The following is a 169,958-nucleotide window of genomic DNA, read 5'->3' as shown; positions in this document are numbered from 1 at the left end:
ACGACCGCGAAACGGCACATTGCGTATGAACCGCCAAAAACTGTCTTTGAGGCGCAATGCCCGGCTTTGACAGTGAGGACAGGCTGGCTGACCAGTGTACTCAACTTCGATCACCGCAGGCTGAACAGACACGATCTTTTTGATTGTAACATCCGGCAATCCAATTAGAATCCGCTCCACAAGCTCAACTCCTTTTTTTAGTCGGAATCGAGTTCGCTTGTAGGGTCTGGCGAGTCGTTTTGCCAGACCCTTTTTTTAGGAATTCTTCGCGATTGCCCCTTTATTTGATGGAGAGCCTTAATTTTTAGGTAGTAATCGCGCAGGGTTGGAATGTGTGGTTTTGCCACGGCTTCCGGCTAAGTGTGTTTATCCTTTCGGATTTGCTTGGAAAGTGGGATGTGTAAGGTTTTTGAAGGTTGAGGCTCAGATTTAGTATAGTCCATCGCCTTCTAGGCTTTATCAATCTTGTGGTCTAGCTCTTTTCAATAGCATTCATGGAATCTACCTTTTCCTAAAAACATAAACACCGAACCTTCTTTAGGGTCGTCGTTCAGCCGAGGAATTTCAATAATCGTATATTGCAATACGCTCTTTGGTAGCCCTGTTTAGTGTGGGCTTGAGAGGACGTTGATACGGAGGTGTCAAGATTCTTCCTGAAGATGCTTCGCATAATCTTCTTTTATCGTTTTGATCGCACGAAATGCTTCGATTTCGGAGCCGGTTTTCATGGTTTCATAAATAACGTTGGTGTACCAATCTCTGCAAAATAAATCGGGATGAGCCATTCCTTCCTCTTCGCCATATTGTTTGATCAACTCAACAGTGTTGTCAGAAGGAATCCCGATGACATCGAGAGCTAGCTCTTCCAAGTTGTCACTTATGCTGAAATAGGAGCAGTCAAATCCAAGTTCCCCGATAGCTTCGATTTGTTGATCGTGTGAGAATCCTATTTGGAGTAACTTTACGGCAATTTCGTCCTTATTCATTTTATCCTCGTTAGTTAAGAGTTAGGGCTGGTTGAATGATTTTTCCATGTTGGAATTTAGAGTAGCTAAGGACTCGACAACTCTGTCAAAGACATAATCTAAAGCTAACCCATATCCGTCGCTTAGGTTTGCGTGGTCGAATCCAATTCTTTCAAGCGCATCGATACATTGCTTTACGCTTTCGTGTGCATCAGCATTTCGAAGATCATTGGTAATAAAGATCGGAGCAACGATTCGGCTACGTTGCTTCCAATCAATGGCTGGTGCGCAGCCCTCGAAAGCCTCAACTGATTCAAGATTTTCAGCTAGGTATTCAAGTAAATTGGATAGGACTTCGATCAATTTGAAACCTCTCAGTTTCGAAAGATGATCTTGGTCACACCCTGCAATGACCAGTATTCGTCTAAGTGGCCCGCTTTTAATCCTGCCTAGAACCTCACTAAGGGTTTTACACCTTGAGAGGAAATCTTGTTCTGGCATATCTAAAGGGGCGACTTGTGCGAGCTTGGATAGGATTGGATATTTGGCCCAGTGACTGTACTCTATTTCAGCAGGGGAGAATCCTGTGTATTCTTCTGGCGTATGCTGGTGAGCGCCAATTCTTCCGGCTAGCGCATGTAGATTATTTCCAAATCCGACTATCTCATCTACAAAACGGAATACTTTCGATACGATGTGTTCCTGCTCAAAATCGAATTGCTTGGCTTCTTCTTCAGTGATGGCGTAGGAAAAAGCATGAAATATCTCAGCGTCAGGCTTAGGTTTGTATAGTTCACGGACTGGTGTTCTGATTAGGTTCCGACCTACCCTTGTACACTCTGTAAAGTCCCATTGTCCTTTGTAGCCGGGGCTGCATCCGAACTTGTCATAATACTTGTAGGGCATAGAGGAGTAGACACTGTTTTTCTCGTATTTTTCAAGAAATGAGTCTCGCAGATATATTGATTGGCTAGGGAATTTTTCGGTTCTGGCTTTTGTCATGGGAGCATCGTCTCCAGGCCAGATTAGTTCGTGAACATCCCTGTCTTCACATCTATCTGGAGTGATAGCGATTACAGCGGCCTGAGCCTGAAATAGTATCCCATGCTGTGTTGTAACTAGCCTGAGATCATACCAGCCAGCTTCGGGAGCATCTGAAAAGAAGCCATCGTCTAGAAGTGGCTCATATGCTTCTGGCTTTTGAACATATCCCTCGTAATAAAAGGCTCTTACGCCTACATGTCCTTTTTGCCATAGGTATTGCCGAAGGTAGTCATTTTTCATTTTCCAGTGAATGTCTCTGCTTGGTTGGTAGTAAAATTCGCTGGAAATCTCTCCTTTGGCTACGCCTATGACAGGAACTGAAAGATCGTCGTACACAATGCGTTGGTCATCTCCTCCCACGCATCGCGGAGTCAGCCCCATTGTCATCCAAACATCTTCAGAAAGGTTGAAATTGTAGAACGAACAATCGCCCCATGACGCAACGATATGATCCAGGCGAGGGCGGTGGTACCCTTCGGACAAACCGCCTTTGTTGGAACATGTTGGAATTGAAAATGATGCAACACCCTCAGAAGGAATGTTGTCGAAAGTGTCCAGGGAAACTGAGTCGGTTTCTGGTACTGTTACCATAGACATATGGTAGTATTCACGGTTCGGACCATTGGTGTCTTTGTTAAAACGCGCTGCGACCTCAACCATTTCGTTTGGATTTTCGATGGAGATAGGTTCAAGAAGTTTTTTGAACAAGTCAGGTAGTACTTCTTTGTTAACAGGCAGGGAGTCTAGATAGTTGCTCACAGTATTAACCTTTGTGATATTGGTTCGCTGTCAACATACTCCTCTGGTTATGAAAAGCCAAGGTTCGAAAAAGAAAGTGTTGGAACTTCCGTCCCAGCCCTGGCTTGATGAGGTTTTGAGGTCAGCTAAATAGCTTTCTTGTGCGGACCGAAGTCCTCAGCCAGTACACCGTTGCCTTTATATTGGAAAAAGTTGCGCCGAATTATGTCGCTTAGTATGTTCACGTCGTTTACCTCTGAAGCGATTAAAGGTATCTCTTCATTTTCCCAGAAAAAAAATGGTTGGTCGGCTGGCATGGAAGCATGGGGCGGAGTGATGGGGCAAAGCTGTTCGATATGAGAGCGGATAAATGTCGTTGAGGTTTCTCGCAATATTTATTTTGTGTTTATCATGCTCAGGTGTTCTGAGCTTGATATACTATTCGCTAAGGGTTTACAAAACGGACGGTGGAAGATCCTTTATTCTTTTCATGGTCAGTGTCTTTCTGTACTCCCTTGGGTACATGCTTGAGCTTTCCGGATATTCTGCGGAAACAATATTCTTTGCTCTGAAGATTGAATACCTCGGCATTCCATTCATCCCCGTATTTTGGTTTCTGTTTGCGTACGAATATAACAGATACAAAATAAAAAGCAGAGTGCTATATGCGGCACTATTCGTCCTGCCGGTCATAACAGTGGTCTTGTTGTATACAAACAGCTACCATCATTTGTATTACAGTGAGTTCGGCGTTGATGACAGTGGTCCATTTCCCGTGGCCTCCTTTGGGAAGGGAGTATGGTATTATGTGCAGTTTGCCTATGCGCAGCTACTGAGTTTTGCCGGGGTCGTGTTGTTTTATGCCATGACGCGAAAAGCCGGGGGATACCGCAAGAAACAGGCGAATGCGATTTTTCTTGCGTCGCTTCTTCCCTGGTGTGGTAATTTTTTGGAGCAATTGGGCATTACCCTTCCGGGCATCGACATGGAGCCTTTTTACCTCACATTGCCCATTCCCGTTTTTTCGATCGCCATGACAAGGCTGCTGATGTTCAATATTGCCCCCATCGCCCGCGCCAAAGTGTTCGAGACCATGCGTACGCCGGTTTTGGTTTTGGATAAGGATTTCAATATCGCGGATTACAATCAGTTTGCGAGCCGCGTGCTGCCTGAATTGCGGCAGGAGGCGATCGGCCTGAACGCGTATGAAGTGTTTGGGGAACATGAAGCATTTATGGACAAGATCCAAACAATGGGTGAGGAGCCTGTTGATGTCGAATTTTTTCATGACGGAGAAGCTCTTTATTTCAGCGTGTCTACCACCAAGATTGTCTCATCGAGCGGCAGAGGTCTTGGGTTTGCCGTCCTGCTCTATGACATAACCGAAAACAGGCGTCTGCTGAAAAAACTGCACAAAATGGCTTCGATGGATGCCCTGACCCAGGTGTATGGCAGGCGTTTTTTTGTGGAGACCTGCATGGTCGAGGTCAACCGGGTTTCCCGGTATGGCGGCCGGTTGGCGTTCCTTTTGATCGATATCGATCACTTCAAGCGGGTCAATGACACGTACGGCCATCTTGCTGGCGATCTTGTATTGCAAAACGTCACCAAGACATTCAGGAACGTCCTCCGCGCCAGTGACGTTGTCGGGCGATATGGCGGCGAGGAATTCGCGATTTTGCTTCCGGAAACAGACGTTGAGGGCGCGAGGAATCTGGCAGAGCGATTGCGGAGCGAGGTCGAAAACACCGTCTCAGTCTATGAAGGAAACAGGATCGGCGTGACCGTGAGTGTGGGGATCGCTTATTTCACCATTGATGCATGCCAGGCGGAAACAAACGGCAAGGCTTTGCTCGACAAACTGCTGCAGGAAGCCGACAAGGCCTTGTACCGGGCAAAGGAGAAGGGCAGGAATCAGGTGCAATCATCCATGCTCTGAGGGGCATGCGGCGGGGGCGTTCGTACGCGTTGCGCCGGAAGCAAAGGGCGAGCTTTTTTGTGCGCCAGCGAACAATTTGGGATGCCTGCCGTTTATGCTGCCTTTTTTGGGTTTTTTATCGTCTTCTATCCTCTCTTCCAGACAATTTTCCGAAGTTGCCGGATGAACAACGCAGCCTGACACTGTTCTGTATGGGGATATCAGTCCTTCCCACCCATTGTATCGGCTAGAAGAAAGTGGCCCAAAGCCAGGACAAGGGCATGACCAGGAGCAGGGCAGGAATCATGCTGGCCACTGGGAATTGTTGAATGCCGCAAATGCGAAAGCCCGTGGCGAGCATGATGATGCCGCCGCAGGCCGAGAAATCCGCCAGCATCTCCGGGGTGGTCAGCGGAAGGATCATGGATGCGCCGAGGTACAGCAGCGCCTGAATGGCGAATTGTGGGAGCACCAATATGCCGACGGAGAGTCCCATGGTTGAGGCAAAGATGGGCGCGGTGAACAGATCGAGGATGGCTTTCACGATGAGCAGTGTGGGATCTCCTGTCATCCCTTCGCTCATGGAGCCGTAAATGCCTGTTCCACTCATGCAGAAGAGCACCAGCAGAGCCACGAATTTGTCTAAAAATTCCTCCTGGCTGAGTTCGTCGGTGGGGGGGGATATCCTGGCCAATAGATGCCGCGTCTTTCCCGCGAGATGCTGGATTGCCGCTTCCAGCCGGATGAGTTCCCCGAACAACGCCCCCACAACCAGCGCCAAAACCACCGGGGCAAGGAGTTGGACCTTGACGATCATGGCAACGCCCAGCCCCATGGAGGCGCATCCAAAGACCATGGGCATTTGCTGCCGGATGTTGGTGTTGAGTTTCGGGCCGATGAAAGCCCCGGCAACACTTCCGACAAAAAGTGCGGCTCCGTTGACATAAGGACCGATCATAGCTGTTCCTGTGCGGAGGACAGGAGGTCCGCCGCTTTTTTTTATGGTTGTATGGGAGGCTGGTGCCGGAAACGCAGTGGTTGGTCAAAGCCATTGGAAGGCTTTTGGCGGGGAACGTCAGTGTTCCGACGTGAAACCGAATTCAACCGCTGCTTTTGTAAAAAAGACGCGGACATGGTTTGTTTCCAACCGGTCCATCAGCTTGTCGCATTCCTCTGGCGTCAGAGCCAGGCCCACCTGCACGGGCGGATCTTCCAGATCGAAATAGTTGTCGGAGTGAAAACGTCCGTCATGTCCGAATCCTTGTTTGCCGGAAAAAAGCGTTGCTCCGCGAATGCCGAGTTTTTTCGCTTCTTCGATGATCCATCGGGCCAAGGGAACATCCTGATGCGTTCGGTTCTGCTGAGTGAAAAACGTGACGAAATATCCTTTCATTGAGCACCTGTGAAGCGTTGTTTTCCAGCTTCCAGCCTGGGCTGCCGTTGGTCAGGCAAGCTGAACCGCACGGGCCGGCCGGTCGGGGTCAAGGCAGTGAGCCTCGGTAGGGCAAAAGAAAAGCATAGGGGAGAGGACGGGGAGCAACAATGATCGCAGTCACTGAAGCCAGGGATCGGAGTCAGATGATGAAAAAAGGGCTGGTGGAGGCGCTGTCCATACTGGACTTGTCGATGATCCGGATGGTGCCGCGGGTTTTGCGCACGAGTCCGCACTCCTGCAGCCGGGAAACGATGCGCGCTGCGGTTTCGCGGGACGTACCCACCAGCTCCGCCACATCCGCGTTGGTCAGGGGCAGGTCCGGTCCGATTCGAGAGGAGAGCATGCTCAACGCATTGAGAATACGTTCCTCGGCACTGCCGTCAATCATGCCGAGGATGCGGGTGTAGGCGCCGTCGAGCAGATCCCCCATGGTGTTGATGATACCGATGGCCACGTCGGGATTGGCCTGTACCCAGTCCCGGAAGGTACGGCAGGGGATGGAGAGCAGTTCGGCCCGTTCCAGCACACGCGCGGAAAAGAAGCGGGTGCGCTCCTTGAAGCAGGCAACAGCGTTCAGTGGGGTTCCCCGTTCCGCCAGAAGAAAGGTGAAGGCCTTGCCTGACGGAGATTCCCGGGACAGCACCACGCGTCCGCTTTCCACAAGATAGTAGAGGTTGGCCGTGTCGCCGGTTCGAAACACGTATTGGCCCTTATCAAAGGATCGGGAACGTGCGTTCCGGGCCAACTCCTCCAGGGCGGAGGGCGTTGCTCGGTTCAGGTTGATGTCTTTACGGAGGGTGTCAATGCGCTGTTGGATGCTCTTGTCGTGCATGGGCCTGTTTACCACAATAACGCGATTCGTGGGGAGTCAGAAATAGTATTGTGTTACGGAATGTTATGCGCATTGCCCCGCAACGGATTCCGGGTGGCGACGTTTGGGGGTGCACTGGTTTTTTGACCTTATGCCAAAAAAAAGGGGTCCAAGTGCGTATCACCTGGACCCGGAAATAAGGGGCGGATTAGGATTCATCCACAGAGTCCTGTTCCTCCGCTGACTTGTCGCTCTCTTCATTGGCAAGCTTTTTGGCAAGTTTGTTTTTCCTTTTTTCTTCTTTCTTTTTCTTTTTCGCCAATTCCTTCTGGCGTTTTACATAGCTGTAGTTCGGCTTTGCCATAGACTTCCCTTTTTAAATGGCTACGAAAGGTAGCGTTTTACGGTGTTGTATTTAAGGAGAGTTCGCACCTCGTGTAGTGCACAGGGTCGATGGACGAAAACGACGGGGACGCCGAATCGGGCGTTGGGGGATGTTTTGTGGTTTCCCTGCCGGGGGCGTTGATCAAAAAACGTCGTTCCGTGAATTTGAAAACGCCGCCCCCCAAGAGGGACGGCGTTGTATCCGTTCTCGTGGAGGCAAAGCCTACCAGCGCGGACGCTCCGTACGGGGCTTGGCTTCGTTGACCTTGATGTTGCGGCCGCCAAGATCCTGACCATTCAGAGCGTTGATGGCTTCCTGCGCCTCGGAGTCGTTGCTCATTTCCACGAAGCCGAAGCCACGGGGGCGGCCGGTCTCGCGATCTTCAATCAGCTTGACAGAGGTCACTTCGCCAAAGGCTTCAAAAGCGTTGCGAACTTCCTGTTCCGTAGAGCTCCAGGCCAGATTGCCGACGTATAGGTTTTTAGACATGATTTCTCCTAAGTTGTTGTGCCGTGCCGTTATTGTTGCGGCGTTGGCGTTGTTGGAAAATGCGATAGGTATATCGAAAACTGTGCATGGCCACCCGGGCTGCCGGGCAATGACCGTGCTTGCTATGCGCTTTGCGGCCCGGGTCTGGAAGAACGTTTCCGGTTCTGGCCGGGACGCTTGGCCACCTTGTCCCGTGTGGGCATTTCCGTGGTCTTTGGTGACACCGTGCGCGATTTCGGGGTGAACGTTTGTTGTTCAACGGAAATCTTTATGGCTCGCTGGATGGCCCGGAGTTGGGCCGCGTCGTCCTGGGTCACCAGGCTGACGGCCGTTCCCGACCGTCCGGCCCGTCCGGTTCGGCCCGTGCGGTGCGTGTATGCTTCCACGGTATCCGGCATGTCATAATTGATCACGTGCGTGATGCGGTCGCAATCAATACCGCGGGCAGCGATGTCCGTGGCCACCATGATCGGGAACTTGCCTGAGCAAAAGCCCTTGAGGGCTTTTTCGCGCTGTCCCTGGCTCATGTTGCCTTGCAGGAACGTGGCCCGGTAGCCGCGTTTGTCCAGCTGGAGCGACAATTTTTTTGCTTTTCGTTTGGTCCTGGTGAAGATGATCATGTTGTTGTGCTTGGTCTGCTTGATCAGATCTTCCAGAAGCCGAGTCTTGCCGCTGCTGTGCGTCCTGTAGAACGTATGCTCGATGCTGGCCACCGGAGAGGTTGCGTCGATTTTCACGCTTTTGGGTTCCACAAGCAATTGCCGGGCGAACACCTGCATGGCCTTGGGCATGGTAGCGGAAAAAAGCAGGTTTTGGCGTTTGGCCGGGAGCTTGGCAAGGATTCGCTTGATGTCGGGCAGGAATCCGATGTCGAGCATGCGGTCAGCCTCGTCAAGCACCAGGGTTTCGACGCCCCGCAGGGAGACCGCTTTTTGTGCAAGGAGGGCAATGAGACGGCCCGGGCAGGCGATGACGATATTGGCAGAGCGCAAGGCTCTGATCTGTGAACCCATGCTCACGCCGCCAATCACAACAGCCGTACGAATTCCGGTGTTGCGGGAAAGCTCATTGAAATTCTGATTGATCTGCAAAGCCAACTCCCTGGTGGGAGCCAGCACAAGGGCTTTGGGCGTATTCCCGGCAGGGCCGCCGTCCAGAAGACGCTGCAAAATGGGCAGGGCAAAGGCGGCTGTTTTACCAGTGCCGGTCTGCGCCTGTCCCATGACGTCATGGCCTTGAAGGATGAGCGGGATCGTTTGATTTTGGATCGGGGTCGGCGTTTCGTAGCCGCAGGCTTTGACACAGGCGTCGATACGCTTGTCAAAGGAAAAACTCGTAAAGGTCATAAGAGCCTTGGGTGAGAAGAAATGATGACGACTGCGCGCGACAGCGGTCGAACCTGAGATGCTCAGGCAGAAATTGGTTGGCTCTGGTACGGAGAGTAGTTCTTGGAACCGAAGTGGAACGTGCGTTCCCCGGTAGGAAGTAAGAAATAGTCGTGCGTCCAGTCACGCTGAGTTCCTCCTTATGGATCATTCCATGAGCAAAGTAAAGCTTTTTATCGCAGGACGCCGCGATTGTTTCTCGAAGCCCAGATACGGAGGATATGGTCTGTCGCGGTACGTCCGTGCGCAAGGCAAAGCCAAACGGTGCGACCAGGCTCGGGGTGATCATGCCGGGCCTGGTCGTGGTTCCGTCAGATTTTCCCACAGTCGTGCTATGCGGGCTTGCGTGCCGCTGTCATCAGCCCGAGACCCTTTGCCGAGACAGGTTCGAAACGAACATCCGTGAATCCTGCGGAGGCAAGGTGTTCCGAGAGTTCTTCCTGCTCAATGAAGTGGGAGGGGTACCCCGCCAGGCGGGTGATCAGTTCCAGGGAAGCTTTGGCCATTTCCCCGCCGTTGGTTTGATGCCGTGAAAAATGGTGGGACACGAACCAGCCGCCCGGTTTGAGTCCGTCCGCGATTTTGCCAAGCGTGGAACCCAGGTCTCCCTTGAAGCCGTAAAGGATATGGGACATCAAAATGAGGTCGAATTGTCCGGCGGGCAAAGCTTGCTTACGGAAGTCCAGTCCCTGTGTTGCAATGCGGTCGCCAAAGCCGAACCGTTCGCAACGCAGCCGTGACTGCTCGGCCACATGGGGCAGATCGAAAATCGTTCCCCGCATGTCCGGGTTTTGTTCCAACACGCCCATGGTGTAGTGTCCATGGTTGCCGCCGACGTCGGCCATAGTTCGAAAATCGTGGAACCCCGGCAGCCCGGCAACGAGCTGCACCACACGGGGCAGGGCCACGCCGCAGGCATCCTGGGCCGTTCCCTCCATGACCTTTTCCAGCGCCCAGCCGTTGTCCGCTTCGGTACGGTCCACTTCGCCGCCTGCCACGAGTTCGGCAATGGCGTTTTCAACGCTGGATGCAAAGCGCATGGTCAGAGCCATGCAATCGCCTTGATAGAGGGGGGCCGTGGTCACGAGAAATTCGGACGCGACCGGGGTGTTGGTGTATTCCCCGTTGTTTCGGGTGAGCAGGTCCGCCGCCACCAAAATGTCCAGCAGCGGTTCCAGCCTTGTGGTCACCCATCCTCCTTCCTCGGCAAGGGCTGCCGCTGTCAGGGCGCGTCCATCCAGACGGTCGAAAATGTGCAGTTCCACGGCACCTATAATGGCCTTGGATGACAATGAGTTATTCATCAGCATGGAATGAATAGGTTCAAAGTCGGTTTGCGGTGTGGTGACCAGCATGGTCTCTCCTTTTCGTTGGTGGGAAAATAGTGTCGGGTTGTTGCAACAGGATTGTGAAGGTAAGGGCCATCAAGTGTTGCTGCGTCCAAAAAGCAGCGGATGATGGCGTTGGCGAATCCGTGGCACGAATTGATAGATAATGAAATTCATTTTCAATCTAAAGTCAAGACAAGTGAACGTAAAAAACACCGGTTCAATGTTGGATCCTGCGGGGCGGCACGGGTCGCCTTGCGCGGGGTGAACGCCGCTTGTTCGGCTGCTCAGCGCATCCAGCCGCGCATTCGGTCCAGCAGGCGTTGTCCCGCGTTGCCATCATGGTCGGAAAAGGCGAGTCTGGCGATTTCATGCCGCTTTTCCTGGTGCGTGTCCCGGGCGGCGGCCAGGTCTTGCAGGGCTTCCAACAGGGCTTGTTGGTCGCGGGCCTTGGGACCGGGCGTAATCCAGTCGTAGTCGAATTGCAGTTCGCGGTTGGCTCCGGTGTAGTCGTCCCAGTCGTAGGGAAAGAAGATCTGTGGCTTGTCCAGCAGCAGGTGATCCGTGAAGATGGAGGAATAGTCGGTAATCAGCCCGTGGAACAGGGGCATGAGCGGATAGATGTCCAGATGGTTGGGGCAGTGCAGGATGTTTTGGAAGCGCAGCCCCTGGTAATGGTTGCTGAAGCTGTGCATCTTGAGGACCAGGGTCGTATTGATGCTGCCGAGCTGGGCATCCAGGGCGGGCAGATCCAAGGCAGCCTGGGTGATGAAGTCCCCGCCGCCGTCGCGAAAGGTGGGGACGAACAGGGCCACGGTACGCTCCTTGGCCAGACGGCGCACCTGGCCGTACAGTTCCGGGCTGGAGCAGATCATATCCTGGCGGGTGGGACGGCGGAAAAATACGTCGTTGCGTGGATACCCGGTTTCAATGATCTCCCGGCTTTCAAAGCAGGTGGAAAAGAGATGTTCGGTGTAGAACGGGGAGGTGGAGACCAGGGCATCATAGCCGGAATACATACGGCGCAGGTAGTCGCGTCGCTCCGTGGTAAGGTCCAGACCGGACTCAGCCTCAAGGAATCCGATTTTTTTAAAGCCCACGCCATGCCAGAGCTGGACGATGCGCGCGTTGTGCAGCAGGGGCGCGAGCGGGGAATCCTTGAAATGGAAGTCGTCGGCAAGAAATGTGCCTGCCGAGGCGATACGCTGCACGGAATCGCCCTGGGGAAACAGTTCGCAGGGCAGACCCGCAGACCGAAGTTCGCGGTAGGTTCCCGGATCCAGGGTCACAAAGAACGTGTCCAGATCCGGGGCATTGGTCAGCAGGTGCAGAAAGGCGTACTTGGCATTGCCGCCGAAGCTGCCTTGCCCCCGGCCCATGACGGCTACGCGGCGGGGCTGCGCAGGGGTGAGCCGGGCCACGCGGTGCAGCAGGGCAAGGGTTTTGGCATCCAGTTCCATGTGGCCTACTTCTATGGTTTCGTTCTGTTCAACCGGTCCGGTTTCAAAAAAGGGACGCGATTCTAAAGGGAGGCGGACGAACGCCGCACGTCCACGACGGTTCCGGAAAAGTTTGCAAACAGGGTTTTGATGGTGGCCTCGGCCACGGCCCGGGCCGTGAGCAGCGATTCCGGCGGTTCCGGCCCGAAATTTTCCACGCGCATGGGCGTGGCCGTGCGTTCGGGATTGATGGCGTTGATGCGCACGCCCTGGGGTGCGGCTTCTTCGGCCACACCCTGCACCAGATTCACGATGGCGGCCTTGGATGAGGAATAGATCGTGTAGAGGCTGCGGCCCCGGGTAAAGGAGCTGGACGTGAACAGGCAGATGCCCCCCCGGGTGGCTTGCAGCAGCGGAAGGGCGGCGCGTACCACGTTGATGGAACCGAGATAGTTCACCGCGATTTCCCGTTCAATGTCCGCGGGATCACGATCGGCCAGTCGGCCGGAGCGAAGGATTCCCGCCGTGTTCACCACTGCGTCGATGCGTCCTTCGGTCTGCATGACGTGTTGCAGGGCCAGGCGCACGTCCTCGGGGTTGGAAACGTCGCACCCGGAGGAGGCGGCAAAGCCGTGCATCCGGCCGCCGTAGTGTTCCCCCAGTTCCATGACGGCCTGGCCAATGCCCTTGGTGGCGCCGAACACGGTCACGACCTTATCCTGAATGCGTCGCAGCGGAGGACCGTCCTCCAGGGCCGAGGAGTTGACCTGGAAAATTTTGTCCGCCAGGAACAAATCTTCCGGATAGGTGATTTTGATGTTTTTTTCCTCACCACGGACCACGAACACGTCCCCGAGATTATACTTCAGGATAAGCTTGCAGTCGTCCGTCACGCTGCAATCCGGATCCGCGTGGGAGAGTTCGTGCGCCTTTTTGAGCACAGCGGCGCGGAACCCCTGGGGGGTCTGGCCGCGGCGCAGGGCGGAGCGGTCCGGAATGTCGCGGATGAAATTTTCGTCGTCCACGGAAATAATCGTATCCACGGCAGGCACGGCCACATCCACGGCCTCGTGATGCTGGAGCGCCTCAATGGTCTCCGTGATGATCCGCCGGGTCACGAAGGGACGCACCGCGTCGTGCATGAGGATGTTGGCATGGTCGAGCGCGTCAGCGGGAATGGCGCCCACTCCGGCCCAGGAGCTGTCCTTGCGGGTGGCGCCGCCGCCCAGGATGCGGGTGACCTTGGGCACGGGATTTTTGAGCAGCAGTTCCTCAAGGTAGAGTCGGTCCTTGGGCGATACCACGATGAAGATTTCATGGATCAGGGGATGGTCCTGAAACGCGGCCAGGGTGTGTTCGATGACGGTACGGCCCGCAAGCTTGAGGAATTGTTTGGGCGTGGAAAAGCCCATACGTTCGCCGCTGCCTGCGGCCAGGATGACGGCATAGTTGGTGGTGCCGTTGGAATTGATCATGGACGGCCTCCGAAATTCCGGCCCGGGAGCCGGAAATACGCGGTTGATGACTCGTTCCCTTGTGTGGTGCGACGGGGTGCGGCGCGGTAGCGCGTCACAAGCCCGGCACACGTCAGCCCGGGGACGTCAAAAACATGCCGTGTACCGCCGCAGGAACCTGGCAGGGGATCTGCCCATCATCACCGATCCGGCCGGAAAACGCAGGGTTGCCGTGCATGGACCGGGGCGTGCTTCCGAGCGGCCACGGGCTGGTGCGAGGATGCATGCAAGACAAGGGCCGAAAAGCAGCTATTCCGCCACCTGCGCCAGAAAACCGGGCCATTGCTGGAGGAGTTTGGCCAATGCCTTGCCACGGTGGGAGCGGGCGTTCTTTTCATCAGGCGCCATTTCCGCAGCGGTGCGGCCCAATTCCGGATCAAAGAAGATGGGGTCATATCCAAACCCGCTTTGGCCCGAATAGCCATGCGCGATGCGTCCTTCCCAGCTTTCCTGGGCGTGGATCGCGGTGCCGTCCGGTGTGCAGGCGTACATGCAGCAGACGAATCGGGCGGTGCGCTGCTCGTCAGGCAGGTTGTCCAGCGCGTCGAGGAGTTTGGCGTTGTTGGCATCGGCGTCGCCGTGCTCTCCGGCGTAGCGGGCCGAGTGGACGCCGGGTGCGCCGTCCAGGGCGTCCACGGCCAGCCCGGAGTCGTCGGCCACGGCGATCAGGCCGGTGGCCTTGGCCACGGCCTCTGCCTTGATGCGGGCGTTTTCCAAAAAGGTGGCGCCGGTTTCCGGGATGTCGCCGATTTCCGGGAATTGGTCCAACCCTTTGACCTCCATGCCGAGATTGTGGAGCAGGGCGGAAAATTCACGGATTTTACCTTGATTGCGGGTGGCCAGAACAACAGCGCGCACGGATTGCCTCCTAGCGGGATTGGTGGGGTGGATGTGGGGCCGAGGACAGAGCCATGCCCAGCGACCCGCTGGAACCGGCCGCGGGGGAACAACAGCAGGCGCAGGGACGCAGGGCAAGGAATGCAGAGGATTATTACCCCTCGTCGGACGGCTTGGCAACCGCCAGGAGCGGAGGCAGCAGCAGGGTGATCTGGGTGCCGTCGCCTTCCCGGCTGGTCAGGGTCACGTCTCCGCCAATGTCGTCCATGATCTTACGAATCATGGCCAGCCCCAGACCCGCGCCCTTGCCTTTGGTGCTGAAGAACGGGCTGAACACGCGGTCGCGGATGTTGGCGGGGATGCCGTGGCCCGTGTCGGCCACGCGCAGAGCCACAAATCCCTTTCTGAGCCGGGCCGAGATGCGCAGTTCGCCGCCGTCGGGCATGGCTTCCAGGGAGTTTTTGATCAGGTTGATCAGGCATTGCTTGATGAGTTCCGGGTCCGCGCGGACCTGGGGCAGGCCGGGCCGGCCCTCCAGGCTGGTCTGTATTTTTTGCGACCGGGCGGCCAGGTCCATGACGTCCATGGTCTCGCGGGCCACGGCCAGCACGTTGCATTCGGTTTCACGCTGCTCCGTGGGCCGGGTGAAGTTGAGGATGCTTTTCAGGATGGTGTCCAGGCGTTTTGATTCATCCAAAATAATGCCGAGCTTGTTTTGCGTGGCTTCGTCCAGATTGTCCCCCCGCAGCAGGGAGTTGGCGAATCCGGAAATGGCGAACAGGGGATTGCGGATTTCATGGGCGATGTAGGTGGAAAGCTCGCCGATGGAGGCCAGCTTTTCGGATTGCTGGAGTCGGTTTTCCATTTCCGTTCGCTGGGTGATGTCCCGCCGGATGAACACAACGCGGCTGAGTACCCCATCTTCAAGGATGGGCGAAGTGTATACCCGAAAGTAGTGCATACGACCGAAAGGATCCACGCTGGTGCAGAGCGCTTCCTGAGGTTGGGCCGTGCGCAGGGTGCGTTCCAGGGGTTCCTCGGCGGGGCAGCTGGTCGCGTCCCGATGGGTTTCCATGCCCTGGAAGATATCCTTGACCCGGCGTCCCATGATTTCCCGCCGTGGTAGGCCGAGGTCGTGCAGCACGGATTGATTGACGCCGATGATCAAGCCGTCCGTATCCAGAAAAAGGATGTCTTCCGGCAACTGGTCAATGACCGTGGACAGCAGGGACTGGGTGGCGTTCAGGTCCATGCGGCAGGCCTTCCACAACTCTTCGGGCGGGAAAAGATGCAGAAAGAACCCGGCTGCGGCCCGCTCCACCAGAATGACCCGGCTGGGCAGGTCTCCACGCAGTGCCGCGACATTGCGGGGCAAGCCGCTGGTTTCCAGTACGAGGTTGATTTCCGGGTGCTGGGAAAGCATTTCCTGGTAATCACCGTAGGCGGGAATTCCGGGAAGCGCTTCCTGGGTATGGGTGGATTCGTTGAATAGGGCCGTGGCCCGGACATTGGTCCGTTCCAGGATGCCCTGGCAGGTGCCGTGGCCCAGGGAGTCGCGAAACACGGCCAGAGAGCGCCGGTCTCCCACAATGCCCACTTGATATTCCAAGGATTGATGGTTGGTCTGCTGTTCGCTCATTTGTGCCCCTTGAACGAAGAAAAGTATCGTCAGTATACCGCATCACGCCGGAAGCGCAAGGGCCGGGCCGTGATTTGCGGGCTTTTCAGCCGCCGGGCTTTGGAGTACATGCGGGCCATGAACAGCAATACCCTGAGAGTGCATGCCGTGAGCCTCGGCTGCCCCAAAAACCGTGTGGACACCGAGCGACTGCTCGGCAGTCTCGGTCCCGAGGTGGTCCCGGCGGGTCATCCGGAAAACGCCGATCTGGTGCTTATCAACACCTGCGGCTTCATTCGTCCGGCCGTGGAGGAGTCCGTGGACGCCATCCTGGCGGTACAGGAAACCATCGCGGGCATGGAGCCGCGTCCGGTGCTGGCTGTGGCCGGATGTCTGGTCAGCCGCTACGGGCAGGAGCTTATGCATGAGATGCCCGATGTGGACATCTGGCTGACCACGCGGGAGATGGACCGCTGGCCGGAACTGGTGCGCGGGAGTCTGGCCCGAGACGCTGATCCCGACTTGCCGCGTCGCCTCTCCACTGGCCCGGCCTACGCGTATTTGAAGATCGGGGAGGGCTGCTCCCACCGTTGTGCGTTCTGTACCATTCCGGACATTCGCGGCCCGCAGACGAGTTTCGGCGTGGAAAGCCTGGCGGCCGAAGCCGAGGATCTGATCCTCCAGGGCGTGCCGGAGCTGGTGCTCGTGGCCCAGGACGTGGCCTCCTACGGCTCGGATTTGCCGGTGGATTGGGATCTGCGCACCCTGCTGGAGCGGCTTTTGCCCATTCAAGGGCTGGAATGGTTGCGGCTCATGTATCTGTATCCCGCTGGTCTCACCGACGATCTGCTTTCTTTCCTGGCCGATGCGGGCCGTCCGTTTCTGCCCTATTTTGATATCCCCATGCAACATGCCCATCCCGATGTGCTCAAGACCATGGGCCGCCCCTTTGCGCGTGATCCTCGCCGGGTCATCGACCGGGTGCGGCAGCATTTCGATGATCCGGCCCTGCGCACCAGCATGATCGTGGGCTACCCGGGGGAAACGGATGCTCATTTTGATGCGCTTTGTGATTTTGTGCGCGAGACCCGGTTCACGCATCTGGGAGTGTTCGCGTATCAAGCCGAGGAAGGCACGCCCGCCGCGGAAATGGACGACCAGGTTCCCGAGGGGGTGAAGGAAGCCCGCCGCGAAGAGCTGATGCGCATCCAGGCCGCCATCAGTGAGGACAATATGGAACGCTGGGTGGGCGAGGACATCGACGTGCTGGTGGAGGCGCCGCACGAGGACTGGCCGGGGCTGTATACGGGGCGGGCCTGGTTTCAGGCACCCGAGGTGGACGGCGTGGTGTACGTGAGTTCCGATCCGGGCAACCCGTTTTTCCCGGGCCGCATCGTGCGGGCCGAGGTGCAAGAGGCCAAGACCTACGATCTGGTGGCCCTGGCCTGATTGCGACCGTCGGGGGAAAGTTGGACCGCTTCGCTCATGACAACCGTATCCGAAACATGATAGCGTTTGCTGAACCGGGAAAGGGCATGCAACGGATGACGCTAATCAGGGTGGTGTTCAATGTCCAAAAGAGTGAACAGTGTTGCTGTGGTGGTCTGCTGCCTCGCGTTATTGGGGAGTGTGGTTTTTTCGGTTGCCCGGGATAATTCCGGCTACGGCGGATCGGGTCCGGCGAAGGTGAATGAATCCTGGCGCGTGGCGTCGCTGAACTGGGAGCCGTATTCCGGCGCGGAAATGGCCACCCAAGGGAATGCGGTGCAGCGGTTGCGCTGCCTGCTCAAGGCGGTCGATGTTCAGTTGCTGGTTGAATTTTATCCTTGGGCCAGGGCACAGGAGTTTGCCAAAGAGCCTGAATTTGTGGGGTATTTTCCGGCATGGCCCGAAGAGGTTCAGCCCGGCTTTCTGGCCTCTGAGCCGCTGGCATGGTCGGATGTTTCCGTCATGACGTATGCCGGGTCAAACGTGGAGTGGACCGACCTGGAAACGTTGTTCAAAGAGCAATACGTCGGGTTGATTCGCACCTATGCGTATCCCGAGCCTGTGGCGCGGCTGGCAAAGCAGTATGCCGAGAACGTAACCCTGCTGCCCAGCGAGACTTCCCTGCTGAAAAAACTCTCACGCGGGCATATTTCCGCAGCCATTACGGACAGCGCGGTAATGCAATATCTGGCCGAACGCATGGCTCTGGGGAATATTAAGTTTTTGAAGGAACTGAAGCGCAAGCCCCTGGTCATGGCCTTTCGGGACACGCCGGAAAATCGTAAACGATTGGCGTTGCTCAATATGCTGATTACCGACAACGCATCTGTTTCGCCCTGAGCAGCGGAGAGTGCTCCGCGCAAAAAAAACAGCCGCGACCGAAAGCCGTGGCTGTTTTTGGGTTTTGTTTCGTTAATCGCGGGTGCGGTGGCGGAAGACCAATAATCCAAGAAGCCCGGAACTGAGCAGGAGCAGCGTTCCCTGGATGGGCGTGGCCGATATGCCGCTGGCGCTGGAGCCGTCGGCCAGGCTCTGCACGTGCAGCCCGACCCGGATCTCACCGTTGTTCATGGCGTTCAGCAGGGTTTGAAAGTCCAGCCCGGCCAGATTCCAGGTCACGGAAAGAAATTCCGCCTCTCCGATGCCGTTGTTCGGCACACCGCCGCGATGCTGCGGTCCCAACCCGAAGTCCGCCACAAAGGGATCGTCCAGTCCTGCGCCGCCGGGCATGTTCCACGGTGTGGCGGAGTACCAGTCCCCCTGGCTGTCCGTATAGGTCACGCCGGGCAGGCTGTCGTCCACGTTTGAAGGATCGCCGAACAGTCCGGCCATGGCTCCCCAATCGAAATAAATGGCGGTAATGGCGCCGTCTCCGGTGTTGCGCAGGGTAAAGGTGGCGGCATCGTCGTTACCGTCCACGTCCATGAAAATGCTGCCGGTGGGGAAAAGCCCCTCTACGGCTTCGAATCCCATGGTGGCGGCCCGGGCCGGACCCGCCGCAAGAAGAAGCAGTCCCAGCAGCAAGGCCGTTGTGGTAAGGCGCATGGTCCGGGATGCCCGGACGGCGGTGATGGTATTGCGCATGGTCGAACCCCCTGGTTATGGGAAAACCCCTTGAGCATACGGTAGGGGTTTCCAATGCGGAAACAAATCGGGCAAAAGTATGATTTGGGCGGTTTTTTCCGCCCGAGGCGGGAATGCAGGGGGTGTGCCGTAATGGGCAGACAAGCCTCCGGCAACCTGGGGAAAAGGCAAATGTTAAGCAAGGAAAAAACGCAGGCTCGTCAGGATCGCTGGGGTGCCGACCACAAAAGAAATGCTGGATAAAAAAGGCGATGCCGCGCACCAGTATTGAAGTTGCCGGCGGCACGAAGGGGGCGTTTGGGGGTGGCCTGTCTAGTTACTGCCCAATTCTTCCAGGCGGGTTTCGGCTTCCTCCCAACGGGCAAAGGCGGATTCCAGTTCTGCTTCCAGGGCCGCGAGCCGGTCCTGGGCTTCGGTGATGTCCTGGGCCGGGCGTTTGTAGAATTCCGGCGAGGACATGGCTTCATGAACCTGGGCGATATCCGATTCCAACGTTTCGATGCGAGCGGGCAGGTCGGCCAGTTCCTGGGTGAGCTGTTCCTGTTCGCGTTGCTCTTTGTAGCTGAGCTTGCGCGGTTTGGCGGGGGAGGCTGGGGGTTGGTCCGCTGCCGCGGGTTTGGAGCGTGGTTTTTGGGTCGGCACTTCGACCACCGGTTCCGGCCGTTGCCGGAGCCAGTCGTCGTATCCGCCCACATATTCGGCCACGCATCCGTCCCCTTCCAGAGCCAGGGTGCTGGTGACCACGTTGTTCAGAAATGCGCGGTCATGGCTCACGATGAGCACGGTTCCCTGGTATTCCATGAGCCGGTCTTCCAGCAGTTCCAGGGTTTCCGCGTCCAGGTCGTTGGTGGGTTCGTCCATGATCAGCAGGTTTGAGGGCCGGGTGAACAGGCGCGCCAGCAACAGGCGGTTGCGCTCGCCGCCCGAGAGCAGGCGTACCGGACACACGGCCCGGTCCGGCTCGAACAAAAAGCTTTTCAAGTAGCCCATGACGTGGCGGCGGTTGCCGTCCACCGTGACATAGTCGTTTCCTTCGGCCACGCTGTCGCGGACCGAGCGTTCCGGATCAAGTTCTTCGCGGTGCTGGTCGAAATAGGCGATTTCCAGGTTCGTACCCAGGCGCACCGTACCCGAATCCGGCTTGGCGCGGCCCAGGAGCACCTGGAGCAGGGTGGTTTTGCCCGCACCATTGGGACCGATCAGCCCCACGCGGTCGCCACGCATGATCGTGGTGTTCAGGTTGCGGAACACGGGCGTGCCGTCCCAGGCAAAGGAAACGTCCGTGGCTTCGACCACCATCTTCCCGGACCGGCCTGCCTCCTGCACGTTCAGGTCGGCCTTGCCCAGGCGTTCACGCCGTTGGTCCCTGTCCCGGCGCATCTGTTCCAGGGCGCGGACACGGCCCATGTTGCGGGTGCGGCGGGCTTTGAGTCCTCGTCGTATCCAGGCTTCCTCGGCGGCCAGTTTTTTGTCGAATTCGGCCCACTGCTTTTCCTCGTTTTCCAGCAGTGCGTCCCGGCGTTCCAGAAAGGTGTCGTAATCACAGCTCCAGTCCGCCAGATGCCCCCGGTCCAGCTCAATGATGCGCGTGGCCACCCGGCGCAGGAACATGCGGTCGTGGGTGATGAACACCAGGGTTTTGACCTGGCGGAGCAGAAATTCTTCCAGCCAGGCGATGGACGCGATGTCCAGGTGGTTGGTGGGTTCGTCCAGCAGCAGCACGTCCGGATTTCCTGCCAGGGCGCGGGCCAGCAGCGCCCGGCGCTTCAATCCGCCAGAGAGCGTTTCAAAGCGCGGGGCCGGGTCCAGGCTGAGGTGCGAGAGCACCGTGTCCACCGTGGAGAGCGCCTCCCAGGAGCCTAATTCCTCCAGCCGGGATTCCAGCCGGGCCAGTTCCGTCAGAGCCTGTTTCTGGTCCGCCTCGGAACCCTGCCCCTGAGCAATGTGGGTGCTGATTTCCTGGTGCCGGGCCAGGAGTGTGCCTGACTCTCCCAGCCCTGCTGTGACCACTTCATATATGGTGCCGGTCAATTCTTCGGGAACCTTTTGTGAAAGCCGGGCCACACGAACGCCCTGGGAGAGCACGACCTGTCCGCTGTCCGGGGTCAGGTCGCCGGACAGCAGCCGGAGCAGGGTGGACTTGCCCTGGCCGTTGCGTCCCACGATGCAGACCCGTTGCCCCTCTTCCACCTGGAAGGACACGTCGTCCAACAGCAGAGGACCGCCAAAGGAGATGCTGAGATTGCGCGCACTGAGCAGGGCCATGAGATTGCCTCACAGAAAGGTGGGAGGGTCAATAAAAAATAACAGCGTTTGGCGTCCCTGGTCCCGAACCAAAGGCCGTCCAGGTAAAGGATGGCCCCCGGTCCGGGGACTCAGGATGTCTTTGCCGGGGATTCCGGCATGATCAAGTTATTTTGCTGGCTCAATGACTTCGAGTCCGCCCATGTAGGGGCGAAGCACCTCGGGAACCACGATGGAGCCGTCTTTTTGCTGGTAGTTTTCCAGCACGGCCACCAGGGTGCGGCCCACGGCCAGTCCCGAGCCGTTCAGGGTATGCACGTAGCCCTTTTTTTTGGACCCCGCAGGCTGGAAGCGGATATCGGCGCGCCGGGCCTGGAAATCCTCGGTGTTGGAACAGGAGGATATTTCCCGGTAGTTGTTCTGGGCAGGCAGCCACACTTCCAGATCATAGGTCTTGGTGGCGGAAAACCCGATGTCCCCGGTGCAAAGGCTGATCACGCGGTAGGGCAGTTCCAGCCGCTGGAGCAGTTTTTCCGCCTGGGCGGTCATCTGCTCAAGCACGTCATAGGAGTTGTCCGGGTGCGCGAAATAGACCATCTCCACCTTTTGGAATTGGTGTTGCCGGATCAGTCCTTTGGTGTCTTTGCCGTAGGAACCCGCCTCGGAACGGAAGCAGGGGGTGAACGCGCAATAGCCGCGGGGCAGATCCGTCTCGGCCAACACCTCCCCGGCGTGCAGGTTGGTCAGCGGAACTTCGGCCGTAGGGATGAGGTAGAAATCCTTGAAGTCCAGGCGGAAAAGATCTTCCTCAAATTTGGGCAGCTGGCCCGTACCCTGCATGGTGGCGCGGTTGACCATGAACGGGGGCGTCACCTCGATCATGTCATGCTCGTTGATGTGCGTGTCCAGCATCCACATGGCCAGGGCGCGTTCCATGCGTGCCACGGAGCCGTAGCTCACGGCAAAGCGCGACCCCGCGAGCTTGGCGGCGCGTTCAAAGTCCACCAGGCCCAGATCCGTCCCCAGGTCCGCATGGTCCTTGATCGGGAAATCAAAGTCACGGGGCGTTCCCCAGCGGCGTACTTCGGGGTTGTCGTCCTCGGATTCGCCGTCCGGCGTGCTTTCGTGCAGCAGGTTCGGGCAGGAGAGCAGCCAGTCGCGTTCCCGCTCTTCCACTTCTTCCAGGGATGCGTCCAGTTCCTTGATGTGCGCGCCCACCGAGGACATGCTCGCGATGAGATCGGAGGCATCCTCCTTGGCGCGTTTTTTTTGAGCGATCTTTGCGGACGTGGCGTTGCGTTCGGCCTTGAGGGTTTCCACCTCACGGGTCAGAGCACGGCGCCGTTCATCCAGTTCGGCAAAGTCGGCCACATCCAGGGCGGCGCGGCGGCGCGTCAGAGCTTCGCGCACGGTGTCCAGATTGCCGCGTACAAATTTCAGATCCAGCATATCCTCTCCTCAAATAATCTCGTGTTCCCGGAGCACCTACCGGATTTCCCCGCCGCTGGCAAAGGGAAGCAAAGCCCCGGGACCGGGAGTCAAGGGTCAATGCCCGCGTCGCGATTGGCGCGGCGGGCCTGTAAGAGCACAAAGCCGCCAACGGTGAGGCCCAGGCCGGGCAAACTGCCCCACCAGAGTACGGCCAGCATGAAAAGCGTCGCCAGGAACAGCAGCGCGGCCTCGATCCGTTTGCTGCGTGTCCAGGGTTTATTCACCCAGACGACCTCCGCACGGATCCACCGCCGTATCCGTTTGGGAAAGCGCCCGGAAACCGGGAACCGCGGCAGACGGAAATCCAGCATCCCCACCAGAAACAGGGCGAGTCCGGCTCCGGCTTCGGTTCCCCGGTGCAGCCACACCGCAAGGGCCACCAGCAGCACCCCCAGGAGTTGTACAAGCCAGTTCCAGGGGTTTTGGTGCCGTCGCCAGAGCGTGGAGGCCAAAAAAGAACGCTTTTGCATGATCATTATTTTTAGGCTTGGCGTTCCGCAATTGCAACCATGAGGCCGGGTTGATATGGTGGGGTGAAGGCGAGGTAAAAAATGAATGCAAACTTAATGGAAGTGACCGCCGACGTCGGCGAGATGCTGCGCCAGCGGCACTGGAAAATGGCCACGGCTGAATCCTGCACCGGCGGACTGGTGGCCGCGCAATGTACGGAACTCCCGGGAAGCTCGGACTGGTATGCCGGGTCCGTGGTGGCCTATGGGAATAATGTCAAGATCGCCCTGCTCGGCATTTCCGGGGATCTGCTTTCCCGCGTGGGAGCCGTGAGCGAGGAAGTGGTTTCCATCATGGCCCCGGCCGTGTTGCGGACCATCGGGGCGCATGTGGCCGTGGCGGTTTCAGGCATTGCCGGACCCGACGGCGGCACCGAGGACAAACCCGTGGGAACCGTCTGGATGGCCTGGGCTGATTTTCAGGAAAATCAACGCACCGAACTGTTTCATTTCGAGGGCGACCGACAGGCCGTGCGCGAGCAAGCTACCTTCGCGGCCCTGGAGGGGTTGCGCGCCTTTTTGCGCTGAACCTTCCTCACGTTTGCTGTCCCCCCGAAACCGGAGGGCGCATGTCGAATTCCGAATCAACCATGCGCGTTTTTGCGGGAATCCCTTTGGATTCCCGCAATGCCGCAAAGGCCGTGGAACTGGTAGGACAACTGCGCGCCGCATCCGGCCCGCTGCACGGAGCGCGGCTCTCCTGCCCCAGCTCCCAACGTCTGCACCTGACCTTGAAATTTTGCGGCGACGTACCCGAACAGCGTATACCGGACATGCTTGCGGCGTTGCAAAATCTGGTCTGGGATCCTTTTGAATTGCAATTCGGCGGGGCGGGCGTGTTTCCGCAACCATCCAGACCGCGTGTGTTCTGGGCCGGGGTTCGGCGTGGCGCCGAAGAGCTGACGCGGCTGGCGCAACAGGTGAATAACGCTCTGGTCCCGCTTGGCCTGCAATCCGATCAACGACCCTATCATCCCCACCTGACCCTCTGCCGTGTGCGCGATTCCCGCCAGGCACGCTGGGATCAGGCCATTGAAATGGCCGAAGCCTGGCAATGGCCGTGCATGGCCGTGTCGCGCCTTGTGCTCTGGCAATCCATATTGCAGTCGAGTGGACCGGAATACCGCTCTCTTGGCGAGAGCCTGTCCGCTGGAAAATAGGGGGATGTTTCCGGCGGCCCAAGGGTCCGCAATATTTTGGAATCCCTTTTTTTGGTCTTGCGCTGCCGGACGGGCGCGAAATCGGATGGAATGCTGAAAAAAAACCGCTGTTCCTTGGGAGCAGCGGTCAATTGGAGTCCATCGAGGGCGGGGGGCGCCCCGGGCGGGTGGTGAATCAGCCCAGGTAGTCCCCCCGGTTGAACTTGAACTGCTCGGTACGAGCCAGCACTTCCAGTTCATTGACGATGTTTCGCAGCCCGGGTTCCTGATCGGCCACGGACTTGAGTCCGTCCACCTGGCCCTGCATGTTCTGCAACGCGGAGTGAGCCTCGCGCAAGCCGCTTCCATCGGGGGCGACATTACGGAGCTTTTCCGTGTAGTTGTCCATGCCGTCCAGGGCGGCTTCCACTTTGGCGGCCGCTTGGCCCGCGTCCGTGGATTGGACCTGTTGCACGGCCTGGAGGCCGAGCAGGGGATTGACGCCCGCAAGCGGTGTGGCCGGGGTTGCACCGGGTGTCTTGGCGACTTCGGCGGACTTGGCCACCTCCTGCCCGAGCAGGTCGTCAAACGACGTGGAGGGCTGCTTGGTCTTGTCCGTCTGCTGCTGTTGTTGCGACTGACGGACACCCTCGATCTGGTCAGGATGGATCTTCATGTTCGTACTCCTCATCCTGTGGTTTCCTTGACGGATGCAAGAGGTTTGCCAATGTGTTTATTATGCGTAATACACTCATATCGTAGCTTTTTTGTTCTGCGCCAGAGGAAAAAACTGCCGAAGCGATCGTCTTGGGTGTTGCCGGGACCGAACGTTTCTTCCGGTGCGGCCCGAACAGGATACGATATGGCGGCATTTGGCGCAAATGCGTCCTGTCCGGGTGGGTTGCATTTGAAATTTAACTGAAAAGTCATGGCAGTTCGGTTTCAGTCATGATATATCTAAAACCAAGAATTGAAATTCGACGCAACCATTCATACTGAGAAGGAGCAAAATATGCCTGAGATCAAGAAGATTCTTTGCGCCGTGGACTTTTCCGAGCACAGCTCCAAGGTCGCCGCCTACACCAGCACCATGGCCAGGGCGTTCGATGCCCAGGTGCTCTGCGTTTACGTGGCCCCGAGCCTGAGTCAATACGTGGGCTTCAAGGTTCCGGCCAGCTCCATCGACGAATTCGTCGGGGAGATCGTCACGGGCGCGGAAAGCACCATGGAGGAGTTCCTCGGAAATGAGTTCCAGGGGCTGAACGCCAGCGGCAAGGTGCTTACCGGCTACGCCGCCGAAGAAGTGCTGGAACTGGCCAAGCAGGAAGAGGTGGACATGATCGTCATGGGCACCCATGGCCGGAAGGGGATCGACCGTGTGTTGTTCGGTTCCGTGGCCGAAAAGGTCGTCAAGTCGGCCCGTTGTCCGGTGGTGACGGTCCGCCCGGACTAAAAGGCGCACGTCGTTTCGCGGCGTTGGGCAGACGGCCGCCACAATGGTTCAAGGTTCCGGTTACTGGGTGGCTGGCAGGCTCTTTACGCTGCAACGGAAAGATTATAACAGACACGGCCCGGTTGGGCCGTGTCTTTTTTTTGGAGTCGGCGCCGGTCCCTTTTTCAACGGGTACCCCAAGGAAGGAACGATGAAAGAGCGTGTACGCAAGCAGATTCTGGATTTCAAGCCCTACACCCCGGGATTGACCCTGGAGGATATTCGCGAGGAATACGGAGTGGAGCGGGTCATCAAACTGGCCAGCAATGAAAACCCCCTCGGTGTTTCCCCCGTGGTGCAAAAGGTTCTGGGCCAAAAGGCCGCCGAGGTCTTCCGCTACCCGCAGAACCATTCGCCCCGTCTGGCCGCGGCCCTGGCCGAGCGCCTCGGCGTGGAGCCGGACATGGTGGTGGTGGGCAACGGGTCCGACGAGATTATCGACATGCTTTACCGCGTGGTGGCGGAACCGGGCCGGGACAATGTGGTCTGCTATGAGCACAGCTTCAGCATGTACCGCATGTGTGCGAAACTCTGCGGCGTGGAATACCGCGAAATTCCCCGGGAGCACGGATTGGGGTTGCCCATGGAGCATCTGGCCCGGGCCGCGGACGAGCACACGGCCCTGGTGTTTCTTACCAGCCCGGATAACCCCACGGGGCTGGCGGCCACGGCCGATGAAATCGCGAAATTGTCCCGTGCCTTGCCGGAAGGAGCGCTGCTTGTGGTGGACGGAGCGTACGCGGAGTTCGCCGAACCCCAGGATATCTATGAAGCGGCGCCGCGACTGGCCGAGCTGGACAACCTGGTGCTGCTGCGCACGTTTTCCAAGGCCTATGGTCTGGCCGGAATGCGGTTGGGCTATGGGATCATGCCCGCGTGGCTGGCTTCGTATCTGCGCCGGGCGCGCATTCCCTTTACCGTGAACCTGCCTGCCGAGGCCGCCGGTTTGGCCGCTTTGGAGGACGAGGTCTTTCTTTCCGAAACATTGCGGGTGGTCTGCGAAGGGCGCGACTATCTCGGCCGGGAGCTGGCAGCGCTGGGCTGCGAGGTTACCCCGTCCCAGGCCAATTTTCTGATGTTCCGGCCGCCCAGCGACGCGACAGTGTTTTTTGAGGGCATGCTGCGTCGTGGGATAATTGTTCGTCACCTCAAGAGTTTCGGCCTGCCCGACCACATCCGGGTGAACATGGGAACGGAATCGGAAAACCGGGCCTTTGTGTCCGCCTGTCGGGAGCTGCTTTGATGGATCATGTCGTGGTGACGTTGGATGGTCCGGCCGGGGTGGGCAAATCCACCATGGCCAAGGGCTTGTCCGAGGCCTTGGGGATTCCCTATCTGGACACGGGCGCCATGTTTCGGGGCGTGGCCTGGCGTCTGGGCCGCAATGCCTGGGAATGGGATGCGGACCGGCTCGCCCGCGCCCTGGAGGAAATCCGGTTTGATCTTCATGGCTCGGGCGCGGATTCCGGCCTGAGTTTGAATGGAGAGCCGTTGGGGGCGGAAATCCGCACCGAGGAAGTGGGTATGTGGGCTTCGCACGTGGCCAAGCTCCCGGTGATCCGTGATTTTTTGAAGGCGGCCCAGCGTGCTGTGGGTGAGCGTTCTTCCTTGGTGGCCGAGGGACGCGACATGGGCAGCGTGGTTTTTCCCAATGCCCTGATGAAGTTTTTTTTGGATGCGGATCCCGAGGAACGGGCGCGTCGCCGGTATGAGCAACTGCGCGCCATGGGCCGGGAGGCGGATTTGGAGGCGCTGACCAAAAGCATTCGCGCCCGGGACGAGCAGGACCGCAACCGGGCCGTGGCTCCGCTCCGTGCGGCATCGGACGCTGTGGTGGTGGATACCACGCGGCTCTCCGAAGAAGTGGTGGCGGCCACGTTGCTGGAAACCGTGCGACAGCGGATGGCTGGAAAATAATGTTCCAGGGGCATTGTCTGCTCCCCGAATACTTTTCCCATTTTGGGGAAACAAAGCGCCTCGGCTTGCCGGGGCGTTTTTGCGTTCCTGGTGCCTTGGTCCTCCGCCGGAGTCAGGGACGTTGCAACATCAGGGTGATGCCCCGGGCGTTGTTGCCGTTCATGGTGGTGAAGGTGGCTTCCTTGCGGATCAGCGGGTGCCAGCCGGTAAAAAGCTGGTCCAGCCAGGCCGGGTCGTGGTGGCGCATGACGCCGCCGCCGGAAATGGCGAACACGCCGTAGGTGCCGAATTCTTCGGCGAACCGGGCGTAGCGTTCCTGGTTGCGTTGGTCCGGGGCCAACAGAAAGTCGTTCACCAGCAGGAATCCGCCGGGGCGCAGCACGCGTGTCAATTCGTCCAGTAGGGAGCGCTGGTCCCGGTCATGGCGTATGCAGGTCAGCACGGCCAGAAGCAGGACCGCGTCCATGCTCTGGTCCGGCAGAGGCACCCGGCCCGGACCGCAGGCAGCCAGTTGCAAGTGGGGATGCTCCCTGCGGCCGCGTTGGAGCATGGCTAGGGCGAAATCCAGGCCCAGGGTCCGGGTGAAGCCGAATTGTTCCAGAAGCGTAAGCGTTCTGCCGTATCCGCAGCCGTAGTCCAGGATGCGGGCCTGCGGAGTCAGGCGCTCCTGAAGCAGTTCCAGGGGCAGAGGGGTGGTGAAGTTTTTTTCCGGAGCCACCCGGTTCCAGTATTCCCGGTCCTGGTTCGGGTTCGGGCCGAGGGGGGCGAGATGCGGCAGAACTGTGTCTGACTGGTCCTGAGAGTGGGATGGCATGGCAGATCCTTTGATTCGGTTCCCGTGGGCATCTGTCCGGAGTTCAAAACGGACGCGCCCTGTTTTTGCGGTCTTCTGGTGGTGATCTGGTTCAGGGGGTCACGTTCATTTTTACATAATACAGCCCGTTGCCGCGCTGCACCCGCATGAGCAGGGTGTGTTGCAGCCGGTAGTAGAGAAACGCGGTGGCCAGGTCGGCGGCTTCCCGCACGCGCACATTGCCCACGCGGAGGAGGATGTCTCCCTGCTGCAGACCGAGGCGGGCCGCTGGCGTGTCGGGCAACACGCGTTCAATGCGCGTGCCGCCGTTGTGTCCGGAGGGACGCGGCGCGATGTGCATGCCCCAGCGATGTTCGGTCAGGCGCAGGGTTTGTTCCAGATTCAGCGCCTGAGGCCGGAGTCCCACGGAAATTTCGCGCCCCTGCCGATGGAGGAGCACGCGCAGGGAGTCGTTTCGCGTATGGTTGCGGAGCAGGTCCACATAGTTGCGGCGGTCCGTGACCGGATTGCGGTTGATGCGCAGGATCACGTCTCCGGGCCGGATATCCGCCTGAGCCGCGGGTGTGCCGTTGATCACGTCCGTGACCAGCAGTCCTTCCAGACTTTTCAGCCCCAGAGCCGAGGCCGTGGCCGGATCCAGGTCCGAGCCGAAAACGCCCAGCCAGATGGGGGCCACATAGCCTGAAACCAACAGTTCATCCACGACGCGTCTGGCTTTGTCGATGGGGATGGAAAAGCCGATGCCCTGGCCCTCGGCCAGGATGGCGGTATTGATGCCGATGAGTTGGCCCAGGCTGTTCAGCAACGGGCCGCCGGAATTGCCGGGGTTGATGGCCGTGTCTGTCTGGATGAAGTCCGTGAACGTGCCGTCCCGGCTGGTCAGGGAGCGGTTCAGGGCCGATACAACGCCTGTGGTCACGGTGTGGGCGTAGCCAAAGGGGTTGCCGATGGCGATGACAGGTTCGCCGATGAGCAGGTCCGAGGAGGTTCCCATCTCGATTTCCGGCAGGTTTCTGGCGTCTTGCAGCTTGAGCACGGCCAGATCGAAATCCGGGTCCGACCCCACCAGTTCCGCCTGAAATTCCCGGCCGTCCAGCAGGCGCACCAGCACTTCGGCAGCGTTGTCAATGACGTGGGCATTGGTGAGCACCAGTGCTTTTTGGCCGTCGATGATCACGCCCGACCCCATGCTTCCGCCCCGTTTTGCCGAGCGGGGCCGGATTCCGGGCCGGGTGTTGCCACGTTGTTGTCGCAGGGCCGTGATGTTCACCACGGCAGGGGCCGCGGCTTCCACGGCGCGTACCACCCGGGTCCGGCGGGGATTCTCTGATTCCGGGGCAGCCAGGGCGGTTGTTGCCAGGGTCAGGACCGCGAGCAGGCAGGGCAGCAGGACATGGCACAAGACCGGGATGCGTTGCGGTTGGAAAACCGGAACCGGGCCGGAGGGGGGGACGGACTGGTTGGGCATGGCGTCTCCGATGTTCGGCCGGGAATCAGCTGCGCCGGGCCATATCCTTGAGCCGGGCGATGCGTTCCTCCACGGGCGGGTGGGTGCTGAACAACCCGGCCAGACTGCGTCCGGACAGCGGGTTGACGATGAACATGTTTTCTGTGGCCGGACTGCCCTGGAGGGGGCGTTGCTCCGCGCCTTGTTGGAGTTTTGCCAGGGCCGAGGCCAGGGACAGGGGACTGCCGCAGAGTTTGGCCCCGGTCTCATCGGCCAGATACTCGCGCGAGCGGGAAATAGCCATTTGAATCAACGTGGCGGCCACGGGCGCGAGGATGGAAAGCAGGATGGCAGCCAGGGGATTGGCGCCTTCGTCATCGTCTCCACCGCCGAAAAAAGCGGCAAATCGCATCATGCTTGCCACGAACATGATGGCCGTGGCCAGCACCGCGGAAACGGACTGGATCAGAATGTCGCGATTGGCCACATGACCCATTTCATGGGCAAGCACGCCGCGCAGTTCATCCTGGGTCAGCAGGCGTAGAATGCCACTGGTCACGGCCACAACCGCGTTTTCGGGATTGCGCCCCGTGGCAAAGGCATTGGGCGAGTCCTGCGGGATCAGGGCAACGCGGGGTTTGGGGATACCGGCATTGCGAGCCAGGTCTTCCACGATGGCGTGCAACTGGGGCGCCTCATGCGGTTCCAGAATTTGGGCGCGATACATGCGCAGCACCACTTTGTCCGAATACCAGTAGCTGAAGAAGTTCATGCCCAGGGCCAGAATCATGGCAAAGATCAATCCGGCCCGGCCGCCCATGGCCGCACCGAGAAAGAGAATGATGGCGGACAGGGCCGCCAGGAGAATTAGGGTTTTTATTTGGCTGCTCATGCTATCCTTCTATGCGATCGCGGTGGACGCGTTTTCCGGGTTGTGTCCGCGTGGGGACATTGGAGGAAAGTCCGACGTAGAGCCGCGAAAGGGCACGCGCTGGTGCGTTGTGCCGCCTATAAGGGGGTGCGGTCTTGGCACCGGGGCTTTCCGACATTCGGTAAGAGGATAGTGCCTCCGGTCCGTGAGTCAAGAGCGCGCCACAGGGCCAAAGCGGGTTATTCCGGAAGGATGCGTCGGTTTGTCTTGGGTTTGCGGCGTAAGGTCACACGCAGGAGTCCGTTTTTCAGCACGGCGCTTACGCTGTGGGGGTCCGCGTCCGAGGGGAGCATAAAGCTGCGTTGGAAGGGACCGTATTCCAGTTCCAAAGCGTGGTAGGTGACGTTTTCAGCGGAAATGGGCCGCTCCCCGGAGATATGCAGGGCGCCGTCACCCACATCAACCTGGATTTGTTCCAGGTCCACGCCGGGAACCTCCAGGAGGAAGGTCAGTTCCTCTCCGTCCTCAAATACGTCCGCCGCCGGAGTTCCCACAAACGTACCGTGATGTCGCGCCATGCGGCGAAGGCCCATGAGCCGTTGCGCGACCCGGTCGTCCTCATCACCCAGAGGCATCCACGGTTTCCAGCCGTTCTCGTCCATGATTTCGACCTGTGCGTATGTGCGGGCGTCTTGCATTTGGAACGCCCTTGTTTTTCCCACTGGCCCGGGGTAAGAATTACTGTTTAGAACAATGCATACATTGTTTTCGCAAGCCTGAAAAGGAGTGGTTCATGCATACCCGCAGTTTTCGATTCGAACCATTGTCCCCCGAGGACACGGAAATACGGACGCTTGGCCTGGCGAGCGTGGAATCCCCGCTTCAGCTGGAGCGGTACATTGATGAGGATGATTCCATTTTCGTGGAGGTCTACCGGGATGCGCGGTACTGCGCCAGGGATGGGGAGGGCGCGGCCCAGCCCGTGGTCTTTGAGCATGCCGGGCCAAGGGAAAAATTGTTTTTCGATCCCTCCAAGACCAAATGCGCGGTGGTTACCTGCGGGGGGCTGTGTCCGGGGTTGAACAACGTGATCCGCTCCATCGTGCTGGAAGCGCATCATTTTTACGGGGTGCCAGCGGTTTTCGGCGTGCGCTACGGTCTGGCCGGATTCATTCCGGAACACGGCTATAATTTTGAGGAATTGACGCCCCGCAGCGTGGGAGACATCCACGAGTTCGGCGGCACCATGCTCGGTTCCTCGCGTGGGCCGCAATCTCCGGAGGAGATCGTGGACGCGCTGGAACGGATGAACATCGGGATTCTGTTCATGATCGGCGGGGACGGCACCATGCGGGCCGCATCCAAGGTGCAGCAGGAAATCGCGGACCGGGACGCGCGCATTGCCGTGGTGGGCGTACCCAAGACCATTGACAACGACATCAGTTTCGTGGCCAAGACGTTCGGCTTTGACACGGCCGTGCAAAAGGCCACCGAAGCGATCCGCTGTGCGCATACCGAGGCACTGGGCGGACCCAATGGCATCGGCGTGGTCAAGCTCATGGGTCGCAATGCCGGATTCATTGCCGCGGAAGCGTGCCTGGCCCTGCGGGACGTCAATTTTGTGCTCGTGCCGGAGGAACCGTTTGACCTGCATGGGTCCGGCGGCCTGTTGGATGCGCTGGAAAAGCGTCTGGCCGACCGGGGGCACGCGGTCATTGTGGTGGCCGAGGGCGCGGGCCAGGATATGTTCAAGGACATTCACGGCACCGATGCCTCGGGCAACGTGCGCCTGGGCGACATCGGTTCCATGCTCTGCGCGGAGATCAAAAAGTATTTTCAGGAGCGGGAAACGGAGATCACGCTCAAATACATTGATCCCAGCTACATCATCCGTTCGGTTCCGGCCAACAGCGCGGACGGGATCTATTGCGGCTTCCTGGGGGCGCATTCGGTACACGCGGCCATGAGCGGGCGCACCGGCATGGTGGTCAGCAAGTGGAACGGCCGGTTCGTCCATATTCCCTTCTCCCTGATCACCCGGGGCAAGAAGAGCATCAATACCCGGTCCAATTACTGGCGGGCCGTGCTCGAGGCTACAGGGCAGCCGTTGAGCCTGCGTTGTTCTGAATAATCCTACGAAATTTGGAATCATTTTCGCCCGGAGTGTTGTTGCGCACTCCGGGCGAGGTACGTTTTGATCTTTTTTTGCCCTCTTGTAGTGGGATTTCATGCGCTGTGACATGTCCTGGCTGATGATTCTACGAAAAAGGCTTTTCCCTTGCTTATGCTTGTGAATTCAAGCTACATTCTTACTACTCTGGTCCGTCCGGCGGACAGCGGAGCATGGGAAGCGCCGAAATCCGGGGATCAAAGGTCCGTTTGACCCACAGCGGGCCATAAAAATAGGAATGGTAATTCTTATTGATTTTATTTTGGTCTTTGGTATCGTGCCGAAACCATGAATTTTGAAAGGAAATATATGTAAAGGGGGTTTTGGGTATGGACGTTGTCATGCTGTCCAGGCTGCAATTTGCCGCGGCCACCATGTTCCACTTCATCTTCGTGCCGCTCACGTTGGGACTTTCGGTGCTCATCGCGGTGATGGAGACCATGTATGTGCGTTCCGGCAACGAGGTGTACCAGCGCATGGCCAAGTTTTGGGGAAAACTCTTCCTCATCAACTTTGCTCTCGGCGTGGTCACGGGCATCACGCTGGAATTCCAATTCGGCACCAACTGGTCCCGGTACTCCACGTTCGTGGGGGACATTTTTGGTTCGCTGCTGGCCATTGAAGCCACTGCGGCCTTTTTTTTGGAGTCCACCTTTGTGGCGGTCTGGGCCTTCGGTTGGAAGCGTCTTTCGGCCAAGGCGCACTGCGTGGCCGCTTGGCTCATCGCCTTTGCGGGCAATCTTTCCGCAGTGTGGATTCTCATCGCCAACGGGTTCATGCAGGATCCCACCGGGTATGAAATCGTCCAGACCGCAGCCGGACCGCGTGCCGAGCTGGTGGATTTCTGGGCCGTCATTTTCAATCCCTTTGCCTGGCACGAGTTCGTCCACACCGTGACCGGCTCGCTGGCCCTGGGGGCGTTTTTTGTCGTGGGCATCAGCGCCTGGCATCTGCTGCGGAAGAATCAAATGGACTTTTTCCGCCGCTCCTTCCGGGTGGCCGTGCCGTTCGCGCTGGTGGCCTCCCTCGTGGTGGCCGGCCAGGGCCACTTCCACGGCAACCATGTGGCCGAGGTGCAGCCCGCCAAGCTTGCGGCCATGGAGGCCCACTTCGAGACCCAGGCCAATGCGCCCATGTATTTGCTCCAGATTCCCGGGGAAAAAGAAAATAAGCTGGAGGCGCTGCCCATTCCCTCCATGCTCTCCATTCTGGCCTTCAACCATCCCGACGCCGTGGTCAAGGGGCTGAACGACTTTCCCGAGGAGGACCGTCCGCCGGTCGTGCTGACCTTCCTGAGCTTCCGCGTCATGGTGGGCATCGGCACGCTCATGATTCTGGTGGGTGGCTGGGCCTGGCTCAAGCGCAACAACATCGACGATCAGCGTCTGCTTTTGCGCGTGCTGCCCTTCATGATCCCGCTGCCCTACATCGCGTTGCAGGCCGGGTGGATTGTTGCGGAGGTGGGCCGCCAGCCCTGGATCGTGTACGGATTGATGCGCACGTCGGACGCGGCCTCCCCTGTGCAGCCCGGTCAGGTGACCGGCTCTCTGGTGGCCATGGTTCTGATTTACGCCCTGCTGGGCGCGGCGGGTATCTTCCTTATGGTCCGCGCCGCAAGAAAGGGACCGCACAAGGCCTAGCCGTCCAATAAAGGAGAATCGGAATGCTTGAAAGCACTCATCTGTATCTTGCCGGTATCTGGTTTATTTTGTGGGGCGTCCTCTGGGCGGTCTACTTTGCCCTGGACGGCTTTGACTTTGGCGTGGGAACGCTCCTGCCGTTTTTGGCCAAATCCGAAGAGGAAAAACGGATCATGCTCAACTCGGTGGGTCCGTTTTGGGATGGCAACGAAGTCTGGCTCATCGCGGCCGGCGGCGTGACCTTTGCGGCTTTTCCCTTTGCCTATGCCGTGATGTTCAGCTGGCTGTATACGCCGTTGCTGCTCCTGCTGTTTGCCTTGATTTTGCGCGGGGTTTCCTTTGAGTTCCGCAGCAAGATCGAAAGTCCGGCCTGGAAAAAGGTCTGGGACACCTGCCAGTTCCTGGGCAGTGTGTTGCCCTCCATCCTGCTGGGCGTGGCCTTTGCCAACATCTTCCAGGGGCTGCCCTTCAACGCGGACTACGTGAACCCGGGCGGCACCCTGGAGCTGCTCAATCCTTACGGTCTGGCCGGGGGCGTGCTCTTTTTGGTCATTTTCGTGACCCACGGAGCCATCTGGCTGGCCGTGCGCACCGAGGGTGCGTTGCAGCAGCGGGCCGTGAACGTGGCCACCAAACTGTGGCCCGTGTTGCTGGTGCTGGTGTTGGTATTCCTGGCCTGGAGCTGGGTCGGCACCAAGCTGTTCAGCAACTATCAGCAGTACCCTGTGTTGTTCCTGCTGTTGGCCCTGCCCGTGGGCGGATTGCTGCTTATGCGTGTGTTCATGGCTGCTGGCAAGTGGTGGAAGGCCTGGTTTTCTTCCCTGGCGTTCATCATCGGCACCACCATGTTCGCGGTGGTGGGGTTGTTCCCGGCCATTATGCCTGCCAGTCCGAACCCCCAGTACAGCGTGACCATTCACAACGCGTCTTCGTCCGAGTTGACGCTGTCGATCATGCTCGGCGTGGCCCTGGTGTTTGTACCCCTCGTCATCGCGTATCAGGCGTGGGCGTATAAGACCTTTGCCTCCGCTCCCGTGGGCGAGGATGACATCGAGTATTAGAAGCCTTTGAGGGGGCAATGCGGTTGCGGCTTGAGCCGGGCCGCGCTCCCGCTTGAATGTCTTGAACGAATCAAAAGGAACGCCGGGGACTCCAAGTGGAGTTCCCGGCGCTTTTCGTGCCGAAGAGGGACCGGGATGCCGGTCGAGGATCAGGATTGCTCCAGAGGATGCTTCCGCCGGATGTAGTAGCGGTAGTACCCGGCGAGATTGCTGCACAGGAACAGGGATTCCAGCAGCACGGCACCGGGGGAACCGGCCAGCACGTTGTGAACGATCCAGACAACGGTTCCGGCCATCATGACCAGACGCAGCTTTTTGTCCGTGTTGCAAAACACGGCGGTGGTGTGCAGCAGGGAACCGGCGCAGCTCATCAGGCTGAGCATGCCTTCATAGGTCAGGGCCGTGGCCGCCAGGGTCAGGACCAAAAAGACTTCCATGGTGCGTTTGGAGTTGCGAAACAGCCCCACCAAATAGCGAATGGCGGACAGCATCATGAGCAGCCCGGCCGTGGAATGACCCAGCATGAAAAAGTGAATGGCCGTGAGCGTCACCGAGACGAACAGACAGATCAGGATGCGGTTGCGCCGTTTAAACTGAAAGGAAATCGCATCGGAAATGATCGCGAGGCAGACAAGGATTTGCGAGAGTGTATAGAGGGACATGAGGCATTCTCTGACAACAGTTGCAGGGGTTGGATGATCCGTCGTTCAAGGCGGTTCGGGCCGAATGTGGCGCGGCGTCGATCCCGGGCAGGGGGGGCGGACCAAGTGGTGTGTGTAAGGCCCAGGGTGCCGTTGCAAAAGGTCACTCTTGGGGAAGATGCGGGAAATGGCAAGCAAATCCCGTGGAAATATGGCGTTGTTCCACTGCTTGGAACGTGGGGACGGCTAAAACGCTGTTTTCTCGGAAACAGCGACCGGGAATGGTGGATGGATTGGTGAAGAAAAGCCGTGGGTCTGGGGTTGCCCCGTGCGTGGGATGCGGCGGTCAGACGTATTGTGCGGCCGCATGAGCCGAGGACCAGGCCCATTGCAGGTTGTAGCCGCCCAGGTCGCCGGTGACGTCGAGCAGTTCACCGATGAGGAACAGGCCGGGGAGTTCTCGGCATTCCATGGTCTTCGAGGAGACAGCGCGGGTATCCACGCCGCCTGCGGTCACTTCGGCCCGGGCCAGTCCCTCGGTGCGTGCGGGAACGCGCTCCATGCGTTGCAGCCGCTGGACCACGTCGCGTATCCCGGCGTTGGAGAGCTGGCAAAGCGGTGCGCTCGATAGCTCGGCAGGCAGCAGCGTGGCGGCCACCCGAGCCGGGATCAAGCTGGCAAGGTGTTTTTTGAGCTTGGTCCGTGCGGTGCGGTGCTCGCGAAGGTGCGCTTCCAGATCCAGGCCGGGCAGAAGATTCAAGGACACGGCGTGTCCTTTGGTCCAATGCAGGGAAAGCCGCAGCACGGCCGGGCCACTGATGCCCTTATGAGTGAAGAGCATGTCGTCGCGGATGCAAAGACCGTTGGTTTCCAGCTCCACAGGCAGGCTCACTCCGGCCAGTTCGCGGCACATGGTCTGATCTTTCGGCGGCAGGACCAGCGGCACCAGGGCCGGGCGCGGGGGAATCACGCGCAGACCAAAGCCCGAGGCAAGGGTCAGTCCCAGGTCCGTGGCTCCGGCGTCGGGCCAGGAAGGACCGCCAAGGGCCAGCACCAGGGAATCGCAGGTCATGTCTCCTTTGTCCGTGCGGACCAGATAGTGGTTTGCCTGGCGTTCGGCATGGCGAATGCGCGTCCGAGGGTGGATCTGCACCCCGGCCTGAATGCAGGCTTGTTCCAGCCTCCGGGCCAGGGCGGGCGCTCCCAGGTCGCAAAACAGCTGTCCAGGGTTTTTTTCCTCGTATCCTAACCCCAATTCCGCCAGCAGGCCCACGGCGTCCCAGGGGGTGAAGCGGGCCAGGGCAGAGGTGGCAAAGGCGGGGTTTTCCGAGGCATAGTCCCGGGCGGTCGCTTCCAGGTGCGTAAAATTGCACCGTCCGCCACCTGAAATACGGAGTTTGCGCGCGGTGACCGGGCCATGATCCAGCACGGTCACACTCCGGCCCCGGCGTGCCGCGAATAGAGCGCAACACAGCCCGGAAGCGCCGGCCCCGAGGATGAGTACGTGATGATGGAGCATGCACGGGCTGTACCCGAACCCGCGCCGCCCTGTCCAGGCCGGGACGCTGCTATTTCCTTTGGGGCGGGAATCTGGTAGCGGAAAAGAAACGTCCGTGCCCGAATGCGCGGGAGGAGTAAGGAGGAAGCTATGGATTATTTTTGGTTTCTCACGGGAGTGGTTTTGACCATCGCGGTCATCGCCTTTATTAAGTGTTCCTCGCTGGAAGACTAGCGAACCGTTGCGGCATGGCTCCACGCTCCAACGGAGTCCTGGCCGCGGCCGGGTCGGTGGCGGTGCAAATTGCCCTGAACCGGCGGAACAGTTTGTAAACGGCCCCTCGGGGCCGTTCCCGTTTGCATGGGCAGCAAGGCCGCGGCAGAGCGTTGCCAGGCATGCCCGTGGGGTCGAATACACGAGGAGGACAAGTGCGCATTCTTTCCTGGAACGTGAATGGATTTCGAGCCGTCCTGGGCAAGGGCTTTCCCGAGTGGTTGGCCGGATGCGGGGCCGACGTGGTCATGCTGCAGGAGACCAAGGCGCATCCCGATCAGATTCCGGCGGAACACCGCGACCCCGAAGGCTGGATCAGTCATTGGAACTGGTCGCGGGTCAAAAAGGGATACTCCGGAACCGCCGTGTTCACTCGTCGCCCGCCGCTGGCTGTGGATACGGGCCTGCCGGACGAGCGGTTCCAGGGTGAGGGCCGGGTGCAGCGCCTGGAGTTTGAGGATTTTCACCTGCTGAATATTTATTTCCCCAATGGGCAGATGCGTCAGGAACGGCTGGATTTCAAAATGGCCTTTTATGACGAATTTTTGCGCTATGCTGAGGAGCTGCGTCGCACCAAGCCCGTGGTGGTGGGCGGCGACTTCAACACCGCGCACACGGAAATTGATTTGAAGAATCCTAAGTCCAATGCGGAACGCTCCGGATTCCTGCCCATGGAACGGGCCTGGATTGATTCGTTCATTGACGCGGGATACGTGGACACCTTCCGGCTTTTTACTCCGGAGCCGCACAACTATACCTGGTGGTCCTACCGCTTTAACGCGCGAAAGAACAACGCGGGATGGCGCATCGATTATTTCTTCGTGTCCGAGGAATTGCGGAACAAGGTGACCGAAGCCTGGATCGAGTCGGACGTGTATGGATCCGACCATTGTCCCATCGGGGTGGATATCCGGCCCTGACCAGGCGCAACCTGCCTGCCTGCGATAAAGGCGGCCGTGCCGTTTCCGCGGTCTGCCCGTGGCGCACGTTTTTCTGCGCAATCATGCTGTTTTGAGGCTGTTTCCATTTGGAAACGGCCTTTTTTTGTGCGAGCTGCCTGTGTCTATGTGCTCAAACGCGTCTTGTTTCGGTTCTGCCCTATTTTTTGGGCCGCTTTACCGTCTGTTGAGAACGATTCAAAGCGGCAGACTGGATAATAGTTAGTGAACAACGTTTAAAACCATCTTAGATTTATGTTTTGCTGACGAATCTTCAGCCTTCGGGGAGCCAAGGTTGCAATTTTATGGCGATTGGCTTATTGCAGTTCACTCAAATTCTAATAGTTTCTTTTTCTTACCTTTTATTGAGAGGTTTTCATGCGTGGTTTGTTGTCGCGATTGTTCCCACTGCTCTCGTTGACGCTGTTGTTGGTTGCGTCGCCCGTTTGGGCCGGTGACGCTTCCCTTGGTCCCGCCAATGCGGATTATTTCGGCTTTTGGACGCTGATTCCTCCGTTGGTGGCTATTTCTCTGGCTTTTATCACCAAAAATGTGATCCTGTCGTTGTTCATTGGCGTCTTTTCCGGCACATTCATGCTGGAGGCCAAGGGCTGGGCCATTTACGACGGGTTGGTACAGGGGTTCTTGCGTCTGACCGGAGAAATCCTGTCCTCCCTGGCCGACCCCTGGAATGCCGGAATCGTGCTGCAATGTCTGGCCATCGGCGGGCTGATCGCCCTGATTTCCCGCATGGGCGGCGCCAAAGCCATTGCCGAGGCGCTGGCGCGCAAGGCGAAAAGCCCGCGCAGCTCCCAGTTCGTAACCTGGCTGCTCGGCCTGTTCATCTTTTTTGACGACTATGCCAACTCCCTGACCGTGGGACCGATCATGCGCCCTGTCACGGACCGGATGCGCATTTCCCGCGAAAAACTGGCGTTCCTGATCGACGCTACCGCAGCTCCCATTGCGGGCATCGCCCTGATTTCCACCTGGGTGGCCTACGAAATCGGCCTGATTCGCGACGGCTACCAGATCATCGGCATCGACGCCAACGCCTACGGCGTGTTTGTGGAAACCATTCCCTATCGGTTCTACAACATCTTGATCCTGGCGTTTGTGGTGGCGACGTTCATCTTCCTGCGGGAGTTCGGTCCCATGTATAAGGCCGAGCGCCGCGCCCGCACCACGGGCGAACTGCTTGAAAAAAATGCCAAGCCCATGGTTGCGGATGAGGCCACCAAGCTGGAGCCGGAACCGCACGTCCAACTGAGCATCTGGAATGCCATTATTCCCATCGGCACGCTCATTGTGGCGGCATTCCTGGGCTTTTATTTCAATGGGTACAACGCGGTCATGGGGGGCGGCGATCCGGCCCTGGTGACGCTCCTGAGTGATTCCCCCATGAGCTTTACAGCCATCCGCGAGGCGTTCGGCGCTTCCGACGCCTCGGTGGTGCTTTTCCAGGCCGCGTTGATCGCCGGGTTGGTGGCCATCTTCATGGGCGTGAGCAAACGGATATTCACCCTGGAAAAGGCGCTGAATATCTGGGTACACGGCATCAAATCCCTGAACATCACGGCCGTGATTCTGCTGCTGGCCTGGTCCCTGTCCGGCGTGATCAAGGAATTGGGTACGGCCTCCTATCTGGTGGCGGTGCTTTCCGAGGCCATTCCCGGCTGGCTGCTGCCCAGCATCATTTTTGTGATGGGATCGCTCATCTCCTTTGCCACGGGAACGTCCTACGGCACCATGGGCATCATCATGCCGCTGGCCATCCCCCTGGCCTTTGCCGTGGAGCCGAGTCACAGCTATGTGGTGCTCAACGTGGGCGCGGTGCTCACGGGCGCCATCTTCGGCGACCATTGTTCGCCCATATCGGACACCACGATCCTGTCGTCCATGGGATCGGCTTGCGACCACATCGACCATACCAAGACCCAGCTCTTCTACGCCTTGAGCGTGGCAGTGGTTTCCATTGTTTTCGGGTACATTCCCGCGGGCATGGGCTACTCGCCGCTCATTGTTCTGCCCGTGGGGCTGGCGGCTATTTTTGCGTTGGTTCGTTTTGTGGGCCGCAAGGTCTGATTCCTCCTGTACCTTTGAACCGTTTGCAGCGTCCCCTGACGGAATGTCCGTTGGGGGACGTTTTTTTTACGGATAAAAAAATAAGTTATGTGTGATGGGAAAGACAATGCTACGGGATGTAAGGTGTTTTCGGAGCGGATGAAACAAAACCCCGTAAGCCGGTAAAGAAAATGGTGGTTATACCATCAGATTTACTGACACGACCCGCCGGCTCTGCTACAAAAGAGACAATCGGAAATGGTCTATGAAATCCGCGCAAAGCGGGTGTGAGGGCATCCAGGATCACGAGGGGCAGAGATGAAAAAATTTAGATTGTTGTTTCAGATCATGCTGTCGGTATGCAGCATGGTCGCTGTGGTGTTTCTCATCTACGCGGCGGTTACCGTGACGGAAACCCGCACGCTGGCTGTGAAAAATGCACAAAAAATCGCCGTGGAAACCGGGGCGCGGTTCGGCAACGAAGTGAAGCTGAACATTGAAAAAGCGTTGGTAGCGTCCGAGACCCTTGCGGGGGTGTTGGAGGCCATGGCCGCCAATCCGGATACCGTTGACCGCGACGTGATCGACGAAATGCAGCTGCAGCTTTTGCGCGGGGAGGACATGTTCTACGGGGTGCAGGTCGTATTCGAGCCAAACGCCCTGGACGGCAAGGACGCGCTCTACAGCAACTATAATGAATGGCATGATGAGAGCGGGATCTATTCGCCGTATTTCTACAAAACCGGCGGTGAGTTCAAGGGCGTGAACCTGACCCGCGAACGCGTTATGACCCGGGAATGGTACTTGGTGCCGAGAAACGACAACCGTCCGGTGCTCACGGAGCCGTATTATACGGAAGTGGCCGGCGGGGTGACCATGTCCACGGTGACGGTGCCTATTTTTCGGGACAGCAAATTCATCGGGGCCACAGGGTTCGATTTTGTGCTCAGCACCTTCCAGGAAATGGTCCAGGACGTGAAACCCTTTGATGAAGGATTCGCCTTCCTGGTTTCGCACAAAGGCTACATCGTGGCCCATCCGAACAAGGAATTCGTGGGCCAGAACATTATGGATGTAGCCCAGGGCGACTATAAGCAATGGCTGACCAGCGTGCTCGGCAAAGACGAGCGAAGCATGCGGGAAGTCGTTTCTCCCAGCACTGGGCTGGAATCATATTATCTCTATGAACCCATTCACATTTCCGGAGTCCCCACCCCCTGGTACATGGGCATCGTCATCCCCATGCACAAGATTACGGAAGAGGCGGACGGGATTCTTTGGCTGAACGTCTATTTGGGTGTTGGCTCGTTGCTCCTGCTCATCGGTATCATCTATCTGGTGGCCCGCAGCATTGCCAAACCCATCGTCCAGATCACCGAGGTAACGGAACGCATCGCCCAAGGCGACCCGGATTTGAGCCGGGAGCAGGCCGCGGCCCTGGACCGCATGAGCCATTGGGGCGACGAAACCGGTGTGGTCTCTCGCGCGTTTATTTCGCTTCGCAACTACATCGTCGGCAAGATCGACGAAGCCAAACGAATCGGGGACGGAGATTTGACCCTGGATGTGGTTCAGGCGTCCGAGCGGGATGCCCTGGGCAAGGCATTGCAGGGCATGGCCGATAACCTCAAGAATCTGGTGGCCAACATCCGCACCAGTTCGGAGCAGGTGGCCAGCGGATCGGACGAGATTTCCAAGTCCAGCCAGGCACTCTCCCAGGGAGCCACGGAACAGGCTTCCTCACTGGAAGAGATCACCAGCTCGGTGACGGAAATCAGCTCCCAATCACGCAACAATGCGGACAACGCCAGAGAAGCCAGCCGCATCGCGGCCGGTGCGCGTGATTCGGCCCAGCAGGGCGCGGACGAAATGACCGCCATGCAGGAGGCCATGCGGGAAATCAATGAATCCAGCCAGGCCATCAGCAAAATCATCAAGGTCATCGACGAAATCGCATTCCAGACCAACTTGTTGGCACTCAACGCGGCAGTTGAGGCGGCCCGGGCCGGTCAGCACGGCAAGGGGTTTGCGGTGGTGGCCGAAGAGGTCCGCAACCTTGCGGGCCGGAGCGCCAAGGCCGCACGCGAGACCGCTGAATTGATCCAGGGATCCGGCTCCAAGGTGGAGCGCGGTTCCGAGATTGCGGAGCGCACCGCGTCCTCATTGGGGGAAATTGTGGAATCCGTGAGCAAAGCCGCGGACCTTGTGTCCGAGATCGCCAGCGCCTCCACGGAGCAGGCGGAAGGAATCTCCCAGATCAACCAGGGCTTGAGTCAGATTGATCAGGTCACCCAGCAGAACACGGCCACGGCCGAGGAAACCGCTTCTTCGTCCGAAGAGCTTTCCGCACAGGCCGCCACGTTGCGTAAGCTTCTGACCCAGTTCCGCGTGGACGAGGGGACCAGAACCTATACCGCCACCTCGCAACCGCCGCAGCCTTTGCCGTCGGGCGGGTATGGCGAATATGACGACGAGTCCCCGGATCAGGCCGACATGGGCAGCGGCTGGCCCGAGGAGTAATCCCGAGAGGGCAGCACAGGGAGGATAAGCCTGCGTGCCATGTTGCGTGGGCGTTCCCCAAAAAATCGGGCCGGAATCATGTTGATTCCGGCCCGAGCTTGTTTACGAACCGCAGACTTGGAAAAACAGTGGTCGATCAGCGCAAGGGAACGGGCGGGGTGCGCAGCTGGCCCACGATCCAGTCCAGAAAATTCTTCAAGTCTGCTCCCTCCAGATTGTACTGGGAGCTTTTGCACAGGAAATTGACGTTGTTGGCAAAGGCCTTGCCGATATCCAAGGGGTTTTCCTCCTCGGTGCGGCCGTAGCGGTAGCCCTGATGCCCGATGCCGATGAGCACGAAATTGACCTGGGCGCGGGAAACAGGCAGCCCCTTGGCCCGGCAGCGGTCGCGCACGTTTTTGGAGGTGCGCGTCAGGCTGAAGCCGTTTTCCGAAACTTCCTCGGCAATGGTTTCAAACAGTCCTTTGTAGTGTTCCGGCAGCAGGTAGGGTGCGTCCGTGAGCTCGTGAACCTTGCGGGCCACGCGTGCCAGTTCCGGCGCTCGGTCATGGAAGATGTCGTGGCCGGTTTCCTTGTTGAAGTCGTGCCGCAGGGGGTCGTACACGTAGCCGGGAAAGGTCCAGTAGACTTCCAGCCCGTTCATATCCAGCTGGGCCAACAGCGTGGAAAATTTTTCATGTCCGTACCAGTCGTTGGACTGGCCGAATTTTTCGGCCAAACCGCTTTGCACTTCCTGGGCCAGAGGCGCGAACGGAACCGGGTAGCGGAATTCCGCCACCATATCCCGGATGATGCGGCGCGCCTCGGCATAGATAAGGCGCTGTTGTTCCTGGTTGGCGGAGGGAGCGTCCGGCTCGCCGAATCCCAGCCCCTGGGAGGCGAAGGCTTCCCGGTCCACGAGGTGCGTGCTGGCGGAAATGTAGGCCAGGGAGGTAAAGCCCGTGGAAAGCACGGTGGTCATGCGATCGTATTGGCGCAATTTGATGAGCACGGGGGTGAAGTCCGCATCGCCGGAAAGAATCATGAACTCGTCGTAATGGATGGGGCTGTTCAGGGCTTCAAGGATGTCCATGACCATGTGGATGTCGGTGCTGGTCTTCCCCTGCTGGGTCAGGGGCGGGCAGTCCACCACCTCAAAGGCGGCCTTGACCAGAAAGGGGCGGTATTCATGAAACGCCTGGGGATTCATGTAGGCCTTGCGCACGATGATGCGGCGGGGCGCCACCTGGCTGCCGTCAGCGCAGGGGATGCAGCCCAGCCCTTGGCCGGCGGTGCTGTGCCGGGTCATCCAGCGGACCCACTGGGTCGGGTAGCGGGCAAAGGTCTGGGCCCATTCCGGATCCACCTCCTGAAGGGAGGAGAAAATGTTGTCGAAGTCCACGAACATGGCGGTGCGCAATTGGTCGGGCGGAAAAGCTGACATGCGAAGTTTCCTTGCAGGGGTTGTTCCGATGGTCAGAACAAATACGTTTTTTTATCAGTTTTGACAATGCGAAACGAAAACAGTGGGGATTGGGGAGGAAACGAAAAACGCCGCCCCGTTTCCCGTTCGGGAATATTCCGTCGGGGCGTGGGCGGCGGTATGATCAAAAAACGCGGACAGGCTCCGGTCAGCTGACGATTCGCTGCATGAATTTCAGCAACGTGATTCCGGTGCGGAAAAATCCACATCCGAATGTCTCAACGCTCACGCCGTTCCTCGCGGCGTGGCTGCCGGCCGGTGTTCCACGGGGCGACACATTTAGAATCCGTAATCAAACGTCTCCACCACACCGGCGGTGCGGGCGCGGGAGGCATCCATGGTGGCGCGCAGGTCGGCCTTATACTGCTCCAGATCCAGTTCGCGTCCAGCCACGCCGCAATCCATGGCTGCCTTGGCCACGGCCGGAGCCACAGTGGTGAGCACACGCGGATCCAGCGCCTTGGGGATGATGTAGTCGATGCCGTATTCCAGTTTGTCCACACCGTAGGCCGCGGCAATGTCCGGGGGGCAAGGCTCTTTGGCGAGGCCGGCCAGGGCTTGGGCCGCCGCTATTTTCATGTCTTCGTTGATCACCGAGGCGCGGCAGTCCAGAGCGCCGCGGAAGATGAAGGGGAAGCCAAGCACGTTGTTGACCTGGTTGGGGTAGTCGGAGCGTCCCGTGGCCATGATGCAGTCGGGCCGGGCCGTTTTGGCCACGTCGTAGGGGATTTCCGGGTCCGGGTTGGCGCAGGCGAAGATGATGGGGGAGTCGGCCATGGATTTGACCATCTCCGGGGTGAGCATGTCCTTGACCGAAAGGCCCAGGAAGCAGTCGGCCCCTTTGATCACCTCGGTCATGGGACCGTGGTCCGCGTCTTGGGCAAAGTGCTGCTTGTGCTCGTTCAGATCGGTGCGGCCCTTGTGCAGCAGGCCTTTGGAATCGAACATGAACACGTTTTCGCGGCGTACGCCCATGGCTTCGTAGAAGCGCGTGCAGGCAATGGCGCCAGCGCCCGCGCCCGAAACCACCACCTTGATCTCCTCAATTTTCTTGCCGGAGATGTCCAGGGCATTGACCAGACCCGCTCCCGAAATGATGGCGGTGCCGTGCTGGTCGTCATGGAAGACCGGAATGTTCATTTCCTGAATGAGTCGTCGTTCAATTTCAAAGCATTCCGGAGCTTTGATGTCTTCCAGGTTGATGCCGCCAAAGGTTGGCTCCAGCAGTTTGCAGAAGTTGACCACCTCGTCAACGGACTGGGTGTCGATGTTCAGGTCATAGACATCGATGTCCGAAAAGATTTTAAAAAGAACGCCCTTGCCTTCCATAACCGGTTTTCCGGCCTTGGGACCGATGTTGCCCAGGCCGAGAACGGCAGTTCCGTTGGAAACCACGGCCACCAGATTGCCCCGGTTGGTGTAGGTGTAGACCTGTTCCTCGTCCGCGTGGATGGCGCGACAGGCCTCGGCAACGCCCGGGGAGTAGGCCATGGAAAGGTGCTTTTGCGTGGTGCAGGGCTTGATGGACATGACTTCGAGCTTACCCTTCCGTTTCGCGGAATGGTATTCCAGTGCTTCTTCTTTGGTGAACAGCGCCATGTGTCGCGGCCTCCATACGTGTGTTGATTGTGATTGATCCGGGAATGACCTTGCGTAGATCGCACAGCGCGGTACGTCAACCCCATGGCCGTGTTGTGGGGGGCGGAATTACCGCCCCCCATTGCCGTGAATGTCGGATTACCAGACAGTTGCGAACCGTCGTTGTTTCGCCTGAAACCGTTATGCGGTGGCCAGGCGCGCATCCCGGATGTTTTTGGACTTTTGCAGCAGGTACACGCCAAAGCACACGCCGATGCCCGCAAGGTCCGTGAGCCGGTTGGGATGGTAGCACATGAATGTTCCGGCCGCGAAAAGGATCCACTCGTACCACGTGGTGCGCCGGATCATATAGCCCATGGTCAACGAGGAAAAGGCGATGGTGCCGATGATGGCGCTGCCAAAGGCCAGCAGGATTTCCGATGTGGTTCCGTGGAGCAGGATCGCCGGTTCATAGGCGAACAGGAACGGCACCACATAGAGGAGCTTGGCGAATTTGAAGGCGGTCCAGCCTGTTTTCCAGGGATCGGCTCCGGCCACGGCCGCCCCTGCGTACGCGGCCACGCACACTGGTGGCGTGATGTTCGAGTCCTGACTGAACCAATAGACGATCATGTGTGCCGCTATCAGGCCGTAGGCGATTTGTCCGGGTTCTGCCACGGGGTAGACCCCGGCCAGCAGGAACAGCTCGTTCAGCGCGGGTACGGCCAGCACTGCCACGATCAGGTAGGAGGCGGTCACAGGAACGCCCATACCCAGCACCAGGGAGGCAATGCCGATGAGCAGGATGGCGATGGGCAGCTGGAGCATGTCGGGCACGCTGGTGGCCATGGCGATAATGATGTCCGAGAATTTCAGACCGATGCCGGTTTTGGCGATGGTGCCGACGATGATGCCGATGACGCCCACGGTGGCACCGATGACCAGGGTGTTGCGCGCTCCCAGGATCATGGCCTCCCAAATTTGTTTGGGACCCATGCGGTATTCCTTGTCCAGCCAGGAAATCACGATGCAGGACATGGTGGCCCAGAACGCGGAGGCACCCGGGGAATAGCCCTTGAGCATCATGACCACGATGATCACCAGGGGCAGGGATTTGTACCAGTGTTTTTTGAAGATGGACCATGCACCAGGGAATTCTTCGTCCATGAGGCCGCGAATATTATGCTTTTTTGCCTCAAAATGGATCATTGTCAGCACGGAAAGGAAGTAGAGCGCGGCCGGGAAAATGGCCATCTTCATGATCTGGACGTACGGAGTGTTGGTCAACTCGGCCATAAGGAATCCGCCCGCACCCATGATGGGCGGCATGAACATGCCGCCGATGGAGGCGGAAGGCTCAATGGCTCCGGCCACATGGGGACGAAAGCCCGCCCGCTTCATGAGCGGGATGGTGAAGGCACCCGTGGACACGGTGTTGGCAATGGCCGAACCGGACACAGAGCCGAAGAATGCCGAGGCCATGACCGCAACCTTGGCCGGTCCGCCCGTGGTGCGCCCTGCCAGAGCCAAAGGCCAGTCAATGAAGAATTTGCCCACTCCGGATTTTTGCAGGAACGCGCCAAAGAAGATGAACAGGATCACGTAGGTCACCAGCACGTTGGCCATTATGCCGAAGACACCGTCCAGGGAGATGAACAGGGTGATGCCGATGTCGTGGATGCTCAGTCCTCGATGGCCCAGCGCGCCGGGAAAGTACGGGCCGAAATAGCCATAAATGAGGAAGAGCACGCCCGCGATGGTCATGGACCAGCCCAGCACACGGCGACACACCTCAAGGGAGATGAGCAGCCCCACCAGACTTACGGCCAGATCCAGTTCGGTTTCCGCGCCCATGCGGTAGTTCAGGTCGGGAAATTCGATGATCCAATAGCCCACGCAGGCCGTGGCCACGAGAGCCAGGAGGATATCCACCACGGTGGGGCGCTCGCGTTTGGAGCGGGCCATCATGGGATAGCAGAGAAAGACCATGATATACGTGATGAGCACGTATACGCCGCGGTAGTAGTTTGTGGCGGTGGATTGCACCCCCGCGTTGAAATAGTAGAAAACCACCATGGCCACCCCGAGCAGGCTGATGAACAACCCCCACGGGCCGCTGAGTTTGCGGGCGGCCTTGGAATCCTTTTCCATGATTTTTTTGAGCTGGGCTTTTTTCTCGGCGCTCAGCTCTTGTTCGTTCTTGACGGTGTCGGACATCTATCACTCCAGGATGGGGAAGCGGGTACGCGGAAGTCTGGCCCGTTCCATGTGAACGTCCGTTTCAGGCGGTTCGGGAACAGGGGAGGATCGCCAGGCGCCGTGCCGGGCGTCGTTGTCCAGTCCGAAACACCGGAGGACGCGGCGTACCGCGCCCCCGGCGTTGGTGATGCGTTTACTTGAATTCCGAAGGAACCGTGAGGCCGTGCTCTTCCCAGAACTTGACCGCACCGGAATGCAGCGGAACGGATACGCCGTCGATGCCGGTCTCGATGCTCATGTTCTTGGCGGCCTTGTGCGCGGTGACCATGTCTTTGAGTCCCTGCTCGGCAAATACCGCGGCCATGGCGTCGTACACCACGTGGTCGGCGATGCCGGTGTTGGTGCACCAGAGCGCGGAATCCTGGAAGGTGGTCACGGGCTGATCCTGTCCTTCGTAGACGCCGGCCGGAATTTCCACCGGGGTATAGAAGGGGAAGGCGTTATAGAAGCCGGACTTTTTGGCGTCGATGTCCAGGTTCAAGAGCTTCACCGGGGTGCGGGTGGCCGCCTCGATGATGGAGGAGTTGGGGTAGCCCACGAGTACCCAGAAGGCGTCGATCTTGTTGTCGGAGAAGTCGGCAGCGGCCTGGGAGTAGCCCAGGTTGCGCGCTTCCATCTTTTCCCACAGGCCGAGGTGCTTGAAGAACCGTTCGGCCGAGAGCGCGGCGCCGGAACCGGGGTTGCCGATGGCCACGATTTTTCCTTCCAGGTCGTAGGCGGAATCAATGCCTGCATCGGCGCGGACCACGAGCTGGGCCGGAGCGCCGTAGAGGAAGGAGATGACGCGGAGGTTTTCATACTTGGTCTCGTCGTTCACGAGCTGGCCCATGCGTCCCAGATACGCGTCGCCGGAGTAGACGATGCCGAAGTCCACGGAGGCCTTGTCCAGGGTGCGCAGGTTTTCCGCGGAGCCGCCCGAGCCTTTGGGGGAAACATCCAGATGGTCATAGGCGTGGGAAATGATGCTGGACATCTTGTTGGCAAAGAAGTTGAAGGTGCCGCCGGTGGGTCCGCCGCCAAAGGCGAGGTACTGTTTTTCCTTGGCCGGTTCAGCTTGTTGGGCCGTGTCGCCGGATTCCGGGGTGGCCTGCTTTTCCTCACCGCCGCAGCCGGTCAGGGCAAGCAGGGCCAGGGTGAGCGTCAGGGCGATAGTCAAGTGCAGAAGCCGTTTCATTGGGGAACCTCCTTCCAGTCTCCGGGGTATTTGATAACGCCCCCGGACAAGACGTTTTGCACCAGGCTGGGGCCGCGCCGCCCGCTCCCGCGCGGACGGGGCCGGGTTCCGGGGTATAGGGGAACCCGCCAGCCTATCCGGAACAAATAGCAAAGGCGAGAAGGATGGGGAACGAGAAGCTTACTGATTCTTCTGTAAGAAAAATACTTACAGCCTGGAAAAACAGTCCGCTCGTCTGGCTGTAGACGGGCGGACAGGGAGTTGCGCGCTCATCACCCCTATTCCAGGCAAGAGCAGGGAGGGGGAGACTTGCCCTGGCTAGAGCGGCTTTTGCATCACGAACACGGTCTGGGTGTCGCTGATGCCGGTCTGCCCGGTGATCATGGGCGAGCCGGGCAGGAGCACCCCCAGGCAGCCGCAGGCCCGACAGATGCGCTGAAACGCCTTGGACGACAGAAACGTGCAGTGGGAGAGGCAGCGCAGATACCACCAGTCGTGAAGAGGCTCCTTGACCCGGTCCACCCAGCCCGTGGTGCCGATGACCAACCCGCCGGGCCGCACCGTGGCCGCGATGCGCTGCATCATTTCCACGGGGTTGGGGAAGTGTTCAAACACCTCGGTGAGTGTCACCAGATCCATGGACTGCTCGGCCACGGAATCAAAGGGGCGGAAGCGGCGCAGCATTTCCGGCAACAGGGCGTGGTTGAAATGTTCGGCACCGTACCGCTTGGCGGTTTTTTGAAATTGTACGGAAAGGTCCGTGGCATAGGCGTTGAGTTTGTTGTCCAGCATCATGTTGAAGCTTAGCCCCGCGCCGCAGCCGAATACGAGAATCTTGGAACGCAGCGGCAGCTTGAACATCTGCATGAGGTTGGCGGTCATCAGGGTCTCGCGTACCCCCCGGTTCACAATTTCCTTGGTTTTGTTGTTAATGCCCGGCAGCTTGGTCTGTGCCTCTTCTTCCGGGGTGAGGTTGTCGAACCCGGTGTGGAACAGCAAATCGCATTTGGGGCAGCGGTAATAGGGCCGCTTGTAGTCGGCGGGTTTGAAGGACGCCTCCAAAAGCAACTGGCGTTTGCCGGTGCGGTGGAAACTGCGCTGCGCCATGGCGCCGCAGACCTTGCAGGGTACGGTTGAGGCGGAAGCAGTCCCCGGGCGGGCGGTCCGGGGGGCGGTGTTCGATTCTTGGGCGGCGGATGCAAAGGGCATGCGACGACTCCTTTCAATAGGGTTTGCTGGGACCGGCAGGGATAAAGCAAGACCTGTACCGAAAACAGAAAAGTTCTGTTTTAAGCATGAAAGTGGGGGAATCGTAGCGTTTCAAGAGCACGCTGGCCTGCAAGGATCACAAAATGGCGGATTTTTGACGCAGGAAAAAGGTGTTGCGGTCAGACCTCCACCAGACCGTGTTGGATGGCAAAGCGGGAGAGTTCCGCGTTGTTGCGCAGCTCCAGTTTTTTGAGCAGGCGAAAGCGGTAGGTATCCACGGTTTTCACGCTCAGGTTGTACGCCTGGGCGATTTCGCGGTTGGTTTTACCCAGGGCCAGGGCGCGTAGCACCTGGATTTCCCGTTGGGAGAGCGATTCCAGCCGGGAGCGGTGATCCCCGCCACGGGCCATGCGCAAGGCCAGCAGTTCCGCCACTTCCGGTCCGAGGTAGCGTCCGCCGGACATGACCTTGCGGATGGCGCCCACCAGTTCCTCGGGCGCGGAGCGTTTGGTCAGATAGCCCTTGGCCCCGGCAGACAGGGAGCGGACCACGTATTGCTCCTCCTCATGCATGGTCAGCACCAGGATGGGCATTCCCGGCAATTCCTCCTGAAGCTTGGCAATGACCTCCAGGCCATCCAGTCCGGGCATGGAGATGTCCACCACGGCCACGTCGGGCCGGACTTCCAGGGCGTTGGACAGGGCTTCGGAGCCGTCGCTGGCCTCGCAGACCACGCACATATCTCCGGAATCGTCGATGATGCGGCGCAGGCCGCCGCGCACAATGGAATGATCGTCCGCCAGCAGAACGCGGATCATGGATGCAGCCTCCCGATGATGCCCCCATCCAGGGGCTGGGTGTCGTTGGTGGGATCCAGGGGAATACGCAGTCGGATTTCCGTTCCCCGGCCCGGAGCAGAGCGGATTTCCAGCAGGCCTCCGGCCAGCCCGGCCCGCTCCTGCATTCCGGCCAGACCCAGGGTATCGCGGCTCATTGCCTCGGCCAGGTCGAATCCTTGGCCGTCGTCATGCACGCTCAGCCGCAGATGGGTTTCCTCTTGGACGAGGCGTACCACGGTTTCCGTGGCCTGGGAGTGACGCGCCGCATTGGTCAGCGCCTCTTGGGTCACGCGGTAGAGCGCCGTGGCAAGATGTTCCGGCGGATCCGTCACCTCGCCCGCTTCCAGGCGGCAATGGATGCCGGTGCGCCGTTCAAAGTCCGCGGCAAACCATTCCAGAGCGTCCAGCAGTCCCAGGTCGTCGAGCACGGCGGGCCGCAACCGGGTGGCGATGTGCCGCACATCGGAAATGGTGGAATCCACGAGTTCACACATGCCCTGGGAGCGTTCGGCCAATTCGGGATCCAGGCTCCTGGCCCGGTCGCGCAGCCAGACCGCGTCCATGCGCAGCACCGTGAGCACCTGCCCCAACTCGTCGTGCAGCCGCCGGGCAATGGCGGCGCGTTCCCGTTCCTGGCCGGTGAGCACCGAGCCGGAGACCCGGCGCAATTTATCCTGTGCCGCCTTTAATTCGGTGATGTCGATGCCGATGCCGCAGATGCGGGTCAGCTCTTTTTGGGCGTCGAAGATCGGAAACTTGACGGAAAGGTAGGCACGTTCTCCGGCGCTCAGGCGGAAACGTTCTTCCACCCGCACGGGCTGGAGGGTGCTTCTGGCCCGGCATTCCCCTTGTTCCAAGGCCTGGGCAATTTCATTGCCGTGGACTTCCCAGGCGGTGCGGCCCACGATGTCCTCGCCGCGCAGCCCGAATACGGCCTCATAGTGGGGATTGACCAGCACGAACCGGCCGTGGGCATCCTTGATGGAAACCATGGCCGGGGTATTGCGCAGGATGGAGGTGATTTCCCGGGTGCGCTCCTCCACCTGGCGTTCCAGTTCTTCCGAGTAGCGGGCCAGCTGTTCCTTGGCGCGCATGAGCTCCTCTTCTGCGCGCTTACGGGCCGTGATGTCCACGGAAACCGCCACGGAGCGGATCACGTTGCCCTGGCGGTCCCGCTCGGCCGTGGCCGAGAGCAGCACATCCAGTTCGCGTCCGTCCTTGGTGGCGAACTGGTACGGCACGTCGCGGATTTCTCCGGTGCGGAAAAAATGGGGCAGCGCCTGATCCTCGGCGAATCCGCGGGATTTGTTGGTGTGCAGATCCAGGATGCGCATGCCCACGGCTTCCTGACGGGAATAGCCCATGATCTCCACCCAGGCGTCGGAAACCGAGATGATCCGGCCCTGTCCGTCGATGGAGTGCAGCATGGCCGGGGTGGTGTGATACAGGGAGCGGTAGCGCTCCTTGCTGGTCCAAAGTTCGGCCTCCGCGTTTTTGCGTCGTTCGATTTCCCTGGTGGCCAGCATGTAGAGGGCGAAGACGATCAGGCCCACGAGGATGCAGATGACCAGAACCACCGCGCCCGAGGCTCGGAACGAGGCCGTGGGCACTCCCGTGGGAATGGCGTCGAGGTCGCGCAGATAATAGATGCGCCAACCACGGAAGCGGGGCAGTTCCATGCTGGAGGCCAGAAGTTCGCGTCCTTCGTTGTCGCGGGCCAGGCTGTTTTCTTGGTCCAGGGCCAGGCCGGACCAGGACCAGGGACCATTCCCGAACTGCTGGGACGTGCGTACGTCCTGTATTTCTTCGTCGTTGAGCTTGTGCAGGGTGCGCAACCGCCATTGGGGGCGATTGGAACCAAAGATGATGCCCTGGGGCGAGACCAGCAGAACCGTGCCGGGATAGGCTTGGAGAAATTCCTCCTCCATGGCGCGGATGGGTGCCTTGATCACGGCCACGCCCAGAATTTTGCCCGCGCCCGCCGCATACACCGGGTGGCTGTAGTAGGCGCCGCGTACTCCGGAGGCCGCGCCCAGGGCCATGTGCGTGGCGGAGAAGCCGTTCATGGCCTTGATGAAATAGGGGCGATAGTTGAAATTGCGGCCCACAAAGGAGTCAGCCTCATAGCGGTTGCTGGAGGCCACGGTGCGTCCTTCCGCGTCCATGAGGTAGCAGACGTCCGCGGTGAGTACGTTTTTGAAGGTATCCAGCAGGGCGTTGGCCCGGGCCAGGGCCGAGGCTGAGTCGTTCTCCAGGGCGCGCCGTAGTTCCGGCAGGCCGGAGAGCGCCTGGACGGGTTGCAGGTTTGCGGAAAGGTAGGAGGAGAGCTGGTCCGTGATCATGCGGGCGCGGGAGTGCGCCTCAATGCGGGCCTCCTGAAGCGTGGCCTCCTTGAGGGACGCATAATAGAGGTAGCCGCCGAGAAAGGTGGATGTCAGCACCAGGATGCTGAGGGCGAAAAGAATGACGCGCAGCTTCATGAGGGATCTCCGGAATCGGCGCAGGATAGCGCAAAACCCTGGTGGGGGAAACCTGTCTTGTGGGGGTTTTCCCGGTGGGGGGCGGGCATGCGTCAGCGAACCACGGGAAGCTCCGCCCAGGAGGTGGTGAAGCGTTGGGAGAGGGCTTCCCGGCGCATGTGCCAGGGCTTGGGACCAAGACCGCTTCCCGCGAAGCGCAGGGTGTTCCGGCCGAAGCGCTGATTCACATCGTCCATGGCGTGCATGAGCTGTCGGCGGTGCGCGGTTTCTTCCGTGTCGTCCATATCCTGAAAGGTGAGCTGCCGTTGTCCGGGCCGCACCAGATCCAGGAGCAGTACACCCACTTTTTGATATTTATAGCCCGACCGGAAGATGGAGCGCAGGATGCGCAGGGCTGCTTCCTGGATGTCCGGGGTGAAGTCCGTGGGCGTGGACAGGGGCAGGCAGCCGCTGTTGGCGTATTGGGGGTCGTGCATGTGGCGGTTCGTGGCCAGAAAAACCTGTACCGCACCGGCTTCCAGGCCGCGTTGCCGCAGCTTTTCCCCGGCCCGTTGCACATAGGCGCAGAGCGCTTCCTCCAGGTGGGCCTGTTTGGTGATGCGGGTGCCGAAGGAGCGGGAGCAGGTCAGGCTTTTGGCGTCCGGAGGATTTTCTTCCATGTCGATGGCCGGAATGCCGCGTAGTTCCAGCATGGTATGCAGGCCGCGTACTGTAAGTGTTCGCCGGACCCAGTCCCGTGGTTGCCGGGTCAGGTCCAGGGCCGTGTGCAGGCCCAGGGCGCGAAGTTTACGGGCGTTGCGTCCGCCGATGCCCCAGACGTCTTCCAGATCCAGGCGCGCCAGCTCGTGGCGGATGTCGCGGGAGTCGTCCAGGAGCCGGATGCCGCTTTGGGTGTGCTTTTTGGCCAGTCGGTTGGCTACCTTGGCCAGGGTTTTGGTGCGTGCCAGGCCCACGCAAACGGGAATGCCGGTCCATTGGCCCACCGTGGCGCGGATTTTTCGGGCCAGGCAAAGCAGTTCGCGGGTGTCGGCATGGCGGAGCACCAGGAAGCTTTCGTCGATGGAGTAGTTTTCCATTTCCGGAGAAAATTGTTCCAGCACCCGCTGGACCCGGGCGGACATGTCCCCGTACAGCGCATAATTGGAGGAAAAGACCCGTACGCCATGGGTCTTGAAGAACGCAGCGCGTCGGAACGCGGGTTCGCCCATACCGATGCCCAGGGCTTTGGCCTCGTTGGAACGGGCGATGACGCAGCCGTCATTGTTGGAAAGCACCACCACGGGCCGCCCTTCCAGCGCCGGATTGAACACACGTTCGCAGGACACGTAGAAGTTGTTGCAGTCCACCATGGCGATGCAGGGCGCGGTCATCGGAATCTCCGCACCATGCCCGTAACCACACCCCAGATGTGCAGGTCGCGTCCTTCCTGTATTTCAATGGGTTGGTATTGGGGATTTTCCGGGGCCAGAACATACGTCTCACCCTGTTGCAGCAGCCGTTTGACCGTAAGCTCGCCGTCCAGAACAGCCACCACGATCAGGCCGGGTCGCGGTTCCCGGGAGCGGTCCACCACGAGCACGTCCCCGTCGTGAATGCCCGCGTCGAGCATGGAGTCGCCGCTCACCCGGACCATGAACGTGGCTGCGGGATTGTTCACAAGGTATTCGTTGAGGTCCAGGGCCGTTTCCACATAGTCTTCGGCTGGGGAGGGAAAACCAGCGGAAATGGATTCCAGGAACAGTGGAGTCCGCGTGCAGGGAGCGCTTTCATTCACGGCGCGGGCGAATACGTCCACCCGGCCGGACGCGGTGTTGTGAACGTTGGAAAGGTCGGTGGGTTGCATTGCGGTTGATTCCTTGGACGTGGTTGCTGCCAAAGCAAATTAGCATACCCGGAACCGGCCCACAATGGGGCGGCCGACCGCGGGCGGTGCGGACTTTACAAGTCGGGCGTGCTGGGACAAATTGCCGGAGGTTCGGGGCAGGCACCCGGTACGGCGGGCGAAAAGGACGACGGCTTGAGGATATCCTGCCGGAAGCGGGCGTTTTTTATTTTTTATAGCGGGCAAGCCTGCCCGTATGCATTGCATTTCATCCGGGAGCGGCACGCAGACCGCACCCGAATTGCGCGGAGGGCGCATATGTTGGATTCGGTACGCGTGGTACTGTTTGAGCCGAAATTTCCGGAAAACGTGGGGTCCGTTGCCCGGGCCTGTTTGAACATGGGGGTCTCGGATCTGGTGTTGGTCAATCCGCACCGCTTCGACCTGGACAAGGCCTTGCCCCTGGCCACGGCGCATGCCGCGGACATTCTCAACTCGGCCAAGGTGGTCGCAACCCTGCGCGACGCGCTGGACGGGTGCGAGGCCGCCTACGGAGCCACGGCGCGTACCGGAGGCTGGCGCAAGGGGATTATGTCACCTCCGACCCTGGCTTCGGCCGTGGAGGAGCGCCTGCGTCGCAACGCCCGGGTCGCCTTGGTCTTTGGTCCCGAGGATCGGGGGCTGACCAATGCGGAAACCAGTCTTTGCACCGCCCTGACCACCATTCCCACCAATTTTCAAGGGACGTCGTTGAACCTGGCCCAGGCCGTGGTGGTGCTCTTGTATGAATGTTTCAAGACCGCCCAGGAGCAGCCTTTTGAACCCGCGCACCAGCCCCGGGAGCGCGGCTGCACCGTGGCCGAGCGCGAACGGCTCTACCAGGAACTGCAACAGGCGCTGCTGGACGTGGATTTTCTCCGGGAGCAGGACGCGGATTACAAGATGATGTCCATGCGCCGTATGCTGGGGCGGTTGGACCTCAAGCGGGATGAATTCAACATGCTCATGGGCGTGTGCCGCCAGATGCGCTGGGCTGCGCGTCGGGCGGGCCTGACCGGGGAGTGAACCGCCCGGAGCCGGGGCGCGTGGTGACGGACCGGCTCCGGTGCCGCGTTTCGCGGATGGTTAGAAAAAGTTTCCGCCCTGCGGCGAAACCGTGAAGCGTACCAGCCGGGCATTGTCGGTCTCGTCCGTCTCCCGGATCATGTCGTCGAAGTCCACGATCACGGCCAGGGTGTGCGGCCCGGTGGCAATGTCCCGGGGCAGCAGCACCGTACCCTGACTGCCGTGGATGGCCCCGGCTCCAATGGATTGGATCATCTGCCGGTCCGGGCATTGGTCCGGAACGGCGCGGCCCGTGTCGTCCACAATGCAAAAGGCGATGAACAGCGGTCCCACTTCCTGGCCGCCGGTGTTGCGCACGGAAAAGGGAACCAGCATGGCCTGATCCGGGGCAACGGTTCCCTGCTCAACAGAGGCGTCCACCACCAGCAGGTTGACGGGTGTTTCCGGGGAAACGGGCGCAGCGTCCGTACCCGAGTTTGTCGGCGCGGAGGCATCCGGAATCGGGGAGCCGTCGGAGGCAGGTACTGTGGGTGAGGACGGCAGGCTCGTGGTTCCGGTGGACGGGGTTGCTGCCAGGCCAGGTGCGGCGTCGCCCACGGTGAAGGGAGCCGTGGTGGTCCCCGGTGTGGCAGCGAAGCGGGCATTGGCCCGCAGGGGAGCGGCTCCGGCCTTTTGGGGGATGGCCACAAATTGGCCCGGTCCCAGGGGCGTATTCGCCGGCAGGCGGAGCGCCACCTTGGAGTGCAGGGGCTGCCCCGGTTCCAGGCAGAGCACCAGCGTGTCCGTGAGGGGCGGGCCGGTCAGGGTGGAGGAGCCGGCGGGCGTGAAATAAAATCGTACATAAATATTTTTGGCTGTGCTGCTGGTCTGGTTTTCCAGAGTATAGTTCAACAGCAGCCTTCCGCCCGGGGCTTGGGCCGTTCGGGAGGGGGACAGGTTGGTGACCGTCAGCCCGGCCTGGGCCTGGGGAGCGGTCCCGCCCAGCAGCGCCAGACCCAGGACGCAGAGCGCGACAATGCGATGCCACATGGTGGATGCTCCTGTGATGGAATGTTTTTTTATGCATAGCACGATGGCCGTACCGCGTATAGTGGCCCGGACAAGAGTTGATTTTATCTTGTTCTCATGGCTATAGAAAAGGATCATGCGCAAGCTGGTATACGTCGTTATAACGTTGCTCGGGAGCGTGCTGTTTCCCTTGGCGGCAATGGCCGAAGACCCTCCGTCGGAACGTGTCGGAGAGCTGGTGTTCGGCATGTCCGCCGCTTTTAGCGGGGCGTCGCGCGGACTGGGCATCGAATATTACCGCGGCGCGAGCGCATGGTTCAACCACGTCAACGCCGGGGGCGGGGTGAACGGACACACCCTGCGCATTTTGCCTCTGGACGACGGGTACGACCCCATCCCCACCATCCGCAACACCATCCGCCTGGTGCGTGACGAAAAGGTCTTTGCCCTGTTTTCCTACGTGGGAACGCCCACCACCACGCGCATTTTGCCATTGCTCAAGCATTTTGAACAGGAACGCATGTTTTTGCTGTTCCCGTTTTCCGGGGCGCAGCCCCTGCGGGATCCGCCCTACGGAGATCGTGTCTTCAACCTTCGGGCGTCCTATTTTCAGGAGACGCGGGGGCTGGTACAGCACTTCACCTCCCTGGGCCGTCGCCGCATCGGTGTCTTTTATCAGGCCGACGCCTATGGACGGAACGGGTGGGACGGAGTGCGCCGCGCCCTGGCTGAAGAGGGGCTGGAGATCGTGTCCGAAGCCGCCTATCAGCGCGGAGCATTGTTTTCCCGGGAGTATGACCGGGAGGTGGAGGTGCTGGCCGCGGGGCGACCCGACGCGATCGTCACCGTGGGTTCCTACGCCGCCACTGCCGGGTTTATCCGCGATGCGCGGGAACAGGGGCTGGACATCCCCATTGCCACGATTTCCTTTTCCGATTCCGACAACATGCTTCGGCTTCTGCGGGCCGTGGGCCGGAGCCGGGGCAAGGTGTATACCAATGACCTGGTCTGCGCCCAGGTGGTGCCCAGCTATGAGGACGTGACGCTTCCCGTGGTGCGTCTGTACCGGGAGGTCATGGACCAGCATGCGGAAATGCCGCCCGACAATGTCCTCCGGGAGCCGTATTCCCCGCACCGGTATTCTTTTGTCAGCCTGGAGGGGTTTCTCAACGCCGTGCTGTTGACCAACATGGTGGAACATCTCGGGCCGCAGCCGTCTCGCGAGCGTATCCCCGATGCCCTCTACGCCCTCAATGGGGTTGACCTGGGATTGGGGTGTCCGTTGCGCTACAGCGTGCAGAAAAATCAGGGATTGGATGCGGTGTATTATGTGACGGTGCGGGAAGGTCGGTTCGTGCCTCTTGAGGATTGGTCCGGGTGGGCAAAATGAAGCGTCCCGGCCTGTTTGCCAAAACCCTCGGTTTCATGGTGGTCATTTTCGGCGTCATTGCCACGGCCACGTCGGTGCTCTCGGGCTGGCAGATTCATACCCAGCTCACCTCGGAGTATGAATCCAAGGCTCTCGCCCTGGCCTACAGCATGGCCCGATCCGATCTGGACACCATTCTGGAGCGGGATGCGGCCGCGGTCCAGTCCCGCATTGACCAGTACCTACGCATCGAAGGCGTGGCCTATGTACTGGTGGCGGATGACCAGGGAGAGGTCATTGCCCATACCTTCACCCCGGGCGTCCCCGAACCGGTGGCCGACATCGTGGACCTGGAAACACGCCACGCCTTTGAGGGCGGGGAGTACGACCTGCGCATGATGCGCTCCGGGGGAACCCAGTATCTGCATGTGGCCATGCCTATTCTCACCGGTCTGGTGGGATATGTGCACATCGGCATGGATATGGGGCTGATCAACGGCTACATCCGCTCCGCCATCGTAAAACAGCAGGTCATCACGCTGGTGTTGTTTTTGGCCAGCGTGGGCGCGGCATGGGCGTTTGTGAACCGCATTTCCCGGCCGCTGCATTCCCTGCGGGATTACGCCCGGCGTGTGGCCCGCCACGATTTCAGCGCGTCCATCCGGATCGACTCCCGCGATGAGGTGGGCGACCTGGCCAAGGCCATGAACGCCATGTCCTCGGAGATACGGGATCTTGTGGGAACGCTGGAAGCCCGTGTGGTCCAGGCCACCAGCGAGTTGCAGCAGGCCAAGGATGAGCTGGAGGAAAAGGTGGTCGAGCGGACTCGGGAACTGTCCCGGGCCAACATCCAGCTCAAGATCGAAGTGGCCGAACGCAAGGTGGTGGGCGAAGCCCTGCGCAAGACCGAACAAAAATACCGCTCCATTTTTGAAAACGCGGTGGAGGGCATCTATCAGGTGGGGCGTGACGGACATTTCATCAGTGCCAATCCCTCCCTGGCCCGGATTTACGGTTTTACGGCTCCGGCGGACTTTATGGCCACGGCCAACACCGCGCCGGACAGCCTGTTTTTTCAGGAGAGTCGGCGGGATGAATTTTATCGCACCCTGGAGACTGAGGGGGAATTGCAGAATTTTGAATCCCGGGTGCGCCGGGCCGACGGAAGGGTGATCTGGATATCGGAAAACGCTCGCCGCATTTCCGACGCGAATGGCCGCACCCTGTATTACGAAGGTTCGGTGGAGGACATTACCCTGCGTAAGGAGGCCGAGGACCAGCTCATGCACCAGGCCTTCCATGATCCCTTGACAAATCTTCCCAACAGGTTGCTTTTTCAGGATCATCTGCAAATGGCTTTGGAGCGGTCCCGCCGCCGGGACAATTATTTCTTTGCCGTGCTCTACCTGGATCTGGACCGTTTCAAGATCATCAACGATTCCCTGGGACACGACATCGGCGACAGCCTGCTCCGCTCCGTGGCGCGGGTGCTGGTCAATTGCGCCCGGGGAATGGATACGGTGGCCCGGTTCGGCGGGGACGAGTTCGCCATTTTGCTGGAAGAGATTGCAGCACCCCGGGACGCCATCAAAATCGCCCGCCGCATCCTGGACGAAATTTCCCAGGCCTTTGTGCTGGACGGCAACGAGGTCTTTACCACGGCCAGCATCGGCATCGTGTTGCATACCGGCACGTATGACCGGCCCGAAGCCCTGCTCCGGGACGCGGACACTGCCATGTATCGTGCCAAGGAACTGGGCAAATCCCGCTTCAAGGTCTTTAACCATCGTATGCATGAGCAGGCGCTGCATCTCATGGAGCTGGAGACCGACCTGCGCAAGGCCGTGGAGCATCGCGAGTTTGAGGCGCTTTTTCAACCCGTGGTCTGCCTGGACGATCTGCGCATCGTTGGATTCGAGGCGCTGGTTCGCTGGCTGCATCCCCAACACGGCGTGATCTCCCCGGATCACTTCATTTCCCTGGCCGAAGACACCGGCCTGATCTATGCCATCGACCAGCACATGCTGGAGACGGTCTGCGCGCAGACGGCCCGCTGGCGGGACCGGTTTGCGGATCGTTTTTTCGACGCCCAATCGCCCATGACCATGGCGTTAAATTTTTCCGGCAAACATCTCAAACAGCCTGCCCTGCTCGGTCGAGTGGAAGAAGCCCTGCATCGCCACAATCTGGACCCCCATGTGGTGAACCTGGAAATCACCGAGCATACGCTCATGGACAATCCCAAGCTGGCCGGGGAGATGCTGGCCAAGCTCAAGGATGTGGGCGTGGGGCTGTGCATTGATGATTTCGGCACGGGATATTCTTCCCTTTCCTATCTGCAACGTTTTCCCATCGACGTGGTCAAGATTGACCGCAGCTTTGTTACGGGCATGGAAAATGACCAGGACAGCCGGGCCATCGTGCAGACCGTTGTTTCCCTGGGCCAGGCCTTGGGGCTTCGCGTCATTGCCGAGGGAGTGGAAAGCGAACATCAGCTTGACATTTTGCGTCAGGCGGGGTGTCGTTACGCTCAGGGTTTTTTGTTCTCCCGCCCGGCCTCGGCCGAGCAGGCCGAACAGATGCTGGAGTCCGGCGGCACGCTGGAACATGTGCTGCGTTCCACTGTTGAGCATGAATGACGGAGAAATCGCATGACCGACCAAGATACATACCCCAACGACGATTTGTGCGGGGTCTTTTCCATACACAAGTCCATGAAGATCGGAACCGGCTCCACGCAAAAGCGCGTGCAGCAACGGTTCAACTACCTTGTGCGCGAACTGGACGAGGAAAACGTGGAGATTCAGCCCCTGGGGGAGGAGTATTCCCCGGTGGGCAATACGGAGACCATCACCCGCGAGGACTTGCTCCGCGACTATATGCCCGAGCCGGGCATCTGGCACGAGCATGTCATGCCCCGAATCCGCGCCGTGCAAAAGCACGTTGCCCGGGGCGACAAATTCCGCAAGCGAGGCGAGACCTTTACCGCAGAGTACGAATACAACAAGGCGCTCGGTCTGGATGAGCGCAACGTGCGGGCCAACTTCGGCATTGGGTTGGTGTATCTGCAACGCGGGGATGAGGAAAAGGCCCACGAGGTCTTTCAGCGTGTGGTGGATATCGATGCCGCGTTCGAGGACGAACACAAACATTTGTTCAATGAATTTGGAATCAATCTGCGTAAGGGCGGGCTGTTCGACGATGCGGTTCATTATTACAAGCGCGCCCTGGAAATGGCGGCGGATGATGAAAATCTGCACTATAATCTGGCCCGCGCCTACTATGAAAAGGGAGACCACCCCCATGCGGTGCGGCATCTGAACGCGGCCCTGGCCATGAATGAGCAGCATGCCGAGGCGTTGGCCTTTTTGCGCAGCCTGGAAAAACGCGGGCTGGTTTGAGCGTGGGCGGTTCCCTGGAGCTGCCGTTCGCGTTCGATCCTACGGACCATGCCCCGGCCCGGGGTGTGCTGGTGGCCGGAACCCGTTCCGGGTGCGGCAAGACGTCTGTGAGTCTTGGCCTTATGGCGGCTTTGGCCCGTCGAGGCCTGGATGTGCGTCCCTTTAAGGCGGGACCGGATTTTATCGATCCCCTGCACCATGCCGGCGCCTCGGGCCGGCCTTCCCACAATCTGGACGGCTGGATGCTGGACCGGGACGCTGTGCGCGGGATCGTTGCCCGCAACATGGCTCCCGGATCTGTGGCGGTTGTGGAAGGGGTTATGGGGCTGTTCGACGGCGCGTCCGGCAGCGGTCCCACGGGGTCGTCCGAGGAGTTGGCCCGCTGGCTCGGTCTGCCTGTGCTGCTGGTGGCGGACGCCGCATCCATGGCTCGCTCTGCCGCTGCAATGGTCAAAGGCTATTTGGAATTCCAGCCAAATTTACGATTCGCCGGAGTGGTGCTCAACAGGGTGGGCAGTCCGGCCCATGCGGAGCTGTTGCAGGAGGCTTTGGAGGCGTCACTGCCGGAATCCGCCAATCCCGCCCCGTTGCTGGGGTGTCTGCCGCGAGCTTCGGGTCTGGATTTGCCTTCGCGTCATTTGGGACTGGTGACGCCCGAGGACAGCCGCTGCAATGCCGTGTATGCGGCCCTGGCGGACTGGGTGGAGGCGGCGTTGGACCTGGATGCGCTTTTGGCTTCCCTGCCGGCACTGGGTATGGCGCTGGGCAGCGGCGAGCCACGTCCCCGTACTGCGCCGGGACAACGTTTTCGGCTGGGTGTGGCCCGGGACCGGGCCTTTTGTTTTTGCTACCCGGAAAATCTGCGTCTGCTGGAAGCGGTCGGTGCGGAAATCGTTTTTTTCAGCCCGTTGGAAGAGTCCGGCCTGCCGCCTGCTCTGGACGGGTTGTATCTGCCGGGCGGCTACCCGGAACTGCATGTTTCCCGACTTTCGGCAAATCGCTCTATGTGCCAGGCCGTGCGCGGCTTTTGCGCCTCGGGGCGTCCCGTGTACGCCGAATGCGGCGGTTTTCTGTATCTGCTTTCCTCGCTGACGGATGCCCGGGGCAAGGATCATGTCCTGTGCGGGGTGTATTCTGGCCGGGCGGCCATGCGTGAGCGGTTCCGCGCCCTGGGCTACCGCCAGGTAACCCTGTCCAGGTCCGGACTGTTCGGCCCGCAGGGACTCACAGCACGTGGGCACGAGTTTCATTATTCCGAACTTTGTTTTGACCCGGGGGGCAACAATGTGTACTCGGTGGCCGACCGCAAGGGGCGGAGCGTATCCACGGGCGGCTGGCTTGCCGGACCGCGGGACAATGTGCTCGGCTCGTATGTGCATCTTCATTTTGCTTCCTGCCCTTCATTTGCCGAGGCTTTGGCACGGGCCTGCATGGGGAACCGCGTCTGATTGCTTCCCCTGTTGCCCGGTTTTTGTTGCTGGGGTATGCTGGAGCGTGGAGTGCGTCCGCAGGAGGATAGGGGATATGGAATATACGTTGGAAAGCCGTTTGGACGGGGATATTTTGCGTCTGGTTATCACCGGCAGGGTGACGACCAAAGAGGCTGCCCGGGAATTGGTGGAGCGCATCATTCGCGCCATTGCCGAGGCCGGTGTGGTCCGTGTGTTGTTCGACGTGCGGGGCGTGACGGAACGGCTTGATCTGGGGGATACGTTTTTTCATGTCCGCGAAGCGCCACGCCTGGCCTCACCATTGCGGAAGGCCGTATTGGAAGCGCCGGAGCATGCCGGGTATGCACGGTTTTTCCAAACCACGGCCGGAAACGCGGGACTTGATGTGAAAACGTTTTTTGCTGAGGATGCCGCCCTGGACTGGCTGCGGGGGGATGCGGATTTGACCGAAGCCGCGAACTGACGCGGCGTTTGGGTCGTGTGCTCCCTGGCGCAGGGGAACGGTTTGGTAACAACCATGCGTAAAAACCGCCCTGCGGACGTTTGATGTGCGCGGGGCGGTTTTTGTTGCTGGTCGTGGCAGGACGAGCCGTGGCAGCGGATCAGAATCCCTGTTCCAGCGGCGGGCTGACCAGGGCGTTTTCCGGTTGCGGGACCGGAGCGCTGTGCGCGGGGCGAAGTTGCACATGCCGACCGTCCATGCGCAGACGGTCCTGGGCCAGCCATTGCACGGCCTGAGGATAGATGCGGTGCTCCAGCTTCAGGATGCGTGCGGCCAGGGCATCAGTCTCTTCGCCGGGCACGGCGGGTACCGCGGCCTGAATGATCACCGGGCCGTGATCCATTTTTTCATCCACAAAATGCACAGTGCACCCGGCGATGCGCACGCCGTATTCCGCGGCGTCCCGCTGGCCATGCGCTCCAGGAAAGCTGGGCAGCAATGCCGGATGGATGTTCAGCACATTTCCGGGAAAGGCGTTCAGAAATTCCGAAGTGAGGATCCGCATGAATCCGGCCAGCACCACGCTCTGCGCCCCGGATTCCTGGATGGCGCGCACCATGGCGCGGTCAAAGGCTTCTCTGGACGGATAATCGGTATGATCCAGGGCCAGGGCCGGGATGCCGTGGTTGCGTGCGCGGGTGAGACCGTGCGCGTCGGGCTTGTTGGAAATAACGATTTTGATTTCCGCGTCCAGGGTTCCAGACTCCATGCGGTCGATAAGGGACTGGAGATTGGAACCGCCGCCGGAAACCAGGACGGCAATGGGAAGGGCCATGGTCGCTCCTTGGCAGGCGTTTGGAGAACGGTGACCTGTTCGCTGCCTCGAAAAGCTCCTCTTTATGTGCGGAACTGCACATATCACTTGAGCTTTTTTTGTTTCGGCGCTGCGTCCGTTCTTTGAACTGCCTGCGATATGACGTTTTCAACGACCCGTCGGGGGCGTTGCGGCCCTCTCTTACCCCGGGGCCGCCTGGTCCGCAAGTCTGGTCGTGAGCGGTCGTTCCTGGCGATAGCGTGTGGCTGTTCGGGCGGGCCGTCTGCTTGGGCTGTACGGGAAAGGCAATGCTGGCGCAGAGCTTTTCCTCTTTGGGGACGACGCCTCGGACCGGCGAAAAAGCGGGCAGAAGCGCGGAATTCCGGCAGTGGGGAGCGGCACGGCACAGCCGCCGGGCGATTCGTTAGGCCTTGGTTCCCAGAAACATGCGCGTGTTCGGTCCGGCCGGAACGCAGCCCAGGTCCGTGAAGCCCGCTTGTTCAAACCATCTGCGCACTTCGCTCTCGGTGTAGGCATCGCCCTGGCGCGTGTTCACGAGCATATTCAGAGCGAACAAGGCACCGAAGGCCGGGGAGGTCCGGGTGTCGTCCATGAGAAAATCCACCAGCGCGAGTCGTCCGCCCGGTTCCAGGGCGTTGTGGGCGCGTCGCACCAGAGCAGCGTTGTCCTCGGGTCCGAACATATGCACGATGGCGGAGAGAAAGACGAAGTCGTATTCCTGGCCCCAGTCGCTGGTGCGCATGTCGCCGTCCCGGGTTTTGACGCGTTGTTCCAGCCCGGCTTCGGCCACATACCGTCGCGTCAGGGGCGTCACCTGGGGCAGATCGAGCACGGTGGCCCGTAGTCCGGGCCAGGCCCGGCACATGGCCATGGAATAGACGCCGGATCCGCCGCCCACATCCAAAACATGGCGGGTTTGTGCCAGCGGCAGGCGGACCGCCAATTCCCGAGCATTGTTGCGGGCGCGGGAGTGCATGGCCGCGATGAAGTGTTCGCGCCGTTCTTCGGTGTCGAAGTCCGGTTCCAGCACGGTTCCCCCTTCCTGCACGGCCCGCGTCAGGGTGCCCCAGTTGTCGTAGAGGTTGGAGAGATGCCCCAGGCTGAGTTGTTCCGGACTCTCCTCGGAAAGGAGCCGAAATGCGGATTCCGTGGCGCGGTAGGTGGTTTCCCGTTTGATGACCAGTCCCATGGCGGTGAGCGCACCGAGCAGTCGGTCCAAGCCGCGAACGTCCGTCCGGGTCCGGGCGGCCAGATCATCCGCGCTGCGGGCCTTGCGCCCCATGTGGGTGAAGAGGCGCAGGTCATAGGCCGTCAGCAGCACGCGGCTTTTTTGGAAGGCCGAAGCCAATTCGCGGATGTCCTCGGAATTCATTTGCATGGCTGCCTCCGGGCGGCTGGGAAATGAAGATGGATATCTGTTCCTGCTTTATATGGCGTTGTTTTTATGATTCGTCAAGGGAAACCGGAGGGATACGAAGGAGATACCGTTGTAGGCAGTATACGGATACTGTTCGCCACCTATCGGTAAGAGGTGTCTATAAAGCAGCAAACGATTCTTGAACGTAGTACAGGCTGGCAGTAGGAAGCGGTATGACATGGAGTATGGCCATGGGAAACAGGGAAGGAACCTGCGGATACGTTCCGTAAGGGCAGGCCATAGCGGAACAGGGCTTGCGAACGGTTCCGTCTGGACCGGGATTCGGACCTGCGCTACCTTGGATGCATGTTGACCATGAAATGTGCGGCCTGCCGCAAGAAATTGTTTCGGTATCGCAAGATCGGCCAGGGAGAGGTGCACCGTTGCCACAAGGACCGTATCGTGCGCATGGTCCACGCCCGGGAACGCCCGGACGGACTGTATTGCGCGTGCGGTTGCCGGGTGGGCATGGACCGGGGCAGCTACTACACCATGGTCAAGAAGGCCGTGACCTACTCGGGCGAGAAGATCAACAAATGAGCCACAGCTCGTGGGTCGGCGTGCAGCATCAGTCCGCGCCGGAGGTGTCGGGCGGATAGTAGGTCAGCTTCAGGTCCGGTCCTGAAGGTTCGCACCGCCCTAGCCGCAGGTCCATGGCCTGGGCCATGGTTTCGCAGTGGCGACCGGCTCCCAGGGGAGCGGCCTGGGCATCGCCAAGGAATCGGGGCGCGAGGTACAGTACAAATTCATCCGCCGCCCCCTGTTCCAGCATATTGGTGGCCAGTTGGCCCCCGCCCTCGCAGAGCAGGTAGTGGCCGTTCAGTTCCTGGCGCAGTCGACGCAATCCTTCCTGAATTTGCAGGGTTGGACCCTGTTGGGGCAAAGCCCAGACGCGGACGCCGATATCCTCCAGGGCGCGGGCGGTTTCGGATGCCGCAGCCTGCTCCGTGGTCCAGAAAATGGTCTGCCGCGGTCGCTTGCGGATCAGTTGGAGTTCACAGTCTGCGCCGGGGAGCCGTGAGGTCAGGACAACCGCATATGGTTGTTCATCGTTGATCAATTGTTGATCATATAGAGAAGGCGCAGTTGAACCAGTGGGTTGGTCCATATCTGCCAGCCGACAGGTCAGGCTTGGGTCGTCGCCCAAGAATGTGGAACCGCCCACTAATACGGCCTGGGCCAGGCCGCGAAGCCGATGCACGTCGGAAAAGCTTTCCGGGCTGGAAATCGGCTCGGGGCGGCCGGAGCGTGCGGCAATGCGCCCATCCAGGGTAGCGGCCATTTTGAGAATGCAGTAGGCGCGGTCTGTGCTTTGCCAGAGCCGGAAATCCCGGATCAGGTCCAGGCATTGCTGCTCCAGCACGCGGGTCCGGATGCGGACGCCAGCCTGTTCCAGCCGTTCGGCTCCGCCCTGGGCCACGGGATTGGGGTCCAGCGCGCCCACCACCACCTCCGGAATACCGGCTTCCAGCACGGCTTCGGTGCAGGGCGGGGTTTTGCCGTGGTGGTTGCACGGTTCCAGGGTCACGTACAGGGTGCAGCGGCTCGGGTCCACGCCCTGTTCCCGCGCATGGGCCAGGCAGCGCCGTTCCGCATGGGGACCGCCGAACCGTTCGTGCCAGCCATGGGCCACTTCCTGGCCGTCACGCACCAGCACCGCGCCCACGCAGGGATTCGGCGCCGTAGGCCCGCGCCCGCGTCGCGCCAGTTCCACGGCCCGCGCCATCCAGTATTCGTGTCGGGCGGGCGCTTCAGTCATGGCCGGGGTAGGGGAGTTGACCGTGTTCAATGCCGGATTCCTCGAGAAATTGTTCCGTGAGTTGATCCGGGTAGGAATCCGCGTACCAAATGGCCCGCACCTGGCAATTGATGAGCAGTTTGGCGCAGATCAGGCAGGGCTGGGTGGTGCAATAAATTTCCGCGCCTTGCAGGGACACGCCGTGCACCGCGCATTGGGTGATCACGTTCTGTTCCGCGTGCAGGGCGCGGCACAGTTCATGGCGTTCCCCGGACGGAACCTTGAGCTGGTCGCGCAGGCAGCCCACCTCTTCGCAATGGCGCATGTTGGTGGGGGCGCCGTTGTAGCCCGTGGCCAGGATGCGTTTGTCGCGCACGGCCACGGCTCCCACCTTGCGGCGCAGGCAGGTGGAGCGCTCGGCCACCACATGGGCGATTTTCATGAAATAGTCGGGCCAGGGCATTCGGGACATGGGGACTCCTTGGACGATAATCTTGTTGTTCAGTAGTCATTCCCGCCCCGGAAGGCAAGCGCGGCCCATGACGGCAGAAAAAGGCGAAACGCCCGGAAAACCGTGGGTTCTCCGGGCGTACTTCGGTGCGGCGTTGGGCCGGTCTACCAGGCGAAGAGCGGGAATTCGCGGGCGAATTCCTCCACTTCGCTTTTCAGTTCGGCAAGCACCTTGTCGTCCTTCCAGTTTTCCAGGGCCGCGGTAATGGCCTCGGCCACCACCACCATGTCTTCCTCGATCATGCCGCGGGTGGTCAGGGCGGGGGTGCCCAAACGAATGCCCGAGGTCACGAACGGGGACTGGGTGTCGAACGGAATGGTGTTCTTATTGGCCGTGATGTTGGCCTTTTCCAGAGCCAGCTGCGCGTCTTTGCCCGTGATGCCCTTATCCGTGAGGTCGAGCATGAGCAGATGGTTGTCCGTGCCGCCGGAAACAATGCGGAATCCGGTTTCAACCAGGGCGCTGGACAGGGTCTTGGCGTTCTTTACGGTCTGGGCCTGATACTCCTGGAATCCGGGCTGCAATGCCTCGCCAAAGGCCACGGCCTTGGACGCGATCACGTGCATGAGCGGTCCGCCCTGAATGCCGGGGAAGATGTTGGAGTTCAGCTTTTTCTGATTCTCCTCGGAGGAGAGGATCAGACCGCCGCGCGGCCCGCGCAGGGTCTTGTGCGTGGTGGAGGTGGTGAAATGGGCGTGCTCAATGCAGGAGGGATGCTCGCCCGCGGCAATGAGTCCCGCGATGTGGGCCATGTCCACCATGAACAACGCGCCCACTTCGTCCGCAATGGCGCGGAAGCGTTTGAAGTCGATGACCCGCGAGTAGGCCGAGGCGCCAGCCACGATGAGCTTGGGCCGATTTTCCTTGGCCAGGCGTTCCACCTCGTCGTAGTCGATGGTCTCGGTTTCGCGGTTCACACCGTAAAACACCACGTTGAAGAGCTTGCCGGAAAAGTTCACCGGGCTGCCGTGGGTCAGGTGGCCGCCGTGGGACAGGTCCATGCCCAGGATGGTGTCGCCCGGTTCCAGGCAGGAGAAATAGACGCCCATGTTGGCCTGGGAGCCGGAGTGGGGCTGCACGTTGGCGTACCCCGCGCCGAACAGCGCCTTGACGCGTTCCCGGGCGAGGTCTTCGGCCTGGTCAACGAACTCGCAGCCACCGTAGTAGCGCTTGCCGGGGTATCCCTCGGCGTATTTGTGGGTCATCACGCTGCTCATGGCCTGGCGCACGGCCACGGAGGTAAAGTTTTCCGAAGCGATCAGTTCCAGGTTGCCCACCTGCCGGTCCACCTCGCGGGTAATGGCGGCTGCCACTTCCGGGTCTTGAATCAGGATTTCTTCCATGGAAATACCCCTTGGATGAAAGGTTCACGCCCGGGAGCGGACTCCCGGGCTGTGTGACGCTCGAATTCGATTTTCAGACCGCTTTGGGATCAGTCCGCAAAGCGCTTGAACAAAATGCAGCCGTTGGTGCCGCCGAACCCGAAAGAGTTGGAAAGCACGTATTCGACTTGTTTTTCCCGGGGACCGGACGCGCAGTAGTCCAGGTCGCAATCCGGGTCGGGATTGGTCAGGTTTTGTGTGGCCGGGATAACGCCCTTGGCCAGGGTCATGGCGCTGAACACGCCTTCCACGCCGCCCGCGCCGCCCAGCAGGTGGCCGGTCTGGGATTTGTTGGCCGTGATGTTCAGCTTGTAGGCATGGTCGCCGAACACGGTCTTGAGCGCGCGGGTCTCGCAGAGGTCGTTGAGCTTGGTGGAGGTGCCGTGGGCGTTGATGCAGTCCACGTCTTCCAGGTTGACGCGGCCCTCACGCAGGGCCGCACGCATGGCCAGGGCCATGCCCGAACCGTCCTCGGGCGGGGCGGTCATGTGGTAGGCGTCGCCCGACGCGCCGAATCCGGTCACTTCGCACAAAATATTCGCGCCGCGCTCCCTGGCGTGATCCAGGGATTCCAGCAGCAAAATGCCGCACCCCTCACCGATGATGAAGCCGTCGCGCTCCGCATCGAACGGACGGGAGGCCAGCTCCGGTTCGTCGTTGCGGGTGGAGAGCGCCTTCATGGCGGTGAAGCCGCTTACGCCCAGGGGGGTGACGGTGGATTCCACGCCGCCGCAGATGGCCGCGTCAATGCGACCGAGCATGATGTCGGTAAAGGCGGTTCCAATGGCGTGGGTACCCGAGGCACAGGCCGTGGTGGTGCAGATGTTCGGACCGCGTGCTCCGGCCTCGATGGAAACCTGCCCTGCGGCCATGTTCGCGATCATGGTGGGGATGAAGAAGGGGGAGATGCGTCCCGGTCCCCGCTCGATCAATTTTTGGTGGTAGACTTCGATGGCGTTCAGTCCGCCCAGGCCCACGCCGATGGTCACGCCGACGCGTTCGGCCTTGTCCTCGGGGATCTCCAGGCCGGTTTCCGCCATGAGCATGCTGGTGCAGCTCACAGCATAGCGCGTGAAGGACTCCATGCGCTTGGCCTGCTTGTGCGGGATGTAGGGGCTGTGGTCGAAGTCTTTGACATGCCCGGCGATGCGGGAATCGAACCCAGTGGCGTCAAAGGACGTGATGGGTCCGATGCCGGATTTGCCGGCGACGAGGTTGTCCCAGCTGGTTGCCAGGTCATTGCCCAGGGGGGTGATGGCCGCAAGGCCGGTGACGACTACCCTGTTCATATTCTCCCTCTCGGCCCGGCCGGTTCTCGCCGGGAAAAGCGGAGCGTCCTACACCCGATCGGAGTATAGAACGCTCCTGAATTGCTAACGATCGGACGAATCCGGTCACTACTTGTTTTTTTCAATGTAATTGACGGCGTCTTTGACCTTGGCGATCTTTTGCGCGTCTTCGTCATCGATTTCGATGTCGAATTCTTCTTCCATGGCCATGATCAGTTCGGTCAGGTCCAGAGAATCAGCGCCCAGGTCTTCGACAAAAGCCGCTTCTTCGGTGACTTCGTCGGCGGACACGCCAAGCTGGTCAACGATGATGTCCTTAACTTTGTTTGCGACGTCGGACATATTTTCCTCCATGTTGATGTTGCCTCGATTACATATACATGCCGCCATTGACGGCCAGCACCTGTCCCGTAATGTAACCGGCTCCGTTGCCGGCCAGGAAGCTGACCGCTGCCGCGATGTCCCCCGGGGAACCGAGGCGGCTGAGCGGAATCATGGTTTTCATGCTCTCCACGGTTTTTTCCGGGAGATCTTTGGTCATGTCGGTTTCGATGAATCCCGGAGCCACGGCATTGACGCGCACGCCGCGTCCTGCCAGTTCGCGTGCCGCAGCTTTGGTCAGGCCGATGAGTCCGGCTTTGGCGGCCACGTAGTTGGCCTGGCCCGCGTTACCCATTTGGCCCACGACCGAAGAAATGTTGATGATGGATCCGCCGCGCTGCCGGGCCATGATCTTGGCGGCCTCCTGCAGGCAGGAGAAGGCACCGGTGAGGTTGATGTCCAGGACGCTGTCCCAGTCTTCGGGCTTCATGCGGATGAGCAGCCCGTCACGAGTGATACCCGCGTTGTTCACCAGGGCGGCAAGGTGGACTTTGCCTTTGATCTCGTCCTTGAAGAAAGAGGCCACGGCCTCGCGATCCGAAGAGTCGAGCTGCACGGCTCGAGCGGTTCCGCCGGCATCCGCAATGGTCTGCACCACGGTCTCGGCGGCTTCGGGTTTGCTTACGTAGGTCAACCAGACCTCGAATCCGTCGGCGGCGAGACGTTCGGCGCAGGCGCGACCGATGCCGCGTGAGCCGCCGGTGACCAGGGCGACGTTGGGAAGTTCGCTCATATGCTCCATCCTCGTTGCATACCCCATGGGACAGGGGGTCAATTATACCAATCCCGACCGGACTGCAAATGGAATCCTTGTGACGTTGCAGCGACCGGGGCGTGCCGTTACGTATCGAGCAGGGCGGCACCCCAGGTGAAGCCGCCGCCAAAGGCCGTGAGCAGGGCGCGCCGCCCCGGAGCAAGCGTGCCGTCGTGTACGGCCTCGGCCAGGGCAATGGGTACGCTGGCAGCGGATGTATTGCCGTATTTGTCCACGTTTACAAAAACCCGTTCATTGGGAATGGCCAGCTTTTTGCCCACGGCTTCAATGATACGGAGATTGGCTTGGTGCGGCAGCAGAACGTCCACATCATCGGATGTGAGTTCATGCTTTTTCAGCAGATTGCGGCTGATGTTCGTCATGGAGCGCACCGCATGCTTGAAGACCTCGCGGCCCTGCATCTGCACAAAATATTCTTCGCCCACGGGGTCGCCGAGTTTATAAATGGTGCCGGAACCGCCGCCTTTGACGGTCAGCAGATCGCCCAGGGCGCCGTCCGAGGCCAGGGCCACATCGCGCACCACGGCCCGGCGGGGACCGCCGTCGTCCAGCATGACCACGGCCGCGCCGCATCCGTCGCCAAAGAGCACGCAGGTGCCGCGGTCTTCCCAGTTCACGCGGCTGGTGACCACGTCGCCCGAGCAGATCAGGATCTTGGCTTCGGGGTGCAGGGCCAGCAGGCCGCGCGCTGTTTCCAAAGCGTAGAGAAAACCGGTGCAGGCCGCGGAAATATCCTGGGCCATGCGGCCGCGTAGTCCCAGACGATCCTGCAGGGTGCAGGCGGCCGAGGGGATCATGTTCTCGGCGGAAAAGGTGGCGACTAAAATGTGGGTAATCGCTTCTGGAGACACCTCTGCATCGGCGAGAGCCTTGAGCGAGGCGCCGTGGGTCAGGTCGCTGAGGGATTCGCCCTCGGAAACCACGTGCCGGGTTTTGATGCCGCTTCGGGTGGTGATCCACTCGTCGGACGTATCCACGATGCGTTCCAGATCCTGGTTGGTGAGAATCCGCTCCGGGACGTGAAACCCGAGGCCCTTGATGACAACTGGCTGTTTCATGGGGTGTTCTCGGTCGGGGGTGTTGGCCCCGGTAGGAGGTTCAGGAGGATTCGCTCTTTTTGTTTTTTCGGCCGGAGCGACCGTATCGGGACAGGTCGCCGTGTGCCTCGAGCAGTTCGATGATGTGGTCGTTGGCCTTGTTGCGCACATAGCGCGCACCCATCATAATGGCGCTGGTGATGGCCTTGACGTTGGATGCGCCGTGGCAGACGATGGTGGAACCTTTCACGCCGAGCAGGGGCGCGCCGCCGTATTCCGCATAGTCCAGGGTCCGAGCAAAGCGGGTCAGGGTGGGCAGCAAAAAAAGTGTTCCCAGCTTGGAAATGAAATCCCGCTTTAATTCGCCTTTGAGGATTTTTCCAAAGCTTTTGGCCACGCCCTCGGAAACCTTGAGCGCCACGTTGCCCACGAACCCGTCGCAGACAATGACGTTGACCTCGCCCGTAAAGATGTCGCGTCCTTCAACATTACCGATGAAGTTCAGATGCGACCCCTTGAGCAGGTCAAAGGCTTCCTTGGTCACGGTGTTGCCCTTGCCTTCCTCCTCGCCAATGGAGAGCAGGCCCACCCGCGGGCGGGGAATGCGCAGTACGTGCGTGGCCAGAACATCCGCCATCAGGCCGTACTGGGCCAGGTGAAAGGGCTTGGAATCCACGTTGGCGCCCACATCGATGAGCACGATGGGGTCTTTTTCCGTGGGCATGATGCCGGCCAGGGCCGGACGCTCCACCCCGCGGATGCGGCCGATGGTGAACATGGCGGCGGCCACGGTGGCGCCGGAGTTCCCTGCGGAGACCAGCCCATCGGCCCGGCCCTGCTTCACTAGGCGGCAACAGACCATGATGGAGGAATCCTTCTTCTTGCGCAAAGCGTCGGAAGGTTTTTCTTCCATCCCCACCACTTCCGGGGCGTGGACGATGTCGATGCTCAGATTCCGGTCCCTGTCCGGGGCGCGGGTCTTGTCAAGCTCGGCGCGTATGGCGTCCTCGTCGCCCACGAGGATGATGTCGACCCCCCGTTCCGCGGCGGTAACCGCCGCGGGAACGTTGATGCGGGGACCAAAGTCGCCCCCCATGGCGTCGACGACGATGCGGGGGGGGTTAGGCATCGTCCTGGTTCAGAACCTGACGGCCCCGGTAGCTGCCGCAGGAGGGGCAGACGCGGTGAGGCAGGCTGGGTTCGCCGCATTCGCAGTAGATCACGTTGGGGGTGTCCACCTTATGATGGGCGCGGCGCATGCCTTTGCGGGAATGGGACGTTTTCTTTTTAGGTAAGGCCATGATTGTCTCCTTGTTCTCGAGCGGCCCGTTTGGGCAAAGCTCGCTACTTTAGCTTAAGATCGCGGAAGACCGCAAGTCTTGGATCACCCTCGTCCCCGGCGCAGTCGCACTGGCCGTTGTTGAGGTTTTGCCCGCACTTGGAGCAGATTCCGCGACATTCGTCACGGCACAGGGGCTTCATGGGCAGGGCCAGAACAAATTCTTCCCAGACCATGGCTCCCAGGTCCAGCTCCAGGGCATCGTCCACAAGACGCAGCCGCGAATCCTCCGCGGGTTCGTCGTCGTTGGGGAGCGCCTCGAACAGCTCAAACTCGGCCTGGACCGGAAAGTCGAACGGTTCGGCGCAACGGTCGCAGATGAGGCGGACGTTTCCGCGCAGACGGCCACGCACCAGGGCGCCTCCGGACTGGGGCTGCACCGTGGCATCGACCAGGGGACTGTCCGCCAACTCGATGGCAACACCGTGTCCGGACAGGCGATCCTGCCAAAATTCGTCATCCGCAAATGAAAATTCCCGGCCGTCCGCCGGGAGGTCACTTACCGTAATCAACCAGTTCTTCATACACTCCTCGTAGGCCGCATACCTATATGGGATATTTTTCCCATGTCAAGGAAAAAGCGCTTGCCTTTTGCTGATGGAGAAGATAAGTAATGCGTCCTTCGTGTCCGGCAAGAGTTCGCCGTGTTCAGGACACGAACATCACGCGACAATTTTTTTTCGTGAAGGACGCGAGGAGGTCATCATGTCCAAAGTTTGCGATATATGCGGAAAGGGTCCGGCCACCGGCAACAACGTCAGCCACGCGCACAACAAGAGCCGTCGGCGCTTCATGCCCAACCTGCAGACCGTGCGCACTCAGCTGGCCAACGGCCAGGTCAAGACCATCAAAGCCTGCACCCGCTGCATCCGTTCCGGACGCGTGGTCAAGCCCATGGTCCGCAAGGCGGAAAACGCCTAGTCTGAACCAACTTCGGCAAAAAAAAGAATCCCCCAAGATTCTTTCAGCATTGAACCCCGTCTTGTGGCGGGGTTTTTTTTGTTGGCCGCGGCATGGCTCCCCCCCGTCGAGGAAGTTTCCCCGGTGCTGGATTCCTTGTCGTTTTCGCCTAAAATGTGATACTTCTGCCACACGATTTTTTCCCGGGAAAAGCTGGAGCCATTGTCATCCTTCGCCCATGTGGGCCAAAGCATACTGAGTTTGCTGTCGGGGAGTGGACGTGAATCTGCAATCGTTTCTTGGATTGGCGCAAAACGTGTCGCTTCTGCTGGCGGCGGCCTTGCTGTTCGATGTGAGCGTGGTCCGATGGAAGGAGCGCCGCCCCCTGTATGCGCAATGCCTGGTGGGGGCGCTGCTGGGCAGTCTCGGACTGGCCGTGATGCTCACCCCGTGGCCTTTCAGCCCGGGCATCGTCTTTGACACCCGTTCGGTGCTCATCTCCATTTCCGGCTTGTTTTTCGGTACGCTTCCCACGGTGATCACCGTGGCAACCACGGCCATGTTTCGCTACTACCAGGGCGGCGTGGGCGCGTGGACCGGTATTTCCGTGATCGTGGCCTCCGGCGCGATCGGCTTGCTCTGGCGGCACTGCCGCAAGCGCCCGCTGAGCGAATTGACCTGGCGTGATTTGTTGCTGCTGGGGTTGGCCGTGCATCTCACCATGCTGGCGCTGATGCTCACCCTGCCTGGAGATACGGGCTGGCGCGTTCTGGAAAACATCGCCCTGCCCGTGCTGACGATCTATCCTTTGGGCTGCATGTTGCTCGGAATGCTCCTGGTGAACCGCCTTGGCCGGTTGCGGACTGAGGAAGCCCTGCGACGAAGCGAAGAACGTTTTTCCCTGGCCATGGAAGCTTCCCGCGACGGTTTGTGGGATTGGAACACGGTGACCGATGAGGTGTATTACAGCCCGGGATATGCCTCCATGCTTGGGTATCTGCCCTCGGAAACGGACATGGGGATTGATTTTTGGCTCAGCCGCCTACACCCTGAGGACCGTGAGGCCGTGCAGCGGATGAACAGCGCCTGCCTGGAGAACCGGCGCGACGCCGCGGAGCAGGAATTTCGCATGCAGGCCCGCAACGGCCGATGGGTTTGGATTTCCTCGCGGGGACGCGTGGTGGAGCGCGATGAAACCGGCCGCGGATTACGTATGGTCGGGACGCACATGGACATCACGGCCCGCAAACTGGCGGAGCAGGAGGCCGTGCAAGCCAAGGAGCAGGCCGAGGCCGCGAACAAGGCCAAGTCGCAGTTTCTGGCCAACATGAGCCATGAGTTGCGAACGCCGCTTAACGGCGTGGTGGGTATGCTGCAATTGTTGCGGGACTCCTCCCTGAGCCAGGAACAGGACGAGTACGCGTTCATGGCGTTGGGCGCGGTGCAGCGGCTGCATCGCCTGCTTTCCGATATTTTGGACATCTCCCGCGTGGAGGCAGGGAAACTGCCTCTGGTGGAGGAGGTCTTTCAGATTCGTCCGGCCTTGCGTCAGGTGGTGGGGTTGTATCAACCCATGGCCGCCCAGGCGGGGCTGCATCTCAAATTGCACGTGGATCCCGGGGTGCCCGAGGCCATGGTGGGGGACGTGTTGCGCTTGCAGCAGGTGATCGGCAACTTGCTGGGCAACGCGTTCAAGTTTACCGCCACCGGCGGCATTTCCGTGAATGTGTCTCCACTTCCCTGTGGCAAACCGGGATGCCGTCGTCTGTTGTTTGTGGTGGAGGACTCGGGTACGGGCATTGCCGAGGAGACGCTCAGTGCGTTGTTCACTCCCTTTGTGCAGGGCGGAGACGGGTATCAGCGCGAACATCAGGGAGCGGGGCTGGGACTCTCCATCTGCCGCCGACTGGTGCATCTCATGGGTGGAGAAATCAGCCTGGAGAGTGAACTCGGCAGCGGCACCACCTTTTGTTTCTGCGTAGCCTTGTCCGAGGCCGGGGAGCGTGTGGACGCGCCCCGGGATTCCATCCCGGCGACTCCGAAGTCGCAGGAAACCATGCCTGTTCCGGATGAAGCCCCTGCGTCGCTTACCCATTCTGAGTCCGGCGAGGAAGGTGATGTGTCGAAAGCGTTGCGGATTTTGGTGGTGGAGGACGATCGGGTCAGCGGCATTGCCCTGACGCGGCAGTTGGAAAAGCTCGGCCACGGCGTGACCCTGGCCCGGGACGGTTCCCAGGCGTTGGATGCGCTACGCGAGCAGCGGCCCGACCTGGTGCTCATGGACGTGCAGATGCCGGTCATGGATGGTCTGGAAGCCACGGGCCATCTGCGGAACGATCCGGAGTTCGCGGCCGTGTCGGATGTCCCTGTGGTGGCGCTCACGGCGTATGCCATGGAATCGGATCAGGAACGTTTTCTCGCCGGGGGCATGGATCACTGCCTGACCAAGCCGGTGAACATGGAAAAACTGCGGGGCGTGCTGGATTGGGTTCGGAAGCGCTGAGCCGGTGCCGCTCGTGACGTTTACAGTTGTTTTGCACGCAGCAACGCCCGGAACCGAGCTGGTCCCGGGCGTTGTGCTGTAGCGCCCCACGCGAAAGGGACGGCTCCAGGTGCCTGGACCGGCCTAGAGGCCGAAATCCTGCACCCTGTTGAGTCGGGCAAGGGTCTGGTCGCGTCCCAGGACCACCATGGTTTCAAAAAGCCCGGGGCTGGCGGTGCGGCCCGTGATGGAAACGCGGATGGGCTGGGCAATGGCCTTGAACTTAAGCCCGCGTGACTCCACAAAGGTTTTGGTCATTTCTTCCAATGCCTCTTCGCTGAAATTTTCATGCTCGCGCAATGCGTCCGTGTACTCGGCAAGCAGCGAGAGGCTTTCGGCGGTGAGGAATTTTTTTACGGCCTTTTCTTCATATTGCACATAGGCGGCATCCACCAGGAAGAAGCGGGCGGCCTCGGCCATGTCCACCAGGGTTTTGGCCCGAGGCTGGAGCAGGGGGACGGCCTTGCGGAGCATGGCGCGGTCCAGGGCTTGGGCCTGGTCGTCACCCACTTCGGCGCGAATCACGTCCATGACCAGATCCGTGAGCCGGTCCGGGTCGGCCTCCATGATGTACTGGGCGTTGAGCCATTCCAGCTTTTTGGTGTCAAATACCGAGGGAGAGCTGCCCAGGTTGTCCAGGCTGAACAGGGCGTGCAGTTCTTCCCGGTGGAACACTTCCTGGTCGCCGTGACTCCAGCCAAGGCGGGCCAGATAGTTGACCACGGCCTCGGGCAGATAGCCCATGGCTTCATATTCCATGACCGACAAGGCGCCGTGCCGCTTGGAAAGCTTTTTCTTGTCCGGTCCCAGGATCATGGGCACATGGCCGAATTCCGGCACATCCCAGTCCATGGCGCGGTAGATGAGAATCTGGCGCGGCGTGTTGTTGACGTGGTCGTCCCCGCGCAGCACGTGGGTCACGCCCATGTCGTGGTCGTCCACCACCACGGCCAGGTTGTAGGTGGGGGTTCCGTCGGAGCGGCGCAGAATCATGTCGTCCATTTCCTCGCAGGAAACGGCAATCGGTCCCTTGACCTGGTCGTTGTAGGCCACAGAGCCTTGCAGGGGCGTTTTTAGGCGGACCACGCGTCCCTCGCCCGCTTCCAGACCGCGTTCGCGGCAGGTTCCGTCGTATTTGGGCTTCTTTCCCTCGGCGCGAGCACGTTCGCGCATGGCGTCCACCTGCTCCTTGCTACAGTCGCAATAGTAGGCGTTGCCCGAGGCCAGAAGCTGGTCAATGATTTCGTTGTGCCGATCCTGGCGGGCGTGCTGGTATACGATTTCCCCATCCGAGGGCAGATCCAGCCATTGCATGGCGTCCAGAATGGCTTGGGTGGCTTCCGGAGTGGAGCGTTCACGGTCCGTGTCCTCAATGCGCAGCAGGAAGCGTCCGCCCTGGCTTTTGGCCAGCAGATAGGAAAACAGGGCGGTGCGGGCGCCGCCGATGTGCAAAAAGCCCGTAGGACTGGGCGCGAACCGGGTAACGACTTCAGACATGGTGCCTCTCCTTTGGCGGGGATGCTGGCAGGCTGTTGACAAACGAAGTGTTGCTGCCTTGTTTCAGAGTGTTTCGCCCTGGCGTGTCGTCCTTGCCAGCGCACGAGAAACATTTAGGGATTGTTGGCAGCACGATGTATTGAACAGCCTGGGTTTGTGATTGTTTCACTGGTCGGTTGTGGTGCGGGAAAATACAGCCATGCGCGGCAAGCGGCTGTCCCCTTGGGAGAAAGCCGCTGGTTGCCGGGGGCGGCGTGATCCGGGAAGATCGAAACGGCAGGGGCCGAAACGAATCCGCGGACCGTTTAGACTGATTCCACGCCTTTGATCTCAGGGATTTCCTTGAGGATGACCCGTTCAATGCCGTGCTTAAGGGTCATCTGGGACATGGGGCAACCATGGCAGGCTCCCTGGAGCCGCACCTTGACGATGCCGTCGTCCGTGACCTCCACCAGTTCCACATTGCCGCCGTCGTTTTGCAGCACGGGGCGGATTTTTTCCAGGGCGGATTCCACTTTTTCCTTGATGGACATGTTCATGCCTCCATGATGTGGGAAGAGATGGGCAGGAACTAATGCCCTTTTCGCGCCTTGTCAAACATGGCCGGGCAGGGTATCCGCCCACGCGGGGAACGCTTCCCCCGGAGGATGGCATGAATGAAAACGAATGGGAACGGCTGCGGCGTCTGTTGCATCGGCCTTTGTCCCTGCGTGGTCGCGTGGCGGGAAACAGGCTCTGGCTCGCACCCATGGCCGGATTGGGGCATGTGGCGCTGCGTTCCGTGATTGATGATTTGGGCGGCTGCGGCTTGCTGTTTAGCGAAATGTGTACGGCCCGGGGGCTGGATACGGAGAACCGCCGATCCTCGCCCACCTTCCGCTGGCGTGACGCCGAAGCCCAGCGTCTGGTGGTGCAGATTTCCGGCGGCGATCCCGGGGAAATGGCTGCTGCTGCCGGGCGCATCGCTCGGGAAGGGTTGTGCGGCGTTGACGTGAACATGGGATGCTCGGCCACAGCCCTGACCAAACGCGGGGCCGGAGCCGCACTTTTGCGCGAGCCGGAACGGGCTTTTGCCGTGGTGCGGGCCGTGCGCCAAGCCGTGGACCGCGTGAATCCGGATCTGCCCGTGCTGGTGAAATTCCGAACAGGCTGGCAGCCCGACCCGGAACCGGCCTGTGAAATGGCCCGCGTACTGGTGGAGGCTGGTGCCGACGCCCTGGTGTTTCATCCCCGGGTGGCGCCGGACCGCCGCACGCGTCCTGCCGTGTGGGAGCACATCGGGCTGGTGGCCGGAGCCGTTGACGTTCCCGTCCTGGGCAACGGCGACGTGCAGACCCCGGGGGACTGCCTGCGCATGTTGGAGGAAACAGGCTGCGCAGGGGTGAGCGTGGGCCGTATGGCCGTGGCCCGGCCCTGGCTGTTCGCGTCCTGGACCCTTGGAAGGGAATTCGGACCGTCCGTCTATCGCGAAACAGCCCTGGCGGTTTTGAATGCATTGGAACGGTATTTTGATCCGCAACGGGCCGTAAAACGCTATCGGAAATTTGCCGTATATCTGGCGGCTAATTTTCGTTACGGCCATGCCTTGGTCTCCCAACTGACCCGGGGTGCGAGTCTGAATGACTTTCGGAACAGTGTTCACACGTTGTTATGTGATGATCTTCCCCTTTCCCACCGCCCGAGCACGCATCTCTTCACCCGATGAAAGATGTGGATAGAGAGCATCTATCATCCTCTTCTTTTCTAGAATGTTGGGAGCAATGAAACAAGGCGTTATCTTGTTTACTATACGCTTATAAAGCAGCAAATATACTACAGTTAAAGGGAAAAGTGGCATCGATACCTGGAATGGTATTGAAATTTTCAGCCAGGAGGGTATTTATTGCGCAACTCTGTGTTGACGTTTTGTTGTGTGTACACCTTTAGAATGCGGCGGCAAAAGAAATGCTTAACGCTCCGCAATACAGTAATCCATCTGTTTTGCAGGCAATGCACTCATCCCCAGTGCCATTTGCCATCAATGACTCCCGGGGATTCTTCCGATACGTGAACAAATCGCTGGCCTCGCTGCTGGGGCTGACCCCGTTGAAGATGATGGGACGACCGGACGAGGATTTTCTGGCCATGCCGGATGTGTGTTCGTTGCAGGACGCGGTGCGTTTCTGCATTGATCAGGGGCAGGTGCGGCACTGCAAGGTCGTGCTCCCCACCACAAAGGGACGGCGCGGGTATACATTGACCCTGTTTCCTCTGGCTCCCGGCATTTGCGACGACATGGAGCCGTGCGGCGGCTCGGCCGGATCGCAGGAAGGGGATCCTCCTTGCCAGGGGGATGCCGTGGCTTTGTTGGCATATCCCATTGAAGAAGCGCTGCAGAACAAGGAAACCGTGAACACGGTGGGTCGCGGGGCCGCGCCATCCCCCGCAGCTCGTCTGGCGACGCTGGCAAAAAAGCGCACCCGGGTGCGGACCACGCATCTGGCCGAGAGTCTGCGTCGCAGTCGCCAGGCCGAACGCGCCATGCTCGACGCCACGTCCGATCTGGTACTGTTGTATGATGTGGACGGCGTTATTTTACAGGTGAATCAGGCCTATTCCGAGCGTATCGGCATTCCGCGCTGGAATCTGGTGGGGCGCAAACTTGTGGAGGTGCTGCCTCCCGAACGCATCCGCACGCGATACGCTGATACCAGAAAAGTTTTGGAAACCGGGGTGCCGAAGCGCGGCATTGCCGTGTATGAAAGGCAATGGGAGGAATACGTTCTGTATCCGTTGATGGATAAGGAAGGTATTCCGGACCGCTTCGTGTTGTTCATCCGCGATGTGACCGATACGAAACGACGGGAACTGGAGTTGCGGAAGCTGCGCGCCGCCATTGAGCATGCGGGCGTGGTCATGGTGGTTGTGGATGAAAAGGGGAGCGTGGAATACGTTAATTCCCAGTACACGAAGCTCACTGGATTGCAGCGGGAAGACGTGCAGGGGCGAAAATATACGATGCTGCGTCCGTGGCGGCTGGGACCGACCAAGCGTATGGCTCTGCGGCGTGCGGTACAGTCGGGCCAGGATTGGCATGATGAAGTGCAGTATCGTCGGCGGTCCGGTCCGGATGTCTGGCTGGATTGCTCTGTGACGCCGGTGGTGCGCACGCCCAATGGCGACCGATTGTTCGTGCTGGTCGGCAAGGACATCACCGAGCGAAAAAAGCTGGAGGAAATTCGCGAGGGCGCGGAACGCGTGGTGCGGCACAACCTCAAAAGTCCGCTGAACACCATCCTCAATGCCATGTATCTTCTGGAAAACTGCGGGGAGTTGAATCCGGAGCAGCAGGAGTTTTTGACCCTGGGCAACGAGGCGTGTCGTCGGGTTTTGCGCCAGTTGCGTATGTCCATGACCTTGTTTCGCATGGAAGCGGGAACCTACGACTTTGCGGGCGAACCCGTGGACGTGGTGGAAATGCTGGATTCAGCACTCCAGGCCGCGATGGTCCGGGCCGAGCGTATTGGTGTGGAATTGGCTCTGGTGGTCAATGGGAATGCGCAAGAGCGTTCGCCGTTGTGGCTTCGTGCCGAGCCAGAATGTCTGGCCTGCCTTGTGGACAACTTGCTCTATAATGCCCTGGAAGCCTCGCGGCCCGGCCAGCGTGTGGAAGTGGCCGTGGACAAGGTGGAAAGCAGCCAGGGGGAGGAACTTTCCCTGCGTTTTTCCAACCCCACGGTGGTGCCGGAGGCGATCCGCTCCTCGTTTTTCGAGAAATATGCCACCTACGGCAAGCGCAACGGCACGGGCCTGGGTACCTATTCCGCACGGCTGATTACCGTCTGCATGCATGGTCGCATCTACATGAACAGTTGCCCGGCCACGGGAACCTGTGTGGAGGTGCGGTTCCCGCTTCTGGCACGGTCTCACTAGTCCGGATTGCATCGGCCGTATGCGGCGCAACGCGATTCCCGCCCCGGGTGGCGTAAGGATTCGGAGCGGGAGAACGCGCTGTTGATGCTTGGTCGGGCGCGTTTCAGCGCCGGGTCAACCCATATTTTTTCAGCTTGTACTGCAGGGTGCGGCGAGAGATGCCCAGGGCGTCGGCCGTGCGTTCCCTGTGTCCGCCGTGCTGTTCCAGGGCGCGGATAATGGCCTGGCGTTCCGCGTCCTCCAGGGCCGTGGAAGCGTCCACAGGGGGCGTGGTTTGCTCGGTTCCCGTCTCTGCTTCCGCGTTGTTGCCGCAAACCTGAGGCGGCAACAGGTCCGTGCCGAGTTCATCCGAGCGGGAGAGGATCAGGGCGCGTTCCAGTACATTTTCCAATTCCCGCACATTGCCGGGCCAGTTGTAGCCGGAGAGCGCATCCAAAAATGCCGGGGACACCGTGCGAACCGGTTTATTGTTCTTTTTTCCCAGTTTACGCAACAGGTGGGAGACCAGCAAAGGCAGGTCGGCCACGCGTTCGCGCAGGGGCGGAATCCGAATTTCCAACACCGCCAAGCGGTAATATAAATCCTCGCGAAAGCGACCTTCCCGGATTTCTTCCTGAAGATCGCGATTGGTGGCCGCAATGATGCGGACATCCACGTTGACCACCTCCACCCCGCCCAGGGGTTCGATGGTTTTTTCCTGCAGGGCGCGGAGCAGCTTGGCCTGGAGCGCGGCTGGCATCTCCCCGATTTCATCAAGGAACAAGGTGCCGTGGTTGGCCAGCTGGAATCGTCCGGGCTTATCGCGCACGGCGCCCGTGAACGCGCCTTTGACGTAGCCGAAGAGTTCCGATTCCAGCAGGTCCGCGGGCAGGGCCGCGCAGTTGACCTTGATCAGAGGGCGGCCGTTGCGCATGGAAGCGCTGTGCAGCCCCTCGGCCACCAACTCCTTGCCGGTGCCGGATTCTCCCAGCACCAGAACCGAAGCCTCGCTTGGCCCGGCCTGCTCGATCAACTCGCGCACATGGTGCATGCCCGGCGTGGCTCCCACCAGGGAGCGGTCCCCGCCGTCTTGTTCGGCCTGTTTGCGCAGCCGGGCGTTTTCGGAAATGAGCCTGCTGTACTCCCAGCATTTTTCCAAAACAGCCTTAAGCTCTTCGTTGTCGGCCGGCTTGGTAAGGTAGTCGTAGGCGCCTTTTTTCATGGCTTCCACGGCTGAACCGACACTGCCGTAGGCTGTAAGCAGAACCACGGGCAGTCCCGGGATGCGGGCATGAATTTCGCGCAGCAGGGTCAGTCCGTCCATGCCGGGCATGCGCATGTCCACCAGGGCAGTGTGCGGCGTTTCCCGGGAGAGCACGTCCAGGGCGGCGTCGCCGGATTCGGCCTCCAGTACGCGCCAGCCGGCGTCTTCCAATACGGCGCGGACCATTTTGCGGTGGCCCGGTTCGTCGTCCACGACCAGTACGATTTTTCTATTGTTGCTCATGGTCTTGATCCGTAGGTGTCGGTCCATGCGGGAAGAAGAGCCGTACCGCGGCTCCCCCTTCGGGGCTGTCCTCAATGACGGCCCGGCCCCGATGGGCGCGCATGATATTGTTCACGATGGCCAGGCCCAGGCCCGTGCCTTTGCGTTTGCTGGTGAAAAAAGGTTCCATGGCCTGTTCGCGGTCCTGCTCCGGGATGCCGGGACCGTTGTCCTCCACGCTGACCCAGACCCCGTCCGGTTCGGAACGTGAAATGATCCGCACTTCGCCGTTTTCTTCGGGCATGGCGTCCAACGCGTTGGTCACGAGGTTCAGCAGCACTTGTTTGAGGGCGTCCGGATCGGCCAGGACAGTGCGGGCCTCCAGGTCCAGCCCGGGGCGAACGCGTTTGTGTTCAAGATCAAAGCGCATGAGCCGTTCCAGACTGGCCGCCATTTCCGCCAGGTCCATCTTCACGGGGTCGAGCCGCCGTGGCCGGGCCAGAAACAGCAGGTCCGTGACTACGCGATTAAGGCGGTCCGCCTCCTGAACCATGGTTCCGGCGTAATCGTCATAGGGCTTGTTGCCCTTGAACTTGTCCGCGAAGAATTGGGCAAAGCCCCGCAGCGAGCTGAGGGGGTTGCGCACCTCATGGGCCACGCCCGCGGCCAGGGAGCCGATGGCGGCCAGACGCCGGGCCTCGGCCAGGTCGTCTTCCAGGCTCTTAAGCTTGGTGCGGTCGCGGATAAGGATGAGCCGTTCTTCGTACACGTCCTCATCGTCCTCATCCGGCGGTTGTGGATCCTGAAACGGAACGCAGAGCATTTCCAGGCGTCGGCCCTGGTATTCGTATTGTTTCCATTCCGTGCCGCCGCGTAAATCCGCAAAGGGGAACTCCGCCCAATTGCGGCCCGCAAGCACGCCATAGGGCGGTGGCGGTGGCTCCGCGTCTGCGTTTTTTGTCGGGGTCACGGGGGCGAGCAGGGCGCGGGCCGAGCCGTTGGCGGCCATGATCTCGCCATCCGGTCCCAGGGTGACGAGACCGTCGGGCATGTTGTCGAGCAGTTTGGATTGGAAACGCTCCATGCGGCCCACCCGGGAGGCTTGGTCCCGCCGCCGCAAATAGGCGAATGCCAGTGACCAGAGCACCACGGCGGCCAGAAAAACATAGCCGGTCTGCAACAGGGCGGCGCGGCGATACAGATGAAATTGGGCCAGGTTTTTTTCCGCGTTGAGTCCGGCAACGAAATACAGCGGCACTTCCGGTCCGGGGGCATCGTCGGCCGGGCCGAGTCCGCCGAGGTGGTCGCGGTTTCTGCCGTGGCGCATGCCATGGCCGCCCTGATGCCCGGGACCGCGATTCGCGCCTTGCCCCGGGGGGGTAAGCCCGCAGACGCTGGCCACACCGGGGCGGGCCTGCAATCCGATGACCAAGGCCTGCTTCTGGCCGAACAGGGTCATGCCGTGCCAGTGGCCCAGTTGGTCCAGCGCGTCGAATGCGCCACGGGGAAGCAGGTTTTCCATCTCCTCGTCGCCGTGGGACGACGCCAGCAGCAATTGGCCGCCCGGAGCGTACAGCGCCACAAAGAGCACTTCGCCCGAGGCCGTGATCTCCTGAAACAACTCCTGGGCCAGGGAGGGGAACAGCTGGGAAAGGGCCGGGTTGTTGCGCAGGGAACGCATGATGCGCACGAGGTTGGCTTCCACCCCGCGCACGATGACGCGGCCGGAGAGCACCATGTGCTCCTCCACCACGGCGCGTTGATGCTTGATGGATTGCCAGGTGAGAAAAAGGCTGCCCAGCCCAAGCACGATCAGGGCCAGCACTGCCGCGATGATGGGACCGCGTTCGTTTTGTTTGGTCTTGATTTCCATAAATCCGCCGCGCTTTGGTCAGGGACGCTTGCCGGTGCGCAGGATGGTGTAGAGTGTGACGGGGTCCATGCCGTATCTTTCCGCCAGCGCCTTGAGTGTGGCGTTCGGATCGGGTTCCAGACCCGCAGCCTGAAGCCGTTGCAGCGCACGGTCAAGGGGAAGTCCGTAATTGGCGCAAAAGGCGTGCAGGGGCATTTTACCGGAACCTTCGGGCGCTCGGGGCGGAAGCAGGGTAAAGGGATCCGCGTTCAACCCCGAGCGCATGGCCTCGTGAATGTGCCGGGGACTGGTATTGTTGGCGCGGGCCAGCTCCAGCAATGTGGTCTCCGGGGTGGCGTTCATGCCTTGCTCACGCAGGGACTGCACGATCTGTTCGCTGTCCAGTTGTAAAAAATCTGCAAATTCTCGAACCGTGGAAAGTTCGGCGTGGGCATAGGGCGGATTGCCGTATTCCGCCACATGACTCGTTTTGAGGTCTTCGCTGAAATCGAGGATCTGCTGCACGCCGGGGAAGCCCAGCAGCGCGCCGAGCGTGAAATAAAGCGTGACCATCAAGGCCGCGACCATGGGCGGCGTCAGAACCACCAACTGCCGGGCACGGTTTTTCATGGCCAGGAGCACGGCCTTCCAGTTCAGCCAGATGTGCAGCAGGCTGGCGAAGAGGAACAGTGCGCCCAGGGAAATATGTAAAGCGTCCCACTGCGCCTTGCCCAGGCCCAGCAAGCGCCAGTCCGCCCAGTAGGCGACCCGGCCGTGCGGTTCGTAATAGAGCACCACGCTGGTGGCCAGCAAGAGGCAAAAGGAGAGGAGTACGGTCAGGGAAACGCTTTTTCGGAACATTCGTGCCTCGTGGGAGCGGATGGTTGTTCCATTGATCTTCAGCGCAAAGTCCCGCCATGTCAACCAGGGCGGGTGGATCGGGGTTGGTTCGGCGCGTACGGGAAAAGGGCGGTCGGAGCTTTCCCCATTCCGACCGCCCTTTGCCACGCTTCGTCAGGCGTTCACCTATTGATTGCAGGGACCGTAGCCTTGGCCGGATCCAGAGCCGGAACCGTAGCCTTGGCCGGAACCGGGACCGCTTCCATTCTGCTGCCGTCCGCCACCATTGGGACCAAAGCCCCGGCAGGGGACGAACTGCGCCTGGATACCGGCCTGGTCCAACTCCTCAAAGAAGTTTTCGTGTTCGGCCTGCTTCTTTTCACGCAGCTCCGAAATGTCCTGGACCAGCTCGTGGATGTCTGCCTTGGTGGCCTGTCCACTGTTGGTGAGGGCTTCCAGCTCCATGTGCTTGGACCAGAGCTGGTTGCTCAGGTCGCGCATGGTGTCGCGGTGCTTGTCGAAGATCGCGTCAAAGGCCTCCTGCTGTTCAGGAGCGACCTGGAAGGCGCCGCCGTGTCCGTAGCCGCCACCAAATCCCATGTGACCGTAGCCCATGGAGCCGTGGTATCCATGACGGGCAAAGGCTGTGGCCGCCAGGGCCAGCACTGCCACGAGGCTCAGAGAGATGATAAGAGTCCGCTTGTTCATGATTCCTCCAAATACGTTGAAAAGGGGTCCGGGCCGATCCCGGGGGGTGAAGAGTAGAAAAGTAACGGTTGTAAAGGAACTAGCAGTCGCCGTGCCAAACACTGTTTATCATGAAAAATCAGTGTATTAAATTCGAAAGTGTAAAAATATGTGCATTAAAATGCACAAAAGTTTGCACAAACTGTTCGTGTTATGTGCAAAATGATCCCTTGACGAAGCGTACAAACAGCCTCATCTTTGGGATATAGAAAATAATGATGCGAGGTGCCTATGCCGATTTATGAATACCGATGCAAAAAATGCGGCAAAGAATTTGAAGAGCTGGTTCTTTCCGGCGATGAAACACCCAAATGCCCGGAATGCGGCAAGGAAGATACCGAACGTCTGCTCTCGGGGTTTGCCGTGTCCGGCGGCGGAAGCGGTGACGCTGGTTCCCTGTCTGCGCCGTTGTCCGGGTGCGGGGGGGCTGGAGGATTCACCTGAGGCTGATGCGTTGATCCTGGTTCAGGATCCTGTCAGGCTTCATCGTGGAGCAAAACGTATCCCTTGACGCTGTTGTGGCGTGAAGGGATATGTTTTTGGTTCAGCGAAGGGGGGGCAGGCGCGGCGCTTTTGTTCGTCAGAGGGAAAAACGTCCGGTCAGGACTGTTCGCGTAAAAAACAATCCATACCGCAGCGTCGGCATTGATCGCAGCCCGATTCCACGCACTTGGGCGAGGGTTGGAACCGTTTGGCCCGTTCCCATTCCTGCCAGAGGTGTTCCTTGGTCACGCCTACGTCAATGACGTCCCAAGGCAGAGCTTCGTCCCGGGAGCGTTCTCGGTCCAGTTCGTGGGCCGGATCACCCTGCCAACGTTTGAGCGCTTTTTTCCAGCCGCCGTGCCGGGCGGCCAGTTCCACGAAATCAAAGATGGACTCTCCGCCCCGGGCCAGCAGGCCTTGGAGCCGGGCTTGAAACGGCTTATCCGCTTCCAGGCGGAATCCCTTGTACGGCTTGAGCATTTCCCGGATCATGTGCTGTCTGCGGTCCAGTTCCTCTGCCGACGCCATGGCCATCCACTGGAACGGCGTGTGTGGTTTGGGAACCAGGCAACTGGTACCCAGGGTAACACGCATGAATTCTTTCTGGCGTTTCAGATTTTCGTCCCGTGTGCGGGCGATTTCACCCAAAAAACCGCCCAATTCTTCGTAATCGGCGTCGGTCTCGCCCGGCCAGCCCACAATGCAGTAGGTCTTGAGGTGGTTGACGCCGTGGCGTGCACACAGGGCCACCGCGCGGAGAAAATCTTCTTCCTTCAATTTTTTGCTGGCCTGGTCGCGCAGGCGTCGGCTCGGACCTTCCAACGCCAGGGTCACGGTGCGCACACCGCTCTGTCGTAGAATGGTGAGCAGTTCCTCGGTAACGCCGTCGGCCCGGACCGAGGAAAGGGAGAATTTGGTGCCGCGCTGACGCAGCCAGTTCAGAAAGGGAAGCAGGTGCGGCAGGTCCGTGAGCGCGGTTCCTACCAAGCCGACCTTGGGCGGTTCGGCCTGTTCCACGACTGCCTGCAATTCCTCCAGGGACGCCTGGCGGGGAGGCCGGTACACGTAGCCAGCCGCGCAAAACCGGCAGGCATAGGGACACCCCCGGTTGGCCTCCAACAGCAGCGTGTCGCGAAAGACCGCGTCCGGCGAGATGAAACAGGACCAGGCCGGGTCATTGAGGGATGCGCCCGGAGCAATGACGCGGCGAACCGGTACGGCGGAGCGTCCGGGGGCGTAGATACCGGGCATGGCGGCCACAGCGTCGAGCATGGCGTTTTTGTCGCCGCCCTGGAGCCAGACCTCACGAAATTTGGAAAAAACATCGGCAAGACCGGCCTCGGCCTCGCCGACAAAGAAACAGTCCGTCATGGGGGCGAGCGGAGCGGGATTCATGAAGGCCAGCGGCCCGCCCACCATGATCAGAGGGTAATCCGGGCGTTCCTCCCGACGGGAAGGAACGCCCGAGGCCTCAAGAGTTCGCAGGAGGTGAAGGAGATCCTCCTCGAAATTCACGCTCAAGGCCAGCACAGGGAATCTGGAGAGCGGGGTTCCGCTTTCCATCGTCGTGGGTTCCCCGTCGCGCCCAAGGGTGAAGCAGCGTTCCGGGGCCATGCCCGGATTTTCCGCCAATTGGCGGTATACCGCCTGCCACCCCAAGGTGGAAAGGGCCACACGGCGTTCCATGGGGATGATCAGGGCCGTGGGCAGTCGGCCTCCGGTCTCCCGGGGAGATGGCTCCCGGTCGCCGTGGTAGATGCGGCTCTTGCGCATAGGGAAACCCGTATTCCATCCGCCTCCTAGCTGTTGTTCTTGCGTATGAAGGCGGGGATATCCAGATCGTCTTTGTCGAAAACAAAGTGCTGGTCCCCAGGCCCGGCGTTGGCGACGCGGCGCTTGGGCTTTTCGGGTTCCTCTTCGGCACTGTCGCTAAAGCGCAGGTACGCCGGCACAGTAGTGTCCTGGTTCATCACCGAGCGGTGCACACGGCGTTTGCCCGTGCCGGTGGCCGCATCGGAGCTGCGTTCCCGCCGATTGAAACGGCTCAAGGGGTTCTGCCCCTTGGACGACGTGGCGTCGGACTGGGCGGCCACGTGTTCGATGCCCGTGGCAATGACCGTGATGCGCATCTCTTCTCCGGCGTCCGGATCGAACACCGTACCGAAGAAGATCTGGGCGTCCTCGTCCGCTTCGCTGGAGATGATGTTCGCGGCTTCGGCGGCCTCTTCGATGAGCATGTCAGGGGAGCAGGTGATGTTCATGAGCACGCCCTTGGCGCCCTCGATGGAGACGTCTTCCAGCAGCGGAGAGGTGATGGCCATGCGTGCGGCTTCCTTGGCGCGGCCTTCGCCCTCGGCAATGCCCGTACCCATGAGGGCCAGGCCCGAGTTGGACATCACGGCCTTTACGTCCGCAAAGTCCAGGTTGATCAGGCCGTGGACCGTGATCAGGTCGGCAATGCCCTTGGTGGCGTAGTAGAGCACTTCGTCCGCCTTTTTGAGCATCTCCGTGAACGAGGCCTTTTTCGCGGCCAGTTGCAGGAGCCGGTCGTTGGGAATGGTGATGATGGAGTCCACCACTTCGGAGAGGGTGTTGATGCCCTCCTCGGCCGCACCGAGGCGACGCTTGCCTTCAAAGAAGAAGGGCTTGGTCACCACACCCACGGTAAGTGCGCCCAGATCCCGGGCCACCTCGGCCACGACAGGGGCCGCGCCGGTTCCGGTTCCGCCGCCCATGCCCGCGGTGATGAAGACCATGTCCGCGCCTTCCAGCGCCTGACGGATTTCTTCAATGTTTTCCACGGCGGCATTGCGACCGACTTCCGGGTTGGCTCCTGCGCCAAGCCCTTTGGTCAGCTTTTGGCCGATGTGGATTTTGGTTTCGGCCAGGCTTTTTTCAATGTCCTGGGCGTCCGTGTTGCAGACGATGAATTCCACGCCCTTGAGAGCGGACTGGATCATGTTGTTTACGGCATTTCCGCCGCCGCCTCCGCAACCGATGACTTTGATCTTGGCACTCGTGTCGTGCTCGATTTCAAAATATTCCATGTTCTCCTCCAGTTCTTCCCTGTGCGTACGTTACGCGATATCCGTGAACCACTTGCGCATCCTGCCCAGAATGCGGTTGAAGGTTCCCTCATCCCGGATGCCGAAGGAACGACGGTCCTGCCCGGCCATCTCCTTTTCGCACCCAAACTTCAGCAGCCCCACCGCTGTGGCGTATTTGGGACTGTCCACTACATCAATGAGTCCCCCGATGCCCGAGGGATATCCAATGCGGACCGGCAGATCAAAAATCTGGTCCGCGAGATCCTGCATGCCGTCGATCATGGACGTGCCGCCCGTGAGCACCACGCCCGCGGCGATCATTTGTTTAAAGCCGGATTTTTCCAGCTCCTGGTCCACCAGGGCCAGAATTTCCTCCACACGAGGCTCGCAGATTTCCGCCAGCACCCGTTTGGACATGGTCCGGCTCTCCCGGCCGCCCACGCTCGGCACCTCGATCAGCTCGTCGGTTTCGATCATGTCGGCCAGGGCGCAGCCATGCAGCATCTTGATTTCCTCGGCGGCCTGCATAGGGGTGCGCAGGCCAAAGGCGATGTCATTGGTGAGGTTGTTGCCCCCCAGCGCCAGCACCGAGGTATGCTTGATGGAGTCGTTGGAGAAAATCGCCAGATCCGTGGTGCCGCCGCCGATGTCCACAATGGCCACGCCGATTTCCTGCTCCTCGGCCGAGAGCACGGCCTTGGACGAGGCCAGGGATTCGAGCACGATGTCGGCCACATCCAGTCCGGCCCGATGGCAGGAGCGGATGATGTTCTGGGCCGAGGTCACCGCGCCGGTGACGATATGCACCTTGGTTTCCAGGCGAACGCCCGCCATGCCCAGAGGGTCGGCGATGCCGCGTTGGTCGTCCACGATGAATTCCTGCGGCAACGTGTGGATCACTTCGCGGTCCAGGGGGATGGCCACGGCCTTGGCCGCTTCAATGACGCGTTCCACGTCCTTTTGAATGACCTCGCCGCCCTTGACCGCAATGACCCCGTGGGAATTGAACCCCTTGATATGGCTTCCGGCGATCCCCGCGTATACGGAGCGGATTTCGCAGCCGGCCATGAGTTCGGCCTCTTCCAAGGCCTTTTTGATGCATTGCACGGTCTGTTCGATGTTCACCACCACGCCGCGACGCAACCCCGTGGACGGGGCTTTGCCGATGCCGATGATATCCACGCCGTTGTCCCCTGGTTCGCCGACCACCGCGCAAATCTTGGTGGTCCCGATATCCAGACCGACAACAAGGTCGCTTTTGGCCATTGACGGTCTCCTCCTGCTTCTCCGGGTCTTTGGCCCGGTTTCCATTCTGTGTCAGTGCGTCCTGTCGACCCACACCTTGCCGCCTGAGGCGGTGATGCGGCGGACGCGGTTCATTTCGCCACGGCGGCGCATATCCTGCGCCACAAGGCGGACATGGCGAAGTTCTGACCGCCAATCCTCCAATGCGAAGGTCAGGGTCAAGTTCGCGTTATCCAGAAACATTTGCGCCTGTCCCGCGCCGGAGAGCCGGACCCAGGCCAGGGCATCCCGGGAAAGGGGCATGGCTCCGTTGTCCAGTGCGCGGATCATGTCCGGCAATTCGGTCAGGCGTTCGCGCATTTCCGCATCTGCCTCCAAAACCGGGAGGGAGCGGAAATCCGCCGGGGATACGGATGTAATGAGTTCCCCGTTTTCATCGGCGTAATACAATGAGCCGCCGCGCCGGATCCAGTAGGCGGGGTCGCGCTCTTCCACCTGAATGATCAGCTTTCGGGGAATGTCCCGGCGCACAGAAACATTTTTTACCCACGGATTTTTACTCAGCAGGGCTTCAACACGGCTGAGATTCAGCGCCAAACTGTTTTGCCCCAGGCGAACCCGGCCCGCATCCAGCACTTCGCCGTAGGACAGGCGCTTGTTGCCCAGCACTTCTATTTTGTCCAGGGCAAAGAATTCCGTGGTGGTGCCCAGGCGATACCCGAAATAGAGCACTCCCATAAGCGCCACAAGGGCTGTGCCGAGTCCCAGCATCAGCACAAAGCGCCGCAACGCGGGGGAACCGTGGGAAAAACCGTCGGATCCGCGATACCGGTTGGAGCGGCGGCGCAGGGACTGTTTGCCGCTGTTCAGGTAGGAAGGGTTGCTGAGTCGGCGGCTCATGCAATCACCCTCACTTCCGTTTCCAGCGTGACGCCGAAACGTTCATACACGGCGTAGCGGGCTTTTTCCAGCAATTCCAGCGCCTGTTCTGCTGTTCCTTGGCCTAGGTTCACCAAAAAGTTTGCATGCAGGGAGGAAAATGCCATGCCACCCTGCTGAAGTCCCCGAAATCCTGCCTTATCCAGCAGAATGCCCGCGCTTTGGTTTTCCGGGTTTTTGAATACGCATCCCGCGCTCCAGGCCGTGACGGGCTGGGCCGCCTTTTTCCGTGTCATGGTGTAGCGCATGGCCGCACGAACGTTGTCCGGCAGGGAGGGAACCAAAGCCAGTTCCGCTTCCCAGATCAGGAAAAACGTCGGGGCATCGCCGTCCAACGGCTCGGGAGCAAAGAAGCGATAGTCGAACCGGCACTGGTCCGCATTCCGCCATTCCAGTCCTGCTTCTGGAGTCCACACGCGGACCCTGCGGACCAGGTCGGCCATGTTTGAGCCGTAGGAACCGGCGTTCATGGCCACGGCGCCGCCCACTGTGCCGGGAATGCCGGTGAGGTTTTCCAGCCCGGAGAGTCCGTTGCGCGCGCACCAGCCGAGCAGCACCGGCAGCTTGACACCGCCGCCCACGCGGACCGTGACGTGATCGTCGCCGGGCCGGGCTTCCGGGGCGCGTTGGTTGTCCACGGTGAGCAGCAGCAGGGGCAGTTCCTGGTCCGCGCAGAGCAGGTTGCTCCCCGCACCCAGGGCCAGGGGGGAAGCGCCTTCGGTATGCAGGAGCGGAGGCAGCATGTCCAGATCCGCATCCGCACGCAACACGGCTTCGGCGCGGGTGGTTCCCCCGAGTCGAAGTGTGGTGCGGTCCCGCATGGCGGGGCCGGGACGGCGGATTCTGGGACGCATGTCAGTCCTCCTGGGAGGCGTTGTCTTTGGGACCGTTTTGTTCGGCTCCGTTTTCCAAATAGTGTTCACCGATCTGCCAGATGCTTCCGGCTCCCAGGGTCAAAAACAGGTCGCCCGGGGTGAGCAGCGTGGATAATTCCGCTTCTATCGTTTCAAAGTTCTCATAAAATGTGACATTTGTCTCGCTTATCTGGCGAATTCCCTGGGCGAGTGAGAGTCCGTTCACTCCGGGGATGGGGGATTCTCCTGCGGGATAAATTTCCGTAAGCAACAGCTGGTCCGCTTTTTCAAAGGCCTTGCAAAAGTCCCCGAAGAGCGCCTGCGTGCGGGAAAAGCGATGCGGTTGAAAGGCCACCACCAGGCGGCGATTGGGGTAGCAGGCTTTGGCCGTGCGCAGGGTGGCCGCGATTTCCGCGGGATGATGACCGTAATCATCTACCACGAGCACGCCCTTGCGTTCGCCCTTGCGTTCGAACCGACGTCCCACACCCCCGAAATTGGCCAGCCCGCGAAGGATGTCCTCCTTGGTCAGGCCTGCTTCCAGGCTGACGCCGATGGAACCGAGCGCATTGAGAATATTGTGGTGGCCCGGATGCGCCAGATTGACTTCGCCCCAGAATTCGCCATCCAGGTAGACGTTGAACACGCTGCGCAGTCCCGCGCTGATGATTTCTCCGCGCAGGCGGTTTTTTTCGCCCAGGCCGTAGGTCAGGCAGGGACGCTTGACCAGGGGCAAAAGCCGCTGCACGCCGGGATCATCGCCGCAGACCACGTTCATGCCGTAAAACGGAATGGCGTTCATGAACTCGGCAAAGGATTCGTCAATGGCTTCCTGCGTGGCGTAATGGTCCATGTGGTCGCGGTCCACGTTGGTCACGATGGAGATGACCGGGGCGAGCAGCAGGAACGAGCCGTCGGACTCGTCCGCCTCGGCAATGAGAAATTCGCCTTCGCCCAGGCGTGCATTGGCGCCGTAGGTATTCAGCCGACCGCCGATGATCACGGTGGGATCCAGCCCCGCCTCGGTGAAAATGGTGGCCAGCAGGGAGGTCGTGGTGGTTTTTCCGTGGGTTCCGGCCACGGCGATGCCCGACTGGAGCCGCATCAGTTCGGCCAGCATCTCCGCCCGGGGGATGATGGGCGTGCCCAGCTCCCTGGCGCGGACCAGTTCGGGGTTATCCTCGGGAATGGCGGTGGATTTGACCACCACATCCGCGCCGTCCACGTTGTTCGCGCCATGGCCGATGAAGATGTTCGCCCCCAGACGCTGAAGCCGTCGCACGGCCGCGCCAGCGGACAAGTCCGAACCGGTTACGGTGAAATTCATGTTCAGGAGCACTTCGGCAATGCCGTTCATGCCGGAACCGCCGATGCCCACCATGTGAATCTGGTTCACCCGGCTTTGCATCATGGGGCGGGCCACGGTGGGGGCCACGCTTACGTTCGGGCCTTGCGCCGCTGTCATGCGTTCCTTCCTTTATGCTTGGCGGCCTGCTCCTCGAGGTGGTCCACGATGCGTGCGGCCGCGTCCGGTTTGGCGAAGTCCTTGGCGGCTTCGGCCATCCGGTCAAGTTTTTCTTGGTTGTTGAGCAGGCCCACCACCATACCGGCAAGACTGCCGCCGCCCAGTCCGTCCTGGGGGATGACCCGCGCTGCTCCGGCCTGTTCCATGGCCCTGGCGTTCAAGGCCTGATGGTTGTGGGTGGCATGGGGGTAGGGGACAAAAATACAGGGACGCCCTGCCGCAGCCGCTTCAAACACGGTGCTGGCACCGGAGCGGCAGAATATCAGATCCGCTTCGGCATAGGCCTGGGCCATGTCATCGATAAAGCCGCTGACGCGGATTTGCGGTCCGTCGGGATCGAACCCCGCATCCGTGCACTCACGGCGGACACGGTCCACATCCGAGGCTCCGGCCTGGTGCCGCACGGTGATGGCGGCCTTGCGCAGTTCGGGCAGGGCTTCGATGACTGCATCATTGAGCGCGCGAGCACCCTGGCTGCCGCCCAATACGAGCAGGGAGCGGGTGCCGGGCCGGGGAGTGCGTCCTGCCTGGGCAATGTCGGCCCGTACAGGATTGCCTGTGAGCACGGTTTTTTTTGCCGGGAACCAGGACACGGTCTCCTCAAAGGAAAGAAAAATGGTCCGCACAAAGTGGCGCAGGGTGCGGTTGGCGGCTCCGGGAACGGAATTTTGTTCGTGGATTGCGCAGGGAATGCCGCAGAGCCAGGCGGCTGGCACCGGGCAGAAACCCGCGTACCCGCCGAAACCGAGCACCGCGTCAGGCCGCAGCCGCCGCAGGGTCCACAGCGCCTTGAGCAGCCCTTTGGCCAGCCACACCGGAGTGGCCAGCTTGCGCAGGCCTGTGCCGAGCACGCCCCGGGCGGGCAGAGCCACAAAGTCCAATTCGGCCTTGCGTGCCAGTTCCCCTTCGGGACCGGAAGCCCCGATGAACGTGACCTGCCGTGCGGCGTCGCGTGCTTTGAACTCCGCGGCAACGGCCAAGGCCGGGAAGATGTGTCCGCCGGTGCCGCCGGTGGTGACCACAAGATGCCGGAGACCGCTCATGCGTGCCTCCTTTGCGAAAGGTTCAGCAATATGCCCACGCAGATGAACGATACAATCAAATTGGAGCCGCCGTAGCTGACAAAGGGCAGGGGGACGCCTTTGGGCGGCACCGTGCCGAGCACCACTGCGGGGTTCAGCAAAAAGCCCACCGTAAGAATCAGGGTCATGCCAAAGGCCGTAAAGCGGTCCTGCAAGTCCTCCTGCAACAGCGCGATGCGCAGGCAGCGGAAGATGATGAACCCGATCAAAAGGAAAAACAGGGACATGCCCAAAAAGCCCATTTCCTCGCCCACCACGGCCAGGATAAAGTCGTTGTGCGCTTCGGGCAGGAAGAAGAGTTTTTGTTTGCCCGCGCCCAGACCCACGCCCGTAAGCTTGCCCGAGCCAAACGCGTAAAAGGATTGCACGAGTTGGTAGCCCGTGCCGAAAGGTTCCTTGAACGGGTCCAGAAAGGCGGTCCAGCGTTTGTAGCGGTACGGTTCCTGTAGGATGAGCAGCCAGCCGCCCCAGGCCAGGAAGGTGAATGCGCCGAACAGGTAGGTCAGCCGGGTGCCGCCCACCAGACACATGAAGAAAAGGATTCCCGCCAGGAATGCGGCTCCGCCGAAGTCCGGCTGGGTGAGCAGCAGGATGCAGAGCAGGCCCGTGACCAGGAAGGGCGGCAGCATGCCCACGCTCAGGGTGCGGACCAGTTCCTGCTTGCGCGAAAAATAGTAGGCCAGATAGAACACCAGCGCGATTTTGGAAAACTCCAGGGGCTGGAAGTTGAACAGCCCGAAAGAGATCCAACGCTTGGCACCGTTGGCGTCCACGCCCAGGGGCGTGAAGGAGCACAGAGCCAGCAGGATCACGGCAACCACCAGCCAGAAATAGGTCAACTCGTAGAAAAACACCCGGGGCAGCCGCCAGCACGCATACATGAGCGCCGCGCCGATACAGAAGAACGCCGCCTGTTTTTTAAAGAAGAGGTACTTGTCCCCGAAGTAGCGTTCCGCCATGATGCCGCTGGAAGAGAGCACCATGATCAGCCCCAGGCCTGCCAGAATGAGCACGGCCACGAGCAGCAGCTTGTCCGCCTTGGGCGGTTGATGCTGGTTGGAGAGGCGGGTGTTCTTCATGGCAGTTCTCCGGCCATTTCTTTGGCAAGTCCCCGGGCAATGCGCTGGAAATGGTCGCCGCGGGCCGCGTATCCTTTATACAGATCAAAGCTGGCCGTTCCCGGCGAAAGCAGGATCACGTCGCCGGAAGCGGCATCCGCGTGCAGCGCGCGCACGGCCTGCTCCAGGTCCGGGTGCCAGGTCACGGGAAATTCGTTTTTCAGGATTGGTTCGAACACCTCGCGTCCCGCGCCGAAAAGCGCCACTTGGACCACATGCTCGCGCATGGCCGGGAGCAGTTCCTTCCGCACATCGCCGCCCTTGAATACGCCGCCCAGGAGCAAGCGCACCGGGCCGTTGCAGCTGCGCAGTGCCGCGGCCACCGCGTCCAGGGTGGTGGCTTTGGAGTCGTCCACAAAGTTCACCCCTTTCACTTCGGCGACGGGCTGTTGCCGGTGGGGCAGCGGATGAAAAGTGTGCAATGCCTGCTGTGCCTGCTCAGGGGTTACGCCCATGGCCCGGACCATCTGCCATGCCGCGGCAATGTTGGAACGGTTGTGTTCGCCAGGCAGATGCGGTGCAGCAAAGGAGGCGGCTTCCTCGTCCTCGGGACCGAACCAGATTTTGCGGGCATTCGTGAAATCGCGGTCCGCAAGGGTGTCCCGCATGGCGCGGGGCAGCACGGCCAAATCGTCCCCTCCCATGCGGGCGAACAGATTCAGCTTGGATGTGAGATATTCTTCCAGGTCCGCGTGATAGTCGAGGTGGTTGGGGCTGAAGTTCAGCAGCATGGCCACCCGGGGATGGAAAAGGTGGACGTTTTGCAGTTGGAAGCTGGAAACTTCAAGAACCATCACGTCCGCGCTCTTCTCCTCCAGCAAATGTTCGCTCAGGGGAGTGCCGATGTTGCCGCCCACAAAGACCTCCCGGCCCGAGGCGCGAAGCATTTCCCCCACCAGGGTCGTGGTGGTGGTTTTGCCGTTGGAACCGGTGATGGCCAGAATGGGCTTTTCCGTGAACCAGGATGCCAGCTCCAGTTCAGCCACGATCTTGCGTGCCGGGACATGGGCCAGCACGTCGGCCATGCGTCGCACCGGAACGCCGGGGCTGAGCACCACGAGTTCCGCGTTGCGGAATTGTTCGGGCCGGTGCGCACCGGCTTCCAGTTCCACGGTCTTGGGCAGGCCGTCCAGGTCGGCCCGGGTCAGTTCCGGGTTGGAATCCACCAGAAGCACCCGCGCACCCATGGCCTCCAGCAGCATGGAAGCGGCACGGCCGGAACGTCCGGCGCCCACGACCACGGTTTGGCGGCCTTGCAGCAGTTCGCGATTGCGGATGTCTTCCAGCAGACGATTCATGATCCTACCTCAGCTTCAGGGTGGAGAGCGCCACCAACGCCAGCAAAATCGACAGAATCCAGAACCGGATGATGATTTTGGATTCCGGAATGCCCTTGAGTTCGAAATGATGGTGCAGCGGAGCCATGCGAAAAATCCGCTTGCCCCCGGAAAACCGGAAATAGCCCACCTGGAGAATTACGGACACGGTCTCGAAGACAAAGACTCCGCCAACGATGACCAGCAACAGTTCCTGTTTGGCCAGCACGGCCAGAAATCCCAGAACACCGCCGAGACTCAGGGAGCCGACATCGCCCATGAAGACCTGGGCGGGGTAGGCGTTGTACCAGAGGAATCCGAGTCCAGCCCCCACCAGGGCGCCGCAAAATACCGTAACCTCGCCCACGCCCGTGACCGCGGCCACGTGCAGATAATCGGCCATGTCCGAATGTCCGGCCACATAGATGAACAGGGCGAAGCAGGCCGCGTTGACGATGAAGGGACCGATGGCCAGCCCGTCCAGGCCGTCCGTAAGGTTCACGGCGTTGGACGTACCCACGAGGACGAATACGGCCAAGGGCAGGTAAAACCAGCCCAAATCCGGATGCAGATTCTTGAAGAACGGCACCGTGAGCACGGTGTTGTAATCCGGCGTGGAAAGCAGCGTGGCCACCGCGAGCATGGCCACAAGCATTTGCCCGCCGAACTTGGCACGGGCGGACAGTCCCAGGTTCCGGTGTTTGACCACTTTGATGTAGTCGTCCGCAAAGCCCACAGCGCCGAACCCTGCATACACGAACAGGGTCAACCAGAGGTAGGCGTTGGTCAGATCGCCCCAGAGCAGGGAGCTGGAAATCACGGCCAGGCCGATGATGAGTCCGCCCATGGTGGGGGTGCCTTCCTTGCACTGGTGGGCCGGGCCGTCTTCGCGGATGTACTGGCCGCACTTGATGCGCTTGAGCCAGCGGATCACGCTCGGGCCGAGCAGGATGGAGATGATCAGGGCCGTGAGCAGCGCATAAATGGACCGGAAGGTGATGTACCGGAATACGTTGAACGCGCTGATGGAGTCCGAGAGGGGATAGAGCAGATTGTAGATCATGCGTGGGCCTCCCGGCGGTTATCCAGCTCCCGGCGCAGCGCCTGGGCATAGTTTTCCATGCGGCAGGAGCGCGATCCTTTGAACAGGACCACCGCGCCAGCGGCGGATGACGCCGCGTCCAGCTCGCGCCAGTGGCGAAGCAGGGCATCGGGTTCGGCAACGGGCCGGACCAAGCCGTTGCACCGGCAACCGCGGGCCACGTCCTCGGCATGTTCGCCATGAAAAAACACGGCTTCGGGTCGGCATTCGGCCAGGAGCGCACCCAGGGCTTCATGTTCGGATCGGGCCGCATTGCCCAGTTCCTTCATGTCGCCCAGGACCAGCACCAGGGGCAGGCCGTTGTCGCGGGCCATGTCGTGGGCGGTGCGGATGGCGCCGTGCATGGAAATGGGGTTGGCGTTGTAGGTGTCGTCGATGATGGTGACGCCGTGCAGGTCGCGGCAGGCAAAGCGTTGCCCGGGGACATGAAGCGCATCCAGCCCGGCCTGGAGCGCGGCGAGGTCCAGGCCCAGCAGATGGCCCACTGTTGCGGCGGCCCCCAGGTTCTCGGCGAAATGCGCCCCACAGAATGGAGCCTCGACGTGGCCTTGTTCCTTCGGCGTGCGAATGAAATATCGACCGCGACCTTCCGCGAGATTGTGCGTGAAGCAGCAGAAATATGGAGAGTCCTTGTCCGTGGTGGAATAGCGCACCAGATCGGGCCGCAGGGCCAGGGCTTCCCGGAGCAGGGCCGGGTGGTCCGCATTGACCACGGCCTGGCCGTCAGGCCGGAGGTGACGCAACAGAGAGGCCTTGGCCCGGGCAACGCCGTCCAGGTCGCCCAGTCCTTCCAGGTGGGCGCAGCCGATGTTGTGGATTACGGCCATGTCCGGGGAGGCCACCACCCCGAGTTCGTCCATGTCTCCTGGCTTACTGATGCCCAGTTCCATGACCCAGAGTGCGGCTTTGGGATCGGCGCGGAAAATGGAAAGAGGCAGGCCGATCTGGTTGTTCAGGTTTCCGGCGTTGCGGCTGACCGAGCGGTCTTGCTGCGCCATGGCCGCGATGAGTTCCTTGACCGTGGTTTTCCCTGCCGAACCTGTTACGGCCAGCACACGGGCATGGGCTGCGTCGCGGCAGCCTCGGGCCAGAAGACCCAGCGTCTGAACGGTGTTCCGAACCATGAATACGGGAACGTCCAGATCAAGCAGCTTTGAGGAAACAACGGCTGCGGCTCCAGCGCGGACAGCGGCTTCAGCAAAGGCGTGGCCGTCGAACCGCTCCCCCTCGATGCAGACGAACAGGCTACCGGATTCCACGGCACGGCTGTCCGTGCATACGGACGTGAACCGGACATCGTCCCGGGGCGCGGTTTCGGCATCGCCGAGCAGGAGGCGTTCCGCCATACGCAGGGTCAGGGTCACCCGAGCACCTCCTGAATGGCCTTGGCCACGGATTCCACATCGGAGAAAGGCAGTTTTTCGTCGCCGACCTGTTGGTAGGTCTCGTGTCCCTTGCCGGCCACAAGCAGAACGTCGCCGGGTTGCATCATGGCCACGGCGCGTTCCATGGCCGCATAGCGGTCCACTTCGCGCAGGGCCAGGTGGCAGTTGGCCAGCCCGGGCCAGGCATCGTCCATGATGCGCACGGGATCTTCATGCCGGGGATTGTCCGAGGTGAGAATGCCCACATCCGCGTGCTTGGCCACGGCCTCGGCCATGAGCGGGCGCTTGGTGCGGTCGCGGTTGCCGCCGCAGCCGAACAGGGCCAGCAAGCGGCCTTCGGTGATCTCCCGCAGGGCCGTGAGCACGTTGATCAAGGCGTCCGGGGTGTGAGCGTAGTCCACAAAAATATCCAGCCCCTGGTCATTGGGAACCCGCTCCAGACGGCCGGGAACACCGTGAAACGCTTCGAGCTTGCGCATATCCCGCGGGGACAGTCCGAGGCAGAGTCCTACGGCCTGGGCCGCTAGCAGGTTCAGGGCATTGTGCTTGCCGATGAGCTTGGAGTGCATTTCCCACTGATTGCCTTGGTGATGCATACGCATGTGCAGGCCCGAGGCCGTGGAGGAGAGCACTTCCCCGTGCAGGGCGTCCGTATCTTCCGGCGCCGGACCCAGCCCATAGGCCAGGGCGTTGTGGGCCTCGGGCAGCAGCCGACGGCCGTAGGGGTCGTCATAGTTCAGCACCCAGACCTTGTCCTTGTTCGGACGTTCGCGAAAGAGCGCGGCCTTGGCGTTGAAGTAGTGCTCCATGTCTCCATGGTAGTCCAGGTGGTCCTGGGTCACGTTGGTAAGCACGGTGACGTCGAATTCCAGTCCGGCCACCCGTTTTTGTTCGATGGCGTGGGACGAAGCCTCCATGACCACGGCGTCAACATCGCTGTGGGCCATGTTGCAGATTAGTTCGTGCAGGGTCCAGCAATCCGGGGTGGTCAGGGTTGCGTCCAGGGAGAACCCGGGCCAGCGGTAGGCCACGGTACCCATCAGTCCCGCCTTCAGCCCCACGGCCGAGAGCAGGTGTTCGATGATGAAGGCCGTGGTGGTCTTGCCGTTGGTGCCGGTGATGCCCACGAGCCGCAGACGTTGATTGTCGGCGTGAAAATGAGCGCGGGCAAGTTGCCCCAGGGCTTCGGCCGCGTCGGGCCGGACCAGGAGAGCCGCGTCCGTGCCGTGGGTCCAGGTGCCTTCCTGTTGGGTGACGATATATTTGGCGCCGTTTTGCAGCGCATCGGGGATGAACCGGGTGCCGTCCACACTGCTGCCCGGCAAGGCGACAAACACCTCCCCAGGGAGCACTTTGCGGGAGTCGGTACGCACGCGCAGTCCGTCCGCCGCCAGCGCGAGCAGCTCGGTCCATGTGGGTTGATTGGGTTGCGACATGCCTTTCCTACGTTTTTCGTTATGAGAGCCAGAGAATAAAAACATCCTGCCCCCCTTGGTTTCCCGTTTCGGGCCAGGGCTGTCCCGGATCGGGCCGTTGGCCCGTCACGGTCATGCCGTTGCCCTTGAGCACCGGAACCACGCCGCCGCGCGCAAGGATTTCCATGGCGCGGCGCAACGGCATTCCAGTGACGTCCGGTGTGGTCCCTCCCTCAAAGGATGAACCGGACACGGGTTTCGGAGCCTCGGGCGGCCCCGTGTTCTGCTGCGCCATGGCGGCCTCGGCCACGGCCTCGCCGTCGGGAACCACCTCAAAGGCGGGACTGGACGGATCGGGCAGACGGCCATAGTAGGCCAGAGTGCGCATGGCCACTTCCTTGACCACTGGAGCGGCCACTTTGCCGCCTGCGTTGGTGGTCTCGGGTTCGTCCACCATGGTCACCACCAGCAGTTCCGGATCGTCGCCGGGAACCAGTCCCACGAACGAGGAGAGATATTTGTCCCCGTATCCTCCGGTGGTCGTGGCCTTCTGCGCCGTGCCGGTCTTACCCGCCATGGTCACACCGGGAATCCGTGCGAAACGGCCCGTGCCGTCCTCCTGAACCACTTCGGTCATCATGGAGAGCACCTGTTTGGCCGTGGACGGGCTGAACATCCGGTCCTGCGGGCCGAAATCCGCGTCCTGCTTGGGCAGGAGCACGAGCCGCAACGGTTGGCGCACGCCCTGGCAGGCAATGGGCAAAAAGGCCTGGGCCATTTGCAGGGCTGTGACGCTGATGCCCTGACCAAAGGAAGCTGCGGCCAGGTCGAATTCGTTCCATTCGCGCACGGGCCGGAGAATCCCCGGGGATTCCGCCGGAAGAGCAAGCCTGGAGCGTTCTCCGAAACCGTAGTGCCGGAGGTAGTCGAAATAGTGTTGGGCACCCAGGGCTTCACCGATTTTCGCGGCGCCGATATTGGAGGAGTAGCGCAGTACCTTGTTTACGGACATCCACTTGTAGTTGTGGTGGTCGCGAATCCAGTTCGGCCCGACCTTGTAGCGTCCTTCCTCGCAGTCAATGAGCTTGTCGGGCGTGATCACACCCTCTTCCAATGCCGCGGCAAAAAGCAGCGGTTTCATGGTGGACCCGGGTTCCACGGCGTCCATGGCCGCCCTGTTCCGACGGATGTCGGCGGTGGAACGGCGATACGCATTGGGATTGAAAAACGGATAACTGGCCATGGCCAGAATTTCGCCTGTTGGCACGCGGACCACCACAGTGGTGCCGCTTTTGGCTTTGAAGCGGGTCACGGCATCGGCGAGGGCTTGCTCTGTCACGTCCTGGATATGCGTGTCAATGGTCAGGCGCAGATCCTGGCCGTCGATATCCACTTCCCGTCCCTGGGCATCCAGGTAGAGACGTCGTCCCGAGGCGTCGCGCAGCTTGACTTGTTCGGCCTTGCCCCCGGCCAGGCGGGGTTCAAAGGCGCGTTCCAGCCCTTCCATGCCCTTGCCGTCGATGTTCACGAATCCGAGCAGTTGGCCGGCAAGCCGCCCCTGGGGATAAAGCCGTACATACTCACTGGTGAGGTACACGCCGTCCAGGTCCGCTTTTGTCAGGGCCACGGCTTCCCGATCCGTGATCTGCCGTTTGATCCAGATGAAATTTTTTCGGGAGGCCAGGTGCGCCTTGAGTCCCTGTTCGGAAACCCCGAGAATATCGTGCAGGGCTTTGGCGGTGGTGCCGCGGTCCGAGACTTCCACGGGCCGCAGGTACGCGGATTTGGCTTCCACACTGGTGGCCAGCAGATCGCCGTCACGCGCCAGGATGCGCCCGCGTCGTCCGCGTTCGAACTCGGTGGACAGCGTTTGCTTGGCGGCGAGTTGTTCCAGCTTGGGACCGCGGTAGAGCTGAATCCATCCGGCCCGGACCCACAGTCCGGCCCACACAAGGGCGAACAGAATCCCGGCCAGGATCAACCTGGAACCGCTGGGACCGGGACGTTTATGTTCTCGTTTCGCTCTCATGCCGTATTCCGTCTGTTCAGGAGACCGCTCAGTCTTGGACCGGCAGTCTGCGGATTTGTCCAGGCTCGGCCGGACCCAGCCCGTGCCGTGCGGCCAGTTTTTTGAGCTGGTAGGGGGAGAGCAGGTTGTTGCGCTCCACTTCCAGCTTGTCCACATGCTGGGTGATCCGTTCCATTTCGTTTTCCGCCTGTTCCATACCGTAGGCCAGTTCGGTGCGTTCTATGTTCAGCCAGACCGATGCCAGCCGCAGGCCCAAAGCCAGTAATACCAGCGCCAGAATCATCAGAAAGCCGTTGTGGGCGGACGTTTCCCGGGGTGCGGTTTCCGATCGTGCCGAACTCATGCCTCGGCTCCTGGCGTGAGTCGTTCGGCCACGCGCAGTTTGGCGCTCCGACTGCGCGGATTGGTCCCGGCCTCCTCCTCCGAGGGGCTGAGGGGCCGCTTGGTCAAGATTTTTACTTCCGGCTCGTGCTCGCAGGTGCACATGGGCTGGCGCGGCGGGCAGACGCAGCCTTTGGCGGCGCGCCGGAAGGCCAGCTTCACGGCTCTGTCCTCCAGGGAGTGGAAGGAAATGATGCAGACGCGGGAACCGGGATTGAGCCGCCCGGCAATGCGGTCCAGAAAGTATTCCAGTTCGTCCAGTTCGTGGTTCACGGCGATGCGCAAGGCCTGGAAGGTGCGGGTGGCGGGATGGGTGCGTGCCTTGGCCCGCCATTTGGCGGGATATGCCTGTTCCACGATACGGGCCAGTTGCAGGGTGTCTTCGATGGGAGCTTCCTCCCGCGCCTGGAGGATGGCCTTGACGATGCGTCCGGCCTGGGGTTCCTCGCCGTAGCGGTGCAGGATGCGTTTGAGATCCGAGTAGGAGCCTTTGTTGACCAGGGTGCGGGCCGGAGGCTGTCCGTCGGTGGGGTCCATGCGCATGTCCAGCGGGCCGGACTCCAAAAAGCTGAAGCCGCGCTCGGCGCGGTCGAGTTGCAGGGAGGAGACCCCCAGGTCGAGCACGGCGCCGTCCACGCCGGGCCATTGTTTGTCGTCCAGGGCGTCTTCAAAGCGGCTGAAGGGCAGGTGGTAGAGGTGGACCCGATCCCCGTGGGGGGCGAGTCGTTGTTCGGCCTGTTCCAGGGCTTGTTCGTCGCGATCCAGGCCGATGAGTTCGGCGTGGGGATCGGCAGGGGTGCGTTGCCGTTCCGCCTCATCCAGCAGGGCCAGGGAGTGGCCGCCCATGCCGAGGGTGCCGTCCAGGTACCGTCCGCCGGGCCGTGGGCGCAGCCATTCGACCACCTCGTGCAGGAGCACGGTGGTGTGCAGACGGCCGGGATCGGTGTTGGCGTTACACGGCATGGCCACCTCCCAGGAAGGGGAGTACGATGTCGTTTTCTTCAAGTTCTTCGGACACATCGCAATCAATGGACAGCAACTCTTCGTATTCCTTTACGGACCAGATCTCAAAACGGGCGCCCGAACCCATGACCACTACTTCCTTGTCCAGCCGACCGCTTTTGCGCAGGTTTACGGAGATGGGCAGCCGTCCCTGTGCGTCCAGCCGGGCTTCTTCGTAGCCGGACCAGAGGATGCGTTGCATGATCTGGAACTTACGGCTGGGATGGCGCCTCTTGTCCAGTTCGACTTCGGTGATCTCCCACTGATGAGGGGTCATGCCGATGACGTGGCGTTCGTAGAGCGTGAGCACGACCGTACCGTCCGCAGAGCCTTCCAGGAGCATGTCCTTGAAGTTCGGCGGAAGGGCAAGACGCCCCTTGGCGTCCAAATTGCGGTACGCTTGTCCACGGAATTTCATGCGCCCATCCCTCGTGCCGGGGTCGAAACCACTTGACCCCTCATTCTCCCACTTAATTACACCCTTTCACCACCCCTGCCCCTTTTATGGCATATTGTCAACAGGAAAAAGATTTTCACCTTTGTAAAAAACGTGATTATACCTTGATTGCGGGACATTTTTGGGCGCCGGGTGGAAGGTGGGAAAGCGGGGGATGGAAATAATGGTTAGTGATTTCGGCCTGCCGTATGCTATGGACAGTTCACGGGCAGGAAGGGACGAACAAGAATATCCTTTCCTTGGAAAACGGCCGCCGGACCGTTATGCCGGTACGACCAACACCGCGATATGCGGAGGAGGACAATAGCAGATGCGTACCAAGATCATCGCCACGCTCGGACCCGCCAGTTCCGACCGGGATGCCATTCTCGGACTGGTTCGGGCCGGGGCGCGGATCTTTCGACTGAATTTTTCGCATGGTGGGCGGGAAGGGTTTGAACGCCTGGTAGCCATTATCCGAGAGCTGGAACAGGAAACCGGGGAAACCCTGAGCATCCTGCAGGATCTTTCCGGCCCGAAGATCCGCACGTGCGACATCGGCCTGGGCACGTTGGAAGTGACCAAGGATACGGAAATCCTTCTGGGTGCCCCCGGTCAGGAAGAGGGTCGGGACGAGATGTTTATCTGCCTGGATCAACCCGAGATTCTGCGCAGCCTCAAACCCGGCGAAGTGGTGGCCCTGTCCGACGGCATGCTCCGGTTCAAGGTGGCGGAGCGGCTGGGGGAACTCTTGGTCCGCATGGTGGCTGTGAACGCTGGTATAGCCCCGCCCCGTAAGGGTATTTCCTTCCCGGGCAAGGACATCAGCCTGGAAGCCGTCACCGCCAAGGACCGGGCCGACCTCAAGGTGGGCCTGGAGCTTGGAGTGGACATGGTGGCCATCAGCTATGTGCAGGAGGCCGAGGATGTGGCCCGGCTCAAGTCCCTGATGCGGGAGTACGGCCGGACGCTGCCTGTGGTTTCCAAGTTGGAACGGCCCAAGGCCATCCGCAATCTGGATCGGATCATCGAAGAGTCCGACGGTATCATGGTGGCGCGGGGCGACCTGGGCCTGGAGTGTGATCTGCCCACATTGCCTTCCCTCCAGAAGCGAATCATCCGCGCTTGCAACCATGCGGGAAAACCCGTTATAGTTGCGACACAAATGTTGCTGTCCATGGTTTCCAGTCCCATGCCCACCCGCGCCGAGACCACGGACGTGGCCAACGCCATTCTGGACGGCGCGGACTGCATCATGCTTTCGGAGGAAACGGCCATTGGCCGATACCCGGTGGAAACCGTGCGCTACATGGGCGAGATCGCGGCGCAGGCCGAAGCGTACTTCTTTGAGGAGGCGCGGCCCGTTGCCCCGGCATACGAGGACCAGACCGCCAAGTTCCTGGCTTATGCCGCCTGCATGCTGGCGGATAAAAGCCGCTCCAGGGCCATTGTCTGCCACAGCCGCAGCGGCGCCACGGCCCGGATTCTCTCGGCCTGTCGGCCTCGCCAGCCCATTCATGCACTCAGCGCGGATCGTCGGACCCGGCATTTTACCCAGCTTTCCTGGGGAGTGATTCCGGCCGAACCGCCGACGGACGAGGAAAACCACCAGGAGCGCTGTGAACGGTACATCCGTGAGCATCAGGCGTTTCAGGAGGGGGACAGCGTGATCCTCACTGCGGGGCAGCCCACCAACAAGCGGCAGCTCCAAACCCAGACCAATGTGGTCAAGGTCTACGAGAAGTAAGTATGAGCGCTGCAAAAATCGATGTCCCCGAAGGCCTGAACGAGGAATACTACCAGATCAATACGGATATCCTTAGTAGCTTCAACAAGTTCCGCCCCCCGCTGGACATTTTCTTTCTCAAGGAGGATGTGGTCCGGCTCAAGCCGTACTATCGCGTGGGCGGGCGGTTGAGCATGGAGCAGACCGAGGAACTGCCCGAATTGACGAACCAGGGGCTGATCTTTGTTTCCCGCAAGGACCATGCGGTCTACGTCAAGCACATCAGCTACCAGCTGGATTTGGTGCTCATTGATAAGAATCTGCATGAACGCGAAATTGCGGACATCTTCACCCAGGCATTGACCCGTCGGCTGGAGGAATTCCTGGACCAGCCCGTGAAGCCCGTGTTCCAAAAACTCTACACAGACCTGATGGTGCTGACCGAGTACCTGATTACGGATATTCACCGCGTCCGCGCGCTCATGCGCCGGCTGCACAAGGAACACAGTCTGGCCCGCCATTGCTTCAATTGCGGCATCGTGGGACTGGCCCTCTACGGGTTCATCTACACCAATAATTTTGAGGAAGGCGGAGTCCGGCGGAAGTTTTTCGACCGGTTGACCCTGGGGCTGTTCCTGCATGACATGGGCATGAGCAAGGTGCCCAAGTTCATCGTGGACAAGGAATCCCCCCTGACCACGGACGAACGCAATAAAATTTTGCAGCATCCCATGCACGGGGTGGAGATGTTGGCCAAGCTCGACATCAAATATCCCGAACTGGAACAGTGCGTCATGGAGCACCATGAACGGCTCAACGGCTCGGGGTATCCACAAAAGCGCAGCGGGGACGACATTTCCTCCCTGGGACGCCTCTGCGCGCTGGTGGATTCCTGGTGTGCCATGATCACGAAGCGGGTGTACGCCGAACCCATGGACCGGTTGGAGGCGGTGCGCGCACTCATTGCGGACAATGGTTATGACACGGGCCTGGCGCAGCAGCTGCAGGTGCTTTTGGTGGAACGGCTGAAATAGCGGAGCAAGGCCTCAGGTCCGCTGTTTTGCAATGCTATAATATTATAATGATGCAATGCGTGGCCGGCGCTACGGGTTGCAGCATCTTCGGCAGGGACCGCCCGCACGTTTTGCGTAGGACGTGCGGGCGGTGTGCCATGAAGGGGTTCTCAAGGAACCGTCTGATCCGGCCGGACCTCGATTTCCATGTCAAAACCGTGGCCCATGCCCGCATTGACCTTGACAAGCCAGGTGCCGGGGCGGTCCGGCAGAAACGCGAAGCGTCCACGCGCATCCGTGCGTCCGTTTTGGAACTCCTCGTCTCCGCCGCCCGGCGGGTAGATCAATACTTCAGCATACGACGCCAAGGTGCCGTCGGAGAACGTGGCCTCCACCACCTGGGCGATTTGCTCATAGTTGATGCGTCGGATGCCGTGGGCGTGCGAAGGATTCGGGACACTGAGCCAGGCCGCCAGGACTACCAAGGTCCATAGCCCGATTCGTACCTGTCGCGTCCGGCAAAAACCGTTGCGCATTTATTGCACCTCAAAAATCAGAACCGAACGGATCACGTGGCCGTTGTAATCCTCGGTGGGTTGGTTGATCTTGTGTTCCACGCGAACCATCCACACGCCCGGAGCCGTGACCTTGACCCACACGGAGCCGTCGTCGCGCGGTTCGCCGGAGTAGGCAAAGGCCATGGTTTCATAGGAAAAACCGTCATACGTGGCCAATACGCCGTTGGTGGTCACGGGCTTGCCGTCCAGCAGCACCTTGAAGCCCAGTTCATCCCCGGGGCGCGCCATGGTGGGATCGCTCAGCGGGACGATTTCCAGCTTCTGACCCAATACCTGTTTCCAGCCATCATCGCCGTGTTCCACGGTGAGCAGCGTCTTGCAGAATTTTTCATATTTGTTGCTCTGGATCACGCCGTCCAGCCCCTTCATGGACGCGGCCTTCCAGCCTTTAGTGGTCTGCGTCCAGACAACGCCTTCGCGATGACCGGCCAGAATTGCGGTGCCTTCCCTTTTGGCTTTGAGTTGGCCGTCCAGGGTGAAAAGCATGGGGTTGGGTGTTACACTCAAGGCCGTGGACGATTTGCCCTCCACCAAGGCGAGCTTGACGTGCTCTTGCGGTTCCACCTCTTCGGAAACCATCATAACATGCGAGGAAATCACGGAAAAGGGGACTACCTCACCCTTTTGCACGGTCAGCTTGACGGGTTTGACAAGAAATTCATGAGCCTGGGCAGGCAAAGCCGCAAAAATCAAAGCCAGGCAGAGCAGGGGAAGCAGGCGTCGTGCGTTCATTATTCCTCCATTCAGGTTGGATAAAAATACAATTCGTAACACGATGTGTATATGGCCGGGATTGTAGTGTCAAGAATGTCTGTTTCGTGTCACGGGTTGATGGCCATGCACTCCATACGGAATTTCAACGCAAGGCCGCGGGACCACGGCAGCCTCGCGTGGAGCACGGCCCGGTCTGGCGAATCAGCAGGGGGAATGGTATGAACGTGGCGTGAGAAGGCAACGCGTGGTCTTGACGGAAACGGAGGTCGAAATGTCACGGATTCCATGGCGTCCAGCCCGGCCATTGTGCTGGTGCGTATGCCTTGTTGCCCTGCTGGTGGTGTTTGCTCCGATCAATGCGTCCTGGGCGGGATTGAAACGCTCCTGGCCGTACGCGCCCGGGGAGCGGCTGGAATATGAAATTTATTGGACCGTGGTCTATGCGGGGACGGCCAGTGTTTCCGTGTTGCCCGATACCGAGATCAAGGGGATTCCTGCCCGGCATTTTCGGGCAGAGGCGCGCTCCTCACCCTTCATTGATTCGTTCTACAAGGTGCGGGACACCATTGACTCCTGGACGGACATGACCGTGGACCGGACCTTGCGTTTTGAGCAATACCAGCGTGAGGGGGATTATCACCGCGACACCATTCTGGATATGGATTGGACTGCCGGGCGTGTGGACCGATATGGCAAAAAGGGGTTCAAGAACAGCCTGGATCTGCCCGGTGACGTGTTGGATCCGCTGGCCATTCTTTTCCACTTTCGCACGCACTGGCTGTTCAAGGATCGCGTGGTTTCAGGCTGGGTCACGGACGGCAAGAAAATGGTCAACGGATCCGGCCGGGTAGTGGGGCGTGAAACCCTGGATACCCCGTTTGGCCCGCTGGATTGTTTCCGGGTGGAGCCGGAGACCAAGGATTTGGGCGGCGTGTTCAAGAAAAGCGACGATGCGCGAATTGAGATGTGGTTTACGGCCGATGATCGGCGCATTCCCGTGCGGATCCGCAGCAAGGTGGTGGTGGGGCATTTTTCTCTGGAACTGATTGATGCCAAGGGCGTACCCGGTCTGGTCAAACTGGAGGATTGATCCGGGATTTGTCCAGGCGCAGATGGAGCTTGTTGGAGCGCGGGAACTCACGGCGCACAAGCCGTTTGAGCAGCCCGCGCAATTCCCGGCGTTCGCAGGTTTTGTCCTGGTGTGTAAATCCTCGTTCCTCCACGAGAAAGCGGCTCGAATCGCCGGAAGGAGCATGGATCGGCCGGACGCACACCCAACGGTCCCGCTTGTAGCTCAGTAGGGTCACGCCCGTGAACCCGGGTCGCTCTGCATGGCGCAGCACCTCAGCCACGGCATTGCCGCAGGGGATCATCACAGTTTTTTCAACTCCCGTCGCTGGGTGGGATCGCATTCCCCCAGCTGGTAGAGCCGCAGTTTGGTGGAGCGAGGAAATTCCCGTTTAAAAAGTGTCTTCAGCAGCTTACGCATGCCTTTGCGATCGGCGGCGTGCCGCTCCAGCACGTAACCATCTTCCCATACCTCGAAGGAATCCGGTCCGATCCGGCGGAGCAGCAGGGACCGGTTACGCTTATAGGTTCGTAAATCCAGGCAATGCCGGTCCGGGAGTTTGTCCAGGCGGCGGAGGATGTCTTCCAGGGCGGTGGCCTTGTCGATCATGGGGAAAGAGGCTAGGGAAGACGGCTTGATTTTGTCAACATGGTTTCTGTGGGGTTTCCACCGAATTTGGTATATAATTTTGTAATTTTCAATGTTCGGCGGTTCCATCTGACCGCGTGAACGTATATATAGGACACCTATGCAAAAAGACACGATCATCGAATGTGACATTGAATCCCTGGCTTATGGTGGACGCGGCGTGGCCCGCGTGGACGGCAGGGTTGTTTTTGTGGAACGGGCCTTGCCCGGCCAGACCGTCAAGGCCCGGCTGGTGAAGGTGAAAAAACGGTTTGCTGAAGCCGTGCTGGAAGCGGTGACGGAACGCAGCCCGGAACAGGCCGAGCCGTTTTGCCGTCATTTCGGCGAGTGCGGCGGATGCCTGCACCAGGATCTGGCCTATGACGCGCAATTGCGGGAAAAGCACGCCCAGGTGCGGGACGCCATGGAGCGACTGGGCGGATTGGAATTCCAAGAGGTGCTCGAGCCTGTGGGGTCGCCCCGAATTCAAGGCTACCGCAATAAAATGGAATTCGCGTTTACCGGACAGGGGGACAACCTGGTGCTGGGCTTGCGTCGGCGCGGCGCGAAAGAGGTGGTGGATGTGCCTGGCTGCCGGCTCATGCATGATGATGCCATTGCTTTGGTGCGCGAGGCCGCGGAGTTTTGCCGGGAGACGAACATCCCGTCCTGGTCGCCCCGGAATCGTAAAGGATACTGGCGACACCTGGTGGTGCGCCGCAGCGAGGCGGACGGCCGGAAGCTCGTGCATCTGATTACCACGCCGGATAAGGCCAAGCATGATGCGGCCAAGGCGTTGGGAGAATATCTTACGGCCGAAATGGGGGCGGACGGTTTTGTGCATTCCACCCGGAAAAGCGGTCTGGAACTGGCGTTCGGCGAACGCCGGGTCATGTCGCTGGGGCGGCCGCGTTTGTTGGAGCGGCTGTCCACAGGTTCCCGGGAATTGCGGTTCCATATTTCCGCGGACGCGTTTTTTCAGCCCAATACCGAAACGGCTGGAATCCTCTGCCGCACAGTGCTGGAATTTGCCGGACTGGGCGGCAACGAGCATGTGCTCGATCTCTATTGCGGTGCCGGTGGATTTGCGTTGACCCTGGCCGACCATGCCCGAAAGGTCACCGGGCTGGAGGTGGTGCCTGCGGCCGTGGAGGACGCCCTGCGTAACGCCGAGGTCAATGGTCTGGAGAACTGTACCTTTGAGGTGCGGGATTTGGACGGCGACAAGGAAGAGGAATTGCGGCTTCCGCAAGCCGACGTGGTGGTGTGTGATCCGCCGCGTGGCGGCATGTCCGCGCCATTGGTGCAGGCGTTGCGGCGCATGGCCCCCTCCCGCGTGGTGGCGGTGAGCTGTGATCCGCCCGCTCTGGCGCGGGATGCCGCGGAATTGGGCTATGTTCCGAAGCGGCTGATCACGGTGGATCAGTTTCCACATACGGCGCATGTGGAGTGCGTGGCTCTTCTGGAGCGGGAATCCTGAGCACGGGAAGAGTGCCGCATGACGAACGACCCCGGGAAGCGGTAGGACCGTCCCGGGGTCATTTGCGTGGAGGCTGTGTGCGTGAGATTATTTGGCGCTGGGCAGCCGATGCTTGAGCCGGATGGCCAGCACGGGGCAGTCCGCAATGTGCATCAAGGCGTTGGTGGTACTGCCCACAATCATGCCCACGAGATTGGAACGCCCGCGTGAGCCGATGATGATGATGTCGGCGTTGCGCCGCTGGGCCGTGTCTGCAATGGCTTCAGCCGCGGGACCGTCCAATATGTGGGATTCCCAGGGGACGTCGTTTTTATCCAGGAGTTCCTGATACCAGGATTGCCGGTGCTTGGCCCGCCGCCGCATCTCCTTCATGGTGTACTGGTGTGCGGGGTCGTTGGTAACAATGGTCTGCCCGCGATAGGTGGTTACGATAAGCACCTTGGAACCGAAGGCTTTGGCCAGATCCACAGCGTAACGCGCTGCATGTTTGGAGTGGTCCGAGCCGTCCGCGCCGAGCAGTATTTTCTTCATGGGCATGGAAACGATTCCTCCGGGCTTGATGGCGTTGGGGTTGTCAGTCTGAAGTATATGTAGAATTTTTTCCCGAAAATGGCAACGATACGGGCGCTCCTTGTGGCCGCGGCGTTTGGCGTGTAGGGACCAGGAAAGGGAGGCGACCATGCAACGACCCATGATCCGAAAAGGACTCTTGGACCTGGTGTTCTCCGGCGCGTATATGAAACGCTGGAACGACAAACTGCGTCCATTGCAGCTTGTGGAAGTGGATAAACAGTCGCACAAGATGATTGTGGCCTGGCTGCTGTTCATGCTCAACAGTCGGGACATGGATGAAGGCACCCGCCTGAATCTTGGTGACCAGGTGGTAGAAGGCGGCATGTTCGACTACCTGTTCCGACTGGTCATCACGGACATCAAGCCTCCGGTTTTTTACCGCATCAAGGCCAACCCCGATGATTACGCCAGGCTCTCGGACTGGGTGCTCAAAACGCTGCGCCCCCTGCTGGCTCCTCTGGGCGAGGAGTTTCTCTGCCGCATGACCGACTGGCTCCGTGTCCCCGAGGAGGACACCCAGGCCCGGCGTATTCTTTCGGCCGCCCACCTCTACGCCAGCTATTCCGAATTCAAGCTCATCAAGGGGCTGAATCCGTTCGGCTACGATATGGATGAGATCGAACGCAGCTTTCTGGACCGGCTGGATGCCTTGTCGGGTGTGGCCGGTGTGCCGGAATTGCTGGCCGGACTGGCGGATGAATCCCAGGCCGGGGCCATGGCCCGGCTTGCCGCGCTGTGCGGGCATTTGCGTTTTCAGCAGCGCTGGTCCCAAACGCCCCGCGTGCCGGAAACCACGGTGCTGGGGCATGTGTTCCTGGTGGCGGCCTATGCTTGGTTCTTCAGCCTGGAAGTGGGCGCCTGCCGCGCCCGGCGGCAGAATAATTTTTTCACCGGCCTGTTTCATGATTTACCGGAATTGCTCACCCGGGACATCATTTCGCCGGTGAAGCAGTCCGCACCGGAAATCGCGGACTTGATCCGGGCCTACGAGGAAAAAGAGCTGGAGCAGATGGTCCTGGAACCATTGCGCGGCGGGGGGTACACGGATATCGCGGCCCGGTTGGAATATTATTTGGGCAAGGAAGTGGGATCCGAGTTCACGGCCTGCGTAGTGCGGGGCGGAAAGGTGCAACGCGTGGAAAGCGTGGAACTGGCCCGGCGTTTCAATAAGGACGGGTTTGACCCCAAGGATGGGGAACTGTTGAAGATGTGCGACAGCATCGCCGCGTTTATCGAGGCGTACGCCGCCATTCGCAATGGCATCAGCGCGGACCAGCTGCATCAAGCTGTCTGGCGTCTGCGCAGCAGGTTTCAGGAAACGCCGGAAGTGGCAGGGGTGCAGGTGGGGGCGCTGATGGCGGATTTTGATTGATTTTTTACCTCTGCAATCGACTGAAAACAAGAATGTTTTATTTATATGGTGTTGTCTTCGGTGGGCGGCAGGAAGCCCAGGAAAGGGCATAGAAAACGACGAAGGTCAGACTTTTAAAATCTGCTTGCCCGGTCTTCCGGTTTGGGGAGTGGCTTCCATGGTCCGGGCGGAAATCTTGCCGCCGCAATCCAGGCATTGCCAATAGGATCGGGATGTAAGCGGACACCGCAGACAGTTGATGAACTTCTGATAGGTGGTGGTCCCGCAGTGGGGGCAGGGGCGACGTTGCAGTATCATGCCATGATCCGTCCATGATCCGTAACCTGTTGCGCAGGCTTGAAATGTAGCCTGAGAATCAAACTCGACTACCCTGGAACGATCAGCAATGCAAGCGATTGAGATGTTTGTAACAATCCGTAACGCTGTTCCGAAGCCAGGTAGGGCTATGGAAAATAGCGTTGAAGCAGTAACGACAATGGATGAAAGGATATTAAATAGTTATGACTATTGTGATGGGTGATGTCGCGATACGCCAAGTCGAACCCAGGGATCTGGATTCGTGCTGTACTCTTGAGGCCGCGTGTTTTCCTCCGGCCGAGGCTGCGGACCCGCAGTCCGTGCAGGTGCGTCTCCAAACGTATGCCGAGGGATTTTTAGTGGCCGAAACCCGTGGAGCAAAGCGGGTCGTGGTGGGCATGGTCAACAGCGGAGCTACGCACAAGACCGATATCACGGACGAAGCGTTCAAAAAGCTGGTGGGGCATGATCCGGACGGGAGCAATCTGGTTGTTTTTTCCCTGGCCGTGCTGCCGCAGTTCCAGGGGCGTGGCATTGCCGGGCAGCTCATGCGTGCCTATGCCGAACGTGGGGCGGCGATGCGCAAGCAGCGAATCCTGCTGCTCTGCAAGGATCGGCTGGTACCCATGTATGAACATCTGGGCTACCGTGACGCGGGCCTGAGCGCGTCGGACCACGGCGGCGCCTGCTGGCACGAAATGGTGCTGGACCTTGCCGTGCACAAGGGTATGGCCTGAGCCGGATTTTGCCTGGCTGTGAGCGGTGCGTGCGGTGCCAATCTGAACTGGAGGGAAGGGCGGCGTAAGGGGGTGGCCTAAAGCCGTTTGTACCTATATTTGTACCTACACGGTTTTGACATCTCCACCAGATTATGTCTTAACCAGTTGAATTTAATTGGTCGGGGCGGAGGGATTTGAACCCCCGGCATCCTGCTCCCAAAGCAGGCGCGCTACCAGTCTGCGCCACGCCCCGACGGGTGGATACTGTTACGGAAAAAGCACGGCAATGGCAACCGTTCTGAAGCGCTGAAATGGCGTGGAGTCGTGGAATATGCTTTGGCGGCGAGAATCCGTGTTTGCACCCAGCAATGATTTCTCCTGAAACGGCGTTGCAATCGTTTGCACTGCCAACGCTGGAAGTCGTTTTGGGGCCGTCGGCTAGTTCCACACCCCGGCGATGGGGTGTCCGCAATCCGGGCAGTGACCGTCGCCGATACGGTAGTCGCGCACGCCGAATCCCAGTCGTTCCACAAGCCGCTCGCCGCAACCCGGGCAAAACGTATGGTTGGCCTCATGGCCGGGTACGTTGCCGATATACACGTAGCGCAAACCTGCTTCGTGTCCGGCGCGCAAGGCACGCTCCAGGGTGGGCAGGGGGGTGGGCTGCGTGTCCATGAGTCGGAATTGGGGATGAAAGCGGGAAACGTGCCAGGGGGTGTCCTTGCCCAGGGTCTCGGCAATACATCCCGCCAGACTCATGAGCTCGGCCTGCTCGTCGTTCCACCCGGGAATGACCAGTGTGGTTATCTCCAGCCACCAGCCCATTTCCCGCATGATGCGAAGGTTTTCCAACACCGGAGCCAGACGTGCTCCGCACAGATCCTTGTAAAAGGTGTCTGTAAAGGCTTTGAGGTCGATGTTGGCGGCATGGATGAGCGGTCCGAGTTTTTCAAGGCATTCCGGACCCTGGTAGCCGTTGGAAACCAAAATATTACGCAATCCCTGCTCTTTGGCCAGGGTTGCGGTGTCGCGCATCAGCTCAAAGTAGATGGTAGGCTCGGAATAGGTGTAGGCGATGGACGTGGCCTGATTGCGAAGCGCCGCGTCCACGAGTTCGGCCGGTCCGGCCACGCGGCCGGGAATGGTGCCGCCCTGGCGCGGAAGTTGGGAAAGGGAGTCGTTCTGGCAAAAGGCGCAACTAAAATTGCAACCCGCCGTGCCAAAGGAAAAGGTCTGGCTGCCGGGCAGGAAATGATACAGCGGCTTTTTTTCAACGGGATCCAGGTTCAGGGCCGCAAGCCGGTCGTAGACCAGGGAGTATAGAATGCCGTCCCGGTTTTCGCGGACACCGCAATACCCGCGTTCTCCCGGGGCGATGACGCACATTCGGCGACATAAACGGCATTGCACTCGGTCATCATTCAGCGGTTGCCATAAGCGGGCCTCGAGCATCTCGCACCTCCGTGTTCCCAGGCTACTGCAACGAACGGGAAAAGTGAAGTGCTTGGCGATAGTTGGTTGACGAATCAGGCTTATTCGTCCGCAGGGTCGCTTCCCCAATCCACATTGGGGTCCACGGTCAGGATGACCTTGTCGTACCAGTCGGTTTCCTTGTCCGGTGCGGCCGGGCGATACCCCCATACGGAATTTTCATTTTCATCGGTGCCGAAGTAGCTTTGCCCCTGCTGCATCCGGGTACCCCACACCGAATCCTGACGGTCTGCGGCGGTGTCCTTGTTTTCAAAACTGCGGCCCTGGGCCAGGCCTGCCGTGAAGTATGCGGCAAAGACCAGGGCGCATGCCACGTAAAGCATCATCAGACGGGAACGCATGGCAACCTCCTTGCGGGGCGTGAATATCCGGCCCCCTGAAACAGGGCAAGCAATAATCGGGCCTGTGCGTAACAGCCCGAAAAAGCGCGGGCAAGGCAGGCCGCACGCGCTTGCGGGTCAAAACCCCGACACAAGAGCGGAAGCCGGGACTTGAACTCCGTGCGCATCCCGCCTATCATCCCTTCTTTCCAATCACCCCCCAAGGAGCACGAAATGAGCGACGCCAAGGGTCGCGCCGACGCATACAAGGCTGCCGGCGTGGACATTGAAGCCGGAAACGCCTTTGTCGGGCGCATTAAGGATATGGTCAAATCCACGTTTACCCCGGGCGTGGTCACGGAGATCGGTGGATTCGGCGGGCTGTTCCGCCCCGATCTGACGGGTATGGAGGAGCCGTTGCTTGTTTCCGGTGCCGACGGCGTGGGCACCAAGCTTAAGCTGGCCTTCCTGTTCGACAAGCACGACACCGTGGGGATCGACCTGGTGGCCATGAGCGTCAACGACGTGTTGGTGCAGGGCGCGGCTCCGCTGTTTTTTCTCGACTATTTCGCTACTGGTCGCTTGACCAGCGGTGTTCCCGAGGCCGTTGTCTCGGGCGTGGCCGAGGGCTGCCGACAGTCCCAATGTGCTCTGCTCGGCGGCGAAACGGCAGAAATGCCGGGCTTTTACCCGGACGGGGAGTACGATCTTTCCGGGTTCTGCGTGGGCATGGTGGACCGGTCCCGCTTGGTGGACGGCAAGACTGTGCGCCCGGGTGACGCCGTGGTGGGGCTGGCCTCCTCGGGCATCCATTCCAACGGGTATTCCCTGGTGCGTAAACTTTTTGATCAATCGGGCCTGCGCGGGGACGACGCGTTCCCGGGCGGAGAAAAAAGCGTGGCCGAAACCCTGCTGGAGCCAACCCGCATCTACACCCGATCCGTGCTCCATCTGCTGGACAAGGTCCAGGTCAATGGCATGGTGCACGTCACGGGCGGCGGATTTTATGACAATATCCCCCGGGTGCTGCCCGAGGATGTGGCCGTGCAGGTGGAATTTGGTTCCTGGCCCATGTTGCCGGTGTTCGACTGGTTGCGGAAGCAGGGCGAACTTTCCTGGCCCGAAATGTTGCAGATATTCAACTGCTCCGTAGGCTATGTGGTCATTACCCCGGAGCCGGACGCGGCCCTGGAGGTGCTGGCGCAGCATGGCCAACCTGCGCACGTCATCGGTGAGGTGGTGGAGCGGGGCGATCTGGAAGAGCAGGTCGAGATCCGTTTCCCGCGGTAATCACCGAACAGGGCAGGCACGATGGAGACCGCGGAGTCGTACTTCGCGGCATTGTGCGCCACAATGCAATGAGGGCGTGGCCGCGTGGCCGGAAAAACGCCCCAAAAAAGGCACCGACATTCTGCCGGTGCCTTTTTGCTGCCAAGGGGCAGTTGTTTGTGCCTTGCGAATTAAAGAATGCCGAGTTTTTGGAAGGCGATGAAGAGTTCGCGGCTGATCCAGGCATCCGTGGCCGCATAGATCACTTGTTTGTGGGAGAGTGGATCACGGGCCCAATTGGAGCATTGCGCGCTTTTGGAAACCCGGAATCCGAGGAGGTTTGCGGCGAGGTTGCGCAGGCCGTGGGTCTGCATGTTCACCTGCTGGGAGATTTGTCCCAGGTCCACAAAGCTTTGCGGCGTGAATCGGCAGAGCTTTTTCAGGCCCACCAGGTCGTCGTGTACGGCCACGCCGGATTTGATGATGTTTTTGTTGCCCAGCAGTTCGGCCAGGCCGTTGTCCAGGCCCACGTGCTGGAGCTGAATCACGAACACGCGGTCCACGGTGGCCAGCTGGAGCAGGTTGGGCGGTCCGGGGGTGTGGCCTTTTTTGAACACGGGCCGGGTTTCCGTGTCGAATCCGAGCAGGGGTTCGCTTTCCATACGTGCCAATGCCCAGTCCAATTGCTTGTTGTTGCGGATGACACGTGTTTCGCCTTCCCACTTCCGCAGGGGCATGTCGTTGATTTCTTCGTTGGGGTAGGCGCGCAGATGCATCTCCGCGATCTGCGCGTCCAGGTTGATTTGTACTGTCATGCGATGCTTGTTTACTGTTGGTCTTCTTTCAGCCCCCAAGCGCGCCAGATTTCGTCGCGCCAGGCCGTGAAGTTGTTGATGAAATCGTCCAGGGGCAGCTCGGTCCGTTCGCCGGTCCGGCGGTCCTTGGCTTCAATGATGCCGTTTTTCAAGCCCTTGCCGCCGAGCACCAGCTGCATGGGATAACCGATGAGGTCGGCGTCGTTGAACTTGACGCCGGGCCGTTCGTTGCGGTCGTCATAGAGAACGTCGATGCCCGCTTCCGTAAGCTGGGTGTAAAGCTCTTCGGCCTTGTCCACCACGCTCTGGTCCTTGCCGCCCAGGGCCATGAGGCAGACCTCGAACGGGGCGATGGAAGGCGGGAAAATAGCGCCGCCGTCGTCGTTGTTCTGCTCAATGGCCGAAGCCATGATGCGGGAAACCCCGATGCCGTAGCAGCCCATGATCATGGGGCGGTCCTTGCCGTTTTCATCCAGGAAGGTGGCGCTCATGGCTTCGGAGTACTTCAGGCCCAGTTTGAACACGTGGCCCACCTCAATGCCCTTCCAGAACTCGATGCGGCCGCCGCATTCCGGGCAGGGATCTTCCGGCGTGATCATGCGCAGGTCTGCGAACTGCTCCACTTGGGCGTCCCGGCCCAGGTGCAGGTTTTTGACGTGGGCGTCCCCTTTGTTGGCACCCGCGATCCAGCCCTGGTCGAGGCGCAACTCAAAGTCCGCCACCAACCGCTGGACCTTGAGTCCCGCAGGACCGGCAAAGCCCACGGGCGCGCCGGACCATTCGCGAACCTGTTCCGGGGTGGCCATGTGCAGTTCATTGGCGCCCAGGAGATTGCGCAGCTTCACTTCGTTGAGTTCCCGGTCGCCCCGCACCAGCGCGGCAACAGGTTCCCCGTCCGCGTCGAAAAGCAGGGTCTTGACCAGAGCCGAAGGATCGGCCTGCAAGAATTCACAGACCTGCTCCACGGTGTGCTGTTCCGGGGTGGCCACTTCTTCCATGGCTGGGACGTCGGTCTGTGCGGGACACTGTCCGCCGGGATCCATGGTGGCGGCTTTTTCCAGGTTGGCCGCGTAGCCGCAGGATTCGTTTTGGCAGACCGCGATGGTGTCCTCGCCGGTTTCGGCCAGGACCATGAATTCGTGGGAAAAGCTGCCGCCGATGGCGCCGGAGTCGGCGCGAACGGCCCGGAATTTCAAGCCGATGCGTTGAAAGATGCGCTTGTACGCTTCGTACATGAGACGGTAGCTTTCTTCGGCTCCGGCCTCGTCCTTGTCAAAGGAGTAGGCGTCCTTCATCACGAATTCGCGACCGCGCATCAGCCCGAAGCGGGGCCGGACCTCGTCGCGGAATTTGGTCTGGATCTGATAAAGGTTCAGCGGCAGTTGCTTGTAGGAGCGCACCTCGCCGCGGACCAGATCGGTGATGACTTCCTCGTGGGTGGGGCCGAGACAGTAATCCCGATCGTGCCGGTCCTTGAACCGCAACAGCTCCCTGCCGTAAAATTCCCAGCGTCCCGACTCCTTCCAGAGATCGCCGGGCTGCACCGTGGGCATGAGCACTTCGATGGCTCCGGCGCTGTCCATTTCCTCGCGCACGATCTGGGCCACCTTGTTCAGGCTGCGCAATCCCATGGGCAGGTAGTTATAGATGCCGCTGGTGAGTTTGCGGATCATGCCGGCGCGGAGAAGAATTTTGTGGGAGATGACCTCGGCCTCGGCCGGGGATTCTTTTAATGTCGGAATGTAATAGCGGCTCAAGCGCATTTAGTTACCTCGTCGTTCTTGGAGAAAGGATTCCAGTTCCTTCATGAATTCGGGCAGCAGGTTTTCCTCGCCGCGTACCTTGCGGATGACCTCGCCCTTGCGAAAAATAATGCCAAGCCCCCGGCCCCCGGCAATGCCGATGTCCGCTTCCCGTGCCTCGCCCGGGCCGTTGACCACGCAGCCCATGACAGCGCAGGTGAACACGTCGTTCACGCCCCGCAGTCGTTCCTCCACCTGGGCGGTCAGCCCGATGAGGTCGATTTCCGTGCGGCCGCAGGTGGGGCAGGAAACGATTTCCGGGCCACGCTCCCGCAAGCCCAAAGCACGCAGAATTTCCCAGGCCACGCCGATTTCGTCCACGGGATCATGGGTCAGGGACACGCGCAGGGTGTCGCCCAGCCCCTCCCAGAGCAGAATGCCCAGGCCCACGGAGCTTTTGATGGCGCCGCGCACCAGGGTGCCTGCCTCGGTGACGCCGATGTGCAGGGGGTAGTCCACGCGCCTGGCCAGCAGCCGGTAGGCGGCAATGGTGTTCAGCACGGAGGAGGACTTCAGGGAAATTTTAATATCCTCGAAGCCGCGTTTTTCCAGCAGGGCAACATGGGCCAGGGCGCTTTCCACCATGGCTTCGGGCGTGGGACCGCCGAATTGTTCCAGCAAGTGCTTTTCCACGGACCCGGAGTTGACGCCAATGCGGATGGGCAGCCCCTTGTCGCGGGCAATGTCCACCACGGCATCCACTTTATCGGGACCGCCGATGTTGCCCGGGTTGATGCGCAGGGCGTCCACTCCTGCCTCGGCCGCCATGATGGCCAGGCGGTGGTCGAAGTGGATGTCCGCCACCAGGGGGACGTCCGTGTTGGAGCGGATGGCGGTAAGGGCGTTGGCCGCGATGTCGTCGGGTACGGCCAGGCGCACGATTTCGCATCCGGCTTCGGCTAGCCGGGCGATCTGGGCCAGGGTCGCGTTCACGTCGCGGGTGTCGGTATTGCACATGGACTGGACACGCACGGGGTTGTCCCCGCCCACGCCCACGCCTCGAATGTGGATTTCACGGGTCTTGTGGCGATCATTCATGGGGAACCGACCGTAACCGAATTCAGGGTGCAAGCCAAGCGCGCGGACCAAGGCCGGATTGGTCAGCCCAGCCAGGCCCGGGCCATGAGGTGGGCGTCCTGGTAACTGGTTTTTTTGCGCACGGCCAGGGCCAGTTCCGTGCTCATTTCCAGTTTCCGGGCGGTCTGGCCCAGGATGGCGTCCCGCACCTGAGGGAGGTGCCGGTCCAGAAAACGGGCGTCGAACCCGTCCACCACCAGAGCCAGCCCTTCGGCAAAGAACGCGGTGCGTGCATAGGGCAGAAAACGCTCCAGCCCAAGGCGTTTGTGCCGCCGGGCATGCATGGCGTAGAAGAGCAGCTTGACCAGAAGGCGGTCAGGCGGCATCTTGTGATGCACTTCCAGCATGGTGGGGACGTCGCCATCCTTTTCCTCCACGCTTTTGGCCAGGGCCGTGGCCATGTCCATGGCGCGGCGTTCCTCCATGGGCGGGCAGGGGTACAGGCCGCTCATGCGCACCAGGGTGGCGCGCGGATTTTCCCGCAGCGGTACGGCCATGAGCGCGACGCGCATCATGTTGAGTTTGCGTTCCAGGTCGCGCAGCACCCCATCCCTGCGCACCTCGGCCAGGCGGCGCACCGTGGCGGAATCCAGCTGGGAAAAAATGGCCTCCAGCAGAAACCGCACCATGGGTTCCGTGGTGTGGGAAATTTCCTCATCCACGATGGAACGAAGTTTTTTGGCGTCCGCCAGCTTTTTGAGGGACAACCAATACGCGGCCAGGCCTTCCAAAGGCATTTCCAGGATGTCGAGCTGGGTCTGTGGCTTCATGGTGACGTTTTTCTGCCTGTGGTTGACCCGGTGGACTGCCGGGGGCATACCCTATCGGGCTGTTGAAGAATATCGGTCCGCAACACCCTACCGCACTTTTGTATGGAAACAAAGCCGCGGATGGGGTGGACGGAACCGGGACGTGATATCTTGCCAAGGAGAACCCCTTGATTGTTTTGCCGGAATTCGATCCCGTGGCCTGGCGCATCGGCCCGTTGGCGCTTCGTTGGTATGGGTTGGCCTATGCCGCCGGGTTTGCCGCGGCCTGGTTCTGGGGCCGGGCCAGGGCGCGACAGGCCTGGCGGGGCATGAGCGCGCCCCAGTTGGACGATCTGCTGACCTGGCTGATCCTCGGGTTGGTCCTGGGCGGTCGGCTGGGCTATGTGTTGTTCTACAATCTTCCGTATTATTGGGAACATCCGGAGGATATCATCAAGGTCTGGCACGGCGGCATGGCCTTCCACGGCGGGGTCGTGGGCGTGGCCCTGGTGATGTGGCTGTTTGCCCGGCGTCATGCATTGTCTCTTTTTACGGTGGCGGATTTTCTGGTACCGCTGGTGCCGCCCGGATTGTTCCTGGGGCGGCTGGCCAACTTCGTGAACGGTGAATTGTGGGGACGGGCCACGGATGTGCCCTGGGCCATGGTGTTTCCACATCCCGCGTCCGGCGGGCTGCCACGGCATCCATCGCAATTGTACGAAGCCGGACTGGAAGGGCTGGTGCTCGGCGGATTGCTGTGGTGGTATTCCCGGGTTTCCCGGCCCAGGGGACGTGTCACGGGCCTGTTTTTGGCGGGGTACGGCGTGGCCCGTTTTCTGGTGGAGTTTACCCGGCAGCCGGACGCGCAGCTCGGATTCGTGGCCTTTGACTGGTTGAGCATGGGCCAGGTGCTGTCCCTGCCCATGGTGCTGTTCGGCGGATGGCTGTTGCTTCGTCGCGTGCCGGAGGACCACTGATCGTGGCGGCACGGAACTGACTGCGGTTTGGGTCGGCTAGGGATCCCACGGAGCGTTCGGGATGCGCAGCACAAAAAGTTTGTTCCAGTTTTTGCCCGTCACGTAGAGATTTCGGCCGTCCCAGGCCGTGCCGTTGGCCACGCCCGCGTCGGGCCAGAGTAGCGGCCGCAAGGGGGAGAGATCCACCCAGGCCTGCACCTGCCCTGTGACAGGGTCGATCACGGCCAGCACGTCTTCGAACCAGATATTGGCCACCAATCGTCCGTTGACCCATTCCAGCTCGTTGAGTTGGCGCACTTCGTGGCCCTGATCGTGTACGGTCAGGCTTCCGGCGGGCTGGAGATCGTGCGGGCGCAAACGTTGCAGGGTGGCGCTCCCGTCACTGCGATAGAGAAGGTCCGGTCCTGCGGCCAGTCCCCAGGAATCGCCCGGCAGCCGCGCTTCCCCAATCCGCTCCAGCGAGGGAGCCTGCCAGAACAGCACCCTCCCGGAGCGCCAGGTCAATTGAAGCAGGCGTTGTCCGACAAGGGTCAGGCCTTCGCCGAACAGATCGTTGGGCAAGGCGCGGCGGCGGAGGAGCTTACCCGATGCCGCGTCCAGAACCCGCAGTTCGGATTCACCGTAGCGGCCTGTGGATTCATAGATTTTTCCGTCATGCATGCACAGCCCTTGTGTAAAGGCCAGGGGGTCATGCGGCAGGGCGTGCAGGATGCGGATGCCGAGCAGCGGCGTATCCTGCGGTGGGCGATACCCTCCCCCGGAAGCAAGTCCCGGAGTTGCCCAGCACAGCAGGCAAAAGAACAGCGGCCAGGCAAAGCGTTGAAGTACGGTGAACATGCCTGCTGTGGTACAGCAAGCCCGCGCAACGGGCAAATGCAAGAATTTGCCATAGCTAGCAATTTGAAATGTAAGATGATATCTGGCAATATGCCGAAAAAAGATGGCGGGACCACTCCATGGACCGGTGACGGGCGGCATGGTCCCGGGACAGCGTATGCTCTGCATCACAATGCCCGGGGGCGGAATGGCCGGGAGCGGAGCGGCTCGCGTCGAGAACAGGAGGATTCTATCCAATACCACGCTTTATATGACCCCCTTACCGGGCTGCCCAACCGGACACTGTGTATGGACCGCATCGATCATGCCCTGGCGCGTGTGGCGCGGTACGGCAACCGTGCAGGATTGTTGTGTCTGGACATCAATACGTTTCGATCCGTGAACGAATCGCTCGGCCTGGATGTCGGGGATCAGGTTCTGCGTGAGGCTGGGCAGCGGATTCAGTCCAGCCTGCGGGAAATGGACACGGCCGCACGCATGGGCGACGATGAGTTTGTGGTGGTGTTGCAGGATATTGAGGACGCGGATGAGGCGGTATCCGTGGGACAGCGCATCCGGAAGTCTCTGGGGCGGCCGTTTGCGGCCTGCGGCACCATTTGCCGGGAGCTGGTGGTCAGCATCGGCATCAGCGTCTGCCCGGAACACGGCACCACCGTGGACGCGTTGCTCAAAAAAGCGGACCAGGCCATGTACCGGGCCAAGCGGCACAAGCAGGGCGGTGTGGCCCTTTGGGAAGATTTACTGGTGGTTTGAGCCGTTGGTGCTATACGCAGACGGAAAGCGGCGCAGTGGGAGGGGATCCCGCTGCGCCGCTCTGTGTTGCGTATTGGTGCGGTGTGCGTCAGCTTTCGGCGGAGTGCTTTTTGCTGCGGCGTCCGGCTAGCCAGTCGCTCAGGGAGACCTTGAGTGAGCAGAGCACCGGAACCACCACCAGGGTCAGCACCGTGGCCACGCCCAATCCAAAGATCACGGCCACGGCCATGGATCCCCACCATTGGGAGGACTCGCCGCCCACCACCGCTTCCATGGAGAAGAAGTCGAAACTCACGCCCGTGGCCATGGGCAGCAGGCCGAGCACCGTGGTGATGGCCGTGAGGATCACGGGCCGGAAGCGGGTTTTGCCCGCGTGGAGCAGCGCCTCACGCACGCCCATGCCGCGGGCCATGAGTTGTTCGAAGTAGTCGATGAGCACGATGGCGTTGTTCACCACCACGCCCGCCAGACTGATGACGCCAACGCCCGTCATGATCACGCCAAAGGGCATGTTGCAGGCCAGCAGCCCCAGGAATACGCCGATCAGGGAGAGCATCACGGACGTAAGGATGATGAAGGGCGTGAGCACGGAGTTGAACTGGCTGACCAGTACCAGGAAGATGATGAACAGGCAGGCGACAAACGCCTTGCCCAGGAAGGCCTGGGCCTTGGCCTGTTCCTCCTGCTCGCCCGTGAAGGTGAACTCGTAGCCTCGGGGCAGGGGGTAGTCTGCCAGAATTTCCTTGATTTCTTTGAGCAGGTCGTTGGCCAGATAGCCGGTGGCGATATCCGCGGACACGGTGACCACGCGCTTCTGGTCGATGCGGTTGATGGTGCCGAGACCTGAGGAAATGCGCACCGTGGCCAGAGAGGTGAGCGGGATGGGGCGTCCCTCAGGCCCGGAAACCGTGATGCGTTTGACGCCCTCCACACTGGTGCGGTCCTTTTCGGGCAGCTTGGCCACGATGTCGTACTCGTCCTTCCCTTCCCGGTAGGTGCCTACTTTGGCGCCGTTGACCGCGGCCTTGACCGTGTAGGCCAGATTGTAGGCGCTTATACCCAAGAGAGCCGCCTTTTCCTTGTCCACGTCCACACGGATTTCCGGCTTGCTGGATACGAAGTCGTCCTTGAGGTCGATCAGACCGGGCAGATCCCGGATGCGTTTGCGAACCTCCTCGGCGATGCGGCCCAGTTCGTCCATGTCGTCGCCCGAAATTTCCAGGTTGATGGGTTTGCCGGTGGGCGGGCCTTCCTGTTCCTGTTCCACGCGGATCTCCGCGCCTTTGATCATGGCGGTGAGGCGGTCGCGGATTTCATCAGCCACCTCGGGCGATGGCCGTGAACGGTCGTGGAAATCCTTGAAGTCCAGAGCAACGGACGAGAGGTGCGAGTTGCCCCCGCCCGAAGAACTCAGCCCGCCGCCCGCTTCAGTGCCTACGTTGGCGATGACGAAGCGGATGTTCGGATATTCGAGGGCCACTTGCTCCACCTTGCGGGTCAATTCGTCCGAGGCGTCCAGGTTGGTGCCGATGGGGGATTTGATGTTTACATAGACCACTTTGGGGTCGGTTTCCGGAAAAAATTCCACGCCGCGCCCGAACATGCCGAAGGCCATGATGGACCCGACGAACAAGAGCAGACTGGCGGCCATGACCTTGAAGCGATTATCCAGCGCCCAGGCCAGTACCTTGCTGTATCGGTCGCGGATCCGGTTCACCACCCGGTCCACAAGCCCGGGGCGTGCTTCCTGCTCTTTGGTTTTGGCGGTTTGCCACAGGGCGGAAAAGACCGGGTTCACCACCAGGGCCACGAGCAGGGAGGCAAACAGGGAGATGATTACGGTCTTGGGCAGAAAGGACATGAATTCGCCCATGATGCCGGGCCAGAAGATCATGGGAAAGAACGCGCCCACCGTGGTCAGGGTGGAGGTGATCACGGGCCAGGCCACCTGGTCCGTTCCAATGGCCGCGGCTTCCTCGCGGGACTTGCCCTGCTGCATGTGCCGGTAGATGTTTTCCACGATCACGATGCCGTTGTCCACGAGCATGCCCAGGGCCAGGGTCAGGGAAAAGAGCACCACCATGTTCAGGGTGATGCCAAAGGCCTGAAGCAGGATAAAGGTGATGAGCATGGACAGGGGAATGGCCACGGAAACGAACAGGGCCGAGCGGCCGCCGATGAAGACCAGAACAACGGCCAGCACCAGTATCAGGCCGGTCAGGATGTTGTTTTCCAGGTCGCGGACCATGTTCCGGATGTCCGTGGATTTGTCGCCCGTGAGGTCCACGCGCAAATCCGGGGGAAATTGGGGGCGTATCTCGTCCAGCACCACCTTGACCGCGTCGATGACCTCCACGATGTTGGCGCCGGTGCGTTTTTTGACCTGGAGCGTGACGGACTGCTGGCCGTTGATACGGCTGATGGTGGACGGATCTTTGTAGTGGTCGCGGATGGTGGCGATGTCCCGCAGATATACGGGCTTGCCGTCACGCACAAAGGCTACGATACTGTTGATTTCGTTTGGATTTTCATATTCCTCGGGAACGCGTACCAGGTACTTTTGGCGACCGATGTCCATGGAGCCGCCGGGCATGTTCACGTTGGCGTCCTGCACCGCGTTGAGCAGCTCCTGAAAAGGCATGTTGTAAAAGGCCACGCGGTCCAGGTCCACTTCCACATGGATTTCCCGTTCCAGGCCGCCCACCAGTTCCACGTCCAACACCCCTTCCACGCCTTCCATGCGGTCTTCGAAGTCCTCGGCAAAGACCTTGAGGCGTTTCAGGGAGAAGGGACCGGAAATGACCACATTGAGGATGGGGAAGTCCGAAAAGTTTTTTTCCTCAATGATGGGATCGTCGGGCAGATCCGCTGGCAGGTCGGGCTTGGCCTGGTCCACTTTGTCGCGCACCTTTTGCAGGGCGTCGTCGATGTCCACGTCGGGAGTGAATTCGATGGCGATGGCGGAGATGCCGTCGTCCGACACGGAGGTAATTTCCTCCACGTCGGACAGCCCCTTGAGCTTGCGTTCCAGGGGCATGGTCACCAGGGTTTCCATGTCCTCGGGGGCCACACCCTCGTAGGCGGTGGTCACGAAGACATACGGAATAGTGATGTCCGGCGAGGACTCCCGAGGCAGGGAAAGGTAGCTGGTAAGGCCGGCCACGATCATGAATACCACGAGCACCATGACGGCGGGCCGGCGGGCCAGGGCGGCCTTATTGATGATCATTCCGAGCCTCCGGCGGTGGCGGCGTGTTGTTCCGGCGTACTCAGGATACGACTTTCCGGGTCAGCGCCGTTCGGATCAACTTCGGAGAGGTCCGCACCCGGCAGGGCGTCGCCCACGGGCTGGGCCTCCACGGACACCCCTTCCTCCACTGCATCCTGGCCGCTGACGATGAGCTGTTCGCCCAGCTTCAGCCCATGCAGAATCTGCGCGCGGTCGCCGTCGATGAATCCGATTTCAATGGCCCGGGAACGGGCCACGCCGTTTTCCTCCACAAAGAGGATGCGTTCCCCGCCTTTGTCCACAATGGCAAACAGAGGAGCGGAAACCGCATCCTTTACCACGCGGCGTTCCAGGCGCACCCGGGCCAGCATGCCCGGCCGGATGCGGCTGTCGTCGTTGTCCACCACGACGCGGGTACGGAAGGTCTTGGTGCTTTCATCGGCTTTGTAGGCGACGAAATCCACCTCCCCGTCCCACACCTCGTTGGGATAGGCGTCCACGGTGACTTTTACCCGCTGGCCCACATGCAGGTAGCGCACGTCCAGTTCCGGTACGTTCACATAGATGCGGATGCGGGAAATATTCACCAGTTCGGCCACAGCCTGGCCGGTGTTCAGATATTCCCCGGGGTCCACGGCCAGGTCGTTGACGCGGCCTGAAATGGGCGAGGCCACCAAGCCCTGATCATAGTAAACCTGGGCCTGGGTCAGGTCCGACGTGGCGGACTCCAGATCCGTGTTGGCCTGATCCAGCTCTTCCTGGGACAACAGGTTCTTGGCGCGCAGCTGTTTGCGCCGTTTGGCCTGTTTTACGGCCAGTTCATATGCGGAGCGGGCCTTGGCAAGGTCGGCCTCGGCTTTGTCCATGTCTATTTTAGCGATGATTTCGCCCTGGCGCACACTGTCGCCTTCGGTGGGACCGACCCACTCCACGCGCCCGCCCCGTTCCGCGCTGACCGTCACGTCATGCTGCGGTTCCGTGGCTCCGGGCAGGGTGAGGACGTCACGCAGGGTCACGGGCCGCACCTCGGTGACGAGTACGGAAACCGCGCGGCTGGACGGCGGCGGGGTCGATTCCGCCTGGGCCTGTGCCGTGGCGTCGGGCTGGTCATCACCGCAGGCGCTGAGGAGCAGGGCGGCAAACAGGCAGAGCAGGAGAGCAGGCCAGGTGCGTGACGCACGGTTAGGCGGTGAATGAAAATGGAACATGCGGTCTCCTTATTCCTTGGGCGGCTGTTGTTGGTGACGCAGATCGCGCAGCGCGGCCAGACTGAACCGGGTGACGTGGTCGGCGAGCTGTTCCCGGAATCCCGTCATGGGGGGATGGTCCTGATGCACTACGGATACGATGGGCCAGCACAGAGCGTGATGGGTCATCATACCGTAGATGGAAATACAGCATTGCCGGATGGTTTCCTCGTCGTGGCCGGATCCGAGGATTTCCCGGATAAGGCTGCGTAGGTACAGGCTTTCCGGCAGAAAGTGATCTTTGATGAGTTGTTCCCATTGGGAGCTGGGATGCGCCAGCTCCATGTGGAACAGCGAATCGAGCAGGCCGCCGTCATCGCTGAGCGAGGAATCACCGTAAATGTCCCGGATGGACTCCAGGATGAACGCGGCAAGCCGTTCTTCGGCGGGCAGATCCGGGTCAATGCGCTGGTCCACGGGGGTGGCGCATTCAGCGAACATGGTTTTGAGCACGGCGTCGTAGAGGCTTTGCTTGTCGCCGAAGTGATAGTTCACGGCCGCGATGTTGGCCTCGGCCAATTGGCAGATTTCCCGAATCGTGGCCGCGAGAAAGCCTTTTTCGGAAAAGACCTTGGCTCCGGCCTGGAGCAGCCGTTCCTTGGTTCCCTGTTGTGCATGTGAATGGGTCATTGTCTCCCCTTTGGCGGGTGGATGACAGGTCGTCCTGTTTTGCTTTGTGCAAAAAGAGAGTTGGCGGATCGTTGCGGAAACAAATCGGTCCTTGTACGCCGCATCAGCATGGGGCTTTGGACGCTGGTTGCGCTTCACGTTGGCTGAATGCGCGGATGTCGTGGTGTTCCGCCTTGGGACCACGCAGCAAATACGCAATGCCGCCAAGCCGGACGGGCCGACAATGGGGACGTGTGTCCAACATTATCTGTTGCGCGTGCTGTTTCTGCCTGGATTTTTTAATAAAAAAGTAAAACAAACATTTGATTGAAACCGTTTCCCAGGAGGTATTTCAGGTTTGCGATAGCGTGTCAAGCCACTAGCAGCGAACCTGTGCAGGAAAGGCTGGGAAAGGAGGTGGAAAACAAGCCGTGCTTCCCTTGGGAGGAAACACGGCGGAAAAGGGTAGTGTGTAGTGTGGTTAGATGCTGAGCAGGGCCGCTTCCACGGCATCGATGATGTCGCCGGGGGTGGATGCGCCCGCGGTCAGCCCGATGCGCGCGCAGGTCCGCAATTCCTCAAGGGGAAGCTCTTCCGGGGTTTCCACATGCACGCAGCGTGCGCCCTTGGCCTCGCATACCTGCACGAGCCGACGGGTGTTGCCGCTGATGCGTCCGCCCACAACCACCATGCAGTCCACGTCCATGGCGATGTGCATGGCCTCTTCCTGGCGCAGCTTGGTGGCGTCGCAGATGGTTTGCAGCACCACCACGTCCAGGTTTGGATCGGCTTGCATAGCGTTCATGAGTTCATCAAAAATTTCTCGGTCCTGCGTGGTCTGAGCCGCCAGCACATAGGGGCGGGACGGATCCAGGTGTTCCGGGTCCAGTTCTTCGGGGCTGCCGAATACTATGGCGTCGTCACCGGCGTAGGAGAGCAGGCCTTTGACTTCGGGATGTTCGGCTTCGCCATAGAGCAGCAGGGTGCGTCCCTGGTCGCTGTGTTTGGCGATGAGGGTCTGGGCTTTTTTTACCCGGGGGCAGGTGGCGTCCAGGATGGTCACGCCCCGTTTCCGCAGGCGATCCTCCACATGGCGCGGAATGCCGTGGGCGCGGATCACACAATGCGCGCCACGGGGGACGTCCTCGGGGGTGTCCGCGGTGAACACGCCCTGTTTTTCGTAGCGGGCCAGCACCTGGGGGTTGTGGATGATGGGACCCAGGGTGCGCACGTCGCGTCCCTCGCCGTTTTCCTGCATCAGCCGGTTCAATTTGTTCAGGGCCATGTCAACGCCCATGCAGAACCCGGCGGTCTCAGCGCGAATCACTTCCATGTGGACAACTCCTTGCCTGTTGCAGTGCAAGGCGATACCCCGCCGGGCCGTGTTTGGCAACCGTGGTCATGGTCAGGAAAACCAGCCTCGTCGTTGACCGGGCTTCAGGCCGGGTGTACATCCTCCCCATTCCCCTCTGTAAGGAGCGTTCATGACGAGGAAGAGGAAGAAAAATATTGGATACCTGAGTGTTGCGCTTCAGCGTCGTGTTTGGTGGCGTGCGGTTTCACTCGTATTGATCGGTGTACTGTGGTTTCCTGTGGGCGGACACTGCGGTGAAGACACCGGACAGGCCGTGTCCGCCATGCCGGAGCCATTGGATTTTGCCGTGGTCCTGCCTGGGTCTCCCCTGGGGCGGGAGGCGGCGCGGGACGTGGTCAATCGGTTGGCCGTGTTCATGGCCAACGCTACCGGCCGTCCGGTGCGGGGCGGATTCAGCAATCAACCTGAGGAAGCGGCCCGGATGATTCGGGAGCAGTCCCCTTGCTGGGGCGTTGTTTCACTTGGGTTTTATCTGGAGCATGCCCGGGAACTGGACATGACGCCTGTGGGATCCACCCGACCGGGAGGCGCATCCGGGGATGTCTGGCGCGTCTTGGTGCCGGCGGGCGCTTCGGACGAGTCAATCAGCGGAGACTACCACGGCAGCATGTTTTATACTCCCCGGAGCGCGGGATGTCTGCTCCTGGAAGGACGGCACGGCGGCATTGTGGGATTGCATGGCAACAGTTCTCCCGTGCTGGTCCTGCGGCAATGGGAGGAACAGGGACCGTCGGGCGTGGTATTGGATCGTTTGCAATATCAGGCCGTGCAGGCCTTGCCTCTGCGCGACTCCCTGTTGGACCGGTTCGAGGTGTCGTTTTCGGTGGACGGGCTTCCTGCATCGCCGGTGGTCTGGTTCGGTGCGGGCGCGGACAGCCCGGATGCAGGACGGGTCATGGCCGGGTTGCGTTCGTTGCACAAAGCCGCAACAAGGGACGCGGCCGATGACTCCAGCAAGAGAACCCGTCTGGGGGATGTTTTGGACGCGCTGCGGACCCGGGGCTTTGGTCCGCCGGATCCCGCATTGCCGGGGTTGTTGCGGCGTTGCGGACCCCAGTAGTCGGGGTTATTGCAGGGGCGTTTTCGACGAGTCAGATTCCTGCCTTGCATCCGGAGCCGAATCCGACGACTGTGCGGGCTGCTCCGGGGTGGAACCCGTGGGTGCGGCCTTCAGCAGGGCGTGAACGCAATGTTCCAGCACCGGGTTCCAGGCCTTGGAGAGGGCGTCCAAGGCGTTGGAATATTCCCGACCCATGCGCCAAAGTTTTATGAACAAACCCGGATGCCGCACGATGCGGCGAAACAGGGACCATCCCCCGCCGCCCGAACAGGCTGCCAATACTTCGGGGGACACGGGGCGTTCCACGCTGTCGCCCAGAGCGCGCAACGCCAGGAACGGACGGTGAGATTCCAACGCGGCCAGGGCCGCGCCCGCGCTTTCCGTGTCCAGCGCCGCGGCACCTGTTTCCGCGTTCCAGTGTGTGCGATCCTCCTGGCCGAAGAGAGGCGGCGGGGCCGTGAGCAGGGGACGCACATGCACGGTCAGCTTTTTGGCTTCCAGGGTTTTGACCAGCGCATTGTCGGGCTGTATGTCCGGGGTGCGGTCGGCATCGCCCTGATCCGCGTGCGGGATGGGCATAGGGTGTGCATCGTGCAGCAGCAGAACATCGCGGGTCAGCAGGAGATGGCCGCTCTGGGCTTCCCTGTCCATGCCGCTGGCCGCGCCAACGCAGAGGAGCATGTCCGCGCCTTGGCTGATGAGTTGCCGCGCTGCCGCAAGGGCGCGTTCCGGCCCGGGTCCGCATTGCAGGCAGACCACACGGGCCTCGGCTGTGGAGCAGTCGAAACGGGGAAACGGTTCTCCGGCTTCGGCTTTTGCTTTACGGCAAACGGCTTTGGTCTCCGCCTCCAGGGCGGTGACGACTCCGATAAAGGGAATGGACTCATGGGACATGGTGGTTCCTTGGTTCCTGCGACGTTGGTATTCGAGGCGGTTGCCATGGTACGTCAGTGTGGATGTTTTCTGCTGTACCAGATTCGGAAGACGAAGAAAACCGGAAGGAACAATTCATGAAATTGTGACTGCGCATGGACATTTTGTTCGGCACGTTTTAGAGTGAGAGCTGATGCTGGAAATTTCCCGGCCGGGCATGGGACTTGTCTGCACCCTGTCGGTGATCGGTCCCGGAGCGCTGAAGCAGCGCCCAGTTTCTTTCTGTTCGGACGTTTGGTTGAGGACGGAAGCAATGCCATATTTCCTAAAGCATTATTTTGATCCGGATTTTGATTACATGCGCCTGCATCCTCGCCAGCGCGAAGATGGGTCCGTGGATCATTTCGATCTCAGTTACGTGCAGAATGTGGTGCAGGGCCAGGTACTGGCCGAAATGCAGGATTTGAGCGAAGAAGAGGCGGCCGAGGCCGAATCTCGGTTCGTTTTGCTGGAACCCCGCTTCCCGGCAGGGCGCAACACCGAGCTGGATCCGGATAATTCCCGGCGTATGGTGGCGGCGTGCAGCGGGTACGTATTTTACGAACAGGGCCGTATTACGGTAAAGCGCATCCTCAACGTGCGGCGCGACGTGGATTTCCATACCGGCAATATTCCATATGTCGGGGATATGGTGGTTCACGGGGCGGTTCGTTCCGGGTTCCGCGTGCGGGCCGCGGGTCTGCGGGTCAAGGGCAACATCGAAGGAGCCTCGGTGGGGGCCATTCGGTCCATTGTCTGTGAATCCGGGGTCAAGGGCGGGTACAACGCCTTTATCGACGCAGGGGATAGTTTCCGTTGCGGATTCTGCGAGGGCGCCACCATCCGCACCGGGGCCAACGTGCTGGTGGAAGGGGCGTGCATGCACAGCCGGGTATTTGCCGGAGGCAAGCTGGCCGTGAAAGGACGCCTCACCGGATGTGAAGTGTACTGCTTTGAATACGCGTATGTGGGAGAGCAGCTCGGGGGTGGCATGAACGCCGAAACCTCCATTCTGGCCGGGTATGATCCCATGCTGCTCTATGCTGATCGGCAACTTAACGAACGCATCGCCAAGCTGCATGAACAGATTCGGCTCTGCGAGGCGCATTTGGGCAAGAACGAGGCCAAGGACCAGGAATTGCGCGAGGCCCGAACCGAGCTGCGCAAGAAACTCGCCTTGTTGCAACGGCGCAAAACCAAGCTCTGGGAGCGGATTCACGCTACCGGAATGCTGGAACGCTGCCGGATCATCGTTCCGGGTACGGTCAAGCCCGGGGTGGAGATCAGCATCGGCCCTGCCTATCGGAAAGTGGATGACTTTATGGAGAATGTCCGATTCTACTACAAGGATCGGGAGATTCTGATCGCTTCACCCGCAATAGAGAAATAATATTATATGGATATCGCGACGTTAATCGGTTTGCTCGGCGGATTCGGGCTGATCATCACCACCATCATTCTGGGCGGCAACGCCGGGGGGTTCGTAGACGTCCCCTCCGTCGTGGTGGTCATCGGCGGTACCTTTGCCGCCACCTTCGTCATGTTTCCTCTGGGGACCATCATCGGGACCGTCAAGGTCGCCATGAAGACATTGTTCTTCAAAAACCCGGACCCGCATCAGATTATCCGAAAGATCATCGAACTGGCCGAGACCGCCCGGCGTGAAAGCCTAGTGGCCCTGGAGAAAGTCAGCGTCGATGATCCCTTCATGAAAAAGGGCGTCATGCTCGTGGCCGACGGCACCGAGGAAGCGCTTGTCCGCTCCGTTATGGAGACGGAAATCAAATTCATGAAACAGCGCCATATGCAGGGCCAGGGCGTGTTCAAAGGCATGGGCACCATGGCTCCGGCCTTCGGCATGATCGGTACGCTCATCGGCCTAGTGAACATGCTGCAGAACCTTTCGGATCCGGCATCCATCGGTCCGGCCATGGCCGTGGCCCTGTTGACCACGTTTTACGGTGCGGTGCTGGCCAACGTAGTGTTTTTGCCTCTGTCCACCAAGCTCGAAGGCCGAAGCGCCGAGGACCAGTTGTATATGGAAATCATGCTGGAAGGGGTGGTGTCCATTCAACGGGGCGACCATCCCTCCATCGTCAAGGAAAAACTCATGGCCTTCCTGAGTCCGGCCATGCGTGAATCCTCCAGCTAGGGGCGGCCATGGCCAAAAAGGTCATCATCGTAAAAAAGCCCGCAGAAGAAGGGCCGCACGACCCAGGGCTGCCGCCCTGGATGGCCACGTTTGCGGACATGGTCACCCTGCTGCTGTGCTTTTTCGTGCTGCTGCTTTCCTTTGCCGAGCAGGACGTGCAAAAGTTCCGCGACGTACTCGGCTCCCTGCGCGATGCGTTCGGCGTGGCTGTTGTTCGTACCAAGTCGTCGGAACTGGCCCTGGAAACCACAAGTTCCACGGAAGTGAACTCCGCCCCCACCAGCACGTCCGAGCAGATTCTCAACGGCGTGGTGGTGCGTATCCGGTCCATTTTGGAAAAAACCCCGGAATTGAAACGAGCCAGCGGCGTACGGGTGGACCGCGAGGGCGTGTTGCTGGACGTGCAAAGCGGCGCACTGTTCGATCCCGGGTCCGCGACATTGTCGCCCGAGGCGAAACAAGCGCTGGACGCCGTGATTCTGGTACTCAAGGAGTACCCCCTCAATCTGGTGGTGCGCGGCCATACCGACGACCGGCCCGTGAGCACGGGACGCTATCCTTCCAATTGGGAACTTTCCGCGGCGCGGGCGGCCAATGCCCTGGCTTACATCCTGGAGGTAGGCGGCATTCCCGTGAACCGGGTCAAGGCCGTGGGATACGCGCACACCCGGCCCGTGGCTTCCAATGCCACCCCCGAGGGACGGCTCAAAAATCAGCGGGTGGAATTTCATTTCCACCAACCGGAAAAGGATCAATGGTAGTCCCATGCCCGAAGAAGATGTGATCATCATCGAACAGGTGGAAGACCCGCCCCCACGGGAGGAGGGACTGCCGCCGTGGATGGCCACGTTTGCGGACATGGTCACCCTGTTGTTGTGTTTCTTCGTGCTGCTGCTGTCGTTCACCAACCAGGACATCAACAACTTCCAAATGCTCATGGGCGCCATGTCCGACGCATTCGGCGTGCAAAAGGAACGCAGCGACGCCCGCGAGATTCCGTATGCGGATACTTCGCGGCAGTTCAAGCGGCAGGTCGAAAGTGAAAACGACATCAAGCAGCTTGCCGCTTCGCTCAAGAAGTTTATTCAGGACGAAAGTCTCACCGGCGAGGCATCCCTCAGTGTGGACAATACCGGCGTCATGTTGCGGGTGGGCAACAAGGCCATGTTCCGCCCTGGTTCCTCGGATTTGATGCCCGAATCCATCAGTGTGTTGGTGGAGGTCATCAAGTTGCTCAATTCCACGCCGTTTAATCTCATCGTGCGGGGGCACACCGACGGCGAGGATCTCAATGAACAATTGTTCGATACCAATTGGGAGCTGTCCGCGACCCGGGCTGCGGCCTGTCTTCGGTTCATCCTGGAGCATTCCAGCGTGTCGCCCCAGCGGCTCAAGGCCGTGGGACTGGCCGGGTCCAAGCCGCTGGTACCCAGCACCACGGCCGCAAACAAGGCTCTGAACCGTCGGGTGGAGTTTTACTTTCAGGCACCGGGAGCCGAAAACTGGTAACCGGCGGCAAACTTCGCAAGGGGGAATGCATGAAATCCATTGAATGGAGCCCCGACCTGGAAACCGGCATCGGCCTGCTCGATGCACAGCACATGAATCTGGTACGGCTGATCAATGACTTGGGACAGGCCATTGAAGAAGGCCGCGGCAAAACGGTCATTGATGACGTCATGGAGCAGCTCAAGCTGTATTCCTCGTACCATTTTACCAGTGAAGAACGCCTGCTTCGCAAGCATGACTATCCCGAGCTTGACGAGCACCACCGCGAGCACGAGGAATTCGTGGACGAAGTGGAGGATTTTTCTTTGGATCTGCGCACCGGGGAACCCGATGTCTGCGTGAATTTGCATGAGTATCTGCGGCAGTGGTTCGTGCTGCATGTGCAGGAAACCGACATGCGTTACGCGCAATTCTTGCGGCGAAAAGGGGAAGCCTGACCGGGACGCACGAGTTTTTTGCCCTGCAATGGTCTGATTCAAGGCGCAAGGCACATGTCGTGCTTGTGCCTTTTTTCTTTATCTCGGTGTGGTTTGCATGGTTGTTCAAGAGCGGAATTCAATAAAAACAAAATGTTGTGCTCCTCGTCCCTGTCGATTCAATGGCTCGTGAAATAAAGAATTAATGCAGCTTGCTTGACCTGTTCCGGATGCGGAGTAGTTTTTTGGGGTACACAGAGATCGACACAGGGGGCATTTATGAGCGTTGAATTGTTGTTTACTGAACTTGTCATGCTGTTTTGCGCGGTGGTGCTGTTTTTTCGGGCCAGCCGCGTGGTCGTCTCGCTGGTGGCGGCGCTGCGTGAGCGCATGCACCGGACCGAGTGCGATTTTGGGCATGGCGATTTTTATTGTTTCTTCCACTCCCGCGCATTGACCGGGAGATAGGTCATTCTTCCCGGCCCATGAACAGGGACCGGAAAGCGTCCGGGCAGGAGCGGCCCGGGGCGACATTCCACGCTTCTTCCTCTTCTCCATACGCGAACCCCCTGAGCCGATGTTCGGTTCAGGGGGTTCCTGCGTATTGCGTGGTACCGGGATTTCTTTTCCCGGTCGGGACGCGATTATTTTTTCTTTGCGATCTTGGCCCAGGTATCCCGCAGGGTGGCGGTGCGGTTGAACACGGGCGCCCCTGCGGCGTGGTCCTTGCTATCCGAGCAGAAATAGCCCAGGCGTTCGAACTGGCAGAGCCACCCCGGTTCCACGGTGCCGAGATAGGGTTCCAGCCGGGCTTGCACTTCCTTTAGCGAATCGGGGTTCAGGTGTTCCTTGAAGTCCCGCTCCTTATCCCCGGCAGGGTTTTCCACGTTGAAGAGTTTGTCGTAGAGGCGGACTTTGGCCGGAACCGCGTGGGCCGCACTGACCCAGTGCAGCGTCCCTTTGACTTTGCGGCCGTCCTCGGACCAGCCGCCCCGGGTTTTGGGATCGTAGGTGCAACGGATTTCCGTGATGTTGCCGTTTTCGTCCTTTTCCACACCCGTGCAGGTCACGTAGTAGGCATAGCGTAGGCGTACTTCGCGGCCCGGAGCCAGGCGGAAGAATTTCTTGGGCGGCTCTTCCATGAAGTCGGCGCGTTCAATGTACAGTTCCCGGGTGAAGGGGACGCTGCGGGTACCCATGGACTCATCTTCGGGATGCAGCGGCATCTCAAAGGTGTCAGTCTCGTCCTCGGAGTAATTCTCAATGACCAGCTTTACCGGATCGAGCACGCCCATGAGCCGGGGCGCGTGGGCGTTGAGATCCTCGCGCACGCAATGCTCCAGCAGGGCAAAATCCACGGTGGAGTTGGATTTTGCCACGCCGATGCGCTCGCAGAAATCGCGCAGGGAGCGCGGGGTGTAGCCCCGGCGGCGCATGCCGGAGATTGTGGGCAGCCGCGGATCGTCCCAGCCGGAAACGTGTCCCTCTTCCACCAGTTGGATGAGTTTGCGTTTGGAGAGCACGGTATAGGTAAGGTTCAGGCGGGCGAACTCATACTGGTAGGGCCGTTGCGGAAATTCTCCCACGGTGTCCAGAACCCAGTCGTATAGCTCCCGGTTGTTTTCAAACTCCAGGGTGCAGATGGAGTGGGTGATGCCTTCCAGGGCATCGGACAGGCAGTGGGTGAAATCGTACATGGGATAAATGCACCATTTGTCCCCGGTGCGGTGGTGATGCGCGCGCTTGATGCGGTAGAGCGCGGGGTCGCGCATGAGCACGTTGGGCGAGGCCATGTCGATTTTGGCGCGCAGGACTTTGGAACCGTCCTCAAACTCGCCGTCGCGCATGCGTCGGAACAGGTCCAGGTTTTCTTCGGGGCTGCGGTCGCGCCAGGGCGAGGGCTTGCCGGGCTGGGTCAGGGTGCCGCGATATTCGCGGATCTCTTCGGCCGAGAGGTCGTCAACATAGGCTTTGCCCATGTGGATGAGCTTTTCCGCGAACGCATAGAGTTGATCGAAATAATTGGAGGCGAAGCAGCGGCGGTCTTCCCAGTCGTAGCCGAGCCAGCGCACGTCTTCCTGAATGGAATCCACGTACTCCTGTTCTTCCTTGCTCGGATTGGTGTCGTCAAACCGCAGGTTGCATTGGCCGTCGTATTCCTGGGCAAGACCAAAGTTCAGGCAGATGGACTTGGCGTGCCCGATGTGCAGGTAACCGTTCGGCTCGGGCGGAAAGCGCGTGTGAACGCGGCCTTCATAGCGGTTGTCGGCCATGTGGCTGTCGATGATGGTGCGGATGAAGTCCTTGCCGACCCGGGCTTCGTTGTTCCCGGTGTCTTTGGGGGTGCTCATGGTGTTGCCTCGTTGTGGGATGGTTTGCCGATTCGGGCGGCGTGCCGAAAAAAAACGGCATGGCCCGGCGGTTGGCGGAAAATACGGAAAATGCGCGTCCGGGTCAAATGGAGCGGAACATCCCATGCGATTGCATGGCGGGGAAAATGTGGTGTGAACCGTGTTTCCATAACGAAGCCAGGGGGTACAGGCTACCGGTTATAGCGGCTCCAGTGGCCCGAAAAATCAGGAGAAGAACATTGAGACCCCTTTTCATTTCCCGGGGAATGGTGTATGCCCTCAAGGGCACGAACCGACGATGCCTTCATACAAGCGGACGCTTGCGCCACCACCTGCAACACTACTGGAAGCGATGAACGTATTCGGCCTATTCTCCAGCTGCCAAGTTTTGGTCTACCCGGAAAAGTGCGGGGAATGCCGGACCATGCGGGTCCGAAATGTTCTGCCCGTACTTTTTTTTGTGTTGCTCGTTGGCTTGGGTACAAGCTTCGGTTTTTTGCTGGATACCTATTTCGATCATCAGAAATTGCAGGTTCGATACGAGACATTGGAACACGACCGGCTGGAGCAGCGGTTGGATATCCTCTTTCAGGCCCGAAAGCTTTCCGGCCTGCAGCTGGACTATGACCGGATCGACGATTTTTGCCGCAAACTCATGGTCATGACCAACATGTCCGGTCCGCGTCCGGACTGGGACGATTTTACGGGCAGCGGCGGGCCGCTCATCAACAGCATGACCTTGTCGCCGTATGATACGCGGACCCTGGTTCGCAACATGCAAGGGGCCGTGGTGGCACTGAACCGGGACGTGTTGGACAGTGAAGTGCTTCAGCAGCTCATTCTCAAGCAGGTGCGCGAAAACAAGCAGCTCCTGGACTCCACGCCGTCGGTCTGGCCTGTGAAGGGCCGCATCACCTCCGGGTTCGGCATGCGCCAGCATCCCTTTGACAAAACCTACAAATTTCACCGTGGTCTGGATATCGTGCCTCCGGGCGGACGCGGCACCCCCATCCATGCCCCGGCCAACGGCGTGGTCGTTTTTGCCGGGCGTGACGGCGGCTACGGCCTGAGCCTGCTCATCCGCCACAAAAACAACATCACCACCCGCTACGGCCATCTCAAGGCCATGGCAGTGAAGCGCGGTCAAAAGGTGCGTCGCGACGACGTGATCGCCTATGTCGGCAACACCGGCCGCAGCACCGGACCCCACCTGCACTATGAAGTGCTGCTGGCGGGCAAGCCCCAGAATCCGCGTCGATACATCCTGAATTAGTCCTGCTTGCCTGCGCATGCCCGGTTTGTGCCGCCGTGGTCCCATGTTTGTTTGGATCAGGGGGGTACGGCGTGCTGGCATGAACGCCTTGACCCGAGTGCCTGATGCCCTGCGGCAGAAAATGAACGCATCGCCCGTAATGGCGCGGTGCGTTTTTTCGTTTGAATCTGCAATGGCCTCGGAACGCAGGCGCCGTCTTTTCTCGCGTCACGGTGGGCCTGGGGCAGGGCGTTGCCGGGCTTGGTCGCGTGTCAGGGTGGCGATGCCGCGGTCAGGGCATTTCGAGATGGAGCGGGGGGATGAACGATCGGGAAAGGCTCCCGGACGCGGAAGGCCCGGAGCACAACACGACCGTCAGATGCCGAATTCGCGTGTGAGCAATCCCCGGACTTTTTGAATAATCCGCTGAATTAGGGCGGAGCGCTGTCCCTGGATCTCCAGTCGTCCAAAATATTGGCGTTCCGTGGGACACGGCGAAATCGGCTCCAGAACCACCCGATAGGCCGAACCCTGGAGGATCAGCCGTCCTTTCGGTCCTTGCCTCGCGGGAACATCCCCGCCATGGACGGAGGCAAAAGCCGCAGTCTCGAGTACCGTGGCTGCGGTGGCGTCAATGGACCGAATCACGCAGTCAACCGGGCGCGATTCCGGGCGATAGGGATACAGCCGGGCCGATCCCCCCGGGGAGATGCGGCTCAATTCCAGTTCGTCCACATAGGCCACAATGCGTTGTCGTGTGGTATCCAGCACGGTTCCCAGGTACGTGCCTTCCGCCACAAAAATGCCGGTTCGCCAAGCCTGGGCCGGCAGCTCCAGCCGGCCGGAAAGCGGGGCGCGGATATCGGCCTTTTCACGGCGTTGCAGCAGACCGTCCAGGTTGGCGCGTTGTTCCCGGGATTCGGCTTCCCGGGTCAGGCGTTGGCGCAGCATGGTTTGGTCCATGCTCAACAATTCGGACATGTGCCGTGTGGAGGATTCGCGTATTTCGGCCACGCGGATGTGTTGTTCCAGTTCTGGGGAATGCACGCGAAAAAGGGCGTCTCCTTTGTGAACCATGCGGGTGGGGACCGGCTCTTGCGCGGGAACCCTGGTGAGCACCCCGTCGAATGGGGCGTGCAGGTGCGCTGTTTGTGCTGCCGTGAGCATTGCACGCGTGGCAATCGTGGTATTCCAGGGCCAGCAAAGGACCAAAAGTACCACTGCCAGGAAAACGCTGCCGCGAATCATCGGGCGAAAGCCCAACTCCTGCCGTCGTTTCCAGATGCGCCGAATTTCGCGTAGCAAAGGCGCTCCGAGCGAACTCCACAATTGATGCACCGCAAGAAAAACGCCCAACGCTTTGAACGCCAGGGCATAGACCAGGGCCGCAATACTCAGGGCCAGGGTCAACCGGTAAATGCGAGTACACACGGCATGGACCAGGACAACGGATTGGGTGGGACCGGGCAGTCGTTCCGGGGGGGCATCCCCAGCACCGGTAAGCCATTCTGAAACATGCCAGTGCAGGAGTGCCTGCCCTCGCTCCATGAGGTTATCCACGCCCAGCAGGTCACTGAGCAGGTAGTATCCGTCAAAGCGCATCAGCGGGTTTAGGTTCACGGCCAGAGACATGATCCAGCTGGTTACAGCCAGCACAAAGCAGATGTCCCGTAAGGGACCGGGATCCAGCAACAACCAGGCAAATCCTGCCACTGCCGCCAGGAGCAGTTCCGCGGCAATGCCGGCACCGTCGATAATCAGGCGTTGCCGCGAGTCGTTCAGCTTCCAGGATTGATTGACGTTGGTATAGAGCACCGGCCAGAGCAGTAAAACAGCCACGCCCATGCTCGTGACCCGCAGGCCGAAGCGTTTGGCGGCCAATCCGTGGGCCAGTTCATGAAAGATCTTTGCGCCGAACAGGGAAACAAGCGAGAGCAACGCGCCTCGGCTGTTGAGAAATTCCGGCACGGTGGCGAGAAACATGTCCCACTGGCGCAAGAGCAGAAAAAGGCTCAGGAAGGTGAACCCCAGGGCGATCAGGGCGAATCCCGGGGTAAAGAGAACACCGGTGCGCTGTGCCAGAGAGGAGAGAAAGGCGTCGGGTTGGAACAAATGGATACGGAAAAACAAGTACGTGCGCAGCAGGTGGCGCAGGCCGCGTTTTGCCGCCTGGACGCGCAAAAAACGGGGAATGGCTCTGTCCGGGGTGTCGCGTAGCAGATTGTTGCGGGAGAGGAATTCCCGCAATTCCAGGACATGTGTTTCTGTCACGGGGGTGGCCTGGGTGTGGGCCTGCTCGGCCACAGTGGCCACTGGGCCGGGCCGCCAGCTTCGCAGAATTTCCACCTCCCGCGTTCCCACGCGGAAAAAACGATTGGCCGCGGGGTCATGCAGGGTCCAGGTGGGCTGTCCCCACAGCGAAGCCGGACCTGGTTGGATTTCAAGATCAAGGCGAAGAGGCGGAACCATCTCCGGCCCGGCAAGAGCGGCCTGGCTCATGAACTCATACTCCGAGCCAACGCCGCACAGCCGCATAGGGCCGCCGCAGCAGGTAGTATAACAGGGAGACCCGCTCTCCACGCACCAATGCCAGTCCGCGCATGCCGATGCGGGGGCGTTGGGTTTCATCCTCGAATCGGGCGCGCACGCGGTAGCTGAGTACGCCCAGGGGCGAAGTCTCGGCGGTGAACGCGGCATAGTGCAGGGTCGCGGGGACAGGCTCTTCCGGGGCAATGTTCAGGAATACCGTGACTGGCGTGTCCGAGCGCAACTCCCCGGCTTCCTCTACAGGAAGCCAGATGCGCGCCGCACTGTCGTGTTCCGCGCTGATTTCCATGAGCCGCTGGCCAACCTGTACGGGCAATCCCACCAATTCGTCCGGGTCCGTGAAAATGGCCATGCCGTCCTGGGGAGCCGGGATTTCCGTGCGTTGGAGCAATTCCTCGATGTGCCGGAGCTGCTCGCGACGTTCCGCCACAGCGGCGCGGGTCAGGGTGAGCCGCCATTTGCTGTCCGGGTCGGAAAGCGCGGATTGGGAAACCTGCCGATATTCTGCCTGGGCGGTTTCCAGTGCTTTGCGGGTCACGAGCAGGCGCGAAAGCAGATCGCGGTCGTCCAGGCGCAGCAGGGGTTGCCCCTTGTGCACGGTTTGGTTCGGGCGAACCAGCACCTCGTCGATGACGCCGTTGAGGGGCGAGCGCAGCACGGCCGGAGCGCGGGCCACCACTTCGCAGTCTCCCACGGACGTGAGTGGAACGCGGATCAGGAGCAGCAGGGCCAGGAGGGATGCGGCCATGAGCAGAAGAAATGTTCGTTTGCGCAGCAGCCTGCCGACGCGGGATTTCCAGGGCAGCCCATGGGAAGCGAACGAACCGAGGGTGTAGGCGTAGATCTCGGCCAGATGCTTGGCCAGAGTCGATTCCTCGTCGCGAAAGGGCGTGTCCCGTGTGAGCAGCAACGTGCCTTGATTCTCAAACCGTGGATGATGCAGGGGCAGGTGCAGCACATGCGCCGGAAACCAGTCCGCCCATTCCTCACGCAGGGAATCGGGCAGGGAGGCCGGGTCGATGAGACCCCCCTCGGGTTGAGCGGTTTCCAGGTGTGCGGCCAGGCGGCGCACCCAGAGCAGCAGGGGGGCGCGCGGGTCTGGTGCCGGGAGGTCCGAAACCGCTGTGACCCGCCCTGTTCCGGGATCGCAGAGCAGAGCCTGTCGATAAGGCAGGATCAGGGACGTGTCGTTGACCACATGATAGCGCGCCTCCATGAGCGTGGCGGCTCGCTGAACCTGCGCCTGAAGCGAGAGCAGGGTGCTCAGACCGCGGACTTGCTGTTCCAGATCAGCCATGGCGCTACAGGGGCGGCTCGAATCGGGCGGTACCGCTCATGCCGGGCAAAAGGCCGGGTGTGGCGGTTACCTGCGCGCGGATTTTGACCGTCTGACTGACGGGGTCCACATAGGGGGCCACGGAATCCACAGTGGCAGCCACGGTATCCCCGGTTTCCTCAATATGCAGCTGGAAGGGAAGTCCGGGTTGCAGCCAGCGCAGCCATTGGGAAGGCACGATGCATTCGGCTTCGAGCCGGGAAGGGTTCACCAGGGTCATGAGTGGTTCGCCGGGAGTGACGCGTTGGTAGCGCTTGACCGCAAGGCTGGCCACTCGGCCGGAAAAGGGAGCGGTTTCTCGGCAATACAGCAAATGCGCACGGCGCACCGCCACTTCGGCTTCAGCGATTTTCACCTCGGCTCGGCTGAGGTCCACTTCCACGGTGCTTACGGAATTGAGACGGCTGAGTTCCTCATTGGCTTTGAGTTTGGTCCGTGCGGCTGAAAATCCGGCCTGGGCGCGCTGCAATTCGGCTTGTCTGTCCGCGCAGTCGAACCGTACCAGCAGATCCCCTTTCTTAAAGGAATCACCTTCGCGCAGCGGCAAGTCGCGGATGCGCGCAGGAATGCCTGCGGCGAGCGGGGCTTCCTGCAAGGCCGTAAGCTGGACTCGCACGGAAAACCGAGCCTCGGCAGCGGAGTCCGCACTTTGCGGGGAGGAAACCACGTGCGGCCGGGCGTCGGGATCCAGAGCCGCATCAGCAACGGCCTGACTTGTGGAGAACACGAGCCAGAGCGCAGCCAGAGTCAAAAGCAGTGGCAAACGGGGCATCAAAGGCTGGCCTCATCCGTGGGAGCCGAGACCTGGCCGGAATCCCACAGGTTCATGGTCTGCCCGATTTGCCGTACAAGGATGGTGGCGTCCTTGACCGTGAGTTCCCGGGGCAGCACATCCACCCCCAGCGAAACCAAAATGCGGTTATAGGCGTTTTGCGCTTCGGCAAAACTGCGGTACCGCTCCATTTCCGAGAAAAGCGCCGTGACCCGGCTCCGAATAGTCTCCACCTGGCTTTGTGTGTTCACCAGGGCTTGATTGGAAACGATCTGCGCAATGCGCTGTTCCACCCTGTTGATTTGGGTGGCCATGTCGTAATCGCGCACGATGCGTTCGTATTGGCGCACGGCCACGTTCACCTGGGTGACCACGGCCATATGCACGGAGAGCAGGCGCATGCGTTCCAGTTCATGCTTGCTTTCGGCCTGGGCGATGCGGTCTGGCGCGGTGAACAAATCCACGAGGTTGCCCGTGACCTGGGCGCTCAGTTCCTGCCAGGCGTTATCCGAAAGGAACGAGTTGGAATCGTATTTCTGCGAGGCCCGGAAGCTGAGACCCGGCAGGGTCTGCAACATGGAGCGGGTGATCTCGTTTTTGCTGATGCGCACCTGATACATGGACTCGCGCAGCTCCGGCCGCTGATCCAGGGCAATGTCCACCAGCTCGTCCACGCTCTTGGAAAGTTTGGGGGGGCGCTGGACCTCTTGCTCATCGGCCAAAAGCTGCAATTGCAGGGACGGACTCATGCCCATGAGGGAGCAGAGTTCCACCTGGGCTTCGTCCAACTCGTTTTGCAGGGATTCAAGCTGGCGCACCACCTCCAGCAAGGACCGCTGGAATGTGAGGCTTTGCAGGGGCGGACGCAGGCGCATTTCTTCCACAGTGCGGGCGTCTTCCAGGGCGGTGCGGGCCTGGGCGAGCACTTCTGCCACGCGGGGGCGGAAGATTTGTGCGCTGGCCGCACGCCAATAGGCGGCGCGAACTTGTTCCACCAGTTGCTGCTGGGCTTTGCGGCGCAGCTCGGCTCGAATGTATTCTTTGTCCGATTCCTGACGAGCCTGATAAAAGCTCATGCCGAAATCGAGCAGGTTCCAGGCCAGGGAAAGGTCCATGGTCAAACGATTGCGGTCCTGGGAGGTGGACGGCTCCAAGGACTGGGTTCGGGTTTCCACGGACTCGCTGCTGGAGGCGCTCTCGGGCCAGCGGCTGTGGGCGCCGCCGTCGAAATCCACGCTGGGCAGCATTTCCAGGGTAGCCAGATCGTATTGCTGATGTGCGATATCCTCTTCCATGGCCTGAATCCGATAGTCCAGGTTGTGAACCAGGGCCAGGGCCACGGCCTCCGGCAGCGTCAGGGGATGATCGGGTTTGGGCTGGAGTTGGTCGAGCTGTTCCCAGTTTCTGGTCAGAATTTCCTGACGTTCTTCCTGGGAAAGCGGTTGGGTACGGGCTGAACAGCCCGCCAGCAGCATCACGCAAAGGAGCAGGAGCAGCCAGTGTCGGAACAATGTTTTTTTCATGATGCGCATCGGATGTACCTCTTATCCTAATCCAAAAAGATTCGCCAGTTGTGAGGCTTGGCGCAAAAGACCGGAATGGCCCGCTTCGGCGATTTGTGTATCCAGGCCAGGCTTTCCGGAAACGGATTGTCCTTCGGCCTGCGGCTGGTTGGGTTCGCTTTGGTCCGGGGCGGCTTGGCCCGCGTCCGAAATGGTCAGTTGGATTGCATTGCCGTTGGTGCGGTCCGCCTGGTCTCCTTCGGCAGGCTCTCCATCCCGGGGGGGCGTTCCGTCATCCTGTTGGGAGTCGGCCTGGGCGCCGACCAGCTCAATCACGAAGGTGGATTTGGCTTCGTTGCCCATCTCGTCACGGGCCTTAACCAATACCTCGATCACATGTTCCAGGCCGTCGGGCGGATCAATGCTAAATGTCCCGTCCGAGGCGTTGAAGCTGATCCAGGAGGGCAGGGGAGACCCGTCAGGCATGGTGGCCTCAAGCGTTACCTGAATGCTTGGATCGTTGTGTCGGATGGCGCTGGGCGGAATGGTGAAGTCCGTGGGCCGGTCCGAACGGAAGGTCTGATTCTCCAATTGCAAGGAGAATTGTTCTCCAGTGTCGCCGTCGCCGTCATAGGCGTTGCCAAGCTGTTGATAAAAGCCCATGGGATCGGACTGGCGGCTCTGCGGTACAGGAGGAAGCAGGTCCGAGGGCTTGTTGCCTCCACCCGGCGAAGCCGAAGGGCCGGGATCCTGTGGAGGTGGCGGGGTGTGCGAAGGGGGCGGCGTTGGAGAATCGTCCGGCAGATGCGGCGGCTCCACGGGGTTGGGTTTTTGGACGGATATTTCCAGGGTCTCCGAGTCACTGAGCGCTCCGCCAGCACCGGTGTTGCCCTGGTCGTTTACCGTGACCTGGAGCTGTGCCTCACCGGTGAATCCGTCTTCAGGGCTGAAAACAAGGTTGTCCAGGGCGCTTTGCACGGCATCAAGCTGGCCGGCAAAGGTGATGGAATCCTGTCCGCTGGGCGAATCGCCGGTGGGGAAGTTCAGTCCGGTGGTGTCGTTCAGGGTCAGGGTACCGTGATCCACGTGCAGGGTAACGCGAACTTCACCGTTAAAGGCATCCACGTCCGTCACCTGGATGGCCAGATTGCCGGAAAGCTCCAAATCCTGGCCGGGAGCCGTGCTCGCGGAATTGGGCAAGGTGATGACCGGAGCGGTGTTGATGTCGTCTGTGAGCCGCAGTTCCACCTGCGCGGTGTCACGCTCGTCCGTGGCGCTCCCGGTCAGGCCCGGGTCTGTGCCCGTGTGTCCGTTGTCGTTGATGGTTACCGTGAGGTGCAGCGTGCCGGTGACGCCGTCGCCCGTGTAGGTCATACCCTCCAGCGCGGCGTTGACTTCCGTCAGGGAGCCGGTGAACGTGACAGTTGTGGTGCCGTTGCCCTGCACGCTACTCAGACCATTGATCCCGGAAAGGTTCAATTCGCCTCGGGGTACTTCCAGGGTGACGGTCACGTCCTGGCCGGCCGCGTCCAGATCGTCAACCACGATGGCGTTGCCGTTGGCCTGGGAAAATTCCAGGGTGCCGTCCGGCAGCAGGTTCTGGCGTGCCGTGGGCGCATCCACCTCGGGTGTGTCGTTCACAGGGGTGATGTCCACGGTGACGGAGTCGGTGTCCGTGGAAAAGGCGGTGCCGCCGCCGTTGGTGGTGGTGTCCACCTGTTGGCCTTCGGTGCCGCTGGTCTGGTCCCAGGCACGGAACTGCATATCGGCCGTGCCGTCGAAGTCCGCATCGGGCACGAAACGAATTTTGGCGTCCGGTTGCAGGAGCAGGGCCGCGTCCTCGCTCACGTTCGGGAAGTTGGTCCAGCCGCTGCCCGTGTCGTATTGCCAGGTGCCGTGCGTGGAGTCCGCGCCGGTCACGGCCATGCCTTCCAGCGCATTGTTATCCACATCGGTAATGGGGTCGCTGTTGTTGTCCGAGCCGAGGATTTCCGCCACGGTGCTGCCCGAGGGGTTGGTCATGTCTTCCGAAACATCGGGCAGATGCAGGTCGCTGCTGTTGTCCAGCACGGGCGCGTCGTTTTGCGGGGTCACAGTGAGGTTCAGAATGACGGGCGCACTGGTGGCCGCATCCGCGCCGGAGCTGTCCCGCAGGGTGATTTGCAGCACGTTGGCAGTCTGGTCCACATCCGGGTTGTGGGACGTGCTGTGATAGGTGGCCTGCCGCAGCATGGCCTGTACCGCCTCGGGCGTGGCCTGATCGTTGAGGCTGACCACAAGGTCCGCGCCGTCGGATCCGCCGCTCAGGGTGCCGATGACCGTGCCGCCGTAGGTGATGTTGGAACCGCTGACCCCGATCTGGCCTACGCCGGTTCCCTGGTTGTTGATGCCGAGCTGGTCCCAGGCGTCGCTACCGCTGTTATAGCCGATGGTCAGTTGCCCACCGCCCAGGGTCGTGGAGTCCACGTCGCCAATGGTTACTCCGGGCAGGATGAAGGCCGGGGTGCCGGTATCCGGGTTTACGGCGTTTTCATCCAGCGTGGTGTTGCCGGGCATGCCGCCGATAACCGGGGCGTCGTTCACCGGGGTGATGTTCACGGAAACCGTGGCCGTGTTGCTGGTGTCCTGCCCGCCGCGCTCCGTGCCGTCCCCATCCTTGAAGACGAATTTCATTTCACGGCTGGGATCAGCGCCGAAATTGTCGGGGTTGTCGGAGGTGCTGCTGAAGCCCACGTGTTGGATCAGGGCTTGCACCGTCGCCATGTCCGCGTTCGCGTTGAAGGTCACGGTCATGGCGTTGTTGTGGTCGCCAGCGGTGAACGAGCCGATGACCGCGCCGCCGTAAGTGATGGTTGATCCGCTGATTCCGATCTGTCCAGCCCCGGTTCCCTGATGCAGGATGCTGAGCTGGTCGCCGTCCTGGGCATTCGAACTGATGTTTACCGTGAGAGTGGCGCCGTCAAAGTCGCTGATTTCTCCGTTCAGGAATTCCGTATCGCCGAGAACCACGCCCTGGCCGATGGACACGAAACCGCCGCCCTCCTGGAAGTCTGCGGGAGTGTTGCCGCTGTCGTCCAACGTGGGGGCATCGTTTACCGGGAGCACATTGGCCTGGAGGTCCGTGGTGGTTCTTGCAAAGGGCGCTGTGGAGGCTGGTCCGTTGAGGTCCGCGTGGGTTCCGTCCGCAAGGGCGCCGCCGCTGTTGTCGGCCAGGCGAACCGTCAGGGCTGCCGGTGTGCCGTTGAAATCTCCGGCCGGAACAAAGCGGAGCTTGGCATCCGCATTGAGCAGCAGGGCATTGTTATCGGCCACATTGCCAACGTTCGTCCAGGTCTGGCCGTTGTCCGTGGAATATTGCCAATTTCCCTGGGCGGCTGTGGCGGTGTTGCCCACCACGGCCACGCCCGCGAACTGGTCAGCCCCGGAAAGTTCCGCGGCATCGTTGGGATCCGAGAACAGCCCGCCGAACAGGTTCTGGACGCTCTCTCCCGCGTGATCGGTGCTGTCCTCCAGCACGACCTGGGTGGTGGGCGAACCTGTGGGAACGGGATCGTCGTTCACGGCGGTCACGTTGATGCTGACGGTATCCGTGGCCGTGGAAAAGGCGGTGCCGCCGCCGTTGGTGGTGGTGTCCACCTGCTGGCCTTCGGTGCCGCTGGTCTGGTCCCAGGCGCGGAATTGCAGGGTGGCGGGACCATTGTAATCCGCATTAGGAACGAAGCGTATTGTGGCGTCCGGTTGCAGGAGCAGGGCCGCGCCCTCGCTCACGTTCGGGAGGCTGGTCCAGCCGCTGCCCGTGTTGTATTGCCAGGTGCCGTGCGTGGAGTCCGCGCCGGTCACGGCTATGCCTTCCACGGATCCGTCGTCCACGTCGGAAATGGGGTCGCTGTTGTTGTCCGAGCCGAGAATTTCCGCCACGGTGCTTGAATCGGTTGAGTCTTCCTGAATATCGAGCAGGTGCAGGTCGCTGCTGTTGTCCAGCACGGGCGCGTCGTTTTGCGGGGTCACGGTGAGGTTCAGAGTGGCGGGCGCACTGGTGGCCGCGTCCGCGCCAGAGCTGTCACGCAGGGTGATTTGCAGCACGTTGGCGGTCTGGTCCACATCCGGATTGTGGGACGTGCTGTGATAGGTGGCCTGCCGCAGCATGGCTTGTACCGCCTCGGGCGTGGCCTGATCGTTGAGGCTGACCACAAGGTCCGCGCCGTCCGATCCGCCGCTCAAGGTGCCGATGACCGTGCCGCCGTAGGTGATGTTGGAGCCGTTGACCCCAATCAGGCCTGCGCCGGTTCCCTGGTTGTTGATGCCGAGCTGGTCCCAGGCGTCGCTGCCGCTGTTGTAGCCGATGGTCAGTTGCCCACCGCCCAGGGTCGTGGAGTCCACGTCGCTGACCGTGGCTCCGGGCAGGATAAAGGCCGGGGTACCGGTATCCGGGTTTACGGCATTTTCATCCAGCGTGGTGTCGCCGGGCATGCCGCCGATAACCGGGGCGTCGTTGTGCAGGTCGCCGATGGTCACCACCGTGGTGACAGGGGCGCTGGTGCTCTGGCCGCCACGTGCCGTGCCGTCGCCATCATTGAAGGTGAATTCCACCACCCGCTTCAGGTTGTTGCCGAAGTTGGACGGGTTGTCCGTGGTGTGGTCGTAGGTCACGGCTTCCAGCAGTGCGCTTACGGCCTGTTGGTCGGCATTGCCGTTCAGGGCAACGGTCAGGGCCGTGTCGTGGTCGCCGGCGGTAAAGCTGCCGATGACCGTACCATTATAAAGAACCTGGCTGCCGCTTACGGTGAGCAGGCCGTTATTTGCCAGGCCGAGCACGTCGCCCTGGATCGCGCCCACGGCCAGCCGCACGCTGAGGCTGCCGCCGTCAAAGTCCGCGACCTCGCCGCGCTGGAATTCCATATCCGTCAAGGAGGCGTCCTGGGTCACAAAGACCGGGCCTTGGGCCTCGTCGTAAATGGTCACGTCCCCGCCCACACCGACCACTTCCGGCGCGTCGTTCACGGGGTTGACCGTAATGTTGAAGTGCTGCGTGGTTTCCAGGGCCGGGGCGGTTTGTTGTCCGTCCAGGCCGTACCCTTCGTCGCTGTAGGTCACTGTGATTTGGACCGTGCCGTCCTGCGGGGTGTTGTGTTCTGCTTCCGGCGTAAAGGTCAGGGACTGAAGGGCTGTATTGATTTGGTCCGTGGTGCCGCGCAGGTCCAGGGAATCCCCGTTGTCAGTGATCTGCAGACCGTTGACGGGCGTAATGTCCAGCTCACCGTATCCTTGGGAAATTGCCAGGGTTACATGGACCTCGCCGTCCCGTTCATCCACGGGCTGGAGCTGAATTTCCCCGCCCAGGTCGAGCACGCCGTCTTCATTCATGATCTGGTCGCTGGGCATATCCAGAACAGGCGCGTCGTTCACGGGCTGGATGTTGTTGACCACGATGGTTGTGGAATCCTGCAAGGCGCCGCCGCCCACATTGCCCAGGTCGCTGATGGTGATCGCGATGCTTTCGGATACTCCCGAGTCGTCGCCGGGCGTGTATTCGAAGCTGCTCAACGCGGCGTTGAGTTCGCTGAGCGTGCCTTCCACCACGACGCGGCTTTGCCCGTTGCCCGTGCCGTCCACGAAGTGCAGACCCGTGGTCGTTGTCAGGTTGATGGTTCCGGCCGCGTTTTCAAGTGTCAGGCGCAGGTCCGGATCATTGCCCGTGTCCTGGGTGATGGCGGGGTCAAGATCCAGGTCGCCGATGGTTGGCCCGCTGACGGTGATGGCTTGGTTCTCGGTGCTGTTGCCTGCATCCAGGGAACCGCCGTCGGTGATTTCCGGCGCATCGTTCACAGGGTTGACCGTGACGGTGGCATCGGCGGTGTTCACGCTGTAGGCCGTGTCTCCGCCCGTGCTTACGATGGCCTGCGAATCGCCCGAAGCAACAGCGTTGGAAGCGTCCCAGGCGTGATAGTTGAATGTGGCCTGCCCGTTGAAGTTGGGGTCGGGCCGGAAGCGGATCAGCGCGGAGCCGTCCAAATGCAGGGGATCCTGGTTGGCTTGCCCGGCCACGATTTCGTTCCAGGTCTGTCCGTTGTCCGTGGAATAATCCCAAACACCATTGGTGCGGTCCGCATCCGTAATGGCGATGCCCGTTAGTCCGCCGCCGTCCGGTTCGCGTCCCTGGGTGCCGGTCAAGATGTCCGCCACGCTGGTGTATTCGGTGTCGTCTTCATCAACGTCCGCGAGGTCGCCGCCGTCCGGGTCGCTGATGATGGGCGCATCATTGGTGGCGGTGATGTCCACGAAAACCGTACCCGTGGCCGTGAGTTCCCCACCGGTACCTTGCTCTCCGGCATTGCCGTCGCGGAAGGTGATGGCGATGATCTGGGTGGGCGGGGGATTGTCCTTGATGCTGCTGAAGGTCAGGCTTTGGAGGGCCGCGTCCACGATGTCGCCGGTGGCCGCATCATTGAACGTGATGGTCAGCTTGCCGTTGATCAATTCGTAGCTGCCCACGTCCGTGCCGTTGTGCTTCAGCGTACCGTTGTCCTTGGTGAAGTCGCCGCCGATGTCGTAGCGGTCCGTGTCCTGCAGTACGGCATTACGTTGTACCGTGAGCGTGGCTCCGGCATAGTCGTCTTCGGCGTTGTCAATGTCAAAATCGCTGATGCTGGCACCTGGGGCCAGGGTGACGGGAGTCCCCTGGGCTTGCAGTCCCGCGCCTTCGGTATAATCCACGACAAAGGGCAGGTCCGCAATGCCGGGCTGATCGTTCACAGCGCTTACGTCGGCGGTGAGCGTCCGGGTTTGCAGGCTGACCGGACCTTCGCTGGTGGCCGTGCTCACGTCGAGACGGCCGCCTGCGCTGCCTTCGGTGGTGTCCCAGGCCCGCCAGGTCAGCTGGCCCGTGTCCGTACCGTTGAAGTCCGCCGCACCCACAAAACGCAGCTTGGCGTCAACACCGAGGAGCAGGGCGCTGGTTTCCGCAAGGTTCGTGGGAACGTCCTGCCAGCCGCTGCCCGTATTGTACTGCCAAGTGCCGTTGGCCGTGGTGGTGATGCCCACCAGAGCCATGCCTTCCACGGGGTCCGCGTCCACGTCGCTGACCAGGTCGCCGAGGATGGCGGCAACACTGGTGCCTTCACCGGTGGTGTCTTCCACTTCCGCAAGCACGGAAGCCGGACCGGAGGTGTCCAGTACCGGGGCATCGTTGACCGGGCTGACCGTGACCGCGAAGCTGCCGCTCACGGACTTGGCCCCGCCCACCCCCTCATTGCCCTGGTCCGTGACCAGCAGGGAGATGGTGTCCGAGCCGTTGTAGTGGGTGTCGGGGTTGTATTGCAGGCTGCTGAGGGCGTTGTTCACGTCCGTGAGGGATCCGGTAAAGCTCAGGGTGCCGTCGCTGCCGTTGGTGTCTCCGCCCAGGCCGGTGGTGTCGCTCAGGGTCAGGCGGCCGTGATCCACGTTCAGTGTGACGCGCACGGTGCCGTCCTCGGACCCGCCGTCGGTTTCGCCAAGGGTCAATTCCGTATCACTGATCTGGATCGGACCCAGAGTTAAGGTGTCGTCCTCGTTCAGGCTGACCGGGATGTCGCCCGTGGTTGGATCAAGCGAGATGTTCGATCCGCCGGGATCGTAGACCACTTCCGGGGCGTCGTTTACGGGGCGGATGGTGATGTCGGTCTGTGTGGTGGCGGTTTGTTCCCCGCCCTGTCCGGTATTGCCATTGTCCGAAAGGGTCAGGTGCAGCACATCGCCGGGGGTGCCGGGCTGGGAGATGTCGTTGTAGTCGGCGTCCGGGGTGTAGCGCACGCCGGAGTCCAAAACAGCGTTGACGGCCTCGGCCGAGCCGCTGATGGTCACGGTGCCGGTGCCGTTGTTTTCCAGGGTTACGCCCCCGGTGTTTTGCAGGGTCAGCAGGCCATGTCCCACGGAGAGTTCGAGACTGAGCGTGTCGGTGCCTTGGGCCACGTCCACATCGGATACTTCAATGCCCTTGATCAGAACCGAGGAATCTTCATCCAGGAGGGCGTCCGTCGGGGCCACGATGCCCGGGGCGTCGTTGGTGGCGAGGATGTTGATGTTGAAGGTGCCGGTCGGCTCATTGCCGCCGCTGGAGTCGGAGATCCTGAAGCCGAACTGGTCTGTGGCGGAATCGCCCAGAGGCTCGGAACCGTCGTGCTGATAGATGAGCCGGTCGTTGTGCAGATCGTCCAGGGTGAAAACGGATCCCGCGCCAAGCTGCTTCTCGTCCCCGTCCAGGACGCCGTTGCCGTTGGTGTCAAGGTAGAGGTATCCCTTGTCCACGTTTTGCGTGATGCGGAACTGTACCTGGGTGGCGGAGTTGTCGGGATCCCATGCCTTGAGGTTGGAGCCGTCGCCGGCATCGTTGTCCAGATTCTCAGTGGACAGAATCAGGCTGTCCCCTTCATAGACCTGCCCCCCGGTATTGGTAATGATGGTGGGCGTGTCATTGATGGGGCGCATGGTCATGGTCACGGTGGCCGGAGCGCTGGTCAGGCCTGAAGGATCCGTGGCCGTGAACGTGAAGGTATCGGTGAAGTTTTCCGTGCCGTCGTGGGTGTAGCGCAGTCGTCCGGCATCCAGGTCGGCCTGGGTGAAGGTGTCGCCCGAGGCCATGGCTTCCCCGGCATCGAATTGTCCGTCGTTGTTTTGGTCGAACCACACCGTGCCGTGTTGCGGGCCGGTTCCCAGGGCGTAGGTCATTTCCGCGGTGGTGTTGTCCGGGTCGCCGGAAGAAAGGTGCGAGCCGCCCTGGTTGAGCACCTGGGTGCCGCCTTCATTGATGGAGGCACGGCCGCCGTTGGCTGTGGGGGCGTCATTCACCGGCGTGACGTTCAGGTCCACGGTCACGGTCTGGCTGGGGGTGTCGCCGCCGTCCGTGAGCTGCACCTGGAACTGGTCCTGGGCCGGGTTGGGTTCGCTGTCCGGGTTGTGGAAGTAAGCCACGTCGCCGTCACGCACGTTCTGGATGGAGAAGTGTCCACCCACGCCCACGCTTTGCCAGCTTGTTCCGTTCCATACGCGGATGGTCCCGCCACCCGGGTTCGAGACGATCTCAAAAACCATCTGGTTCGGGTCGCTGTTGTCCACATCGCTCCAGAGCAACGTGGCGTCGCCGCCTAGGTTGTCCACGGTGAGCGCACTCGCGTTTTCCACGTCGGCCAGGGTATGCGCGTCGGCGTCGTCCGTGCCTGCGTCGTCGTGTTCGTCCACGTTCACGGGGTTGTCGGCCTGGAGGTCGGGCGCGTCGTTCACCGGTGTGATGGTGATGTTGAAGGTCTGGGGCGCGGAATCAGGCAGACCGTCGGGATTGTCGTTTTGATCCTTGCCGTCCGAAATGGTGAATTGGAAGCTGGCAACGGTGTTTTCCGAACCGTCGTTGGCGTAGCTGACCAGGCCGTTGTTGATGTCGGCCTGGGTAAAGGAATCGCCCACGCCCAAGGCTTGGCCGTCAAGATAAATGGTACCGTGCAGGGAGCCGGTATCCGTGATTGTGAAGCTTGGGTCATCCCCATCGCGATCCCAGGCTGAGAGCAGGTCACTGGTGATGACGTTGCGCACCGTGCCGCCGCTGTTGTCTTCCAGCACCACGAGCGGCTCGTTGTTCTCCATGAGCGGCACATGGTTGGGGATGCCCGGACCAGCGGTTTCGTAAACGTAGATCCGCAGGGTTCCGGTGTCCGTCAGATCGGTTGGGGCGTGGTCGGTTTCATTGTCGTGCAGGGTGAAGGTCACGTCCACATGGCCGGTATTATCCACCGGGCCGTCGTGTACGAGCAGGACATCCCCGGCCGCGAGCTGGGCATGGGTGAATTCATTGACGGTCTGGCCATTGATTTCGATATGGACGTTCTGGGGCAGGGCATTCCAGGTCCAGGTCAGCTCTGTATCCGTGCTCTCCATGTCCGACCCGTCCAGGTCGGAGGTGCGCAGGGTGCGGGTGTGCTGGGTTTTGAGCCAGACGGTTTCGGTGCGTTCCACTTCGGGCGCGTCGTTTACCGGGTTCACGTCGATGGAAAAGGTGTCGCTGACCAGTTCGCCGTTGCCGTCCCGCAGATCAAAGGCAAAGCTGTCCGAGGTGTTTTCCCCGTCTCCGTGGACGTATACGAGGTCGCCGTTGTCGATATCCACCTGCTGGAACGTGGACCCTGCGCCCAGGCGCTGGCCGCCAAGTTCCAGCCAGCCGTTGGTGGTGTCCGAGGTGATGGTGTAGGTGAGCTGATGATGGGGGCTATCCACGTCGTGCGCGAAAAGGTGGGCGGAGCCGATGATCTGGCTTTGGCCTTCGTCCAGGGTAAGCCCGTTGTTTGTCACTGTGGGCGCGTCGTTGCGGGGCGCAATGCTCAACGTGACCACGGCGTTGCTGATCTGTGAACCTCGTCCGTCATCCACGCTGAATTGGAAGGTGGTCTGTGCGGCGGCTGCCACTGGTTCGGTGCCGTCATGCACGTAGCGCAGGTATCCGGCGGTCATGTCCGCCTGGGTAAAGGTCAGGCCCGTGGTGGCCGCGACCCAGGCGCTGCCGTCGAAGAATTGCAGCTCCCCGTAACCCGGCAGGGATTCCAGGGTGATTTGGAGTGAATCCGGGTTGCCGTCCGGGTCTGTCAGCCCGATATCGATGGGGTTCACGTCGCCGGGGCGGATGTATTCCTGCACCTGAATATCGGAGCCGGAATACTGGATCGGGGCGTTGGCTTCGTTGATGACGATATCCAGGGTTCCCACGGCTTCGCCGCCCGCGCCATCTCGCAGGGTAAAGCCCACGCTGTCCGAACCGTTGGCAGAGAGTTCCCCGCCGGTGTAGACGTAGCGCACCTTGCCCTGGCTGATGTCCTGCTGGCTGAACAGGCCGCCCTGGCCAAGCTCCACCCACTGGCCGCCTACGTTCAGCTCCACCCGGCCGTGCGCGGGCAATGCCGCCGAAAGTTCATACACCATCTGATCCCAGCTTTGCTCCATGTCGCCGCTGGGTTCTTCATAGCGCAGGTCAGCAATGCCGATGGTCACGGCCTGGGAGCCGGTGTGGTTTTCCGTGAACTCCAGGCGAGTGGCCATGGGGTCGGGGGTGTCGTTGTCCGGACTTACGGCCTGGGTCAGACTGCCTTCCACGGAACTGAACGCGGAATCGCCCCCGCCTGTACCGGGATCAATGCGGTCGCCGGTACTGCTGTTGTTGGATTCGTCCCAAACCCGGTAGCTCAGGGTGGTCACGCCGTTTTCGTTGGCGTCCGGGGTAAAGCGTATCCGGGCGGAGTGGGCCAGCAGCAGGGCGTTGTCCGCGGCCAGATCCGCGGGGAATTCCGTCCAGGACGTACCGCCGTCTTCGGAATATTCCCAGGTGCCGGATACGGCGGAAAGATCCATCCCCGTGACGGCCAGACCGAGGTCTGGGTTGCTGTCCGCGTCATCCTGGGCCATGCCCGCCAGGATATCGGCCACGGATTGCCCGTTGCCGGGGTCCGCGTCTTCCATCATGGGCGGAAGGGTGGGGTCGCCGTCGAGTACCGGAGCGTCATTGACGCTGACGATGTCCAGCAGAGCCTGGGCGCTTTGCGTGCTGAAGGCCGTGGCCCCGCCCGTGGCGTCGATGCTCACGACGCTGCCGTTGGAGCCGTTGCTTTGGTCCCAGGCCCGCAAGGTGAGAGAGGTTTGCCCGTGGTAGTCGGCATCCGGTCGGAAACGGATCCGGTTTTGGGCGGATGCTGCCAAAAGCAGGGCCGTGTTATCGGAGCAGGGTCCGACTTCCTGCCAGGATGTGCCGCCGTCCACCGAGTATTCCCAAACACCGTTGGCGTTGTCCGCGCCGACGATGGCCAGACCCGCAGGGCTGGACCCGTCCGGGTCCGAGTACTCGTCCTGGCCTTGCAGGGTCTGCACCAGGGATTCCACGGAAGTGCCTTGGTTGGACCCCATGGGGGTATCCTCGTTAATCTGCCCCAGATCAATGTCGCTACCGCCGAGGACGGGCGCATCGGCTCCCGGGGTCACCGTGACTCCGAAGCTGATTTCCACGCTTTGGCCGCCGGAAGTAGCCCGGATGGTGATGTCCGCGGTGCCGTTTTGGTTCGCGACGTAATCCAGGTGCAGGGTGGAGCCGCTGATGGAGGCTTGGACCAACTGTCCGTTGGTATTGTTCACCACTTCGTAGGTGATGTTTGCGTCCTCGTTATCCAGGTCCGTGAACACGCCGGAAAGGTCGATGTCTGTTGTAGGAGCGTCCTCGGCCACTTCCACGTCTGCGATGGGCGCGGCCACGGTGGGCGCGTCGTCCACGGGATCCACGGTGACCTGGAAACTGGTTTCCACGGTTTTGCCGTTGGATGTGGCGAGGATGGTGATGGTGGCGGATCCGTGCTGATCGGCCAGATAGTCCAGATGCAAAGTTGAGCCGCTCAGCGAGGTCTGCACCAGCCCGTTGTTGGTATTGCCGGTTACTTCGTAGGTGATGGCTGAGTCGTCATTGTCCAGGTCCGTAAACACGCCGGAAAGATCAATGTCGCTCGTGCCAGCGTCCTCCTGCACGTGAACGTCCGGGATGGTGGCGGCCACGGTGGGGGCGTCGTCCACGGGATCCACGGTGACCTGGAAACTGGTTTCCACGGTCTGGCCGTTGGACGTGCCGCGCAGGGTGATGGTGGCGGAGCCGTGTTGGTCGGCCAGGTAATCGAGGTTCAACGTGGTGCCGTTGATGCTGGCGTCCACCAGCCCGGGGTTGGTGTTGCCCGCAACGGCCACACTGATGGCCAGGTCGTCGTTGTCCGGGTCGGTGAACAGGCCGGAAAGATCAATACTGCTTGAGCCTGCGTCCTCCTGCACGTGAATGTCCGCCAGGGGGGTGTCCACCACCGGGGCATCGTCCACCGGAGTGATCAGGATATCACGCTGGGCCTCAATGGTGTTGGCGCCGCTCGCGTCGTGATTGGTGTCGGTGAGCGAGTAGGTCACGGTCCGGCTGGTACCCGGATCATCCCCTGTGTGCTCGAAGCGCACGGAGCGCAGGGCGGTCTGGTATTCGGCGGCCGAGGCTTCGCCCGTAAGGGTCAGCGTTCCGGTGGCCGCGTTCCAGGAACCCAGAATGTTGTCGGATTCCGTAAAGGACAGGACATCGCCTTCGCGCATATCCGAGAGATGCACGGTGGCCTGGGCCAGGGTGTCGTCGTCCCAGAGGGTCAGGCTGCTGTCCAGGAATGTGGCGGGATCGCCTTCGGTGACGAGCAGGGTGGAGGAGTCCACGCCGAGGATGGGGGCATCATTGAGCAGTCCGTGAAATTCGTTGGTTACAGACTCGGCAAAGGGAAGCGAGGCGTCCACGTCGCCCACGCGGGTTTCCAGTTGCCAGTCCCCTCCCTTGTCCGTGTGGCCTGTCGCGTCGTCCGAAGCGGCCACGTCTGCGCCGGTGCGTTGGGCCAGTCCGGCCACGAGTTGCGCGCCTTGGCTTCCCGCGCCCGTATCGCAGCTCCAGAGCAGAATGTCCGCATCCGGTGTGAGCGCCCGGGACCAGGAGCCGATTTCCTGTGCGCGTGCGTGCAACGCCGCATTATCGAGCGTGGACGTACCCAGGAAAACTTCGCCGGATTCTCCATGCGAAAGAATGTGCAGGCTGTCGATGTCTTTCCGGTGTGCCAGGGCTTCGGTGATCCGGGCGATGCCGTCGTCGTCGGCATCCACCAACAAAACTTCGGCGTTGTCGTCCATGGAGTGGGCCAAATCCTGCCAGTTTTCCACAGCAGTGGAAATGACCACGAGTTGCCGGGCCTGGCTTTGAGACACGGCATCCGTAGGAGGAAGCAGAGAGTCCGGCGTTTGGTCCGGGTCGCCTGCATCCTGTTTCTGCATGGCGCCAGCGGCCTGGGCCAGGTCTTTGGCTTGCTGGTCAATGTGCGGCGTAGACTGGTCGTGCTGGTCGGCGTCGTGCTGGGCGTCGGAGTTGTCCACATCCGGGGCGTCTCCCAGAACGGAAGCCACGACGGAAGCGGCCGAGGCATCAAAAAGAACGCGTTCCTCCAGGGCGAGGGAACAACGCCAGGGCGCGGTGGGAGTGTCGGGGCGGGTCGTGTCTTTGCGGATCAAACGCCAAAAACGCTGCATGGTCTCCTCCTGGGCACAAAGGTAGGGACATGGCAGGATAGCCGTGTTCATAAAGGTGAAGAAACGTATATCCACAATGGGATAATGTCAAAAAAGGGGAAGGGTTAGAAAAAAATTATTCTGCATGGTCCAACGAATCTTCGGCCTGGGAGCCGTTGATCTGCGGACGATCGCGCAGAGGGGGTGAACATTGTAAAGCGGAGTGAGTGGGGAGGTTGCGCAGAAAAGGTTTGTCTGGCGTGGGGTGTAGAGTGGTTGTTAAAAAAAGTGGGGAAGGTGATGTGAATTTGTTGTGAATGTCGAACAGAATAAAATTCTGTTTATGGAGAAGTTTTGAAGGAACATTCGGAGGAAAGCAACAACGCCCCGCAGGGGCGGGGCGCTGGGGTGTACGATTGCAGGGGGGCGGTGTAAGCCGTTAGTCCAGGTCACGACCATGTTTGTAGTCGTCGCGGCAACCTTCCAGGCAGTCTTCCTTTTCTTTGCCGCGTTTGTCGTAGCAGACGTCGAAGCAGTTGCGGAAATCCTGCATATACGCTTCCTTGGCTTCCTGCGGACTCATGAACTGTTCGCGGCAGTCTTTGATGCAGTCCCGGTCGTTTTCACAGGAATCCACACATTTGCCAATGCCCATGATGGCCTTGGCGTGGCCCGAGGCCGGGAGCAGAAGCAGACAGGTCAGGGCCATTGCCGCGAAGCAGAGGGAAAAAACCGTGCGTTGCATGAGTACTCCGTGTTTGTCAGTGTCGGTATGTGGTTTGGGCCGATTACTGTTCCGCGGGCTGTTGCAAAAAGGCCAGCAACGGCGTTGCCGCGCAAAGCAAGAGTCTTTGCGAGAGCCTGCTGCGCGTCAGCATTGGTTTCCCTGCGTATCCGGCGTCACGTGCTCTTGAACAGCCTGCCATATCGAGTGCTTTGACAGTCGGTCAGGGTGTTTCGGGTTGTGCGTCCGGCGGCAGGGGCTGCATTCCGTCGCGTCCCGGGGAACCGGCGGACGGTCCCTGCACTCCTTGTTCAAGATCCGGCGCAGGCGCTACCAGCACCCAGCCGGAACTGGACCAGAGCTGTTCACGCTCCTGCATGGAACCTCGGTATTCCAGGCGTCCGAGTTCGGTTTCCAGGATCTGCCCACGTGCGCCGGGCATTTCGTTTTCGCCGTACCACAGTCTGCCGTGTTGCCCTTGGCTGCGGGTGCCGGGCTGGAGGATTTGCGTTTCCAGGCGCCATTTGCCCTTGGATTGGACCTGGACCGGTCCCGTGGCATCCATCTGGTCCGCAAAATCTGGACGAACCTGGTCCATCTCGGGCACCTGGATGTCCTCGGTTGGTTTTTGCTCCGGGATTTGCGGCGGTGTTTCGGCCATGTCCGGCTGCTGTACCTCAACGGGTTCGGGCTGCTGTACCGCGACGGGATCCGGCTGCTGTAGCTCAACGGGTTCGGGCTGCTGTATTTCCGCGGGTTCTGGTTGCTGGACATCGGCGTTGCCGGGTTTTTCGGTGACACCCGGGCGGACTTTGGTCACCCCGGGCCGATGCACGGCGCCACCGAGCATGTTGGCGTCCGCTCCTGCCGGGAGGAGCAGGAGGAGGCCCACTGCAAGAGCGGCCAGCCTGGTCAGTGAGCCGACGGAAAAAAAGGGGATACACATGCTGTTGCTCCTTTGTGGGCTGAAACAGCCTGTTCGGGACAAAAGATTGCAAAAGATATAGTGGTTACCGTCCATTCCATATGGCAGTTCGGATGAAAACGCAAGGGACCGCCCTGCTTGGACGGCCTGGTGTTTTGCCTTCTGCATCCAATGTCTGGATACCCAAGACATGCCCCTTGGGTTTTTATCACCAGATGGTCCGGACGGAATGGTTGGTTCCGTCCGGACCAAGGGTACAAAGCAATGCCTCAAAGGTCCGTGTGGGTCCGTTTTTTATCAAGTTCCACCAGGGTAAAGGCCACGGCCCCGCAAAACGCGATCTTGGCCCAGTCCAGCCAGCCGATGGGAGCGCTGGAGAACAGGGTGTTCATGATCGGGGCGTAGGTGTAGGCCAGTTGGAACAGGAGCATGACACCGACGCCGAGGGGTACCCATGGGTTGGTCCGCAGCCCCAGGGCGAACGGAGAACGGCGGAAGGACCGCGCATTGAAGAGATAGAACGCCTCCACCACGATAAACACGTTCACGGCCATGGTCCGGGCCTTTTCCAGGGAAGCACCGCTGCGAAGTTCCCACTCGAACAGGCCGAACGCCGCCACCAGCAGGATGACGCTGACCATGCCGACCCGCTTGAGGATGACCTTGTCCAGAATGGGCCTGTCCGGTCTGCGGGGCGGTCGTTGCATGATGCCCTGTTCCATTGGTTCAAAGGCCAGCATCATGCCCAGGCAGGCCGCGGTGGTCATGTTGATCCAAAGGATCTGCACCGGCAGGATGGGGAGTGTGGCGCCGAACAGGATGGCCGTAAGAATGACCAGTCCCTCGCCCGCATTGGTGGGCAGGGTCCAGGCGATGAATTTCACAAGGTTGGAGAATACGCAGCGGCCTTCCTCCACTGCGGCTTCGATGGTGGCGAAGTTGTCGTCCGTGAGGACCATGTCTGCGGATTCCTTGGCCGTCTCTGTGCCGCTGATACCCATGGCGATGCCGATGTCCGCCTGTTTCAGGGCGGGGGCATCGTTCACGCCGTCGCCGGTCATGGCGCAGATTTCTCCGAGGGCTTGCATGGCCATCACAAGGCGCAGCTTTTGTTCGGGCGAGACTCGGGCGAAGACCGGAATGTCCGCGACACGCTGGATAAGTTGCTTGTCGTTGAGTTCCGCGATCTCCCGACCCGTGAGCACGGGGCAGGCCTGTCCGGGCAGTCCCGGCCCGCCGCACAATCCCAGCTGGGTGCCGATGGCCTGGGCCGTGACAGCGTGGTCCCCGGTGATCATCTTTACGGCCACGCCAGCCTTGTGGCACGCGGCAATGGCTTCCATGACCTCGGCCCGGGGCGGATCAATCATGCCCTGAAGTCCGAGAAAAACGAGACCCGACGACAGTTCGCCGCGGTCCAGGGCTTCCGGGGCGGTTTCCTTGCGGGCCAGGGCCAGCACACGCAGTCCGCGTGCAGCCATGGTGTTCTGCATTTCAAGAATTGCGTCCACGTCCAGTTCCGCGGTGTTGCCGTCCGGTCCCATGGCCGTGTCGCAGCAGTCCAACACACGCTCCACCGCGCCTTTCATGTAGGCAACACCACGCTCGCCCCGGCGATGCAGGGTGACCATGTATTGCAGCTCGGATTCAAAGGGGATTTCATCCGTGCGCGGAGCCGAAACCGTTTCATCGTTTCTGGAGAGTCCGAATTTTTGGGCGGAAACGAGCAGGGCCGCTTCCGTGGGATCGCCTTCGGCCACGAGCCGTCCGCTGTCGGGCCGGAGTTGCGCATCATTGCAGAGCAGGCCGGCCCGCAGGCATTCCGCCAGGGCCGCATTGCCCAGGTCCGCTCCATCCCGGGCGGATACCTCGCCCTCGGGCGCGTACCCCGTGCCGCTGACCGCAAAGGATTGTGATCCCGCGTAGATCGCCTGAACCGTCATTTGATTTTCCGTGAGCGTGCCGGTCTTGTCCGAGCAGATCACCGTGGTGCCGCCCAGGGTTTCCACGGCCGGAAGTTTACGGACAATGGCTTTTCGTCCGGCCATGCGGGAAACACCCAGAGCCAGGATGATGGTCACGGCAGCGGGCAGTCCCTCGGGTATGGCGCCCACGGCCAGGGCCACGGCGGCCATGAACATTTCCGCGGCGGGTTCGTCGCGCAGCAGCCCCAGCAGGAAGGATGCGCCCGCCAGGACAAGAATGGCGATAAGCAGCGTGTGGCTGAAGGAGGTGATCTTGCGGGTCAGCGGTGTTTCCAATTCATCCGCGGAATCCACCATGCCGGAGATGAGGCCGATTTCCGTCCGGTTGCCCGTGGCCACGACAAGTCCCTGCCCCTGGCCGTAGTTCACCAGGGTTCCGGCAAACGCCATGCAGGTTCGTTCGGCCAGCACCGCATCCGTGGGGCAGGCGCCGCTCCGCTTTTCCACGGGAACGGATTCCCCGGTGAGTGTGGATTCGTCCACACGCAGCTCCCGTGCGGATAAAATTCGCAAGTCCGCCGGAACCTTGTCCCCGGATCGAAGCAGGACCACATCGCCGGGAACGAGTTGCGCGGCGTCGATGCGCTGGGTTTCCCCGGCGCGCAGCACCGTGGCTTCCACGCGCATGGATTCGGCCAGGGAGTTG

139 protein-coding genes, 1 tRNA gene and 1 pseudogene (1 of these 141 running past the window's edge) are annotated in these 169,958 nt (G+C 60.5%); 44 read left to right on the top strand and 97 right to left on the bottom strand.

Annotated elements, in window-relative coordinates:
* From B5D49_RS15005 to B5D49_RS02270, 3 genes and pseudogenes are all read right to left on the bottom strand, one after another.
* Nucleotides 1-180: pseudogene (locus tag B5D49_RS15005) on the bottom strand (hypothetical protein); the annotation flags it as partial.
* 461 nt (nucleotides 181-641) lie between these two features.
* The gene (locus B5D49_RS02275; RefSeq protein ID WP_078716013.1) at nucleotides 642-986 is read right to left on the bottom strand and encodes a hypothetical protein; all 345 of its coding nucleotides are present in this window, start codon (nucleotides 984-986) and stop codon (nucleotides 642-644) included.
* 21 nt (nucleotides 987-1,007) lie between these two features.
* Entirely contained in the window at nucleotides 1,008-2,768 is a 1,761-nt protein-coding gene (locus B5D49_RS02270; protein ID WP_144019056.1) for a hypothetical protein, read from the bottom strand.
* A gap of 349 nt (nucleotides 2,769-3,117) precedes the next feature.
* Here B5D49_RS02270 and B5D49_RS02265 point away from each other — a divergent pair, with 349 nt between their 5' ends.
* The gene (locus B5D49_RS02265; protein ID WP_078716011.1) at nucleotides 3,118-4,686 is read left to right on the top strand and encodes a histidine kinase N-terminal 7TM domain-containing diguanylate cyclase; all 1,569 of its coding nucleotides are present in this window, start codon (nucleotides 3,118-3,120) and stop codon (nucleotides 4,684-4,686) included.
* Between the two features lie 226 nt (nucleotides 4,687-4,912).
* Here B5D49_RS02265 and B5D49_RS02260 read toward each other — a convergent pair whose 3' ends face one another.
* The 11 genes from B5D49_RS02260 to B5D49_RS02215 all read right to left on the bottom strand — a co-directional run bounded on the left by B5D49_RS02260 (nucleotide 4,913) and on the right by B5D49_RS02215 (nucleotide 15,927).
* Nucleotides 4,913-5,623, bottom strand: coding sequence for a DUF554 domain-containing protein (locus B5D49_RS02260; protein ID WP_078716010.1), 711 nt, complete (start codon nucleotides 5,621-5,623; stop codon nucleotides 4,913-4,915).
* Between the two features lie 117 nt (nucleotides 5,624-5,740).
* A complete protein-coding gene (locus B5D49_RS02255; RefSeq protein WP_078716009.1) occupies nucleotides 5,741-6,058 on the bottom strand; it encodes a DUF190 domain-containing protein in 318 nt (105 codons plus the stop codon).
* 181 nt (nucleotides 6,059-6,239) lie between these two features.
* Complete coding sequence (locus tag B5D49_RS02250; RefSeq protein ID WP_078716008.1) at nucleotides 6,240-6,932, bottom strand: Crp/Fnr family transcriptional regulator; 693 nt, start codon at nucleotides 6,930-6,932, stop codon at nucleotides 6,240-6,242.
* A gap of 187 nt (nucleotides 6,933-7,119) precedes the next feature.
* A complete protein-coding gene (locus B5D49_RS14925) occupies nucleotides 7,120-7,275 on the bottom strand; it encodes a hypothetical protein (protein ID WP_200806756.1) in 156 nt (51 codons plus the stop codon).
* A 243-nt stretch (nucleotides 7,276-7,518) separates the two neighbouring features.
* Complete coding sequence (locus tag B5D49_RS02245) at nucleotides 7,519-7,785, bottom strand: RNA recognition motif domain-containing protein (RefSeq protein WP_078716007.1); 267 nt, start codon at nucleotides 7,783-7,785, stop codon at nucleotides 7,519-7,521.
* 122 nt (nucleotides 7,786-7,907) lie between these two features.
* On the bottom strand, nucleotides 7,908-9,131 hold the full coding sequence (locus B5D49_RS02240) for a DEAD/DEAH box helicase (protein WP_078716006.1): 1,224 nt from the start codon (nucleotides 9,129-9,131) through the stop codon (nucleotides 7,908-7,910).
* A gap of 371 nt (nucleotides 9,132-9,502) precedes the next feature.
* Nucleotides 9,503-10,525 (bottom strand): methyltransferase, encoded by a 1,023-nt coding sequence (locus tag B5D49_RS02235; RefSeq protein ID WP_078716005.1) that lies wholly within the window; start codon nucleotides 10,523-10,525, stop codon nucleotides 9,503-9,505.
* Nucleotides 10,526-10,785: 260 nt separating this feature from the next.
* Nucleotides 10,786-11,958: a CDP-glycerol glycerophosphotransferase family protein gene (locus tag B5D49_RS02230; RefSeq protein WP_078716004.1), complete on the bottom strand. Its 1,173-nt coding sequence runs from the start codon at nucleotides 11,956-11,958 to the stop codon at nucleotides 10,786-10,788.
* 62 nt (nucleotides 11,959-12,020) lie between these two features.
* The gene (ispD, locus tag B5D49_RS02225; RefSeq protein ID WP_078716003.1) at nucleotides 12,021-13,412 is read right to left on the bottom strand and encodes a 2-C-methyl-D-erythritol 4-phosphate cytidylyltransferase; all 1,392 of its coding nucleotides are present in this window, start codon (nucleotides 13,410-13,412) and stop codon (nucleotides 12,021-12,023) included.
* Nucleotides 13,413-13,700: 288 nt separating this feature from the next.
* The gene (locus B5D49_RS02220) at nucleotides 13,701-14,309 is read right to left on the bottom strand and encodes an XTP/dITP diphosphatase (RefSeq protein WP_078716002.1); all 609 of its coding nucleotides are present in this window, start codon (nucleotides 14,307-14,309) and stop codon (nucleotides 13,701-13,703) included.
* Nucleotides 14,310-14,442: 133 nt separating this feature from the next.
* The gene (locus B5D49_RS02215; protein ID WP_078716001.1) at nucleotides 14,443-15,927 is read right to left on the bottom strand and encodes a two-component system sensor histidine kinase NtrB; all 1,485 of its coding nucleotides are present in this window, start codon (nucleotides 15,925-15,927) and stop codon (nucleotides 14,443-14,445) included.
* Nucleotides 15,928-16,044: 117 nt separating this feature from the next.
* Between B5D49_RS02215 and rimO the strand changes: the two genes are divergently transcribed.
* Both rimO and B5D49_RS02205 read left to right on the top strand, forming a co-directional pair.
* Nucleotides 16,045-17,355 (top strand): 30S ribosomal protein S12 methylthiotransferase RimO, encoded by a 1,311-nt coding sequence (gene rimO / locus B5D49_RS02210; RefSeq protein ID WP_144019055.1) that lies wholly within the window; start codon nucleotides 16,045-16,047, stop codon nucleotides 17,353-17,355.
* Between the two features lie 120 nt (nucleotides 17,356-17,475).
* A complete protein-coding gene (locus B5D49_RS02205) occupies nucleotides 17,476-18,234 on the top strand; it encodes a type 2 periplasmic-binding domain-containing protein (protein ID WP_078716000.1) in 759 nt (252 codons plus the stop codon).
* A gap of 72 nt (nucleotides 18,235-18,306) precedes the next feature.
* On the opposite strand, the gene B5D49_RS02200 is transcribed toward B5D49_RS02205, so the two are convergent.
* The 4 genes from B5D49_RS02200 to B5D49_RS02185 all read right to left on the bottom strand — a co-directional run bounded on the left by B5D49_RS02200 (nucleotide 18,307) and on the right by B5D49_RS02185 (nucleotide 23,183).
* Nucleotides 18,307-18,978, bottom strand: coding sequence for a hypothetical protein (locus B5D49_RS02200; protein ID WP_078715999.1), 672 nt, complete (start codon nucleotides 18,976-18,978; stop codon nucleotides 18,307-18,309).
* Nucleotides 18,979-19,290: 312 nt separating this feature from the next.
* Nucleotides 19,291-21,243, bottom strand: a complete 1,953-nt coding sequence (locus B5D49_RS02195) for an ATP-binding cassette domain-containing protein (RefSeq protein ID WP_078715998.1) — start codon at nucleotides 21,241-21,243, stop codon at nucleotides 19,291-19,293.
* Between the two features lie 147 nt (nucleotides 21,244-21,390).
* Entirely contained in the window at nucleotides 21,391-22,671 is a 1,281-nt protein-coding gene (serS, locus tag B5D49_RS02190) for a serine--tRNA ligase (protein WP_078715997.1), read from the bottom strand.
* Nucleotides 22,672-22,760: 89 nt separating this feature from the next.
* The gene (locus tag B5D49_RS02185; protein ID WP_144019054.1) at nucleotides 22,761-23,183 is read right to left on the bottom strand and encodes a hypothetical protein; all 423 of its coding nucleotides are present in this window, start codon (nucleotides 23,181-23,183) and stop codon (nucleotides 22,761-22,763) included.
* Nucleotides 23,184-23,264: 81 nt separating this feature from the next.
* Between B5D49_RS02185 and B5D49_RS02180 the strand changes: the two genes are divergently transcribed.
* Together B5D49_RS02180 and thpR are read left to right on the top strand one after the other, a co-directional pair.
* Nucleotides 23,265-23,750: a CinA family protein gene (locus B5D49_RS02180; RefSeq protein WP_078715995.1), complete on the top strand. Its 486-nt coding sequence runs from the start codon at nucleotides 23,265-23,267 to the stop codon at nucleotides 23,748-23,750.
* Between the two features lie 41 nt (nucleotides 23,751-23,791).
* Nucleotides 23,792-24,382 carry an RNA 2',3'-cyclic phosphodiesterase gene (gene thpR, locus B5D49_RS02175; protein WP_078715994.1) on the top strand — a complete coding sequence of 197 codons (591 nt, stop codon included), beginning with the start codon at nucleotides 23,792-23,794 and terminating at the stop codon, nucleotides 24,380-24,382.
* A gap of 175 nt (nucleotides 24,383-24,557) precedes the next feature.
* Here thpR and B5D49_RS02170 read toward each other — a convergent pair whose 3' ends face one another.
* On the bottom strand, nucleotides 24,558-25,037 hold the full coding sequence (locus tag B5D49_RS02170) for a flagellar assembly protein FliX (protein WP_078715993.1): 480 nt from the start codon (nucleotides 25,035-25,037) through the stop codon (nucleotides 24,558-24,560).
* 336 nt (nucleotides 25,038-25,373) lie between these two features.
* Between B5D49_RS02170 and B5D49_RS02165 the strand changes: the two genes are divergently transcribed.
* From B5D49_RS02165 to cmk, 3 genes are all read left to right on the top strand, one after another.
* Nucleotides 25,374-25,814 carry a universal stress protein gene (locus B5D49_RS02165; protein ID WP_078715992.1) on the top strand — a complete coding sequence of 147 codons (441 nt, stop codon included), beginning with the start codon at nucleotides 25,374-25,376 and terminating at the stop codon, nucleotides 25,812-25,814.
* Between the two features lie 190 nt (nucleotides 25,815-26,004).
* On the top strand, nucleotides 26,005-27,096 hold the full coding sequence (gene hisC, locus B5D49_RS02160; protein ID WP_078715991.1) for a histidinol-phosphate transaminase: 1,092 nt from the start codon (nucleotides 26,005-26,007) through the stop codon (nucleotides 27,094-27,096).
* Nucleotides 27,096-27,770: a (d)CMP kinase gene (gene cmk, locus B5D49_RS02155; RefSeq protein WP_078715990.1), complete on the top strand. Its 675-nt coding sequence runs from the start codon at nucleotides 27,096-27,098 to the stop codon at nucleotides 27,768-27,770. Before hisC ends, cmk begins: the two co-directional genes overlap by 1 nt.
* Before the next feature lie 112 nt (nucleotides 27,771-27,882).
* Here cmk and B5D49_RS02150 read toward each other — a convergent pair whose 3' ends face one another.
* From B5D49_RS02150 to B5D49_RS02135, 4 genes are all read right to left on the bottom strand, one after another.
* Entirely contained in the window at nucleotides 27,883-28,584 is a 702-nt protein-coding gene (locus tag B5D49_RS02150) for a class I SAM-dependent methyltransferase (protein ID WP_078715989.1), read from the bottom strand.
* Nucleotides 28,585-28,675: 91 nt separating this feature from the next.
* Nucleotides 28,676-30,052, bottom strand: a complete 1,377-nt coding sequence (locus tag B5D49_RS02145) for a trypsin-like peptidase domain-containing protein (protein ID WP_078715988.1) — start codon at nucleotides 30,050-30,052, stop codon at nucleotides 28,676-28,678.
* Nucleotides 30,053-30,077: 25 nt separating this feature from the next.
* Nucleotides 30,078-30,923, bottom strand: coding sequence for a zinc metalloprotease HtpX (gene htpX, locus B5D49_RS02140; RefSeq protein WP_078715987.1), 846 nt, complete (start codon nucleotides 30,921-30,923; stop codon nucleotides 30,078-30,080).
* A gap of 218 nt (nucleotides 30,924-31,141) precedes the next feature.
* The gene (locus tag B5D49_RS02135; protein ID WP_078715986.1) at nucleotides 31,142-31,600 is read right to left on the bottom strand and encodes an Hsp20/alpha crystallin family protein; all 459 of its coding nucleotides are present in this window, start codon (nucleotides 31,598-31,600) and stop codon (nucleotides 31,142-31,144) included.
* Between the two features lie 95 nt (nucleotides 31,601-31,695).
* Here B5D49_RS02135 and B5D49_RS02130 point away from each other — a divergent pair, with 95 nt between their 5' ends.
* The 3 genes from B5D49_RS02130 to cydB all read left to right on the top strand — a co-directional run bounded on the left by B5D49_RS02130 (nucleotide 31,696) and on the right by cydB (nucleotide 35,773).
* Entirely contained in the window at nucleotides 31,696-33,033 is a 1,338-nt protein-coding gene (locus B5D49_RS02130; RefSeq protein WP_078715985.1) for an ATP-dependent 6-phosphofructokinase, read from the top strand.
* A 368-nt stretch (nucleotides 33,034-33,401) separates the two neighbouring features.
* Nucleotides 33,402-34,712 carry a cytochrome ubiquinol oxidase subunit I gene (locus B5D49_RS02125; RefSeq protein WP_078715984.1) on the top strand — a complete coding sequence of 437 codons (1,311 nt, stop codon included), beginning with the start codon at nucleotides 33,402-33,404 and terminating at the stop codon, nucleotides 34,710-34,712.
* Nucleotides 34,713-34,735: 23 nt separating this feature from the next.
* On the top strand, nucleotides 34,736-35,773 hold the full coding sequence (gene cydB / locus B5D49_RS02120) for a cytochrome d ubiquinol oxidase subunit II (RefSeq protein WP_200806755.1): 1,038 nt from the start codon (nucleotides 34,736-34,738) through the stop codon (nucleotides 35,771-35,773).
* A gap of 149 nt (nucleotides 35,774-35,922) precedes the next feature.
* On the opposite strand, the gene B5D49_RS02115 is transcribed toward cydB, so the two are convergent.
* Both B5D49_RS02115 and B5D49_RS02110 read right to left on the bottom strand, forming a co-directional pair.
* Complete coding sequence (locus tag B5D49_RS02115) at nucleotides 35,923-36,435, bottom strand: YgjV family protein (protein ID WP_078715983.1); 513 nt, start codon at nucleotides 36,433-36,435, stop codon at nucleotides 35,923-35,925.
* 325 nt (nucleotides 36,436-36,760) lie between these two features.
* On the bottom strand, nucleotides 36,761-37,933 hold the full coding sequence (locus B5D49_RS02110; protein ID WP_078715982.1) for a BaiN/RdsA family NAD(P)/FAD-dependent oxidoreductase: 1,173 nt from the start codon (nucleotides 37,931-37,933) through the stop codon (nucleotides 36,761-36,763).
* A 407-nt stretch (nucleotides 37,934-38,340) separates the two neighbouring features.
* Between B5D49_RS02110 and B5D49_RS02105 the strand changes: the two genes are divergently transcribed.
* The 3 genes from B5D49_RS02105 (at nucleotide 38,341) to B5D49_RS02095 (ending at nucleotide 43,707) form a co-directional block, all read left to right on the top strand.
* Nucleotides 38,341-39,105, top strand: coding sequence for an exodeoxyribonuclease III (locus B5D49_RS02105; RefSeq protein ID WP_200806754.1), 765 nt, complete (start codon nucleotides 38,341-38,343; stop codon nucleotides 39,103-39,105).
* Nucleotides 39,106-39,501: 396 nt separating this feature from the next.
* Nucleotides 39,502-41,208 (top strand): Na+/H+ antiporter NhaC family protein, encoded by a 1,707-nt coding sequence (locus B5D49_RS02100; protein ID WP_078715980.1) that lies wholly within the window; start codon nucleotides 39,502-39,504, stop codon nucleotides 41,206-41,208.
* A gap of 297 nt (nucleotides 41,209-41,505) precedes the next feature.
* Entirely contained in the window at nucleotides 41,506-43,707 is a 2,202-nt protein-coding gene (locus B5D49_RS02095) for a methyl-accepting chemotaxis protein (RefSeq protein WP_078715979.1), read from the top strand.
* 136 nt (nucleotides 43,708-43,843) lie between these two features.
* On the opposite strand, the gene B5D49_RS02090 is transcribed toward B5D49_RS02095, so the two are convergent.
* The 9 genes from B5D49_RS02090 to B5D49_RS02045 all read right to left on the bottom strand — a co-directional run bounded on the left by B5D49_RS02090 (nucleotide 43,844) and on the right by B5D49_RS02045 (nucleotide 56,551).
* The gene (locus B5D49_RS02090; RefSeq protein WP_078715978.1) at nucleotides 43,844-45,130 is read right to left on the bottom strand and encodes an NYN domain-containing protein; all 1,287 of its coding nucleotides are present in this window, start codon (nucleotides 45,128-45,130) and stop codon (nucleotides 43,844-43,846) included.
* 318 nt (nucleotides 45,131-45,448) lie between these two features.
* On the bottom strand, nucleotides 45,449-46,768 hold the full coding sequence (locus tag B5D49_RS02080; protein WP_078715976.1) for a malic enzyme-like NAD(P)-binding protein: 1,320 nt from the start codon (nucleotides 46,766-46,768) through the stop codon (nucleotides 45,449-45,451).
* Nucleotides 46,769-46,948: 180 nt separating this feature from the next.
* Nucleotides 46,949-48,964 carry a TRAP transporter permease gene (locus B5D49_RS02075; RefSeq protein ID WP_078715975.1) on the bottom strand — a complete coding sequence of 672 codons (2,016 nt, stop codon included), beginning with the start codon at nucleotides 48,962-48,964 and terminating at the stop codon, nucleotides 46,949-46,951.
* Nucleotides 48,965-49,139: 175 nt separating this feature from the next.
* Complete coding sequence (locus tag B5D49_RS02070; RefSeq protein WP_078715974.1) at nucleotides 49,140-50,180, bottom strand: TAXI family TRAP transporter solute-binding subunit; 1,041 nt, start codon at nucleotides 50,178-50,180, stop codon at nucleotides 49,140-49,142.
* A 318-nt stretch (nucleotides 50,181-50,498) separates the two neighbouring features.
* Entirely contained in the window at nucleotides 50,499-51,389 is an 891-nt protein-coding gene (locus B5D49_RS02065) for a class I SAM-dependent methyltransferase (protein ID WP_078715973.1), read from the bottom strand.
* Nucleotides 51,390-51,568: 179 nt separating this feature from the next.
* Nucleotides 51,569-52,207: a response regulator gene (locus tag B5D49_RS02060; RefSeq protein ID WP_078715972.1), complete on the bottom strand. Its 639-nt coding sequence runs from the start codon at nucleotides 52,205-52,207 to the stop codon at nucleotides 51,569-51,571.
* Nucleotides 52,204-54,708 (bottom strand): sensor histidine kinase, encoded by a 2,505-nt coding sequence (locus tag B5D49_RS02055; protein WP_078715971.1) that lies wholly within the window; start codon nucleotides 54,706-54,708, stop codon nucleotides 52,204-52,206. Before B5D49_RS02055 ends, B5D49_RS02060 begins: the two co-directional genes overlap by 4 nt.
* 92 nt (nucleotides 54,709-54,800) lie before the next feature.
* Nucleotides 54,801-56,078: a Y-family DNA polymerase gene (locus B5D49_RS02050; RefSeq protein ID WP_078715970.1), complete on the bottom strand. Its 1,278-nt coding sequence runs from the start codon at nucleotides 56,076-56,078 to the stop codon at nucleotides 54,801-54,803.
* Nucleotides 56,075-56,551 carry a LexA family protein gene (locus B5D49_RS02045; protein WP_078715969.1) on the bottom strand — a complete coding sequence of 159 codons (477 nt, stop codon included), beginning with the start codon at nucleotides 56,549-56,551 and terminating at the stop codon, nucleotides 56,075-56,077. Before B5D49_RS02045 ends, B5D49_RS02050 begins: the two co-directional genes overlap by 4 nt.
* Before the next feature lie 297 nt (nucleotides 56,552-56,848).
* Here B5D49_RS02045 and B5D49_RS02040 point away from each other — a divergent pair, with 297 nt between their 5' ends.
* On the top strand, nucleotides 56,849-57,595 hold the full coding sequence (locus tag B5D49_RS02040; RefSeq protein WP_078715968.1) for an RNA methyltransferase: 747 nt from the start codon (nucleotides 56,849-56,851) through the stop codon (nucleotides 57,593-57,595).
* Between the two features lie 60 nt (nucleotides 57,596-57,655).
* Here B5D49_RS02040 and B5D49_RS02035 read toward each other — a convergent pair whose 3' ends face one another.
* Complete coding sequence (locus B5D49_RS02035) at nucleotides 57,656-58,624, bottom strand: CARDB domain-containing protein (RefSeq protein ID WP_144019051.1); 969 nt, start codon at nucleotides 58,622-58,624, stop codon at nucleotides 57,656-57,658.
* A gap of 115 nt (nucleotides 58,625-58,739) precedes the next feature.
* Between B5D49_RS02035 and B5D49_RS02030 the strand changes: the two genes are divergently transcribed.
* The 5 genes from B5D49_RS02030 to B5D49_RS02010 all read left to right on the top strand — a co-directional run bounded on the left by B5D49_RS02030 (nucleotide 58,740) and on the right by B5D49_RS02010 (nucleotide 65,287).
* Entirely contained in the window at nucleotides 58,740-59,993 is a 1,254-nt protein-coding gene (locus tag B5D49_RS02030; protein ID WP_078715967.1) for an ABC transporter substrate-binding protein, read from the top strand.
* Nucleotides 59,990-62,611: an EAL domain-containing protein gene (locus tag B5D49_RS02025; protein WP_078716047.1), complete on the top strand. Its 2,622-nt coding sequence runs from the start codon at nucleotides 59,990-59,992 to the stop codon at nucleotides 62,609-62,611. Before B5D49_RS02030 ends, B5D49_RS02025 begins: the two co-directional genes overlap by 4 nt.
* A 12-nt stretch (nucleotides 62,612-62,623) precedes the next feature.
* Nucleotides 62,624-63,373, top strand: coding sequence for a tetratricopeptide repeat protein (locus B5D49_RS02020; RefSeq protein ID WP_078715966.1), 750 nt, complete (start codon nucleotides 62,624-62,626; stop codon nucleotides 63,371-63,373).
* 2 nt (nucleotides 63,374-63,375) lie between these two features.
* Entirely contained in the window at nucleotides 63,376-64,821 is a 1,446-nt protein-coding gene (locus B5D49_RS02015) for a cobyrinate a,c-diamide synthase (protein ID WP_234990604.1), read from the top strand.
* A gap of 76 nt (nucleotides 64,822-64,897) precedes the next feature.
* On the top strand, nucleotides 64,898-65,287 hold the full coding sequence (locus B5D49_RS02010; RefSeq protein WP_159447105.1) for a SpoIIAA family protein: 390 nt from the start codon (nucleotides 64,898-64,900) through the stop codon (nucleotides 65,285-65,287).
* A gap of 139 nt (nucleotides 65,288-65,426) precedes the next feature.
* Here B5D49_RS02010 and purN read toward each other — a convergent pair whose 3' ends face one another.
* Nucleotides 65,427-66,101 (bottom strand): phosphoribosylglycinamide formyltransferase, encoded by a 675-nt coding sequence (gene purN / locus B5D49_RS02005; protein ID WP_078715964.1) that lies wholly within the window; start codon nucleotides 66,099-66,101, stop codon nucleotides 65,427-65,429.
* 403 nt (nucleotides 66,102-66,504) lie between these two features.
* Nucleotides 66,505-67,479: a methyltransferase gene (locus B5D49_RS02000; protein ID WP_078715963.1), complete on the bottom strand. Its 975-nt coding sequence runs from the start codon at nucleotides 67,477-67,479 to the stop codon at nucleotides 66,505-66,507.
* A 345-nt stretch (nucleotides 67,480-67,824) separates the two neighbouring features.
* Here B5D49_RS02000 and B5D49_RS01995 point away from each other — a divergent pair, with 345 nt between their 5' ends.
* A complete protein-coding gene (locus B5D49_RS01995) occupies nucleotides 67,825-68,058 on the top strand; it encodes a hypothetical protein (protein WP_078715962.1) in 234 nt (77 codons plus the stop codon).
* Nucleotides 68,059-68,086: 28 nt separating this feature from the next.
* Here B5D49_RS01995 and ribD read toward each other — a convergent pair whose 3' ends face one another.
* The 10 genes from ribD to B5D49_RS01945 form a co-directional block, all read right to left on the bottom strand.
* Nucleotides 68,087-69,307, bottom strand: a complete 1,221-nt coding sequence (gene ribD, locus B5D49_RS01990) for a bifunctional diaminohydroxyphosphoribosylaminopyrimidine deaminase/5-amino-6-(5-phosphoribosylamino)uracil reductase RibD (protein ID WP_327083002.1) — start codon at nucleotides 69,305-69,307, stop codon at nucleotides 68,087-68,089.
* On the bottom strand, nucleotides 69,270-69,728 hold the full coding sequence (locus B5D49_RS01985; protein ID WP_078715960.1) for a deoxycytidylate deaminase: 459 nt from the start codon (nucleotides 69,726-69,728) through the stop codon (nucleotides 69,270-69,272). The genes ribD and B5D49_RS01985 overlap by 38 nt, the downstream gene beginning before the upstream one ends.
* A gap of 143 nt (nucleotides 69,729-69,871) precedes the next feature.
* Nucleotides 69,872-71,110 carry a serine hydroxymethyltransferase gene (glyA, locus tag B5D49_RS01980; protein WP_078715959.1) on the bottom strand — a complete coding sequence of 413 codons (1,239 nt, stop codon included), beginning with the start codon at nucleotides 71,108-71,110 and terminating at the stop codon, nucleotides 69,872-69,874.
* Nucleotides 71,111-71,199: 89 nt separating this feature from the next.
* Entirely contained in the window at nucleotides 71,200-72,438 is a 1,239-nt protein-coding gene (gene fabF / locus B5D49_RS01975) for a beta-ketoacyl-ACP synthase II (RefSeq protein ID WP_078715958.1), read from the bottom strand.
* A gap of 108 nt (nucleotides 72,439-72,546) precedes the next feature.
* Entirely contained in the window at nucleotides 72,547-72,780 is a 234-nt protein-coding gene (locus B5D49_RS01970) for an acyl carrier protein (protein ID WP_078715957.1), read from the bottom strand.
* A gap of 28 nt (nucleotides 72,781-72,808) precedes the next feature.
* The gene (gene fabG, locus B5D49_RS01965; protein ID WP_078715956.1) at nucleotides 72,809-73,552 is read right to left on the bottom strand and encodes a 3-oxoacyl-[acyl-carrier-protein] reductase; all 744 of its coding nucleotides are present in this window, start codon (nucleotides 73,550-73,552) and stop codon (nucleotides 72,809-72,811) included.
* A gap of 107 nt (nucleotides 73,553-73,659) precedes the next feature.
* The gene (locus B5D49_RS01960) at nucleotides 73,660-74,652 is read right to left on the bottom strand and encodes a beta-ketoacyl-ACP synthase III (protein WP_078715955.1); all 993 of its coding nucleotides are present in this window, start codon (nucleotides 74,650-74,652) and stop codon (nucleotides 73,660-73,662) included.
* A gap of 40 nt (nucleotides 74,653-74,692) precedes the next feature.
* The gene (plsX, locus tag B5D49_RS01955) at nucleotides 74,693-75,760 is read right to left on the bottom strand and encodes a phosphate acyltransferase PlsX (protein WP_078715954.1); all 1,068 of its coding nucleotides are present in this window, start codon (nucleotides 75,758-75,760) and stop codon (nucleotides 74,693-74,695) included.
* A complete protein-coding gene (gene rpmF / locus B5D49_RS01950; RefSeq protein WP_078715953.1) occupies nucleotides 75,753-75,932 on the bottom strand; it encodes a 50S ribosomal protein L32 in 180 nt (59 codons plus the stop codon). Before rpmF ends, plsX begins: the two co-directional genes overlap by 8 nt.
* Before the next feature lie 43 nt (nucleotides 75,933-75,975).
* A complete protein-coding gene (locus B5D49_RS01945; RefSeq protein ID WP_078715952.1) occupies nucleotides 75,976-76,494 on the bottom strand; it encodes a YceD family protein in 519 nt (172 codons plus the stop codon).
* Between the two features lie 181 nt (nucleotides 76,495-76,675).
* On the opposite strand from B5D49_RS01945, the gene rpmB reads away from it, so the two are divergent.
* Nucleotides 76,676-76,891 carry a 50S ribosomal protein L28 gene (gene rpmB, locus B5D49_RS01940; RefSeq protein WP_078715951.1) on the top strand — a complete coding sequence of 72 codons (216 nt, stop codon included), beginning with the start codon at nucleotides 76,676-76,678 and terminating at the stop codon, nucleotides 76,889-76,891.
* 259 nt (nucleotides 76,892-77,150) lie between these two features.
* Nucleotides 77,151-79,373 (top strand): LytS/YhcK type 5TM receptor domain-containing protein, encoded by a 2,223-nt coding sequence (locus tag B5D49_RS01930; protein WP_159447104.1) that lies wholly within the window; start codon nucleotides 77,151-77,153, stop codon nucleotides 79,371-79,373.
* A gap of 123 nt (nucleotides 79,374-79,496) precedes the next feature.
* On the opposite strand, the gene gltX is transcribed toward B5D49_RS01930, so the two are convergent.
* Nucleotides 79,497-80,909 (bottom strand): glutamate--tRNA ligase, encoded by a 1,413-nt coding sequence (gene gltX, locus B5D49_RS01925; protein ID WP_078715948.1) that lies wholly within the window; start codon nucleotides 80,907-80,909, stop codon nucleotides 79,497-79,499.
* Nucleotides 80,910-81,214: 305 nt separating this feature from the next.
* On the bottom strand, nucleotides 81,215-81,436 hold the full coding sequence (locus tag B5D49_RS01920; RefSeq protein WP_078716045.1) for a NifU family protein: 222 nt from the start codon (nucleotides 81,434-81,436) through the stop codon (nucleotides 81,215-81,217).
* Nucleotides 81,437-81,561: 125 nt separating this feature from the next.
* Here B5D49_RS01920 and B5D49_RS01915 point away from each other — a divergent pair, with 125 nt between their 5' ends.
* Nucleotides 81,562-82,614, top strand: a complete 1,053-nt coding sequence (locus tag B5D49_RS01915; RefSeq protein ID WP_078716044.1) for a tRNA dihydrouridine synthase — start codon at nucleotides 81,562-81,564, stop codon at nucleotides 82,612-82,614.
* Between the two features lie 239 nt (nucleotides 82,615-82,853).
* The gene (locus B5D49_RS01910; RefSeq protein ID WP_078715947.1) at nucleotides 82,854-84,821 is read left to right on the top strand and encodes a PAS domain S-box protein; all 1,968 of its coding nucleotides are present in this window, start codon (nucleotides 82,854-82,856) and stop codon (nucleotides 84,819-84,821) included.
* A 103-nt stretch (nucleotides 84,822-84,924) separates the two neighbouring features.
* Here B5D49_RS01910 and B5D49_RS01905 read toward each other — a convergent pair whose 3' ends face one another.
* From B5D49_RS01905 to B5D49_RS01890, 4 genes are all read right to left on the bottom strand, one after another.
* Nucleotides 84,925-86,307 carry a sigma-54-dependent transcriptional regulator gene (locus tag B5D49_RS01905; RefSeq protein ID WP_078715946.1) on the bottom strand — a complete coding sequence of 461 codons (1,383 nt, stop codon included), beginning with the start codon at nucleotides 86,305-86,307 and terminating at the stop codon, nucleotides 84,925-84,927.
* The gene (locus B5D49_RS01900) at nucleotides 86,294-88,159 is read right to left on the bottom strand and encodes a sensor histidine kinase (RefSeq protein ID WP_078715945.1); all 1,866 of its coding nucleotides are present in this window, start codon (nucleotides 88,157-88,159) and stop codon (nucleotides 86,294-86,296) included. The genes B5D49_RS01905 and B5D49_RS01900 overlap by 14 nt, the downstream gene beginning before the upstream one ends.
* A gap of 18 nt (nucleotides 88,160-88,177) precedes the next feature.
* Nucleotides 88,178-88,999, bottom strand: a complete 822-nt coding sequence (locus B5D49_RS01895; RefSeq protein WP_078715944.1) for a DUF4405 domain-containing protein — start codon at nucleotides 88,997-88,999, stop codon at nucleotides 88,178-88,180.
* Between the two features lie 165 nt (nucleotides 89,000-89,164).
* Complete coding sequence (locus B5D49_RS01890; protein WP_078715943.1) at nucleotides 89,165-89,686, bottom strand: periplasmic heavy metal sensor; 522 nt, start codon at nucleotides 89,684-89,686, stop codon at nucleotides 89,165-89,167.
* Between the two features lie 270 nt (nucleotides 89,687-89,956).
* Between B5D49_RS01890 and B5D49_RS01885 the strand changes: the two genes are divergently transcribed.
* Nucleotides 89,957-90,169, top strand: a complete 213-nt coding sequence (locus B5D49_RS01885) for an FmdB family zinc ribbon protein (protein WP_078715942.1) — start codon at nucleotides 89,957-89,959, stop codon at nucleotides 90,167-90,169.
* Between the two features lie 156 nt (nucleotides 90,170-90,325).
* Here the strand turns inward: B5D49_RS01885 and B5D49_RS01880 are convergent, their stop codons facing one another.
* The 16 genes from B5D49_RS01880 to B5D49_RS01805 are packed head-to-tail and all read right to left on the bottom strand — an operon-like array spanning nucleotide 90,326 to nucleotide 109,066.
* Nucleotides 90,326-91,981 (bottom strand): radical SAM protein, encoded by a 1,656-nt coding sequence (locus tag B5D49_RS01880; RefSeq protein ID WP_078715941.1) that lies wholly within the window; start codon nucleotides 91,979-91,981, stop codon nucleotides 90,326-90,328.
* Nucleotides 91,982-92,007: 26 nt separating this feature from the next.
* Nucleotides 92,008-93,255 (bottom strand): cell division protein FtsZ, encoded by a 1,248-nt coding sequence (gene ftsZ / locus B5D49_RS01875; protein WP_078715940.1) that lies wholly within the window; start codon nucleotides 93,253-93,255, stop codon nucleotides 92,008-92,010.
* Between the two features lie 30 nt (nucleotides 93,256-93,285).
* On the bottom strand, nucleotides 93,286-94,521 hold the full coding sequence (gene ftsA, locus B5D49_RS01870; protein WP_078715939.1) for a cell division protein FtsA: 1,236 nt from the start codon (nucleotides 94,519-94,521) through the stop codon (nucleotides 93,286-93,288).
* A 51-nt stretch (nucleotides 94,522-94,572) separates the two neighbouring features.
* Nucleotides 94,573-95,400: a cell division protein FtsQ/DivIB gene (locus B5D49_RS01865; protein WP_078715938.1), complete on the bottom strand. Its 828-nt coding sequence runs from the start codon at nucleotides 95,398-95,400 to the stop codon at nucleotides 94,573-94,575.
* The gene (gene murB, locus B5D49_RS01860) at nucleotides 95,397-96,293 is read right to left on the bottom strand and encodes a UDP-N-acetylmuramate dehydrogenase (protein WP_078715937.1); all 897 of its coding nucleotides are present in this window, start codon (nucleotides 96,291-96,293) and stop codon (nucleotides 95,397-95,399) included. Before murB ends, B5D49_RS01865 begins: the two co-directional genes overlap by 4 nt.
* Nucleotide 96,294: 1 nt before the next feature.
* Complete coding sequence (gene murC, locus B5D49_RS01855; protein ID WP_234990595.1) at nucleotides 96,295-97,758, bottom strand: UDP-N-acetylmuramate--L-alanine ligase; 1,464 nt, start codon at nucleotides 97,756-97,758, stop codon at nucleotides 96,295-96,297.
* Nucleotides 97,755-98,861 (bottom strand): undecaprenyldiphospho-muramoylpentapeptide beta-N-acetylglucosaminyltransferase, encoded by a 1,107-nt coding sequence (murG, locus tag B5D49_RS01850; protein WP_078715936.1) that lies wholly within the window; start codon nucleotides 98,859-98,861, stop codon nucleotides 97,755-97,757. The genes murC and murG overlap by 4 nt, the downstream gene beginning before the upstream one ends.
* Nucleotides 98,858-99,979 (bottom strand): putative lipid II flippase FtsW, encoded by a 1,122-nt coding sequence (gene ftsW, locus B5D49_RS01845; RefSeq protein WP_078715935.1) that lies wholly within the window; start codon nucleotides 99,977-99,979, stop codon nucleotides 98,858-98,860. Before ftsW ends, murG begins: the two co-directional genes overlap by 4 nt.
* Nucleotides 99,976-101,316 (bottom strand): UDP-N-acetylmuramoyl-L-alanine--D-glutamate ligase, encoded by a 1,341-nt coding sequence (gene murD / locus B5D49_RS01840; protein WP_144019050.1) that lies wholly within the window; start codon nucleotides 101,314-101,316, stop codon nucleotides 99,976-99,978. The genes ftsW and murD overlap by 4 nt, the downstream gene beginning before the upstream one ends.
* 4 nt (nucleotides 101,317-101,320) lie before the next feature.
* Entirely contained in the window at nucleotides 101,321-102,397 is a 1,077-nt protein-coding gene (gene mraY, locus B5D49_RS01835; protein WP_078715934.1) for a phospho-N-acetylmuramoyl-pentapeptide-transferase, read from the bottom strand.
* Nucleotides 102,394-103,800: a UDP-N-acetylmuramoyl-tripeptide--D-alanyl-D-alanine ligase gene (locus B5D49_RS01830; RefSeq protein WP_078715933.1), complete on the bottom strand. Its 1,407-nt coding sequence runs from the start codon at nucleotides 103,798-103,800 to the stop codon at nucleotides 102,394-102,396. Before B5D49_RS01830 ends, mraY begins: the two co-directional genes overlap by 4 nt.
* Nucleotides 103,797-105,257, bottom strand: a complete 1,461-nt coding sequence (locus B5D49_RS01825) for a UDP-N-acetylmuramoyl-L-alanyl-D-glutamate--2,6-diaminopimelate ligase (RefSeq protein WP_234990593.1) — start codon at nucleotides 105,255-105,257, stop codon at nucleotides 103,797-103,799. The genes B5D49_RS01830 and B5D49_RS01825 overlap by 4 nt, the downstream gene beginning before the upstream one ends.
* Nucleotides 105,258-105,276: 19 nt before the next feature.
* Nucleotides 105,277-107,265: a penicillin-binding transpeptidase domain-containing protein gene (locus B5D49_RS01820; RefSeq protein WP_078715931.1), complete on the bottom strand. Its 1,989-nt coding sequence runs from the start codon at nucleotides 107,263-107,265 to the stop codon at nucleotides 105,277-105,279.
* Between the two features lie 28 nt (nucleotides 107,266-107,293).
* The gene (locus B5D49_RS01815) at nucleotides 107,294-107,608 is read right to left on the bottom strand and encodes a hypothetical protein (protein WP_078715930.1); all 315 of its coding nucleotides are present in this window, start codon (nucleotides 107,606-107,608) and stop codon (nucleotides 107,294-107,296) included.
* Nucleotides 107,605-108,609: a 16S rRNA (cytosine(1402)-N(4))-methyltransferase RsmH gene (gene rsmH, locus B5D49_RS01810; protein ID WP_078715929.1), complete on the bottom strand. Its 1,005-nt coding sequence runs from the start codon at nucleotides 108,607-108,609 to the stop codon at nucleotides 107,605-107,607. Before rsmH ends, B5D49_RS01815 begins: the two co-directional genes overlap by 4 nt.
* On the bottom strand, nucleotides 108,599-109,066 hold the full coding sequence (locus B5D49_RS01805) for a division/cell wall cluster transcriptional repressor MraZ (RefSeq protein WP_078715928.1): 468 nt from the start codon (nucleotides 109,064-109,066) through the stop codon (nucleotides 108,599-108,601). The genes rsmH and B5D49_RS01805 overlap by 11 nt, the downstream gene beginning before the upstream one ends.
* A gap of 349 nt (nucleotides 109,067-109,415) precedes the next feature.
* Here B5D49_RS01805 and pyk point away from each other — a divergent pair, with 349 nt between their 5' ends.
* Both pyk and B5D49_RS01795 read left to right on the top strand, forming a co-directional pair.
* Entirely contained in the window at nucleotides 109,416-110,831 is a 1,416-nt protein-coding gene (gene pyk, locus B5D49_RS01800; RefSeq protein WP_078715927.1) for a pyruvate kinase, read from the top strand.
* 2 nt (nucleotides 110,832-110,833) lie between these two features.
* Nucleotides 110,834-111,844, top strand: a complete 1,011-nt coding sequence (locus B5D49_RS01795) for an HD-GYP domain-containing protein (protein ID WP_078715926.1) — start codon at nucleotides 110,834-110,836, stop codon at nucleotides 111,842-111,844.
* Nucleotides 111,845-111,993: 149 nt separating this feature from the next.
* Here B5D49_RS01795 and B5D49_RS01790 read toward each other — a convergent pair whose 3' ends face one another.
* A complete protein-coding gene (locus B5D49_RS01790; protein WP_078715925.1) occupies nucleotides 111,994-112,359 on the bottom strand; it encodes a hypothetical protein in 366 nt (121 codons plus the stop codon).
* Complete coding sequence (locus B5D49_RS01785) at nucleotides 112,360-113,133, bottom strand: DUF4198 domain-containing protein (protein WP_078715924.1); 774 nt, start codon at nucleotides 113,131-113,133, stop codon at nucleotides 112,360-112,362. It lies immediately after the preceding gene.
* Between the two features lie 253 nt (nucleotides 113,134-113,386).
* On the opposite strand from B5D49_RS01785, the gene B5D49_RS01780 reads away from it, so the two are divergent.
* Nucleotides 113,387-114,205: a DUF3108 domain-containing protein gene (locus B5D49_RS01780; RefSeq protein WP_078715923.1), complete on the top strand. Its 819-nt coding sequence runs from the start codon at nucleotides 113,387-113,389 to the stop codon at nucleotides 114,203-114,205.
* Here the strand turns inward: B5D49_RS01780 and B5D49_RS01775 are convergent.
* Both B5D49_RS01775 and B5D49_RS01770 read right to left on the bottom strand, forming a co-directional pair.
* A complete protein-coding gene (locus B5D49_RS01775) occupies nucleotides 114,189-114,491 on the bottom strand; it encodes a hypothetical protein (RefSeq protein WP_144019049.1) in 303 nt (100 codons plus the stop codon). The genes B5D49_RS01780 and B5D49_RS01775 overlap by 17 nt on opposite strands.
* Nucleotides 114,488-114,793 carry a hypothetical protein gene (locus tag B5D49_RS01770; protein WP_078716041.1) on the bottom strand — a complete coding sequence of 102 codons (306 nt, stop codon included), beginning with the start codon at nucleotides 114,791-114,793 and terminating at the stop codon, nucleotides 114,488-114,490. Before B5D49_RS01770 ends, B5D49_RS01775 begins: the two co-directional genes overlap by 4 nt.
* A gap of 139 nt (nucleotides 114,794-114,932) precedes the next feature.
* Between B5D49_RS01770 and rlmD the strand changes: the two genes are divergently transcribed.
* On the top strand, nucleotides 114,933-116,291 hold the full coding sequence (rlmD, locus tag B5D49_RS01765) for a 23S rRNA (uracil(1939)-C(5))-methyltransferase RlmD (protein WP_078715921.1): 1,359 nt from the start codon (nucleotides 114,933-114,935) through the stop codon (nucleotides 116,289-116,291).
* An 87-nt stretch (nucleotides 116,292-116,378) separates the two neighbouring features.
* On the opposite strand, the gene B5D49_RS01760 is transcribed toward rlmD, so the two are convergent.
* The gene (locus tag B5D49_RS01760) at nucleotides 116,379-116,828 is read right to left on the bottom strand and encodes a universal stress protein (protein ID WP_159447102.1); all 450 of its coding nucleotides are present in this window, start codon (nucleotides 116,826-116,828) and stop codon (nucleotides 116,379-116,381) included.
* Between the two features lie 142 nt (nucleotides 116,829-116,970).
* Here B5D49_RS01760 and B5D49_RS01755 point away from each other — a divergent pair, with 142 nt between their 5' ends.
* Nucleotides 116,971-118,236 (top strand): HD domain-containing protein, encoded by a 1,266-nt coding sequence (locus tag B5D49_RS01755; RefSeq protein ID WP_078715919.1) that lies wholly within the window; start codon nucleotides 116,971-116,973, stop codon nucleotides 118,234-118,236.
* Between the two features lie 105 nt (nucleotides 118,237-118,341).
* On the opposite strand, the gene B5D49_RS01750 is transcribed toward B5D49_RS01755, so the two are convergent.
* Entirely contained in the window at nucleotides 118,342-118,533 is a 192-nt protein-coding gene (locus B5D49_RS01750) for a hypothetical protein (protein WP_078715918.1), read from the bottom strand.
* A 203-nt stretch (nucleotides 118,534-118,736) separates the two neighbouring features.
* Here B5D49_RS01750 and B5D49_RS01745 point away from each other — a divergent pair, with 203 nt between their 5' ends.
* Nucleotides 118,737-119,270, top strand: coding sequence for a GNAT family N-acetyltransferase (locus tag B5D49_RS01745; protein ID WP_234990592.1), 534 nt, complete (start codon nucleotides 118,737-118,739; stop codon nucleotides 119,268-119,270).
* A gap of 158 nt (nucleotides 119,271-119,428) precedes the next feature.
* On the opposite strand, the gene B5D49_RS01740 is transcribed toward B5D49_RS01745, so the two are convergent.
* From B5D49_RS01740 to B5D49_RS01730, 3 genes are all read right to left on the bottom strand, one after another.
* Nucleotides 119,429-119,505 (bottom strand) — tRNA-Pro (locus B5D49_RS01740).
* 185 nt (nucleotides 119,506-119,690) lie between these two features.
* Entirely contained in the window at nucleotides 119,691-120,704 is a 1,014-nt protein-coding gene (amrS, locus tag B5D49_RS01735) for an AmmeMemoRadiSam system radical SAM enzyme (RefSeq protein ID WP_078715917.1), read from the bottom strand.
* Nucleotides 120,705-120,784: 80 nt separating this feature from the next.
* Entirely contained in the window at nucleotides 120,785-121,084 is a 300-nt protein-coding gene (locus B5D49_RS01730) for a hypothetical protein (protein WP_078715916.1), read from the bottom strand.
* Between the two features lie 213 nt (nucleotides 121,085-121,297).
* Here B5D49_RS01730 and purM point away from each other — a divergent pair, with 213 nt between their 5' ends.
* Nucleotides 121,298-122,353, top strand: a complete 1,056-nt coding sequence (gene purM, locus B5D49_RS01725; protein ID WP_078715915.1) for a phosphoribosylformylglycinamidine cyclo-ligase — start codon at nucleotides 121,298-121,300, stop codon at nucleotides 122,351-122,353.
* A 170-nt stretch (nucleotides 122,354-122,523) separates the two neighbouring features.
* On the opposite strand, the gene B5D49_RS01720 is transcribed toward purM, so the two are convergent.
* The 4 genes from B5D49_RS01720 to B5D49_RS01705 form a co-directional block, all read right to left on the bottom strand.
* Nucleotides 122,524-123,147, bottom strand: coding sequence for a 3'-5' exonuclease (locus B5D49_RS01720; protein ID WP_078715914.1), 624 nt, complete (start codon nucleotides 123,145-123,147; stop codon nucleotides 122,524-122,526).
* Nucleotides 123,148-123,158: 11 nt separating this feature from the next.
* Nucleotides 123,159-124,910, bottom strand: coding sequence for a proline--tRNA ligase (locus B5D49_RS01715; RefSeq protein WP_078715913.1), 1,752 nt, complete (start codon nucleotides 124,908-124,910; stop codon nucleotides 123,159-123,161).
* A complete protein-coding gene (gene ispG / locus B5D49_RS01710) occupies nucleotides 124,911-125,987 on the bottom strand; it encodes a flavodoxin-dependent (E)-4-hydroxy-3-methylbut-2-enyl-diphosphate synthase (RefSeq protein ID WP_078715912.1) in 1,077 nt (358 codons plus the stop codon).
* 62 nt (nucleotides 125,988-126,049) lie between these two features.
* Nucleotides 126,050-126,796 (bottom strand): hypothetical protein, encoded by a 747-nt coding sequence (locus B5D49_RS01705; RefSeq protein WP_078715911.1) that lies wholly within the window; start codon nucleotides 126,794-126,796, stop codon nucleotides 126,050-126,052.
* A gap of 167 nt (nucleotides 126,797-126,963) precedes the next feature.
* Between B5D49_RS01705 and lgt the strand changes: the two genes are divergently transcribed.
* Nucleotides 126,964-127,752, top strand: a complete 789-nt coding sequence (lgt, locus tag B5D49_RS01700) for a prolipoprotein diacylglyceryl transferase (protein WP_078715910.1) — start codon at nucleotides 126,964-126,966, stop codon at nucleotides 127,750-127,752.
* 36 nt (nucleotides 127,753-127,788) lie between these two features.
* Here the strand turns inward: lgt and B5D49_RS01695 are convergent, their stop codons facing one another.
* Nucleotides 127,789-128,589 (bottom strand): glutaminyl-peptide cyclotransferase, encoded by an 801-nt coding sequence (locus B5D49_RS01695; protein ID WP_159447101.1) that lies wholly within the window; start codon nucleotides 128,587-128,589, stop codon nucleotides 127,789-127,791.
* Between the two features lie 90 nt (nucleotides 128,590-128,679).
* Between B5D49_RS01695 and B5D49_RS01690 the strand changes: the two genes are divergently transcribed.
* A complete protein-coding gene (locus B5D49_RS01690) occupies nucleotides 128,680-129,342 on the top strand; it encodes a GGDEF domain-containing protein (RefSeq protein ID WP_159447100.1) in 663 nt (220 codons plus the stop codon).
* A gap of 88 nt (nucleotides 129,343-129,430) precedes the next feature.
* On the opposite strand, the gene B5D49_RS01685 is transcribed toward B5D49_RS01690, so the two are convergent.
* From B5D49_RS01685 to B5D49_RS01675, 3 genes are read right to left on the bottom strand one after another with little or no spacing between them, the layout of a single operon-like run.
* Nucleotides 129,431-132,571 (bottom strand): efflux RND transporter permease subunit, encoded by a 3,141-nt coding sequence (locus tag B5D49_RS01685; protein WP_078715908.1) that lies wholly within the window; start codon nucleotides 132,569-132,571, stop codon nucleotides 129,431-129,433.
* Nucleotides 132,568-133,779, bottom strand: coding sequence for an efflux RND transporter periplasmic adaptor subunit (locus tag B5D49_RS01680; protein WP_078715907.1), 1,212 nt, complete (start codon nucleotides 133,777-133,779; stop codon nucleotides 132,568-132,570). The genes B5D49_RS01685 and B5D49_RS01680 overlap by 4 nt, the downstream gene beginning before the upstream one ends.
* Nucleotides 133,780-133,788: 9 nt before the next feature.
* Nucleotides 133,789-134,448 carry a TetR/AcrR family transcriptional regulator gene (locus B5D49_RS01675; protein WP_078715906.1) on the bottom strand — a complete coding sequence of 220 codons (660 nt, stop codon included), beginning with the start codon at nucleotides 134,446-134,448 and terminating at the stop codon, nucleotides 133,789-133,791.
* A gap of 91 nt (nucleotides 134,449-134,539) precedes the next feature.
* Between B5D49_RS01675 and B5D49_RS14690 the strand changes: the two genes are divergently transcribed.
* Entirely contained in the window at nucleotides 134,540-134,758 is a 219-nt protein-coding gene (locus tag B5D49_RS14690; RefSeq protein ID WP_144019047.1) for a hypothetical protein, read from the top strand.
* Between the two features lie 150 nt (nucleotides 134,759-134,908).
* On the opposite strand, the gene ispH is transcribed toward B5D49_RS14690, so the two are convergent.
* A complete protein-coding gene (gene ispH / locus B5D49_RS01670) occupies nucleotides 134,909-135,760 on the bottom strand; it encodes a 4-hydroxy-3-methylbut-2-enyl diphosphate reductase (protein ID WP_078715905.1) in 852 nt (283 codons plus the stop codon).
* A 151-nt stretch (nucleotides 135,761-135,911) separates the two neighbouring features.
* Here ispH and B5D49_RS01665 point away from each other — a divergent pair, with 151 nt between their 5' ends.
* Nucleotides 135,912-136,862 (top strand): hypothetical protein, encoded by a 951-nt coding sequence (locus B5D49_RS01665; RefSeq protein WP_078715904.1) that lies wholly within the window; start codon nucleotides 135,912-135,914, stop codon nucleotides 136,860-136,862.
* 6 nt (nucleotides 136,863-136,868) lie between these two features.
* Here the strand turns inward: B5D49_RS01665 and B5D49_RS01660 are convergent, their stop codons facing one another.
* The gene (locus B5D49_RS01660; protein WP_078715903.1) at nucleotides 136,869-137,756 is read right to left on the bottom strand and encodes a phosphorylase family protein; all 888 of its coding nucleotides are present in this window, start codon (nucleotides 137,754-137,756) and stop codon (nucleotides 136,869-136,871) included.
* Nucleotides 137,757-138,048: 292 nt separating this feature from the next.
* On the opposite strand from B5D49_RS01660, the gene B5D49_RS01655 reads away from it, so the two are divergent.
* The 6 genes from B5D49_RS01655 (at nucleotide 138,049) to B5D49_RS01630 (ending at nucleotide 142,319) form a co-directional block, all read left to right on the top strand.
* A complete protein-coding gene (locus B5D49_RS01655) occupies nucleotides 138,049-139,164 on the top strand; it encodes a FapA family protein (RefSeq protein ID WP_078716038.1) in 1,116 nt (371 codons plus the stop codon).
* Nucleotides 139,165-139,170: 6 nt separating this feature from the next.
* Nucleotides 139,171-139,926, top strand: a complete 756-nt coding sequence (locus B5D49_RS01650) for a motility protein A (protein ID WP_078715902.1) — start codon at nucleotides 139,171-139,173, stop codon at nucleotides 139,924-139,926.
* An 8-nt stretch (nucleotides 139,927-139,934) separates the two neighbouring features.
* On the top strand, nucleotides 139,935-140,687 hold the full coding sequence (locus B5D49_RS01645; protein ID WP_078715901.1) for an OmpA/MotB family protein: 753 nt from the start codon (nucleotides 139,935-139,937) through the stop codon (nucleotides 140,685-140,687).
* Nucleotides 140,688-140,691: 4 nt separating this feature from the next.
* Nucleotides 140,692-141,435 (top strand): flagellar motor protein MotB, encoded by a 744-nt coding sequence (locus tag B5D49_RS01640; protein ID WP_078715900.1) that lies wholly within the window; start codon nucleotides 140,692-140,694, stop codon nucleotides 141,433-141,435.
* A 29-nt stretch (nucleotides 141,436-141,464) separates the two neighbouring features.
* Nucleotides 141,465-141,872, top strand: a complete 408-nt coding sequence (locus B5D49_RS01635; protein ID WP_078715899.1) for a bacteriohemerythrin — start codon at nucleotides 141,465-141,467, stop codon at nucleotides 141,870-141,872.
* A gap of 258 nt (nucleotides 141,873-142,130) precedes the next feature.
* Nucleotides 142,131-142,319 (top strand): hypothetical protein, encoded by a 189-nt coding sequence (locus B5D49_RS01630; RefSeq protein ID WP_078715898.1) that lies wholly within the window; start codon nucleotides 142,131-142,133, stop codon nucleotides 142,317-142,319.
* 176 nt (nucleotides 142,320-142,495) lie between these two features.
* On the opposite strand, the gene B5D49_RS01625 is transcribed toward B5D49_RS01630, so the two are convergent.
* A complete protein-coding gene (locus B5D49_RS01625; protein ID WP_078715897.1) occupies nucleotides 142,496-144,202 on the bottom strand; it encodes a glutamine--tRNA ligase/YqeY domain fusion protein in 1,707 nt (568 codons plus the stop codon).
* Between the two features lie 424 nt (nucleotides 144,203-144,626).
* Here B5D49_RS01625 and B5D49_RS01620 point away from each other — a divergent pair, with 424 nt between their 5' ends.
* The gene (locus B5D49_RS01620; RefSeq protein WP_159447099.1) at nucleotides 144,627-145,475 is read left to right on the top strand and encodes a M23 family metallopeptidase; all 849 of its coding nucleotides are present in this window, start codon (nucleotides 144,627-144,629) and stop codon (nucleotides 145,473-145,475) included.
* Between the two features lie 354 nt (nucleotides 145,476-145,829).
* On the opposite strand, the gene B5D49_RS01615 is transcribed toward B5D49_RS01620, so the two are convergent.
* The 8 genes from B5D49_RS01615 to B5D49_RS01580 form a co-directional block, all read right to left on the bottom strand.
* Entirely contained in the window at nucleotides 145,830-147,953 is a 2,124-nt protein-coding gene (locus tag B5D49_RS01615; RefSeq protein WP_144019046.1) for an HlyD family efflux transporter periplasmic adaptor subunit, read from the bottom strand.
* A 4-nt stretch (nucleotides 147,954-147,957) separates the two neighbouring features.
* On the bottom strand, nucleotides 147,958-149,298 hold the full coding sequence (locus tag B5D49_RS01610; protein WP_078715894.1) for an efflux RND transporter periplasmic adaptor subunit: 1,341 nt from the start codon (nucleotides 149,296-149,298) through the stop codon (nucleotides 147,958-147,960).
* A gap of 4 nt (nucleotides 149,299-149,302) precedes the next feature.
* Nucleotides 149,303-150,109, bottom strand: coding sequence for an efflux RND transporter periplasmic adaptor subunit (locus tag B5D49_RS01605; protein WP_078715893.1), 807 nt, complete (start codon nucleotides 150,107-150,109; stop codon nucleotides 149,303-149,305).
* Entirely contained in the window at nucleotides 150,109-151,641 is a 1,533-nt protein-coding gene (locus B5D49_RS01600; RefSeq protein WP_078715892.1) for a TolC family protein, read from the bottom strand. Before B5D49_RS01600 ends, B5D49_RS01605 begins: the two co-directional genes overlap by 1 nt.
* A gap of 12 nt (nucleotides 151,642-151,653) precedes the next feature.
* A complete protein-coding gene (locus tag B5D49_RS01595; RefSeq protein WP_144019045.1) occupies nucleotides 151,654-165,699 on the bottom strand; it encodes a cadherin-like domain-containing protein in 14,046 nt (4,681 codons plus the stop codon).
* Between the two features lie 418 nt (nucleotides 165,700-166,117).
* Nucleotides 166,118-166,423 carry a hypothetical protein gene (locus tag B5D49_RS01590; RefSeq protein ID WP_078715890.1) on the bottom strand — a complete coding sequence of 102 codons (306 nt, stop codon included), beginning with the start codon at nucleotides 166,421-166,423 and terminating at the stop codon, nucleotides 166,118-166,120.
* Between the two features lie 202 nt (nucleotides 166,424-166,625).
* Nucleotides 166,626-167,348: a hypothetical protein gene (locus tag B5D49_RS01585; protein ID WP_078715889.1), complete on the bottom strand. Its 723-nt coding sequence runs from the start codon at nucleotides 167,346-167,348 to the stop codon at nucleotides 166,626-166,628.
* Nucleotides 167,349-167,596: 248 nt separating this feature from the next.
* On the bottom strand, nucleotides 167,597-169,958 hold the 3' portion of the coding sequence (locus B5D49_RS01580; protein WP_078715888.1) for a cation-transporting P-type ATPase. 332 nt of this gene lie beyond the right edge of the window; 2,362 of the gene's 2,694 nt are visible here — the last part of the coding sequence; its start codon lies off the right edge, out of view — the gene reads right to left on this strand; its stop codon occupies nucleotides 167,597-167,599.

This window comes from Paucidesulfovibrio gracilis DSM 16080 (genome assembly GCF_900167125.1).
In the GTDB taxonomy this organism is placed as follows: domain Bacteria; phylum Desulfobacterota; class Desulfovibrionia; order Desulfovibrionales; family Desulfovibrionaceae; genus Paucidesulfovibrio; species Paucidesulfovibrio gracilis.
Note: the sequence above shows the minus strand (reverse complement) of the source record. Positions and strands in the feature narration are given on the sequence as shown.

Bases quoted from the DNA above. Each gene is read 5' to 3' on its own strand.
- B5D49_RS02040 (WP_078715968.1), top strand. From the start codon at position 56,849: ATGTTGGATTCGGTACGCGTGGTACTGTTTGAGCCGAAATTTCCGGAA.
- B5D49_RS01610 (WP_078715894.1), bottom strand. From the start codon at position 149,298: ATGGCTGATCTGGAACAGCAAGTCCGCGGTCTGAGCACCCTGCTCTCG.
- plsX (WP_078715954.1), bottom strand. From the start codon at position 75,760: ATGCCTAACCCCCCCCGCATCGTCGTCGACGCCATGGGGGGCGACTTT.
- B5D49_RS01685 (WP_078715908.1), bottom strand. From the start codon at position 132,571: ATGATCATCAATAAGGCCGCCCTGGCCCGCCGGCCCGCCGTCATGGTG.
- B5D49_RS02135 (WP_078715986.1), bottom strand. From the start codon at position 31,600: ATGCAAGACGCCCGCACATACGCACAGGTCGAAATCATGGACGAGAAC.
- amrS (WP_078715917.1), bottom strand. From the start codon at position 120,704: ATGCTCGAGGCCCGCTTATGGCAACCGCTGAATGATGACCGAGTGCAA.
- B5D49_RS01590 (WP_078715890.1), bottom strand. From the start codon at position 166,423: ATGCAACGCACGGTTTTTTCCCTCTGCTTCGCGGCAATGGCCCTGACC.
- B5D49_RS02195 (WP_078715998.1), bottom strand. From the start codon at position 21,243: ATGGCCCTGCTCAGTGCGCGCAATCTCAGCATCTCCTTTGGCGGTCCT.
- B5D49_RS02265 (WP_078716011.1), top strand. From the start codon at position 3,118: ATGTCGTTGAGGTTTCTCGCAATATTTATTTTGTGTTTATCATGCTCA.
- B5D49_RS02185 (WP_144019054.1), bottom strand. From the start codon at position 23,183: ATGCAAAAGCGTTCTTTTTTGGCCTCCACGCTCTGGCGACGGCACCAA.
- B5D49_RS01995 (WP_078715962.1), top strand. From the start codon at position 67,825: ATGTTGACCATGAAATGTGCGGCCTGCCGCAAGAAATTGTTTCGGTAT.
- B5D49_RS02090 (WP_078715978.1), bottom strand. From the start codon at position 45,130: ATGTCAGCTTTTCCGCCCGACCAATTGCGCACCGCCATGTTCGTGGAC.
- B5D49_RS02000 (WP_078715963.1), bottom strand. From the start codon at position 67,479: ATGCAAATGAATTCCGAGGACATCCGCGAATTGGCTTCGGCCTTCCAA.
- B5D49_RS01825 (WP_234990593.1), bottom strand. From the start codon at position 105,257: ATGTCGCAACCCAATCAACCCACATGGACCGAGCTGCTCGCGCTGGCG.
- cmk (WP_078715990.1), top strand. From the start codon at position 27,096: ATGGATCATGTCGTGGTGACGTTGGATGGTCCGGCCGGGGTGGGCAAA.
- B5D49_RS01650 (WP_078715902.1), top strand. From the start codon at position 139,171: ATGGATATCGCGACGTTAATCGGTTTGCTCGGCGGATTCGGGCTGATC.
- glyA (WP_078715959.1), bottom strand. From the start codon at position 71,110: ATGGAAGAAATCCTGATTCAAGACCCGGAAGTGGCAGCCGCCATTACC.
- B5D49_RS01915 (WP_078716044.1), top strand. From the start codon at position 81,562: ATGAATGAAAACGAATGGGAACGGCTGCGGCGTCTGTTGCATCGGCCT.
- B5D49_RS01805 (WP_078715928.1), bottom strand. From the start codon at position 109,066: ATGAAATTCCGTGGACAAGCGTACCGCAATTTGGACGCCAAGGGGCGT.
- rimO (WP_144019055.1), top strand. From the start codon at position 16,045: ATGAACAGCAATACCCTGAGAGTGCATGCCGTGAGCCTCGGCTGCCCC.
- B5D49_RS02130 (WP_078715985.1), top strand. From the start codon at position 31,696: ATGCATACCCGCAGTTTTCGATTCGAACCATTGTCCCCCGAGGACACG.
- B5D49_RS01595 (WP_144019045.1), bottom strand. From the start codon at position 165,699: ATGCAGCGTTTTTGGCGTTTGATCCGCAAAGACACGACCCGCCCCGAC.
- B5D49_RS01905 (WP_078715946.1), bottom strand. From the start codon at position 86,307: ATGAGCAACAATAGAAAAATCGTACTGGTCGTGGACGACGAACCGGGC.
- B5D49_RS02245 (WP_078716007.1), bottom strand. From the start codon at position 7,785: ATGTCTAAAAACCTATACGTCGGCAATCTGGCCTGGAGCTCTACGGAA.
- rpmF (WP_078715953.1), bottom strand. From the start codon at position 75,932: ATGGCCTTACCTAAAAAGAAAACGTCCCATTCCCGCAAAGGCATGCGC.
- mraY (WP_078715934.1), bottom strand. From the start codon at position 102,397: ATGATCTACAATCTGCTCTATCCCCTCTCGGACTCCATCAGCGCGTTC.
- B5D49_RS02115 (WP_078715983.1), bottom strand. From the start codon at position 36,435: ATGTCCCTCTATACACTCTCGCAAATCCTTGTCTGCCTCGCGATCATT.
- B5D49_RS01665 (WP_078715904.1), top strand. From the start codon at position 135,912: ATGACGAGGAAGAGGAAGAAAAATATTGGATACCTGAGTGTTGCGCTT.
- ispD (WP_078716003.1), bottom strand. From the start codon at position 13,412: ATGATCAATTCCAACGGCACCACCAACTATGCCGTCATCCTGGCCGCA.
- B5D49_RS01690 (WP_159447100.1), top strand. From the start codon at position 128,680: ATGCCGAAAAAAGATGGCGGGACCACTCCATGGACCGGTGACGGGCGG.
- B5D49_RS01900 (WP_078715945.1), bottom strand. From the start codon at position 88,159: ATGGAAATCAAGACCAAACAAAACGAACGCGGTCCCATCATCGCGGCA.
- murB (WP_078715937.1), bottom strand. From the start codon at position 96,293: ATGCGTCCCAGAATCCGCCGTCCCGGCCCCGCCATGCGGGACCGCACC.
- B5D49_RS01745 (WP_234990592.1), top strand. From the start codon at position 118,737: ATGACTATTGTGATGGGTGATGTCGCGATACGCCAAGTCGAACCCAGG.
- B5D49_RS01720 (WP_078715914.1), bottom strand. From the start codon at position 123,147: ATGACAGTACAAATCAACCTGGACGCGCAGATCGCGGAGATGCATCTG.
- B5D49_RS02165 (WP_078715992.1), top strand. From the start codon at position 25,374: ATGCCTGAGATCAAGAAGATTCTTTGCGCCGTGGACTTTTCCGAGCAC.
- B5D49_RS01885 (WP_078715942.1), top strand. From the start codon at position 89,957: ATGCCGATTTATGAATACCGATGCAAAAAATGCGGCAAAGAATTTGAA.
- B5D49_RS02055 (WP_078715971.1), bottom strand. From the start codon at position 54,708: ATGAAGCTGCGCGTCATTCTTTTCGCCCTCAGCATCCTGGTGCTGACA.
- B5D49_RS02060 (WP_078715972.1), bottom strand. From the start codon at position 52,207: ATGATCCGCGTTCTGCTGGCGGACGATCATTCCATTGTGCGCGGCGGC.
- B5D49_RS02110 (WP_078715982.1), bottom strand. From the start codon at position 37,933: ATGCTCCATCATCACGTACTCATCCTCGGGGCCGGCGCTTCCGGGCTG.
- fabG (WP_078715956.1), bottom strand. From the start codon at position 73,552: ATGAGCGAACTTCCCAACGTCGCCCTGGTCACCGGCGGCTCACGCGGC.
- B5D49_RS02095 (WP_078715979.1), top strand. From the start codon at position 41,506: ATGAAAAAATTTAGATTGTTGTTTCAGATCATGCTGTCGGTATGCAGC.
- B5D49_RS01750 (WP_078715918.1), bottom strand. From the start codon at position 118,533: ATGATACTGCAACGTCGCCCCTGCCCCCACTGCGGGACCACCACCTAT.
- B5D49_RS01675 (WP_078715906.1), bottom strand. From the start codon at position 134,448: ATGACCCATTCACATGCACAACAGGGAACCAAGGAACGGCTGCTCCAG.
- B5D49_RS02250 (WP_078716008.1), bottom strand. From the start codon at position 6,932: ATGCACGACAAGAGCATCCAACAGCGCATTGACACCCTCCGTAAAGAC.
- B5D49_RS02125 (WP_078715984.1), top strand. From the start codon at position 33,402: ATGGACGTTGTCATGCTGTCCAGGCTGCAATTTGCCGCGGCCACCATG.
- B5D49_RS02075 (WP_078715975.1), bottom strand. From the start codon at position 48,964: ATGTCCGACACCGTCAAGAACGAACAAGAGCTGAGCGCCGAGAAAAAA.
- B5D49_RS01945 (WP_078715952.1), bottom strand. From the start codon at position 76,494: ATGAAGAACTGGTTGATTACGGTAAGTGACCTCCCGGCGGACGGCCGG.
- rpmB (WP_078715951.1), top strand. From the start codon at position 76,676: ATGTCCAAAGTTTGCGATATATGCGGAAAGGGTCCGGCCACCGGCAAC.
- B5D49_RS01815 (WP_078715930.1), bottom strand. From the start codon at position 107,608: ATGAGTTCGGCACGATCGGAAACCGCACCCCGGGAAACGTCCGCCCAC.
- ispH (WP_078715905.1), bottom strand. From the start codon at position 135,760: ATGGAAGTGATTCGCGCTGAGACCGCCGGGTTCTGCATGGGCGTTGAC.
- B5D49_RS01985 (WP_078715960.1), bottom strand. From the start codon at position 69,728: ATGTCCCGAATGCCCTGGCCCGACTATTTCATGAAAATCGCCCATGTG.
- rsmH (WP_078715929.1), bottom strand. From the start codon at position 108,609: ATGCCGTGTAACGCCAACACCGATCCCGGCCGTCTGCACACCACCGTG.
- B5D49_RS02235 (WP_078716005.1), bottom strand. From the start codon at position 10,525: ATGCTGGTCACCACACCGCAAACCGACTTTGAACCTATTCATTCCATG.
- B5D49_RS02260 (WP_078716010.1), bottom strand. From the start codon at position 5,623: ATGATCGGTCCTTATGTCAACGGAGCCGCACTTTTTGTCGGAAGTGTT.
- B5D49_RS02030 (WP_078715967.1), top strand. From the start codon at position 58,740: ATGCGCAAGCTGGTATACGTCGTTATAACGTTGCTCGGGAGCGTGCTG.
- B5D49_RS01895 (WP_078715944.1), bottom strand. From the start codon at position 88,999: ATGTTCCGAAAAAGCGTTTCCCTGACCGTACTCCTCTCCTTTTGCCTC.
- purM (WP_078715915.1), top strand. From the start codon at position 121,298: ATGAGCGACGCCAAGGGTCGCGCCGACGCATACAAGGCTGCCGGCGTG.
- B5D49_RS01585 (WP_078715889.1), bottom strand. From the start codon at position 167,348: ATGTGTATCCCCTTTTTTTCCGTCGGCTCACTGACCAGGCTGGCCGCT.
- purN (WP_078715964.1), bottom strand. From the start codon at position 66,101: ATGGCCCTTCCCATTGCCGTCCTGGTTTCCGGCGGCGGTTCCAATCTC.
- B5D49_RS01970 (WP_078715957.1), bottom strand. From the start codon at position 72,780: ATGTCCGACGTCGCAAACAAAGTTAAGGACATCATCGTTGACCAGCTT.
- B5D49_RS02275 (WP_078716013.1), bottom strand. From the start codon at position 986: ATGAATAAGGACGAAATTGCCGTAAAGTTACTCCAAATAGGATTCTCA.
- B5D49_RS01865 (WP_078715938.1), bottom strand. From the start codon at position 95,400: ATGAGCCGCCGACTCAGCAACCCTTCCTACCTGAACAGCGGCAAACAG.
- B5D49_RS01780 (WP_078715923.1), top strand. From the start codon at position 113,387: ATGTCACGGATTCCATGGCGTCCAGCCCGGCCATTGTGCTGGTGCGTA.
- serS (WP_078715997.1), bottom strand. From the start codon at position 22,671: ATGCTGGATCTGAAATTTGTACGCGGCAATCTGGACACCGTGCGCGAA.
- B5D49_RS01890 (WP_078715943.1), bottom strand. From the start codon at position 89,686: ATGAACAAGCGGACTCTTATCATCTCTCTGAGCCTCGTGGCAGTGCTG.
- B5D49_RS01695 (WP_159447101.1), bottom strand. From the start codon at position 128,589: ATGTTCACCGTACTTCAACGCTTTGCCTGGCCGCTGTTCTTTTGCCTG.
- B5D49_RS01615 (WP_144019046.1), bottom strand. From the start codon at position 147,953: ATGAGCCAGGCCGCTCTTGCCGGGCCGGAGATGGTTCCGCCTCTTCGC.
- thpR (WP_078715994.1), top strand. From the start codon at position 23,792: ATGTCGAATTCCGAATCAACCATGCGCGTTTTTGCGGGAATCCCTTTG.
- ftsZ (WP_078715940.1), bottom strand. From the start codon at position 93,255: ATGGAATATTTTGAAATCGAGCACGACACGAGTGCCAAGATCAAAGTC.
- B5D49_RS01790 (WP_078715925.1), bottom strand. From the start codon at position 112,359: ATGCGCAACGGTTTTTGCCGGACGCGACAGGTACGAATCGGGCTATGG.
- fabF (WP_078715958.1), bottom strand. From the start codon at position 72,438: ATGAACAGGGTAGTCGTCACCGGCCTTGCGGCCATCACCCCCCTGGGC.
- B5D49_RS01680 (WP_078715907.1), bottom strand. From the start codon at position 133,779: ATGTTCCATTTTCATTCACCGCCTAACCGTGCGTCACGCACCTGGCCT.
- B5D49_RS01785 (WP_078715924.1), bottom strand. From the start codon at position 113,133: ATGAACGCACGACGCCTGCTTCCCCTGCTCTGCCTGGCTTTGATTTTT.
- B5D49_RS01960 (WP_078715955.1), bottom strand. From the start codon at position 74,652: ATGAAACAGCCAGTTGTCATCAAGGGCCTCGGGTTTCACGTCCCGGAG.
- B5D49_RS01645 (WP_078715901.1), top strand. From the start codon at position 139,935: ATGGCCAAAAAGGTCATCATCGTAAAAAAGCCCGCAGAAGAAGGGCCG.
- B5D49_RS02065 (WP_078715973.1), bottom strand. From the start codon at position 51,389: ATGCCCTTTGCATCCGCCGCCCAAGAATCGAACACCGCCCCCCGGACC.
- ispG (WP_078715912.1), bottom strand. From the start codon at position 125,987: ATGAATGATCGCCACAAGACCCGTGAAATCCACATTCGAGGCGTGGGC.
- B5D49_RS02170 (WP_078715993.1), bottom strand. From the start codon at position 25,037: ATGAAGATCCATCCTGACCAGATCGAGGGTGTCCGTCAGTCGCAACAA.
- htpX (WP_078715987.1), bottom strand. From the start codon at position 30,923: ATGAGCAGCCAAATAAAAACCCTAATTCTCCTGGCGGCCCTGTCCGCC.
- B5D49_RS01760 (WP_159447102.1), bottom strand. From the start codon at position 116,828: ATGCCCATGAAGAAAATACTGCTCGGCGCGGACGGCTCGGACCACTCC.
- B5D49_RS01770 (WP_078716041.1), bottom strand. From the start codon at position 114,793: ATGATCGACAAGGCCACCGCCCTGGAAGACATCCTCCGCCGCCTGGAC.
- B5D49_RS02025 (WP_078716047.1), top strand. From the start codon at position 59,990: ATGAAGCGTCCCGGCCTGTTTGCCAAAACCCTCGGTTTCATGGTGGTC.
- B5D49_RS02150 (WP_078715989.1), bottom strand. From the start codon at position 28,584: ATGCCATCCCACTCTCAGGACCAGTCAGACACAGTTCTGCCGCATCTC.
- B5D49_RS02045 (WP_078715969.1), bottom strand. From the start codon at position 56,551: ATGCAACCCACCGACCTTTCCAACGTTCACAACACCGCGTCCGGCCGG.
- B5D49_RS01635 (WP_078715899.1), top strand. From the start codon at position 141,465: ATGAAATCCATTGAATGGAGCCCCGACCTGGAAACCGGCATCGGCCTG.
- murG (WP_078715936.1), bottom strand. From the start codon at position 98,861: ATGAGCGGTCTCCGGCATCTTGTGGTCACCACCGGCGGCACCGGCGGA.
- B5D49_RS01715 (WP_078715913.1), bottom strand. From the start codon at position 124,910: ATGCGCTTGAGCCGCTATTACATTCCGACATTAAAAGAATCCCCGGCC.
- B5D49_RS02020 (WP_078715966.1), top strand. From the start codon at position 62,624: ATGACCGACCAAGATACATACCCCAACGACGATTTGTGCGGGGTCTTT.
- B5D49_RS01795 (WP_078715926.1), top strand. From the start codon at position 110,834: ATGAGCGCTGCAAAAATCGATGTCCCCGAAGGCCTGAACGAGGAATAC.
- ftsA (WP_078715939.1), bottom strand. From the start codon at position 94,521: ATGGCCAAAAGCGACCTTGTTGTCGGTCTGGATATCGGGACCACCAAG.
- B5D49_RS01625 (WP_078715897.1), bottom strand. From the start codon at position 144,202: ATGAGCACCCCCAAAGACACCGGGAACAACGAAGCCCGGGTCGGCAAG.
- B5D49_RS01880 (WP_078715941.1), bottom strand. From the start codon at position 91,981: ATGCGCAAGAGCCGCATCTACCACGGCGACCGGGAGCCATCTCCCCGG.
- B5D49_RS02080 (WP_078715976.1), bottom strand. From the start codon at position 46,768: ATGGCGCTGTTCACCAAAGAAGAAGCACTGGAATACCATTCCGCGAAA.
- ftsW (WP_078715935.1), bottom strand. From the start codon at position 99,979: ATGAAGAACACCCGCCTCTCCAACCAGCATCAACCGCCCAAGGCGGAC.
- B5D49_RS01820 (WP_078715931.1), bottom strand. From the start codon at position 107,265: ATGAGAGCGAAACGAGAACATAAACGTCCCGGTCCCAGCGGTTCCAGG.
- B5D49_RS01620 (WP_159447099.1), top strand. From the start codon at position 144,627: ATGCGGGTCCGAAATGTTCTGCCCGTACTTTTTTTTGTGTTGCTCGTT.
- B5D49_RS02200 (WP_078715999.1), bottom strand. From the start codon at position 18,978: ATGCGCAATACCATCACCGCCGTCCGGGCATCCCGGACCATGCGCCTT.
- B5D49_RS02215 (WP_078716001.1), bottom strand. From the start codon at position 15,927: ATGAGCGAACAGCAGACCAACCATCAATCCTTGGAATATCAAGTGGGC.
- B5D49_RS02100 (WP_078715980.1), top strand. From the start codon at position 39,502: ATGCGTGGTTTGTTGTCGCGATTGTTCCCACTGCTCTCGTTGACGCTG.
- B5D49_RS01730 (WP_078715916.1), bottom strand. From the start codon at position 121,084: ATGCGTTCCCGTCTGATGATGCTTTACGTGGCATGCGCCCTGGTCTTT.
- B5D49_RS02230 (WP_078716004.1), bottom strand. From the start codon at position 11,958: ATGGAACTGGATGCCAAAACCCTTGCCCTGCTGCACCGCGTGGCCCGG.
- B5D49_RS01600 (WP_078715892.1), bottom strand. From the start codon at position 151,641: ATGCGCATCATGAAAAAAACATTGTTCCGACACTGGCTGCTCCTGCTC.
- B5D49_RS02050 (WP_078715970.1), bottom strand. From the start codon at position 56,078: ATGACCGCGCCCTGCATCGCCATGGTGGACTGCAACAACTTCTACGTG.
- B5D49_RS02240 (WP_078716006.1), bottom strand. From the start codon at position 9,131: ATGACCTTTACGAGTTTTTCCTTTGACAAGCGTATCGACGCCTGTGTC.
- gltX (WP_078715948.1), bottom strand. From the start codon at position 80,909: ATGTCTGAAGTCGTTACCCGGTTCGCGCCCAGTCCTACGGGCTTTTTG.
- B5D49_RS14925 (WP_200806756.1), bottom strand. From the start codon at position 7,275: ATGGCAAAGCCGAACTACAGCTATGTAAAACGCCAGAAGGAATTGGCG.
- murC (WP_234990595.1), bottom strand. From the start codon at position 97,758: ATGACAGCGGCGCAAGGCCCGAACGTAAGCGTGGCCCCCACCGTGGCC.
- B5D49_RS02145 (WP_078715988.1), bottom strand. From the start codon at position 30,052: ATGCCCAACCAGTCCGTCCCCCCCTCCGGCCCGGTTCCGGTTTTCCAA.
- B5D49_RS02035 (WP_144019051.1), bottom strand. From the start codon at position 58,624: ATGTGGCATCGCATTGTCGCGCTCTGCGTCCTGGGTCTGGCGCTGCTG.
- B5D49_RS01630 (WP_078715898.1), top strand. From the start codon at position 142,131: ATGAGCGTTGAATTGTTGTTTACTGAACTTGTCATGCTGTTTTGCGCG.
- B5D49_RS01605 (WP_078715893.1), bottom strand. From the start codon at position 150,109: ATGCCCCGTTTGCCACTGCTTTTGACTCTGGCTGCGCTCTGGCTCGTG.
- B5D49_RS02010 (WP_159447105.1), top strand. From the start codon at position 64,898: ATGGAATATACGTTGGAAAGCCGTTTGGACGGGGATATTTTGCGTCTG.
- hisC (WP_078715991.1), top strand. From the start codon at position 26,005: ATGAAAGAGCGTGTACGCAAGCAGATTCTGGATTTCAAGCCCTACACC.
- murD (WP_144019050.1), bottom strand. From the start codon at position 101,316: ATGAATCGTCTGCTGGAAGACATCCGCAATCGCGAACTGCTGCAAGGC.
- B5D49_RS01660 (WP_078715903.1), bottom strand. From the start codon at position 137,756: ATGTCCCATGAGTCCATTCCCTTTATCGGAGTCGTCACCGCCCTGGAG.
- B5D49_RS01655 (WP_078716038.1), top strand. From the start codon at position 138,049: ATGCCATATTTCCTAAAGCATTATTTTGATCCGGATTTTGATTACATG.
- B5D49_RS01755 (WP_078715919.1), top strand. From the start codon at position 116,971: ATGCAACGACCCATGATCCGAAAAGGACTCTTGGACCTGGTGTTCTCC.
- B5D49_RS02180 (WP_078715995.1), top strand. From the start codon at position 23,265: ATGAATGCAAACTTAATGGAAGTGACCGCCGACGTCGGCGAGATGCTG.
- cydB (WP_200806755.1), top strand. From the start codon at position 34,736: ATGCTTGAAAGCACTCATCTGTATCTTGCCGGTATCTGGTTTATTTTG.
- pyk (WP_078715927.1), top strand. From the start codon at position 109,416: ATGCGTACCAAGATCATCGCCACGCTCGGACCCGCCAGTTCCGACCGG.
- rlmD (WP_078715921.1), top strand. From the start codon at position 114,933: ATGCAAAAAGACACGATCATCGAATGTGACATTGAATCCCTGGCTTAT.
- B5D49_RS01705 (WP_078715911.1), bottom strand. From the start codon at position 126,796: ATGAAGCCACAGACCCAGCTCGACATCCTGGAAATGCCTTTGGAAGGC.
- B5D49_RS01640 (WP_078715900.1), top strand. From the start codon at position 140,692: ATGCCCGAAGAAGATGTGATCATCATCGAACAGGTGGAAGACCCGCCC.
- B5D49_RS01910 (WP_078715947.1), top strand. From the start codon at position 82,854: ATGCTTAACGCTCCGCAATACAGTAATCCATCTGTTTTGCAGGCAATG.
- B5D49_RS02070 (WP_078715974.1), bottom strand. From the start codon at position 50,180: ATGAAACGGCTTCTGCACTTGACTATCGCCCTGACGCTCACCCTGGCC.
- B5D49_RS02255 (WP_078716009.1), bottom strand. From the start codon at position 6,058: ATGAAAGGATATTTCGTCACGTTTTTCACTCAGCAGAACCGAACGCAT.
- B5D49_RS02205 (WP_078716000.1), top strand. From the start codon at position 17,476: ATGTCCAAAAGAGTGAACAGTGTTGCTGTGGTGGTCTGCTGCCTCGCG.